Annotated in this window: 187 protein-coding genes (2 of these 187 cut by a window edge); 53 read left to right on the forward strand and 134 right to left on the reverse strand. The window is 42.9% G+C overall.

Going from position 1 to position 230,686, the window contains the following annotated elements; translation table 11 throughout:
• The 7 genes in view from LAQ65_RS19365 to LAQ65_RS19395 are tightly spaced (at most 43 nt apart) and all read right to left on the reverse strand, a layout consistent with a single transcriptional unit that may run on beyond the window.
• Positions 1-1,326, reverse strand: the 5' portion of a protein-coding gene (locus tag LAQ65_RS19365; protein WP_224118664.1) for an aldehyde dehydrogenase family protein. The gene continues 48 nt to the left of window position 1, outside the view; 1,326 of the gene's 1,374 nt are visible here — the first part of the coding sequence; it begins with the start codon at positions 1,324-1,326; the stop codon falls past the left edge of the window.
• Positions 1,323-2,036 (reverse strand): gamma-glutamyl-gamma-aminobutyrate hydrolase family protein, encoded by a 714-nt coding sequence (locus LAQ65_RS19370; RefSeq protein WP_224118665.1) that lies wholly within the window; start codon positions 2,034-2,036, stop codon positions 1,323-1,325. The genes LAQ65_RS19365 and LAQ65_RS19370 overlap by 4 nt, the downstream gene beginning before the upstream one ends.
• Positions 2,037-2,044: 8 nt before the next feature.
• Positions 2,045-3,196: an iron-containing alcohol dehydrogenase gene (locus LAQ65_RS19375; protein ID WP_224118666.1), complete on the reverse strand. Its 1,152-nt coding sequence runs from the start codon at positions 3,194-3,196 to the stop codon at positions 2,045-2,047.
• A 9-nt stretch (positions 3,197-3,205) separates the two neighbouring features.
• A complete protein-coding gene (locus LAQ65_RS19380) occupies positions 3,206-4,576 on the reverse strand; it encodes a glutamine synthetase family protein (RefSeq protein WP_224118667.1) in 1,371 nt (456 codons plus the stop codon).
• Positions 4,551-5,909: an ethanolamine permease gene (gene eat, locus LAQ65_RS19385; RefSeq protein WP_224118668.1), complete on the reverse strand. Its 1,359-nt coding sequence runs from the start codon at positions 5,907-5,909 to the stop codon at positions 4,551-4,553. Before eat ends, LAQ65_RS19380 begins: the two co-directional genes overlap by 26 nt.
• 37 nt (positions 5,910-5,946) lie before the next feature.
• Complete coding sequence (locus tag LAQ65_RS19390) at positions 5,947-7,776, reverse strand: CHASE3 domain-containing protein (RefSeq protein ID WP_224118669.1); 1,830 nt, start codon at positions 7,774-7,776, stop codon at positions 5,947-5,949.
• 43 nt (positions 7,777-7,819) lie between these two features.
• Positions 7,820-8,668 (reverse strand): 3-keto-disaccharide hydrolase, encoded by an 849-nt coding sequence (locus tag LAQ65_RS19395; RefSeq protein WP_224118670.1) that lies wholly within the window; start codon positions 8,666-8,668, stop codon positions 7,820-7,822.
• Positions 8,669-9,072: 404 nt separating this feature from the next.
• On the opposite strand from LAQ65_RS19395, the gene LAQ65_RS19400 reads away from it, so the two are divergent.
• On the forward strand, positions 9,073-9,900 hold the full coding sequence (locus LAQ65_RS19400) for a helix-turn-helix domain-containing protein (protein WP_224118671.1): 828 nt from the start codon (positions 9,073-9,075) through the stop codon (positions 9,898-9,900).
• A 46-nt stretch (positions 9,901-9,946) separates the two neighbouring features.
• Here LAQ65_RS19400 and LAQ65_RS19405 read toward each other — a convergent pair whose 3' ends face one another.
• The 10 genes from LAQ65_RS19405 to LAQ65_RS19450 form a co-directional block, all read right to left on the reverse strand.
• On the reverse strand, positions 9,947-10,117 hold the full coding sequence (locus tag LAQ65_RS19405) for a hypothetical protein (protein WP_224118672.1): 171 nt from the start codon (positions 10,115-10,117) through the stop codon (positions 9,947-9,949).
• Between the two features lie 200 nt (positions 10,118-10,317).
• Positions 10,318-11,646, reverse strand: coding sequence for an alpha-L-fucosidase (locus LAQ65_RS19410; protein WP_224118673.1), 1,329 nt, complete (start codon positions 11,644-11,646; stop codon positions 10,318-10,320).
• Between the two features lie 32 nt (positions 11,647-11,678).
• On the reverse strand, positions 11,679-14,081 hold the full coding sequence (locus LAQ65_RS19415; protein WP_224118674.1) for a glycoside hydrolase family 95 protein: 2,403 nt from the start codon (positions 14,079-14,081) through the stop codon (positions 11,679-11,681).
• 30 nt (positions 14,082-14,111) lie between these two features.
• On the reverse strand, positions 14,112-16,421 hold the full coding sequence (locus LAQ65_RS19420) for a GH92 family glycosyl hydrolase (RefSeq protein ID WP_224118675.1): 2,310 nt from the start codon (positions 16,419-16,421) through the stop codon (positions 14,112-14,114).
• 19 nt (positions 16,422-16,440) lie between these two features.
• Entirely contained in the window at positions 16,441-18,576 is a 2,136-nt protein-coding gene (locus LAQ65_RS19425) for a TIM-barrel domain-containing protein (protein WP_224118676.1), read from the reverse strand.
• A gap of 121 nt (positions 18,577-18,697) precedes the next feature.
• A complete protein-coding gene (locus LAQ65_RS19430; protein WP_224118677.1) occupies positions 18,698-19,957 on the reverse strand; it encodes a sterol desaturase family protein in 1,260 nt (419 codons plus the stop codon).
• A 17-nt stretch (positions 19,958-19,974) separates the two neighbouring features.
• Entirely contained in the window at positions 19,975-20,802 is an 828-nt protein-coding gene (locus LAQ65_RS19435) for a phytanoyl-CoA dioxygenase family protein (protein ID WP_224118678.1), read from the reverse strand.
• A 102-nt stretch (positions 20,803-20,904) separates the two neighbouring features.
• Entirely contained in the window at positions 20,905-22,782 is a 1,878-nt protein-coding gene (locus LAQ65_RS19440) for a family 2A encapsulin nanocompartment cargo protein cysteine desulfurase (RefSeq protein WP_224118679.1), read from the reverse strand.
• Positions 22,766-23,692, reverse strand: a complete 927-nt coding sequence (locus tag LAQ65_RS19445; RefSeq protein ID WP_224118680.1) for a family 2A encapsulin nanocompartment shell protein — start codon at positions 23,690-23,692, stop codon at positions 22,766-22,768. Before LAQ65_RS19445 ends, LAQ65_RS19440 begins: the two co-directional genes overlap by 17 nt.
• 242 nt (positions 23,693-23,934) lie before the next feature.
• Positions 23,935-25,929 carry a beta-galactosidase gene (locus tag LAQ65_RS19450; protein ID WP_224118681.1) on the reverse strand — a complete coding sequence of 665 codons (1,995 nt, stop codon included), beginning with the start codon at positions 25,927-25,929 and terminating at the stop codon, positions 23,935-23,937.
• A 117-nt stretch (positions 25,930-26,046) separates the two neighbouring features.
• Here LAQ65_RS19450 and LAQ65_RS19455 point away from each other — a divergent pair, with 117 nt between their 5' ends.
• Complete coding sequence (locus tag LAQ65_RS19455; protein WP_224118682.1) at positions 26,047-26,796, forward strand: sulfite exporter TauE/SafE family protein; 750 nt, start codon at positions 26,047-26,049, stop codon at positions 26,794-26,796.
• Positions 26,797-26,805: 9 nt separating this feature from the next.
• Here LAQ65_RS19455 and LAQ65_RS19460 read toward each other — a convergent pair whose 3' ends face one another.
• From LAQ65_RS19460 to LAQ65_RS19480, 5 genes are all read right to left on the reverse strand, one after another.
• Positions 26,806-28,986 (reverse strand): alpha-galactosidase, encoded by a 2,181-nt coding sequence (locus LAQ65_RS19460; protein ID WP_224118683.1) that lies wholly within the window; start codon positions 28,984-28,986, stop codon positions 26,806-26,808.
• Between the two features lie 68 nt (positions 28,987-29,054).
• On the reverse strand, positions 29,055-30,353 hold the full coding sequence (locus LAQ65_RS19465) for a serine hydrolase domain-containing protein (RefSeq protein WP_224118684.1): 1,299 nt from the start codon (positions 30,351-30,353) through the stop codon (positions 29,055-29,057).
• Positions 30,354-30,410: 57 nt separating this feature from the next.
• Positions 30,411-31,241, reverse strand: a complete 831-nt coding sequence (locus tag LAQ65_RS19470) for a ThuA domain-containing protein (RefSeq protein ID WP_224118685.1) — start codon at positions 31,239-31,241, stop codon at positions 30,411-30,413.
• A 13-nt stretch (positions 31,242-31,254) separates the two neighbouring features.
• Entirely contained in the window at positions 31,255-32,217 is a 963-nt protein-coding gene (locus LAQ65_RS19475) for a sugar phosphate isomerase/epimerase family protein (protein WP_224118686.1), read from the reverse strand.
• Between the two features lie 111 nt (positions 32,218-32,328).
• Positions 32,329-33,231, reverse strand: a complete 903-nt coding sequence (locus LAQ65_RS19480) for a sugar phosphate isomerase/epimerase family protein (RefSeq protein WP_224118687.1) — start codon at positions 33,229-33,231, stop codon at positions 32,329-32,331.
• Between the two features lie 203 nt (positions 33,232-33,434).
• On the opposite strand from LAQ65_RS19480, the gene LAQ65_RS19485 reads away from it, so the two are divergent.
• The 15 genes from LAQ65_RS19485 to ppdK all read left to right on the forward strand — a co-directional run bounded on the left by LAQ65_RS19485 (position 33,435) and on the right by ppdK (position 52,363).
• A complete protein-coding gene (locus LAQ65_RS19485) occupies positions 33,435-33,860 on the forward strand; it encodes a RidA family protein (RefSeq protein WP_224118688.1) in 426 nt (141 codons plus the stop codon).
• Positions 33,861-33,898: 38 nt separating this feature from the next.
• Entirely contained in the window at positions 33,899-35,122 is a 1,224-nt protein-coding gene (locus tag LAQ65_RS19490) for an aminotransferase class V-fold PLP-dependent enzyme (protein WP_224118689.1), read from the forward strand.
• Between the two features lie 21 nt (positions 35,123-35,143).
• A complete protein-coding gene (locus LAQ65_RS19495; RefSeq protein WP_224118690.1) occupies positions 35,144-36,883 on the forward strand; it encodes a c-type cytochrome in 1,740 nt (579 codons plus the stop codon).
• A 10-nt stretch (positions 36,884-36,893) separates the two neighbouring features.
• Positions 36,894-38,495, forward strand: coding sequence for an aminotransferase class V-fold PLP-dependent enzyme (locus tag LAQ65_RS19500; RefSeq protein WP_224118691.1), 1,602 nt, complete (start codon positions 36,894-36,896; stop codon positions 38,493-38,495).
• A 9-nt stretch (positions 38,496-38,504) separates the two neighbouring features.
• On the forward strand, positions 38,505-39,782 hold the full coding sequence (locus tag LAQ65_RS19505; protein WP_224118692.1) for an amidohydrolase/deacetylase family metallohydrolase: 1,278 nt from the start codon (positions 38,505-38,507) through the stop codon (positions 39,780-39,782).
• Complete coding sequence (locus tag LAQ65_RS19510; RefSeq protein WP_224118693.1) at positions 39,779-41,059, forward strand: amidohydrolase/deacetylase family metallohydrolase; 1,281 nt, start codon at positions 39,779-39,781, stop codon at positions 41,057-41,059. Before LAQ65_RS19505 ends, LAQ65_RS19510 begins: the two co-directional genes overlap by 4 nt.
• On the forward strand, positions 41,049-42,815 hold the full coding sequence (locus LAQ65_RS19515) for a PQQ-dependent sugar dehydrogenase (protein WP_224118694.1): 1,767 nt from the start codon (positions 41,049-41,051) through the stop codon (positions 42,813-42,815). Before LAQ65_RS19510 ends, LAQ65_RS19515 begins: the two co-directional genes overlap by 11 nt.
• An 11-nt stretch (positions 42,816-42,826) precedes the next feature.
• Positions 42,827-44,038 (forward strand): aminotransferase class V-fold PLP-dependent enzyme, encoded by a 1,212-nt coding sequence (locus LAQ65_RS19520; protein ID WP_224118695.1) that lies wholly within the window; start codon positions 42,827-42,829, stop codon positions 44,036-44,038.
• Positions 44,035-45,294 carry an amidohydrolase/deacetylase family metallohydrolase gene (locus tag LAQ65_RS19525; RefSeq protein ID WP_224118696.1) on the forward strand — a complete coding sequence of 420 codons (1,260 nt, stop codon included), beginning with the start codon at positions 44,035-44,037 and terminating at the stop codon, positions 45,292-45,294. The genes LAQ65_RS19520 and LAQ65_RS19525 overlap by 4 nt, the downstream gene beginning before the upstream one ends.
• Before the next feature lies 1 nt (position 45,295).
• Positions 45,296-46,210: an SMP-30/gluconolactonase/LRE family protein gene (locus LAQ65_RS19530; RefSeq protein WP_224118697.1), complete on the forward strand. Its 915-nt coding sequence runs from the start codon at positions 45,296-45,298 to the stop codon at positions 46,208-46,210.
• Between the two features lie 27 nt (positions 46,211-46,237).
• The gene (locus tag LAQ65_RS19535; protein ID WP_224118698.1) at positions 46,238-47,161 is read left to right on the forward strand and encodes an RraA family protein; all 924 of its coding nucleotides are present in this window, start codon (positions 46,238-46,240) and stop codon (positions 47,159-47,161) included.
• A gap of 3 nt (positions 47,162-47,164) precedes the next feature.
• Positions 47,165-48,274, forward strand: a complete 1,110-nt coding sequence (locus LAQ65_RS19540; protein ID WP_224118699.1) for a bile acid:sodium symporter family protein — start codon at positions 47,165-47,167, stop codon at positions 48,272-48,274.
• A 23-nt stretch (positions 48,275-48,297) separates the two neighbouring features.
• Complete coding sequence (locus LAQ65_RS19545; RefSeq protein ID WP_224118700.1) at positions 48,298-48,726, forward strand: nuclear transport factor 2 family protein; 429 nt, start codon at positions 48,298-48,300, stop codon at positions 48,724-48,726.
• Positions 48,727-48,728: 2 nt separating this feature from the next.
• Entirely contained in the window at positions 48,729-49,493 is a 765-nt protein-coding gene (locus tag LAQ65_RS19550) for a carbohydrate-binding family 9-like protein (RefSeq protein WP_224118701.1), read from the forward strand.
• Positions 49,494-49,609: 116 nt separating this feature from the next.
• On the forward strand, positions 49,610-52,363 hold the full coding sequence (ppdK, locus tag LAQ65_RS19555) for a pyruvate, phosphate dikinase (protein WP_224118702.1): 2,754 nt from the start codon (positions 49,610-49,612) through the stop codon (positions 52,361-52,363).
• Positions 52,364-52,410: 47 nt separating this feature from the next.
• Here the strand turns inward: ppdK and LAQ65_RS19560 are convergent, their stop codons facing one another.
• From LAQ65_RS19560 to LAQ65_RS19595, 8 genes are all read right to left on the reverse strand, one after another.
• The gene (locus LAQ65_RS19560) at positions 52,411-54,075 is read right to left on the reverse strand and encodes a formate--tetrahydrofolate ligase (protein WP_224118703.1); all 1,665 of its coding nucleotides are present in this window, start codon (positions 54,073-54,075) and stop codon (positions 52,411-52,413) included.
• Between the two features lie 41 nt (positions 54,076-54,116).
• Positions 54,117-55,106 carry a dihydroorotate dehydrogenase-like protein gene (locus LAQ65_RS19565; RefSeq protein WP_224118704.1) on the reverse strand — a complete coding sequence of 330 codons (990 nt, stop codon included), beginning with the start codon at positions 55,104-55,106 and terminating at the stop codon, positions 54,117-54,119.
• Positions 55,107-55,123: 17 nt separating this feature from the next.
• Positions 55,124-58,699 (reverse strand): pyruvate:ferredoxin (flavodoxin) oxidoreductase, encoded by a 3,576-nt coding sequence (gene nifJ / locus LAQ65_RS19570; protein WP_224118705.1) that lies wholly within the window; start codon positions 58,697-58,699, stop codon positions 55,124-55,126.
• A complete protein-coding gene (locus LAQ65_RS19575; RefSeq protein WP_224118706.1) occupies positions 58,686-60,335 on the reverse strand; it encodes an NAD(P)-binding protein in 1,650 nt (549 codons plus the stop codon). Before LAQ65_RS19575 ends, nifJ begins: the two co-directional genes overlap by 14 nt.
• Positions 60,336-60,492: 157 nt before the next feature.
• Positions 60,493-60,972: a hydrogenase maturation protease gene (locus tag LAQ65_RS19580; protein ID WP_224118707.1), complete on the reverse strand. Its 480-nt coding sequence runs from the start codon at positions 60,970-60,972 to the stop codon at positions 60,493-60,495.
• Positions 60,973-60,989: 17 nt separating this feature from the next.
• A complete protein-coding gene (gene cybH, locus LAQ65_RS19585; RefSeq protein WP_224118708.1) occupies positions 60,990-61,727 on the reverse strand; it encodes a Ni/Fe-hydrogenase, b-type cytochrome subunit in 738 nt (245 codons plus the stop codon).
• A gap of 16 nt (positions 61,728-61,743) precedes the next feature.
• A complete protein-coding gene (locus LAQ65_RS19590; protein WP_224118709.1) occupies positions 61,744-63,468 on the reverse strand; it encodes a nickel-dependent hydrogenase large subunit in 1,725 nt (574 codons plus the stop codon).
• Between the two features lie 25 nt (positions 63,469-63,493).
• The gene (locus LAQ65_RS19595) at positions 63,494-64,621 is read right to left on the reverse strand and encodes a hydrogenase small subunit (RefSeq protein ID WP_224118710.1); all 1,128 of its coding nucleotides are present in this window, start codon (positions 64,619-64,621) and stop codon (positions 63,494-63,496) included.
• A gap of 137 nt (positions 64,622-64,758) precedes the next feature.
• Here LAQ65_RS19595 and LAQ65_RS19600 point away from each other — a divergent pair, with 137 nt between their 5' ends.
• From LAQ65_RS19600 to hypE, 7 genes are read left to right on the forward strand one after another with little or no spacing between them, the layout of a single operon-like run.
• A complete protein-coding gene (locus LAQ65_RS19600; protein ID WP_224118711.1) occupies positions 64,759-64,965 on the forward strand; it encodes a hypothetical protein in 207 nt (68 codons plus the stop codon).
• Between the two features lie 8 nt (positions 64,966-64,973).
• The gene (locus tag LAQ65_RS19605; RefSeq protein ID WP_224118712.1) at positions 64,974-65,315 is read left to right on the forward strand and encodes a hydrogenase maturation nickel metallochaperone HypA/HybF; all 342 of its coding nucleotides are present in this window, start codon (positions 64,974-64,976) and stop codon (positions 65,313-65,315) included.
• A 34-nt stretch (positions 65,316-65,349) separates the two neighbouring features.
• Positions 65,350-66,072: a hydrogenase nickel incorporation protein HypB gene (hypB, locus tag LAQ65_RS19610; protein ID WP_224118713.1), complete on the forward strand. Its 723-nt coding sequence runs from the start codon at positions 65,350-65,352 to the stop codon at positions 66,070-66,072.
• Positions 66,044-68,368, forward strand: coding sequence for a carbamoyltransferase HypF (gene hypF, locus LAQ65_RS19615; RefSeq protein ID WP_224118714.1), 2,325 nt, complete (start codon positions 66,044-66,046; stop codon positions 68,366-68,368). The genes hypB and hypF overlap by 29 nt, the downstream gene beginning before the upstream one ends.
• Positions 68,346-68,585, forward strand: coding sequence for a HypC/HybG/HupF family hydrogenase formation chaperone (locus LAQ65_RS19620; RefSeq protein ID WP_224118715.1), 240 nt, complete (start codon positions 68,346-68,348; stop codon positions 68,583-68,585). Before hypF ends, LAQ65_RS19620 begins: the two co-directional genes overlap by 23 nt.
• Complete coding sequence (gene hypD, locus LAQ65_RS19625; RefSeq protein ID WP_224118716.1) at positions 68,582-69,682, forward strand: hydrogenase formation protein HypD; 1,101 nt, start codon at positions 68,582-68,584, stop codon at positions 69,680-69,682. The genes LAQ65_RS19620 and hypD overlap by 4 nt, the downstream gene beginning before the upstream one ends.
• Before the next feature lie 41 nt (positions 69,683-69,723).
• The gene (gene hypE, locus LAQ65_RS19630; protein WP_224118717.1) at positions 69,724-70,743 is read left to right on the forward strand and encodes a hydrogenase expression/formation protein HypE; all 1,020 of its coding nucleotides are present in this window, start codon (positions 69,724-69,726) and stop codon (positions 70,741-70,743) included.
• A gap of 18 nt (positions 70,744-70,761) precedes the next feature.
• Here the strand turns inward: hypE and LAQ65_RS19635 are convergent, their stop codons facing one another.
• From LAQ65_RS19635 to LAQ65_RS19645, 3 genes are all read right to left on the reverse strand, one after another.
• Entirely contained in the window at positions 70,762-73,653 is a 2,892-nt protein-coding gene (locus tag LAQ65_RS19635) for a PVC-type heme-binding CxxCH protein (RefSeq protein ID WP_224118718.1), read from the reverse strand.
• Between the two features lie 13 nt (positions 73,654-73,666).
• Entirely contained in the window at positions 73,667-74,545 is an 879-nt protein-coding gene (locus tag LAQ65_RS19640) for a sugar phosphate isomerase/epimerase family protein (RefSeq protein ID WP_224118719.1), read from the reverse strand.
• A gap of 384 nt (positions 74,546-74,929) precedes the next feature.
• Positions 74,930-76,297, reverse strand: a complete 1,368-nt coding sequence (locus tag LAQ65_RS19645; RefSeq protein WP_224118720.1) for a neutral/alkaline non-lysosomal ceramidase N-terminal domain-containing protein — start codon at positions 76,295-76,297, stop codon at positions 74,930-74,932.
• Positions 76,298-76,455: 158 nt separating this feature from the next.
• On the opposite strand from LAQ65_RS19645, the gene LAQ65_RS19650 reads away from it, so the two are divergent.
• Positions 76,456-77,133: a DsrE family protein gene (locus tag LAQ65_RS19650; RefSeq protein WP_224118721.1), complete on the forward strand. Its 678-nt coding sequence runs from the start codon at positions 76,456-76,458 to the stop codon at positions 77,131-77,133.
• A gap of 335 nt (positions 77,134-77,468) precedes the next feature.
• Here the strand turns inward: LAQ65_RS19650 and LAQ65_RS19655 are convergent, their stop codons facing one another.
• From LAQ65_RS19655 to LAQ65_RS19685, 7 genes are all read right to left on the reverse strand, one after another.
• Positions 77,469-77,636, reverse strand: coding sequence for a hypothetical protein (locus LAQ65_RS19655; protein WP_224118722.1), 168 nt, complete (start codon positions 77,634-77,636; stop codon positions 77,469-77,471).
• A 716-nt stretch (positions 77,637-78,352) separates the two neighbouring features.
• Positions 78,353-80,752, reverse strand: a complete 2,400-nt coding sequence (locus tag LAQ65_RS19660) for a hypothetical protein (protein WP_224118723.1) — start codon at positions 80,750-80,752, stop codon at positions 78,353-78,355.
• Positions 80,753-80,767: 15 nt separating this feature from the next.
• Positions 80,768-81,967 carry a DUF4249 domain-containing protein gene (locus tag LAQ65_RS19665; protein ID WP_224118724.1) on the reverse strand — a complete coding sequence of 400 codons (1,200 nt, stop codon included), beginning with the start codon at positions 81,965-81,967 and terminating at the stop codon, positions 80,768-80,770.
• Between the two features lie 9 nt (positions 81,968-81,976).
• Complete coding sequence (locus LAQ65_RS19670) at positions 81,977-84,757, reverse strand: TonB-dependent receptor (RefSeq protein WP_224118725.1); 2,781 nt, start codon at positions 84,755-84,757, stop codon at positions 81,977-81,979.
• Positions 84,758-84,796: 39 nt separating this feature from the next.
• On the reverse strand, positions 84,797-85,546 hold the full coding sequence (locus tag LAQ65_RS19675; RefSeq protein ID WP_224118726.1) for a hypothetical protein: 750 nt from the start codon (positions 85,544-85,546) through the stop codon (positions 84,797-84,799).
• Between the two features lie 92 nt (positions 85,547-85,638).
• Positions 85,639-86,763 (reverse strand): N-acetyltransferase, encoded by a 1,125-nt coding sequence (locus LAQ65_RS19680; RefSeq protein WP_224118727.1) that lies wholly within the window; start codon positions 86,761-86,763, stop codon positions 85,639-85,641.
• A gap of 39 nt (positions 86,764-86,802) precedes the next feature.
• On the reverse strand, positions 86,803-88,683 hold the full coding sequence (locus LAQ65_RS19685; protein ID WP_224118728.1) for a T9SS type A sorting domain-containing protein: 1,881 nt from the start codon (positions 88,681-88,683) through the stop codon (positions 86,803-86,805).
• A gap of 285 nt (positions 88,684-88,968) precedes the next feature.
• On the opposite strand from LAQ65_RS19685, the gene LAQ65_RS19690 reads away from it, so the two are divergent.
• From LAQ65_RS19690 to LAQ65_RS19710, 5 genes are read left to right on the forward strand one after another with little or no spacing between them, the layout of a single operon-like run.
• On the forward strand, positions 88,969-89,892 hold the full coding sequence (locus LAQ65_RS19690) for a ThuA domain-containing protein (protein WP_224118729.1): 924 nt from the start codon (positions 88,969-88,971) through the stop codon (positions 89,890-89,892).
• The gene (locus tag LAQ65_RS19695; RefSeq protein ID WP_224118730.1) at positions 89,892-92,708 is read left to right on the forward strand and encodes a DUF6797 domain-containing protein; all 2,817 of its coding nucleotides are present in this window, start codon (positions 89,892-89,894) and stop codon (positions 92,706-92,708) included. Before LAQ65_RS19690 ends, LAQ65_RS19695 begins: the two co-directional genes overlap by 1 nt.
• A 3-nt stretch (positions 92,709-92,711) precedes the next feature.
• A complete protein-coding gene (locus tag LAQ65_RS19700; protein WP_224118731.1) occupies positions 92,712-93,731 on the forward strand; it encodes a ThuA domain-containing protein in 1,020 nt (339 codons plus the stop codon).
• Positions 93,728-96,526, forward strand: coding sequence for a glycoside hydrolase family 97 catalytic domain-containing protein (locus LAQ65_RS19705; protein WP_224118732.1), 2,799 nt, complete (start codon positions 93,728-93,730; stop codon positions 96,524-96,526). The genes LAQ65_RS19700 and LAQ65_RS19705 overlap by 4 nt, the downstream gene beginning before the upstream one ends.
• A gap of 28 nt (positions 96,527-96,554) precedes the next feature.
• Positions 96,555-98,849, forward strand: coding sequence for a GH92 family glycosyl hydrolase (locus LAQ65_RS19710; RefSeq protein ID WP_224118733.1), 2,295 nt, complete (start codon positions 96,555-96,557; stop codon positions 98,847-98,849).
• 10 nt (positions 98,850-98,859) lie between these two features.
• Here LAQ65_RS19710 and LAQ65_RS19715 read toward each other — a convergent pair whose 3' ends face one another.
• Entirely contained in the window at positions 98,860-99,483 is a 624-nt protein-coding gene (locus tag LAQ65_RS19715; protein WP_224118734.1) for an START domain-containing protein, read from the reverse strand.
• Positions 99,484-99,778: 295 nt separating this feature from the next.
• Here LAQ65_RS19715 and LAQ65_RS19720 point away from each other — a divergent pair, with 295 nt between their 5' ends.
• Together LAQ65_RS19720 and LAQ65_RS19725 are read left to right on the forward strand one after the other, a co-directional pair.
• Positions 99,779-100,594 carry a phytanoyl-CoA dioxygenase family protein gene (locus tag LAQ65_RS19720; protein ID WP_224118735.1) on the forward strand — a complete coding sequence of 272 codons (816 nt, stop codon included), beginning with the start codon at positions 99,779-99,781 and terminating at the stop codon, positions 100,592-100,594.
• Between the two features lie 27 nt (positions 100,595-100,621).
• The gene (locus tag LAQ65_RS19725; protein ID WP_224118736.1) at positions 100,622-101,398 is read left to right on the forward strand and encodes an SDR family NAD(P)-dependent oxidoreductase; all 777 of its coding nucleotides are present in this window, start codon (positions 100,622-100,624) and stop codon (positions 101,396-101,398) included.
• On the opposite strand, the gene LAQ65_RS19730 is transcribed toward LAQ65_RS19725, so the two are convergent.
• Complete coding sequence (locus LAQ65_RS19730) at positions 101,386-102,732, reverse strand: glucosidase family protein (RefSeq protein ID WP_224118737.1); 1,347 nt, start codon at positions 102,730-102,732, stop codon at positions 101,386-101,388. The two genes, LAQ65_RS19725 and LAQ65_RS19730, sit on opposite strands and share 13 nt — an antisense overlap.
• A gap of 197 nt (positions 102,733-102,929) precedes the next feature.
• Between LAQ65_RS19730 and LAQ65_RS19735 the strand changes: the two genes are divergently transcribed.
• The 4 genes from LAQ65_RS19735 (at position 102,930) to LAQ65_RS19750 (ending at position 108,359) form a co-directional block, all read left to right on the forward strand.
• Positions 102,930-104,003 (forward strand): type II asparaginase, encoded by a 1,074-nt coding sequence (locus LAQ65_RS19735; RefSeq protein WP_224118738.1) that lies wholly within the window; start codon positions 102,930-102,932, stop codon positions 104,001-104,003.
• 104 nt (positions 104,004-104,107) lie between these two features.
• A complete protein-coding gene (locus LAQ65_RS19740; RefSeq protein WP_224118739.1) occupies positions 104,108-105,568 on the forward strand; it encodes an aspartate ammonia-lyase in 1,461 nt (486 codons plus the stop codon).
• A 45-nt stretch (positions 105,569-105,613) separates the two neighbouring features.
• Entirely contained in the window at positions 105,614-106,927 is a 1,314-nt protein-coding gene (locus tag LAQ65_RS19745) for an OprO/OprP family phosphate-selective porin (RefSeq protein WP_224118740.1), read from the forward strand.
• A gap of 43 nt (positions 106,928-106,970) precedes the next feature.
• Complete coding sequence (locus tag LAQ65_RS19750) at positions 106,971-108,359, forward strand: SLC13 family permease (protein WP_224118741.1); 1,389 nt, start codon at positions 106,971-106,973, stop codon at positions 108,357-108,359.
• Here LAQ65_RS19750 and glgX read toward each other — a convergent pair.
• Both glgX and LAQ65_RS19760 read right to left on the reverse strand, forming a co-directional pair.
• On the reverse strand, positions 108,346-110,433 hold the full coding sequence (glgX, locus tag LAQ65_RS19755; protein ID WP_224118742.1) for a glycogen debranching protein GlgX: 2,088 nt from the start codon (positions 110,431-110,433) through the stop codon (positions 108,346-108,348). The genes LAQ65_RS19750 and glgX overlap by 14 nt on opposite strands.
• A gap of 10 nt (positions 110,434-110,443) precedes the next feature.
• Positions 110,444-112,897 (reverse strand): glycogen/starch/alpha-glucan phosphorylase, encoded by a 2,454-nt coding sequence (locus LAQ65_RS19760; protein ID WP_224118743.1) that lies wholly within the window; start codon positions 112,895-112,897, stop codon positions 110,444-110,446.
• Between the two features lie 223 nt (positions 112,898-113,120).
• Between LAQ65_RS19760 and LAQ65_RS19765 the strand changes: the two genes are divergently transcribed.
• Positions 113,121-115,733, forward strand: coding sequence for a hypothetical protein (locus tag LAQ65_RS19765; RefSeq protein WP_224118744.1), 2,613 nt, complete (start codon positions 113,121-113,123; stop codon positions 115,731-115,733).
• Between the two features lie 7 nt (positions 115,734-115,740).
• On the opposite strand, the gene LAQ65_RS19770 is transcribed toward LAQ65_RS19765, so the two are convergent.
• Complete coding sequence (locus LAQ65_RS19770) at positions 115,741-116,526, reverse strand: autotransporter outer membrane beta-barrel domain-containing protein (RefSeq protein WP_224118745.1); 786 nt, start codon at positions 116,524-116,526, stop codon at positions 115,741-115,743.
• A 311-nt stretch (positions 116,527-116,837) separates the two neighbouring features.
• On the opposite strand from LAQ65_RS19770, the gene LAQ65_RS19775 reads away from it, so the two are divergent.
• A complete protein-coding gene (locus LAQ65_RS19775; protein ID WP_224118746.1) occupies positions 116,838-117,389 on the forward strand; it encodes a hypothetical protein in 552 nt (183 codons plus the stop codon).
• 63 nt (positions 117,390-117,452) lie between these two features.
• Positions 117,453-117,986: an adenylyl-sulfate kinase gene (cysC, locus tag LAQ65_RS19780; RefSeq protein WP_224118747.1), complete on the forward strand. Its 534-nt coding sequence runs from the start codon at positions 117,453-117,455 to the stop codon at positions 117,984-117,986.
• On the opposite strand, the gene LAQ65_RS19785 is transcribed toward cysC, so the two are convergent.
• From LAQ65_RS19785 to LAQ65_RS19885, 21 genes are all read right to left on the reverse strand, one after another.
• Complete coding sequence (locus LAQ65_RS19785; RefSeq protein ID WP_224118748.1) at positions 117,981-118,730, reverse strand: 4'-phosphopantetheinyl transferase family protein; 750 nt, start codon at positions 118,728-118,730, stop codon at positions 117,981-117,983. The genes cysC and LAQ65_RS19785 overlap by 6 nt on opposite strands.
• Before the next feature lie 21 nt (positions 118,731-118,751).
• Positions 118,752-120,092: a cytochrome P450 gene (locus LAQ65_RS19790; protein WP_224118749.1), complete on the reverse strand. Its 1,341-nt coding sequence runs from the start codon at positions 120,090-120,092 to the stop codon at positions 118,752-118,754.
• Positions 120,093-120,113: 21 nt separating this feature from the next.
• Complete coding sequence (locus LAQ65_RS19795) at positions 120,114-122,132, reverse strand: 3-oxoacyl-[acyl-carrier-protein] synthase III C-terminal domain-containing protein (protein WP_224118750.1); 2,019 nt, start codon at positions 122,130-122,132, stop codon at positions 120,114-120,116.
• A gap of 46 nt (positions 122,133-122,178) precedes the next feature.
• Positions 122,179-125,391, reverse strand: a complete 3,213-nt coding sequence (locus LAQ65_RS19800) for a non-ribosomal peptide synthetase (protein ID WP_224118751.1) — start codon at positions 125,389-125,391, stop codon at positions 122,179-122,181.
• A 10-nt stretch (positions 125,392-125,401) separates the two neighbouring features.
• Positions 125,402-131,092 carry a type I polyketide synthase gene (locus tag LAQ65_RS19805; RefSeq protein ID WP_224118752.1) on the reverse strand — a complete coding sequence of 1,897 codons (5,691 nt, stop codon included), beginning with the start codon at positions 131,090-131,092 and terminating at the stop codon, positions 125,402-125,404.
• Positions 131,093-131,186: 94 nt separating this feature from the next.
• The gene (locus LAQ65_RS19810; RefSeq protein WP_224118753.1) at positions 131,187-132,494 is read right to left on the reverse strand and encodes an LLM class flavin-dependent oxidoreductase; all 1,308 of its coding nucleotides are present in this window, start codon (positions 132,492-132,494) and stop codon (positions 131,187-131,189) included.
• Positions 132,491-134,215, reverse strand: coding sequence for a fatty acyl-AMP ligase (locus LAQ65_RS19815; protein ID WP_224118754.1), 1,725 nt, complete (start codon positions 134,213-134,215; stop codon positions 132,491-132,493). The genes LAQ65_RS19810 and LAQ65_RS19815 overlap by 4 nt, the downstream gene beginning before the upstream one ends.
• A 194-nt stretch (positions 134,216-134,409) precedes the next feature.
• Positions 134,410-135,141: a DUF6629 family protein gene (locus tag LAQ65_RS19820; protein ID WP_224118755.1), complete on the reverse strand. Its 732-nt coding sequence runs from the start codon at positions 135,139-135,141 to the stop codon at positions 134,410-134,412.
• A gap of 66 nt (positions 135,142-135,207) precedes the next feature.
• Positions 135,208-136,209: an NAD-dependent epimerase/dehydratase family protein gene (locus LAQ65_RS19825; protein WP_224118756.1), complete on the reverse strand. Its 1,002-nt coding sequence runs from the start codon at positions 136,207-136,209 to the stop codon at positions 135,208-135,210.
• Positions 136,206-137,852 carry a fatty acid CoA ligase family protein gene (locus LAQ65_RS19830; RefSeq protein WP_224118757.1) on the reverse strand — a complete coding sequence of 549 codons (1,647 nt, stop codon included), beginning with the start codon at positions 137,850-137,852 and terminating at the stop codon, positions 136,206-136,208. Before LAQ65_RS19830 ends, LAQ65_RS19825 begins: the two co-directional genes overlap by 4 nt.
• Positions 137,849-138,733, reverse strand: a complete 885-nt coding sequence (locus LAQ65_RS19835; protein WP_224118758.1) for an alpha/beta fold hydrolase — start codon at positions 138,731-138,733, stop codon at positions 137,849-137,851. The genes LAQ65_RS19830 and LAQ65_RS19835 overlap by 4 nt, the downstream gene beginning before the upstream one ends.
• Positions 138,734-138,749: 16 nt before the next feature.
• A complete protein-coding gene (locus LAQ65_RS19840; protein ID WP_224118759.1) occupies positions 138,750-140,210 on the reverse strand; it encodes a hypothetical protein in 1,461 nt (486 codons plus the stop codon).
• 277 nt (positions 140,211-140,487) lie between these two features.
• Positions 140,488-141,210 (reverse strand): hypothetical protein, encoded by a 723-nt coding sequence (locus LAQ65_RS19845; RefSeq protein ID WP_224118760.1) that lies wholly within the window; start codon positions 141,208-141,210, stop codon positions 140,488-140,490.
• Between the two features lie 539 nt (positions 141,211-141,749).
• Positions 141,750-142,844: a sulfotransferase family protein gene (locus LAQ65_RS19850; protein WP_224118761.1), complete on the reverse strand. Its 1,095-nt coding sequence runs from the start codon at positions 142,842-142,844 to the stop codon at positions 141,750-141,752.
• A 96-nt stretch (positions 142,845-142,940) separates the two neighbouring features.
• The gene (locus LAQ65_RS19855; protein ID WP_224118762.1) at positions 142,941-144,335 is read right to left on the reverse strand and encodes a hypothetical protein; all 1,395 of its coding nucleotides are present in this window, start codon (positions 144,333-144,335) and stop codon (positions 142,941-142,943) included.
• A gap of 21 nt (positions 144,336-144,356) precedes the next feature.
• On the reverse strand, positions 144,357-144,719 hold the full coding sequence (locus tag LAQ65_RS19860; protein ID WP_224118763.1) for a high-potential iron-sulfur protein: 363 nt from the start codon (positions 144,717-144,719) through the stop codon (positions 144,357-144,359).
• Between the two features lie 24 nt (positions 144,720-144,743).
• The gene (locus LAQ65_RS19865; RefSeq protein ID WP_224118764.1) at positions 144,744-146,765 is read right to left on the reverse strand and encodes a PVC-type heme-binding CxxCH protein; all 2,022 of its coding nucleotides are present in this window, start codon (positions 146,763-146,765) and stop codon (positions 144,744-144,746) included.
• A gap of 31 nt (positions 146,766-146,796) precedes the next feature.
• Positions 146,797-148,854: a family 20 glycosylhydrolase gene (locus LAQ65_RS19870; protein WP_224118765.1), complete on the reverse strand. Its 2,058-nt coding sequence runs from the start codon at positions 148,852-148,854 to the stop codon at positions 146,797-146,799.
• A gap of 36 nt (positions 148,855-148,890) precedes the next feature.
• On the reverse strand, positions 148,891-150,018 hold the full coding sequence (locus tag LAQ65_RS19875) for an alkaline phosphatase family protein (protein WP_224118766.1): 1,128 nt from the start codon (positions 150,016-150,018) through the stop codon (positions 148,891-148,893).
• A 194-nt stretch (positions 150,019-150,212) separates the two neighbouring features.
• On the reverse strand, positions 150,213-150,503 hold the full coding sequence (locus LAQ65_RS19880; RefSeq protein WP_224118767.1) for a hypothetical protein: 291 nt from the start codon (positions 150,501-150,503) through the stop codon (positions 150,213-150,215).
• A 191-nt stretch (positions 150,504-150,694) separates the two neighbouring features.
• Positions 150,695-151,084, reverse strand: a complete 390-nt coding sequence (locus tag LAQ65_RS19885) for a hypothetical protein (RefSeq protein WP_224118768.1) — start codon at positions 151,082-151,084, stop codon at positions 150,695-150,697.
• Between the two features lie 164 nt (positions 151,085-151,248).
• On the opposite strand from LAQ65_RS19885, the gene LAQ65_RS19890 reads away from it, so the two are divergent.
• Positions 151,249-151,740 carry a hypothetical protein gene (locus LAQ65_RS19890; RefSeq protein WP_224118769.1) on the forward strand — a complete coding sequence of 164 codons (492 nt, stop codon included), beginning with the start codon at positions 151,249-151,251 and terminating at the stop codon, positions 151,738-151,740.
• 15 nt (positions 151,741-151,755) lie between these two features.
• On the opposite strand, the gene LAQ65_RS19895 is transcribed toward LAQ65_RS19890, so the two are convergent.
• The 7 genes from LAQ65_RS19895 to LAQ65_RS19925 all read right to left on the reverse strand — a co-directional run bounded on the left by LAQ65_RS19895 (position 151,756) and on the right by LAQ65_RS19925 (position 157,801).
• On the reverse strand, positions 151,756-153,075 hold the full coding sequence (locus LAQ65_RS19895) for an MFS transporter (protein ID WP_224118770.1): 1,320 nt from the start codon (positions 153,073-153,075) through the stop codon (positions 151,756-151,758).
• A 14-nt stretch (positions 153,076-153,089) separates the two neighbouring features.
• Positions 153,090-153,443: a DsrE/DsrF/TusD sulfur relay family protein gene (locus tag LAQ65_RS19900; protein WP_224118771.1), complete on the reverse strand. Its 354-nt coding sequence runs from the start codon at positions 153,441-153,443 to the stop codon at positions 153,090-153,092.
• 59 nt (positions 153,444-153,502) lie between these two features.
• Positions 153,503-153,946, reverse strand: a complete 444-nt coding sequence (locus LAQ65_RS19905) for a DUF302 domain-containing protein (protein WP_224118772.1) — start codon at positions 153,944-153,946, stop codon at positions 153,503-153,505.
• A gap of 90 nt (positions 153,947-154,036) precedes the next feature.
• Entirely contained in the window at positions 154,037-154,492 is a 456-nt protein-coding gene (locus tag LAQ65_RS19910) for a rhodanese-like domain-containing protein (RefSeq protein WP_224118773.1), read from the reverse strand.
• 44 nt (positions 154,493-154,536) lie between these two features.
• On the reverse strand, positions 154,537-155,205 hold the full coding sequence (locus LAQ65_RS19915; RefSeq protein WP_224118774.1) for a metalloregulator ArsR/SmtB family transcription factor: 669 nt from the start codon (positions 155,203-155,205) through the stop codon (positions 154,537-154,539).
• 99 nt (positions 155,206-155,304) lie between these two features.
• On the reverse strand, positions 155,305-156,192 hold the full coding sequence (locus LAQ65_RS19920; protein WP_224118775.1) for a dienelactone hydrolase family protein: 888 nt from the start codon (positions 156,190-156,192) through the stop codon (positions 155,305-155,307).
• A gap of 52 nt (positions 156,193-156,244) precedes the next feature.
• Positions 156,245-157,801: a sulfatase-like hydrolase/transferase gene (locus tag LAQ65_RS19925; protein ID WP_224118776.1), complete on the reverse strand. Its 1,557-nt coding sequence runs from the start codon at positions 157,799-157,801 to the stop codon at positions 156,245-156,247.
• 211 nt (positions 157,802-158,012) lie between these two features.
• On the opposite strand from LAQ65_RS19925, the gene LAQ65_RS19930 reads away from it, so the two are divergent.
• Positions 158,013-158,384 carry a LytR/AlgR family response regulator transcription factor gene (locus tag LAQ65_RS19930; RefSeq protein ID WP_224118777.1) on the forward strand — a complete coding sequence of 124 codons (372 nt, stop codon included), beginning with the start codon at positions 158,013-158,015 and terminating at the stop codon, positions 158,382-158,384.
• A 34-nt stretch (positions 158,385-158,418) separates the two neighbouring features.
• On the opposite strand, the gene LAQ65_RS19935 is transcribed toward LAQ65_RS19930, so the two are convergent.
• The 3 genes from LAQ65_RS19935 to LAQ65_RS19945 form a co-directional block, all read right to left on the reverse strand.
• Entirely contained in the window at positions 158,419-159,780 is a 1,362-nt protein-coding gene (locus LAQ65_RS19935; protein WP_224118778.1) for a SusD/RagB family nutrient-binding outer membrane lipoprotein, read from the reverse strand.
• Positions 159,781-159,793: 13 nt separating this feature from the next.
• Positions 159,794-163,108 carry a SusC/RagA family TonB-linked outer membrane protein gene (locus LAQ65_RS19940; protein WP_224118779.1) on the reverse strand — a complete coding sequence of 1,105 codons (3,315 nt, stop codon included), beginning with the start codon at positions 163,106-163,108 and terminating at the stop codon, positions 159,794-159,796.
• Between the two features lie 461 nt (positions 163,109-163,569).
• Complete coding sequence (locus LAQ65_RS19945; RefSeq protein ID WP_224118780.1) at positions 163,570-163,908, reverse strand: cyclophilin-like fold protein; 339 nt, start codon at positions 163,906-163,908, stop codon at positions 163,570-163,572.
• A gap of 122 nt (positions 163,909-164,030) precedes the next feature.
• On the opposite strand from LAQ65_RS19945, the gene LAQ65_RS19950 reads away from it, so the two are divergent.
• The 4 genes from LAQ65_RS19950 to LAQ65_RS19965 all read left to right on the forward strand — a co-directional run bounded on the left by LAQ65_RS19950 (position 164,031) and on the right by LAQ65_RS19965 (position 171,263).
• Positions 164,031-165,980 (forward strand): multicopper oxidase domain-containing protein, encoded by a 1,950-nt coding sequence (locus LAQ65_RS19950; RefSeq protein ID WP_224118781.1) that lies wholly within the window; start codon positions 164,031-164,033, stop codon positions 165,978-165,980.
• Between the two features lie 244 nt (positions 165,981-166,224).
• Entirely contained in the window at positions 166,225-167,169 is a 945-nt protein-coding gene (locus LAQ65_RS19955; RefSeq protein WP_224118782.1) for a heme-binding domain-containing protein, read from the forward strand.
• 4 nt (positions 167,170-167,173) lie between these two features.
• The gene (locus tag LAQ65_RS19960; protein WP_224118783.1) at positions 167,174-167,656 is read left to right on the forward strand and encodes a cytochrome P460 family protein; all 483 of its coding nucleotides are present in this window, start codon (positions 167,174-167,176) and stop codon (positions 167,654-167,656) included.
• 262 nt (positions 167,657-167,918) lie between these two features.
• Positions 167,919-171,263 (forward strand): VCBS repeat-containing protein, encoded by a 3,345-nt coding sequence (locus LAQ65_RS19965; RefSeq protein ID WP_224118784.1) that lies wholly within the window; start codon positions 167,919-167,921, stop codon positions 171,261-171,263.
• Positions 171,264-171,315: 52 nt separating this feature from the next.
• Here LAQ65_RS19965 and LAQ65_RS19970 read toward each other — a convergent pair whose 3' ends face one another.
• The 9 genes from LAQ65_RS19970 to LAQ65_RS20010 form a co-directional block, all read right to left on the reverse strand.
• Positions 171,316-172,797 carry a RagB/SusD family nutrient uptake outer membrane protein gene (locus LAQ65_RS19970; RefSeq protein ID WP_224118785.1) on the reverse strand — a complete coding sequence of 494 codons (1,482 nt, stop codon included), beginning with the start codon at positions 172,795-172,797 and terminating at the stop codon, positions 171,316-171,318.
• 11 nt (positions 172,798-172,808) lie between these two features.
• Positions 172,809-175,913, reverse strand: a complete 3,105-nt coding sequence (locus LAQ65_RS19975) for a SusC/RagA family TonB-linked outer membrane protein (RefSeq protein WP_224118786.1) — start codon at positions 175,911-175,913, stop codon at positions 172,809-172,811.
• A gap of 1,283 nt (positions 175,914-177,196) precedes the next feature.
• Positions 177,197-177,544 carry a 2Fe-2S iron-sulfur cluster-binding protein gene (locus LAQ65_RS21125; protein ID WP_224118787.1) on the reverse strand — a complete coding sequence of 116 codons (348 nt, stop codon included), beginning with the start codon at positions 177,542-177,544 and terminating at the stop codon, positions 177,197-177,199.
• A gap of 2 nt (positions 177,545-177,546) precedes the next feature.
• Positions 177,547-177,936, reverse strand: a complete 390-nt coding sequence (locus tag LAQ65_RS19985; protein ID WP_224118788.1) for a group III truncated hemoglobin — start codon at positions 177,934-177,936, stop codon at positions 177,547-177,549.
• A gap of 5 nt (positions 177,937-177,941) precedes the next feature.
• Positions 177,942-178,349, reverse strand: a complete 408-nt coding sequence (locus tag LAQ65_RS19990) for a cytochrome C (RefSeq protein ID WP_224118789.1) — start codon at positions 178,347-178,349, stop codon at positions 177,942-177,944.
• 1 nt (position 178,350) lies between these two features.
• Entirely contained in the window at positions 178,351-178,611 is a 261-nt protein-coding gene (locus LAQ65_RS19995; protein WP_224118790.1) for a hypothetical protein, read from the reverse strand.
• 37 nt (positions 178,612-178,648) lie between these two features.
• Positions 178,649-179,653 (reverse strand): cytochrome c, encoded by a 1,005-nt coding sequence (locus LAQ65_RS21285; protein ID WP_224118791.1) that lies wholly within the window; start codon positions 179,651-179,653, stop codon positions 178,649-178,651.
• A gap of 21 nt (positions 179,654-179,674) precedes the next feature.
• Entirely contained in the window at positions 179,675-181,858 is a 2,184-nt protein-coding gene (locus LAQ65_RS20005; protein ID WP_224118792.1) for a cbb3-type cytochrome c oxidase subunit I, read from the reverse strand.
• Positions 181,859-181,904: 46 nt separating this feature from the next.
• Positions 181,905-182,336, reverse strand: a complete 432-nt coding sequence (locus LAQ65_RS20010; protein ID WP_224118793.1) for an RrF2 family transcriptional regulator — start codon at positions 182,334-182,336, stop codon at positions 181,905-181,907.
• A 176-nt stretch (positions 182,337-182,512) separates the two neighbouring features.
• On the opposite strand from LAQ65_RS20010, the gene LAQ65_RS20015 reads away from it, so the two are divergent.
• Entirely contained in the window at positions 182,513-182,851 is a 339-nt protein-coding gene (locus LAQ65_RS20015) for a DUF488 domain-containing protein (protein ID WP_224118794.1), read from the forward strand.
• Between the two features lie 197 nt (positions 182,852-183,048).
• Here the strand turns inward: LAQ65_RS20015 and LAQ65_RS20020 are convergent, their stop codons facing one another.
• Entirely contained in the window at positions 183,049-183,345 is a 297-nt protein-coding gene (locus LAQ65_RS20020) for a hypothetical protein (protein ID WP_224118795.1), read from the reverse strand.
• A 111-nt stretch (positions 183,346-183,456) separates the two neighbouring features.
• Here LAQ65_RS20020 and LAQ65_RS20025 point away from each other — a divergent pair, with 111 nt between their 5' ends.
• The 5 genes from LAQ65_RS20025 to LAQ65_RS20045 are packed head-to-tail and all read left to right on the forward strand — an operon-like array spanning position 183,457 to position 186,017.
• Positions 183,457-183,963, forward strand: a complete 507-nt coding sequence (locus LAQ65_RS20025) for a Crp/Fnr family transcriptional regulator (RefSeq protein WP_224118796.1) — start codon at positions 183,457-183,459, stop codon at positions 183,961-183,963.
• Between the two features lie 5 nt (positions 183,964-183,968).
• A complete protein-coding gene (locus tag LAQ65_RS20030) occupies positions 183,969-184,061 on the forward strand; it encodes a hypothetical protein (RefSeq protein WP_224118990.1) in 93 nt (30 codons plus the stop codon).
• Positions 184,062-184,066: 5 nt separating this feature from the next.
• Positions 184,067-184,501, forward strand: a complete 435-nt coding sequence (locus LAQ65_RS20035) for a hypothetical protein (protein ID WP_224118797.1) — start codon at positions 184,067-184,069, stop codon at positions 184,499-184,501.
• Between the two features lie 37 nt (positions 184,502-184,538).
• The gene (locus LAQ65_RS20040; RefSeq protein WP_224118798.1) at positions 184,539-184,955 is read left to right on the forward strand and encodes a hypothetical protein; all 417 of its coding nucleotides are present in this window, start codon (positions 184,539-184,541) and stop codon (positions 184,953-184,955) included.
• Between the two features lie 36 nt (positions 184,956-184,991).
• On the forward strand, positions 184,992-186,017 hold the full coding sequence (locus tag LAQ65_RS20045) for a multicopper oxidase domain-containing protein (protein ID WP_224118799.1): 1,026 nt from the start codon (positions 184,992-184,994) through the stop codon (positions 186,015-186,017).
• A gap of 332 nt (positions 186,018-186,349) precedes the next feature.
• On the opposite strand, the gene LAQ65_RS20050 is transcribed toward LAQ65_RS20045, so the two are convergent.
• From LAQ65_RS20050 to LAQ65_RS20095, 11 genes are all read right to left on the reverse strand, one after another.
• Positions 186,350-186,688 carry a hypothetical protein gene (locus tag LAQ65_RS20050; protein ID WP_224118800.1) on the reverse strand — a complete coding sequence of 113 codons (339 nt, stop codon included), beginning with the start codon at positions 186,686-186,688 and terminating at the stop codon, positions 186,350-186,352.
• A gap of 197 nt (positions 186,689-186,885) precedes the next feature.
• On the reverse strand, positions 186,886-187,026 hold the full coding sequence (locus LAQ65_RS21250) for an ATP-binding protein (RefSeq protein ID WP_224118801.1): 141 nt from the start codon (positions 187,024-187,026) through the stop codon (positions 186,886-186,888).
• A gap of 159 nt (positions 187,027-187,185) precedes the next feature.
• Positions 187,186-188,562, reverse strand: a complete 1,377-nt coding sequence (locus LAQ65_RS20060) for an Ig-like domain-containing protein (protein ID WP_224118802.1) — start codon at positions 188,560-188,562, stop codon at positions 187,186-187,188.
• Between the two features lie 566 nt (positions 188,563-189,128).
• Complete coding sequence (locus LAQ65_RS20065) at positions 189,129-190,898, reverse strand: hypothetical protein (protein ID WP_224118803.1); 1,770 nt, start codon at positions 190,896-190,898, stop codon at positions 189,129-189,131.
• A 21-nt stretch (positions 190,899-190,919) separates the two neighbouring features.
• On the reverse strand, positions 190,920-193,739 hold the full coding sequence (locus tag LAQ65_RS20070; RefSeq protein WP_224118804.1) for a class I SAM-dependent DNA methyltransferase: 2,820 nt from the start codon (positions 193,737-193,739) through the stop codon (positions 190,920-190,922).
• Between the two features lie 184 nt (positions 193,740-193,923).
• On the reverse strand, positions 193,924-194,346 hold the full coding sequence (locus tag LAQ65_RS20075) for a hypothetical protein (protein ID WP_224118805.1): 423 nt from the start codon (positions 194,344-194,346) through the stop codon (positions 193,924-193,926).
• A gap of 68 nt (positions 194,347-194,414) precedes the next feature.
• Positions 194,415-194,714, reverse strand: coding sequence for a hypothetical protein (locus tag LAQ65_RS20080; RefSeq protein WP_224118806.1), 300 nt, complete (start codon positions 194,712-194,714; stop codon positions 194,415-194,417).
• 37 nt (positions 194,715-194,751) lie between these two features.
• The gene (locus LAQ65_RS21255) at positions 194,752-194,877 is read right to left on the reverse strand and encodes a helix-turn-helix domain-containing protein (protein ID WP_394369745.1); all 126 of its coding nucleotides are present in this window, start codon (positions 194,875-194,877) and stop codon (positions 194,752-194,754) included.
• An 82-nt stretch (positions 194,878-194,959) separates the two neighbouring features.
• Entirely contained in the window at positions 194,960-195,133 is a 174-nt protein-coding gene (locus LAQ65_RS20085; RefSeq protein WP_224118807.1) for a hypothetical protein, read from the reverse strand.
• A 142-nt stretch (positions 195,134-195,275) separates the two neighbouring features.
• Positions 195,276-195,494, reverse strand: coding sequence for a helix-turn-helix domain-containing protein (locus LAQ65_RS20090; RefSeq protein ID WP_224118808.1), 219 nt, complete (start codon positions 195,492-195,494; stop codon positions 195,276-195,278).
• Between the two features lie 66 nt (positions 195,495-195,560).
• Positions 195,561-195,755: a hypothetical protein gene (locus LAQ65_RS20095; RefSeq protein WP_224118809.1), complete on the reverse strand. Its 195-nt coding sequence runs from the start codon at positions 195,753-195,755 to the stop codon at positions 195,561-195,563.
• A gap of 75 nt (positions 195,756-195,830) precedes the next feature.
• Here LAQ65_RS20095 and LAQ65_RS20100 point away from each other — a divergent pair, with 75 nt between their 5' ends.
• Entirely contained in the window at positions 195,831-196,304 is a 474-nt protein-coding gene (locus LAQ65_RS20100; RefSeq protein WP_224118810.1) for a hypothetical protein, read from the forward strand.
• 229 nt (positions 196,305-196,533) lie between these two features.
• On the opposite strand, the gene LAQ65_RS20105 is transcribed toward LAQ65_RS20100, so the two are convergent.
• The 20 genes from LAQ65_RS20105 to LAQ65_RS20200 all read right to left on the reverse strand — a co-directional run bounded on the left by LAQ65_RS20105 (position 196,534) and on the right by LAQ65_RS20200 (position 211,322).
• Positions 196,534-197,175 (reverse strand): hypothetical protein, encoded by a 642-nt coding sequence (locus LAQ65_RS20105; protein ID WP_224118811.1) that lies wholly within the window; start codon positions 197,173-197,175, stop codon positions 196,534-196,536.
• 123 nt (positions 197,176-197,298) lie between these two features.
• The gene (locus tag LAQ65_RS20110) at positions 197,299-197,517 is read right to left on the reverse strand and encodes a hypothetical protein (RefSeq protein WP_224118812.1); all 219 of its coding nucleotides are present in this window, start codon (positions 197,515-197,517) and stop codon (positions 197,299-197,301) included.
• A 145-nt stretch (positions 197,518-197,662) separates the two neighbouring features.
• Complete coding sequence (locus LAQ65_RS20115) at positions 197,663-197,968, reverse strand: hypothetical protein (protein WP_224118813.1); 306 nt, start codon at positions 197,966-197,968, stop codon at positions 197,663-197,665.
• 58 nt (positions 197,969-198,026) lie between these two features.
• The gene (locus LAQ65_RS20120) at positions 198,027-198,377 is read right to left on the reverse strand and encodes a hypothetical protein (RefSeq protein ID WP_224118814.1); all 351 of its coding nucleotides are present in this window, start codon (positions 198,375-198,377) and stop codon (positions 198,027-198,029) included.
• Between the two features lie 354 nt (positions 198,378-198,731).
• Positions 198,732-199,373, reverse strand: coding sequence for a hypothetical protein (locus tag LAQ65_RS20125; protein ID WP_224118815.1), 642 nt, complete (start codon positions 199,371-199,373; stop codon positions 198,732-198,734).
• Positions 199,373-199,831 carry a hypothetical protein gene (locus tag LAQ65_RS20130; protein ID WP_224118816.1) on the reverse strand — a complete coding sequence of 153 codons (459 nt, stop codon included), beginning with the start codon at positions 199,829-199,831 and terminating at the stop codon, positions 199,373-199,375. Before LAQ65_RS20130 ends, LAQ65_RS20125 begins: the two co-directional genes overlap by 1 nt.
• Positions 199,832-199,833: 2 nt before the next feature.
• Positions 199,834-200,031 (reverse strand): excisionase family DNA-binding protein, encoded by a 198-nt coding sequence (locus LAQ65_RS21260; RefSeq protein ID WP_224118817.1) that lies wholly within the window; start codon positions 200,029-200,031, stop codon positions 199,834-199,836.
• A 163-nt stretch (positions 200,032-200,194) separates the two neighbouring features.
• Positions 200,195-200,878 (reverse strand): recombinase family protein, encoded by a 684-nt coding sequence (locus tag LAQ65_RS20140; RefSeq protein WP_224118818.1) that lies wholly within the window; start codon positions 200,876-200,878, stop codon positions 200,195-200,197.
• Between the two features lie 95 nt (positions 200,879-200,973).
• Positions 200,974-201,555, reverse strand: coding sequence for a hypothetical protein (locus LAQ65_RS20145; protein WP_224118819.1), 582 nt, complete (start codon positions 201,553-201,555; stop codon positions 200,974-200,976).
• A gap of 93 nt (positions 201,556-201,648) precedes the next feature.
• Positions 201,649-202,272: a hypothetical protein gene (locus LAQ65_RS20150; RefSeq protein WP_224118820.1), complete on the reverse strand. Its 624-nt coding sequence runs from the start codon at positions 202,270-202,272 to the stop codon at positions 201,649-201,651.
• A gap of 255 nt (positions 202,273-202,527) precedes the next feature.
• Positions 202,528-203,565 (reverse strand): hypothetical protein, encoded by a 1,038-nt coding sequence (locus LAQ65_RS20155; RefSeq protein ID WP_224118821.1) that lies wholly within the window; start codon positions 203,563-203,565, stop codon positions 202,528-202,530.
• A gap of 111 nt (positions 203,566-203,676) precedes the next feature.
• Positions 203,677-204,009 (reverse strand): helix-turn-helix domain-containing protein, encoded by a 333-nt coding sequence (locus LAQ65_RS20160; RefSeq protein ID WP_224118822.1) that lies wholly within the window; start codon positions 204,007-204,009, stop codon positions 203,677-203,679.
• Between the two features lie 194 nt (positions 204,010-204,203).
• A complete protein-coding gene (locus tag LAQ65_RS20165; protein WP_224118823.1) occupies positions 204,204-205,418 on the reverse strand; it encodes a tyrosine-type recombinase/integrase in 1,215 nt (404 codons plus the stop codon).
• Complete coding sequence (locus LAQ65_RS20170; RefSeq protein ID WP_224118824.1) at positions 205,415-205,765, reverse strand: helix-turn-helix domain-containing protein; 351 nt, start codon at positions 205,763-205,765, stop codon at positions 205,415-205,417. Before LAQ65_RS20170 ends, LAQ65_RS20165 begins: the two co-directional genes overlap by 4 nt.
• A gap of 244 nt (positions 205,766-206,009) precedes the next feature.
• A complete protein-coding gene (gene mnmE / locus LAQ65_RS20175; protein WP_224118825.1) occupies positions 206,010-207,395 on the reverse strand; it encodes a tRNA uridine-5-carboxymethylaminomethyl(34) synthesis GTPase MnmE in 1,386 nt (461 codons plus the stop codon).
• 22 nt (positions 207,396-207,417) lie between these two features.
• Positions 207,418-208,101, reverse strand: coding sequence for a type 1 glutamine amidotransferase domain-containing protein (locus tag LAQ65_RS20180; RefSeq protein WP_224118826.1), 684 nt, complete (start codon positions 208,099-208,101; stop codon positions 207,418-207,420).
• A gap of 160 nt (positions 208,102-208,261) precedes the next feature.
• Entirely contained in the window at positions 208,262-209,092 is an 831-nt protein-coding gene (locus LAQ65_RS20185; protein WP_224118827.1) for an energy transducer TonB, read from the reverse strand.
• A 53-nt stretch (positions 209,093-209,145) separates the two neighbouring features.
• Entirely contained in the window at positions 209,146-209,679 is a 534-nt protein-coding gene (locus tag LAQ65_RS20190) for an ExbD/TolR family protein (RefSeq protein ID WP_224118828.1), read from the reverse strand.
• Positions 209,680-209,706: 27 nt separating this feature from the next.
• A complete protein-coding gene (locus tag LAQ65_RS20195) occupies positions 209,707-210,360 on the reverse strand; it encodes an ExbD/TolR family protein (protein ID WP_224118829.1) in 654 nt (217 codons plus the stop codon).
• 104 nt (positions 210,361-210,464) lie between these two features.
• A complete protein-coding gene (locus LAQ65_RS20200) occupies positions 210,465-211,322 on the reverse strand; it encodes a MotA/TolQ/ExbB proton channel family protein (RefSeq protein WP_224118830.1) in 858 nt (285 codons plus the stop codon).
• Between the two features lie 276 nt (positions 211,323-211,598).
• On the opposite strand from LAQ65_RS20200, the gene LAQ65_RS20205 reads away from it, so the two are divergent.
• Positions 211,599-214,151, forward strand: a complete 2,553-nt coding sequence (locus LAQ65_RS20205) for a zinc-dependent metalloprotease (protein ID WP_224118831.1) — start codon at positions 211,599-211,601, stop codon at positions 214,149-214,151.
• Positions 214,152-214,335: 184 nt separating this feature from the next.
• Here LAQ65_RS20205 and LAQ65_RS20210 read toward each other — a convergent pair whose 3' ends face one another.
• From LAQ65_RS20210 to LAQ65_RS20290, 17 genes are all read right to left on the reverse strand, one after another.
• The gene (locus LAQ65_RS20210; RefSeq protein ID WP_224118832.1) at positions 214,336-215,610 is read right to left on the reverse strand and encodes an ABC transporter permease; all 1,275 of its coding nucleotides are present in this window, start codon (positions 215,608-215,610) and stop codon (positions 214,336-214,338) included.
• A 65-nt stretch (positions 215,611-215,675) separates the two neighbouring features.
• A complete protein-coding gene (locus LAQ65_RS20215) occupies positions 215,676-217,052 on the reverse strand; it encodes an NADH-quinone oxidoreductase subunit N (protein ID WP_224118833.1) in 1,377 nt (458 codons plus the stop codon).
• Positions 217,053-217,074: 22 nt separating this feature from the next.
• Positions 217,075-218,532, reverse strand: a complete 1,458-nt coding sequence (locus LAQ65_RS20220; RefSeq protein ID WP_224118834.1) for a complex I subunit 4 family protein — start codon at positions 218,530-218,532, stop codon at positions 217,075-217,077.
• Positions 218,533-218,562: 30 nt separating this feature from the next.
• Entirely contained in the window at positions 218,563-220,464 is a 1,902-nt protein-coding gene (nuoL, locus tag LAQ65_RS20225; protein ID WP_224118835.1) for an NADH-quinone oxidoreductase subunit L, read from the reverse strand.
• Between the two features lies 1 nt (position 220,465).
• Positions 220,466-220,804 (reverse strand): NADH-quinone oxidoreductase subunit NuoK, encoded by a 339-nt coding sequence (gene nuoK / locus LAQ65_RS20230; RefSeq protein ID WP_224118836.1) that lies wholly within the window; start codon positions 220,802-220,804, stop codon positions 220,466-220,468.
• 23 nt (positions 220,805-220,827) lie between these two features.
• Positions 220,828-221,328 carry an NADH-quinone oxidoreductase subunit J family protein gene (locus tag LAQ65_RS20235; RefSeq protein ID WP_224118837.1) on the reverse strand — a complete coding sequence of 167 codons (501 nt, stop codon included), beginning with the start codon at positions 221,326-221,328 and terminating at the stop codon, positions 220,828-220,830.
• Between the two features lie 41 nt (positions 221,329-221,369).
• Positions 221,370-221,915 (reverse strand): NADH-quinone oxidoreductase subunit NuoI, encoded by a 546-nt coding sequence (gene nuoI / locus LAQ65_RS20240; protein WP_224118838.1) that lies wholly within the window; start codon positions 221,913-221,915, stop codon positions 221,370-221,372.
• A gap of 89 nt (positions 221,916-222,004) precedes the next feature.
• On the reverse strand, positions 222,005-223,072 hold the full coding sequence (gene nuoH, locus LAQ65_RS20245; RefSeq protein WP_224118839.1) for an NADH-quinone oxidoreductase subunit NuoH: 1,068 nt from the start codon (positions 223,070-223,072) through the stop codon (positions 222,005-222,007).
• A gap of 49 nt (positions 223,073-223,121) precedes the next feature.
• The gene (locus LAQ65_RS20250; protein WP_224118840.1) at positions 223,122-224,234 is read right to left on the reverse strand and encodes a 2Fe-2S iron-sulfur cluster-binding protein; all 1,113 of its coding nucleotides are present in this window, start codon (positions 224,232-224,234) and stop codon (positions 223,122-223,124) included.
• Between the two features lie 46 nt (positions 224,235-224,280).
• The gene (locus tag LAQ65_RS20255; RefSeq protein ID WP_224118841.1) at positions 224,281-224,388 is read right to left on the reverse strand and encodes a GxxExxY protein; all 108 of its coding nucleotides are present in this window, start codon (positions 224,386-224,388) and stop codon (positions 224,281-224,283) included.
• 60 nt (positions 224,389-224,448) lie between these two features.
• Positions 224,449-225,801 (reverse strand): NADH-quinone oxidoreductase subunit NuoF, encoded by a 1,353-nt coding sequence (gene nuoF, locus LAQ65_RS20260; RefSeq protein WP_224118842.1) that lies wholly within the window; start codon positions 225,799-225,801, stop codon positions 224,449-224,451.
• Between the two features lie 86 nt (positions 225,802-225,887).
• Positions 225,888-226,385: an NADH-quinone oxidoreductase subunit NuoE gene (gene nuoE / locus LAQ65_RS20265; protein WP_224118843.1), complete on the reverse strand. Its 498-nt coding sequence runs from the start codon at positions 226,383-226,385 to the stop codon at positions 225,888-225,890.
• A 32-nt stretch (positions 226,386-226,417) separates the two neighbouring features.
• Positions 226,418-227,659 carry an NADH-quinone oxidoreductase subunit D gene (locus LAQ65_RS20270; protein WP_224118844.1) on the reverse strand — a complete coding sequence of 414 codons (1,242 nt, stop codon included), beginning with the start codon at positions 227,657-227,659 and terminating at the stop codon, positions 226,418-226,420.
• Positions 227,660-227,702: 43 nt separating this feature from the next.
• Entirely contained in the window at positions 227,703-228,221 is a 519-nt protein-coding gene (locus tag LAQ65_RS20275) for an NADH-quinone oxidoreductase subunit C (RefSeq protein ID WP_224118845.1), read from the reverse strand.
• 21 nt (positions 228,222-228,242) lie between these two features.
• Complete coding sequence (locus LAQ65_RS20280; RefSeq protein WP_317197005.1) at positions 228,243-228,824, reverse strand: NADH-quinone oxidoreductase subunit B; 582 nt, start codon at positions 228,822-228,824, stop codon at positions 228,243-228,245.
• Positions 228,825-228,913: 89 nt separating this feature from the next.
• A complete protein-coding gene (locus LAQ65_RS20285; protein WP_224118846.1) occupies positions 228,914-229,312 on the reverse strand; it encodes an NADH-quinone oxidoreductase subunit A in 399 nt (132 codons plus the stop codon).
• A gap of 149 nt (positions 229,313-229,461) precedes the next feature.
• A protein-coding gene (locus LAQ65_RS20290; protein ID WP_224118847.1) for a tetratricopeptide repeat protein crosses the window boundary here: on the reverse strand, positions 229,462-230,686 show its 3' portion. The gene runs 407 nt beyond the window's last position; only the last 1,225 of its 1,632 coding nucleotides appear in the window; its start codon lies beyond the right edge, outside the window; the stop codon is at positions 229,462-229,464.

Raw genomic sequence — 230,686 nt, forward strand, 5'->3', positions numbered from 1 at the left:
CGCATAGGAAAGAGTTGCGCCCAATCCGGAATGTTTTCTTCCGGACCAGGGCAAACCGGCACTAACACGGTCGCAGCAATTCCAGTATACAGTACCGGTATCCATAAGTTTCATCAGTTTTTCAGCCCGGTCAAAGTCAGTTGAATATACAGCAGCTGTAAGTCCGTATTCAGTGTCCAGCATCAGTTTAGCGGCTTCTTCATCGCTGCCCACCTTTTCGATACCAATTACCGGTCCAAAAGATTCTTCCCGCATAATATTCATTGTGTGATTGACATTTGTCAGAACTGTAGGTTCCAAAAAATATCCTTTTCCAGGAACGGCGTTTCCGCCGGTTAATATCGTCGCTCCCCTGCTTACGGCGTCTTCAATTTGCATTAATAAGAAATCCTGCTGTCCTTTGCGGCTGAGTGGCCCAATTTCAGTCGCCGGTTCCAATGGGTTACCAACAACCATTTTTTTTGTTTGCGCTACAAAAGACTTTACGAATTGATCATACAATTTTTCCTGCACGTAGATGCGTTCTACAGCACAACAACTTTGCCCATTGTTATATACTACACCTTCTAAAGCTGCAGCTGCAACCTGGTCAATATCAGTAACATCATCCATTACATACAGCGGGTCTTTCCCTCCAAGTTCTAATTGGCAGGGAACCAGTTTTGGTGCCACCCTGGTAGCAATATATTTACCGGTTTTATAGCTACCGGTAAAGAAGTAACCATCCAGAGGCAAATCCAGCAGGAGTTCACCAACAGCACTATGACCCAGTGCCAGTTGGAAGGCATCTTCGGGTACCCCTGCCAGGTATAACAACCGTTGTATATGCAATCCGGTAAGTAACGTATATTCTGATGGTTTATAAAAAACTGCGTTCCCTCCAATTAAAGCGGGAATGAATACATTAACACCAACCAGGTATGGGTAATTCCAGGCAGAAATGTTTGCTATAATACCAAGTGGTTCATACGTGATTTTTTCTTTTGTGCCACCTTCGGGTGAAATCCATTCTGGTGCCAGCCATTTTTCAGAATTATCCAGGAAAAACCTGATCCTGTTCCTTGCTCCGTTGATTTCATTACGTGCTTGCTGAAGCGGTTTTCCCATTTCTTCGGTCAAAGATTTGGCAAGCAGTTCTTTATCACTTTCCAGAAGATCGTAGAAACGGGCAATAATACCCAGCCTTTCAGATAACGGACGAGCTCCCCAGGCAGGTTGTCCACGCTGCAAGAGGTGAAATTTTGAATTTATAGTTTGAGGTGAATCGGCAGCAATCTCCTGGATTAATTCTTCTGTTGCTGGATTGATAACGGGTATTTTTGTCATTTTTGTTGTCTGATTGCGTTCAAAAAACTTTGTTTAATATTTTTGGATAGGGGACTTTCCTCTTTATCTTTCATTCGTTCAGGATGCCATTGTACACAGAGCATAAATGGCTTTCCGGTCTGATCCTTGAATTCAATGCCCTCAATTGTCCTGTCGTTAGTACCTGACAGCGCATTGATTTTTAGTGTTGGTGCAATTTCACGCTGGTCAATGGCCTGGTGGTGTGCACTGTTTACCATTCCTTCAGAAACTCCGGAGATTTCAAACAGTAAACTGTCTCTTTGAATATGCACAAGGTGTTGTTTGTCTTCTTCCCCCGCTTTTTTATGCACTTCATTTTCCGGACCAAGATCCTGAACCAGTTTCCCCCCTTCTAATACATTCACCAACTGCAGCCCCCTGCAGATGCCCAATACCGGCAAATGATGTTGCTGGGCAAAGTCGTAAATTTTTTTCTCAAAATGGTCGCGGTCAGTATGAAACAGTTCTGGCTTGTGTTCATAATCTGGTTCGCCATCGTATAAATCTGCATCAATATCAATGCCGCCTGTAAGAATAAAACCAGAGCAAAGTGAAATGTCTTGTTCATTATTTTCCTCAAAGGACAATTGTAACAATTCAATATCATCGCCCAGGTCCTCTGGTGTAAACCAGTTCAGGTAATTTTGGTTGTTCGTGGTCGTAAAACTTACACCAATTTTCTTTTTCATGCGCATGCTTATAATGCCGTCAGGTATAGTTTTCTGAAATCTTCCCGGCTAACCGGTTTGGGATTATTGGGATGGCAAAAATCTGCAAAAGCAAGGTCTGACAACGTTTCAATATGATCTTCCGTAACACCGATCTCACGAAGCCTGGTTGGCATACCAAGCGATTTATTCAAGGCAAACAAATGATCAATCATTACCTCGCCTGTTTCCCCGGACAATTCCATACTACGGCACATCCGCCTGAACTGGGGCTCCAGTCCGGCATAATTGAATTGCATGCCATAAGGCAAATTGACCGCATTGGCAAGACCATGATGAGTATCAATCAACTGAGACAATGGATGGGCCAGCGAATGCACAACACCCAGGCCTTTCTGGAATGCAACCGCGCCCATTAGTGATGCAATCATCATTTTGCTTCTAGATTCAAGGTCGGGGTGGTGAACCGCATTTTCAATAGATGCATTTATGAGCGCCATACCTTCCAGGGCGATGCCTTCTGCAAGGGGGTGAAATCCTTTTGCAATAAAAGCCTCCATATTATGTGTCAATGCGTCCATGCCAGTTGCTGCAGTTATAAAAGGCGGAAGGTCCATTGTAAGCAGAGGGTCTGCAATTACGACTTTTGCCAGGAGTTTTGGTGAGAAGAGTATCCTTTTGCGGTGTGTTTCATCTTCGGAGATTATTGCGCTTCGGCCAACTTCGCTTCCTGTTCCGCTGGTAGTAGGAATGGTAATAAAGAAGGGAACATCCTCTGTTACATACTGGTCCCCACCAATGAGGTCGTCATAATCAAAAAGATCGCGATGGTGATTGATGCGAAGGGCAATGGCACGTGCAACATCCATACCTGCACCACCACCAATACCTATAATACTGTCTCGGTTGGTTGCTTTAAACATATCACCACCCGCGAGCACATCGGATTTAACAGGATTCTTATGGATATCCGAAAACACTTCAACACTTATCCCTTTTAATTCAAGGCTCTTGATGATTTCTTTGAAAAACCCGAGTTGACGCACAGTGGGGTCAGTTACAATTAGCGGGTGCCGGAATCCGGCTTTCAGTAAATGATCGGGCAATTCCTTTATTGCACCTGCACCAAAACGGATAACTGTTGGAAAATTATACTGCCTTATTGTATTAAAATCGGTCATAATTATAGTTTAAATAATTTCAAGATAACGTTGCAATTCCCAGTCTGTTACTTTTTTTGAAAACTGCCTCCATTCCCATTCGCGGGTAGCAGTAAAGTGCTCAACAAATGCAGCACCGAACAATTCTTTAGCAACAGCAGACTGTTTCATGGCCTGTGATGCCTCCCAGAGATTTGCAGGTAACACACCATTCTTTTTATTCGCATAACCGCTTCCGGTAGTAGCAGGTATGGTCAGTTTCATTTTTTGCTGAATACCGTAGAGTCCGGCTGCAAGACAGCCTGCCATGGCCAGGTAAGGATTTGAGTCAGACCCTACTACCCGGGTTTCAAGTCGTGTTGATGAAGCACTGCCAGGCAAAGCGCGCAATGCGGTAGTTCGGTTATCCACTGCCCAGGTAATAGTAGTAGGGGCCCAGGCTCCTTCCACAAGCCGCTTATAGCTGTTAACAGTAGGTGCAAACATTGGTAAAATATGTGGCAGGCAATAGAGTTGTCCGGCAATATAGCTTTCCATAACAGCACTCATGCCACTAGTTTTCTTTTTGTCGTAAAATAGGTTTTGCTTGCCATCCGTTGACCACAGGCTTTGGTGCACATGCCCGCTGCAACCTGGCAGTTGCTCATTTACTTTAGCCATAAAACTCGCTATATATCCATGCCGGTGGGCAATTTCCTTTACACCGGCCTTGAACAAAACAGCACGGTCGGCAGCTTCCAGGATATCAGCATATAGGATTGCAGCTTCGTATACTCCCGGTCCTGTTTCAGTATGCAGGCCTTCAATAGGTACATTAAACTTGGTCATGCCGTCAAAAATGGCATGAAAAAAATCACTGTTTTGTGAAGCCCTTAAAACAGAATAACCAAACATGCCTCTTGTCATGGGCTGCAGAGCACTGAACTTTGAATTATAAAGCTCTTCTGAATTATTGATGAAGTTGAACCATTCAAATTCCTGTGAAAAAGAACTGTTGAAGCCGGCTTTGATCGCCTGTTCATTTATTTTTTTCAGCAATGACCTAGGGCAAACCGGAAGGGCGGCCTTTTTCCCATCTTTAAAATCGGCCAGGAAAACAGGGATATCGTTTTCCCATGGGATTTGCCTGAAAGTTTGCAGGTCTACTGTAGCTTTTGCATCAGGATAGCCAGTATGCCATCCGGTAAAGCTTGCATTGTCATATGCCTGGTCTGCAGCATCCCAACCAAAAACCACATCACAAAATCCAAATCCGCTTTCTGCGACGGACCTGAATTTATCGAAACTCATAATTTTACCGCGCAATATGCCATCAATATCAGTTATGGCCAATTTTACTTTTTCGGTGTTCTGGTCAACCAACTGCTGCAGTATCTCAGGGATTGATTTTTTCTGGATCATTAATATTACTTTTTACAAAAACATGAAACCATATATAGGAAAGTGCCAATATACCAAAATAAATCATGGCCAGTTGCAAATTAAGCGAGGTCATAGCTAACATACAAATGGACGAAATGACCAGGGCAATAACTGGAAAGGTCGGGTAAAATGGAACCTTGAAAGGACGCGGCAAGCCTGGCTCCCTTTTCCGCAGGTTAAGTACGGATATCATAGAAATTACATATAACGTAACAGCCCCAAAACAGGCAAGTGTAATGATTTCAGCTGTTTTACCGGTAAGCAGTGCTGCTATCCCTATTGCCATATTAACCAGCAGAGCATTAGCAGGTGTTTTGAACCGGGGATGCACCCTGCCAAGTGCGGGCGATATATATTTAACCCGGCCGAACTCGAAAGTGGCACGACCGGCTGCAAGGATTATACCATGGAACGAGGCAATCAATCCCATTAAGCCAATTGTAATTAACAAGTGATACAACCAGCCGGCATTGCCGGTGATGGCCGACATTGCCAGGGGCAACGGTGAATCAGAGGGTGCAGCACCCGGTGAGGAAAATACAATAGCTTCCCATCCGCCAACGCCAATAGCTGCGGTGAAGACCAATATACATAGTATAATGAGGGTTGCCAATGCAGATCCAAATCCTTTCAGGATGGTTTTTTGCGGATTTATAGTTTCCTCAGCGACATTGGCTACCCCTTCAAGCCCAAGGAAAAACCATATGGCAAAAGGGATGGTCGCCCAGGCGCCTTTCCAGCCATGGGGAAATGCATTTAACTGAAGGTTGGCAGCTTTGAAATGCGGGAGGGTGATTCCGGCAAAAAGTAATAGTTCAAAAACAGCAAATACCGTAACGACCAATTCAAATGTGGCAGCAAGTCTTACCCCGGCAATATTCAGCGAAGTGAACAATAGGTAGGCCAAGACCGCTATAGCGTTGATGGGTATCTGCGGAAAGAAAATATGAAAATAAGCACCAATTGCCGCCGCTATGGCTGGAGGTGCAAAAACGAATTCGATTATCTGTGCCATACCACCAATAAATCCCAGGTCGGGGCCCAACGCCTTTGTGGCATAATCAAAAACCCCGCCTGCCTTTGGAATTGCACAGGCAAGTTCAGTATAGGAAAACGTAAACGTTATATAAAGGATAATTATGAAAAAAGTGGAAATGGCCAGACCAAGTGTCCCGCCTTCCGCCAAGCCTAGATTCCAGCCAAAATACATGCCTGAAATCACGTAACCAACACCCAAACCCCATAACATTAAAGGGCCAAGCGACCTTGCCAAATGAGGAGATGCCCCAACTTGCTTTGGAGTTTGCTGCATGAATAAATTTCGCGGCAAATTAATGAATTATCGCTCATTATGCAGCAGGCAAAATTCCCGCATTGGAAAACGGAATGATTATTTCGAGAGTACAACCCTGGCCGGGCGAAGCAGTAATTTTCATGGTACCTGTAAACAGGTCAACTCTGCTGGCAATATTTTTAAACCCAATTCCGGAAGATTTAGTTGCGGCATCGAAGCCCACACCATCATCTGAAATTTTTAGTAATATATGGTTGTTGCTGGCATCTAATTGAACAAGTACATTTGCTGCCCTGGAATATTTAATGATATTATTTATCTGTTCCTGGGTGATCCGGTAAATGGTGAGTTTCAATTTTTCATCAAGGTTATTTAATTGCTTTCTGCCTGAAAACTTCAGTTGCAACTTCATTTTTCCTGACAGGGTAAGGGCATGTGTGAGTTTCTGGATCGCATCGGTAATTTGTTGCTCCGGTATTACAGGTGATACCAGCGAATGCGAAAGCTTCCGGGTTTCATTGATAGCTGAAAACACATCATTCCGCGCCTTCTCCAGTCGGGCGTCCTTCTGTTCTACATTATATAAAGCCGTATCTAACATCATTTTGGCAGAAGCCAGCAATTGGCTGATATTATCGTGCAATTCAATACCGATTTCCTTACGCTCATTTTCCTGGGCTTCAATTTTGTTTTCAATAATTTCTTTCTGCCGCTGCAGGTTTTGTTTTTGGATGATATCGGTTATGTCAGTTGAAATAGTAGCAATGGCGTACAATTCGCCATTCCTGTTAATCAGTGGGAACTTAATTGAATAATAATGGAATATTTTTCCGTCGATACTTATATTTTCCTCCAATTCAATCAATTTCCTTTCTTCAATTACCTGGTCATCATTACGGGTATTTTCATCGGCGAAAGCATCTTTATTGATATCGTACATCGTTTTACCGATAACTTCCTCAGCAGTTATTCCGTATGTTTTTGAGAACTGTTTATTGACCAGTGAAAACCTTCCATACATATCTTTCACGTATATAATGGATGAGGTATTATCAATGATGGACTGAAGGATCTGTTTATTTTTCTCTAGTAATAATTTGGCTTTAAGACTAATTTGGGTATTGTGCCGCAGGGCCAGGAATGTTGCAGTCACCAGTAAAATAAGAACTGCCACCAATATCATATTCAACCGGCTGAATATCTCATTACTGTCAGCATTGGCTTCTTTTCTTACCGTAAGGTTTTTATTTTCTTCAGCTTTTATTTCCCCAATTATATTATCAAGAAATACAATCCGGTTAATATCCGGGTTTTTTATGATAAAGGATTCCGCAGCAAGTGCACCTTTATTTTTCCTTATACTGATACTCCTTTCGAGGAATTCGAGTTTTTGCTGCAAATGATTTTTCAATGAATCGAGTCGGGCCTGCTGTGCGGTATTCTCACCGGAAAGGTTTTTTAAGTTGTTGATCCGGGTGAAAATAGTTTGGCGGGTTGAATAGAAAGGTCCCAGGAAAGTGTAATCACCGGTAATCACATAACCCCGTACACCCAATTCAAGGTCTTTCATTGCAGCGGAAATCTGTTCGGCATCGTAAAGCACCTGTCGGGTATGATCAACACGCTGGTAGGTATCCTGGTTACTGAGATTATTCTGGTATGTTTTAACCCCAAGCAAAACAATCCCGGATATAATAACCAGGGAAACAACCAGCAGGTTTTTTTCGTAGTTGGGGTTAGAGATATTGAGCTTGCGGATAATTTCACGCTCATTTATTGCAGAAAAAAGAGATGCCGGAAAACGCCGGAATTTGGATGCGATAGCGTGCATTCCTTTTTGCACCCATGCCCCAAACCTTTGCAATAAGGCGTTCTGGTTGTTCATTTCCGGATGGATTGAACGATTAATATATAAAAAAATCGGGAAATCAAAAAGGCCGTATCATAATATTCCGGAACCAGATAGGTGCATCGGCATGTTTTCCCTGCAATCCAATAACTCCGGAAGTGCCTAAAGTATTCATTGGTTTGTTTAACCAGGTGGGAATATCTGAACCATCCGGGTTTTTGGTCGCGGAAGTCCATTGATCCATATCGATGGTATTCACCAATTCCCCGTTCAGGATTACTGTAATGAATTTTCCTGTACAGGTGATGGTATAATGGTTCCACTCGCCGGGTTGATGCACTACCTTCTGCCTTATCGCAGCTTTACGGCCAAATATTGCACCGCATTGCCAGGACTTGGGAGATTGGGACCACTTCTCGGAATAATCGTCAGCGATTTGAATTTCAACCGAATTAGGTATCCATTTTCCGGTATCTGTGCAATAAACAATAACCCCGCTATTGGTGCCAGGCGCAGTTTTAAAATCGAGGTCCAGGACAAAATTTCTATACGGAGTAGTTGACCATATCACCCGGTCCTCAGAGGCTGTCAATTCACCATTCCGGATAGTCCATACTCCTTTCGGGAAAGAAGCATTTGAAAGATCGGTTGTGAACAAAGGTTCCTGTGCCGAAACGATAACAGGCAAAAGCATGGAGAAGAGTAGCACCAGGTTAGATTTTCGCATAACAATCGGCTTTGAAGGTTTAACTAAGTTTTGCTTTACCAACAATATAGGCAGAATATCTTTCATATGGTTCAACTGCCTGAAATTGGCATAGTCAATGGTATGTGTCCGCTTCGTACAATCACGGCCTTTTTTATCGGACATGATTTCAATATGATAAAAATAGTGGTCAATACCGGAGTTCTTCTGTTCCGTTCCCATAATCAATGATTTTCCCGATCACTTCAATGACGATGGTATTATTGGACACTTTCATAGTTGTTTCGATCATGCTCAGCAGGAATCCTTTAATGCCATATCCTTACAAGGAAAGATTCTGGATATCAATCTGTAAAAAATCGCGAGCAGTTGTATACTGTGGTAAATAGTCTTTCAGAAGGCGGTAAAACTGGTGTTCTGTTTCCTGGGAATAGGGCTCATTTAGCAAAGGGTAGCATCCGCATAGAAGGCGAATACTTTAATATTCATAGAAAAATTTTAGTGCTTAAATGCCAGGTATCCAAAAAAATAAATAGCCGTTTCCGCTTGCTGAAATCAGTAAAATTAGCTAAATTTTGTAGTGCTTGTGATTGTAGAGACAGACAAATTAATATTTCATCTTACCTATGATTTTCAAGGACTTTTTGCCAGTGCTTCCTTTACGTGAAATCGTGGAAGTGTATCATTTGCGACATTTCATATTTTCTCCTGATTTGAAATTAACATACAAGCCATATCCACCCAGGCCAGAGCAATGTATTATGTTTTATCCAAGGGGCGTTGAGACTATGGAAAAAGTAACCGATGGTATTAAACTTGCCAGGCCCAGGTCCACTTTAGCAGGCCAGTATACAAACCGTATTAACAGGCATACCAGTGCGGATTTTATCATTATACTGGTTGTTCTAAGACCCGGTGTACTCCATAAGTTAACGGGAATCCCTATGAACGAATTAATCAATAATGATGTTGATGCAGAACTTGTTTTTCCGGGATCCGTCCAACTTGTAAACCAACGCTTAAGCAGTACTGCATCTTACCAGGAAATGATTGCCATATTAGACCATTTTTTCCTGGAACTGGCAAAGAGGAAAAACCTGGATTCGCACCCCATTGAAGCAGTGCTTAATCTTATGGTGGAAAAACCGGGACATTATTCATTGGACTGGTTAGCCAGGCAGGCTTGTTTTTCAACCAGGCAGTTCGAAAGAAAATTTAACGACTATATTGGCATCAGCCCAAAAGTTTTTAACCGCATTATCAGGTTTAACCAATCATACCAACTGCGGATTTCATATCCGCAAAAAGACTGGCTAAGTATAGCCATTGACGCAGGTTATAATGATTACCAGCACCTTGTTAAAGATTACAAGGATTTCGCACAATCTACCCCTAACCTATTATTTTCAGAAGAATCAAAAGCCCCGGAAAGAGTGCTTGGTTTACAAAATTAGACCAGGAAGCAGAAAATGAATATAAGCACTGCTAATTATTTTTCAATTACTTCTTCAATCCACTGGTCCAGTTTGCTGTTAGTCCGACTGTGACTTTTACATTATCTGCATTTGCCTGAGAATCTTCATTCGGACGCAGCAGCAACGGCTGTGATAATAACTTCGAAACTACTGTCAGCGAGTGACTTTCCAAATGATTCAAAAACCTGCTGGTCATAGTTTTAAATCTGATGCGGATCAAATATAACCTATACCTTAATATTAGTATTCCCTTCATACAATTCCCAAAAACACGGTTAACAACTATTTCATGAAAGGAAAAATCCCTTAAAGTCAGTTCTCTGACAGTTAGTTTTTAATGCCAAAATCAGCTTTTGATGTGATTTTTTTACAATGAATCAATAGCCATAAAACAACTTATAATCCACCCTGCCCCCTGTATAATTTTACTGGTTTATCGAGCTTCAGTTTTAAAACGGTAACATACTTATCTAATGCACTTTCAGGTAAGTTTATGTATACCAGTCCGGGTACAGGGCTCCAGGATATTTTACCTACAACTTTATGTGTGATTTTTTCATTGCTGCCAAGCACTGAAATCTCATTAATTTTATTATCAAGTCCCTTGAGCATAAGTTGCCCGGATGTTTTGCCATGCACAAAAAGATAAAGTGTAGTGGAGTCTTTTGACAGTGTTGTTGGGCCGTAAAAATGCCCCTGAGCAATTCCTCCTACCGTATTGAAAATAGCCTCACCATTTTTTGCATTCCAGGCCCCCAGTTCTTTTAATACATTCACTTGTTCTTCAGGGATTGTGCCGTCTTCCTTTGGTCCGATATCGAGCAACAGGTTGCCACCGTTGGCTACTGCATCAACAAAAATGGTGATCACTTCATAGGGTGTTTTCCAATTATGGTCTTTGTGCTGGTAACCCCAGTTATCGTTTATGGTCATACACAGTTCCCACCAATTCGCTGGTGGCCTTGAAACGGGAAAATTTTGTTCAGGCGTGGCATAATCGCCATAACCCTGTAAGCGGCCATTGATAATGGAATTGGGGTTTTTGGAAAGGATCAGGTAGCGAACTTTTTCCGCTTCCCATTCTTCTGCACTATGTTCCCAGTCGCCATCAAACCACCAGAGGTCCGGATTGAATTGCGCACTTATCTCTTTAATCTGCGACTGGAAAAAACCGCGGAACTGGTTCCACCGGTCAAAATCATCATGCACATCGTACCTGCTACTGTCCTTCCTAAAGCCCGGGTATCTTGAATCCGACCAATCGATCAGCGAAAAATAAGCGCCACATTTTATATCGCGCTTACGCAATTCTTCAAACAATGGCTTGACCATATCCCGTTTTGCGGGGGTTGCCTTAACGATACTAAGGTTACCTTGCTTTGTATCGTACATGGCCACTCCATCATGGTGTTTGGTAGTGATGACTGCATATCTCGCACCAGATTCCTTAATCAAATCGGCCCACGCAGCCGCGTCATATTTCTGCAATGTAAATCCCTTCAATTGCTTCATATAGTCGGGATAGCTGATTTTTTTGTTGTAAAAACTCCAGGATTCATCAACACCGTTCACGGAATAAATACCTGCATGGATAAAGATGCCCAGTTTTGCATCTCCAAACCATTGCATTTTAGGCGCGATTGATTTGGGATCAATTTTCGGTTGTGCCAAAGCAAGTAAGGAAACCGAGGAAATGAAAGCAAGTACACAAATTCTTTGTAGCATTTTATCTGATTTTGTTTCGGAATGTATTTTATTTATTTCTGAACTAACAGTAACTCCCCTGAAAAATTATAGGTTGCTCCAGGTTTTGATTTTACATTAACCTCACGGCCTGCAAACCTGACTTTACAATTACCCCCCCACTTTGAAAAAACTTTTGCACTAAGCAATTTTCCTTCCCGCCACTTCATATCAACAACAAATCCGCCACGACCGCAAAGTCCCTTTACCTCACCATTTTTCCATGCAGATGGAATTGCTGGCAACAATTCAAGGCATCCCTCATGGCTTTGCAAAAGCATTTCTGCTAAACCGGCAGCTGCCCCGAAATTCCCGTCGATCTGGAAGGGCGGATGCAGGTCGAAGAGATTAGGCGCAGTTCTTTTTTCAAGGATGGCATTGAAGGCATTCAATGCTTCATCACCTTCTTTTAACCTGGCCCAAAGGTTTGTTACCCAGGCCGCGCTCCAGCCTGTATGTCCTCCGCCATGTTGCAGTCGGTATTGCAATGATTTTTTAGCAGCGATAACAAATTCAGGTGTTTCAGCCCGGTTGAAAGCATAACCTGGATAAAGCGCATATAAATGTGAGAGGTGGCGATGCCCCGGTTCCTGCTCGGGATAAGACTTTGCCCATTCCAAAATACGGCCGTCCGGCCCGATTTGGGTAGGCAGCAACCTGTCTTTGGCCACACGCAACTGGCTGACCAGTGTATCGTGGTCCTTCAGGATATTTGCAGCCAGGAGTACATTTCCAAAGAGTTCGGCAATGATCTGCTGATCGTGTGATGGCCCCATGCTGATCGTACCATTGCTGCTGTCAGGCGCAACAAAACTGTTTTCAGGAGAGGCAGCCGGACCGGAAATCAATTTTCCCGTTTCCGGGTCGGTAACCAGCCAGCCGAGATAAAAACGAGCTGCATTCTTTAAGGTGGGATAAATATCTTTCAGGTAAGCAGTATCAAGGGTGAACCGGTAATGTTCCCACAAATGCTGCGCCACCCATCCGCTGGCTCCGGAAGTCAGTCCCCAGGAGGGCTGCTCACCGGGCGAGGTAAAACCCCAGACATTTACAATCGGATTGATGCACCAGCCCTGCAAGCCAAATTGCACAGCAGCTGAACGGGTGGCGGGTTTTTCGATGGATTGTATGAATCGGGTTAGTGAAAGATGAAGTTCACTCAGGTTGGTATTTTCTGCAAGCCAGTAGTTCATCTGTACATTGATATCGGTATGGTAATCGCCGTTCCAGGGCGTCTGGATTTTATTTGCCCAGATTCCCTGCAGATTGGCAGGTAAGGTATTTGGCCGGGCTGATGAAATCAGTAAATAGCGGCTGTACTGAAAATACAATTGCGTGAGATAATTATCATTCCTGGTATTGGCAAATCGCTGCAGCCTTTCATCAGTTGGCAGGTCCTCACTGTTTGCCGGTCCGGCTAATTCCAGGCTGACCCGGTTGAAATACCGGCGGTAGTCATTTATGTGCGACTTACGCAGTTGCGCATAATCGGTGTCGGTAGCTTTATCAAGATTTTCACGGGTGATCTTCGCATAATCACGTCCCTTATAGACAGGATATTGCGGCAAATAATCGGTCGAAGCAGTGAGGAAGATCAGTAGTTCATCGGCGCCCGTAATGATGAGCTGGCCATCCAGGTTAATCTTTTTACCGCCTTTCTGTTTCGCGGCGAGGCGTGCCATATAAGCCATGCCCTGTCCGCCTTTTCCGTTGTCGAGTGTTCCGGACATTACCAGCCGGGTACCCTTGGCCTTTGTCTGGAACCTTTCCGGACGATTGAGCCGGACAGTACAATTCACGGCTGCTTTCCGGTTGGCGGTAATCCTGATCACCAGGGCATTTGCCGGAGCACTTACAAAATACTCCCGCTTGTATCGGATATTATTCCGCGTATAAGTTACCGTGGCGACGGCTGTTGAAAGGTCGAGTTCACGCCGGTAATTCGTAAATTCTTTACCGTTACCAAAATCCAGCCACAGGTCGCCGAGCGTCTGGAAGCAGCCAAAGGGAACATTGGCACCACTGCCATTGCCCGATCCCACACCTTTGCATATTTGTGTCTGGTTGGTTAATTCCGTGGCTTCCCTGAACTTTCCCTCAAACAATAATTTCCTGATGCGGGCAATATATTTTGGGGCATCGGGATTATCATTATCATTATTGGAACCACTCCATAAAGTCTTTTCATTCAACTGAACCCTTTCAACGGGTACGTCACCAAATACCATTGCGCCAATATTGCCATTACCCAGGGGCAGGGCTTTCAGCCATTCAGCATCATCTATAAACCCTTCTTTGGAATCGGTCACCAAGGCGTTTGCCGGCTGCCTATACCATAATTTCAAATCCCTTTCCTGGGAAAAGGCGATTAACCTGTTAGAAAAAATAAAAATCAGGATAAAATATTTGATGCGCATAAACTTTTCGGATTTTTTTGAAGGATACAATTAGTTTTCCACGCCCCATTGGTAATTGGGTGCTGGTCCCATTGTTAATTCAAGAGTACCACCGTTTGAAATATCCTGGTGCGTAATCGAACATTTGAAGTAAGGCTTTCCATTTAATTTCGCAGATTGTATATACCTGTTCTGTTTTGAATTATTAAGGGTGGAAATCGTAAAAGTCGTTCCCTTTGTATAATCGGGATCCAGTTGAAAACTGACCCTGGTGAACAATGGGCTACAGAGTTCATAACGGGTATCACCCGGACAAACAGGATGAAATCCGGATGCGGCCAATACATACCAGGCCGACATTTGTCCAACGTCTTCATTACCCACCAAACCTTCTTCTGCAGAATTGTGGTAGGCCCTTTCGCAGATTTCCCTGGCCCATTTTTGGGTTAGCCAGGGAGCCCCAAGGCGATTAAACATAAATGGGACATGGTGTACGGGCTCATTGGGATGGTTATAATAGTTGCCCCACATCATATTTGCCGGTGCTTTCTCAAAAAAACTGGTGAGATCAGCAATTGTTTTTTCCCTTCCTCCCAATAATTCAGCCAAACCATTTATATCATGAGGCACAAACCAACCCTGCTGGTATGGATTACTTTCCACGCAACCATAATCCTGAGCCAGCCTTCCATCTGCAGGCCATTCCACCCACGTGCCATCAGCCATACGCGGACGAAACCAACCCTTGCCCCGATCAAAGATATTCCTGTAATTTTTGGATCTGAGCAGGTATTTTGCCGCGTCATCTTTTCGGTTTAATTGTTGCGCCAATTCAGACATGCACCAGTCGAAATAAGCATATTCCATCGTATTGGATATCCCGTCTGAGTAGCCCAATATACCATTACCAAATTTCTCCACTGAATTAAGGGCGTATTCATATGCCTTTTCAACATTAAAATTCCTGATGCCTTTTTTATATGCATCAGTAATAACACTAACTGCGGGATTTCCGATCATGCATCCGCTATAAGCATTCAGGAATTCCCATCGTTCCAGGTATTTAGTCCCATTTTGGTCCGCCAGTTCCACCAATGAGTTGATCATATCGTTCACCACTTCAGGGTTGACAATAGTTTGCAAGGGCATCTGGCTTCTGAAAACGTCCCAACCACTGAAAATTGTTCTTTTAGTAAAATTTTTTGCCTGGTGAATCTGGCCATCACCGCCGGTATAGTTACCATTGACATCAGCAAATGACCTTGGATCGATCATAGTATGGTAAAGCGCTGTATAGAAGATGGTTTTCTGGTCTGCCGAAGCTCCTTCAATTTTTATTTTTCCCAATGCCTTATTCCAAAGAGCCGTCGTATTGGAAAGCACTTCATTAAAATCCCAGCCTTTGATTTCAGCTTCCAGGTTAGCCCTTGCACCTTCTATATTTACAAAAGAAATACCTGCTTTTATCGACACTTTTTCACCGGCAGTAGTTGCGAATTGCGTAAAGAAACCCAGGTGCTTCCCTTCTTTCTCCCTGCAGCCATTCAATATTTCAGCATGTGCAGTCATCGTTTGAAACGCCATACTTTCAACCGACTGCCGGTGTCTGTCCATGCCTTCCGGGATATTAACACTCCATACCCCAAAATCCGTCAGGGGCCTGCTGAACTGAGCATAAAAATATACAGTATAATTCGGTTTACCGTCGCCGTTACCCCATCCACCCCCTTCAGGTGTGCATTTCATCCAACCTTGTATGGTATGGTCATCTAATACTTTAATATACTGTGCAACTGAGGTCCCACCAACCCTTCTTGCCAAATCTATCTGAATACGCGATAGCTTATTTTCAGGAAATGTGAAGCGCATAATCCCGCTATGCTGCGCAGCGGTCATTTCAGCTTTTACATTGATATCTGTTAACTGAACTGCATAATAACCCGCCTTAGCGGTTTCAGATGTTTTGCTATATGCTGAACGATATCCTTTTATGCGTGTATCTTCTTTGCCGGAATTCGTATATAGCGTGCCGGTTGAGGGCATCACAAGGAAGTTCCCCATGTCGCCATACCAGCCGATGCCACTCATTTGTGTGAAAGCAAAACCTTCTATAGTTTTATGTTCATAGCTATAACCCGGACCATTATCCCCGCCGGTAATTGTATTCGGGCTCAATTGTACTAATCCAAATGGGGAAGTCGCACCGGGAAAGGTTTTACCCAAACCATGCGCAACACCGGCCTTTCCGATATTTGTACTTGCCCCAATAAAGGGATTCACAAAATCTGCCGGGCCTTTGGGTTGGGCAAACAGAAGTAAGCAGGCCGAAACTGCCAATGGGAGCAATAAAATTCTTTTCATACTTTTCCTGCAACAATTATTATTTCGTCATAAACTTCCAGGTAAAACCACTGTAAGACCAAAGGGTTGCACCTTTTGGAATAGAAACATCCCCTTTTAGTTTGCCTTTTTTGTCTTTCGACACAGACAATCTGATCCGCGAATACAGTCCCCTTTCATAATCAAAACTTAACCCGTCGTCATCATATAAACTAAAGCTGCTTTCTTTTTGTCCATAATACCTGATTTCAACGGGTGATTTTTCGGTACCGAATTTTAATACCGGAGGCATCATTGGGATAATTGCGCCATCGCGGGCATAGACCGGGATAATATCCATGCCGGGAGTAACCGAAATAACCTCACCTTCGCCTGCAAATTTCCCGGTGTAAAAATCATACCACTTCCCTTGCGGCAAAACAACGCTCCTGGTTTTCTCACCAGCAAACAAAGGTGCCACCAACAAATCATCACCTACCATAAACTGGTCTTTAATTTCCTGCTTAACTGCTTTCGCATATGGATTATCAGTGGAATTTAAAATGCCCTCCTTTGATGATACCGGTGAATTAAAGCCGGGTAACAGGTTCATGGCTTTAATGGGTGGTGTACCATAGAATGCATAATCTGCATAGTTGGTATAGAGATAGGGAATCAGTTGCATCCGAAGGCTGGCAATGTCCTGTACCTGTTTTTCAACTTCAGGATAAGACCAGGGTTTGGTGCCGTCTGCCCAGGCATTGATCATGGCCACCGGCGAAAAACAAACCGTTTGCATACGCCTTAACCATTCTTCAGCAGATGCCGAACCACGTACTTCAGGCGTCCATAATACGCCAATAAAGGAACTATTGATCAGTGCTGTAATGAAATCGGGATGGCTGTAATAATCATTGTATATCACATAAGGAAAAGAAGAAGCCGCGGCATTTGAACCCCTTACCAAACCATAGGTGCGCGTGTTTTTGCTGTGGTATAAATCAAGCGTCATTTTCTGCATCATCATGGCATAGGTCTGGCGTATTTGTTCAGCCGGGTTGCCAGAAGGAAAGATGGCTACATCTGGCCACAGCCATTCATCAAATCCATCATTCTCATCCATTTTAAAACCACTAACGCCTTTATCCAGCAGGAACCTGGAGAAGTGACCCGATATCAGCTGTTTCACTTCCGGCATGGAATAATCGGGTACAATTCCGGTCCAAACCGTATGTGAAGCGGAGTAAGGCAATACTTTTTTATACAATTCCCCATCCGGTGATATATAAGGATTCATCCAAAGATTGGCATATACGCCTTTCTTTTTTAAACTATCCAGCAATCGTTCGGGGTTGGGAAAACGGTTACTGTCCCATTCGTAAGTGCAGGGATAAGACCGGGTTTGCCATCCTGGTTCCAGGCCGATTACAGTTAATGGGAATTTGTGTTCAGCATATTGCTTGACTTCATTTAACACTTCCTGTTCACCGTACAATGTGGGTGTGCGGTGCCAGAAACCTAATCCCCATTTGGGAGGAAGGCAACCGCCACCATTATATAAGTTATATCGGCGAACGGCGTCGAGAATAGTAGGGCCGCCGAAAACGATGATCTCTGCACCATCCGCCGGTACTACCATTTCAATATTATCAGAATAAGGATTGGCTTCCCAGTTTTTATCGGTATTGCGGTCGCGGATCTGTGGCGGGTGTTTGCTGTCTTTCCTGACAGCAGTACCCACCCAAACATCAATATAGCGGGCTGCATTGATCAATACACCATAACCATTGGAAGAAAGATAAAAAGGAACCGGGGCATGCGTCCTGCCATTATCTTGTCCACCATAATGATCCATATGCAGGCGCATGATACGACCCCTTTGTTCAACTGTTTTAAAATTGAGTCCGAGCCCGAAAATCCGCTCGGCTTTATCCAATGGAAAATGCAAGTAGGTTTTATGATCAACCACCTGGGCAGTGATCTCATTTTGTTCCAAAGGAAAAGCAACATCCGGCATCGACTTTAGGGCATCCAATTTGGGGGACACGCCTGCAACGGTATAAAAATTGAGTTTATCGGGCTGACCTACCTTAACACTCCAAACACCAGGTGCTATGGGATTCCAGGAAAGGTTTGTTTGGGCCATTGCTGAAACTCCGAAAACCATAACCACGATATACAGCAGATATTTCATCATCTATTTTGCTTTAACTCATTAAAAATCGACCCTACAAGAAACAACAATCCCGCAGACGTGGATATCTTTATTATATCCATTCTGCAGAAAAAATTACCCGTTTAGAAAAATATAAGGAACGCTAGCTATTCTGGATTTCGGCTGCGGGCTCATTGATGGCGGAGCGGCCAAAAATCTGATCCCTGCTTGTTCTTGCAAGGTATTCCTTCCCTTTCAGGAAGTTTTGCCTGACTACTTTGGCTGTATGCACATTGCTATCAGGTCGCCAGCCGGGAGGGAAGAACAGTAATTTTATCTTATTTACAAATCCCGGGGTTGCTTTAAGGTCTTTAAACAAACAGATACACTCCCCAAAATACATGTCAATAAAATTCGTCACTTCTGTTTCCCTGGTAATACCATATTCAATTTTGACTTCCTGTTTTTCATTTTGCAATGTTCCAAATAGCCAGTCCCAAAAAGGGAGCAATACGCAAAAATTAGTGTCGATATACAAAGGATTCTTTGCATGGTGCACACGGTGATGGGAAGGTGTGATCAGTATTTTTTCGAGAAATCCCAACCGGCCATTTTTAAAGGCATCTTCACCAGCATGAATAAAAGTGCCCCATGTGCCGTCAATAACCAGGATGATCGCCACCATTTCAGGTGTAACGCCAAATAGCATTAGCAGGGGAACCTGGATAATGGCAGTATAATAACCTTCTGCAAAAAAATGAACCCATGCTACAGTCAGGTTCATTTCTGCTGGCGCATGGTGCGGCGAATGCAGGCACCAGAATAACCTGACCCTGTGGCCAAGATAATGCCATATCCAATAAGTCAGCTCCCACATCAGGTAAGCATACAACCAGCCGTACCAGGTATTTGGAATAGTAAATAAAGCAAACTTGTGGAAATAGGGCATCATTTCGATGTATACGAAAATGATAAAGAGTTTTGAAATATATTCATTGAATACTTTAGCCAGAAAATTGGTTTTATACCTTCTGAAAAGTTCCTTCATGAACATGGAATTGCCAGCTCTTTTTGTGAGATATCTAATTTTCGGGAATAGCCCAAGCAAATGCAACTCCTTCCTTAAATCCTGTCTTTTTGCTGAAAACTGTTTAAACGGATTAAAATGCAGAAAGAGTTTTACCATTTCGAAAAGCAGGAAAAAAGTAGTAAGAATAGAAATGATGGCTAAAGCTGCTTTGTAGTAGATTTTCTTGTTAACGGGATCTGTAATGTCTTGAAGGAACCCCATTCCACTGATACTTTTCCAGGTGCCGTCAAAAAAACCATTTACAGTAATCCAGAGAATCGAGATAGCAAAACCTAAAAAAAAGATATTTTCCACTCTATTCCATATCCTGGCAATTTTTGCATTATTAAACATCCGAAATTCTTTTTTTGTTAATTGTACTCGTACAAAACCGGATTTAACGGCGAATTGATTACTTCCCCTATTATTGCACCCGGGCACCAGGTATTCCAGTCGTTCACCTGGTTCTTATTTTCAGGCGCCTTCAGTTTCATGTCTTTATCCATGTAAATAATGGTCATTACCTTCCGCATCTTATCGGTGGTATTAGCCCCGGCCCTATGAAACACCCAGCCAGAATGAAAACTGATCTCACCCGCATCAAACGGTTCTATGATGTGCTTGAAATCGGTTACCCGTAAGCGTTGTTGTATCAGCGTCTCGGATTCATCGCCGATTTCCAGTTCCCGGCCTTCCAAAATTTCGTGACTTCCGGCACTGAACTCCAGCGGGCCTAATTTAAGTGGAGTAGCCTGCAAAGGCATCCAGGCCGTAATTGTTTTATCAGTTTCAAGGGGCCAGTAATATTGATCGGCGTGCCAGGGTGTAATTCCACCTCCCCCTTCCTTGAACAAAGCCTGATCGTGGTACATCCGAACCCCCTTAGTTTGCAGGAGGTCTGTGGCAATTTTCGCCAGGCGCTTACTGAATATCAATTCCCGAACAACTTCATCTTCACGCCAAAGGTTGAAAAGTTGCAAAAAAGCCTTGCCATAAGTGTTTCTTTCGTCGAGGCTGGCAGTTACCGTATTCATAGTATCGACCCGTTCAGAAATGGCGGTATTGAAAAACTGAAGAGTCTCTTCGTTCAACACCTGTTTTAATTTTATATACCTGTTTTCCTGGTAGTAGTCAATTTGCCCTGGTGTTAAACTATATGGCTGCTGCAAGAATTGCAGGATGGAAGCGGGTATTGGCATTACTTAATTTTAAATAAATTTAAGCAATACTCTTCAACAAGGGGAATTTCCCTGTAGACTCAACCCTTATAAGGATACCTGCTATTTATGGCAACTTTTAGACTAGCGGTATTTCCCTTTCAAATGCTTTAATGTTGACACTAACCTGTCTACATCTGTGCAGGTATTATAGAAAGCCAATGATGGTCTTACGGTGCTTTCCAGCCCGAATCTCCTCAAAATAGGTTGGGCGCAATGATGCCCTGTCCTAACGGCAATACCTTCATTATTGAGTGCCTGCCCTACCTGGTCGTTTGAATATCCATTCAGTACAAAGGAGAGAACGCTTGTTTTCTCTTTCGCCGTACCAATTAGTTTTAGTCCGGGTACTTCATTCAGCAATCCTGTTGCATATTGCAGCAGGTAGTGTTCATATAGTTGAATATTTTCAATGCCCAGCCTGGTAACATAATCAATGGCCGCACCTAACCCTACTGCATCTGCTATATTTCCAGTACCGGCTTCAAAGCGGCCAGGTGCTTTTTGAAATTCCGTATGTTCAAAAGTTACATCCCTGATCATATTACCACCGCCTTGCCAGGGTTCAGTCTGGTTCAGCAAATCTTCTTTTCCATAGAGTACTCCAATGCCTGTTGGCCCGAAAACCTTGTGACCTGAAAATACAAACCAATCTGCATCCAGGGCCTGTACATCCGCACGCATATGGGATACAGATTGTGCACCATCCAGCAATACTTTGGCCCCTGCCTGGTGAGCCATCTCAATCATTTTTCGGGCAGGTGTAACTGTACCAAGTGCATTTGAAACCTGGGTAAAGGATACCAATCTGGTTTTCGGGTTCAGTAAGCGGGCATATTCATCCAGCAATACCTGCCCATCGTCATCAACCGGTATCACACGAAGCTTTACTCCTTTTTTACCTGCCAATTGCTGCCAGGGAACAATATTCGCATGATGCTCGAGGTGAGTAACAATTATTTCATCGCCAGGTTGAAGGTACTGCTCGCCCCAGCTTTTAGCTACCAGGTTAATAGCTTCAGTTGTACCCCGGACAAAAACAATTTCATTTGGGGATGCAGCATTCAAAAAAAGCTGAACTTTTTTCCTCGCCTCTTCATAAGCATCTGTTGCCCTTGCAGCCAGCTCGTGGGCAGCACGATGTATATTGGAATTTTCATGTTCATAGAAAAAACTCAGTCGCTCAATAACCTGCCTTGGTTTCTGCGTCGTCGCTGCATTATCCAGCCAAACTATTGGCTTTCCATTTACCACTTCCTGAAGGATCGGGAAATCCTTTTTTATCAGGTTGGCATCAAAACCCCAGGGCAAAACTGAAGCTGTGGAAAAACCAGGTTTCACTGCGGATATAGAATCCGTAGGCAATTGCGCAATGTTACCGCTAATTGCAAATGGATTATCCTGCAAGAAATAATAAGCAGGAAAATCTTGCGTGTCCAGTCCCTTTGAAGTTAATTCAGGAAACTGCGGAGCCGATGATGAAGTCATCAGGGATGATAATACAGTCTGCAAGTCAGTAAGAAAGGATTTATCTCCTTCAAAGGGAAAATATTCTTTTGAACCATTAGCTGGTGAATCTGTAAAAGCTCCAGCAGCGTTATGGTCACCATTTTTCAAATTCTGGTCCGGGAAACCAGTTTGTGGGTTTTTGATATTGATATTATTACCGTGTTGTACTACAGATGGAGAGGCACCACTTCCGGCTACAGACACCGGGATCCTGCCACCGCCATCACTGTAATGCTTCGGGAGGTCATTTTCAGTATCCTTAATATCAACGGTATTGCCGTATTGGACAACAGACGGTGAAACACCCAAACCTGAAACAGAGGAGGGTACAGTAGCTGGTATTGGACCTTGTCCTGGTAACTCATCTGCAGGATTTGCTTTGAAATACTGATTTGCCAATTTCTCCAAAAAGGCAGCATCCGGTATTCCGCCGGTATCAATATTTGTATTCATGGTATTTGCCTATTTCAACATCCTCAAGTACAGCAATAGCGTCATCCACCAATACTGCTAATGAACAGTACAATGAAACCAGGTAAGAGGCAATTGCCTTATCATTTATTCCCATAAAACGTACAGACAAACCAGGTGTTTGTTCTCCCTGCAAGCCAGGCTGGAAAAGGCCTACGACTCCCTGCCTGCTTTCGCCTGTGCGCAACAAAATAATCTTAGACTTGCCATTTTCAATCGGCAATTTATCAGAAGGAATTAATGGGATACCCCTCCAGGTAAGGAACTGTGAACCAAATAAAGAGGCCGTTGGCGGTGGGACACCCCTGCGGGTGCATTCACGGCCAAAGGCAGCAATAGTTAGCGGGTGTAATAAAAAGAAGCCTGGTTCCTTCCAAACTTTTGTGATCAGTTCGTCGAGGTCATCGGGTGTTGGCGCACCTATCCTTGTCTTGATTTTTTGTGCTGGCGCTATGCTGTTCAATAAGCCATAATCCTTGTTATTGATCAGTTCACTTTCCTGGCGCTCCTTTATGGTTTCAATAGCCAGACGAAGCTGTTCACTGATCTGGTTATAAGGCTTACTGTACAAATCGGAGACCCGCGTATGCACATCAACGATAGTTTGAACAGCAGCAAGGTTGTATTCACGTGGTTTTTCAATATAATCAACGAAAGTTTGCGGAAGCGTCCGCTCATCACGGGCGGAACAATCCACCTCAATAGCTGTCGCATCCTTCACTTTATTCAGCCGGTATACACCCGATTCAACCGGCACCCAACTCATGAGTTTGGTAAGCCAGCGCGGACTGATAGTGACCATTTGAGGTACAGTCCTGGTAGCGATGGCCAGTTGCCTGGCGGCCACATCACCCAGTGCTGTCTGTTCGTAGTTTTTTTTCGTTTCTGCCATGGAATTGGTTATTATAAATAGATAAATAAAAATTCAGCCTGTCTTGGAAAGGTACATATAAGAACATTAATAAATATCACTATCCCTGCGGTAATGCAGTTTGGGGGGTAAATTCATAATCCCTGTGGATAATTCAATTAAGACCAAATCCTTGTCCAAAATGGACTGCTCAAACAAATATATAGGGAAGATATTATTCTACCAAAATAGTAGACTGTAATTTAATTTCTGTCTCTGACTTTTTAAAAATTAACCTGCACTATGGAACTTATGGAAACAGACGGTACTATAACTTTAATTGCCCCTTGTTGTGCGCTAAAGTGCAATGCCTTTCCTTCTGGCTGCAGGATTATGGATTTTACTGGCTTTGTAACTTTAATTTCCAATGCCAATTCCCCGGTTCCGGGAATATTATCGTATTCATACACTTTCCGGTTAAAATGTGCGCCGGCGGTATTAATCAGGTGAATGAACCAATGACCATTTTTCTGCATAAGTGCAGTTTGCACATAATCTGACCCGCTCAACTTTACAATAGGCCGGGGAAATAAATCATCAATAACAGTATTCAGAATTTTCACATATCCTCTCGCCTGGTAGGTATAATATACATCGCTTAAATCGGCATAAATACCAGCAATTTTCCCTTTTCCATATGCAGTAATAGTTGCTATTGGTTTTCCTGTTGGAAACCTTAAATCATCGGTTTCGTAAAATTCGCCGATCGACCGGGTGCCTTTTTTCACACTTACCTGCTGAACCATAGTTTTTGCAGCAGCAATCTGTTTGTCGATTCCGAAGTAAGCGATTTTTGTTATTGGTTCTCCCTCAAATCCAACTCCTAATAAAGGTTCAAACTCCTTTACTGCACTTGCACCTATCACTACAATGTTTCCCCCGCGCTGCACATAGTCCAATGCCTGTTTTTTTAATGCCGGATCAAGGCCTGTCCATTCGGGAATAATGATCAGTGGGTATTGATCTATTTTGAGTTTTAACTGGTGATCCATTAGAATGTCTACATTGTTCTGGCCATCTAATAACATTGATAATGTCCCTTCCACATTCGGCACATTCCATCCATACACCTGGTTTGTTTGTCTACGTTTACTGTATGTTGAGTACCAAAGACCGATTTGCGGAATAGGTGTTGCGCCTTTACAAAATGGCTGGCGGTCGCGGCAAAATTTGCCCAGTCCGGCCATTGTCGGGAAATACCATGGTTTGATAGATCCATCTCCATTCTGCGTAAAATAACATTGGTAACCGCCACCCATGGCAATTACCTGGGCAGCTTCCTGCTCCAGTTGCACAACAGACTTTGGCCCTTTGATACCTCCTTCAGGTCCGAAATCATAGGCGAATCCCCATGACATCAAATCCCATGGTTTACCCTGCAAGGCCATACAGCGCGCCTGGAAAGCTGCGTTATACACACCATTCTGCCCCGCAACATCACCGGATAAATAATCCACATTAACATCAACAGGTTCAGGCATCATAGAGGAATAAGCCCAGTTACTGGTAATTTGAAAAGCGGGATTATAAGCATGTATGGCATCTATATATTTGCGGAGGTAACTGCGGAATACTTTTCGGTTGAATTCAACAAACAGACCATAATCCGGATCAGATGCAGAATTCGGAATGGCTGTAATTCCGGTTTCTTTTGAAAATTTTTCCACCAAAGCGGGTGAGTAATCCGGTTGGGTAGCCCAGCATTCCCCATCTACCCAGGCACCATTTACACCGTAATCAGCAATTTCCTTTAACTGCGGAATCAGCAGCTGATCTGAATATCCACCCAGGTAGGCATTCCTTTCTTTATCGGCGCTGCCATCAGGCAGGCGCCTTGCCCAATCCGGATGGTCAGCTACAGCCTTATAATCCAGGATCCCGGAATAATGAACATATAAAGCCACATTATGCCTGGCGGTCACGTCTCGCCAAATTTGCAGGATATCTTTTGTAAATCCGCCTGCCTTGTTGCCCACTTTTGTCGGATAACTGGAATAACCCGGATGGCCTTTACAATCAACCTGTACAAAATCAGGTTTAACAATAGTCAAAAAGGAGTCGATCATTCCGGGCGTAAATGTCTTACCGATTTCGGTGTTGTTTTGCGTTGCATGGAAATCAAAATGAATTCCGAAAAAACTATCAGATCTTGTTTTTGGCTGGGCTGTCGAATTAGTTGCAATGCCGAATACAGCAATGAATACAAGATAAATTTTCATGACTTTATAGTACTCCTTATTTCAGGGAATAGCCGAATTTAACCAAAACAGGTTACATCTTTGTAAGAAAGGAAATCTGGCAAAGGCAGTATTTTGTATGTTTACCTTTTTTACAATATGGATGCTTTATTTGACCAGTCTGTCGCTAATTGGTTGCTGATTATTTTATCCGCTTTTATTATCGGCCTTTCTAAAGCCGGATTAAAAGGCTTCGAAATGATGAATGTTACCATCATGGCCATCGTCTTTGGCGGCAAAGCTTCAACCGGCGTTGTTTTGCCCCTGCTATGCTTTGCAGATATACTTGCAGTTAAATATTACCATCGCCATGCACAGTGGAACTTTGTCTGGAAATTGATACCATGGATGGTAGCAGGAATTTTAGTAGGAGTTTATGTGGGTAAAGACCTTGATGAAGCTTTGTTCCGGAAAGTTATGGCAGTTATCATCGGACTTACTGTAATCATCATGGTATTGATGGAAACAAGGCGAAACATAGTGATACCGGATAACAAATTATTTACAGCTACCATGGGCCTGGCTTCCGGCTTTACTACCATGCTGGGTAATCTTGCCGGTGCTTTTTCCAATCTTTATTTCCTGGCAATGCGTATGGTTAAAAATGATTTTATTGGGACGGCAGCATGGGTTTTCCTGGTAATTAATTTATTCAAACTTCCTTTCCAGGTTATTTACTGGAAAAATATTTCAGGGGCTTCATTAAAGACAGATTTCTTGCTGCTACCGGCACTGGTTGCCGGCTTCTGGTTAGGCCTGAAACTGGTGGCAAAAATCAGGGATGATAGTTATCGGAAAGTAGTTTTGATACTTACGCTTATCGGGGCCGGTTTCATTTTTTTCAGGTAAGTAGTCCTCCTATTTTACTTCATCAATTTGTAACACTACACTTGTCCTTAATAAAGTTACATCCGGATTAATTCCCACCTTCATCAAAAAGTCTCCTGTATATTCCTTGTTGCCATCAATTGTTGATGCTATTCCAGGGTAAGTATTGATTTCCTTAACCCTGTACTTTTTCTGCGGATCTAAACCGTTCAGCACAACCGGCCTGTCAGTAGCCGTAATTTTATAACGGGTATTCACCAGGTAATTAAACATAACGGCCCTGGTTTTATCGCGACTAACATAGAGCAGTGCGGAGATGTCGGCTTCATGTGGATTAACCAGCCTGTATTGATCTCCATGCCAGACAATATCCTTAAAAGAATGATAGTTTTTAATCGCCTGCTGTGCGAAACTGCGGTCCATTGCATTCAGGTGACTAGTCACAATATCAAAACCCAGTTTGCCCATGCTGGCAACATCAATCCTGAACTTGAGGGGTTGCCTTCCCCAATCGGTTACATGGTTGTCGGTTACAATTGCCGGGAAGAAATAGGAATAGTCCCATTGCTGGAATATCCGCTCAACAGGCTCTGTATCATCACTGGGCCAGAATTCAGTATAGTATTTCAGTAATTCATAATCGCCCCGCCCGCCTCCGCCAGAACATAACATCATTGGCACTTTCGGATATTTTGCCCGGATTCTTTCCAATACAGCGTATAATCCTTTTACATATTCCACATATAAATGTGACTGAGGTAATCCCCTTTTTTGCAGGTAAGGTGAATAGGCATTATATATGACCGCATTACAATCCCATTTGATAAATGCCAGCTCCGGGTTTTTAGTAAAGAGATTATCCACTACACCAAAAACGAAATCCTGCACATCAGGGTTTGCAAGGTCTAGCACTAACTGATTACGGAAATATTTTTCAGGCCTTTGTGGCTGCCGTATAACCCAATCCAAATGTTTTTCATATAATTCACTTTTCGGGTTTACCATTTCAGGCTCCAACCAGATACCAAATTTTAATCCCTCCTGCCTGGCTTCTTGTACAAGGTACCCCAATCCGCTTGGCAGTTTTTTTACATTCTCCTGCCAGTCGCCAAGTCCGGCTGTATCACCATCCCTTGGATGCTTATTACCAAACCAGCCATCGTCCAGTAAGAACATATCAACCCCTAATTCTTTTGCACCTTTAAACAAACCTTTCAATTTGTTCTCATCAAAATTGAAATAAGTGGCTTCCCAATTATTCAGGAGGGTTAAACGTTCACCCTCACCATCCAGTACCCGGTATTTCCGTGCCCAGTTGTGGAGGCCACGGCTGGCTTCCCCTGTACCGGAATTCGATAAGGCATAGACCAGTGATGGTGTTTTGAAAGATTGGTTGGGTTGCAGTGTGTATTCTGATTCATACGGATTAATACCTGCGATAAAACGGAGATTCCTGTATGAATCCACTTCAAAATCAAGCTTGAAATTGCCGCACCAGGCCAGCTGTCCAAGCATTACTGTACCTTCATTTTCAGAAGCAGGCTTACCAAATGAGAGTATAAAATTTGGCGATTGCAGGAGCATGGCCCTGGTCCCCAATTTAGAATCCACGGATCTTAAACCAGGCAATAATTTTGTTTCCCCGGGCTGCATTTCCCTTGCCCAGCCGCTATTGTAAGTGGTCAGGTAAAAATCCTTATTCGAGAAATACATATTTGCGGAAGCATATTTCCTAAGGATTACCGGGCCTTTTTCACTATGCCGGATTTCAGTCCACTGTTCAATCACATTTTCCTTTTTCCAGACTTTATAATATAAACTGACCTGGAAAGCATACAATGGATCCTTTAATACAATGGTAGTAAGGTAACTATTAGCATCGATCGGTTTCACTTCATGCCGCAGGTATTTGAGGTCAAGGGATTTATTACCATCAGCATGCGTTACCTGGATGGCAGGTTCTGATAAATTCCACGTTCCTGCTGGCGTATAGGCCGCATCATAAATGCCTGCATTATCGTCATTGTAATTGTATCCGCCTGAAACAGCAGCATACTCATTAGGGTATGCCAGCGGTTTACCAAAATACACGGTATGCAAACCGTTACTTATATCGGTTTGCAAAACAATAACATGATTTTCTGTTTCAATTGGAATAGTTACGGGTTGGGCAACCAGGGAGGCAGAACCAACAATTAAACCAAATGCCACAATGGCTTTTTTAGGCCAACTAAGAAAAATAAGCCTGCTCATCTTTTGTTACCTTATTGTATTGTTAATTAGTCATCCAGAGACTGATATATCATTTGCCTGAAAAGGTTATTGAGGTTATCACCTTTTGTATCCTGGGTTTGCTTCATAATAACTCCAATGATTTTCTCCTTGGGATCGGCGAAATAATTTGTGTTGAAATAACCACCCCAGGTGAATGTACCTGCACTGCCCGCTCCTCCCCTGCCTTCACCATTTGCAGTGAGGACGCTATAAGCCAGTCCGAAAAAACTGTCGCCTTTTTCGCCGCCAAAAAGGGTATCTACCTGGTTTGATAAAATGGTCTTCACAGTAGAGCGGCTTAATATCCTTTTTCCGCCAAGCTCACCTCCGTTCAGATACATTTGCAGGAATGTTGCGTAATCTTTTGCTGTGCTCGACAACCCGGCACCACCGCTAAAAAAGGATTTAGCCCCTTTTACCGGGTATTCAGGATCGTAGAAAGTAACGGGAAATCTTTCCCATTGCCCGTCTTTACCAGGCCGCTGCACCGCAACCATACGCTGGTATTTATTTTCAGGCAGGTAAAAATAAGAATCTGACATACCTAATGGTTCGAAGATTTTTTTACGCAAAAATTCATCGAAGCCCATTCCGGAAACCACTTCAATAAAATAGCCCAGTACATCCAGGCCTTCGGAATAAGTAAATTTCTCACCGGGATTATGGTGAAGTGGCAGCCTGGCCAGTTTTTTTACGCTTTCACCAATTTTAACCGGCTCTGTAGTGAACAGGTCTGTGATACCAGCTTTCTTATAGATCGCCTTAAATCTTTCGTCACCATCAATTTCACCATAACCCAAACCAGATGTGTGGCTCAACAATTGCCTGATGGTGATTTCGCTTTTAGCTGGTTCAGTGGTATAACTGGTATCCTTAAAGGAAAAAGACTTAATCAGTGTGGGGTTTTTGAACTCGGGAATATATTTTGAAATGGGATCATCCAGCTGGAATTTTCCTTCTTCCCAAAGCATCATTACTGCTGTTGATGTGATGGCCTTGCTCATAGACGCAATCCTGAAAATATCGTCTTTTTTCAGGGTTTTATTACCAGGGTTATCGGCCATCCCGAATGCTTTATAATAGACGATTTTTCCATTCCGTACAACAATAGCCGCCACTCCGGGCACTTCCTTGTTGTTGATGGACTGCTGGAAAATATTGTCCATCCGCGCGAGTCGTTCGCCCGACATACCAACACTTTCGGGCGATGCTTCACCAAGTGCGGGGGAATTTTTTGCTGATTTTGTCTGCGTAAATCCAGCCGTGCAAACGCAGAGCAGGAGCAGGGCAAGTATATTTTTCATGATGTTAGCTTTGATAGCTACAAATTGCTGGTAATTATTAAATTATCCAAATACATTTTACCTGCCACGCTTTCCCGCCAACCATAACAAACCATCTATGACCAGCTTATCCTGGATGACATTACCAAACTGGAAAGAAAGTACGGCATTTGTACCATGTTCATAATCTATATCATTATGACCCATATTCAGGTAAAGCATCCTGTATTTTTTGTTGGTCCAAACAACCGGGTAATAGCCACTATGCCATATTTCATATGGTTTTGGGCCTGTTCCCAATGGGAAACTTGAACCATCAATCGACAGCAATATATCTATATCATGATTTTTGGTAAGGTCCTTTTCCCAACTGTACCATTCATTTGGAGATGACTTAAAGGTTTTGGGCAGGTTACGGGTTGCAGGATGTTTCCTGTTCTCCACCCGAAGGATTGCCGCAGTGGGCCGCCAGGTATTTCCTTTGTATTGACCCGCTCCAATAAACACATTATGGTACCAATCCCAGTCCTGGTTAAATGCTGATGGGGTTAGTGCGAACCCTGCAAAGTGAAATCCCATCCAGGCACCACCCTGCTCCATATATTGCCGGAATGCTGCCCTTTGCGCAGGAATTTCTGGTCGGGTATCTAAAAAAAGAACGACCTGGTATCCCTTTAAAAATTGTTCATTCAGGTTATTCCAGTCGCTGGTTGAATCATATTGAAAATGATACCTGTTCGCCATTTCAGGAAACCAGCAATTGGCTTCATGTACAAAACTAATATGAGCCGCGTCTTCTTTGGCAGTGTAAAATGCAATGACCTTAAATAATGGCTTGTTGCTTTGTGCCCTGGCCTGCAAAACAATAGCAAAACAAAACAACAATACAACAAAGCTCCTGGTGATCATCTTGAGTAGACAGCTATTTTTTTAATGCAGCGAGGTAATCAAAACTTTTCTTTAGGGCAATTTCAGGTTCTGCCACCATATCCTGTTCAACGAAAAAGTGTTTCACCCCTGTCGCCTTTGCCTTTGCCAATATGGTTTTCAGGTCGATCACGCCATTTCCTGCAGTAGTCATGTAAGGGAATAATTCAATCCACTGTTTGGCATTTCCTCCATCGCCCGAAAAATGCACTTCCTTGGCCATATCTTTTACATGCATCAAATGATAGCGGTTTCGGTATTTATCGAGGTAATCCAGGGGGTTAGCACCACCTGCTATGGTCCAGTACAGGTCCATTTCCAGGTAAACCAGCGACGGGTCTGTGCCGTCTAAAATAATTTTCAGCGGAACCTGGCCATCTACTTCCTTAATGCCATAACCATGGTTATGGTAAGTAAATTTAATGCCCTCCTGCTTTGCAGCAGCGCCAATTTTATTAAACGCATCAGCGATTTTTTTATAGTCGTCCAGTGTTTGCCTTTTTTCATCAGGAATGGCCGGCAGAACAACATATTCTGTCCCAAGGTCTCGGGCGGCCTCACCCAGTTTTTGCATGCCATTCTGCAAAGTATCCAGGTCGGTATGCATTGAAGGCGCCTTAAGTCCATTGTCTTTCAGCATCTTTTTTATTTCGCCTGCGGAATGTCCGAAGAAACCACTTCCCTTAAATCCGAGGGCAGGTGTAACCGCTTCCCATCTTTGCCTTGCGGCTTCAGTGCTGAAAGGGTAAGGGCCATAGAGTTCCACTTCTTTATAGCCCATATTGGATAGCATTGATAATGATCCGGGAAGGTCTTTTTCCAGCAATTTAGGCAGGGAGAAAAACTGGATACCAATATTTTTCAGCAAGGGGGAAGCCGCAAATATTGCTTCGGGAAATAAAAGCGAGGTTGCAGATATTGCCGCAGTATTGCGGATGAAATTTCGCCTGTTTAACATGGCAAGTCGTTTTTAAAATGACAATGTAATTTAGGCATAAAAAAACATTGGGCAGATATAGGATTACCTAACTGCCCAATGATTCAACTTTATGGAAAAATTTCCTGTTTATTATTTTAGTTTACCCACCTCGTCGTGATAAAATTTTACAATCTCAATAACATCCGGCAAATTATGCTCCCAGTTTGATTCATGTTCAATAGACAGCATTCCGCTGAATTTCTGGCGTTTTAACTCCTGCAAAACATCACCAATCTTAATGACACCCTTGCCCACAATGGTATCTGCAGCATCTACCTGGCCAAATTTAACCACATCTTTAAAATGCAATCCATACACATGGCCTTCCAGTTTTTTAAGGCATTCAACAGGATCGAGGCCATTTCTTGTCCAATGGCCGATATCCGCCAAAGCGCCGATATTCGGGTGCCCGTTGGTAGCTTCCAAAACGGAATCAGGACTCCAGTAATGACTGGGTTTAGGGTGATCATGTATTGCAACTTTAATATTATAAACCCCGGCAAGGCTATCTACATAATTCCATTGGTCTTTGCGTGGCTCTGCAGTTATATAGCTCAGGCCGAAATCCTTGCCCAGTTCGAATGCCTTCAGCCATTCTGCATTGGTCGCTGGTGAAATTACCCCCATAGCAGTAATGCTGATACCTTTTGATTGCAGCAATTGCTTCAACTGAGCACGGGTTTCAGGCTTCATGGAAACACCGAATTCACCCTTCATGTTGCCACCCAGTTTCTGGCCCCAGAAGGCCTCTATATTTTTAACCCCGGCACTATCAACCTTATCCAGCGCCTCTGTAAATGTAAATAACCTGAATGTCCACATCTGTACGCCAATTTTCCAGTTATCAGTAATAGCAGTGGAACTGGCGGCAGTGGCGGTGGCAGTTGTATCTACTGGTGCCTCAGCCTCCGGCTTTTTCTCCGGTCCGTTATTACATTGTGTGAGGCCGGCTGCCAAAACGCAGCATACTCCCAAAAAAGCCAATCGTTTCATAATGCAGTATTTATTATTTGAGGAAGAAAGATAAATAATTTCTGTACACGGGCTGCAAAGCCCATTTGTAAATGCCTGGCTAAACGCACAATCGTTTGCGTTCAATGGTTTCCCATATTTCACGGTAAATAACGTAAATTCCAGTACTACTAAATTAATATAGAACCATGCAAACACAACGCAGATCACTCTTAAAAAATCTAATGGCATTAGTAGCAGGGGTAGCCGGTGTTGGTTTAAGCGCCAAAGCCATGGGTAATCCCACTGCTGAAAAAGAATCGGGTAATATAGCCTACGACCAGGAAATACCCTTGTTTTCGGGGCACACCAAACTCGGGAATATGGTATTTATCGCAGGCAAAGGCGCCCATTTTGCTGGTGATATTGTGGCGCATACCGATCACGTTTTAAAGGAACTGGAGAAAGAACTTTTACTGGCAGGGTCTTCCATGGAAAAAGTATTAAAAGTAACCGTCTACCTGAATGACATTGCTGATTATAAAGCTATGAATGATACCTACAAAGGTCGTTTTGGAAAAAATCCACCAGTTCGTTCTACCATTGCCGTTGCAAAAGGTGGTGTTCCCGGCGATTCACTGGTAGAAATGGATTGCATTGCTTACATCTAAGCAAGGTGGTTGGGTCTTTTCACCAATAAAATTTTTACATGAAACGCAGAGAAATACTAAAAGGGATATCATTGCTACCATTCGGAACTGGAATCGTGGCTGCAGTAGCTCCCTTAACCACGGCAAAAGCTGCCGGCAAAGCCAACGGCCGTAACCTCTTCAGCGAATTGGGTGTGCGCACATTTATCAATGCAGCAGGCACTTATACAGCCATGACCGGTTCCCTGATGCGGGATGAAGTTATAGAAGCCATTCAAAGCGCATCCAGGGACTTTTGCATGCTTGATGAACTGCAGGATAAAGTGGGCGAAAAAATTGCCAGCCTTGTCCATTCAGAATCTGCAGTGGTTACCGCAGGCTGTTTTTCTGCAATGACACTCGGACTGGCCGGGGTTCTTACAGGAATGGACCAAAAGAAAGTTGAAATGTTGCCTAACCTTGATGGCAGTGGCATGAAATCAGAAGTGATCATCCAGAATGGACATAATATTGGTTATTCCCATGCGCTTACCAACACCGGCTGCAAAATTATTTTTGTTGAAACCATTGCCGATGTGGAAAAGGCTATCAATGAAAAAACTGCCCTGCTATGGTTCCTGAATGTACAATCAGATAAAGGCAGTATAACACATGAACAATGGGTTGCACTTGGAAAAAAATTCCATATCCCAACCATGATTGACATTGCGGCCGATGTGCCACCGGTGAGTAACCTGTGGAAATTTCACGACATGGGATTTGACCTGGTTTGTATTTCTGGCGGTAAAGCCATGCGTGGTCCGCAAAGTGCAGGATTACTTATGGGCAGGAAAGACCTGATAGCTGCTGCCCGATTGAGTATGCCGCCCAGGGGATCTACTATTGGCCGCGGCATGAAAGTAAATAAGGAAGAAATACTGGGCATGTATGTGGCGCTCGAACATTTTATTCACAATGATCATGAGAAAGAATGGAAGGAATGGGAGAGCCGCATTAGTACTATTGAGCGCGCAGTTAAACCTTTTAAAGGCCTGACCACAGAAGTAAAAGTACCAACCCTTGGAAATGTAACACCTACCCTGCATATTACCTGGGATAGTACAGCCATTAAACACACCACCAAAACCCTGCAGGAAAATCTGCGGAATGGCAACCCCTCAATTGAAGTGATCGGAAATGGCGATAACCACATCACTATTACTGCCTGGGTAATGAAAGCTGGCGATGAAAAAATTGTTGCATCCCGGTTAAAAGAAGAGTTCACTAAAGCAATATCTGTTTAGTCTAAAAATCCTGTATTTATTATGCAATACATTCTTCGGTTAAGGCTATTGTTGGCTGTTGTTATTTTGTTTTCCCAATGTACCGGGCGCAAGGGTTTACCACCTGGTGATCCCAATAATGGCGGCCTCTTTTTGCCTGGCAACTTTGAAGCAGTAATAGTGGCTGACAGTATTGGATCTGCCAGGCACCTGGCAGTTACGGATAACGGGGATATTTATGTAAAACTCAGAAGTACTTATCCTGAAGGGGGTAATGTTGCCCTTCGGGATGAAGACAATGATGGCAAGGCCGATATCATCAAAAAATTTGGCAAATACGTTGATGAAGAGAGTTATGGAACCGCCATGCGCATTTATAATGGTTACATATATTTTAGTTCTGCAAGTACTGTTTACAGGACTAAACTTACGCCCGGCCAACTGGTTCCTGATGACAATATTGAAGTTGTCCTTACCGATGATTTCCGCCATGACCCGCATGGATACCAGCATATTGCCAAGCCGGTAACCTTCGACGAAAATGGCAATATGTATGTACCCTTCGGAGCACCCTCAGATGTTTGCCAGGTGATGGACAGGATCCCTGAGTCACCCGGACAAATGCCTTGTCCTGAGCTGGAAGAACACGGCGGAATCTGGAAATTTGATGCCAATAAACTGAACCAGACCATTAAAGATGGCAAACGATATGCAACTGGTATAAGGAGTGCTGTTGCCATTCACTGGAACCACAAAGAAAACTGTTTATATATAGTGCAGCATGGCAGGGATGATTTGCACAGGACATGGCCTGCGAAATATACCCGCTGGCAAAGTGCATTATTGCCTTCGGAAGAATTCCTGCAAATCAGGGAAGGCGCAGATGCCGGATGGCCATATTATTATTATGACCAGATTCAGCAGAAGAAACTACTAAACCCCGAATATGGCGGCGATGGTAAAACAGAAGCCGACAGCAGCAAATACCTGCTGCCTATGATTGGGTTCCCTGCCCACTGGGCACCAAATGACTTGTTTTTTTATACAGGCGATCAGTTTCCCGAGCGATATAAAAATGGGGCTTTCATTGCATTCCATGGCTCCACAATTCGCGGTCCTTATTCCCAGTCCGGTTATTTTGTCGGGTTTGTACCCTTTAAAGACGGGAAGCCTTCGGGACCTTGGGAAGTATTTGCAGATGGGTTTTCAGGTATGGATACCATTGTAAATACCAGCGATGCCGCTGGCCGCCCAATGGGGATAGCCATGGGCCCGGATGGATCATTGTATATCAGTGATTCAAAAAGAGGCCGGATATGGCGCATCATGTATAAAGGCGATAAACAAACATTCGGCGCGGCAGAACTAGCGGCCATGGAAAAACGAAAAATGGTGGCGCATATCAGGACTCCCGATGAAGTTGCAGACAATCTCGAAAAAGGGGAAATGGCCGGTGGTGAAAAAATATATTCCATGTATTGTATTGCATGCCACCAAAAGGACGGGAAAGGCGACAATAGCCGATTCCCGGCATTGGATAGTTCTGATTGGGTAAATGGAGATCCGAAAAGGCTGATCAATGTTTTGCTGAATGGCCTAAATGAACCCATTAAAGTCAGTGGCCGGACCTTCACCGGGCTTATGCCGAAGCACAGCTTTTTATCAGATACAGACATTGCCCTGGTATTGACTTACATCAGGCAAAACATGAATAACAAATCAGGCCCGATTACCGCCGAGGAAGTTGCCAGGGAAAGAAATAAAACATCAGCAAAAAAATAAAACCGTTCATATGAAACGTAGAAACTTAATGAAGGGATTGGGCTTGCTGCCATTAGCAGGTGTAATGGCTCCATTTAAATCAGTTTTTGCAGCACCGGAAACAGGACTCGCTGCAGAACAGAATATTTTTCAATCCATTGGCGTAGAACCAATAATTAATTGCCGGGGTACATTCACTATTATAGGCGGTTCAATTGAGCGGGTCGAAGTACGTGCAGCAATGGAAGCCGCCTCAAAGAATTTTGTACAATACGATGAAATGGCAGATGCCATCCATAAAAGGCTCGCGGAAATAACAGGCGCTGAATGGGCCCTGGTTTCTGCGGGATGTGCTGCCGGATTAAAACATGTAACCGCAGCCTGCGTAACAGGGGGGAACCCGGAAAAACTTATCCGGATCCCTGACCTAACCGGTTTTGATAAAACAGAAGTAATCATCCCTTCTTCTTCCCGTAACGTATATGATCACGCGATAAGGAATATCGGAGTTCGGGTCATCACAGTAGATAACCTTGATGAAATGGAAAAAGCGATTAATTCTCATACAGCAATGATCTACCTGATGGCTTTCGACGAAGCCCAAACCGGTAATGAATTTACACTTGCCAATGTATCTAAGATTGCAAAACTCAAAAATATCCCCGTATTGATTGATGCTGCTGCAGAAGTGCTGACCATTCCAAATGTACACCTGCAGCGTGGCGCTGATATTGTGGCCTATAGCGGCGGTAAAGCAATCTGCGGTCCACAGTGTGCGGGATTAATAATAGGCAAAAAAGATATATTAATGTCGGCCTGGCAGGCAAGTTCTCCGCACCATGGCCCAGGTCGCGATAATAAGGTTGGCCGGGAAGAAATGATGGGGATGCTGGCTGCAGTAGAAGCCTGGACCAAACGTGATCATGCTGCTGAATGGAAAACCTGGCTCTCCTACCTGGCCAACATTTCAAAAAAATTAACCAGTATTCCGGGGGTTACAACTTCAGTATTTGAACCAACGGAATTGTCTAACCGCTCACCTGTATTGAATGTATTCTGGGATCCGGCAAAATTTAATATTACCGGTGCTGAAATGGCCGAAGTATTGGGAAGAACAAAACCCCGTATTGCAGTTGGCAGTAACGACAAAGACGGACAGTCTGCAATTGATATAACAACAGGCCAAATGCAACCAGGTAATGATACCATTGTGGCTAACCGGGTTTATGAAGTACTGCTGCAAAAACGAACACCAAAGCCAGCTATGCAGGGTGCATCTTTTAACCTTACGGGCCGCTGGGATGCTACTATCCAATTCTTCAGCAGTACCAGCAGGCACAGTTTATTCCTGGAACAGGATGGCAATTGGCTGCAGGGTATTCACCAGGGAGATTTTTCAACACGCGAAATAAAAGGCAGCCTTGAAGGTGATGCCATCAAATTGAAAAGTGTGGTGCGTCAACCAGCTGATTTTGTAACCTTCATTTTTACCGGCAAAGCATCTGCTGATAAGATTACCGGTGATATTTATATGGGAGAATACCGGACTGCGACTTTCACAGCAGTAAGGATAAATAAAAAACCACCTCACGAACAGATCATGGTTCCGGGTGGACCACCATTGGCTACATAAATAAATATTATGAAACTGCTGAATACGATTGGGCATTTGCTGCTCATCTGTTTTGTTTGGGTGTTGGGTACTGAACCTGTTCATGCGCAGCAATTTGATCTGCTGCTAAAGGGCGGCCATGTCATCAGCGCCAAGAATAAGCTTGATACAAAAATGGATGTTGCGGTTACCGGCGGCAAAATCGCATTGGTTGAAAAAGACATTGACGTTAAAAAAGCAAAGCAGGTAATTGATGTTTCAGGCATGTATGTTACGCCGGGTATTATTGACATGCACGTGCATGTGTTCAACGGAACCGATGTAGACTCGTATATAGCAAATGGATTGACCAGTTTACCGCCGGATGGTTTTACTTTTCGTGCCGGCGTAACAACTGTTGTGGATGCTGGATCATCTGGCTGGAGAAATTTCAGGCAGTTTAAAAAACAGACCATCGATAAAGCCGAAACCCGTGTGCTGGCCTTTCTGAATATTGTCGGAACAGGCATGTATGGCAGGTTTGAAGAACAGGATACCAGTGATATGAACCCGCAGCAAGCGGCTTATATGATCAAAAAACTTTACCCTAAAATCATCGTTGGAATTAAAGCTGCTCACTATTGGGGCGGTTTTACGCAGGTTGATAAGGCTGTAGAGGCCGGCAACCTGGCAAATGTTCCGGTGATGGTTGATTTTGGTGAACATGATCCTCCTAATTCAATTGAATCACTCTTCATGCAACACCTGAGACCAGGTGATATATTCACACATACATTTTCTTATGGCCCTAAAGGGCGGGAAACCGTTGTTGATGAAAACGGGAAAGTAAAGCCCTTTATTTTTAAAGCACAGGAAAGAGGGATCATTTTTGATGTTGGCCATGGCGGCGGTGCATTTTCCTGGAGACAGGCTGTACCGGCTGCCCGGCAAGGATTCTGGCCTAACGTGATCAGTACCGACCTTCATGCAGAAAGTATGAATGGAGGCATGAAAGACCTCAGTAACGTGATGTCAAAATTTTTAGCCTTGGGTATGCCGCTGAAGGATGTTATACTCAGGACCACCTGGAACCCGGCACAGGTAATAAAGCGGGAGGATTTGGGTAATCTCGATACTGGTTCAGATGCAGACATTGCCGTATTCAGCCTAAGGCAAGGAAATTTCGGATTTCTCGATATCCGCAAAACTACATTCAAAGGAACCCAAAAACTGGAAGCAGAATTAACCATCCGTGCAGGTAAAATAGTCTGGGACCTAAATGGCATCAGCGCACCTGGCTGGGAAGAGGAACTGAAGAATAATAAATGATAAAAAGGCAAGCATATTATCCCCCTGGTACCGTCCTGAAATGGATACCCCGCGAACTTTTTTTGTTGCTTGTGGGGGCATTGATGAACATGTTGTGTTTCGCACAACCTTATGACCTGCTGATTAAAAATGCCCATATGATTGATCCGAAAAATCATATCAATGGCAAAATGGACCTGGCTGTCACAAATGGAATGATTTCAAAAGTAGCGAAGGAAATACCGGCTATGCAATCAAAAAAGACTATCGATGCAGGTGGCCTCTATATTGTACCAGGATTGATTGACATGCACACCCATGTATTCGTTGGCCCGGAACCTGAAAAATTTGCCGATGGCCAGTACAGTGTTTCGCCTGATGATTTCAGTTTCCGAAGTGGCGTAACTACTGTGGTTGATGCCGGTACCTCTGGCTGGCATAATTTCCCCCAGTTCAAAGGCCAGGTGATCGATCATATGAAAACAAGGGTACTGGCTTTCCTGAACATCAACGCGAACGGACTCAGCGGAAAGCCTGATGAAGAAGATGTAACCAAAATGATTGTTGATTCTGCAGTACAGATGCAGAAAAAATTTCCAGGCATCATTGTAGGAATAAAAATCGGTCACTATGAAGGCAGCGATTGGACACCGTTTGACCGTGCCCTGGAAGCAGCTGCTATTACACATACACCGCTTTTTGTTGAGTGTCATTTACCAAAATATAGTTTACAGGACCAGTTGCATAAAATGCGGCCAGGTGATATTATCACGCATAGCTATGAACAAATCCCGGAAAGGATGGCCGTGGTTGATGAAGCCGGAAAGCTGCGACCCTTTGTACTTGAGGCTAAACAAAAAGGTATTCTTTTCGACCTCGGGCATGGCGGCGCGGGTTTCTGGTTCAGCCAGGCAATACCTGCTTTTAAACAGGGACTGGCACCCAATTCCTTTGGAAGTGACCTGCACCGTTTTAGTATGAATGCCGGCATGAAAAGCATGACCAACATCATGTCAAAATATATGGCCATTGGTATGCCACTGGAAGATGCTATTGTAAGGGCAACCTGGAATCCGGCATTATCTATCCATAGGCCAGACCTTGGAAACCTTAGCGAAGGTACTGTGGCAGACATCACCCTATTACGTGTTTTGAATGGCAGATTCGGTTACATGGACGCTGGTGGTTATAAACTGGAAGGCAATCAAAAACTGGAAGCTGAATTAACCATTCGCGCAGGAAAAATAGAATGGGACCTGAATGGGTTAGCTGCCCGGGAAATATACCATGAAAAATAAAAGGCAAATAACAACTTTCAATCTGTGCAGTTTTGCATTGTTCCTGCTTTCAATGGCATTTACACAATGCAAGCAGGAAAGCGGTTTACCAAAAGGGGACCCGGATAATGGAGGACTGTCTTTACCCGGACACTTTGAAGCTGTTGTTGTTGTTGACAGCATTGGCCCGGCACGCCATATTGCGGTAAATAGTAACGGCGATATTTATGTTAAACTTCGTTCCGTAAAGCTGGGCAACGGCGGCAACGTTGCACTCAGGGATATTGACCATGATGGAAAAGCTGATTCCATAGTGAATTTTGGCATTTATGATACTGATGGCAGCCTGGCTAATTGCATGCGCATTCATAATGGCTATTTATATTTTGGTTCTGAACTGGTGATCTACAGGCAAAAATTAAAGTCCGGGCAACTTGTTCCGGATAGTAAGATGGAAGTGGTTTTCACCGACGACCATAAACATGGCGTTCATTGGCATATTACCAAACCCATTGCCTTTGACGATAAAGGCCACCTGTATATCCCTTTCGGTGCGCCATCAAACGCATGCCAGGACCTGATCAGGACGCCGGGTGGTACGCCGGGCATTGCCGGCCTGGACCCTTGCCCGGAGTTGGAACAACATGGTGGCATCTGGCAGTTTGATGCGAACAAAACAGGACTAACACAGAAGGACGGCCGAAAATTTGCCACCGGCTTAAGAAGCATCGTTGCGATGGATTGGAACAGGGATGATAAAAACTTATATACCGTAATGCATGGAAGAGACGACCTGCATCTGCTATGGCCAGATAAATACACGCCATGGCAAAGTGCTGTACTTCCTTCAGAGGAATTCTTACGCGTAAAAGATGGTGATAATTTTGGATGGCCTTATAGCTATTACGACCAGATGCAGGAAAAAAACATACTGGCGCCTGAATATGGCGGAGACGGAAAAATCCCTGCAAGAGATAGCAGCGTACAAAAACCCCTTATTGGATTTCCAGCGCATTGGGCACCTAACGACCTTTTATTTTATGAAGGGGACCAGTTCCCTGAACGGTACAAACATGGTGCTTTCATCGCGTTCCATGGCTCTACAAACAGAACACCTTACCCACAGGCCGGCTATTTTATTTGTTTTGTGCCTTTTAATAATGGGGCGCCTTCAGGCCCATGGGAAGTATTTGCAGATGGATTTGCCGGTATCGATACCATCGTAAATGTAAGTGATGCGAAATTCAGGCCAATGGGACTAGCCATGGGGCCTGATGGCTCCTTGTATGTAACGGATTCAAGAGTTGGTAAAATCTGGCGTATTATGTACAAGGGCGATAAAAAAGATTTCGGCCCCGGGCAACTGGTGGCGATGGAAAAACGAAAAGAAAATCCGAATATCCGCACACCTGATGAAATAAAAGATAACCTTTTTAAAGAAAAGGGATTGCCCGGATCCCAGGTATATAATTTTTATTGCCAATCCTGTCACCAGCATAACGGGAAAGGTGATGGAAGCCGTTTTCCACCGCTCGAAAATTCAGATTGGGTAACCGGTAATAAAGGCAGGCTCATCAGCGTGCTACTAAATGGATTGAACCAACCAATCGTTGTAAATGGCAAAACCTATAATAGCCTGATGCCACAGCATAGTTTTCTGAAAGACAATGAAATTGCTCAGGTGCTGACTTATATAAAAAAACATTTTAACCAGTCAAAAGATTCGGTTTCTGCAGAGGAAGTAAAAACGGTTAGAATAAAAACAAGTAAACAATAAATTACAACAATATGAAGCGTAGAGATATCCTTAAAACAATTTCGATGCTGCCACTGGCAGGAAGCCTTGCTCCCATTTCCAGCGTCTTTGCTGCACCAAAACCGAAAAGAAATGTATTTACTGAACTTGGCTTACGCACATTCATCAACGCAGCCGGCAACTATACGGCCATGTCGGCTTCATTAATGCCGCCTGAAGTGATGGAAGCCATTAACCAAAGTGCAACAGAATATGTAATGCTGGAAGAGGTGCAGGATAAAGTAGGTGCAAAAATTGCGGCCATGTGCCACGCGGAGGCTGCTATGGTTACAGCTGGTTGCTGGTCGGCCATTGTATTGGGAACTGCCGGTGTGATTACTGGTAAAGACCCTGATAAAATAAAAAAACTGCCAAATCTTTCAGGCTCCGGAATGAAGTCAGAAGTGATCATCCAGAAAGCACATATGGTAGGTTATGAACATTCTGTTACGAATACAGGCGCAACAATAATTGCCGTGGAAACAGCAGCAGAAGCGGAAAATGCCATTACCGAAAATACGGCTATGATGTGGTTCCTGAACAGGGAAGCGCCATCTGGTAAAATAACCCACGAAGCATGGTTGCAAATTGCCAGGAAACATAATATTCCCACTATGATTGACCTGGCTGCAGATGTGCCTCCTGTCGAAAATTTATGGAAGTATAATGATATGGGCTTCGACCTCGTGGCCATTTCCGGCGGTAAAGCCATGTGCGGCCCTCAGAGTACGGGTATCCTGATGGGCAAAAAAGAACTGATCGCTGCCGCCAGGCTAAATGGTCCGCCAAACGGCGGAAATATTGGCCGCGGTATGAAAGTTAATAAAGAGGAAATTATTGGGATGTATGTGGCCATGGATGCTTACATCAAAAGGGATCACCAGAAAGAATGGAAAATGTGGGAAGACAAAATTGCCTATATAGACAATTCCATCAAAAAAATACCTGGCGTTACCACAGAAATTGTTATTCCGCCTGTTGCCAACCATAACCCTTCGCTGATGATCGCCTGGGATAGCCAAAAAATCAGGCTGACAAAGGAAAGCCTTGGTGAAAAACTGCGTAAGGGCACACCTTCCATCGAAACTATATCCTGGGAAAAAGACAATAGCATCAGGATCACTGTATTTATGCTGAAACCCGGACAGGAGAAAATTGTTGCCAGCAGGATTAAAGAAGAATTATTAAAAAATTCAGCCTCATGAAAAAAATAAATGTTTTACTACTTCTACTGATTAGCTTTTTCGGAACATCAACCCTTGCCCAGCAATATGATATTGTCATCAAAAGTGGACATGTAATTGACCCCAAAAACAATGTCGATGCAGTGATGGATATCGCCATTAAGGATGGGAAAATCGAAAAGATCGCTGATAATATTGATGGGAAACAGGCCGCTCAAACGGTTGATGCAAAAGGATTGTATGTAACCCCTGGCATCATTGATATCCACGCCCATGTGTTTTTCGGGACTGAGCCTGACCATTACCTTAGTAACGGACTTGTAGCTGTGGTTCCCGATGGTTTTACATTTCGGGTTGGCGTTACAACTGTTGTTGATTGTGGCGGTGCCGGATGGAAATCTTTCCCGGTTTTTAAAAAAAATATTATTGACAATTCACAAACCAGGGTCCTGTCATTCCTGAACATTGTTGGGGAAGGCATGCGTGGCGGCGCCTACGAGCAGGATATCAATGACATGGATCCAAAGCTCACAGCAATGGTTGCCAAACAATACAAGGATATTATCGTTGGTTTTAAAGTGGCCCATTTCTCAGGCCCTGAATGGATCCCCGTTGACCGTGCCGTTGAAGCTGGCAAACTGGCCAATATGCCTGTAATTGTTGACTTTGGTGGCAACACCCCGCCCCTTTCCATTGAGGAATTGTTTATGAAGCATCTTCGTCCGGGTGATATTTATACACATACCTACACCTTACTGGAAGGAAATGTCCGGGAAACTGTGGTAGATACAGCTACCAATAAAGTGAAGCCATTTATCTGGGATGCAAAGAAGCGTGGAATTATTTTCGATGTTGGTTATGGTGGTGCCAGTTTTAATTTTACACAGGCCATACCTTCACTCAAAGCGGGTTTCTATCCGAACACCATCAGCACCGACCTTCATACCGGCAGTATGAATGCATCAATGAAAGACCAGTTGGCCGTAATGTCTAAATTCTTATTAATGGGCATGCCTTTAAATGAGGTGATCAAAGCCAGTACCTGGACACCAGCACAAGTCATCCACCATGAAGAATTAGGGAACCTGTCAATTGGTGGCATTGCAGATATAGCCATCCTGAATTTAAGGCAGGGAGATTTTGGCTTTTATGACAAGACCGGCTACAAAGTGCAGGGCAAACAAAAATTCGAATGTGAGGTAACCATAAAGGGTGGTAAAATTGTATACGACCTGAATGGTAAAGCAGATCCCATTTACCCAAAAGCAAAAAAATAAGATGAGACAAAGATATATTACCGGTGCATTGATGATAGCCATCACCATGATAGCATGCAAAAACGCCAGGCAAAAAGGAACTGAACAAGAGGTATACAGGACATCTGACTTAACAGCAGACAGTAGTTTTACTAAGGGAGCAGAAGGACCGGCAGTAGATAAGGATGGAAATATTTATGCGGTCAACTTTGCCAGGGAAGGTACGGTTGGCATCATAACACCTGAAGGTGCTGGTCGCATCTTTAAGGAATTACCAAATGGAAGTGTTGGTAATGGCATTCGTTTCAACAGTAAAGGCGAGATGCTGATTGCAGATTATACCAACCACAATATCTTAAAAGTAGCGATGACCGATACTAACCAGGTATCAGTTTACGCACACGACTCTACCATGAGCCAGCCAAATGATATTGCCATTGACAGTAAAGACCGGCTCTATGCAAGTGACCCAAATTGGAAAGCCGGAACGGGCCGCATTTGGCGCATTGATACCAACGGCACCGTTAATTTGCTGGAAGATAGTATGGGAACCACGAATGGCATTGAAGTGAGTCCGGATGAAAAAATATTATACGTTAATGAATCGGTACAACGAAAAGTGTGGGCCTATGACCTTTCAGCAAATGGTGAGATCTCCAACAAGCGATTACTGATTAGTTTTCCGGACTTTGGTATGGACGGCATGCGTTGTGACATACAGGGCAATTTGTACATTACAAGACACGGAAAAGGAGTTGTGGCAAAAGTTTCGCCCGAAGGGAAGTTATTAATGGAAATTAGTTTAAAAGGAAAACTGCCCAGCAATATAGCCTTTGGCGGTCCCGATGGCAAAACAGCCTATGTTACTTTACAGGACCGCGGTAATATAGAACAATTTTCTGTTGAAGCACCAGGCCGGGAATGGAAGAAGAAATAGGTGATATACATTTCAAATCAAAATTTCATGAGATATACTGTATTGCTTGCACTCATTTTTCTTTTAGGGTCAGGTGTGAAATTAAGGGCCCAGACCATGTCGAAAGATGAGCTTATATTTTTGACCGGCGAATGGAAAGGGGAACGATTTGCCGATGGAAGGCCAAAAATACCAGCGGACCTTATAGAACGCGCAAAGAAAATCGGCATTGAAGAAGCATGGACTGTTTTAAAAAATGAAGGATACAAGAACCAGTTTGAAGGCAACTGGAAAATGGTGAATGATTCCGTAAAAGTAGTAGGCCGGGTGGTCACTGCACAATTTATGCCCAGCAGGCCCGATGTGGAAATGAAGATCAGGGAACGCGGAAAAAAAGAAGGGCGGAAAGGCAATACCAACGCCTGGCCAATTGAAGTGTTGACAAAAGGCGATGTATATGTAGCCGATTGCTTTGGAAAGATTGCACAGGGAACACTGATCGGTGATAACCTGGGAAATTCCATATTCGCCAAAACCGGTAATGGGGTAATATTTGATGGCGCGGCACGGGATTTATCCGGCCTTGCTGAAATTAAAGGTTTCAACGCTTTTGTGCGTGATTTTGATCCTTCCTACCTTGAAGACGTAGTGTTGATGGGATTAAACACTCCCATCCGGATCGGAGGCGCTATTGTGTTGCCTGGCGACCTGGTGATCTCAGAAAGGGAAGGCGTACTTTTTATCCCGGCACACCTTGCAGAAAAAGTAATCGGCATTTCAGAATTCATTACCGTAAAGGACAAGTTTGGGCATGCAATGCTTAAATCAGGCAAATATTCACCCGGACAAATAGACAACCAATGGACTGATGAAATAAAAACAGCGTTCCTGCAATGGTTGCAACAGAACCCCGGGGAAACCCAATTAACAAGAGCCCAGCTCGATGAATTCCTGAACAAAAGAACCTGGTAAATTATGCAATTGCACAAAATATTATTAATCATTGCGGCCATTTGCGGCGCCACCGGATTGGCTATGATATTAGGTGGACAAATCGTTAATGCAGGCCCCTTATTTATTTTATTCTTCATCCTGCTGGCCTTTGCCTTTCGGGGTTACCCACACCTGAAAGGATTTTCCTTTACTGTTTCCATTTTTGCTGCCGTAACAACTGCCTTATTTTATCCCGGGCCCTTCGTTGAAATGAATGGATTTGTGTTTGCTACTCTCCTCACGCCACTTATACAACTCATCATGTTCGGCATGGGAACCTCCATGAGTTTCGATGATTTTGCCGGGGTGTTAAAAATGCCGAAAGGTGTCCTTATCGGAGTTGTCAGTCATTTTATAATCATGCCTTTACTCGGATTCACAATAGCCAATTTAAGTGGCCTTCCACCTGAAATTGCGGCTGGAATTATTTTAATAGGCTGTTCCCCAAATGGTACTGCTTCCAATGTAATCTCCTATCTCGCCAAAGCCAACCTGGCCTTATCAATCACTATTACGGCAATCTCAACTATGCTCGCCCCTTTTATTACACCATTCCTCATGAAATTCCTGGCTGGTGCATTTATAAAAATAAATGTATGGGCTATGATGTTTGATATTTTCAAGATTGTAATTGTTCCAATAGTAGCAGGATTATTGTTTAATAAATTCCTGAGTGGTAAAGTGAAATGGCTCGATAAAGCCATGCCATTGGTTTCTATGTTTTCCATCACTTTTATCATTGTGATTATAACTGCCGCCGGCAGGGATAATTTACTGAGTATTGGTCCGGTTCTGCTACTCGCCGTCCTTATCCATAATTTAACAGGCTATACGCTAGGTTATTGGAGCGGCCGTTTGTTCAGGATGAGTGAACGCGATTGCCGGACTATTGCCATTGAGGTGGGCATGCAGAATGCCGGACTTGCATCCGGATTAGCCAAGGGTATGGGTAAGATGGCTACCGTAGGCCTGGCGCCAGCGATCTTTGGACCATTGATGAATGTTACCGGATCAATTCTTGCTTCTTACTGGCACCGTAAGCCACCCATCGATCGGGAAGCAACAATACAGGAACCAATCTTATCTCAATAACATATCAAGAAAATACTACAATAATGAAATCATTTGTACTTTCCTTATGCTGCTTACTCTTAATAACAGTTGATGCATCATCCCAATCCAAAGAAGAGACGGATTTAGCTGATGTATGTAAGGCCTTCAATAAAGCCATGATTGATGCAGATAAAAGCAAACTGGAAAAACTCACGCTAAAAACATTAAGCTATGGGCATTCCAGTGGGCTGGTTGAAAACCAAACCCAGTTTATTACTGCACTTGTTAACGGCACCATTGATTTTACAAATATTGATATTACTGACCAGACCATCCAGGTTTCCGGAAAGGATGCGATCGTGAGAAATACATTCAAGGGCACATTACTAAAAGATGGTAGCCCCTTCGAATTAAAGATCGGGCTGTTAATGGTTTGGAAAAATGTCAAAGGAAACTGGCAGTTATTTGCCAGGCAAGGATATAAATTATGAATATGAAATGCTACAGGTTGCTTATTTGCTGCACAGTTATTGTGTTGCAGCAAACCTTATTGTATGCCCAAACAGCTAACCCTTCATTATCAGTAAAAAAAACAGGCGACTTCGCTATAACAGGAAAAGGAACTGCACATAATTGGGCCAATACAGAATGGGTCAGTTTACAACAACGCGACAGTAAGACACTGAGAAATAACCAGTGGAACATTCCATTGGAACGTGATAATATTACAGATATCCAATACAAAACAAGTTTCAAAATCCTTTACTCAGACAAAGGAGTTTATTGTTTGTTCAGCTGTGAAGACAGTTTGATAACAGCCACTTTAAAGGAGGACTATTCCAATATCTATGATGAAGATGTTGTGGAAGCATTTTTCTGGCCCGACCAGGCAATGCCGCTCTATTTTGAATATGAACTATCGCCTTTAAATGTTGAGTTGCCGATACTGATTGTCAACAATTCAGGCAAAATAATGGGCTGGAAACCCTGGATGTACACCGGTGAAAGAAAGACAATTCATGCCATCCATATTGACGAAAATAAGACAGCTGGTAACCGGATCAGCTGGACCGCAGAAATCTTTATTCCTTTCTCTTTATTAACACCATTGGGAAATGTGCCCCCGGTAAAAGGAACTAAATGGCGCGCAAATTTTTACCGGATAGATTACGATCGCAAACCAGCATATACAAGCTGGCAATTAACACGCCAGAGTTACCATGATTATGTAAAATTTGGCACCATTGTGTTTGAGTAGGTAATTCAACAGGTATCGTATGCTCCGGAAAATGACTAAAATCATCCTTCCCCCTAACCTATGTAATACATTAATTATATATTAAGCCATAACTCTGTATTCTATAAAAATAGTTTATGGCAAAAATTAATAAAGCCGAAAAGTATGTATACTTCTTCGGTGGCGGGAAAGCGGACGGGAACGAATCAATGAAAAACCTTTTAGGTGGTAAAGGCGCGAACCTTGCTGAAATGGCAGGGCACCCTAAACTAAGGTTACCCGTACCCCCGGGTTTTACCATTACTACTGAAGTGTGCACCTACTATTACGATAACAAAAAAATATATCCCGGGGTATTGAAGGCACAGGTAGGCGAAGCCTTCGCCAAAATGGAAAAACTTACCGGTAAAAAATTCGGGGATGAAAAAAACCCATTATTGGTTTCTGTCAGGTCAGGCGCCCGCCGGTCTATGCCCGGTATGATGGAAACCATTTTAAATGTAGGCCTTAATGAAAAAACGATTCAAGGTATAATAGCAAAAAGCGGGGATGAGCGTTTTGCCTATGATGCTTACAGGAGACTGATTATGATGTATGCAGATGTAGTTATGGAAAAGGCAAATGGCGTGGAAATTAAGAATGGTAAAGGAATCCGGAAAATATTAGATGAAAAACTCGAGCATATAAAACACAAACAGGGATATGCAAGCGATACTGATCTTACAGTTGCCGAACTCAAGGACCTGGTAAAAGATTATAAGAAAACAGTCAGGCAGGTACTGGGCATGGAATTTCCCGACGACCCCCTGGAACAACTTTGGGGCGGTATTGGCGCTGTTTTCAGCAGCTGGAATGGTAAAAGAGCCGTTGAATATCGCCGGATTGAAAAAATTCCCGACGAATGGGGAACCGCAGTGAACGTCCAGGCTATGGTTTTCGGAAATATGGGAAATGATAGTTGCACTGGTGTTGCCTTTACCAGGAATCCCGGTAATGGTGAGAATGAATTTTATGGCGAATACCTGGTAAATGCCCAGGGGGAAGATGTAGTATCCGGTACCAGGACACCGGCACCGGTTAATGAATACTCAAAGAATGAACAGAGTAAGCATTTTACCACACTTGAAAAAATGATGCCCAAATTATACAAAGAATTATTCAAATACCAGGAACAGTTAGAAAAGCACTACAAAGACATGCAGGACATAGAGTTTACTATTGAAAAGGGAACGCTCTTTATGTTGCAGTGCCGTGTTGGTAAACGCAATGGTATAGCAGCAGTCCGGATGGCCACGGAAATGCACAAACAAAAACTGATCGATGCCAAAACCGCCATTCAACGGGTGGGGCCGAATCAATTGGTAGAATTATTGTTACCCATGCTTGATCCTAAAGCAGAACAGGTTAATTCGGTAATTGCAAAAGGATTGCCAGCAGGGCCGGGTGGTGCCAGGGGCCGTGTTGTATTCACCTCCAATGATGCGGTGGAATGGGCACATAAAGGTGAAAAAGTGATTTTGGTCCGTGAAGAAACATCGCCGGAAGATGTAGATGGTATGCATAAATCTCAGGCTATCCTAACCACAAAAGGGGGCATGACATCCCATGCCGCATTAGTAGCAAGAGGCTGGGGTAAATGTTGCATTGTTGGTTGCGGTGAAATTGAAATACATAGTGAAACAAAATCTTTCAGGGCGAAAAATGGTGCAACTATAAAAGAAGGAGATTGGATTACGTTGAATGGTACAAGAGGATTGGTATATCAGGGTAGTTTACCCCTGGTGGCTATTGAGTTGGATAAAAACCAGTCCTACAATGACCTGATGAAACTGGTCAATAAAACCAAGGTGATGGGCGTACGCGCCAATGCTGAAACACCGGGTGATGCCAGGCAAGGCTTGAAATTCGGTGCTGAAGGAATTGGTTTATTCCGCACTGAGCATATGTTTTATGGCGAAGGGAGTGAAGAACCTTTGTTCATGCTGCGCAAAATGATTTTAAGCAAAACCCAGAAAGAAAGAACACTCGCACTGAACCAATTGTATAAATATGTAAAAAAAGATGTAAAAGACACTTTGATCGTTATGAATGGCCTTCCTGTAACCATTCGCTTACTGGATCCTCCATTGCATGAGTTTGTTCCGCATGATGCTGAAAAATTACACCAGCTTGGCAAAGAACTCGGCATCAGCATGAGCATATTAAGGAGAAGGGTACTGGCATTGCATGAAAATAATCCAATGCTTGGTCACCGCGGCGTTAGGTTAGGTGTTAGTTATCCGGAAATAACTGAGATGCAGGTCCGTGCCATAATGGAAGCAACAGCTGAACTTTTGAAAGCAGGAAAGAAAGCATTTCCAGAAATCATGGTACCGGTCACCTGTTCCGTTAATGAATTAATTCACCAGAAAGCAATTGTTGAAAAGGTATACAAAGAGGTTTGCGAAAAAACAAAAATGAAAAAAATCCCCTACCTCTATGGAACTATGATCGAAACACCAAGGGCTGCACTTAAAGCTGACCGTATGGCGGAAGTCGCCGACTTTTTTAGTTTTGGTACAAATGACCTCACCCAAATGAGTTTTGGTTTTAGCAGGGATGATATAGGTGGTTTCCTTCCCAATTATCTTGACCTGAAAATACTGAAGGACGACCCATTCCAAACAATCGACCAGGATGGTGTGGGTGAACTGATAAAACTGGGAACAGAAAGAGGCCGTAAAACAAAGCCAAATCTGAAAATAGGTATCTGCGGTGAACATGGCGGTGATGCGGAAAGTGTAAAATTCTGTCACCGCCTGGGGATGAATTATGTGAGTTGTTCACCGTTCCGTGTTCCAATTGCCCGGCTGGCAGCTGCCCAGGCTGCAATAGAATCTCCGCGGAAATAATCTTCACTAAAAATAATAATGCCCGGGATTAACAATGTTCCGGGCATTTAACTTATTCCAACAATTTTACCATCCACCACATCAATAAAATTAGCTTGTGGAATCTTTGGCAATCCAGGCATTCGCATCATCTCTCCGCAAACAACTACAATAAAACCGGCACCACGGTTAATCACGATATCCTCAATATCAATATTGAAATCACCATCCAAACCACTTACCGATGCATCGTCTGTAAAAGAATATTGCGTTTTGGCCATACATACCGGAAGATGTTCCAGGCCCAGGCTTTTGATTTTCCCTATCATTTCCTGTGCCTTTTTATACAACACCACATCTTTACCCCCATAAATAACTGTAACGATCTTCCTGATTTTTGTCTCAATATCATCAGAGAGTTCATATGTAAATTGCAAGGGTGGAGATGGGTCCTTACAAATATTAATAACAGCACGGGCCACTTCAATTGCTCCTTCGCCGCCCATTTTAAAAGCATCATTAACCGCAAACGCTGATTCCTTTTCATGACACCAGTTTCGCATAAAATCAATTTCTTCGGCTGTATCAAAATTATACCTGTTCAATACCACCAGCACTTTCTGGTTAAATGTTTTCAGTATGGCAATATGTTTTTCCAGGTTTCGCAATCCTTTTTTCAGTGAATTGATATCCGGTAACATCATTTTATCTTCAGATATTCCCGCGCTTAATTTTAATGCCTGTGAAGTAGCTACAAGCACACTCATGGCTGGATGTAAACCTGCTTTACGGCATTTGATATTAAAGAATTTCTCAGCCCCCAGGTCACTGGCAAAACCTGCCTCAGTAACTACATAGTCGCCAAACTGCAAAGCGGTTTTAGTAGCCATAATGGAATTACAACCGTGGGCAATATTGCCAAATGGCCCGCCATGAATTATAGCCGGGCAACCTTCCAGCGTTTGAACAAGGTTGGGCAATATCGCATCTTTTAGTAAGGCGGTAATGGCTCCGGATACACCCAGGTCTTTGGTGGTAAAAGGCTTTCCGGCAAAAGTGAATCCCAGTAGCATAGCCTCTATCTTTTCACGAAGCTCCCCTAATCCTTCAGCAAGGCAAAGGACTGCCATCAGTTCACTTGCCGGCGTAATTACAAATCCTGTTTCAGAAGGTATGCCGTTATTTGGTCCGTCAAGGGCGGTGACAATTTTTCGCAGCACCCGGTCATTGACATCCAGGCAACGTTTCATCAGAACGGTTTTTAATCCTTCCGGCTTGCCCCTGTTATAAAAACGGAAATTATCTATTAAGGCAGACAGTGTATTATTAGCTGCAGTTATTGCATGAAAATCACCGGTAAAATGCAGGTTTATATCTTCCATGGGTATTACCTGTGAGTACCCGCCTCCGGCCGCGCCGCCCTTCATACCAAAGCATGGGCCCAGTGAAGGTTCCCGCAGTGCCAATACAACTTTTTTATTCAGTTTTTTTAACCCGTCTGCCAAACCGATAGAAGTGGTTGTTTTTCCTATTCCCGCTTTGGTTGGTGTTATTGCCGTAACTAAAATCAATTTGGATGCGGCAATTTTTTCATCATCAAAACTGTTGATATTTATTTTAGCCTTATAATGCCCATAAGGAATCAATAATTCTCCGGGAAGTCCCATTTCGGCAGCGATTGCAGCTATCGGCCTGGGTAGGTTCTCCTGGGCAATTTCAAAATCTGATTTCAATAAATAATTTTAATAGTTAATAGCAGAAGGATTTATCGTTATTATTTCACTCTTTCCAGTATCCTTATATAATTCGCCCTTTCGTAAGCAGTGGGGTCTGAAATGTGCCGCTGGCTCATGCTGCCTTTAAAGGATTCTATGGTATCAAATCCCATCATAAACATCCAATCCTGAAGTTCCTTATTCATTGTTTTTAAATAAGGAATGCCATTTTTATATAATGAAGAGGCAGTCATTACCACATCTGCACCGGCAAGAATATATTTAATTACTTCGACAGCACTTTGAACCCCCGTGGTAGCTGCAAGTGACAGGTCTACTTTTCCATATAATAAGGCAATCCATAATAAGGGCAACCTGATTTCACTGGATTCACTGTAATTCAGGTCTGTTTTTATTACCAGTTCATTAATGTCAAAATCGGGTTGGTAAAAACGATTGAATAAAACCAACGCATCGGCACCTGCACTTTTCATCCTGAGCGACATATTTCCCATAGCACTGAAATATGGATTCAATTTTACAGCAACCGGAATTTTTACAGTCCGCTTGATCGATTCTATAATATTAAGGTAGCGGTGCTCCACTTCCGAAGAAGACATGGAAATATCACCAGGAATAAAAAATATATTTACCTCTATTCCATCTGCCCCCGCCTGCTCCATCATTCTTGAATAGTCAATCCAGCCTTCATTGGTAATGCCATTCAGACTACCGATAATGGGAATATCCACTCTTTCTTTTGCCTTACGGATATTCTCCAGGTAATCATCAGTGCCAACATTGAAATCATCGAGATCGGGAAAATAATCCAGCGCTTCAGCAAAAGCATAGGAAGTTTCGGACATAACACCCTTAAACATTGCTTCTTCCTTTCGTATTTGCTCTTCAAATAATGAAAACATTACCACAGCCCCTGCTCCATTATCTTCCATCTTTACAATATTCTCTGTCTGCTCCGATAAAGTGCAGGCAGAAACCACAATAGGAGAATTCAATTTTAACCCCATGTAAGAAGTATGAACTTTCATTATTATGAATTTATCTATTAAGCAATTGGCACAAAATCACTGGCTTTCTTTGTTGCCAGTTCTTCATAGGTTTTCCATTTCAGGTTCACCAGGTCCTGCGCATATTTCATCAACTCTTCTGCTGTTTTAGGATTCGTAAGGGTCAACACTTTATATCGCAACTCGTTATAAGCATAATCCTTTAGCGTAATAGTTGGCCTTGGGGAATCCAGCACAAATGGGTTTTGATTTTTCTTCCTAAGTACGGGATTGTAGCGCAATAATGGCCAGTGCCCGCTGGAAACGGCCTTATTTTGCTGATCCAACCCTTTTTTCAAATCGTACCCATGGGCAATGCAATGGCTATACGCTAAAATAAGGGATGGCCCATCATAAGCTTCAGCTTCCCGCATAGCTAATAAGGTCTGCTGTGGATTTGAGCCAAAAGCTACCCTGGCAACGTATACATTGCCATAAGAAATAGCTTGCATGGCCAAATCCTTTTTACCAACAGCTTTACCTCCTGCAGCAAATTTAGCCGTAGCAGCAGCAGGGGTTGATTTTGACATTTGCCCGCCTGTATTTGAATACACTTCCGTATCTAAAACCAGGATATTAATATTTCTGCCACTGGCCAGCGCATGATCTAAACCACCATAACCAATATCATAAGCCCATCCATCACCGCCTACCAGCCAAACACTCCGGCGTACCAACTGGTCAACTACAGATAATAAGCGTAATGCCGTTGGTGAATTCAATGCAATTAAAACTTCTTTTAATTGTTCAATCCTTACCCGCTGCCCGGCTATTTCAGATTCGAGAACCTGTTTTGCGCCCAATATATCATCTACAAATTGCTCACCCAATTCATCTTTTAATTCCACTAACAATTGTTTGGCAATTTCCAATTGCTTATCCGAAGTAATACGCATGCCCAATCCAAATTCAGCATTATCCTCGAACAAAGAATTTGACCATGCCGGGCCTCTTCCATCTTTATTTACAGCCCATGGCGTAGTTGGAAGGTTACCACCATAAATTGAAGAACATCCTGTTGCATTGGCTACTAATAACCTGTCTCCAAACAACTGGGATAACAATTTCAAATACGGTGTTTCACCACAGCCTGCACATGCACCCGAAAATTCAAACAAGGGCTCCAGGAATTGGGCACCATGTACAGTTGAGAAATCAATTTTTGAACGGTCGTTCCATGGAATATTCTCAAAAAAATCAATGCTTTTCCGTTCTGCCTCCAAAATGGGTTCTTTCTCTCCTATGTTGATGGCTTTACGCGAACGATTGGCCGGGTCTGTTGCCGGGCAAACTTCAACACACAAATTACAGCCTGTACAGTCTTCCAGGTATACCTGCAAAGAGTATTGGGTCTCGGGAAATCCCCTTGCATTAATGGGTGCTGACTTAAAATCTTCAGGTGCATTCTTCAAATAGCCTTTATGGTAGAATTTTGCCCGAATCACACTATGCGGACATACATAAGCGCAGTTACCACATTGTATGCAGGCATCAGGTTCCCATATGGCTACCAGGTCCGATACATTTCTTTTTTCCCATTTTGTAGTGCCACTGGGATAAGTGCCATCAACAGGCATTTTGCTGACCGGCAGTTCATTCCCATGATCAGCCATCATCACCGCTGTAACTCCCTTTACGAAATCAGGGGCCTTTTCAGAAACAACTAATAACTCATATTCTCCTTTTGAAATTTCCCCGGAATAATCAACCTCGTATAAATGTGCCAGTGTAGCATCAACAGCTTCAAAATTCTGTTTGATTACTTTCTGTCCCTTCTTAAAATATGTTTTCTCAATTGATTTCTTGATCTGCTCAATGGCTTCATCTTTTGGCAATACACCAGACAGGGCAAAATAACAGGTCTGCATAATGGTATTGATCCGTCCGGGCATGCCATTATCCCTGGCCACAGTTGTCGCATCAATTACGTAAACTTTTATTTTCTTATTGATGATGATTTTTTGCACATGCCCAGGCAATTTATCCCAAACTTCTTCTTTGCCATATGGGCTGTTTAATAAGAAGGTGGCTCTTTCTTTGGCAAATTCCAGCATCTCCACTTTTTCTGTAAAGTTGAACTGGTGGCATGCAATAAAGTCGGCCTTTGAAATCAGGTAAGGCGCCCTGATGGGTTCAGGTCCAAAACGGAGATGCGAAACTGTCCTGGCACCAGATTTTTTTGAGTCATATACAAAATAGCCCTGGGCATACAAATTTGTATTCTCCCCGATAATTTTAATGGTATTTTTATTTGCTCCAACTGTTCCGTCGGCACCCAACCCAAAGAACAGGCCCTGTCGCCATGCTGATTCATCCAATGTAAATGAAGGATCATATTCCAGGCTGGTGAAAGTAACATCATCATTAATGCCAACGGTAAAGTTATTCTTCGGATGTTTCTCTTTTAATGCATCAAATACCGCTTTAACCATTGCAGGAGTAAATTCCTTGGAAGAAAGACCATAACGGCCACCAACCAGTTTTGGCAAGTGCTTAAGCTTACCTGCCTGCAATGCTTCCACCAATGTAGCCAGCACATCCTGGTACATCGGTTCACCAGCTGCACCCGATTCCTTAGTCCTGTCTAAAATCGCAATTGATTTTACAGATGCAGGTAATGCTTTTAAAAAATGTTCCAAAGAAAATGGCCTGTATAAACGAACCTGGATTACCCCGGTTTTTGCTCCTGCTGCATTCAATGCTTTAACGGTTTCTGCAACGGTTTCACCACCAGAGCCCATAATAACGATCACCTGTTCCGCATCCGAATCCCCTGAGTATTGAAAGAGTTCATATTTCCTGCCGGTCATCTTTTCAAATTCATTCATTACTTCTTCTACAATACCCGGCATATTGTTATAAAAAACATTCACCGTTTCCCTTCCCTGGAAATAAACATCCGGGTTTTGCGCAGTTCCCCTGATGAATGGATGCTCAGGGTTTAACGCACGTTTACGGTGTGCAATAACCAACTCGTCGGGTACCATTGATTTTATCTGCTCATCTGATAACAACTCCAGCTTATTCACTTCGTGTGAGGTACGGAATCCATCAAAGAAATGCAACATCGGTATCCTGGATTTCAATGAAGCTACCTGGGCTATCAATGCAAAATCATGTGCCTCCTGCACGCTGGCTGAACTTAGCATGGCAAAACCTGTGGTTCTTGCTGCCATTACATCCTGGTGGTCGCCAAAAATAGAAAGCCCCTGCGCAGCTAATGAACGTGCTGCCACATGAAATACAGCGGGCGTCAACTCACCGGCAATCTTATACATATTGGGTAACATCAGCATAAGGCCTTGCGATGCGGTAAATGTTGTGGTGAGAGACCCCGTCTGTAAGGCACCGTGTACCGTACCTGCTGCGCCGCCTTCGCTTTGCATTTCTATTACATCCGGTACATTTCCCCAGATATTTTTAATTTCTTTGGAAGCCCATTCATCGGCCAGTTCAGCCATTGTTGACGATGGGGTAATAGGATAGATGGCACATACTTCATTAACACGATAGGCCACGTATGCGGCCGCTTCATTTCCATCTATTGTGGCAATTGATTTCTTATTTTTTGACATCATCGGTTGAATTAACAGGTTCGGGTACCATTTCTATTGCATGACAAGGACATTGCTCATAACAAACTGCACAGCCGGTGCAGGCATTATAATTGAACTTATAACGATTGCCCTTCCCTAATTTTATAATGGCATCTTCAGGGCAGGCGCCGAAGCAACCATCACATTCAAAACAGTTTCCACAACTCAGGCAACGCTGCGCTTCAAATCTCACTTCGGGTTCGGCTAAACCTGCCACTATTTCATCAAAATTCTGCACAGCCACTGCAGGTAATATTTTATCCTGCTCTTTTTGCGGGGCATCTGTCTGGTACCACATATGGAGTTTACGGTAGCCAGCAGTAGGATGCTTTTCCGGCTTAATATACGCTTGTCCCATTAAGTAACTATTGATATACCGGGCTGCTTTTTTGCCATGGCCAATTGCGATGGTTGAACTCCTGTTTTCACCAGGCAGCATATCACCGCCGGCAAAAATACCTTCGTGTCCTGCCATCCTTTGTACATCAATATTGATTGTTCCATCTTCATTAATAACAAGCCCCGGTATTGAACGCAAAAAACCGGAATCGGCTTCCTGCCTGTTGGCTATAATCAACACATCTGCATCAATTGTTTCAAATTCATTGGTACCAACAGCTTTCCCTTTTTCCACCTTCATCTTCTCCAGTGTAATTTTCTTATTACTGATACTGCTGATACTTCTTAAAAGCTGAACATCTACACCTTCTGCCAGTGCATCCTCGGTTTCATAATCATATGCAGGCATCAGCTTTTTATCACCGGCGAAATAAACGGTAGTTTCGGAACCGAACCTCATGACCATCCTGGCAAGGTATAAAGCCAGTTTACCGCCTCCATACACAACCACTTTCTTTCTTATAAAAGGAGAAGTATTTGATTTCACACTACTAAAAAAAGAGAACGCATCTGTAATAAGTACAGAATCATCCTGCTCAAATTCCTCCGTGCGAATAATTTGTGCGCCAATAGCCAGGTACACTGCATCAAATTTGCCTGCTTCTTTTTCAGTGATTACATCCTGCACTTTATAATTCAGGCGAATCGTCACCCCCATCCTTACTATGCGATCAACCTCTGCATCAAGTATATCTTTTGGCAACCGGTAATCAGGCACCCCTGTCCACAGCAAGCCACCGGCATGGCCACCGGCTTCGAAAATTTCAACTTTATGCCCCATACGGACAAGATGGTAAGCTGCTGACAATCCACTGGGGCCGGCACCAACAACCAGTACTTTCTTCCCACTTGGTGATGCGTTGAATTGAACAGGCCAACTTTGCCTGATTGCTTCATCACCGATATATCTTTCTACCGCATGAATATTTACTGTAGTATCAATATGGTTCCGGTTGCAGCCCGTTTCACATGGCTTAACACATACCCGCCCCATTAAAGCCGGGAATGGATTATCGGCCATTAGTACCTGGAAAGCTTCAAAATACTTACCCTCCTGTGCATGGGCCATCCATGCCTGGATATTTTCTCCGGCAGGACAGGCGCTGTTGCAGGGCGGCATAAAATCAACGTATTCAGGTCGCCGGGATCGCTTGGGACCGGTTCCTTCTGCATGCAGCAATAAGTCAACGGCTTTAGTAATGTCGTTAGCAGACATGGTGATGGTTTTGTTTTATAAACTCAAGAAAGGTAGAATCTGAACCCCATCACCAAAATGACTTACTTCAACCAGGAAAATGATTCTTGTCATATGTATACTGCCGGACTGGAAGAACCTGGGGGGGTGGGCAAAAATAAATCACTGGAATCTCCAGCTATGCCAATACTGAAGATTGATCCGGTAATACAAGATCCCTGATTTTATGAATAAGTTCTGGCACCACAACTTCAATTTCGCCAGTCAGTTCAATACCCTGTTGCTGTATAGTGGCAATACTAACAACAAACAAATCGATTTCAGGCATTTTTCCCAATAACTGCAAGGCGCAAACGAGGTCTTTTAATCCAATGTCATGGGTACTCATTGCAGGAGGAAAATCCTTTGCAAAGCGTGGCTTTATTAACCGGATGGTTCCGGGCGGATTCCCGTCTAATGTGGCATCAACTAATACAATATGACCAAAGTTTTCAAAATATTCCAGCAAGTGAAAACCACCTGTTCCTCCATCAAGGATGGTAATATGTCCAGGCAATCCCTCTTCCATCATCCTGTTGGCAATATGCACACCAATTCCTTCATCTCCCATAAGATAATTTCCTATCCCCAGTATCAGTGTCTTTCCATTAACATCCATGGTTACATAATTAGCGATTAGTGCTCCGGGTTAGGCGTATGGTGCCTCTTTTGTTCAAATACCTCTTCTTCAATGAATTTCCAGCCACCGCCCATGCTGCTGATTTCCCCGCGTCCTTCAACATAATCGTGATAAAAAACCAGGTAAACATGGATCACTGTAAATAATATAAAAAACCACATTGCCCAGTGATGGATCTGACGGGTAACAATATCACCACCAAAAAAAGCAGGCACCCAGGCAAATAACTGGGGAAGCCACCATCCTGACATCGCAGCGTATAAACCAAAACCCGTAAAACATTGTACCAAAAATGCAATAAAGGTTAGAAAGTATATAAAACCAGCCATGGCATTGTGTCCAACACTAAGGTGTTCCTGTTGCTGTCCGTTCTTCCTTAGCATAAGGATATCGATCTTAAAGACCGTCCACATTTCTTTAATGAATCGTTTTGAAGTTGGGATAAACTGCTTCCAGTTGGCAAATTTGTTTCCAACAAATCCCCAATAAAGCCGAAATATAAAATTGAAGAAGAATAAATAGGCCGCAACAAAATGAACGTACCGGAACCAACCCATGGTATATTTAAAACTGGCTTCCTGTTTACTCAGCAATGCCAATGGATTGGAGATATAGAAACCGGTTACAATTAAAGTAAGAATAATCAACGCATTTAACCAATGGTAAAACCTAACCGGCAACTCCCACACATACACGCGGCGAAGGCGATGAATATGCAAATATTTCTTGGCCATAAAATCTTTTTTACGGTTAATCTCCCATTACACTGATCCTGTTGATGGTATTGCCATGTTCGTCATACAAGTGGACACTACAGGCCATACATGGATCAAAACTATGTATCGTCCTTAAAATTTCCAGTGGCTGGTCTTCATGTGCAACCGGCGTATCTATAAGGGCTGCTTCATAGGCCGACATCTGCCCTTTGTGGTCCCTTGGCGAAGCATTCCAGGTGGTTGGAACCACTAGTTGGTAGTTGGCGATTTTTTCATCTTCAATATTGATCCAGTGGGCCAATGCACCACGAGGGGCTTCGGAGTGTCCTACGCCAATTGCGGTTTTAGGCCAGGTAGCCGGATCAAACCTTGCCATTTCAGCCATCCGCGTATCGCCGTTTTTTATATTAGCTAACAACTGATCAAAAAAATCCAGTCCCCATTGGGCAGTCAACACGCTTTCCAATCCGCGTGCTGCAGTTCTTCCGAGGGTTGAGAACAGGGCAGTTACCGGAACATTTAAATCAGTGAGTGCCTTATCGACCACTGCCTTAAAATCTTCCCGGCCACGTGCATATCCCACCAGCATCCTGCCCAGGGGGCCAACTTCCATGGCATTACCCTTCCACCTTGGGGTTTTCAGGTAACTATATTTTTGGGTGGTGTCTAAATGTTCGAAAGGCGGTTTCGGTCCCGAGTACTTCACTTTGCTTTCTCCTTTCCAGGGATGTAATCCTATATTATCCCCTTCTTTATATTCATACCAGGAATGGGTAATGAATTCCTGCACTTCATCTTCCTTCTTAAGGTCAACATCATACACTTTGCTTATATCCTTATTCAGGATGGCACCTGGTGGAAATTTATAACTTGATACATCCCGATACCCGTTAGTAGGCAAATCGCCATAAACCAGGAAATTCCCTAATCCACCACCAATTGCCCCCCAGTCTTTATAGAAGGACGCAATAGCCATTAAATCGGGAATATAAACTTGTTCAATAAATTCTTTACCGTCTTTTAACAGCTGGCCAACATATGCCAGTCGCTCTGCATTGATACCGCTTACATCATCGATGCCGATGGCACAGGCCATACCACCCACGAGGTAATTGGGGTGCGGGTTCTTACCACCAAATATTGCATGGACCTTCACGATTTCTTTCTGCCACTCGAGCGCTTCGAGGTAATGTGCCAATCCGATAAGGTTTACCTCTGCGGGCAACTTATAAGCAGGGTGCCCCCAATAGCCATTTGCAAAAATGCCGAGTTGGCCAGATGCCACGAATTTCTTGATCCTGTTTTGCAGGTCACTGAAATAACCAGGTGAACTCTTCGGCCATCTGGAAATGCTCTGGGCCAATTCGGAAGTTTTTTTAGGATCTGCCTTTAATGCGTCTACAACATCCACCCAATCCATGGCATGCAAATGATAAAAGTGCACCACATGGTCATGCATGTATTGCGTACAGAACATAATATTACGCACCAGCTCGGCATTAGGTGGAATTACAATATCGAGCGCATCTTCCACACAACGCACAGAGGTCAGGGAATGGATGGATGTGCATACACCGCAAACACGACCAACAAATGCCCAGGCATCACGCGGATCACGTCCGCGTAATATCTCTTCCAGCAATCGTACCATTGTACCACTGCTAAAGGCATCTTTGATTTTTCCATTTTCAATATCTGCTTCTATTCGTAAATGACCCTCAATGCGGGTAACAGGGTCAACGACAATTCTCTTACTCATATGGCTGATTAATAAGTGGTATTAATTAAGCTTCTAATTCATGTTCGCTTTCCCTTCCTTCTTCCTCGTGTTCACGGATCAGTTTTGATTTGCCAATATTTGTTGCAATTGCATGGACTGCCAAAGCTGCGGCAGTAACACCCAACGCTACCTTTCCTACCGTATCTGCATTTGCCTCAATACCAAATCCGGCAAAGGAGGAAGCCCTCTCATATAACCTGCCATTGTCCCAATAATTTTCTTCACTGCAACCGATACAAGGGTGACCGGCCTGGATAGGGAAACTGGTTCCATTATTCCATTTCATAACACCACAGGCATTATAGGTAGATGGCCCTTTACAGCCCATTTTATATAAACAGTATCCTTTTTTGGCATTTTCATCATCGAAGGTTTCCACAAATAAGCCCGCATCATAAAATGGCCTGCGATAACAACTATCATGTACACGTTTACTGTAAAAAGCCTTTGGCCTTCCCAGCCTGTCGAGTTCCGGAATCCTGCCAAAAGTGAGGTAGTGAACAATCACCCCAGCCATTACTTCACCAATCGGCGGACAGCCAGGCACTTTGATTATTGGTTTTCCTTTGATTAATTTGTGAATGGGCGTGGCTCCTGTGGGATTTGGTTTGGCCGATTGCACACAACCATTGCTTGCGCAACTTCCCCACGCTATAACTGCTGCTGCACCTTCGGCCGCTTCTTCCAGGATCTGCAGGGAAGTTTTTCCGCCAATCATACAATACACGCCGTCGGCCCCCATTGGCACACTGCCTTCCACACAGAGCAGGTATTGCCCTTTGTATTTGGCCATTGTATTTTTAAGTGCAGCTTCTGCCTGGGTGCCAGATGCAGCCATCAGGGTTTCGGTATAATCGAGCGATATCTTGTCAAGCAATATATCTGCAACTATGGGATGGGAGGAGCGAATAAAACTTTCGCTGCAACAGGTACATTCCTGGAAATGCAACCAGATAACCGGCATACGGGGCTTTGTTTCTAACGCTTGGATTACCTGGGCAATGGCTGTTTGTTCGAGGCCAATAAAGGCAGCCATCATACTGGCAAACTTTAAAAAATCACGGCGGGGATAGCCTTTTCTTAATACCTCTTCATAGTAAGTAGGCTGCTTGGGGAAAGCATCGTTATTCATGCTTGAAGTTTTAAGGATTACCCAAACTTAATCCCTGGAAGCGAAAAGAATCCTGCATTCTGTCAACAGTTGATATGATATTTGTCATATATATATCATTCGGTTTTTACAAAATTGTGTTCACTAAATTTTTCACCATGAAAATGATTTCTATTGCTGCAGGCCTCATTTCAACAATGCTGCTACCTATAGCCACATTTGCCCACCCCGGTCATGGCGAAACAGACGGCTACACCATCATCCATTATTTTACGGAGCCGGTGCACGTTATTGCTACGCTTTTGTCGGTCGGGGTAATTGGATTATCATTCCGGGTATTCAGGAAAAAAAGGGAACAAGCTTAACCTGCATTATGCACGAATTATCCATTGTAATGAGCATTGTGGAGATCGCCAGCCAGCAGGCATTACAGGCCAATGCATCTGTAGTGGAAGAAATTGAATTGGAAATCGGCACACTTAGTGGCATTGAGATCAATGCGCTGGAATTTGCCTGGGCAGAAGCCGTGCGTAATACGATACTGGAAAATACCCTGAGAGTAATAAATCGTCCTGAAGGAAGGGCCAGGTGCCTTGATTGTAATACTGATTTTGCCATTCAGCAATATTTCGATCCATGCCCGGCCTGCGGATCCCATTTTATCAACATTACCAGGGGTAAAGAATTAAAAGTGAAATCACTGGTGATTGCTTAAATAATAATTTACAAGTACTGATAAATTCGTTTTTATGTGTGCAACATGCGGCTGCGATGACCACCAACACTCCCACCATTCACACAAAACAGTAGTGGATGTTGAGCAGGATATTTTACACCAGAATAATTTACTGGCAGAACGAAACAGGGGTTATTTTGAAGCCAAACAAATATTTGCAGTAAACCTGGTTAGTTCACCAGGTTCCGGCAAAACAAGCCTGCTGGTAAAAACCTTAACGGACTTAAAGGATTTCCTTGAATTTTCTGTGATTGAGGGTGACCAGCAAACTACCTGCGACGCCGACAGGATCCATGCTACCGGCACGAAGGTTACGCAGATCAACACAGGCAAAGGATGCCATTTGGATGCACATATGGTTTTGCACGCTTTACAAGGCATGAAACCAAAAGATAATTCCACCCTTTTTATTGAAAATGTAGGCAACCTGGTTTGCCCTGCCATGTTTGACCTTGGTGAAAAAGAACGTGTGGTAATCATCAGTGTAACAGAAGGTGATGATAAACCTTTGAAATATCCTGATATGTTTCATAGCTCAACCCTTTGTATCATCAACAAAATCGACCTGCTTCCCTATGTTGATTTTAATGTTGAGAAAGTTAAAGCAAATGCCTTAAAAGTAAATCACCAACTGGAAATTATAGAACTCAGTTGCACCAGTGGTGAAGGCATGGACAAATGGTACAACTGGTTAAAAACTAAAGTGCATGTATCAGACCTTTCATATTCATATTAATGGACTGGTACAGGGTGTAGGTTTCAGGCCTGCTGTATACCAACTGGCCCAAAAAATGCATATTAAAGGCTGGGTCTGTAATGCCAACGACGGACTGAATATTGTTATCAGTGCAGGTAAAGAGCAGGCGCATGATTTTTACCGGCAACTTATCCTGCATCCACCTCCCAATGCCTGCATCACCAGCCATAAAATATCCTTGACGAAAACTGAATACTTCACTGATTTTTCAATCCGAAAAAGCAATGAAGACAATTTACCTGGCACTTTATTAACCCCCGATATAGCAATTTGTCCCGACTGCCTGCGGGATATCCATGACCAGAAAAACCGAAGGTACGGGTATGCTTTTACAACTTGTTTGCAGTGCGGCCCCAGGTATTCTATTACTCAAGCCCTGCCCTATGACAGGGAGAATACCACCATGCATTCATTGCCGATGTGTCCGGTCTGTACTGCAGAATACAATGATCCGATACAACGCAGGCACTATAGCCAAACCAATTCCTGTCCCGAATGCGCAATTCACATGTGCTTATATTCTTCCCGGGAAATCGCCATACCCGTTCCTGAAAATGAATTAATAAGACTAACTGCTTCCCATATACGTGATGGAAAAATTATTGCTGTCAAGGGTACCGGAGGCTACCTGTTCATCTGCGACGCCACAAATAATGCAACCATACTAAACCTGCGGAAACGCAAACACAGGCCGGCAAAACCATTTGCCCTGATGTACCCCACCATTGAAATGGCCAGGGAAGATGTTGTCATCAGCATCCATGAACAGGACGCCCTGCAAAGCAAAGCAGCACCTATAATTTTGTGCAGATTGGTGGAAGGTATAGAATGTCGCCTGCCTGCTGCAAGTATCGCTCCGGGCCTGGATAAACTTGGTGTTTTATTGCCGCATACCCCATTGTTACAACTGCTGGCTGACCATACCCGTTTCCCATTAATAGCTACCAGTGCCAATATCAGCGGATCGCCAATCGTATACAAAGATGAAGAAGCGCTGGATCATCTCTTTGATGTGGCAGATTATGTGCTGACCTATAACAGGGAAATTGTTGTTCCCCAGGATGATAGTGTTGTACAATTTAATGATAGTGGCCAAAAAATATTGCTAAGAAGAAGCCGGGGCCTGGCTCCCGATTATTTACCAAATCCATTTAATAATATTGGTGAGAATATTCTTGCCACCGGAAGTGAATTAAAAAGCGCTTTTGCTTTTTTACATAAAAACAACCTGTATATAAGCCAATTCCTGGGTAACCTGGGAACCCTTGAATCGCAGGATGCTTATGACAAAACCCTTCATCACCTGCTCCGGTTACTACAGGCAACACCACAGAAAATATTGACAGATACGCACCCCGGATACATGGCTGCTCAAATGGGCAGGGAACTGGCAGACAGGCTGGCAATTGGACCAGCAATTGAAATCCAGCACCATAAGGCACATTTTGGTGCAGTGCTGGCGGAAAATAATTTACTGGATACGAAACAACCGGTCCTGGGCTTTACCTGGGATGGAACCGGATACGGTGACGACCACCAGGTTTGGGGAAGTGAAATATTCCTGTACCAGCATTATCATATGGAAAGATTGGCACACCTGGCTTATTTCCCCCAGTTACTGGGCGATAAAATGAGCAGGGAGCCACGGCTATCTTCACTGAGTTTACTGCATGGCTTTCCTGGAAAACAGCATCTGATCCAACATCATTTCACCCCGGGCGAATGGGCTTATTACCAGAAAAAACTGGTTACAGATACTTCGCTATTCACTTCTTCGATGGGAAGGTTCCTGGATGGATTGGCCTGCCTGCTGGGTATCTGTAGTTTTAACTCATATGAAGGGGAAGCCGCCATGAAACTGGAAGCAATGGCAAGGAAATTTACCGGGACATCCAAAAAAATATATGGCTTGCCATTAGCAAATCGTAAACTTGACTGGCATGAATTTATAAAGCCTTTTATAAAGGACATCGAGAATAAAAAACCAATAACCGAAATCGCCTACACCGTATTTCTTTCCCTTGCTGCATCTATAAAAAAAATCAGCGATGATCTACGTATTGATCAACTGGCTTTCAGTGGAGGCATTTTCCAGAATACCTTACTGACTGATATGATTATCCGTGAAATGGGCAACCAGAAAACATTATTCTTTCACCGGCAATTGAGCCCGAACGACGAAAGCATCGGGTTCGGCCAATTAGCCTGTTATTATATCAGTAAACAAAAAACATCACCTGAAATAAAATCCTATGTGCTTAGCCATACCGGGTAAAATAATAGAGGTTAATGACCAACTGGATGCCACTTTCAGGACGGCCAAAGTGTCTTTTGGCGGTATTATGAAAGTGATCAACCTATGCATGGTGCCTGATGCCGTTATTGGCGATTTTGTAATGGTTCATGTTGGCTGTGCGATCAGTAAGGTTGATGAAGAGGAAGCCAACAAAGTATTTAGTTATTTGCAAAACATGGGGGAAGTTGAACTATGAAATACTTAACAGAATACCGGAATCCTGAACTGGTGCAGGAATTGGCCAGGGAGATCAGGCGCATCACCACCAAACCATGGACTCTAATGGAAATTTGCGGAGGCCAAACCCATAGCCTGGTTAAAAATGGCCTGCTGGATATTTTACCTGGTAATATATCCATGGTCCACGGTCCCGGTTGCCCGGTTTGCGTAACCAGCGTAAGCATTATTGATGAAGCGGTTTTCCTGGCAGGATTACCGGGTGTTATACTTTGTTCATATGGAGACATGCTGCGGGTACCCGGCAGTAGTAAATCGCTACTGGATGCTAAATCTACCGGTGCCGATGTAAGGATTTTATACTCCCCCCTGGAGGCCGTTCAACTGGCAAAGGAAAATCCCGGTAAGCAAGTGGTTTTTTTTGCTGTAGGATTTGAAACAACCGCTCCTGCTAATGCCTTGAGTGTGGTACAGGCTGATCAATTGCAACTGGACAACTATAGTATATTATCCTCACACGTGCTTGTACCTCCGGCAATGGAAGCCATATTAAGCGATGAAAACAACACAATTGATGCATTTTTAGCAGCCGGCCATGTATGCACCATCATGGGCATCGAAGAATATTATCCCATAGCCGAAAAATATAAATGCCCGGTTGTTATTACCGGGTTTGAACCTGTCGATTTATTACAAGGCATTTTGATGGCAGTAACACAATTGGAAAACGGGCAATACAGGGTCGATAATCAATATGCGCGTTCTGTTCAACCTGAAGGCAATATAAGGGCGCAGCATACCATCAAAACCGTCTTTGATAAAAGCGACAGGATATGGAGGGGAATCGGCAATATTCCGCAAAGCGGATATGAAGTGAAGGATCGTTTTAAAAAATTCAATGCAAGGCAGAAGTTTACTATTAATATCCCGGTTGCACAGGAAAATGCCGCCTGCATCAGCGGTGATATCATGAAAGGATTGAAAAAACCAAAACAGTGTCCGAATTTCGGAACACTTTGCAAACCCGAACATCCCCTGGGTGCGCCAATGGTTAGCAGTGAGGGTGCTTGCGCTGCCTATTACCACTACCAAAACGCAGATAACAGTCTTGCTTAACCTACTATCCTACACTAATGAATATGCAATTGCAATGCCCCATGCCTAAATTTGATTTTGACCTGATCACCATGGGACATGGAAGCGGTGGATTACTTACCCATAAATTATTACAGTCCGGCGTCTTTGAGATTTTTAATAACGACTTGCTCAACCAGCAACATGATGGTGCAAGTTTTGAACTTCCGGGGAAACTGGCCTTTAGTACAGACAGCTATGTAATTTCACCCATATTTTTTCCCGGGGGAAATATTGGTGAACTGGCCATAAACGGAACAGTGAATGATTTAGCTATGTGTGGTGCGCAAGCCAAACACATGTCTTTAGCCCTGATTATTGAAGAAGGGCTTCCAATGGCGGACTTCTGGAAAATACTGCAAAGCATCAAGGCTGCTGCTGATTCGGCTAAAGTGAAAATTGTTACCGGAGATACCAAAGTAGTAGAGAAGGGCAAAGGCGACCAGATTTTCATCAACACTTCCGGCATAGGCATCATTCATCCTAAGGCAAATATTCACCACAACAATATCAAAACCGGCGACCTGATTGTTATCAGTGGAAAAATAGCAACACATGGCATTGCAATTATGAGTGTTCGGAAAGGATTGGAATTTGAAACAACCATCGAAAGTGACACCATCAACCTCAACCATACCGTTGCTACCTTGATTCATAAATTTGAGGACGGGATCAGGTTTTTACGTGACCCGACACGGGGCGGCGTGGCTTCAGTACTGAATGAAGTGACTGAAATGACAAGGTTGGGCGCTTACCTCAACCAATCTTCACTACCCATTGATGAGCAGGTGGAAGGTGCTTGTGAAATGCTGGGACTTGATCCACTTTATGTTGCCAATGAAGGTATATTCATTGCAATTGTAGACCCGGCCATTGCAACTGATTTCCTGCAGGTTTTGCAAACGGACCAAAATGGTAAATATGCTGCAATTATAGGGGAAATCACCAACGAATATGCCGGTAAGGTTGTGCTTAAAACCCGTATTGGCAGTAAACATATTGTTCACTACCTAACCGGTGAGCAATTGCCCAGGATTTGCTGATGGCCCACTGATATCCTGCTATTCCCTGTTTTGCTTTTTTACCGCAGACAAAAAAGCGACAATATCTGCAAGGTTTTTTTCTGTTAACGCTAATGTTGCAGGATCAGGCATCAGGCTTTTTTCCTGCTTCTCTTTTGAACTTATTTTATCCTTTGTAAATACATGTTTATTGCCGGCAATATCCTTAATCACCAGGTTCTGCTTATTCTCTGAAATCAGGAAACCAAAAACTGATTCCCCGTCTTTTGTATTCACCAGCCAGGGTTCATAACCGAAAACAATGGCTGCGCTTGGGTTGATGATGGCGTCCAGCAAGGCCACTTTATCAAATTTCTTTGCGATGCCGGTAAGTTCCGGACCAATACTATTTCCAGTTACACCAACACGGTGACAAGTACTGCACTTGTTTACAAATACCATCCGTCCACCTGCTGTATCCCCGGGCATCTTCGTTATGCTATCAATAGAAAAAATTTTGTCTGCACCAGATCGCTTTAAATACTTACCGGCCTGGACCCTAATGGATAAATCGGGGTTTTTAAATATCCGTTCCTGTACTGCAGGCAATAAAAGTGCGGGGAATTTGTTTTCTGCCATCAGGCCAATCAATAATTGCGCACCAATGGAATCACCTGCCATTTCCCCGGCACGCCAGCTTCGTTCATCTTTTGACTGGTTTTCATCCAGGATGATCCGCCGGTTTACTTTCATAGCAGCGAGTTTTCTTTCATAAGCAGTGTTGAGATGCACTGCTGACCAGTTAATCAAAGGGAACCAGTCATTGCTTTGCCTGAAGGCAACCCAATACAAAGCCTGCTCTTTGTCTTCTGTCCTGGTTGATTTAGCCAGGTTAATCATTTCCCCGACAGCCTTTTTATCATTGATAAATGCCAGCGCCGTAATCATCTTTTTCCTTTCGGCAGAAGGTAAAGCAGTATCCCTTGCCCTTTCCACGATATCGGGTATACTATTTACAGGATGAAGCCGCCAGGCAAAATCGGCCATGGCTTTATTCCATTGCAGCGGAGAAGTATTTTCGCCGGTGATTCTTTTCAATTCAGTATACCAGGTGGCCGCATCTGCATCCATTGCGCTCCCCAGGGCTTCCAGGTACCACCTGTCATTGCCGTCATACTGTTCAGCCAGTGATAGTAGTATCTCTTTTTTTTCAGCCAGCGGCAAATCCCTTAAGGCAATAGCCACTTCCCTCCTAACAAAAGCTGACGTATCTTTTGACAGTTGTTTTGCATATAACATCATGCTATCACTAACCTGCCGTAAGGCCCTGAACGCGGTCGCACGAAGTAATTCATCCGGACTATTTAAGACCTGTACAACTTCATTTCTTCCGGGTGCGCCCATTTGCGACAACAACCAAACTGCCCTTGCCTGAACAAAGGGATTTTTATCCTGCAGTAATTTTTTCACTGGTGCAATGGCAGCCGGCCCTTGTTTTTTCACTTGCTCAAAAGCTATATTGCGTACATTAACCGCTGGATTTTTGAGTGCTGAAACCTGTCCTTCAATAGTCTTAAAATCAATTATGGGATTAGAAAGTTTTTTATTTTTAGGGGTGATCCGGTATATCCTGCCATAACCAATACTATCTTTCATCTGGTGCCCACCAACCACAGGGTCGTACCAGTCTGCTATATACATTGCACCATCCGTTCCAATGGTGACATCAGACGGGCGGAACCATTTTTCCTTACGTGCATTTTCGGTTGTATCATTCCACACATAACCAACATTATCATCGGTAAGTGAGGTAACAAAATTCTCCCGCTTTCCTAAATCATAGCCAGACCATTTCAAAGTCGGGTGATAGCCAAAAACAACGTTCCTGCCTGCATCAGCGCTAAACAAAATTCCCAGGTATTTATCACCCAGGGCATCGCTTTCATACCGCACAATTCCTGTAGGTGCGCCAGCGCCGGACCGGTCGCCGGCTGGCATAATCCCTGGGTCATCCTGGTGCCAGTGCGCGGTAAAAATATCCTGGTCGGGCCGCTGGTCTGCCTGCCAGTACCTGGTACCATCAGAGCTGAAATAACCTGCATTACCTCCTTCCATTAACCAGGTTGTGCGGCAGGTTACAACCTGGTCATCATTATCGTTTTGCCAAAGGTTTCCATAAGAATCTGTAACCACTTCATACGAATTCCTGAAATTGTGGCCCAATACTTTCAATGCGCTTCCATCGGGATTAATGCGCAGGGCCAGTCCACCGACCCAAACCCGCCCGTCATCACTTTTACGGTTACCTTCATTCACTGTATTGTAAGGAGACCCGCCTGTATACAAACTGCCCGACCTTAAGGTCCAGCCGCTTTTATCGGTAACCGTATGCGGACCTGCATTACCTACATTAAAATACCATTTACCGTCCGGGCCCGCAGTTACTGAATGCAGGGAATGATCATGGTCTTTGCCACCAAAACCTGTTAATATAATTTCTTTTTTGTCAGGTTTATCATCACCATCTTCATCAGTATAAATGATAAGGTTGGGTGAACAGGAAACAATGACTTTATTACCGATAACCGCAATGCCAACCGGGGAAACCAAATCCCTGTCCTGTACAAAAACCTTTGCGGTATCTGCTTTCCCGTCGTTGTTGGTGTCTTCCAGGATCATTACCCTGTCGCCAGGGATATGATGCAGGAACTTTGTTGAGTCATTGTTGAAGTTGCGGTAATTAACCGCTTCAGTAACCCAAATCCTGCCCTTACTGTCTGCATCCATATTTGTCGGATTATACAACATGGGGGATTCGGCCCATAGGGTCGCCTCAAGATCATCGGGAAGGTATAGCTGGGGTTTTTCAATGGCAACTGATGGAGAACTGCACTGTGACAATACAGCACAGAAAATTACCAATACTGCTATGGATACCCATTTAATCTTCATGTAGTTGAAATTATCAAACCGTTTTTGCGAAAATATTTTGTAAAAACCGGAGGTTGTGTTGGTAGCTTTCAATTGTGCCAGCCCCGTCCGGCATAGCCCATTCAATCTGCATCCATCCATCCCCGTAATATCCTTTTTCATAAACAGCATTGCCAATTGCCTGCCAGTCGAGAGTTCCCTGTCCGAGCAGGAAGCCATTCTCTTTCATATGCAGTTCGCAAACGATATCCTTACTGAGCTTCTTAAATTCGGCTACCGTGTCGAAACCAGCATCTGCCGTATTACGGAAATCATAATACACTTTTATATTTTTTGACCCGACACGGTCTATAATTTCCATATGCTCATCAGCATTAAGGTAAGACTCGATACCGAGTATTATACCATTTTTTTCGGCATGGGGTGCCACTTTTTTCAAGCGGCTGATGACTTCCTTTTTACCAGCGGTGTCGTTGCGCAGGTCGTTATTGCCAAAAAAAGCCAGTAGTACCACAGGTGCTTTAAGGTTCCTGGCTACATCCACACTATCCCATACCCATTGTTCTGTTCTGGGATCTGATTTGTAAGGTATATTATTCAGCTCACCAATAGCAATACTCGAAATTTTTATACCGGTTTCTCCGGAAGCAGCAATGTATTGCTCCTGGATGTTGGTTTGCCGAAGGTGCAGGTTATCACTTTCGGAACCCATGTTCACCATTATCCCATCAAGCCCGATTTTCCTGGCCACTTCAAAAGCGGCGGGGTCACTGCTTTTACCCAGGCTCCAGTCGCAGGCGCCGATATGGAATTTCCCTTTCCCGTTTGAAGTAGCCCAGCTCGTTGGAAAACCACTCGCGGCATAAGCTGCCAGCAAGGCCGATTGTTTAATTAATGAACGCCGTGAAAGCATAGATTTTTATTGAGCTTTTAATTTACAGATAATACGGTTGCTGGTATACTATATGATGAAGAAAATTCTTCCCGATAACCTAATGTTTTTTTAACTTATTAAAGGTTATGCAGATTATGCTCCATAAAACGGAATAGGGAAAATCACCTGCACTTAAAATCAATAAACTATGGGGCAAGAAAATCATCCTGGGGTTATATCCCAAAGCCGTTCATCTGTGTGCTATTTTTCCTGATGGCTAAGTTGCTGCAAAAAAATCAGCCTTAATGATCAGTTATTACATCAAACCGCTGAGAGGATTGCCGGTGGATGTTTTTTAACCGTTGCATGTTTTTTAATCTTCCTGAGCCTGAGACAGTTTTTGCAAAGCAGGAATACCTGGGATTACTTATTTTTTTCCTGGCCAGGAACTGCACCAACCTGTTTCATCACCTGCTCAATAGCTATTGTTATCCTGGCTTCCACATCATCGGCAAAAGGACCCGGAAACCCATAATAAATCATGCTATCCTCGGGCTCATAACCACCCTCTTTCAGGATTCTCTTATTAGGAATATAACAATCCACCTTATTGCAATAGCCGGCGACAAAAAGGTTTTCCCTTGAAAATTTTGCTTTTGTTTGTAAAGCATAATCCACAACTACCTCATCACTCAGGGCCAGGATAGTAAAATCTTTATTAAATCTCACCGCCTGTATAGGATAGACATAAGTATCCACTTTCCAGCCCTTGTTATAGGATTGTAACATCAGTTTTGCCCTTCTTTGCAAGTATTTGTTATCTCCGACCATATCCTGCTGGTATTTTGCCAGGTCAAATGGCTTAAACGCCAGGGGAATTGTTGTGTTTGCTGTTTGGATTGGCGCCCGCACTTGTTTCATGTTTCCATTCAGCACTTCCTGAACAACCCCGGCTAGGGAGTTCCCATGATCCCTGGCATTTTGCAGTGTACTGCGGGGTTCCGGATTCTGGTCACCTGCACAACCCAGCATAAACAAGGCAATGGCACCCGGATTATTTTGCTCAATGGCTAATTGGGCAAATCCCGCATAATCGCCACTTATCAATTGGTATTCGTCTACAATTGTTGTGTTATGGCAGGCATAGCCAAATAATACAGCCCTGGTCCTGCCTTCCGGGGAAACCACTTTCATTACTGGTACATCATGGTCAACAGGGCCGTTCGGATGAATCTGGTTTCGCCTGTTGATGGCAAATCCGGCATCCCCATGACCGCTGTACAATAAGGCCGGCGATAAATTAGCCATGGCAGAATCGATGACCTTAACTAAATTCAAAATGAGCTGATGGCCATAAGCTGACACCCTTTTTTGGTCGGCTGGTTCCAGTTCGTAAACAACATCAAGGCAAGGCCAGATAACCGGACCAGTATGTGTATGCGAAGAATTAAAGAGCAGCTGGGATTGGTTAACGGAGTATTTAGCCTGAACCTGCCGGGTAACTTCTTCAATTATTTCATGCGATAAACCAAGAACATCGACAGTCACAATAACAATTTTCTTTGCCGGGCTTTCTTCTATTACAAGAGCTTTAGCCCATAGTGCATGCACAATTCCTTCGGCTGGTTTTTCCCTGCTGGCATATCCTGATAACCAAATAGGCAATTCAGGAGTTATATCCACCTTCGCCATTCCAGCCCTGACAGCTTGTGCAGAAGCATCAAAAACAACCACCATTCCGAGGATATAGTAGCTTAAAAAAAGAATCATTTTACTTTTTGCAGATTGCATACACCTAAAATTTAATAGCCGGGTAACAAGAAAAAAGTCTACTTAAATATCAGAGAATTTACAGAAAAACTTTTATGCAATGCCGTTTTATTAAATCTGGCTACATTCCTAAACCTAAACTGCCAGAATTGCTTATATTACCTGTTAATAATCTTTGTATGAAAAAAATTATTCTTCTGCTTTTTGTTTGCCTGCACTATATGTTTAGCTTCTCACAATCTGCAGATATTGATAGCGCCCTTAATGCCATAAACTTTCAAAAAGATAGTGCTTTCCGTGCCAGTATGCATGCTGATTCAGTAAGGATTAATAAAGAGTATAAGAAAAAAGCCAACGAAGCAAAAATCAGGAGCCAGTTGCAATACCCTGCAATAAACGGTGGGGAAAATTCAGGGATTGTACCGGTAAAAGACCCGACAGAAATTCCTGACCCAAACCTTGATTATAAATTACTGTTTGAATTAACCGCTAATAACCCTGATTCGGCCGTCAATGAAATTAATTATGGACTGGCAGAGGTTGCCAGGGTAATTAACCTTCATGTTGCATCTGGTATACCTTTGAAGAAAATTTTCCCCGTAATTGTTGTGCATGCAGGCGCCCTGAATGCAATTACCAATAACGCCTTTTACCAGGAACGATATAAAATGGATAATCCTAACCTGAAACTAATAGATGACCTAAGGAATATTGGCACTAAGTTTATTGCATGCGGACAGGCTTTGGCATTTTTTGATATTAAACGGGAAGCCCTGCTGCCCACAGTGAAAGTATCACTGACTGCACAAACCGTTTTATCATCCTACCGGCTAAAGGGCTATTTAAAGTATTGGTAGTAGCCTGCTATTTTTTACAAATTTATTTTCAGGGTTACAGCAGGCTGTGATTTTACCAGAACGCCATCCTGCCTGGGAAAAAATAACTCCTGGTTTTTAAAACTTATTGCTGCAGCCTTCTTTGCATTATGGGAAGAACTGATAAAAAACGGGATACTGCCTAATGCAGTGCAGGCACCTGCTAAAAACATTATACCGCCTGTGTTAGTTTGACTGTCTCCTTCGTAAAGCCAAAGAGATTGGTTGAAGACAATTACACCCGCAATACCCACGGCTAACCCACCACCCAGCATCACCCAGGCAACCGTTTTCTGGTTTTTGCTTTTCTTCAGGTACTAGTCTTTCAGTGTTGCCGAATCAATAAAATTCCCTGTATTCATTCCGGCATAAAAGGAAGTCCTTAACGAAGCTTTTGAAATAGTGTTATAATCAATTTGCTGCTGGGCATTAACGAAGTTACTTGCCAATAACAGGCCCATGACAAACATTAAAATATCTTTCATAGTCATTCATTATAATTAGACACTCCAAAAATAAATTGCAATAGCGATGGGGGCTGTGATGGCCGTCAAGCAATTCCCTGATACTTGTCACTTCAGGTTAATGCCTGCGAGCTATGCAACCTCTTCTCCATATCACTCCGGCCAACAGGCTGTATGTTAGCTAAATAATTTATTGTACGGGATTCCAGTTATAGGGAAGAAGTTCCTTGATTTTCCTGGAACAGTCCCCTTTGCTTCCTCAATACTACCTCTTTGGGTCCTCTTTGGATCCTCGGCCCCCGAGGTCTTTCCGAGGACCCAAAGAGGACCCAAAGAGGAGGCAAAGAGGTGTTTTCGAGGTAAAATAGACATTCATCACAGGAATGAGTACAGCCCGTCACAGGAATGAGTATAGACCGTCACATAATTAAAGGAAAATAGTGCTTGTGGCTTGATTTTTGGTCGCGTGGCTACAGCCTGAAGCATGTTGGGTAGTATCCCACCAGCCAACCTGCTGTTGGGTAAAAATGAAATCTTGTGTTGGCAAATCACATGAATGGTGAGGGTTTTCGCAAAAGGGATTTAAAAACCATACGGTATGGAAGGGGGCGGGATATTTTGCTATCAGGGAAATGTCGGGGAATTAAGAAAGTGATTTAATTAAAAACGGAACTGAATGTCCGTTCTATTGAATACAGATTTCACCGGTAATGTTGTTTTTGTAGTTTGGGAAGCATTTAAGGTTTCTTAACATCAAAATAAACCACTTTACTTCCAGTCTTCCCATCTGCTGTCAGTCCCTGAATAACTACTGCATATTTTCCATGTATATCAGAACTATAAAAAACAATTTCCTGTTTACCATTTTTATTGGTTTTAACCTCAGGATTCCAATACAATAAATTCCTGAAATCTGGCAACCTGCCATCGACCTGTTGTTGCGTTTCATAAACCGGCGAATAAAATTCCCTCTGCATTTGCAATCCTTCATAATCAATTACAACAGCGTGTGGATCAATTTCATATCCCTCCAGGTTACCTGAGTAAGTCACAAAATTAACTATTCCCTCAAAAGCGGTATTGCCAAGGTAATACCTATTCGAAACGACTTCCAGTTTTCGTATCTTTAAAGGGTCATAATTCAGGAATTTATTCATATCAAATACAGGTACCCCATCAATCAATACTAAAGGATCTGCTTCAAAATAAACTACTCCTGCCCCGTTTAAAACATGCAGGTGAAATTCACCATTTTTCTTCCTTACATTAACCTGCACTACATATTCCCGCAATACCTCTTCCATGGTTGTGAACCGAACATAATTATCCAATAGATAGGTTGCATCAGGTTTATAATAAAAAGCTGTTGTATCGACATTGGGATACGCAAATAATTTCTGTTTACTCCCATTGTACGCACCCTGCACCTGCAGGCCAATATTATGGTTAGCCAATGCGCCGGCAGGTAATTTTAACAATGAGAATCCAGGAAGACCAGAGCCTGAATATTTTTCAGAAAATGGCTTCACTATCTCAATATTATAAATACTGTCAAGCCGGCTATTTGTCTGAACAATAACCTCTCCTCTATTATAAAAATCTGCCAGTTCAAACTTTATATGGCCCTCATTATCGCTTACAGATGAGCGGAATTGTGTTCTTGTACCGGGTACAGATAAATAGCAATTAACCAGTTTTGCCGGCAAACCAGTAACCGTATTTGTTATATTTCCCGTAACAATATGACCTGTATATTCGGGAATAAATTCAAACATGGATTTCTTTTGCTGAAGAATATCTTCCCAGCGGAACCTGCGCCAGCCAAGGGTCAGCATGAGGTTATCTATTGCTTCTCCTGTGCCAACGCCATTACTATTAAAATAAAATCCGGGAGATTCTATTTTTCCTTCCAGGTCAGAACTTAACCACAGATAATTGTTTATATCAATATCACTTATTCCCTGCAGGGAATCAATTAGATAAACTGCCATGGACATATTGGCCAGAACCGGTTTCCCATCATTGCCAACAGATGAAATATCTACTTTTATTTTTTTTCGTAAATCATAGCCCGGCGCATCTAAAGTCGCACCTGCCTGAAAAATTTGCTGAGGGTATTTAAAATATAACCGCTCGCATACGGGCCTTCTTTTCTCATCGAAAACCGTTAAATGATTAATACCATCCCCCAATTTGTTTTTATTGATCAAAAATATCGCAGCGCCATCCTGAATTCTGCCGCTTAACGACAACTTTACAATACTCCGGGTGTGCGCAAACAGGTATACTCCGGATGATAAGGAATTTCCGGATGGTTGCTGAACTGTAATTTTAATTTGGTTACTATCCGCTTCTTCGAGGTGCATGACATAGCCATTATTAAAGGCTGCCGGCAATTCCTGCACAATTTTCTTTCCATTTGAAAATGTCAAAACAGCTTTATAAGTCTGGCCCATTTCAGGTGTCAGCATAAAATTGCCGATACCGAATTTTAGCGGTTCACATTTTACAATAGTATCGGCTTTATTATTAAGGATAACGCCCTCACATTGTGCACCCTTGCCAGCCTGGTCTACTACCCTAAAAGCAATTTTGCTCTGGATACCATTAACAAGATTGCCCCCTTCAGGAAAGAATTTTACATCAAAGCTATCTTTTTGCACAGGCGGTTCATCAACATATATTTTTTGGGAATTAACAATTGTAACTGGTTTTTCAAAGAAATAATCAGCTCCAAAGTTTTTCATCCAATTAGTGTAGGCACGTAGCTTATAATTGCCCGAAATCAAAGAGAAAGGCAAATACAAAGAACCGTTACCAAAACCTTCTGATATTGATATTTTAGCCTGCAATACAGGCTTGTTTTTAGTATCAAGTACTTCTACATAGGCCACTTTACTTATTCCAAGCGGAGCATGAAAAAAGGCATCTACAGCATATATTTTAAACCAGCAAATTTCCCCGGCCAGGTAAAATTCCTTGTCAGTATGCAAATAAATCTTTTCCTGTAACTGATTTTGCCGGTATGCGTCAAACTGACTTTGCAATGAATCCTGCATAGTTGTTTGTGCAAGCATATGCATTACAAATAAATTTGTAAAAATAAATACAGAAAACATTTTGGCAGCGTAGGTCATAAATAATTTTTATACTTACCTGGGCCAGAAAGATGGCCTGGTAGTGGTACCACCATTCATTGTACAATCCACACACTTCGGATCAGCCGCCATAAAGGTTACAATCCCGGTTGGACAGGGGCCATTTACACAGGGAGGTACACTAGTAGGAATTAACCCTATTCCACTTGCTTTGATTGCTGCACTTGTATTATCAAGAGTATCCTGTTTGCAAAATGGCTCTTCATAATTCCAATCGGGTACTTCTTTATTACTTATAAAGATCCTCTTTTCCTGGAAAGGGCAAATAGTGACATATCCAATAACCAGCTCGCTGGAATTGCTGACACAATGGATATTACCAATAAGCTCAGAAGGCTGTGCATCAAAAACAGATCCTGTTTTCTCTGTATTTTTTTTCATTCTTTCCAGGAATTCGTAACCCTCCTTGCTCCAGCTGTATTGTTTTACATTAATGCTATACAAAACACTCAATTTATCAGAACCAGGTGGAATAAATACAATTGGGTGGTGAACTACATCTTTACTAAGTTTAGCTGTAGAAGCGATTAAGATGCCGGAAGATGGATTGTTTTGCCAGCAATAATATAAACTGGAATCATATAAACCCGTGTTGTAAGGAAACCGGAAAACAACATTATATTCATTTTCCCCCGATGGCAGGGTTGTTATTTCATATTTTAACGTTGACCCCAAAACTGAATGATACTCCCAGGTTTCTGAATATTCCCACTGGTAGTAACGGGTACTATCCTGTGGGTCATGTGTGTCAACATATAACTGCGCCCCATTCATCTGGGCGCCGCTGTTTTCCCTTTTCCAGTTGATGCTGTCAATAGGGGGATTATTTTTTACGGCGGTGTAATCCGAAAGGTATTCTTTATCTTCTCTTGTTTTTATTCTTAGCCGGTATTTTATGTTGCCGTCTAAATTCAGGCCGGAAATTGTGTACCGGCCTTCAGGTAATCCCGTAAGTATATGTAAACTATTATCTTCACCCTCTATCATTACCTGCGCACCAGATTCAAATTGAATATTCCTGTTATCCAACTTAGTGGTTCGGCTTAATGTTATGTTAGTAGCACCCGGACCGCTGTTAATGGCTCCTTCAACTACCAGGTAGCCAGTTTCCGGGGAAATTACCGGCGATTCATATTTTTCCTTACAGCCTTCCACTGCCAGTAAAACAAATGCGCAAAAAAATAAATTTCTCATGCTATTGTATTAAAACCTGATATTAAAATTGACGTATGGTATGGCATTCCCAAATATGGAAAGTTTATACCCATTAATGTTCCCGTTTTCAGAAACATAGTAAACAGAATAAGCATTCTTCCTTCCTGTCAAATTATATACGCCTATCGTCCATGAATTATGTGTTTTTTGATACAATTTATGATTGCCTTCAATGTTCATCGAAAAATCGGTACGGAAATAATCCGGTATCCGATACGCATTCCTGTCTGCATATAAAGTGCGATAAGAACCTCCAAAATAAAATACCCCCATCGGGAGTGTAATCGGCCGGCCAGTGCTGTATGTGGCATTAAGGGAAATACTAAACCGATGGCTGAAACGGTAATTGCCGATTAGTGTTATATCGTGTGGTTTATCATAATTTGATGGATACCACATCCCGTTATTGATGGTTTCCCCGGCTAAGGGATCATCCATTTTTAAAAACACTCTCGACCAGGTATAACTGATCCATCCATTTAATTTGCCTGATAATTTCTTAACAAGAACCTCCACGCCATATGCTTTCCCCCTGGTACCAAAAACATCTGTTTCAATATGATGGTTCATCACCAATTCAGCACCGCTTTTATAATCCAGGTAGTTATACATATTTTTATAGTATACTTCAACCGATGTTTCGATAGTATTGGATTTGAAATTCTTATAAATACCTAATGAGATTTGATTACCATGTTGCGGTTTTATATTGGCATCGCTTAATTTCCATATATCAGTAGGTGCCATGGCTGCCGTATTGGACAGTGAATGAATATACTGCTGCTGTGTATTATATCCTGCCTTGATTGAAAAACTATCATTAAAAGCATACCTCAATGAAACCCTGTATTCCGGCGCACCATAGGTTTTAATTATTTCACCTTTTGGATAGGAAACCGTACTTATCATATTACTTTCTGTCCTGGGCAACCCCGGTGCATAGGTATTTACAGTTTGTGGTCCCAGGTAATTGAATAAACTATACCTTAATCCTCCATCAAGAGCAAAGGACCTGGTTATACTATAATGGTCACTGACGTATACTCCGCTTTCTAATGCCTGCTCAGCGGGAATTTCGTCTGGCACTAATAATGAACTTTTCCCTATTGGCAGATAAGAACCGGGATGCAGTTTATAATAAATTGAATTTATTCCGAAGTCGATGGTATGTTTATTGCTGAAGTAATAATTAAAATGTGCCTTAAGGTAAGCCTGGTTAATATCAAAGCCCAGTTCATTAGCGGTTTCCGGCACTTTTTTACTTGATATATTATAGGCATAATTGTCATATCCAACTGAAATGACGCTATTCAGTTTATTATTAAAAATATGCTTCAGCTTCACAGAAACGTTCTTATTTCCGTATCCATAAAGTGTATCACTGTTCAGATTAAACCGGTCATTACTTATATAACCACTTAAGTAGAGGGTATTTTTCTTGTTAAACTCATGTGTAATACTAAGGTTTACATCATAAAAGGAGGCCTTACTGTTTTTATATTGATCCGGCAACAGGTTTAACAGCCAGTTCGCATAAGTTGTACGTCCTCCTATTATAAATGAAGATTTGTCTTTTACCAAAGGGCCTTCTATATTCAGCCTGCTCGTCAGTAACCCAAGACCTGCAGAACCAGTAAATTTTTTATTATTCCCTTCCCTGCTGTTGACCGCCAGTACCGAAGATAACCGACCGCCATAACGTGCAGGAATGCTGCTTTTAAATAATTCAACATCCTTAACCACTTCAGGATTAAATGCTGAAAACATCCCAAAGAAATGTGAGGGATTATAAATAGTTCCTTCATTAAATAAAATCAGGTTCTGGTCTGCGGAACCGCCCCTTACATTTAATCCCGTACTCGCCTCGCCAACTGTTTTTACTCCAGGCAGTGTCGTTACAGCCCTTAAAATATCAGCTTCACCAAATACTACAGGCACTTGCTTAATGGCTTTAATATCCATTTTAAGGAGACCCATCTGCGTGCTTTTTACATTGCTTCTCTTTTCCGCAGAAATAACAACACCCTTTAGCGACATTACTGTTCCCTGCAAATCAATATTCATCTTCCCATCACTATATATTGCAATTTGACGCCTTGTATCTTTCATGCCTATACTCTGTATATTCAATATATGACGGCCCTTTGGCAACGAAAGGGAATAGTATCCATATTGGTCTGTTGTAATACCTATTTTCGGTTTTTCAATATATACTGATGCCCCTGCGATTGCTTCGCCTGTTTTTGCATCCCTTACATAACCGGCAATGGTTACAACTGTTTGCGTATTATTTACAGATTTATCGCCAACAACATAAAGCTTGTTTTCTAGTCCGGCTATTTGTCCGGGACCCATTTCTTCTTTTCCTGTAGTGTCAATTATACCTGGTTGCTGAGGTTTATTTTTATCCTTCCGGCCTGTAATAAAAAAATCGCGGGGAAGCACCAGATTAAGCGCCTGTCCCTTAGTAATAAAAATATGCCCCTGATCATCTATCGCATATTTTAAATCTGTCCCGGCAAATGCCTGGTCCAATACTTTTCTTAATGGCTGGTGGTTTGCGGTAATATTTATGATAACACTGTCAAGTTGTGCAGTATCGAAATAAAAATGAAATCCGGTTTGCTTTTCCAACTGGCTGATAAATTCCCTGGCAGGTATATTTTTAAATTCAGCAGTAACAGGAAACGAAGTATCCGATTGGCCAAAAGACTTCAGGCAAAATAAAATACCCAAAAAAATAAATACAAATATTTTGCGCTGATTCATGTATTAATATTCATGCATTGGGGATATAGTTAATCTGTTCTATTTTGATGGCTGGTCATAATAGGCAGACACTTTTACAATCAGGCTTTCCTTATCATCACTAAAACTTAAACCATTGCTTTTAATATAGTCCCGGATTTCCTTTTTCTTTTCTTTATAAATATCCAGCAAATCATTTTTCCTGTTAACCAGGTAATATTTGCCATCTTTTTTTATATAGAAATACTGCTTCACTTTTATATATCGAAGTATCCCTTCGTCTGAAGTGATTTCCGTAAATATGGATTTCACTTCCTGCTTAAATACGCTCACATTGCCCTTATACAAAACATTGTAAAATCCTTCTGAACTTAAAATCGGACTGTCCAGGCTGTCTTTAACTATGCGAATGAAGTCCCTGTCAGACAACCTAAACCGGGATATTCTTTCACTGGACAATTGTATCCTTTGAATACCATTCTGGATTATAAGTACATCAGCCACCTCATCATAAAGCATTTGTACATCAGGGTAATAAACATTATCATACACAATTGAACCGCCACTTAATACATCAGTATAAAAAAAAGGATGGCCTTCTTTAAATGTAAAAGGGTATCCCAAAAACTGACGTCCGTTAAACAGCCTGGATTGTTCGCCGATGGATTGTTGAAAAAATACTATTGTATTATTAATAGCTTTCTGGTAAAAAACACTGTCACCTGCTGATAACTGCGCATTTACAAGCTGGGCAAAAATGAAAAATGAAGTAATGAGTAATAATAATCTACTCATAACAAGTCTTTTCATGCAGTAGTTTTTAATTGCCTTATTTCCCCTCTGGTGTAAATATCCTGGCTGAGTTCCTTATGGAAATATAATTCATTAAAACCAGCTTTTTACTATAACAATAACTTAATGAAGCACCTTCTCCTTTTATGGCTTTCCGTTTCATAATACTTCCACAAAGCCTGGATCTGGTGGTTGGTTTCAAGTTCAGGGCTAGCTTCGGCGAAGTGTACACCATTTTTTATGTATGAAAGATTGATTTCATTCATTATAATTGCATTCACTCCTTTATTTTGTAAATCAGGTCTCACGGCAACCAGGTACAAATCTGCTAAAGTGTTCTTTTTAAGGGCCAGCAACAAATACAAAAATCCTAATGGGAAAAGTTTTCCATTTGCTTTTTGCAAAGCCCTGGACAGCGAGGGCATTGTGATCCCAAAGGCAGCCAGCTTTCCTTCCCTGTCTTTTACAATGGTTACATAATCTGGCCTTATAAAAGAAAAGTATTGGTTTGTGTAGTACTTAATTTGCTTTTCAGTCAATTCAACAACTCCATGGAGATTAGCATAAGCCTGGTTGATCAGTTGGAAAACCTCTGTAGCATAAGGCCGTATCTCCTTTGCCTTATTCACTTTAACTACACTGAGGCCTAATCTCTCTGTTACTATTTTAGCCATCTGCCTGATTTTATCAGGGACTTCTCCAGGCACTTTGATCCTGAATTCTAGCCAATCCACTTCTTTTTTATACCCTAAATCCTGGAGATACGCTGGATAATAAGGGTAATTGTATATTGTAGCAAGCATGCCTAACTGGTCGAAACCTTCAATAAGCATTCCTGCGCGATCCATATCTGTAAAACCCATCGGGCCCTGGATTGCGTCCAGATTCCTGGCTTTACCCCAGTTCTCTACCTCTGTTAACAAGGCGGAAGCTATTTTTTTGTCTTCTTCAAAATCCAGCCACCCAAAACGGATATAGTTTTTTTCCCATTTCCTGATGGAGGCATGATTTATAATACCGGCAATCCTCCCAACTACTTTTTTATTCTTTAAGGCAAGCCAATACCTTGCCTCACAGTATTCGAAAGCAGGATTTTTTTCTTTGCTTAAAGTGGCATATTCATCAAACTGTAACGGAGGCACAAAACAACTGTTGCCTTTATACAGCTGGTAAGGGAATTTTATAAAAGCCTTCAATTCCTTTTTAGTCGTTACCTCTTTTATTTGAATGTCCATGATATTTACTGCATGCGATGTGGGGTTTGGTGCTGCAATTTACCTGGGTCCAACTAAGAATTTCCTGGTTACAACAATGTTCTCTTTACGTATTTGTAGAATATACAAACCTTGGTGCAGGTCAGATACATTCAACCTGAACTGGTTCTGGCCGCTAATGGCACTCACTTTTTTCATGGTTAATTCCCGCCCGGTAAGGTCAATCACCCGAAGTTCAACATCACCGGATTTATCAGCCGGATAATTAATAACCATGGTTTGGTTTACAGGATTTGGATAAATGGAAAAGCCTGTTAAGGTTGTATTATTCATCCAGGCCAATTCTTCCGTTGGACTGGGTGAATTCGGGTTGCTGGCATGTGCTGGAACAGCACCCGCTCCTGCATTAATCGGAATATATTCGAAATTGATCAATGCCAGTCCATTGGAATTTGTAAGAACAGGCACTGCAGTATTGTCGTGCCCCCTGTAACTTATACTAACCGGGTTAGTTGTTGTTCCCGCAACACGGGTGAAATTCACTAAAACATTATTTCCACTAAGAGATACTGAACTTATAGAATAATTTCCGCCATCTAACCTGAACAAACTACTGAGATCACCGTTGATCGTAAAAACCGAGGACTGGTTTTTCAGGGTCAAACTTACCTGGCTGGCAATACCAGGGGAACTGACTGCAGAAAAGGCAGCTGATTGCGGTTCAGGTGATTCAATACTGGCTGGAAATGAATTATCCCGGTATAAATCCCGGAGAATTAAGGGACTCATCCAGTCACCAATATTTTTATATCCGTTTACAAACTTGTAATGGCAATAATTGATATCATCACCATCAAATAACTGGATTGTATTTGCCACACTCAGGGTTTGGATTTCATTTGATTCCTTATCCAGTTGCCTTTGCGCCTCCTGAATCTTCAGGCAGCTGTCAGCACTTGACATGCCGCATCCATACCTAATCTGGATAATATAAAACTTCGATAAACCTGGGTAATCGGCTTTCCAATCTCTGACCAACTCTTTGAAAGCAGCCTTATATTGCTCAGTGGTAAGCTGGATACTGCTAAGGGAGCCCAATACATCAGATTCCCCCTGGTACCAAATTACCCCGCGGATATTTCTTTGCAACCCGGCTTCCCGGATCCTGTTTAAAAGCCTGCCATAATTTGTATTAGGATCAACATGATCAGCATCATTCCTTGAGAAATAAGATATTGGTGCTCCAAGCGCAGCGCCATTAAAAATTGCTATCGGTATTTTTCTTGCTCCAGCAATATTTGAAGCCATCCGCATACCCCACTGGCCAAGGCTTCCGTCAACATCTGGCCAGGAGTTACCCATACCAATAAACCAGGCTTTTGTATATGAACTGGTCGGACTTGCACTTCCGTAAACCCGTACAAAATTACGGTAGGGAGAATTTGCCGGGTCGTCGGCATCATTTTCTGCGGTTAAAGTATACCGCGCATTAGCAGCTGCATTTGACTGTCCCTGGATAATATAGGCATCTCCTGCAACTATATTATCAGCGGACGCGATCAATATCTCTTTGTCCTTTCCTTTATCATTTTTAACACCAACTAGACTGAATGAATAACTGGCCAGTTCTGCTATAATTTCATTATTAAACTCATACACCCCATACCCATGCTCGTTATGCTTAAACTTAATTGTTGTTGTTCTTTGGAGAACATTGTTGCGGTACTGTTTTAGCCTGATTTCCGGATAACCCAAAGATCTCTTTAGCATTCCTGAAATGTGCACATGCGCCCTGTTGGTGACAATATTCCTCGGATACAACTGGTACTCTTTCGGAAAATCAATTACCTGGGCAAGAACCGGTATAGTTGATAGGGTTAAGCATAAGAAAAGTGAAAAGCACCTGATAAAAAGATGATTAGTACGTAGATAAGTCTTCATAGCCATATGTTTCAATAGTTAAGGAAAAATGACAGTAATTGATACTGGCTTAACAAGGAACGACCAGGGTGCTCAGAAGGATATGAATATGTTGCGTCTGTTTCAGGAGTAGATATGTTGGGCAAGTTACCTATTCGACTTCATATTTAAAAGGAACCTCCTTTTTCTTTTACATAAATTGTACTATAATACCGATTATTCCTGTTTTTTTACCCGAAAATCCAATATCACAAGAGAGAGTCAATGGTCGGTTTTTAATCCAATTACATTTTTTATATTCAGCCAATGGACCAGAACAGACGCCGGTTTCTTATAGACACTTCCCTTACTGCAGTTTCCTGCATGATAATGCCTGCTTTAATAGTACCTCGTCCCGAAAAGCCAAAAAAGATCCGCATCCTGGTATGGGATGAAAGGTCCGATGCCCAGAAAGAAGCGTACGATAATTTTATAGGGAATTATATCGCTGACCAACTTAAAAGTCAACCGGAATTTTCAGTAAGCTCCGCGGGGTTGGATGATCCAGAGCAGGGTCTTGCTGAAAGCACACTTGATCAAACCGACCTGTTGATCTGGTGGGGACATGTAAGACAGGATGAGATCACCCCGGAAAAAGGCCGAAGTATTATAGAACGAATAAAATCAGGCACATTATCCCTCATAGCCCTGCATTCAGCTCACTGGTCTACACCCTTCGTACAGGCCATGTATGAGATTACCAAACGGGATGTACTAAAGGATCAGCCTGTTAAGGAATCCGATCTCAGTTTTATAGCCCCGCCCAAACAATTCACAGTTCCGAAATACGATTCCCGGGTAACACCTTATACTATAGAACGCAAGTTCCCCGACGGGCATAAAAAAATTGAAGTGCACCTTCCATTTTGTTGTTTCCCGGCGTATCGGAATGACGGGAAGCCAAGTACCGTCAAAGTCCTGCGAACCGAACACCCTATCATGAAAGGCCTTCCTGAAAGTTTCGTGCTGCCGCAAACCGAAATGTATGATGAGCCCTTTCATATACCCGCGCCTGACCAGGTTTTGTTTGAGGAGTACTGGGCCACCGGGGAATGGTTCCGTTCCGGCATGCTATGGAAACTGGGCAAAGGGAATATCTTTTATTTCCGGCCCGGCCATGAAACCTTCCCCCTATATAAGGAAAAAAATGTGATGCAAATATTAATGAATGCAGCTAAATGGATGGCGTAATGAAATTAACCAGATTCCTGCTTTTGCCTGCCCTAATACTGGTTCTTTGTTTCCGGAGTGCCATTTCTAATGATCCTCCCGACATAGATCATGCAGCTGTCATTAAAAGTTTAAACAAGACTACGCTCGAAAAAGGCAAACAGATTTATGAGAGATCCTGCATTGCCTGCCACGGCGCGAAGGGATCATCTTCTTATCCCCAGGCAAGATCGTTCAGCAGGGATGTTTTGCGTTTTGGCAATAAGCCATACGACATGTGGCGAACGGTGAGCAATGGCGCCGGGCTGATGGCCCCGCAAACCTGGCTTTCACCAGCAGAAAGATATTATGTAATACAGTATATCCGGGAAGCTTTTATGAAGAAGTCTAACCCGGGTCAGTATTTCGAAATTTCGGATGAGTACCTGGCTGGCTTGCCAAAGTCCCAAAGATCTGCCGGCCAGGAATTGGCCACAACAAAAATGGAAGCTTTGAAAGGCTCCCAGAAATATGGACAGGAATGGTTCCGGAACCATAAAAGCAATTATGGCACTGCCATTCACTCCCAATTAAAAGACCATACTACCGCAGCGCTTACCGTACTGCTCGATAATAATGTAAACCTGAGTTATAACCTGCTCCGGATGTGCACTACAGCAGCCTGGCAGGGGGAATTGAACCTGGCCACTACAAAATATAAAAACTATCGCGGAGAAGGACAACCGATTATCCAGGGCAAGGAATTTGAAGGCCTTGGTCTTTGGCAATGGACTTACGGTGACCAAATAGATAGCCTCCAAAAATCAACGGGTAAAAGAGCACCCTTACCCGAAGAATTTCTCGACTACCACGGGCATTATGCCTACAACAAAAACGTAGTACTCTCCTATGCCATTACCGGCAGGGATATACTTGAATTACCACAGGCGCTAAAAATTGATGGTAAAATTATTTTATCGCAGACTTTATATGTATCACCAGGGCAATCGGAACAAAAAATCCAGATTGGCTTCCTGCCAAATGGAAAGCAGGGCAATACAAATGGCATCCAGGCTATAATTAATCCAAAAACCAACCATTTTATAGCCGCAGGATTTATTTCATCGAATAAAGAAATACGATGCGAAGTGGATAACCGGAAAAGGATCGTCCTCACAATTCCTGCAAGCAGTGAATCTATCAGTGTGCAGGTCTTAAGAACAGCAGGAACCGACCATAAAGACCTCCTTTCATTTACGGATTATGTAAAAAAACAAAGGGCAGGAAATGAACCGCCCGTTCTTCAAAAATTGACCAATGGCGGACCGGCACAGTGGACTAAAACCGTAAAAGCTGTTGGGGAACTAAATGCCAACAGGGCGCACTTTGATCCAATTTACAGGGAAGATTCTGATAGAACTGCTCCTAAAAAACTTGTGCCTTTGCCTATCGATTATCCTTATACGATAGACAATATCGGGCTACCGTTCGACAATGCTTACAACGCCTGGATCAGGCCTACCTGCTTAGGATTTAAAAGCAATGGCAGTTTAGTCATTGGTACCTACACCGGCGATGTATGGATAGCCAATGGCATTGACAACACACTTAAAAATATCAGCTGGCAAAGAATAGCAGCGGGACTTTTCGAATGCATGGGACTTAAAATAGTTAATGATAAAATTTATGTAACTACCCGGAACGGGATCGTATTGCTCCATGACCTTAACGGTGACGGGGAAACAGATTTTTATGAGAATTTCCATGGCGACCATGACGTTTCCTCATTTTTCCATGCCTTTAATTTTAGCCTGGAAACCGACAGCCAGGGGAATTTTTATTATGCAAAGCCCGGCGAATACACTGACAATAAAGACCCGGGCAATCTCATTAAAGTTTCCCCCGATGGGAAAAAATGGGAAAGCATCGCCACCGGTTTTCGGGTGAACAATGGTGTTACCATCACACCGGATGACAGGATATTTGTTAGTGATAACCAGGGCAACTGGGAACCGGCCAATAAAATAAACCTAATAGAAAAAGGCGCGTATTATGGATATGTTCCCAATCTTACTGGCGGCAACGAATGGAGCCCCGATGGCAGGAAATTTACAAAAGACGAAGTTACAGATGATGTGATCAGTCCGGATATCGTAAAAGTGCCGGATTCCTTTCACCAACCCGTCATCTGGTTGCCACAGGAATTTGATAACTCGCCCGGTGGTGGTGTGTGGAGCGATAAAAGCTGGGGACCACTGGGGAACCAATTCATTCATACGAGCTATGGAACAGGCTGGATATATTATTTCCTTACACAAAAGGTTGATGATATTACACAGGGTGCGATGGTAGCCCTTCCCTTTCAATTGGACGCAGGCATTCAACGCGCGGCAGTGAACCCTGTCGATAAACAGGTATACGTTACCGGGCTAACGGGTTGGGATGATGCCCAGGCGCTCAAATACGGCGTACTCAGCAGGGTCAGGTATAAAGGGGGTGAAGGCCATTTAATTAAAGATGCACAGGTTGTGCATGGTGGAATCAAATTGACCTTTAATTTCAGGCTGGATGGAACAGATGCCAAAAACCTTTCTAACTATGCAATTTCCCAGTGGAATTATAAATGGACCAGCAGGTATGGTTCAGCCCATTACTCCATCCGGCAACCTGGTACAGAAGGTGAGGATAAACTTCCCGTTAAGGAAGCAACAATTTGCGATGATGGGAAATCAGTGTTGCTGGCTATACCCGATATAGGACCAGCACAAACAGTGCGGCTGAGATTTGAAGTGAAGGGAGAAGACCAGGTAAAAGTGAAAGATTATGTTTACTTAACAATTCATAAAATACCACAATAATATATGATGCAAGGAATGATCCGCACAGTAAGCCTAATGATATTGCTGACCTACAGCTTGTTATCCTGCGCCCAGGAGAAAAAACAATGGGTGACTTATTCAGGATATGACGGTCCGGGTAAAGGAAAGAACATCGTCTTCGTGAGTGGCGATGAAGAATACCGTTCCGAAGAAGCCTTACCTATGCTTGCACAGATCCTCGCCGTTCGGTATGGATTCAGCTGTACGGTATTGTTTTCAACAGACCCGAAAACCGGTGAGATCGATGCACGTTACCAGACCAATATAACCGGTCTGGAACATTTGCAAAAAGCAGACCTGCTCGTAATGCTTACCAGGTTCCGCGAACTGCCCGATGCACAAATGAAATATATTGATGAATATGTAAAAGCAGGAAAGCCGGTGATAGGACTTCGTACGGCTACGCATCCGTTTAATTATACAAGGGATACAGCCAGCATGTTTGCGAAATATAGTTTTAATTCCGAGACCCCTGGCTGGGAAGGCGGCTTTGGCAAAATAGTGCTTGGCGAAACCTGGATCAACCATCATGGCATTCATGGAAAAGAAGGCGACCGTGGACTGATTAATGGCATAGAACAGGATGCCAAAAACCCGATCCTTAATGGCGTTAATGATATCTGGACACCAACCGATGTCTATAGCATCAAACAACTTACAGGGGCAACCATCCTTGTATACGGACAATCGACCAACGGCATGACACCAACCGCCCCGGTCAATTTGAAAAAATCGGTGATGCCGGTAGCCTGGACCAGGAACTACAAGGTGCCTGGTGGCCAGGAAGGAAAGGCCTTTGCAACAACTATGGGTGCTGCAGTTGATTTATTAAATGAAGACCTGAGAAGGTTACTGGTGAACGCCTGTTTCTGGGGCGTTGGTCTGGAAAAACAAATTCCGGAAAAGGCCAATGTCAATTTCATAAAGGAATACAAACCCACTATGTTTGGTTTTGACAACTTTAAGAAAGGCAGCTTCCCGTCCAAATATGAACTGAAATGAGGAAACGAAAAGCTTTATTTGCTGTATGTGCAATATTATTTTCAACCATTGAAGGATCAGCGCAATTTAAACCCGACAGGAATAGGGAAATTGCCATTTACAGTCCATCCAATATTATCAGGGCATCCCTTTATATTAATGATCGCGGCAGCCTGGCATACAAGGTAGAAAGAAATGGGGAAACTGTCGTTGAACCATCTTCGTTAGGCATTACTGTTGACCAAATTAAATTGGGTGACGGTGTTGAACTAGCTGGTCCCTCTTTTACCCTTGTTGATGAAAAATATCCTATGAAAGGGGTGCATGAACTTGCGGTCAATCACTACCGGTCGGCCATCATCCCAGTTAAGCATACTAAAACCGGCACTCTTTACCAGCTTGAAATAAGGGCCTTTGATAATGGACTGGCTTATCGTTATATCCTTCCCAAAAAAGGCACTTCAATTGTGGGTGGTGAAGCAAGTTCCTGGAAAATACCTGCCGGTTCTACCACATGGTTACAGGAAAACGTATTTTATTATGAAGGATTATATTATGCATCTCCCCTGTCAAAACTCGGCAGTAAAAGATTAGGGCCGCCTTTAACCTATCAGACTGCCGGCAGTGTATATGTATGCATTACAGAAGCAGCCTTGTACAACTACAGTGGTATGTCCCTGCAATCAGATAACACGGGCATGCTCCATGCTGCTTTCGTCAATGACCGGAAAGGCTGGAAAATACAGGATACTATTGTTTCCCCCTGGCGTGTAGCTATCATCAGTAAAGATCTTAACGGACTTGTGAATGCAGATATTATTCAAAACCTGAATCCTTCGCCGGATAGTATCTTTCAACAGGCAGACTGGATAAAACCAGGCCGGGCAGTATGGTCCTATTTCGAGCATGAAAATGTAACTACCATGGACCTCGAAAGAAAATATATTGATAAAGCGGCTATGCTTGGTTTCGAATATAATATGGTGGATGCCGGCTGGGAATCAAGCTGGCCACATTGCATGGACTCACTTAAAGCATTAGTGGATTACGCACAAAAAAAACAAGTCGGTATTTGGGTCTGGAAATCCTATTCATCTTTAAAAGAGCCGTCATTCCGGCGAAACTTTTTTACATCCCTTCACAAAATCGGTGTATCGGGAGTAAAAATTGATTTTATTGATAAGGAAGGAATAGACCAGGTGAAGTTTTATGAAAACACACTAAAAGATGCCGCTATCGCCCATTTGATGATTGACTTCCACGGGGCGGATAAACCCACAGGGCTTAACCGCACTTACCCGAATGAATTAACCCGGGAAGCCATCTACGGACAGGAATGGACAACATTTAATCCACAGGGCCCGGTCCATAACGTTATCACACCATTCACCCGTTTTTTAGCGGGACCTGCCGATGCTACCCCTGGTGTATTTGATAGTAAAAAAGCCTATGGTACTTCCAGGGCACACCAGGTGGCCTTACAGGTTATTTTTAATTCCGTATTAACCTGCTGGCCGTCTGACCCTGATAAATATTTATCAAGCCCTGCATTACCACTCATAAAATCCATACCCACTATCTGGGACGAAACCATTGTGCTTCCATCAAGCCGTATAGGGGAAATGGCAGCATTTGCAAGACGGAAAGGCAAGGATTGGTTTATAGGCATCGCCAATGCAGGCGATGAAAAACGGATAATGTTACCACTACATTTTTTAGGTACCGGTAAATTTAAATCTTACATAATACAGGATGACCTCACCAATCCAGACCAGCTTTTCAATAGTCGATCTGTCTATACATCTGAAGATTCATTACTCGTTGTAATGAGGCCATCCGGTGGATTTGCAGCCTCATTTAAATTTACAGAAACAGAAGAACCAGGTTTATCCATCCTTCCGCAAGGCGGTTATTTATACGCCCCAACATTGGTATCGATGAAAACCAATGCAAATTGTGAAATACGATACACTATAGATGGAAGTGAGCCCTCCGCAAACTCAACCTTATATTCCAGGCCATTTACAGTAGCAGCTCCCGCCATTATAAAGGCTTGCGCATTCTTCAACAGCAAACGGGTTGAAGCCACCGGTGTTGCGCAGTTTCTTTTTGCACCCGCTCCCCTGCTCTCTTCACCGGGAGGCATTTTCATCGGCGAAAAATTGCTACGTTTTTCCACTGGAATGCAAAATGGCGTTATCCATTATACACTCGATGGTAGCGAACCAACAATCGCCTCTCCGGTTTACAAGGATTCCTTATTGCTCCGAAATACCACAGTTTTAAAAGCCAAAACATTTTTCCCATCAGGTATTGGAAGCAATACAGCAATTGCAAACTTTATAAAAGAAGATCCATCTCCCTTTGTAACAGGCACCAAATTGGTACCCGGATTACACGCTTCCTATTATGAAGGGAAATGGACAATGATGCCCGATTTCAAGAAGCTGGCACCTCAGCAAAGCATAGTTGTAGCTATACCAGACCTTAAACTTTTAAAAACGCGGAAGGAATATTATGGGATTCAATTCTCCGGTTTCATAGATATACCAGTTACCGGTGTTTATACTTTCTATGTTGTCTCTGATGATGGTTCACAAATTTATATCGATGACCAGAAACTGGTTGATAATGACAGCTGCCACGGCGACCTTGAAAAGTCGGGGGAAAAAGCCCTTGCTGCTGGCCTTCACAGGTTTACCGTTAATTATTTCCAAAACGGATCCGGACAAACATTGCTGGTGTATATAAAGGGGCCCGGGATGGAGAAAAAAATCATTCCAGCTTCCCTGTTCAAAATAAAACAGGATGAATAAAATACTTTAACGCTTATAATAAATTGACATGAAGAATGATTTCGTTTTGCTATGCTTATTTACCTGTATGCTCGGCGCCTGCACACAAAAACCCAAAGAGCAAAAACAGGAAGTTGATTATGTAAATACTTTAATCGGGACACCATATGCGGGTTTCGCAGCCGAGATCCACGGCGGTGGCACTTTACCCGCTGTTGGCCTGCCATATGCCATGACGAATTTCATGCCGCAATCCTGCGAAAATAATATGGGCCATAATGCCTACAAGTATGAGGATAGTACAATCATGGGATTCCTGGCCTCGCACCAACCAACAGTATGGATGGGTGATTACGGCTATGTTTCGGTTATGCCCCAAATTGGTGAACTTAAACTTTTACCAAAGGACCGGGCCCTTTCATATAAACACGAAGATGAAATCGCCCGTCCTCATTATTATTCGGTAGTACTCAATGCCGGTGACCAGCAAAAAATAAAAGGCGAGATCGCTGCAGCTTCAAGGGCTGCCATATTCCAATTCACATTCCCGGCTGCAGAAAAAGCGCGCTTTGTGATCCAGGGCATCAACCTGAATCCCGAATTGACAGACCCTTCCAATGAATATGAAGACAGGATTAAAAAATTAAAAGGGTATGTAAAAATTGACACCCAGAAGAATGAGATAACCGGGTATAACCCCGATCGCCAGTCTGCCCAGATCGGTCCCGACCTGCCCAACTTCAAAGGCTACTTTGTTATCCAGTGTGATAAAAAAATAACCTCATTCGGCACATGGGATAATGCCACCAACTCCCCCGCTTCAACGGAACAATATGGTACCCGCATGGGCGCATATATCAATTTCAAAACAACCGCAGGTGAGAAAGTAAAGGTTCGCATCGGCACTTCATTTATCAGCCCTGAACAGGCCCGTGAGAACCTGCAAAAAGAAGTACCGGATTGGGACTTTGACAAACTAGTGACCAGCACCCGTACTGCCTGGCAAAATGAATTGACCCGCATCAAACCCGAGGGCGTTTCTGAAGACCAGAAAGCTATTTTTTATACAGCCTTGTTCCATACGATGCAGTTTCCCCGGGAGATGTCTGAATACGGGAAATATTACAGCGCATTTGATGACAAGGTGCATACAGGCGATTCTTATACTGACTTCTCCTTGTGGGATACATACCGCGCCCTGCATCCGCTATTAATATTTACACAGCCCGATCGTGTAAATGGTATGATCAATGCGATGCTGCAGATGTATAAGGAAGGAGGACGGTTACCCATGTGGCCAAATCCTGCTGAGACCAATATTATGATCAGCACACATGCGGACGCTGTCATCGCAGATGCTTACCTGAAAGGATTTACCGGTTTTGATACTACACTGGCTTATGAAGCTTTATTAAAAGATGCCATGGTGCCGCCAGACAATGACACAATTCTTCCATATGGTGACCGCGATAAGTGGACGGGCTACGAAGCGCGTGCCGGCCTCACCCGTTTCAATTCGATGGGATATATCCCTTTTGGGAAAACGGCTGAATCAGTTTCAAGGACGCTGGAATATTCTTCGGATAATTATTCCGTGGCCCAGATGGCGAAGAAAATGGGCAAGACGGAAGATTTCAACCGCTTAATGGCATGGAGCAGGAATTACAAAAACCTCTATGATAATAAATCGGGGTTCTTTATTCCAAAACTTATCGATGGCAGCTTCCTGGAATACAACCCGAAAAAAGAACTGGGCCGCCAGGATGGCTTTACAGAAGGTGACCAGTGGACTTATCTTTTTGGTGCTATACAAGACATACCGGGCATGATTGAACTAATGGGTGGAAATGAAAAATTTGCCGCCAAACTGGATGAGAATTTTTCGGGTGGCCATTACCGACATGACAATGAGCCGGGTCACCATTATGCGTATTTATATGATTACTGTGGGCAACCCTGGAAGACACAGGAATTAATCAGGAAACATACAACGATCAATTACCTGAACAAGCCTTTGGGTATTAATGGTAACGAAGATTGCGGGCAGATGGCGGCCTGGTATATTTTTGGTGTCATGGGTTTTTATCCGGTAACGCCTGCTTCCGGCATCTATGCCATTGGTGCACCGCAGTTCCCTAAACTGACCATCAACTATAAGGTCGGCACGGAACCTAAATCATTGGAGATTGTGGCGAATAACCTGTCTGAAAAAAACCTGTATGTGCAAAGCGTGAAACTGGATGGCAAGACAATTGAACATCCTTTTATTTCGCATAGCGATATTATAAAGGGTACTAAACTGGTTTTTGAAATGGGTCCCCAGCCTAATAAGGAATGGAAATAGTGTTTACCCGCTATTTTTGGGCAAGGATATTTTTCAATTCTTCGAAGGTTGCCATGGGAGCCTTTGTAGCAAAAAGATTTAAGACCCAGGCTGGTACTGAACCACCTGGGTCTGCTTCCAATAAGTACTCAATATGGATCATTTTATCTGACAGGGTGGTGACGTTCCAAACCCCTTTGGATCTTGCCACCCTGACCAGTTTTTCCACTGATGGCTGGTAATCATTAATGCTCTCGGAAGTGACCTTTAAATTATGCCTGAGGGAATCATGTACAACGGAAATATTAGCGTATAAATAACGGTTGGTAACCGGCCATGGGGCAGACACTTCCAGGTAATATATAAACTGGTTTCGGTTAATTTGCTTTACCATTTCCGAATTTTTGGTAGCATAGGCCCATCGGGGGTATTTCTCAAAATCTACCAAAAGGGCCCTGACCGCTCCAATGGTCCCCTGCAAATCCGCTTCCACCCTTATATCCTTAAAGCTGGAATTCAGGGAATTACGGGTATATACTTTTATACCTTCCTTCTCTTTTTTAAGTTCCCAGCTATCCTGGGCCTGGATGCAGTTATGGAAAGGAAACACGAATAATAGCAATAGTAAAGATTTCACCAGGCTTTTAAAATGCATTTTTCAAATTAGTGCTTACATGCCTGATTAAGGTTATCAGCATACAATTTTACCAATAGTTAACTTTAATTAATATATTAAGGAAATAATATATACAAATGCAAACATTGGCATTCAGATAATCTGGCATAAACCAGATAATTTCTTTATGTACAACGATTTAGTGACCGTATAACAATTGATTTACAATAAAAATTCTTACTTTCCGCTATTTAGGTATTATACTATTGTTATTTTACGTTTTAAAAAATTGAAGCATTTCCAAATATTGAACTTTCTTTAATTAACAGTTTGCATGAGTAAAATTGAAGACCCGAAATTTGTGCTTGGTGACCAGCTCACGGCTGAGCAGGTGAGTTTTTTTAACACCAATGGCTTCATCATTTTCCGGGATTTTATCTCGCCTGAAAAAGTACGGCTATTTATTAACGAAACCGAAAGGATTGAAAAGGAATGGCTTGCTGAAAACAGGGAAAAAGTGAATGGTGTTCCGCTCAAATTCGGAGTAGACGACAAGGGAAATAAAATGATTCAACGGCTTTGTTTTCTTTCGCTTTACAGTGAACCCCTCCGTGAATTATTGAATGACCCGAAACTGCAGTTAGTTACACAGTTTTTATCCCCGTATGAGGGACGTATTGCAGAAGATGAAAAAGATGGACTGGTCCTGAATCATTATATCAATTCACCTAAAAGCACATTTACCCAAATGGGCTGGCATACAGACAGCCCGCGGGATTTGTTCCTTGGACAGAAAATAATGCCGATGCTGAATGTTGGCATTCACCTGAACGACTGCCCTTTTGAGAATGGCGGCCTTAGGCTATTGCCGGGAACGCATACCCAGGGTATTTTCAGGTTGCTGTTTCGCAAAAAATATTTTGTAGACCATACCCCTGACCCAAAGGAAGTTGGATTTGATGTTTTTGCAGGGGATTTAACTGTGCATGATGGCAGGTTATGGCACAGGGCACAGAGCTCACCCCTTACCGGCGAAAAAAGCCGCCGAAGGGTAATGTATGTACCTGTAATAACCGGCAAGTATATACCCAAACATGAAAACAGCAAAACACCATTTTACCATCGCTTAGCATCCCGCATCCAGAATTAAAATCCTTCCTTAAACCGGATTAACTTTATGGCTTACGCAGTTATAACAGGTGCAAGTAAAGGAATCGGGAAATGCATCGCCGTTGAATTAGCTTCCCGGGGATATGACCTTTTATTGATTGCCCGTTCTGAAGCCGAACTCAAGGCTGTTAGCCAGGAACTGGAATCAAGGTTCAACGTAAAAGCACCCTTTTTAATGCTTGATCTGTCGCAGCCGGGCAGTGCAAAAAAAATCTTTGACAAGTGTTATTCGGAGGCATTGCCAGTTTCCATTTTAGTAAACAATGCAGGTTATGGCCTGGCAGGCTCTTTTATGAGTTATGAAGCCGGGGATCACCTGGCTATGATGAAAGTTAATATTGATGTGCCTGTTGAACTCACACACCTCTTCCTTGATACCTTAAAAAAATCACCACAATCCTATATTCTCAATATTGCCAGTTCAGCTGCTTACCAGGCTGTTCCAGGTCTTAGTGTTTACGCGGCAAGTAAAGCTTTTCTTTTGAGCTTTACCAGGGCCTTGAGGCAGGAATTGAAAAGCAGCAATGTATCTGTCACCTGCATTTGCCCTGGTACCACGGATACTAATTTTAACGACAGGGCAAATCTTAACGATAAGGCCAGGCAAATGGCCAAGAGGGTAACCATGACTTCAGAAAAGGTAGCAAAAATCGCGGTCTCCGGCATGTTTTCAGGGAAAGCTGAAGTGATACCAGGATTTATCAATAAGCTGGGCGCTGTGCTGGTTAAAATATTACCCAATGAGATGGTAGAAAAAACAGCGATGAAAATTTATGGGCCGTGAAATTTTATTGCTGATTTGAATACAGCATACGGGCAACTAACCGTTGTCAGGTAAACCGGGTTTTGGCTGTAATCATTTGGGTAAAAACATTCATAAGGGGCGCCATAGTTTTTTCCCTTCCTGTAATCATTTTTCTGAAGATCGTCAATATATTCCTTTGCCAGTTTTTGTGCTGATGGAAAGTCAGCTTTTGCTATCGCAAAACAAACCCAACCGGTGGGTGTACCCCAATAAGCCCCATTTTGGTAAGTATTCTTATCAACTGAAGTCAGTTCCCAGGCAGTGGAATTATTATAGTCATCACTGGTTAAGATATGCCTGATATTGCCATGGTAAGATAAAGTGCCATTTTTATAGGCATCAGCCAGGAACCGGCAGGTCTTTTTTTGTACATCCCCTTCCAAAACATTTAAGTACACAGCCAGCGCCGTTGCCCATACATCGGGTTGCCTGCTTTTCCCGGTCGATGCAAGCAGCATTCCCCGCTGATCTGAAAACAAGCCTGGTATAGCCTTTTTTATCTTTGCCGCAATTTCCCTGTACATCGCTGCCTTACCCTTATTTTGCATCATTTCAAAAAGTACAGCCAATTCTTTTGCAGCACGAAATTTAAGGATGGAAGAAAAACATAAATCACCTGTTATCGCAATTGCATCCCTGAATCCAAAATCGACTCCCCTGAATTCTTGAGTGGCATAAACGATGTGATTGTCCTGCCGGGAAGGCGGCACTTTAAACGCCGTTTCGAGCCTGTCTATTAAGCGCATGCCATTAATATCCTGTAACAGGATTTTAGAATCTGCGCTTGTCTTAACATAGAAATACGCCATATGAATAAAAAAAAACTGGTCATCATAAGGGGGAGTCATTCCATATTGCTTATTTCCCTGCTCCGCATAATCATATGTTCCAGGGAAATAAATTGGCTGGCTGTCATCAATCCTGATATGATCAGCAATTGCGCCCAATGGCACCATGCTCCCGTTCCGGGTAACCCAGGTCTGGTCACACTGGGTAACTGCTGCCAGGCGAAGCATATGCTTCTGCTCCATAACGGAAACCATTTCGCTTTCCAGTGACATTGCATAATCGCGGATCCAGAAAGATGGATAACAATCCCTCCCACCCGGCCTGATAAGAATTCCGCCCGTATTATTGGGTCCAAAATCCTTTGAGATGATTTGTCCGGGGTAAATCCTGGAACTTTCTAAGACCGCCTTCGTTAATGCCTTGAGATAGCTTAAATCAGCTTCTTTAACCAGCCCGGTTTCCTGGGCATGTAATCCGGAAGTAAAAAATAGCAGCGCGATTATAGTATGGTGGAACGATTTCATATTGTACATCTTACCTCATTACGGGAAGGCCAAGGCCAAATTAACCCAAAAAACAGGATCAAAAAAGGCCGGCAATGCCTGATAAATATCATAAATAATCATGATACGTGTCAGGTGTAAAAATCCCGGTAGTTCTACCTTTAAGCACCAAATGCAGTTTATAAGGTAAAAATCATAAACAGTAATAAAAATTCACCATGAAATCAATAGAAACAAAATTCAGGTATGCGCTTACGGGCTTCCTCCTTTTCCTCAGTGTGTTTGCAATTGCCCAATCCAAGGAACTACCAAGGGTAATCATTCTAGCAACAGGCGGAACAATAGCCGGAGCAGGCGTATCGGCCGAAAGGGCTGGTTATACCGCTGGTAAAATACCAATTGAAGACCTTATTGGTACCATCCCTGCAGTAAAAAAAATTGCAAACATTACCGGTGAGCAGGTTGCATCAGTTGGCAGCCAGGACATGACCATTGAAATCTGGAAAAAACTGGCCATCCGTATAAATGAAATTTTTGCGAAGAATGAAGCTGATGCAATTGTGATTACACATGGTACAGATACCCAGGAGGAAACAGCTTACTTTCTCGACCTGGTTGTTCCTTCCGAAAGACCGGTTGTACTTACCGGCTCTATGCGACCGTCAACAGCCATCAGTGCAGATGGTCCCAAAAACCTTTATGATGCAATTACCGTAGCTGTTAATCCTAATACTAAAGGCAGGGGCGTTTTAGTAAGCTTTAATGAAGGGATATACGATGCGAGGGAAGTAATGAAGATGAGTACAACAAAAACAAATGCTTTTGGATCTCCAAATACCGGCCCTGTTGGCCAGGCCTATGATGGCAGGGTTGAATATTATTTAAGGTCTGAACGGGAAATAAACCCTAAAAAACCAGTTGTAATAACAGCCGATACCAAATTCCCCAGGGTGGATATTGTTTACATGTATGCAGATGCACCAGCTGACCAGATTGATATGCTGATTGGTAAAAAAGTTGACGGCATCGTCATTGCAGGTGTTGGAAATGGCAACTTCAATAAAGCTTACATGGAAGCTGTAAAGCGTGCTGTTAAAGCTGGCATAATCGTTTGCCGCGCAAGCCGTGCGCCGTCCGGCAGGGTTGTGCTTCATGATGAAATCAATGATGATGAACTGGGCACTATTGTTTCAGATGACCTTACTCCCCAGAAAGCCAGGATACTATTAATGCTTGGCCTGACAAAGACAAAAGATAAAAAACAACTTCAGGAACTCTTCTTCAAATATTAATCTTACCTGGAATTATTTGTTGTATTCGGCAGTCATCAGGTCAAATGAACATTGACAGTTATTATCAAACTGCATTTCGATGCATTCGAAAAAAATAAAGCAAAATGAACAACTCAAAACTTATTTCAGGATTGGCATTAATCATGCTCATAAGCGTCAATATCGCAGATGCACAAACCCGTACTGAAAAAGACCTGTTGGGGGAAAAGCAAATACCGGCAGATGCCTATTACGGGGTGCAAACACTCAGGGCCCTGGAAAATTTCCAGGTCAGCGGTGTAAAAACAAATTTTTATCCCGACTATGTAAGGGCTTATGCAATGGTGAAACTGGCAGCTGCCCGTGCCAATACAGATGTTGGCCGGATGAAGAAGGAAAAACTTGTAGCCATTGAGAAAGCCTGCCAGGCTGTGATCGATGGAAAATACCACGACCAGTTCCTGACAGACCTTTACCAGGGTGGTGCCGGAACATCAGCTAATATGAATGCCAATGAAGTGCTGGCTAATATTGCCCTCGAAATGAGCGGCCATAAAAAAGGAGAATACCAATACATCGAACCCCATGATGATTTGAACATGGGCCAGTCCACCAATGATGTGTATCCTACCGCCATTCACGTTGCCCTGCTGTTACATAATGATAAGGTAGTCAAGGAAGCAAAGTTGCTCTCCCAGTCTTTTCATAAAAAAGGGGAAGAATTTAAAAACTTGCTGAAGATGGGCCGCACTGAAGGCCAGGATGCTGTTCCTATGACACTTGGACAGGAGTTTCATGCTTTTGGCAACCAGTTGGATGCTGCCATTGAAGGCCTCGTTAAATCTGAAGCTTATTTATATGAAATAAATATGGGTGCAACAGCTATTGGTACAGGATTAACAGCAAGTCCCGGTTATGCTGAGAAATGCGCAGCCCACCTGGCTAAAATAACAGGGAAACCTTTGGTGTTGCCGAAGGACCTGATTGCCGCTACAAGTGCCATGATGGGATTTGTGATGTATTCCTCCGCCATAAAAAACTTTGCTGTTACCATGTCTAAAATCAGCAGTGATTTAATCTTCCTTGCATCAGGACCACGTACCGGTATTTTTGAAATTAATTTACCGCCACTCCAACCCGGTTCTTCCATTATGCCTGGTAAAGTAAACCCGGTAATGGCTGAGTTGATGAATGAAGTATGTTATAAAGCTATGGGCAACGACCTGACGGTTAGTTTTGGATCAAGGGATGGCCTGCTCCAATTGAATGCCTATGAGCCCGTGGTTGCTGTAGCCATCTTTGAATCACAGGCATTATTTTTTAAGGCAATGCCCTTGTTCAGGAAAAATTGTATCGACGGCATTACTGCTAATGAAAAAGTCCTCAAAAACAATATAGAGCGCAGTGTGGGTATTGTAACCGCTTTAAACCCCGTATTGGGCTATGAAAAAACAACAGAACTGGCAAAAGAAGCACTGCAAACAGGAAAAGGAATCCTGGAGCTGATCCGTGAAAAGAAATTATTAACTGAAGACGAGATTAAAAAGTTGCTGGATCCGGCAACCATGACAGGACAGAAACAATAAACCACAAATTATATTGATACTAACCCAATATAATTTAATGTATAAATGATGAATGTCAAATTTCCAGCACGTGTAATAATATTGCACGTGCTGGTAGTTTTAGCACCTCTGATATTACCAGATCAGTCTTATGGCCAGGATACAACCAAAACTGTTCCGGATGGCACTGAAGGAGATGTTCACGAAATCCGTGGAGTGGATTCCATTACGGGAAAAGAGGAAAAACTGCCCATGAACGAATTTGAAAATTCATATTCAACCTTTAAGGTTGGCCTCATTTTCAAACAAGACTTTGTTAATTATATCCAGGATGACGTTTTCAAACAGCAGATGGATACAGCCGGATTTCAACTGGGGCCAACTTTCAAAGTGCGTGATTTCAGGGTACTTGCCAGTGGCCTGCTTAAAACCAAAAGAACTATCGCCTGGAAGTTAGCTTACATGTATGATGGCGATAACGAAAAATGGACAATACGAGAAACCGGGGTCATCATAGGTGTGCCTGAATTATTTGGGCATATTTTTATTGGCCGCACAAAGGAAGGATATTCAATGGTTAAGGTAATGAGTGCTTCCTCAGCATGGACAATGGAAAAACAGATGGCATTGGATCCTATACCAATCATCGCTGATGGTATAAAATGGTTTGGCTCCTTGCCAAAATCGAGGATATTCTGGAATCTGGGCTATTTCAACGATTTAATTTCCAGGGGCGAGCCATTTTCTACCTTCTCGTGGCAATATGTAGCACGGGTAGGTTGGATGCCCTTTTATAACAAAGAAAAAAATAAACTGATGCATATAGCCGCCAATCTCCGTTATGCTAAACCCTTGGACGGGCAAATGACGATAAAATCGCGGCCTGAATCAAACCCGACTCCCCAACTTATTAACACCGGTACATTTCAAACTGATAAATCAAGTCATGTGGGGGCTGAAATTTACATTAGTACTGGCCGCCTTATGCTGGGTTCAGAAGTAATGTGGCATAATTTCTATTCAAAATCAGCTGAAAACCATCAATATTTTGGCGGGGATGTAATGATAACCTATTCTTTCACGGGTGGGATTCGTCCTTATAATACCAGGATAAGTCTCTATGGATTTATGCCTGTGAAAAAATCCGTTTTTAAAGGAGGATGGGGTGAATGGGAAGGCGTGCTCCATTTTTCCACCTTTAATTTGAATGACAGGTCTATCAGGGGAGGCCAGTTTTGGAGGATAACACCAATGGTTAACTGGTCTCTTTCAAAAGTTGTGCGAATGGAGTTTGTTTATGGTTATGGTGTTCTGGACAGGTATAATCTGAAAGGAGGCGTCCAATTCTTCCAAAGCCGTATCCAGTTTACAATAATGTAGTTATTGTTTGAATAATGATAACTCTAACTTAATTTATATTACCATGGCTGCTAATCTAAAAACCATTGCAGGCAGGAATAAACCTATACTCTATTTCCTGCTTTCATTTATTGCTGCTTTAGTATTAACCTTATTACTAAAGGAACCTTCCTTTACGACTACACAGCTATATGTCCTCTTCCTTTTATTCTTTGCCATGGGTCTCTGGTTTACAGAAGCTGTCCCGCCATTTGCGGTGAGTATTTTCATTATTGCTTACCTTGTTTTTATGCTTGGGAATAAAAACCTCAATGCATCACCTGAAAATATTGAAAAGTATGTCACTACTTTTTCGAGCAGCGTTATCTGGTTAATGCTGGGCGGCTTTTTCCTGGCTTCGGCAATGACGAAAACCAAACTGGATGAAGCCTTATTTAAGTTTACACTGAAAATTTCCGGAACAAATCCAAGGAACCTGCTTATCGGGTTAATGTCAACAACGATGATAGCTTCCATGCTGATGTCGAATACTGCATCAACGGCAATGGTCATCACATCAATCATGCCCCTTTTGAATTCACTAGGGAATAAATCGGGCCTGGCGAAAGCCTTATTATTGGGTGTACCTGTTGCAGCAACTACCGGTGGCATGGGTACCATTATTGGAAGCCCGCCAAACCTTATCGCTACGGGCGCACTGGAAAATATCGGAATCAACGTTTCATTTCTTGACTGGATGATTTATGGGCTACCTGTTTCCCTTGTTCTCACAGCAATCAGTTGCTTCGTGCTGATCCGGATTTTTATAAAAGACAAAAAACCGATTTCACTCGATTTCCTGCAAAACCGGCAAACTGAAAGGTCAAAAGAAGAAAACAAACAGCGGCTGATTGTTTTAATTATCCTTAGCGTGACAATATTATTGTGGCTGACGACCTCATTACATGGAATAAAAGTCGGGGCTGTATCTGCTGTACCACTTGTATTCCTTACCCTTACCGGTGTTTTAAAAAGCAAGGATGTTCAAGGTCTTCCATGGGATACATTATTACTGGTAGCCGGGGGATTGTCGCTTGGGATGGCCCTGCAGAGTTCAGGTTTACTGGAGCACTACGCACAAAAAATGCGGAACCTGGAAGTTCACTATATCATCCTTTTTTTTATACTGGCTTACATGACTATGGTATTCTCCAATGTTATGAGCCATACAGCAACAAGTACTGTCCTGATTCCCCTCGGGATTGCAATCCTTACCGGATTTGAGACGCAGATTGCAATTATCATCGGGCTTGCTGCTTCTTCTGCCTTGTTCCTACCGGTCTCTTCGCCTCCTAATGCCATTGCGTACAGTACAGGGTTCCTGAAGATTTCGGATTTCAGGATCGGGGGTATTGTAGTTGGACTTCTTGGCCCTTTACTCGCGGTATTATGGATGCTGCTTATGGTACGTTAACCAGCACAACGATCGTATGTGCCGGCACATGGTATTCCCGTGATTCAACAGGGGATGCCTGGTTCCAGAGGCAGATGTCATTGGGTGATTCCAGTGAGGTATCGATCCATCGCCTCCAGTGCTTATCCGCATCCAACACCGGTAATTCAAAAACAAGAGACTCATTAAACGCATTGACAAGGTAATGCGTTTTTGTTTCCCCACTCATAGATCCCACAGTGAAGGAAATTGTATGGGAATTATCTGACCAGTCGGGTTGGTTTAAACGGACACCATGCCACCTGATTTCAGCAGACTTTAAAAGCTGGTTCAGGCTCATGCTGAATGGGAGAAGGGCCATATCCCTTTGCAAACGGGACTGAATCAAAAACTTCACAAAGCGAAAGATATCTCCATGCTTTTGCGCCAGGTTCCAGTCAAACCAGCTGGTCTCATTATCCTGGCAATACGCATTGTTATTCCCATGCTGGGTCCTGCGCACTTCATCCCCCATGCCGATCATAGGAGCACCAATAGAAAGCAGGGTAATGGCAAAAAAATTCCTGATCTGCCTCTTTCGCAATGCAGAAATGGCTGGATCATCCGTCTCTCCTTCCACCCCACAATTCCAGCTTAGGTTTTCATTATTCCCATCCCTGTTTCCTTCCTTATTTTGCTCATTGTGTTTCTGGTTATAGGTAACAAGGTCATTCAGTGTAAACCCATCATGGCAGGTTACGAAATTGATGCTTTGTTCAGGTTCCCTTTCCTCGTGACCGTACATATCCGGACTTCCTATCAGCCTCGTAACCATATGGGATAAAGTTCCTTCGTCTCCCCTCAGGAACCTGCGCACATCGTCCCTGAATTTTCCATTCCATTCTTTCCAGCTGTCACCAATAAAAATCCCAACCTGGTATAAACCTGCTGCATCCCAGGCTTCTGCAATGAGTTTGACACCTGCAAGGACCGGGTCCGATTCGATATCCCAGAGAATAGGTGCATTTTGTAAGGGTTCCCCGTTCTCATCCCGCGACAGGATAGAAGCCAGGTCGAAGCGGAATCCATCAACATGCATTTCTGTTACCCAAAAATGAAGGCTGTCAAGGATCATCCTTCTCACAATAGACTGGTTTGCATTTATCGTATTTCCGCATCCGGAAAAATTCAAATATGAGCAGTCGTCCTTTTCCAGGAGGTAATACACTGAATTGTCTATTCCGCGGTAACTAAATGTCGGCCCGCTATTTCCACCTTCTGCTGTATGATTGTACACAACATCAAGTATTACTTCAATGCCGGCGGCATGGAGTGCTTTCACCATATCCCGGAATTCATTGAGCACGTCCTGGGGGTTGCCGGAAGAACTGTATCCCTGGTGAGGTGCAAAAAAGGAAATGGGACTGTATCCCCAATAGTTGACCAGGCCTTCGGGTGCGTCCTGGGCATCAAATTGAAATACAGGCAGCAACTCCACTGCATTAATACCAAGATCAACCAGGTAGGGGATCTTTTCCACTAGTCCGGCGAATGTTCCTCTTTTGGATTCCCCGACATTTGCACTGGGGTGCCGGGTGAAGCCTCCCACATGCAATTCATAAATAACGGTTTGCGAAAATGGCTGCCGCAAATGTTTGTCTCCTTCCCAATCATAGCCGGAATAATCCACTACCACACTTTTCAGGGATGGGCAATTTACCTTACCAGGACCTGCCAAAGCCACACGATTATAGCCCCTGGGTACAGCTACGGCTTTTGCATAAGGATCTAAAAGGATCTTGCCCGGATCATACCATTGGCCTTTGGACGGCTCATGGGGGCCACGGATACGGTATCCATAGAGTTGACCTGGCTTCACGCCTTTGACAAAAATGTGCCAGTAATGATAAGTTCGGTTATTGGTACTGTTTAGTGAAATTTCCCTGCTGGGATTCAGGTCTTCCTGGTGATCAAAAAATAGCAGGTCCACTGCGGTGCCATTCCTGCAAAAAATGGAAAAATTAACGCCGCCAGGGTATACGGTTGAACCAAGAGGATAAGATTCTCCCCTTGCATCGGGCTGGTCGTAACGTCCATTGGATTCTTTCCTTAACACGGTTGTTTATTTAATAACTGGGTTTCACATTCCAGATCTTATTGCAATATTCACGGATAGAACGGTCGGAAGAGAATTTTCCCATCCGGGCAACATTGAGGATCGACATTCTCGTCCAATGGGAACGATCCAGGAAAGCATTGGAAATATTTTGCTGGCAATCGGCATAGGAATGGAAATCCTGCAAGACAAAGTAAGGATCATTACCGAGCAGGGAATCAACCAGGGGTTTGAACAGGTGTTTATCGCCCCTTGAAAATTCCCCTGATTGGAGGCGATCGATAATTTCCCTCAGGTCTTCATCGTTTTGATAAAGGTCAAATGGGCGGTAACCGGTTTTGCGCAAAGCCTGGATATCCTCGACGGTTAACCCGAATAAGAAAAAGTTTTCCTTTCCGGCAGCATCCATGATTTCAATATTTGCTCCGTCCATGGTCCCGATGGTCAAGGCTCCATTCATTGAGAATTTCATATTGCCCGTTCCTGAAGCTTCCTTTCCCGCTGTAGATATCTGTTCTGAAAGATCTGCCGACCTGTATACCCATTCGCTGCTTTTTACATTAAAATCAGGAAAGAAAATCACTTTCAACCTGCCGTCCACATCCCCATCATTGTTTACAACTTCCCCCACTGAATGGATCAGCTTAATGATCAGCTTGGCCATATGGTATCCGGGAGCTGCTTTACCTCCGAAAATGAAGGTCCTTGGCACGATGTCCAGACCGGGATTTTTCTTGATCCTGTTATAAAGATGGATGATATGAAAAACATTCAGGTGCTGCCGCTTGTATTCATGGATTCTTTTGACCATCACATCAAACATGGAAGCAGGATCGATCCGAACACCCGACATCCTGCTGACCTGGATGGAAAGTTCATTCTTATAGGTGCGTTTGGTTTCCTGCCATTTTTGTTGAAATGCAGGATCATCCGCCAGTGGCTCAAGTTTAATTATTTCATCTTCCATGTGGGTAAGCCAACCTTCACCTATCTTATCACTGATCAAGGATGATAGACCAGGGCTATACAGTTTCAGCCACCTGCGTGGCGTAACACCATTGGTAATGCCAATAAATTTTTCCGGGGTCATGTTGTAAAAATCGCGCATCACATCCTTTTTCAGCAAGTCGGCGTGCAAGTCAGATACCCCATTCACCATATGACTGCCCACACAGGCAAGATGTGCCATCCTTACATACTTTTCGCCTTCTTCATCGATGATCGAAAGGCTCCTGGCAATATGGTCATCACCCGGATACAGGCTTTTCACTTCAGCAAGGGACCGGCTATTGATCTCATATATAATTTCCAGGTGCCTTGGCAATAAAGAAGCAAACAGGCTGAGTGGCCATTTTTCCAGGGCTTCCGGAAGCAGGGTATGATTGGTATAGGCAAAGGTATTTTTGGTAATACGCCAGGCCCTGTCCCAGTCAACCTGCTTTTCATCTATTAAGATCCGCATGAGTTCCGCCACGGCAATGGAAGGATGGGTATCGTTTAATTGTAATGCCATGGAATCAGGTAACTGATCAATGGGAAGTCCCCGCAATTCGTGCAGGCGCAGGACATCCTGGATGGAGCAGGAAACAAAAAAATATTGCTGGGAAAGCCTCAGCCTTCTCCCTGCCAGCGGCTCATCGTTTGGATACAGGACTTTCCCGATGTTCTCAGAATACACTTTTTCATCTACCGCTTTCGAATAGTCGCCGCGGTTGAATGCTTCGAAATCGAAAGACTCAATGGCTTCCGATTTCCACAATCGAAGGAAGTTTACTTTATTGTTTTGGTAACCGGGCACTGGTGTATCATAAGCCACCCCTTTTACTTCAATTTCGGGTATCCACCTGGCAGAATACAATCCCATTTCATCAGTATAGTGTTCTGTGTGCCCGCCAATTTTTACAGTGAAACTGAGTTCAGTCCGGGCAATTTCCCAGGGATTACCAAACCTCAGCCATTTATCGGTGACTTCAAACTGCCAGCCATCCCTGATCTGTTGTTCAAACAGCCCGAATTCATACCTGATACCATATCCGATGGCCGGGACCTTCAGCGTTGTCAGCGAGTCAATAAAGCAGGCTGCAAGTCTTCCTAGCCCGCCATTTCCCAATCCCGGTTCTTCCTCAATATCCATCAATTGCCTCAGGTCAAGCCCCAGCCGCTGCGTAGCTTCCTTCACTTCATCATAAATCCCAAGGTTGATCAGGGCATTTCCCAAATGGGGTCCCACCAGGAATTCAGCAGAAAGATAACCAACCAGTTTAACCTCCTTATCCATCAGGCCATGAAGGGTATCGATCCAGTTTTTCATCAACCTGTTCCTGACCGTATAGGCCACAGCCATATACCAGTCATTGGTCGTTGCCAGGTCCCTGGATTTACCCTGGATGGAATACAGGTTCTCCAGGATATCCTTTTCCAACTGGGCCACCTGGTTGACAATAATTGCCGGTTCTGTTATCATGTGAAGAGGCTTTTAAAGATGCTGATTATATCAAATGCCGAAAGACATTATTGTCAAAAGGTACAGCCAGGATTGATCATTCGAACTGATGGAAATCACAAGCCGGTATAATTCAGTTCATGTAGGAGCAGGATTTTAGTCAGCCGGTTTAAAAGATTTTACTTCCGGGTTCCAAACAAGGGCTGGTCTTTGGTAGCTGGTCTAATATTTCCTTAACTAAAGTATGAAAAATGCCCGTTTAAGTTTTCTTAAAACCGGCAACTGCCTGTCAGTGCTTCAGCATTCCAGGAAATTACGGCAACAGAACCCAAAAATTAATGAGTACATTGTAATAAGTGATATGAAAAGTCTTCAAAATGTCCTGTCTGCAGTTCTGTTATTAATAAGCTCCTGGGCCATGGCCCAAAATACACGCAGTTCCCTGGTTGCCAAAGTAGCAGATGAATTTATGGGCAGTATAAGAAAGTCGGATAAAGAGCAAATATTTGTCCAGACTGATAAGTCTTTCTATACTACCGGGGAAGATATCTGGCTGAAAGCTTTTTGTATAGGCGCAATTTCCAATAAACCGTTTCAAGAAAGCCAATCATTATTCGCAGACCTGGTAAATGACCATGACAGTGTTATCAGCCAGATCATGCTGAATAATAGTTCGGGTAACCTGAATGGCCGCATAAGCATCCCTGTTACACTTCCTGAGGGTTATTATTGGCTAAGGGCATATACTGAGAGACAAGCGCAGGAGGACCAGCAGTCCATTTATGTCCAGTCACTGTATTTTTTTAACGCTTCCCAAAAAAAATCAAATCCTCCAGGTTCAATAAAAGGAAAAGTGATTGTCCAGCCTTCCGATACCGGTGTTGGCAGAATTAAGGTAAATATATATCCGGAAGGCGGTGTTGTTATTGCTGGTTCTACAACACTATTCACCATTACAGCCACTGACAACCAGGGAAAGCCTGTTGATGTCAGCGGGTACATCTCAAATTCAGCAAATGGCGTGGTAGCGAAATACAGAACCGGGGAATATGGTTTGGGCACTTTTAGTTTTTATGCCAGGTCGCCAATGCAATATAGCGCCCACACCAATTATGGTGCTGGCAAGGAATTGCTCACCCCATTACCCAAACCAGATTTATCAGGTTACCAGCTATCTGTCACCAGCCAAACCAGCGACTCCGTTTTTTGCCTGGTATCGCTTGGGGATTCAATCTATAAGAAGTACAAGCTTTCTTTTGTATTGGCTTTGCAACGCGACAGCCTGTGCTATGCAGCAGCGGGTGAAGACATGTACAAGTTTGCAATTCCTGTAAAAAAACTGCCCGCGGGAAAAATCAACCTCCTGCTCTTTAACGATGAACATAAAATAGTCAGTCAACGGGATATTTACATCGGTAAGCCCAACACTAAATTGACAATTACCCCTGACAGGCCAGCCTATTCACCCAGGCAGAAAGTAATCCTGGACATAGGCAATTACGACACATCAGGTAAAAAGGATCCGGCCATTTATTCCGTTGCCGCAACCAGGAAAAATATGGCAGTAAACAATAACAGCACAATCGCTTTCAACAGGATCAGGAACGGAGGCATTGAATTCCCAAACAACCGGATCGCAGATTCAGCAATTAATACAAATTCATTCAGGCTCTGGGATACAGTAATGCTCGCCCAAACTGGTCATTACCTTGGCTGGGAGAAGAAAAAAGACAGCAGTACAACCAGCGTGTCTTCTGCAGAAATGAATAACAAATGGAAAATAATAAGCGGAAGGATAGTCAGCAAGGGCCAGAAGGGTAAAAAAAGACAAATCACGTTATTTTACAACAGCGGAAGAAACAATATAGAAACCGAGGTAATTGAAGAGAATGGTCAATTCAAATTTAATTTACCTGACCTGTTTATTGACAGTACACTACTGAACTTACAGGTAAGTACAACAAATGGCATTTCATCAGAAGATTCAATAATAATCGATACCCTTCATTTCCCAAAATTCAGTACTCCCCTTGCCCTGAAAGAAAGGTTACCGGAATCGGCTATACTAAAAATGGATAGCATAATAACGGCCCGGTTTTCAGGGTCAGAATGGCTCAAGCCTGTTACAGTAACTGCAAGGGATAAGGAACAGGTCACTTATAATGCATCCAAAATCATTAGCCCTTTCTCACGAATTATACCTGGTGATAAACTTGGCCAAAGCCAGAATGCAATTGAGACTGCGCTATTAAAAACGCCCGGTGTAACAGTTGTGGACCAAAGGATTAAGATAATGGGCGGTGGTATACAAAGTAAAACCAGTAAAGCTGCCGGACCATTACTTTTCCTTGACGGTATTCCGGTGAATGTAAATAACAAAGCAAATGATGAATCGTCAAATTCAATAAATCTTGATTCGGGTAAGGATCCTTTGCTCATATACCTTGAATCAATTAACCCAAGATTCATTGATTTTATAGAAGTCATTGAAGGTAGTGATGCTGCAATATTTGGGCTAGGCACAGATGGCGGAGTAATTTATGTACATACATTAAGCACTTTCAGGGAGGAATTAAAACAAAATGAGAAAGGGCATAAATCATTTTATGCCCGTGGGTATTCCATTGCCCCGGTATTTCTCATTCCGGATTACGATAAAATTGAAATAAAGCAATCGTCTTACCCTGATAGAAGAACAACTGTTTATTGGAATGGAAATATTGAAACAGGTAACCACCAACAGGTGACTGTCCGGTTTTTTACCGCCGATGACCCTACTGATTACCTGGTTTCTGTTATAATGCTAACAAATACAGGCGATATCCAATTGGCTAACTGTACAATAACCTGCAAATAAATTCACTTTAAAACCTGTACCCGATATGAAGGGCATAACGTAATCCAACGGACCAGAGACTGGATACACCGCTGCCGCTGACTTCCTTATTACCTGTCAAATCCTTTAAAAGAGGGTATTTTTCCTTAAGGGCATCCAGTATGGCCTGTTGTTTTTCATTAAGGTCTCCCGTTGTGCCATTCAGTTGTATATTCCATTTATAGCTGGTTATTGAGGGTCCCAGCAGGACACAGTCAATAACAAACCTGTTTTTTATAACGAATTGATAACCCAGTTCACCGCCGATATTTAACATATCAAGCTTAGTATTTAGTGAAACGTCGGCATTGGTTGCCGTGTCCTTGCCGGATTTCTGGTTATTGAAGTGGTAATAACTCATAAAAGGGGCCAGGTAAACACCACGGGGGGCATTAAATTTATTTTCCTTGTTCAGATAAAAGCGATAATCTGCCCCAAATGTATACCCGCTTTTTTTCTTGTTCTCGTCAAAATTAAGGGAAGTATTGGCTATAATAGATGGCATTGGGAACTGGATGGGACCACCCCATGCAGTAATGCTTCTTTTATGGGATAATACCCTTTCATAGTTTAACTGGAAACCATTGCGATATAGGATGTAGCTGGTCAGGTTGATTTTCAGGGTATTTAAATGCTCTTTCTGTGGTTTAACCGAAACCGAATCTTTCACCTGGGCTTGTGCATTTGCAAAGAACACCAATGCAATAAATAAGGCTACATAAGTCTTTACGTATTTCTGCAGGCATCCATAAATTTGGCAGACAGAATATTTCATAACTAATCTTTTAAATATTAATTGGTCACTCAGATTACTTTTAGCAACCTTATTCGTTTATTAAATTTCTCAATTCTTAAGTAAATTTAACGCCTTGCTTAAATATTTACAGGTGAGTTTAATCATGTGCATGGGTGATTTTTTTTAGGTCACGGAAACATTAGTAAACCCTTATTCAGCATCATGGAAAGCACAATAGAGGCTTGTTTCGGGGGTTTATTAGGGTTTTAACGGTTTTTACCCCTCAATCCCGGCTTTTTTTCGCATTCATGTCCCCGGAACCTGTATTTTTATACTCTAATCCGAACTGGATGCGTATATTATTATTGATCTTTGTACTGGTCTCTTCCATTTCGTTGAGGGCGCAAACGCAATTAGCCCCCGGCGTTATGAACTATACGCAAAGGGATGCACTTTCCCATTTCAATTCATTCAGTGACAGCAATACTGTAAACAGGAAATGGTCACTGTATAAATATGGTGGTATTTCTACCGGCTATAGTTTTTTTAATGGGGGCAATGCCTCAATTGTATCTGCTCCTATAGGCATACAATTAAACCGCCGGTTAAATAATAACCTATACGCTTTCGCAGGTATTTCTGCAGCGCCTGCTTATTACAATTTCAACCGTTCCTTTATAAATTCGGATATCTATAAAAATAATCCAGCCGCCAGCCGGTTAAGTAACAATGGTTTTGGTATGTATTCAAGATTCGAGGCGGGCCTGATGTATATCAACGATGAAAAGACTTTTTCAATATCGGGCAGTATCGGCATAAACAGAAGCAGCTATTCCCCGTATCCATCTTACAACCAGGCTAATTTACAAAAGCAGCAGCCTTTGAGTGGATCAAGGCAATAGGCGTGCATACCATTAGAAACATCCAGAATATATTCCGAATATTTATTGGAGTTTTGGGTTATTATGATATTTATACAGCTTACCGGATTATCCGGATCAGGTAAATCGACAATTGCACATGCAGTTAAAGTATTATTACAGGAAAGGGGCCATGCTGTTGAGGTAATTGACGGTGATATCTACAGGAAAAAATTATGTCCTGACCTGGGATTTTCGAAAGAAGACAGAAATGAAAATATACGCAGGCTTGGTTTTGTTGCTAACCGGCTTGCTGCAAATGGGGTGATTTCAATCCTCGCTGCCATTAATCCTTATGAAGAAATACGTAAAGAACTCCTGAATTATGGCAACCATGTAAAAACAGTATGGATCAATTGTGATATTAAAACATTAATGGAACGGGATACCAAACAGCTTTACAAAAAAGCATTTTTGCCAGAAGGGCATCCTGATAAAATTTATAATCTTACCGGTATTAATGACCCGTTTGAAACGCCCATCGAACCAGACCTGGTTATTGATACGCATAAGAATAGCGAATCTGCCTCTATTGATATGCTTTTTAATTTTATTATTCAAACTGTTTATGCCTCATAAGGTATAATGCCAAAAGGAAAGGTCCCAATCAGTTCCCTCAACTGCAATTGCTGCGGCATAACCACAACCGGGGAACAGATCCTGCCCATACCAACGCAAACTTTCAATTTTATCACTGTGCAATATAATTGGCGACAAAACACTGCCGCTTATTAAAGAGACATCGCACTGTTCCATTGGAAATGAAATCCCCTCGCCTATGGCCTTGATAAATGCTTCTTTTCTTGTCCAGTATTGAAAGAATAGCTCGGTCCGCCTATCTATATGCATCCTAAAAAGCGAACTGATCTCACCCTGTGAGTAGAACCTCCGGGCAATCTGATCGACAGCAGCATCATCGCGTATACGCTCGATATCAATGCCAATGTTACGGTCGCGGGTAACAGCGTAAAGGGCGAATCCGTCGGAATGCGACAGGTTAAAATGGAGGGTACCGCAACCAGGGTAAGTTGCAAGTGCTGGTTTACCCTGAGAGGAATATTCAAAAACAAGTTCATTTGGTTTTTTCCCCAGATATCGGCCAAGGATCTGCCGCAGTATCCCTCGGGCCACGATGAACCGCTTTTGATCTCTTTCGAAGCGAAAACGCTTGGCTCTTGCCAATTCGTCTTTTGAAAGAAAGCCCAACAGGTTTTCATACTGAAGCGCGGTTAAATCAAGCCAGGCACGCCAGACATGAACCTCATTTGAAGAGATCAATTCCCCTGGAATTGCCGGACGCCATTGTAACTCCTCATTATCCATATTTTATGAAATCAATCTTCTTTATTTTCTACGATGAATGGTCATCTTCAGGCCATACCTTGGGCGCAGGTTAATGCGTTGCAATAGCTCAACCGGATGATCCGGGACCATTTTTATACGCCACGATTGTGCAATGGCAGCAAGCACAAGTATCCCTTGCATCCAGGCAAATGGTTCACCTATACATGAGCGTGGCCCCCTGCTAAACGGGAAATACTCATATTTTGCATGTAGGCCATTTGAATGTTTATCCCATGCATGGGGGTTAAATTTCTCCGGGTCCGGATGGAACCGGGCATCATGGTGTATCAAATAAGGACTCATGAGAATGATAGTGCCTCCTGGGATAATATAATTATCAATAGGAAAATCCTCCACAGCCTGGCGGGGAATAAGGTACGATGGAGGAAAGATGCGCATGGATTCCCCCAACACCATTCTTGTATACTTTAGTTGAGCAATATCATCCGCAGTTGGTAAGCGGTTATCTAATACACGATCAAGTTCTTCATGCAATTCGGATTCCGCTTCCGGATTTTGTGAAAGAAGATACCAGGTCCAGGTGAGCGCTGTTGACGTTGTATCGAATGCCGTAAGAAAAAGTGTCATGGCTTCATCCCGCACCTGTTGATCGCTCATCCCGCCTCCATTGTTTTCATCCTGCGTACGGAGTAATAATGAGACCAGGTCTCCATTGTCCATTTTGTTGCCCCGGCGTTCATCAACCATCCTATTGATTGTATTATCAAGTCGTGCTTTAGCCTTCAGGAATCTGCGTGTGTCCGGGATAGGCAGTTTGAGCAACCATTCCGAAAAAGGTAAAGCGATTCTTCCAGCCAGGCTCGATGCTGCTTCCAGCGCCTGGTCAATTTCCGGTGCTTCTTTTTCTATATCTGCATTGAATAAGGCCTTTCCTGCGATTGCTATGCTCATCTTCGTCATTTCTTCCTTTATCTCAACCTCCATACCATCTTCCCACCCATTCATCAGTCGCGTAGCATATTCCGTTACTGCAGGTGCATACGATTCGATCATATTGCGACGAAACGCAGGCTGAATGATACGGGAGTGGCGCTTATGGAATTCACCCTCACTGGTCAGAAGACCCTCACCTAATAGTTCCTTTGCCATTTCCATAGGCCGGCCCTTTACAAAATTTTGATGTTTTACCGAAAGTACTTCTTTGATAAAATCCGGGTGATTCAAAAGGACAATTCTAAGCGGGCCAATTTTGAAATGGACGATATCACCGTATTCTTTCGCAATGTTTCTCAGGAAACCAATACTGTCCTTTCGGAAACTAAATAAATGACCTAAAAGAAATTTAGGTTTTGGTCCTGGCGGGAGTTTATATCTATTCATACTATTAATACATCTATGGAATTAAAAATGATAAATAGCGCAGCCAACCTGTATACCAGAACCAACAGCAATCATTAAACCAGTATCCCCGGGTTTGACAAGCTCCTGTTCATATGCATTCTCCAACGCATAGGAAATAGAAGAAGTAAAAAGGTCGGGGCCTTCCCCAGTGACGTCAACAAACCTTTCCCTGGGAATATTTAACGATTCGCTCAATCGAGTAATGAACCCAGATGAGATTTGGGGTGGAAAAATCTTATCTATATTGCTGAAATCAAGTCCTTCCATCTGCAACAACTCCTGCACAGCGGGTAAAATGCAGGCGATATACAATGCTTCGAGATTGGCGTCTTTCTCAACATGAAGATAGGGTTTGCTATCCCCGGGCGTATAATATGTTGTATATGCATTTAGCGATTCAGGATCATTTCTAAATAGAAAATGGGAAAAGCCTTTGTCACCCGATGGTTCCGAAACCAAGATGAGTGCCGATGCCGTTTCACCAACCCCCACCCGTTCATCAGTAAACGTATCAGTATTGTTTTCAATTTCCGCTGCAACTATCATGGCTGTCTTGCAGTTCTCGGCTGCAATCATTTGTTGCGCTACATAACAGGCATTCAGGAAACCGATGGAACCATTAAATATATCAAAGGCAAGCGTTTTATTATCGTCCTGATCTGTGGTAGTTGCATTCATGTCCAACTCACCCGCCAGAAATGCGGCATATGCAGGTTCCAGAAGATATTCGCTGCGATAAACGCCTGTATAAATTAACAGACCGATTTCCTTGCAAGCGCAGGAGGATTTCCTGAGGCAATTTGTTGCAGCGCGGGTAAGCAATTCCAGTGAATGCTTTTTCCCGGTCTTCTCTGCCGGAACCGTCCCAACACTTTCAATTCGAATTTTAGGAACAATAGGATTTGTAGCAGGGCTCAAACGGTTTATAGGTGATGCTTTTTGCTTAGGGTATGGCTCTGATCCCATTTGGCGCAAGCGGTCAGGCAAATCATCAAAAACGTACAGCGCTGTGCCAATGGTTAGACCGGAGGCGGTAATACTAAACACTATTTTATCCCCTGAATGAATATTGTTTTGGCGTATATTATCTGTTAAGGCAATGATATGCGCCGTCGAAGCTGTATTGCCGCGTTGTTCCAGGTTGTTGATAGTGTTGCCATCGTGGCAAATTCTGTTTTTCAGTAAACGGTTGATCTCGCCGCATGCACTATTCAGGGTCATGGCCGAGGTCTGGTGCATGATCAAATGCTGAAAACTTTCGGGCGGCCATACGGCCTTTTGCAGCACACTCATTGCATGTTTCGCACCGGATTTGATGCCTACGTCCGTCAGCTTTACCGAATCTGTGTACATAATCATTCCATCTTGTTCCGATGTTTTGGCGATACAGTATTGACTGTAACGACCGAAAGTTTGAAGGTCAAATTCCTGAAAACCGGTATGGGGATCATGTGCAGCTTCCAGGATCAGCGCGGCTCCTGCATCTCCAAGGGTCAAACAGGCAAGCCGCGTATCCATAAAACTTTCGATCTCATTTTGTGCAGATTTAGTTAAGTGGGTAATGTATTCGCCGCTGACCACCATACCGCGGCGGATGGCCCCCGTTTTAATTAAAGCGTTAACGATATATATGCCGGTAAACATGCCGGCGCAGGCATTGGTTATATCAAAGGTGAGGGCATGGGTAAAACCGAAGTACTGCCTTAGCTTGATTGAAGTATTTGGTTCAAAAGAAATCAAACCCGGGCCATCATATCTAGAGATGTTACAGCAAATCATGATATCAATATCCGTTGGACTATATTTTGATTTTGCCAGACAGTCGGCAATTGCATTCTTTGCTAAATCAATGGAAAATTCATCCTGTCCCGCCATTCGCCTGGTTTTAATGCCGGTAATCTTTTCCAACGGAAAATGAAACTTATTTTTACAGCCCATCAGTACTTCGCCGGTTGAAAATGATTGTGGTGGAAGATATATCCCGATGCTCTCTATGATGGCGTTCTGTTTGTGATTCATATTTCCCTGAGTTTGACTTTAATTAATAAAGAGTCATTTACGAAAATCATTGCATCCAGGTTCCTTTGAATTGTCCGGCCAACCCGGCGATGGTCTGATACTCAAAAATGGTCTCAGCACTGAGCCGAAACCCGGCTATGTTTGCATTGGCCACGATCTGAAGACTCTGAATCGAAGCCCCGCCGAGTTCAAAAAAATTATCATGGATCCCAACTTGTTCCACACCAAGCACGTCTTGCCAAATGCCGGCCAAAATTCGCTCCACCTCATTTCGTGGCGCAACATATCCTGCGAGTGGTCGTACATCCTCAGGCACCGGCAAAGACTTGCGGTCAATTTTGCCATTGGGTGTCAGAGGTAAGCCATTAAGTCGTATGAAGGCAGCAGGTGTCATATAGCCAGGCAATTTTTTTTTGACGAAGTCCTGCAATTCGCCAACATCAGGCGATTTGTCATCCTTGGGGACAAAGTATGCCACCAATCGTGTGTCGCCGGAGATTTCTTTCCTGGTAATCACTATAGCTTCATGCACAGAAGGATGTTGCATCAACACGGATGCAATCTCACCCAATTCAATACGGTGGCCATGGATCTTCACCTGATCATCTATCCGTCCAAGAATTTCGATTAAATAATCCGGCAAATAACGGGCCCGATCACCGGTTTTATACAATTGCGCGCCAGGTTTGGAACTGAAACAATCAGGTATAAATTTCTCATTGGTCAATTGAATTTGATTAAGATAGCCTCGCGCCAAACCTTCACCGCCGATATACAACTCTCCAACTACTCCAATGGGTGCGGGTTGCAGATAACGATCCAATATATAAAGTTGTGTGTTCCCAATAGGTTGCCCAATAGTAATTGGTGCATCCCCTTTCTGTATTTGGGTTATCGAAGACCATACAGTCGTCTCGGTGGGGCCATACATATTCCACAAGCTACCAACACAATCCAAAAGCTGATCCGCTAATTTTCTTGTTAATACGTCGCCGCCGCAAAGCGCTTTCAAGTCCGGTTTGCCTGCCCAACCCGACTCGATCAGTATTTGCCAGGCAGCAGGTGTTGCCTGCATCATATTAACATTATAATCATCGATCGCCTGGCCCATCTTGTAAGGGTTAGTGATCATCTCTTTACTTGCCACTACTACAGTTGCTCCAACTATTAAAGGAAGGAAGAGTTCCAGTGCCGCAATATCAAATGAGATGGAGGTCACTGATAACAACAGGTCATCCTTATTGATTCCTGGCCGCATGCGCATCGACCAAAGGAAGTTTACCAGTGCGGCATGATGCACCATGACCCCTTTTGGCTGTCCAGTCGAACCCGAGGTATAAATGATATAGGCAAGATTTTCTGGGGTGACATTGGTTTGGGGATTTGGGGAAGCACTTTCTATTGAAAGTTTATCATCATTCAGATTGACAACATGTACTTTGTGTTTTCCCGGTAGCCCGGGATCAACATTTGCCAGCAACACCAGCACATTGGCATCGTTCAGAATGAATTGCACTCGCTCTGGTGGAAAGGAAGTATGAATCGGCACATAAGTTCCGCCTGCTTTGAGTACAGCCAGCAGCGCTTCAACTATTCCTAAGGATCTTTCCATGAATATGCCAACCCGAATGTCAGGGCCAACACCCAATCCCACCAGATGATTAGCCAAAACGTTTGCCCGTTGGTTAAGCTCGCGATAGGTTAACGAATTATGGTCGTGAATAACCGCAATGGCGTCTGGTGTCTGCTCTACCTGTTCTTCAAAAAGCTGATGTAAACATTTTTCGCGGGGAAAATCTAGTTGAGTCTGGTTCAGCCCGTAAACAAGGCGGTGTAGTTCATTCTTGTCCACTAGTTGCAATCTGGAGATAGGGCAATCAGGTTGGGCTATAACTTCCTCCAGGAGCATTTGAAAAGAGCGGAACATTCTGGCAACCGTAGCCGGTGTAAACAGATCGCGATTATATTCAACTGTACCACGGCATTTTCCTTCAGACTTAGACATCATCAATGTCAGATCAAATTGGGATACACCGCGATCGATTTCCAGGGGAGTTATGGCAAGGCCTGGAATTTCCAATTTTGGCATAGGAGAATTTTGCAGGTTAAAGACCACCTGGAAAATTGGTGTACGGCTAAGATCACGCTTCGGCTTCAACTCTTCGACGAGTTTCTCAAAAGGCAGGTCCTGGTGGTTGTAAGCCTCCAATGAAACGTCACGAACACGCCTGAGCAATTCACGAAAACCAGGATCACCGGAAAGGTTTGTGCGCAAAGCGAGTGTATTGATAAAAACACCGATCAATTGCTCAAGCTCCGGCATGTTACGATTAGCGATAGGTGTACCTACTATGATGTCATCCTGTCCACTATAACGGTGGAGCATAATATTAAACGCTGTCAGCAAGGTCATGAACAAAGTCGCATCTTCCTGCCGGCTAAGTTTTTCAAGGTCTTCTGTTAAATCCGCGGAGAGCTCGAAACGATATGTTCCGCCCGTGAAAGTTTGCCTTGCGCATCGTTGTTGATCTGTTGGTAATTCCAGAACAGGAAGCTCTCCTCCCAACTTTTTTTTCCAATAGAGCATCGATGGTTGCAGCGTTTCTATTCTTTTATCATCAGTTTGCCAATGCGCGAAGTCGGCATACTGGATAGGAAGTTCAGGTAGTTGAAGGGGCTTACCAATAGTGTTGTTTTGATAGAACTTCATCAGCTCACGCAGGAACACTCCCAAAGACCAACCATCCGCAATGGTATGATGGACAACAACGAGTAACAATTTTTTCTCATTGCTTAATAAGAAAAGTTTGAGGCGTATCATCGGAGATTTTGCCAGGTTGAATGGCTGTAACACTTCTTTTTCCGCAAGCCGCCGTGCTTCGGCCAATTGTTCGATATCGTTGAATGTCTGCAAATCGACAATTGGAACCGTGATCTTAATATCAGCCAAAACTTCGGGAGTTGGTAGTCCCAGCCCAAATGAAAAACCTGTCCTAAGGGCATCATGCCTTGCAATGATCTGATTGGCACTTTGTTCCAATCCTGCAAGATCAAGTTTGCCATTGAGTTCAAGAAAGATCGAAAGATTATTAACCGCGGTGCCTGGCTCGAGCAATTCAAGAAACAACTGGCGCTGTTGAGGAAAAGAAAGTGGGCTCGGAATACCTAAAGGACGCCGGGGAATGCATGGCGCATCATCGGCTGCCTGCCCCTGCAGCCATTTTTCCAATAATGCTCGTTTTGCCGGTGAGAGATCCATCTTCTTTAAATTAGGTGTTATTTGCAAGTAGTCGCTGGGCTTCCTCCTCACTCATTTCTTCTATCTTGCTCAATATTTCCGCCTCTAACATTTCCGCCAGTCGTTCAATTGTGAAAGCCTTGAAGGCGTCTTGCGGGTTGATACGTATTCCAAAATTTTTCTGGGCCAATGATAAGATTTGTGCGGCGAGCACTGAGTCTCCGCCCAATTCAAAAAAGGAGTCATGAACGCCGACCCGATCGATATGCAAAGTGTGCCGCCATAACTCTGCGAGTTTGCGCTCAATTTCACTCCGGGGTGCAACATACTTCTGGCGTAATTTAGGTCGCGCATACAGACGGGCAACATGGGTATCGTTGCCGCCAACTTCGGCAAAGAACGGCATAACTGCAGCTGTCGGATACAACTCCAGTAAATTACTCAACTCAAAAGGCAGCACAATAATCTGGGGAGTTGGTTCCGCAAGCAGTTGTTCCAGGATTTCCAAACCCTGATCAATTTTTATCACCTTGATAAGATGTTGCGTTGAAGCGTTTTGTTCTTTAAGTCTGTCGGTCGCTTCCGCAGCCAATCCAACTTCAGCCCAGGGGCCCCAGTTGATGCTGATTGCCGGAAGTCCCATATTGCGACGATAATAAGCCATTGCATCAAGGAAAGAACTTGCAGCCGCATAATTCCCCTGGCCCGGAGATCCGAGCACTGAGACAACTGACGAAAAGAGAACGAAGAAATCCAAAGGGACGTTTACAGTTGCCTGGTGAAGGTTCCACGTGCCATTCACCTTTGGAGCCATGACATTTTTCATCCGTACCGTATCAAGATTGAGGAGGGAACCATCATCCAACACACCTGCTGCATGGACTACTCCCCGCAGCATTGGCATATTTTGTTCGATGTCCTTAAACACCTGTTCCACCTGATCCGCATCGCTTACATCTGCTTGTGCAATTACAACTTCAATCCCTTCATCCCGCATCTGTTCCACTATACACATCGCCTCCGGAGATGGCTCACTCCTACCCAATAGAACCAGGTGCCGGGCTCCCCGTCCTGCCATCCATTTTGCAGTTGCGAGCCCCAGTCCTCCCAGGCCACCCGTAATCAGGTACGTACTATCTGCCCGCAATGAAACAGCCGGAGAGCTGGACGAAGTTGAGTGCGTGAATGGCAAAAGCCGAAGCACAAAGCGAATACCCGCACGAAAGGCGATTTGATCTTCATGATCATCTAATGAAATTTGTTTTAAAAGTAAAGGAACAGCCTCATCATTGGACTGGTGACGATCAAGATCAATTCGAATACAATTGAGTTCGGGAAACTCGAAGCTTATCACCTTCCCAAGACCCCATAACGCGGATTGTTCGACTGCGATCGGCTCACCGGATTTAACGGATTGCGTGCCTCTTGTCACTAACCATAAACGCGGTAATCCGGCAAGACGCCTGGCCAAAGCCTGCACGATCAGTAATACGCTGTTACAGCCGAGCATTTGCATCATATCCTTAGTCTCTAAAACATCCGAAGATGGCTTAGGTATTGAAAGACTCCATAAATGTATAACGCCGTACAATGGTGAGGGTGTTTCTTGTAGGTGTTTCTCTATTATTTCAAGGAATGCTCCTTCATCAGCATTATCAAGGTTTTTGATCACCTCATTGCAGAGCAACAGGTGACAGCTATCACCAATTATTTCCAGCTGTTTAGCCAATGCTTCGCCTAAACCTTCATCGTCTGCAAAAATCAACCACTGCCTTTTTTCCGGCAAAGTACCCGACGTAGTCCCTGGCTGCTCCTGGACCTGCCAGCGTAATTGATACAACCAGGTATCTTGCCTGGAAAGGAGATGGCATTTACGCCTACCGGTAAGCTGCAGCCGAAATCCGATGAGTTCGGCAACGATTTGATTGTTTTCATCGTACAACCTGATGTCTGCATGAATGACGTCAGTACCTGATGCAGGTTCAGATTGCAGGGATACATGACTCCATATAAGCTTATCAGGTCGCGAGAAGAACCGGATGCACTTGCATCCGGTTGGGATGTAAAGACTCTGGTCAGCAGAAGCACTTTGTGTCGCAGCCAGAACCTGCAGGCAGGCGTCTAATAGTGCAGGGTGTATTTGATAATCACCTATATCATATTGTAATGATTCGGGTAACCTGATACGAGCTATGGCCTCGTTATTTTTACACCATGCGTATTCGATGGCCCGAAAACTTGGTCCATATTGAATGCCGCGTTCTCTTAACTTTTGGTAAAACTCTTCTCCGGAAAAATTCGCTGTGCTTAGTTGACGGATCACATCGGGTGGTGTCCCAAAGGTTGCTACCAAACCAACGGCTGTCTGATGCTTTTTTAAAGTAACAGAAGCATGTAGCACCCAATTTTCTCCAGGGCCGGTTCGACTATAAACGCTAAACAAGAAGCTGCCTTCTTTACCAGGAGACAATAGCGCCTGAATCGATCTGGGTTTTCCGTTTTGTAAAATCATTCTCTCTTTGAAAACAAAATCAGAAAGCTCATGTGAATTATTTAGACCTGTTTCCTGGGCAGATTGTAACGCCATTTCAATATATGCTGTAGCAGGAAGCAGGATCTCATCATCGATCCGATGATCTTCCAGGAACCTCAGAACCCTATTATCGATCTCTGTTTGCCATATAAAAGTAGAAGGTGAATTTGCCAGGTTCATTCGGTCACCCATCAACGGATGGGAATTCCTGCCTTCCTCCTTGGCCCGATGCCAGGGGTTTTTCGAACTTGCTGGCTTTGCATCAATCCAATAACGTTGCCGCTGCCATGGAATCGAAGGAAGATGGACATATTTCCCGCCGGATGGATAAAACTTGTCCCAGGCAATCGAAAATCCTTCGGTATAAAGTGCGCCTAAAGATCCAAGCAGGGCTTCACGCTCAGGTTCTTCCCGGCGTAATGAAGGAAGCAACCTGACATTCGGGTAACGGAACTGCAATGATTGTTCTATGGCACCAATCAGAATGGGATGGGGACCTATCTCAATAAAAGTGGTATGCCCACTATTTAGCAATTGCCCGATCGTATCTGAAAATAGTACAGGTTTTCTGAGATTATCCATCCAATAGTCAGCATCGAAAGTGAGGTCGTTCCCGAGGGCACCCGTCACCGTCGAATAGATGGAAATCCTTGCAGATTGAGGATGCAATCCGTCCAATGCCTGGAGCAATTCGGAACGCAAATCATCCATTTGCGGACTGTGGGATGCAACATCAACATTTACCAATTTGCAAAAGAGATTTTGGTGCTGTAAGGAAACCATGATTTCTTTCACCGCTTCAGGATCACCGGATAACACGGTTGATGTAGGACTGTTGATCACAGCGATGGCAATATCATTGCCGTATCCCTTTAGCCATTCTTTGGCCTGGTCCGGCGATAACTCAGTCACTAACATACTGCCGCGACCGCGGGACTGCTTCAGGATCTGACTGCGAAGGCATATTACCCGTGTTGCGTCTTCCAGGCTTAATACGCCGGCAATATGTGCAGCGGCCACCTCACCCATACTGTGTCCTACTACCGCATCCGGTTTTATACCCCATGACTGCCATAGCGTGGCAAGAGCAACCTGAATGGCAAATAGCACTGGTTGAACTACATCGATTTCTTCGAGTCGTGATTCCGATCGTTCTGCGCGAAGTACGTCTATCAAAGACCACGTAACATGTGCCTGAAAAGCATGATCGATTCGTTCTATGGTTTTATAAAAAACCGGTTCCTGTTTTAGCAGTTCGCGGCCCATACCATACCACTGCCCACCCTGTCCCGGAAAAACGAATACAAGCTTGAGTTGACGACCTGGAACCACGCTACCCAGAAAAATACCGGGGTCTTGCTCTCCCCTTAAGAAAGCCGCAAGGCTGGTGCACAATTCCTTCCTGGAATTACCAATTGCCGCCAAACGGCAATCATACTGACTACGTCTTAAACCTGCTGCATAACATATGTCCTTTGTTGAGACAGAAGAATCAGCGGCAAGTAATTCCTGGAAAGTACGGGCGAGGGATTGCAGCGTTTCAAAGCTATTGGCTGACAGCGGGAGCAGGTGGCAACCGGAAGCAGTTGAATCAATCTGTTCACTATCTTTTTCATCTTTCTTATTTTGGCCTGCTTCACGCACTACGACATGTACGTTGGTTCCCCCAAAACCAAATGAGCTCACCCCTGCTATCGCTGGGCCGGAGCCCGAAGGCCATGAAGTCAACTCGTTTTGAACCCGAAGATGAAGTTCATCAAAAGGAATATGTTGATTGGGGGATTGATAATGAAGGCTGGGAAAAATCGTTCGATGTTTGAGGGACAAAATAACCTTTATTAAGCCAGCAATTCCGGCCGCAGCTTCCAGGTGTCCGATGTTGGTTTTTAAGGAGCCAATTTCACAAAGTCCATTTGTACGATTTACACCAAACACAGCACCGAGGGCTTTCGCCTCCATCGAATCACCTAACAGTGTTCCTGTGCCATGGGTTTCTACATATTGAACGCTTAACGGAGAAACTCCTGCAGACTGGTATGCCTCAAGCAACAATGCTTCCTGTGCTTCCCTACTTGGGGCCATCAATCCATTCGTACGGCCATCCTGATTCATGGCGCTACCTAAAATCAAACCATAGACAGGATCCCCGTCAGCCAAGGCAGATGAAAGCGGTTTAAGTACAATCACACCGCCACCTTCACCACGAACATAACCATTCGCACGGGCGTCGAATGCTTTGCATCGGCCGTCTGGAGCCAATACACCGGCTTTGGTAAAAGCGATCGAGTGCGCGGGCGACAAAATTATATTTACGCCACCCGCAAGTGCCATTCCGCACTCACCACTCCTTAGGCTTTGGCAAGCCAAATGAACCGCGGCCAGGGAGGAAGAACAAGCCGTATCAATGGCCATACTAGGTCCATGGAAATCGAAAAAATAAGAAATGCGGTTAGCCGCAATAGATAGAGCATTTCCAGTGCCTGAATGGCTGGTAATCAGGGAAGGATCACCAAATTGAAGCTGACTGTATTCGTTTATGGAAATGCCTATGAATACACCTGTTTTAGTGCCAGCGAGATTGGCTTGAATCTGACCTGCGTCATCAAGGGCTTCATAGGATAACTCCAACAGCAATCGTTGTTGCGGATCCATGTATTCAGCTTCCATTGGCGAAATGCCAAAAAAGAAAGGATCGAACTGATCAATGCTGTCAAGAAATCCTCCCCAATATGAAATTGCTTTGCCAGGAACTGCTGGATCGGGATGATAAAACGCATCCTTTTGCCATCGATCACCCGGAACCTCGGAGATCGCATCGGTACCGGTGCGGAGTAATTGCCAAAAAGATTCGGGATCATTTGCTCCTGGAAACCTGCATCCTATACCAATGACAGCAATCGGTTCTGCAGCAGTATCCGGAAATGAATTAGAGGGTAAGGCGGGCGACTTGTTTTCTGCAGGCACACCCAGATAACGGGAGAGCATCTCTATGCTGGGGTACTCATAAGCCAGGGTGGGCGAAAGACGGCGGCCAAGCAACTCTTCCAGGTCGCCTGAAAGCGTTACAGCATCGCGTGAGGATAGCCCATAGTTCGCAAAAGGATCATGAATATCAATTGTATCCGGAGCAATATGCAACAGCTCCGCGACGTGAGTAATCAACCAATCTTGAATTTCTCTTGTGTTCAATATATCGTCAGTTAACAGGAAGAAAAAAGTTACTTAACAAATTACCTTTTTCTTCCTGATCTCAATAGATCCTGGTTTCTTTTTATTTTGTATGCTACTTCTTTGAACGCTTTCCACCCACCTGCATCTGCCAGAATGCAGTCATACCCGGACGCCGATCGGGAGCGCCTTGTGGATTTTCGGTACTCATTTGATTCCACAATAGTGGATAAGCCTCAATTGGCGGCACGTCTTTCATGTTCTCAAGTTGCTGAATATGACGCTGCGCCTCATCAATGAATGGCGACAAGATATCGCGCTTCACTTGTTCCCGTTTTGCCTCCCTGTCTTTAAATTGCGGCAGGACTTCTTTCGCAAAAAGTTCCATGGACGCACAAATATGCTCATGACGATAGTTTCCGCTTTGTTGTAAAAGAATCAATTGGTCTACACCGGCTGCTTCTAAAGCGGAAAAATTCTCAATCAGTAGCTTCGGGCTTCCTATCCCTCCCATGCCGGCTTTCTTTCGTTCGCGTTCCATTCTTTCAATAACAGATACCGGTCTCTGTTTAAATTCATTCCACAAATTGGTATGGCCAGGAACGTGGGTGCCGTCGCGCCAATAATGACCTAATCCGAATGCAAAAAACTGGGCTCCTTCCTGGCCTCGACTGATCGCCGTTTCATTATCCTGATCACACATAAACCCTGTGAGCATAGCCACATTCGGATTCACTGCTTGTCCAATAGGTGTGCACTTGCTTTTGAAAGATTCATAATACTCATCAACCCAAAATTTCGCTTCTTCTGCGTTTACAAAAGCGAACGTTAGCGCTCCCATACCCAGATGGGCAGCCAGTTTTACACTGTCCCGGTTCGAACAAGCAGCCCAAATTGGAGGATGAGGTTTCTGCAAAGGTTTCGGGACCACGTTCCTGTGGGGCATAGAAAAGTATTTTCCCTCGAAACCGGGATAAGGATTCATGCACATCATTTTTACGGTCTCCTCTACAGCCTCAGCCCACATGGCACGTTTGTCAACAAAGTCAACGCCAAACCCTTCAAGTTCCATGCGTGACCCCGACTCGCCGGTGCCCCACTCCACGCGTCCACCACTTAGGATATCGAGTGTAGCAAGCCGTTCCGCAATTCGGGCCGGATGATTAAACTTAGGAGACATCGCAACAATTCCATGTCCGAGGCGGATGTTTTTGGTCCTTTGACTACAAGCTGCCAGGAAGACTTCGGGGGCAGAGGAATGACAATACTCTTCAAGAAAGTGATGTTCTTGTGCCCAGACAAAGTCAATGCCTAGACGATCCGCTAACTCTACCTGTTCCAGGGCTTCCTGAAAAATTCTTGATTCATCCCCTTGATGCCAGGGACGGGGCAATTGCAGATCGATAAATATGCCGAATTTCATGTTAATATGATTTCGTTCAAGGTTCCAGCTAAGTAGTTTGTTTTACAGAGATAGTGTTTTATTTTACCACTGGCAGTTTTTGGTATGCCACCAGGTCTGGTAAGTCTGATATCATCGACATGAAGATCATGATGCACCGCGACAGCTTTGCGGATGGCCATTATGATTTCTTCTGCTTTCACATCAGGATTCTGCTCAATCTCAGCAATGATGATGATTCGCTCACCTTCAGAATTATTAATCGAAAAAGCAGCAGATCCTGCCTGCCGGATAGCTGGATGGGAACTTTCTACCGTTCTTTCTATGTCATTGGGATAGTGGTTATTGCCATCAGAAATAATGAGGTCCTTGAGACGTCCGGTAATAAATAACTCCCCTTCATGCAAAAACCCAAGATCCCCGGTACGCAGGAAAGGCCCTTCCCCGCTGTTAGACAACCGCGCACCAAAAGTCAACTCAGTTTCGGAAGGCTTATTCCAATAACCATGCGCGACACTGGGTCCACTTACCCAGATTTCTCCGACCTGATCCGCAGGGCATAGTGTCAGCGTTCCTGTATCAACAATCCTTATCTTCTGATCGGACCCGTTTTGCCCACAACTTACCAGTGTCCGGGTATCCTCCCTCCTGGTCGGAGAAATTATTACCTGATTTTGTTCAAGCCCCGAACTCATCAGATTTTGGATCACTGGTGACCTGCCTTTTGGTCCTCCCATAACCATTAATGTTGCCTCAGCCAAGCCGTAACAAGGCAAAAAGGCCTCGCGGCGAAAACCACAAGGGGCAAAGTAATCTGCAAACTGATCCAATGATTTGTGATAAACCTGTTCAGCACCATTAAATGCAACTTCCCAACAGCTGAGATCAAGTAGTTCTCTTTGTTCGGGTTTGATCTTCTTCATACATAAATCGTATGCAAAATTAGGTCCCCCACTTGTTGTGGCACGGAAACGGGAGATTGCTTGTAGCCAGCGATATGGACGTTGCAAAAACATCATATGCGGGATCAATGTGGCCGGGTATCCCGTGTAGAGCGGTTGCAAAATTCCCCCCACGAGCCCCATATCATGATAGGGTGGCAACCAAATGACAGCGTGACTTTCACTTGATTGTCCAAAATACTTCTCAATAAGGCCCAGGTTATGGAGCAGATTGCTGTGACTTACCATTACACCTTTTGGTGTGGTCGTTGAACCGGATGTGTATTGGAGAAATGCAATATCGTTCCCTTCAATTTCAGGCTTTTGCCATTTCTCAGCCCAGTTATCTATTTCATTGTTGTCCGTTACCAGCAGCTTCATGTTACCAAACCCGGCCTTAACCGCTTTTTGAGAATTTATCACATCAAAGAGCGCTGAATTTAATAGAACTACAGCCGGTGCGGCATCGTCAACTATACCGAGAATTATTGGAAGCATTCTCTCCATACGGGCAGGATGAGGGGGATAAGCCGGAATAGCGATGATTTTAGCATAGAGACAACCAAAATAAGCAGCAACAAAATCCAGCCCTGGTGCAAATAGCAAAAGCGCCCGATCTCCAGCCCTGGTGGAAGACTGTAGCAAAGCTCCGATTGAACGAGCACGTCGATCCAGATCTTCATAAGTCAATACAACTTCATCATATTCTCCATCTGCCAGGTATCGATAGGCCAGCCTGTTTGGCTGATTATTTGCGCGCAAACGCAAGATATCAACCAGTGAAGTTGGCAGATGAGTCATATAAAGGCATTTTAATTGAATCACTTAATAATGAAAAAATAAAACACACCAGCTACACACATAATCGTAAGTGGTGATTCACTTGAGCAGTATACCACGGAAGCCCACTAATAAATGGATTGCAGTTCTTTATTTAATATAATAAATATATTTTGATTTTGCTTTCCGGGAAAGATATAGAAGGCAAAAAAAACTTAAGTCAGTGAAGATTTATTAACGGATTTCTTGTTGGAATTGATAACCAAAATAATCAGCAAGCTCAAAATAGCTGCAAAAAAACACCAAACAGAAATTAAATAGTCCGTGAAAAATATATAAGTAAGGATCAACGAAGCCATCATAGCTCCTGCCAGCAACTTCGTATGGCGTAAAGTGGAAAGAAACGGAGTAACAGCTATGGTTACAAAATTCAGGGGGCGCATTATATTAAGATATGGGAAATCGCGGTAATAGCGGATATGATGGTGCTCCGCAACGGCTGAAATATCATGCGTAATGAGGCAATAAAACATATATAAAGACGAAGCCCCTCCTAATAATAAAAAGTAGAACAAAATTTTTTTCCGGCGTTTATCTGTTTCCATCAACCACATAATAAGTGGAACCCAAATTGGCCAGATGGGTTGAGAAATGAATGAGTAGCCATAAAGTGCCGGCTTATAAAAGGAAGCGAAATCCGGATATTTTAAGGATAGCCACAAAAAGCCTTCAGCGATTTGATGAAAACTAAAAACAATGGGTGTACAAGCAAAAGCCAACATCCCTGGAGATTCCGTACGTTTGATAGCATATAAACCCGGACCTAAAAGGCCAGCTCCCACCGCAAAACTTGCACCTGCTGAGAAACACATAAGTAGCGTTTTAATTAACCCAGCTTGATAATTCTTCAGGTAATCATCGGCATCATTTCTTTGAATAAGAATCATCGAAGCAAAAAATAATTTTTACCTCTCTTTGAAGCTACGATTTTTATACATCCCGATCCAAAAGATTCATCGATTAGAAGCCCTTGAAACCCACGCCCGCAAGCGCTCCATTCCTTGTTCTAAAGAAACCACCACTTCGTACCCGAAATCCTGCCTTGCGGCAGAAATATCGTACCAATGTGAAGTGGAAAGTTGTTGGGCGAGAAAAAGTGTGATTGCCGGTTCAGCAGAAATCCCGAAAATCCGGTAGGCAGTTTCTAAAAACCGGCCTGCAAAGCGGGCGATTCTTGGGGACAAGTGCTTGGTAACCGGAGGGATTCCGCCGGAGGCCAGTAATTGATTGATCAGTTCTGCAATGGGTATAGGGGCGCCCTGGGAGATGAAATAGGTTTTCCCTTCTACCGGTGCCGGGTCCCGGAGCAGTTGGTCAAATGCCTGCAGATGGGCTTTGGCTGCATTGTCGATATAAATGCAGTCCACCAGGTTCTGGGAGCTGCCTAGAATTCGGAGTTTGCCTGCTTGAGACTTTTTAAATAAGCGGGGAAGAAAATGGCGGTCTTCCGGTCCCCAAATCAGGTGCGGGCGCAGGGAAACAGTTTTCAGGAAAGGGTCATTAGCGGCTATGACTAGTTTTTCCGCCATAGCCTTGGTTTTGGGATACCATGCGTCATATTTTGGGGGATAGGGAAGGCTTTCGTTATGACCTTCCGAATCTTTGCCGTCATAAACCACGCTGGGCGAACTGGTGAAGATGAGGTTGCGGATAGCCAATTCGCGGCAGGCCTTCAGTACGTTTTCCGTACCTGTGACATTGGCCAGGTAAAAATCTTTGTATTTGCCCCAGATACCCGTTTTGGCTGCAACATGAAAAACCGCTTCGCAGCCCATCATTGCCTGTTTCAACACAGCATATTCCGAGATATGACCCTGGAAATGCGTCACCCCCATTTGATCCAGCTCTGGGTAATTTCCCCGGGAAAAGGTTACCACTTCATGCCCCTTGGCGCACAATTGACGTACAATTGCGAGACCCAAAAATCCGCCGCCGCCGGTTACAAACAGTTTCATGCCAATTCATTTTTTGCCCAAACCGCCAGTTTTTCACGGATGATCTTGGCGTTATGCCGAAAGTCCACCGGAAAACCAGGATGAAAGAGCAGGGTTTTGATAGCTCCGGTCAGGGGATGCTCAGCAGCCCAGGCCAACAGTTCCGCCTTGAGTTTTGCCTGGTCGATCGGGTTACCACTTTTTTCGGGTTCCACACATAATACCGCTTTGCCATTTACCCCCACCAATGCCGTTCGGAAAACATCCGGATGCTTATTAAAAATATGCTCACACTGAGTGGAATATAGTTCCTGTTCTCCCGCTTTCACCCGATGGGCCTTTCGCCCGCAAAACCAGAGGTTTCCTTCATCATCAAAATAGCCAAGGTCGCCCATGCGGTGTCGAACCTGGTCGCCATCCCGTATCTTAGCCAGTTTTGTGGCAGTTTCCCGGTTAAAATAGCTAGTGGTGACATTACACCCCTTTACCACTATCTCCCCGATCTCACCAGGAGCCACTTTGAGGTCTTCGGACCAATTGGGAATCTCTTCGTCGCTGATGCGGATGATGGCGATTTCCATGCCCTTCACCGCTTTGCCAATACAAACCCCGAATCCGTTTCCGGTTTTCTCCTGCGTTTCCTGAAGAATCTGGTGACTCCCCACCTTGGCCACCGGCATGGATTCCGTAGCTCCGTAAGGCGTAAAAATCTGGATTCCAGGTGCCAGCATAGAAGAAAAACGCACCAAAGCTTTAGTGGAAGCAGGCGCCCCGGCAGAAATCACCCTTTTGAGACTTGGGAGTTTGACCCCATTCGCCTCCCCAAATCGCCCCACCTTATCAATAAGAGCCGGCGAACCAAACATATTGGTAATGCCAAACTGTTTTATCGGGCCGATGATGTTTTGGGGATTGACTGAAGCAGGTTTTGTGGGGTCCATGTCGGGAATAATGCTGCTCATGCCCAATGCCGGATTAAACAGGGCAAAAGGCGGGAAAGTGGGCATATCGATCTCTCCCGGCGAAAATTCAAAGGAATCACGGATCATCTCCAGTTGTGCCCTGAAATTGCCATGAGAATATACAACCCCCTTAGGCAGGCCGGTAGAGCCACTGGTGAAAATGATAGCCGCCAAATCGTGCGGCCCTGCATCAAAAAACGGTCCCGGACCTTCAGACCGGTCAAAATTCCGGATATTCTGCATTTTTTTTCCGCCCCAGAACAGCCGTGGGCCGAGGGTGACGGTTTTACGAATCGTTTTTTTGCCCCAACCAAGGAGTACCCGTGCCGCATGGGCTTTGCTGATTCCGATAAACCCCATCGGTTCGGTTTCCGTAATGCACTCCTTCATGTTTTTAATACCTATTCCCGGATCAATAAATACAGGAACGACGCCGGTTTGAAGCATAGAAAAACCAAGGATAAAAAAGTCGAAGCCCGGAGGCACCATCACCACCACCCGGTCACCTCGCTTAAATCCGGCAGCAAGCAGCCCCCGCCCTACGCAGGCGGTTTCAAAGGCGAGTTCTTTGAAAGTGATTTTTTGATAGCGGGTGATGCCGTTTTTGTCAAGGCTGTTCTTTTCCGGAAATGCAATGGCAAGTGCATCTGGCTGGGAAGCAGCCTTTTCAATGAGGGCAGAAGCAATGTTAAATGGTTTCATGGGTTTCTTAAAAAAAAGTCTAGCACCAGTTTGCCGACAGCTTCCTGCTGGTCTTCCAAAATATAATGGCCGGAGTCTTCGAATCTGTGAACCCTGGCCTCAGGCAGGTATTGCATCCAGGCCTCAAGGAAATGCCGGTCAAAAACATAGTCTTTCATGCCCCAGGCAATAAGGGTCGGGGTATTGCGGAATTGGCCCAGGCACTGCTGCATTTCAGTAACAATCCTGTATCCCGGATCACCTGGTTTAAGGGGAATGTCCTGCACAAAGCGAAGCGTGGCAATCCTGTTTTTCCATGAGTTGTAAGGAGCAGTCAGGCCATTTCTGACGGCTTTCGACAGCCTGATCCTTTTTACTCCTTCAATTGTAGCGATCCCGGCGAAGGCATTAAATGCCCGCACCAGGAATGCGCCTACCCATGTGCGAAACAACAACAGGCCAAACGGAAAACTTTTGCCCTGGGGCAGATGAAAAGCCGTAGTATTCAGGATCACGATCTTTTTGATCGAATACGGATGCCGGTGTGCATATGCCATTCCAATTATACCCCCCCAATCATGTACAACAAGGTGGATGTTTTTGGTAATGGCTTTCTTTTCGAGAAATGTCTCAAGGTCGTTCAACCGTTGTTCAAGAGTATAGTTATAGGCTGCATCATCCGGTTTATCCGAATAGCCACAGCCAATATGGTCCGGAGCCAGGCAATGAAAATGCGGGGAGAGTTTTCGGATAAGTTCCCGGTAATAAAAAGACCAGGTTGGATTGCCATGGAGCATGACAACAGGGTCACCTTTTCCTTCCTCCACATAGTGGTATTGGTGTCCACTGATGGTTTCAAAGTGGCTCTTAAAAGGATATAGTTCCGGGCTTACTCCTTTCATATTAGTTAGACTCTTTTCATTTACGACCTATGCCTATGATTTGAAGAAGTTCTTCCGGCTCAACATACACACTTATTCTGGCTAGCTGTTGACTCAGGCGAACGGTGATATGACGATACAGAATTTCGGATTCTACTCCAAACGCCCGGAACGCCTGAATCAGGTGGTGATCTTCAGTTTTATCCCCATAGACAGCCTTCATCATCACCTTTAAAGCCACATTGTTTCGAACCCGTTCCAATCTATGACCTTTCCTGAAAAGTTCATTGTAAATTTCTACACACAAATCCATATGTCTTTTTTCATCCTGCTCCGATATAGTTTTACAAATACTGCAGAACAAACTATCTGGCATGTATTCTTTTTTACCAAAGAACTCAAGGTAAGCAGCTCCTATTGCTTCAACAAGCACAGCCAGGAACATACCTGTGCCGGGCATAAACCGTGCAAGCCACATGTAGCGACCAGCACCTTTTATCAGGATAGCGGAAATAAATTCCCTGGCCTCTAACTTTTCTACCAAAAACCGCCGAAAGGTAGCCGAATGCTTTGCTTCATCCCTTATGAATGTTGTCATTGCTTCCTGGATCTCACGATGGCGTTTGTAATGGATGATGCCCATAGTTAAAGGAGCGATCGCACTTTGCTCCACTACCAGCGCGTGGTTGGCAATGTCTTTGAGTCCACGAAGTTGGCGTTTCAAAATCAGATCCTTCAACCGGGACAAATCCCTTTGATCGTCGGGTAAATTCTTAGACGCTAAAGTCCGGTGAACCAGTTCATGTGTTTCTTCCAGGTCAAACAATACCTCGGGCTCAATTGAATTAAGCTCCTTACTGATCTTCGTTCTCAGTTTCTCCGATTCGTTTTTGTTGTGTGCATCAAATTGTTTGAGATCACTTTGAACCTGATTTATGTTATTGGTCAGCCGGGATAACTGAAGGGACTGCGCCTCTCTCTCTGCATCAGTTTCCAAACGTTTAACCATTGCTCCTTCCTTAAAGAATCCCAGCCGTTGTTGTTCCTGTAAGTCCAAAAACTCACTATTAAGAATTTCAAACTGATCTTTCAACTTTGAAACAGATAATTGGAGATGCTTCAGTGGTGATTGAATCTCTAAAGCCTTATGAATTGTTGTTCTATCATAGGGAACACATTCCCCGATATCTTTCAGGGCATCTTCTTCCAGGGGAAGTTGCTCTTGCCGGATCTGAACTATTTTGCGTGCTAAAGTCTCTTCAACCATAGGTAAAACCATAAAGAGGATTCTTGAAAAATCCTTCGGGTCAAGGTTTTCCAAATGTTCTTTCAGGTTATCCCGAACGCTCTGTTGCCAATCAAATTTGGTATCCTTGCTCCAATATTTTTCCTCACTATCCTTTGTATATTGTGTGAAGTCGCGTGTAGGAGTGATGTAGTAATCCGGTCGTCCTTTGATAACTTTTTTTTGGGGAGATATATTTCGATAATCTTTCACTTTTTTGGTCGTGGATTATACAATAGCAGCACTAAAAGCCACCAAACTGTTAATGAATATACTCAATGTGCCATAAAAAAAAGCAGGAAAAAATAAAATAGCATTATCCCTTTCGAAGGGCAGGGAAGGATTGATACTTTATTTTATCAACTCGTTGATTATTTAGTGATGGGAAGAAACCATTCAAAGTTTTTTGCTTGCTTTAAAATCAGGATCTGTTGCAGAAGGTATAAACAATACAATATAGATTAACTATAAACCTCCCTCCAACCAAGGCTCAGGTAATCGTTGTGTAATGAAAGAGCCCGAGATAGAACATCACCCAATAGGCGGGCGAGACCAGCAACGCCATCTCATACGCACTGTCGTACGCAAACCCGGCGGCCTGAAAGAAATGACTCGGCATAGTGTACTCCCGTCGCTCATAGTCATAGATCTCCACCATCCTGACACCCAGGTTGTAGTTGATGACATAGAAGAGCATCACCAATAAGGAATAGGCGATTACGTAGGTGAAGGCATGCGCCCGGTATGGCGCGTGTATCAAGAACAGCGCCGTCAGGCAGCCGGTGTTGATCAGGGCAAGGAGCATGACGGCCCCGGGTCGTGTCATTGCTCGCCGACTAACAAGTGGCTCCTCCCCAGGGCCGAGACGGCGCAAGTCACGTCGATCTGCCAGCCCCATGTAGAGTGATCCAAAGCCTACCACAAGGGTCGAGCCGGCGATCCCAAACATGATCCTCCCCGCCAGGAATTGATCCGCGACGAAGAAGGCCGGAACGCAAATCGCTGGCCCATCGACCAAGGCTCGCAAGAGCAAGTCTGCCACCCGCGGCAACTTATAACCATACACATACACCACGCCCTTGCGGATGCCACTCAAGGCGAGGCCGGTCTCGATAATCAAGATGAGTATGCTGCTGGAGCAGAAGATGACAAGGTAATCGGTGCCAAACTGCCAGATGAAAACCGCGGTGACAACGAGGTTTAGAAATAGCATTTTGAGATTGGTGTTGCCGTGTCCTCTCGTGTACTTTCGGACTGAGTACATAACGGGGTTGCTTGGTTAATTGATAAATAGAAATACTATTACTTTAAATAACCAGTTAAAAATCCAGCATCGAACCCAAACTTACTGTTCATATTCAAATGCCTGCTTTTAATTTTTGGATATATATTGAATTAGGTTTAAAGGAGTTCGTAATCACAAGAAATCAAAGTCAATTTATAGCAATTCCATGTCCCCTATTTGTGCTCCGAGTTAACCAAACCCTTACCAGTTCAGCATCCCATCTGAAGTAACTTTAAAACATACTAGCACTGTTCGTCAAAACCGCTCATTAATGAATATTACGTTTTCGTATTCTAATTTAAACATAATTATGGCTTCAAAAAACAACGTTTTTTAATTGCGGACTTACACCTTTAACTGAACTTCAATATCCGTTGAAAAGTGGGCATCAATGTCATTTGAAGTCAAAACTTTTGGGGAGTGTCTATATAATGTAGTTCTGTCTATTTCATTTAAGGCTTGTAAGTTTATAAAAACGGGTAATTCCAATGGTTAATAATGGGTTCCAATTTTTCTGTAACTACTTTCCTTTCTTCTGCAGGTATTTCATGTTTTAAGCGAACAAACCTTTCCTGACGCCCGACAAAGGATCTCATCTCATTTTCACAATAACCGAAATCATCAAGACGGATCGTTTCATATATTTTTCGCATGCTTTCCAGCGGCTTTTGAATAAGTTCTTCATAGGGTATTTCAATCAATTGCCCCTCCGGTACCAGCTCCTTTTCCAGCAAGTATCGATGCATCATTTTAGCATAAGTGTCCAGGATAACCGAACTGTCGTCAACCTTCCTGGCTCCTCCCAATGCAAATATTTTCTGGGTCACTTTCCAGAATCGTTTATTGGAAACATAAACTTCATAAGGATTGCGATGAATAAAAATGAATTTTGCATCCGGGAAAAGCGAAAGCAAATGTTTTATTCTTGCAGTATTGGGAGGACTTTTAAGAACTAACTGTTTGCTTTGATTGGCCAGTGAGATTTTTTTGAGCAGAAAAATATATTCCTTTTTCCATGCTTCAAATTCAGACGCTGGAATGTTTTCGAACAACACGTATTTGTGGAAATATTCATTCATCATATTCGGGAAGAAATAGCCCCATTGTGCTCCCCTGGGGTTTATAGATGTTGTCATCGTTGCATCTTCTTCACCGGGAAACCGAAAGGATAAGGGTACCCTGTGAACAGAATCGCGGAGTTTAAAAACACGACAAATGAATTCAAATACCGGTCCAAGTATTTTTTCACTGCTCAGCATTATCTCTGGTAAAACCATTTGAAAATTCGAATGATATCCCAGGCGATCGTCTTTTGTCAATAACTGATGGAGGTAAGAAGTGCCACTGCGGTAAAAACCGAGAATAAAAACAGGATCCTTTGTTATTGTATGTTGACTGATCTTTTTATTCTGAGATACCAGTTCTATCCAGCGTAAGGGTTCAAATAGTATTGTTTTAATTAACCAGGGCAGTATATTTTTTAATCCCTTTGTTGAAACCCCTCCATTTTCAAATGTAATTTTCAGGAAAGTATAAATTGGCAAAGGGAAAAGCCGTTTCATGAAAACAGGTTTGAATTACCGCGATATAGTCCTATTGAAGGTATCGAAAAGTAGTTAAATGACCGATGCCACCTTTGTTTTCCTGTTTTTTTATTTTTACCGCAACACTTTTTTTATCGCCTTCAGCAAAATCGCTTCCGTACCAGGGGAAACCCCAGATACAAGGTTACTGGTTTCATAACCGCCCTGGGAATACGAAATTTTAGTACCGATATAACCAGGCCCGTATTCTTCATAAGCCGCAGTACAAACCTGTTCACCCGGTTTCATAGCCTGGGCCGCTAACTGGTATTCGACAAAGCTTTCACCCGGAAGATTCAGCAACCATATTTTACCCAGGCGCAGCGAAGAAACATTTACTTTTTGTCCTGCTGCAGAACGTTCATACCATGCCAGTTTTTCCGCAGCCGCCATCTTTTCCGGGACAGAAGCCTTTTCATCAGATAAAGTAGCGCGCATATTTTTTTCAATGAGGTTTTTGTTGAGCGGAAGTTTTACAGAAAGGCTTTTCCAGGCAAACGTATTACCGGTGACAGGTGTTTTTTTTGTCTGTTCCCATGCTTCCCGCATAGCGGTTTCAATGCGGTTTGCCAATACCGGGCGATTCGCTTCAGACCCGTCATTGTACTTGCCGGCAGTAATATTTCCAGAAGCCCCATTGAAATGAATATGTGGTAACCCATTTAATATTTTCTCCCTTGCATTGCGGGCTATGCCAATAAATTCACAGGTTACGTCACCCTTTCCATAATAGCTTTGCGGGTGCGTGGTGTAATAAGTCATTACCGCTATTGGCTGCAGGTTATTCCAGAAACTTACACATTTCAACCAGGGATCAATCAGTCCTTCAGGAGCTGCGATGGCAGCTGAATCTGTTGTGCTGCTCCAGCGAATGATTTCCACCTTGCCATCCTTGCCAAGTATTCGCCGGTTAGATGCCACTTTTTCAACTTTTGCCTGCCCGAAACCAATATGTGTAACGGGCTGTGCACTTTTAGCAGCTATCCTGACGGCATCGGCTACATGCTGTATTGCCGATTGGAGAAACGCTGTATCAAAATAAATCCCGCCCATTCCGTATTGTTCCAATATCCTGGCCATAGTGAAATCGCAATGCACACCATCATGCTGGTGCAGGGAATGTACAGAGACCCGGTCAACTGTTGTATTAGCTGCTTCTGCCAGCTTTTTCTGCCATATTTCCAGCCCTTCGTTCGCGATACCTATCCAGTCTACCGCACACAATACAACCGGCTTATCGCCTGAAAGAATTACAACGCCCCTTGCACTAAGCGGATCCGTTATGGATCGGGCAACTGCATAGGCAACAGGGCTGCCAATGGGTGGAGTAACATCTGTATTAAAAACCCCTACCCGTAACTGTTGTGCAAATGAAGCAGGCACTAAAAACAGGAGCAATCCCCAAATCAAAAAAATAACCGGCACAAATACACGGCTCATATTTTTGCAGGTCGTTGAAATTGTCTTCATACCGAATGTGTTTGATGCTTTTTATGATTTTCCCGATGGTGCCCAATAGGTGCAATAACCAGGTGCCGGGACAGTCCCTTTGAATAACTGGCACTTACCGCACTCTTTTCCGGGAGCAGGTGGTAACCAAAGTTTACAATTACCACAGTGCTTATCTGCGACTGGTGATTTTTTTACATACCCAAGTGATTCCCTTGCTTTAATATCGTCTTTACTCAGAACGGAATCATTGCAGGGATCATTTGTATCAACAACCCCATTTTCATTGGCAGGTTTTTTTTCCGGGGACTGGCATCCTGCTGAGAAAAATAATGCCCCCGCCAGGGTCATACCTGCGGCAATACATTTTTTAAAAAATAGCCTTCGTTCTTTTGACGCTGTCATTGCTGTAAATATTAAACCTGCTTTTTATTGCTCCTGTTTCAATCCATTTGCCAGTCCTTCCCCGAACGCAGCCTGTATTTTCTTTTCACTTTTAACGGCGGGGTCTGATAATAATTCCCTGAGGGCAACTATTTCTTCTTTTTTGTTCCGGGCGCCAGTAATGTAAGCAAACCAGTTTACAAATTCCACAGCACCGGGATTGCTGTCTTTCAGGAACAAACCCTGTTTTAATAATAATTGTAAAATCGCGGTGGAAGACCCTGTTTCAGAACTCAATACAGCTTTCCTGAATAAGGGCCTGCTACCGTATTGCCGGATTACATTTGCGAGTGCCTGAACAACAGCGGGCCCGCTATAATTACCAAGGCTGAGGCTTGCCTGCAAAACAACCTGAACGGATGAATCCTTTATCATTTCCAGTACCTGCGGCAGGCATGCAGGGTAGCGTTCAGACAATATAATCGCCTGTTCGCGTATGCCTGGCTGTGGATCTTTCAAAGCTGTCCTGACATCAGCTTCCGTTAAAGCATCCAGGCCTTCCAGGGCATACAGGGCATGGATCCGGGCTTTCGGATCTTTGTTACCTGTAAACATTTTTTGCAGCAAAGGAATAACAGCAGTATCCTGCCTTTCTAATATTAACTGCTGGGCCTGCAAGCGCCACCATTGATTGGGGTGTGCAAGCAGGGCCACCAGCTTATCCGGCTTTTCATTCCTGAGGTTTGGAATAACTGCTTTTTTTGCTGAGGCTCCTGCCGGGAAAATGCGGTAGATCCTTCCGTAATTTTCTCCGTTGTTAAAATCCATATCCTTTTTCAGGTCATCCGGAATTGAAACAGGGGTTTCAATATGCTGCCGGTACATATCCAGTAAATATAAATAACCGTCGGGGCCAACCGTAAAATTGACCGGCCTGAACCACGGATCTGTTGATGCCAGGAATTCCCTGTCCATTTCAGATCCTGCCCGCCTGGCTATAAATGCAGGATCATCACTGCCTGCCACAAGCACATCCCGGTGTACCAGGTTACCAGCTACATCTCCTGTAAACACTGAGCCATAATAACTTTCCGGAAATGCATCCCCGCCGTAAAACGTGCCACCTGATGCGCCTGTAAAATGGCCTTCTGCATATTCCTTTCTATCTAATTTCGATTCATCATAATCCTTTTGCCGGCGGTCACTTCGTTCCTTGCGCCAGTATGGTGGCGGTGTTTTTTGAAACACAACTGATGTATGACCCGAAATATCTTCATCAGCATTATCAGAAGGCAGGAAAGCGTGGCGATGCAGGTATTTCCAGCCAATAGGCGCCTGCTGAATATGCAATGTATTCTGTGTATAAAAACGATGTCCCCAGTCATCAATAGCCATTCCAAACTGACCGGATCCGGCCACTTTTTCAAAAAGCCCTTTGTCCAGCCTGAACCTGAAATCACTTCCACCAACATTCACCGGAGGCATCCCGGGCTTCCTGAGAAAATGTATTTCCCCCTCCTGCCCGTTATTATTGGCATAGATCCAGTTATCAATTCCAAACCGAAGGCTTGTAATCTGTGCTTCTGAATTATTGGCGAAGAAACCGGTAAATAGCACTTCCTTAGTATCGGAACGAAAATCGGCTGTTGTGTCTTTCAGGTAAACAATGTCCGGCGCCGCTGTAACGATCAGTCCCCCTTTCCATGGCAGCATACTTGTAGCACTTGGAAGTCCATCAGCAAAAACAATGGCAGTGTCAATCTTTCCGTCATTATCGGTATCCCTTAATACCCTGATCCGTCCCCTTCCTTTTCCCGGTTCCGGCTTATAGGGATAATCAGCCATTTCCAATACATAAACCGTTCCCTGTTCATCAAATACCATATCAACAGGAGATAACACATTGGGTTCCGTTGCAAAGGGTTCTATGCTGAAGCCCGGCATCAGTTCAAAATGTTTTATCGATTCCCGGGGTGAAAGAGCTTCTGCATAACGCTTCTGCCCACACGAAAGGAACAGTATATTAAACGCAGCCAGTATTAATAATCCAGATTTTTCCAGGTTCATTGCTTGTTAATTACGCCATTATTGTAAAATGCTATTCCAATTTAAAAATTTCCTGGAACCTGCGCGTCCTGCTGCTTTCCATTCCATGGTCCCAGTAATCGCGCACTTTCCCTGAGAGGTTTCTCCAGAACAGGTATTCTGCATCAAATCGTTGGGTGATCGTCCCCATTCTGTATGGCATGTTTTCTGAAAGCCATGACTGCCGGTATTCCTCTTTTATTTCGGTTGTATAATCCAGCATGTCCATTATAAGGCCGTGAGGCGTTTCATTGATATCACTGTACCAGGAATCATCTTTCTTCTGCATGCTTTCATCCCAGCGGTCAACCATTTTCTTTGCCCATAAAAAGCGCATAGCCGTATATGAAAGTAACCTGCTGTTCACTAATAATGTTTTAATAAATGCGCTATCGGATGTACCGTAACTAAGCGCATCTGAAAGAAATTCCTCCGCAGTCTCTGCAGCAAGGCGGCTCTTTTCATAATCCGCCAGGTGCTCTTTAGTATGTTTCAGGGTATAGGGCAAAAAAGGATTGATCCACATCCGTGTTTGGGTTTGCCCGAGACATTTTCTGAGATACACCTGTGATTCGGCAAGTTTCTTAAACGCTCCAGCCATCTGGCCCGCAATCCCGGGAAAATTAAGCTGCGCATATTCCATTATGAATTCATTTCTTTCAATTGGCGTATTTTGCCATGCGGTAACAGATCCATAGGCCATAAACATCCAGTTATTCCTTAACAGGGGTTGTACGGCATCTGTCCATACGGAGGTGATATATCCCTCTGCTTTATCCTCCCGGGCTGCCTTAATGCATAAATCAATATTGTTCCAGGTAGTTTCCGTTGGATAGAGATGCGCCCATCCATCAACAGCGGACTGGATAAAAAAAGGCATCTTTTCTTTCACAATTGGCTTAATCCAACCCCTGATGGACAAAGGGTCGTCTGAATAATCCCATACCACAGGGATAACCTCTTTGGGAAATTTAGAAATGATACCAGGATAATTTTTTGATATATCCGTCCATACCATTACCTGTTTACCATAGTCCTTAAGTTCCTTAGTAACAAATACCAGGTGATCGAGGTAAAGTTGTTCAGGCTTAATGCTTTTTGCAGTTTTTGATAATCTTTCCGTTTCCCAGGTTTCATCAAAACCCACATGTATGAAGGGGCTCGGGAATAGCATAGCATATTGCCTGATCCAGTCTTTCAGCAAGGATTGTACCGCCGGCTTACGGGGATCAAGATCATGGCCATACTTACCGATACCAAGGTCTGCATATTTTTGAAGCCTTAGCAATTCATGGAGGTGGCCATAAAAATTCACAAATGGTATTACATCTATATGTCTCTCTTTACCGTATGCAATGATCCGCCTGATCTGTTCCTGGGTATATTTTGCATTATAATTTATCAGCGGATATCCTTTCATCTCTATGCTTACTTCATTGTAGAAATAATATTGATTGATTTTCCATCTTGCTAAAAAATCAATCTGGCTTTTAATTTCTTCTTCTGTCAGTAAGCTTCCATGCGAAAAATCCATCATTATACCCCTGTATGCAAAAGCAGGATAATCTTCCAGGCGTGCTTCGGGCAGGTAGGCACTATTCCCGTCCTGAACAATAAGTTGCCTTAAGGTTTGGAGTGCATAATAAGTGCCGGCATCAGATTTCGCAGTAACAAGTATTTTATTTCTGGTGATATTTACCTGGTAGGCTTCCCTCGAACCTGCCCCCGCCGTTTCACCAGGCAAAGGAAGATCAGTACCTGTATGTTCACAGCTGAAGACGATCAGCGGAGTTACTGCATCTTTATCCCGGGTGGAAGTGAGAGGGATTCCTGTTCTGTTTTTTACATATTCAACAAATTGGCCGATAGCCTGCTGATCAGCTGCAGTTAAATCACCGGTAAACAATATACCGGCACCGGATAGTTGAAATTTATTTTTTCCATATTCGGCCTTCTGCGGCGCTGGCAGCAGCTTCGGGCCCTGGGCATACAGTAATGACTGGCTGCCAATCATTAACAGCAACAGAAAACAGCAGTACCTTAGTTCAGGGATTACTTTATTTTCATTCACCGGACATCATTATTTATTTATCAGCCCAAGGCTCGTTTAATGCAATACAGTTTCGACCGGGGGTAATATTTTTTGTGGTGCAGTAAAATGGAAGCCCAGCAATTCAGCCATGGTAGCAGCCAACTGGCCCTGGTAAATTTGCATAGGTTTTGTTACTTCCCCGGATGGTTTTGTATCAGGACCAATTACAGCAAACCAGATATTTTCTGCATGATCAATTTTAGGGCCATGGGAAGTCCATTCATCATTCACTCCCCTGCCGTGATCGCAGGTAATGATCATGGTGGTTTTGCCTTTATATTCGGGCATCGACTGCAGCAAGGACCACATATCCGCTATCATAGCATCTTCTGCATGAACGGCGCCCAAATACATATCGTATAAGCCCTGGTGCGCAAAGGCATCTGTTTCCCCCAACGGAATATACAATACTTTCGGGCGATAGCTTTTCAGGTATTCCCTGGCAGCAAAATAAGTAAGCAGGTCGGGCCGTTCCTCAATTGGTTTAGCAGTAAGCCGCTGCATATCATTCAGCATTTTCATCTGGGGCGTATTAAACGGCAAAGAATCAAAGTTGGCATTGACAATAAGTCCATTCCGCCACTTATTTAATACATAAGGAAACAATTCGGAGGTGGAAAAAGTGGCCACTTTGCCCTGGTAGCCCTTCTGTTGATTAATAAATTCAAAAACATTTATGTTCTTGTTTTTGATGAGCAAATTGGAATGGATTGCGGTATCGGGATTCCCGGTAACCGTTTCGCTGAATCCGGGATAGGTAAGTTTATAAGGATTAGCCACATCCACATAATTGCCAAGCTCCCGGTTTCCGTAGAGCTGTCCCTTTTCTGCAATAGTAGTCCAGAAAAAAGGCATTAATTTTTTCCTTCTTTCTGCTTTATTTATACCCCCATATGTATTTTCCAGGTCTTTGGGTTCCTTTGTAAACTTACTATTATGGAGAATGCCTGAATCAATGCCGCCAAAAATTTCCTGCCAGCGCATACCATCCAGGGCAATCATAACTATTCTTTCGGTTTTCCTTGCGGATGGCTTTGTTGCGCCCTGCGTTTTGTTTGTTTTCTGGGAATAAACAGTTAAAAAGCACCCAAAGAAACACAGCGAAATCATGAGGCGCTTAAGGAGAAAAAATCTTGTACTCATTTCAAATTATATTAAAAATCATTACATCCATACCGGGTTACTGTAATAGCAATACCCGGGCATAGTGAGTTTTGCCTCTTTAAGAGATAAATCCCTGTTTGCAATACTCACCCGGACGAACAATTTTAAATGAGCCAGGCCGGGACCACCATCAATATATCAGGTAAGCGTACCAGATGGTTTCCCGGATTTCCTTAATGGGCAGCATGCTCCCGCATATAGTTCCTGATGGCGGTATGGTAAACGGATGCCCCCTTTTTCACTTTATAGGCCGCTTTCTTTTTCGGGTCGCGGATAATTCCCTGGGCATAACGGACAGCCTCACCAAATATGAACTTGTATTTAAGCTGCTCCTCCGAGGGTTTTACATTGGACATATCGGGGTACTTGCTGGCAAATGTCTTCCCTCCCCGTGTACGATACACAATTTGTTTGGCAATGGTTCCCGTCATACCAAGTGTCAGTGCATTGTTTGCTCTTGCCATAATTTTTTCCGGAAAGGTAAGCTAAAGACAGCATATTCTGGGCATTTTCGCCCTATTATCTTACGTTTATCCTACGTTTATCTTACGTCTTTAACGGCTTTAGCGCAGCATTATCAGGGCATTATCTACCTACACCGCTATTATTTTCAATGATTTGGGGTATTCGAAACGGGGGTTGCCGGCTGCAACTCTTATACTGCAGGTTTTTTTATAAACATACCCTTATAATACCTGCGGTATGCATATCCCAGAAACAGGTTAGGCACGATAAGGAAAACGCCCATTAACCAGCCGGATGGGACTAAAATGGTATGAAACAGGAATACATTCAAACTGATCGGGAACAGCACCACAGCAAAAAAAGGTGCGAACCGGTTAACCAATAAGGATAGACCACCAACGACCTGGATGGTTTTCATCATGGGATAAATATATCCGGTACCTATCAGGCCCGCTTTTAAAGCCGCTGCATTACCGGTATGCATGGGTTGATAGGGAATAAAATGCAGGAAATAATCCAGGCCGAACACCAGGTAAATAAATCCAAGGAGGACGCGGAAAATCGTTGTTGCATTTTTCATATGAGGATAAATCTACTGCTTAAACTGTACTGGCAATTCGCAAATTAAAAAAGAAAGAAGCTCCGGGCTTCTTGTGACCAGCATCAGAGAATAGCCTGATGGCCATCACAGCCTCCTCAATAATTGCATTTTATTTTTGAATAATTAATCTTAAATGAGCGGTTATGAAAAGTATTCTATTATTTACCATCTTCATAATATTAGCAAGTATATGCGTAAATGCCCAGCAGAAAAATGATAAATATCCGCTAACAAAAGCTTCCTTAAGGTCCTCCTTCTATGCCAGCATGAATGCAGGAAATTTCAGTGATTCTTCAACCCTGAAGGCTGAGTACCTGAAGAAAAGCAAAAACCAGAAAACGGCTGCCTGGGCAATGCTGGCTGGCGGGATAGCTATGGCATCAGTCGGAGGAATCCTGGTATATGCAAACTTTGATCTATATACTCAAAACACTGCTGCTGATGTTGGGGGAGTTTTATTTGTAATAGGTGCTTGTAGTGCATTAGGCAGTATCCCATTTTTTATCAGTTCTTCCCATAATGCAAAGAAGGCAGCATCAATAAGTTTCAAGAACCAGGAATTGTTTTTACCGCATGAGAACCCTTTATACGTAAAATCACAGCCAGCAATAACCCTGAAAATAAAAATCAACTAAGCTGCTTGTAGAAAACTATCCGGTTAATAAGGGGTTGAGACGGCCAGCGCAAAGCATACTGGTATTTTCTGTTCCTGCAATACGTTTATGCTTACCGGTTATCCAATCCCATATTTTCAGGGAGCCACCAGTTTTGCATCTCATCCTGAACCGGATTACCAGGGAGGATACCAATGTCAGGAACCCAATGAAAATAATAGCGGCATTGATGCTTATCAAATCTGCTATGATACCGGTAAGTATTGCACCAATTGCATATCCGAGATCCCGCCACAAACGGAAAATACCAATGCTTTTTGCCCTGTCCTGCGGATTTGTATTTTCTGCTACTGTTGCCAGGAATGTCGGGTAAACCATTGCGGTTCCCCAACCCAAAATTGAAGAGAGAATAATAAAATGCAGCATCGTATTGGCCCATACTAAAACAATCAGGGCAATAGCCTGTAATAGCATGCCAACATAGAGCATATCCTTTTTACAAAACTTGTCCGCCATTTTACCGGTGAATAATTGCCCGATGCCCCAAACAGCAGGATAGATAGCAGTGACTATGCCGATTTCCCCGATAGTGAAGCCTTTAGTTGCCAGCAGGATGGGGAAAATACCCCAGGCCATGCCATCATTCAGGTTATTTATCAACCCGGCCTGTGTCACCGAACCCAGGTTTTTATCCTTCCAGGTAGTATCCCAGAATATATTCATTAACCTGGGAATTGTATTTGTTACTGTTTCTTTTGCTACATGGTGTTTGGTGTCTTTCACTAAAAATATACTCGAGAATAAACCCAAAACAACCAATACTATTCCTGTATAAAACGGGTAAGGCCTGATGCCATATTTACTGGCAATCCAACCAGTTAAAAATGCCACCAGTGCTACGGCTATATACCCTGCAAACTCATTCAGGCCCATGGCGAAGCCTCTTTGTTTTTCGCCAACCAGGTCAATCTTCATTACCACGGTACTGCTCCAGGTTAAACCCTGGTTCACGCCTAACAATACATTGGCTGCAATGATCCAACTCCATGAAGGTGCAAACATCAGCAAAAACGGAATGGGAATTCCAATGACCCAGCCTGCCACCAACAGGTTCTTCCTTCCGAATTTATTGGCTAAAGTACCTGTGTAATAATTAGTAATGGCTTTTACAATCCCGAAGACTATAATAAAAGATAATATGGCTGTTTTGGCTGCAATGGCAAATTCCTTTTCAGCAATACGGGGAAGGATGGAACGTTCCATACCCACCATGCCCCCTACAAAGCCATTTACAATAACCAGCAGGGTAAACTGTTTCCAGTTTTCTTTTAATCCTAATTGAACCTGATTATTCATGGCAAAAATTATTGTCAGAAAGTTAATACCTTATCGCTGTCCACTACCCAGTTAGTAAGTTCTGCCAGGCTGCTGATTTCCGCACCTTCCATTAATGGCAGGCTTTTAAGTCCCCTTGCTTCAGCACAGCTTCCGCAGATTTTCACCTTTGCACCATTATTCAATGAGAGTTTCAGCATTCTTTCAATATTGTAATAACCATTAGGTGTGTTTTGTCCTGCTATGGCACAATTGGCGCCATCTGCAATCAAAAAAATCCGGACCTCTGCATCTGCATGTTCTTTATTAAGCTGGTTGGCGATGCGTAAAGCATTATAGGCTTTTTCGCTTCCATACGGAGCATCGTTAATAATAAACAAGGCTTTCATTGTTAATCAATTTATACTGAAAGTATAACCCTATTTGTGCCGGTGCAGTTCCTGTCAGGTCAGCTGTTTTTCAAAGAAACCAGAAGGGCTTTCAATGTGTTAAACATGGCTGTTGCTTCATTATATAATTCAACATTATCCTCAACTGCCTTGAGCGCTATTTCCATATTCATGGTGGAAATGATGGTGTGGCCGTCATTTTCATAAATGGCGATTTTGCAAGGCATAAAAATGGAAAACTCAGGATTAGTGGTTAACATTTTAGCAGCAACCTTTGCCTGGCATATTTCGTATATGAAAACTTTCCGTTGGATCGGGAAACCTTTGCCTTCCAGGATTTCCTGGTAATTAAAGGTTTGCAATATGGAGAATTTGTTTTTTTCACATACTGCCGGAACATTTGCTGTAATTTTTTCTATTGGCTGGTTACTTGCTATTTTGAAAGTAAACATTTCAATCAATTGGGCCGCTGGCACCATGGCTTCCACAGATTCTTGTTTCATACTATACATTTATGGGTTATCGATACTATATTTAGAAAGAACCAATCCATTAAGTACCTGGCATTCAGCTTTGCCTTAGTTTCATATCCATTACTTTTTTGCAACAGGATATCCTTTATCAATCCAGTCTGTTTTTATATTCGTTGAAAGATTCAGCAATTTTTGATTGGTGAACTTCATATCCTTCAGCATTTGAAAAGCAGGACGAACATTCGGGCAATGCGCAAAAGGGCAGCATCCGCAATAGATCACAATGTTTGCATCCTTAGGAAGTTTAGAAAGTTGTTCCTTGAGTTTAGCAAGATTTTCCTTTTCCTGGGCGGGGCCAATATCGATTGAGCCCTTTATGACAGCGCCCGGCCCGATACACAGCACTACCGGCTGGCTGGCATTCTTATCATTGATCATTTTAGCCAATTCGGAAGGGGGCATCAATTGGTTTGCTGTCCAGGGTTCAGCACTGGTAGCTTGCCCACAACTGCTGAAAGATATAGCTGTCATCAATAATACTGTAAGCAAAAAAGGTAATTGTTTGGTGATTTTCATATTCATATGTTTTAGAAATATTTAAAGAATTAATATTAGCAGTTTTACCGTTTAGATTTACCAATTTCCGTTTGCTTTAATTTCCATTCCACATAACCATCTTCCATCCGGATGGCTTTGAATTTCTTTTGGTTCAGCAATTTTATAGCATCAATCGCCATTACGCACAAAGGGCCACGGCAATACGCGATAATGGTTTTGTTTTTGGGCAATTCGTCCAGCCTCTTTTTGAGTTGTGCAAGGGGAATGGAAACAGCACCAGGTATATGACCGGCGTTGTATTCTTCCCCGGGCCTGACATCTATCAGCATTACCTTTTCTTTTTTAGACCTTAGCAGCAAGTCTTCAAGGGAAATGGATTCCAGTAAGTTTTTATCAGTTTTAAAATCAGCGATGAGCCGGTCTATTTCGGCGATTTTACGGAACCCTAATTCTTTTACGGCGGATACCATTTTCAGAACGCTGTCGTCAGCAATACTATAAATAATGAAATTTCCCTGGCGTTGTGTGTCCACGAGTTTTGCCGATTTCAATACCTGCAGGTGCTGGGAAGTACTGGCGACAGACATGTCGATCTCCCGGGAAAGTTCTTCAACGGAATAACTCTTCTGGGAAAGGACATCAATCAATTCCATCCGTTTGGGATTGGAAATAGCATTTGTAACCCGTGAAAGTTCCTGGTAAACCTGTTCCTTTATTGAAGCCGCTGCCATGTTAAACAGTTTAATCAGGTACAAAGATACTATCTTTTCAACTATTCTACATATTTATTGAATAGATAGGCCTATACTATAGATTACGGCACCGGATTGTTACTTCAATTTATCATTGAAAAAATCGATGGTCCTTTTCCAGGCCAGTTCTGCAGCAGATTTATCGTATCGGGGTGTAGTATCGTTATGAAAGCCATGATTTACATCCGGATATATGTACACCGTATATTCCTTCTTTTGCTCTTTCAGGGCCTGCTCATACGCCGGCCAACCTTCATTCACCCGTGTATCAAGACCGGCGTAATGCAACAGGAGCGGCGCCTTGATTTTCGGAACATCTTCAGCTGCGGGTTGCCCGCCGTAAAAAGGGACAGAAGCTGATAAACCGGGAATGCGCACCGCCATCATATTTGCGACCCATCCACCAAAGCAAAAACCGACAACGCCAACTTTTCCATTACAATCCTTTAGTCCCTTTAAGTAATCGTATGCAGCAATAAAATCTTCCAGTATTTCATTTCTATCGCGAGTGGCCTGCAGTTCCCTACCCTTGTCATCATTTCCGGGATAACCACCCAATGGGGTAAGCGCATCAGGAGCCAGGGAAATGAATCCGGCCAGCGCAGCACGCCTTGCCACATCTTCAATATAGGGATTGAGTCCCCGGTTTTCATGCACTACGACGATGCCGCCCAGTTTGTTTTTTATATCGACAGGCATTGACAATAATGCTTTTATCTTACCACCGCCTTTAGGAGACTGGTAATAAACATACTCTGATTTTAAACGGGGATCATCCGGTTTAATTTGAAGGGAACCAGAATAGTCGGGCATCATGAAACTCGTAAGGGCATTTAGCGTAATGCCGCCCACAGCATAGGTTGATAGCTTCAGGATAAAATCGCGCCTTTCAATGCGGTTGTGGGCGTAATCGTCATACAGGTCAAACACTTCCTGTTTGATGTCTTCCCTTCTTATTTCCTTCATATCGTATAGTTTAAGTTAAGTTACTGGTAAGATTTTTGAAAAGCCGCTAAAATCAGCTTGGAAAATAATAGGTTTCGCCGTCCACTTCGATCAGAAAATCTGCCGCGCTTGGCCAAGATGGTTTAACCGTTTGTGTACTTTCCCAGTTTTCAAGTTCATGCGTTAATTCATTTACTTCATCCGGATAACTGGAAGACAAATCATTTTTTTCCCCAATGTCTTTGGAAAGGTCAAAGAGGAATTTCTTTTTATTTTTTTCGTTGATATATAATTTCCAGTTTGCCTTGCAAATGGCTTTTGAATAACCACTTCTCCAATAAAATACATCATGAGGATATCCATTATTATCCTTCAAAAAAGGAATCAGGTTGGTTCCGTCGTAAACCCGGTCAGTGGGAAGGGATACATTAGCAATGGCCGCAACCGTCGCAAAAATATCCAGTGAAGACACCGGTTTATCATATACTGGTGCATCCCTGATCAGGGAACGAAATTTAATAAAAAAAGGAACCATCAAACCGCCCTCAAAATGCGTACATTTTCCGCCGCGCAAAGGTGCGTTATCAGTTGCCCTGGTATAAGTTGCCCCGCCGTTATCACTGATAAATATGATCAGGGTCTGATCGTCGATATGCAGCTTTCTCAATTTTTCAACTATTTTCCCTACCGCATCGTCTAAAGCTTCGATCATGCCGTAATAAACGCGCTTTACAGTGTCATCCACATGCTGGATACGATCAAAATAATTCCTGGGGACCTGGAATGGATCATGCGGTGCATTGAAGGTGAGTGTAAGAAAAAAAGGATTGTCTTTATTCTTTTCAATAAACGCTACTCCTTTTTCCGCGATTGAAAATGTCAGGTATCCGGTATCCTTCACCATATCCTTTCCCTCGCGGATTGCTGTTGCTCCGGCCCTCGGTGTCCATGCAGGCAGTTCAGAAAAAGACCAGGGCAAATGTTTGCTGATGTAGCGGCTGGTATCTACCGGATCGTCCACATATCTTGTCAATGCACCATCGAAGTAATAACTATAATCAAATCCCCTTTCGTAAGGGTGATTTCCATCATCATCACCCATGTTCCATTTACCCACCAGTCCCGTTACATAATTTTGTTTTTTCAGCAATTCAGCCAGGGTGATCTCATGCAAATCCAGGCCCGTATTGTATTTGCTTTCCTTTAAACCCAGGTGGGGCTTCAATGTTTTTAATCCGGGCACCTGTTTGCGCAGAGAAAAATAATGCTTATGCAAATTCTTTAAAAATGCCGGATCAAATTTGTCGTAAGGCATATATTCGCTGCCGAAACGATTCTGGTAACGACCGGTCATCATACCCATCCTTGAAGGTGAACAAATAGGTGAAGTCACATAAGCGTGAGTGAATCGTACTCCGGCAATACCAAGGCTATCGATATTGGGCGTATGAATAGCCAGATTTCCATAAGCATGAAGATCACTGTATCCCAGGTCGTCGGCAACAATTAAAATAATATTCGGTTGGCCAACTGGTCTTTTGATTTGTTGATTTGCCGGACCGGCAGAAATTATGAGTAGAGCCCCCAATAAAAGCGCCATCATATTGAGTCGCAATCCGGGCATTTCCATATTTTACTTAAAGATAGTAACTATAATGGAATGACGCCCCGACCACCACTCCCGGAAAAGTACGGACTTCTTGTCTGATCAAACCGGCCATCAGTGCGGTATCCTGGCCATAGAATCGTCAAATTTTAACATTACAGTTTTCGTTTTATTTAATAACTTTTACAGCAATTCTGTTCTTATACTTAATAATTTTTTCGGACACTTACAGGTTATGATTGAATATGCCGACAATCTGAAAAAACATACAAGGCTCCTTGTACGGAAAGGAACAGAAACGCTCGCCATTAAGCGTGATGACATAGCTTTATTTTATACAGAAAACAAGGTGGTATTTGTCTTGGATAAGCAGGAGCAAAAATATATTTACAATAAAACCCTCACAGAATTAGAAGAAGAGTTGGATCCTCATGAATTCTTCAGAGCAAACCGCCAGTACATTATCCATATTGATGCCATCAAAAGCTTCAAACCTTACGAGCGGGTAAAACTGCAGATCCTGCTCAATCTGACAAACACTTTTCACACGCTCATTGTCAGCCAGCATACGGCTTCTTCTTTTAAAAAATGGATCGGCCAATCTTAGTATCCCTTGTCTCACATCTCACGTCTAAGACAATTTAAAAATCCCAGAAAATATTTGGTGTATACAAAGTTGCCTGCGGCACATTTTTGCCGTTCAGCGAGTATTCATTGGTAGGATACAGAAAACGGCGGGGAACACCAAGCGAGCCCGCAGTAGGCGTTAAAATGGGCGAACCGGTGCGGCGCCATGTAGTCCAGGCTTCCGGGTTCTGATACAAGGCAATCCATTCCTGTAAAGCTACTTGTGCAATAGCGTCAGTCGCGTTGGAAGGCAGGGTGCCATTGGCAGCCAGATACGTGGTAATGTCTGCCGGAGCCACGCCCAGTTTTTCCATATTAGCCTTGATAGCCTCCTGGTAAAACGTTTGGGACTGTGCAATATTTCCGGAAGACCACAAGGTTGCTTCGGCTTTTACAAACAGCATCTCGTCATAAGTGATAAACTCCACATGGCCATTGATATCACCGTAATACGATCCAATACCCGCACCGTTTACATCGTTATAGGAGGTATCCGTAAAAATGTTCAGCCGCGGATCTTTAAGGGCTATAAGTTTATTGACCAGTGTACCCGCTCCGTAGTCTATATCACCACGTTGCTCATTAAACTCGTAAATGGGATTAGCAAAGGTCTCGGCCATACCAAAAACAAATTGGGCATTATCATCTTTACTGGCAAATGCCTGGTTGGCCTCATCCAGGGCTTTGTTGGCCATATCCGGATTGCCTTTGCTTTGATGAATGAATAATCTTGCTTTAATCGCATGGCCGAATTTTACCCATAAGTCAGCGTTACCGCCATAAATGATATCATCTGTACCGGGCCTTAAACCACCCTTATCAGGATCGGTCAATTTTGAAATGGCCACATCAATCAAATTCTGAATTGTATCATACAAAGCCTTGGCATTGTCATACCTGGGATGGGTATTGGTAGCGCCTGTTAACGCCTCTGAATAGGGAACGTCTCCCCACATATCCGCTAATACCTGAAGCGTATACGCCATAAGGATCCTGGAAATCCCGCCATACACATTATATCCGCCAGCATCTGCCTTCAGCATCATGTCTTTATTATTGCCGAGTACAGAAGTATACAAGTTCCCCCAGGGAGTATCAAAGTCGGTGGAGGTTAAAATATAATGATAATAGGCTTCCGACTGCCGTGAAAAGCCAACGCTTTGTTGCACAAACAAGTTGGCAAACCGGGCAAAGTCCCCTCCTTCCGTATAGGCCAGCGAGGTTTCGACCACGGGCAATATATTGCCAGGTGTTACTGTTGCCGGAGAGTTCGGATTGATATTAGTCCGTGTAAATGTCTCTTTCGTACAGGATAGCTGAATTAACAGGGCCAAAATCAATACGGTTTTAATTAAGCTGTTATTAGAGTATTTCATAATCGCAAAGAGTTTATAGTCCAACATTTAAGCGAACACCATAGGTTTTTATTCCGGGGTTGTTGAAGTAATCCAGCCCCTGTCCGTTAGCCGGACCCGCCAGACTGGTTTCCGGGTCCACCCCCTTGTAATTGGTGTGGATCAAAATATTGTTGGCAAATACCGTTATATTAAGGGTCCTGAATTTTTTTCCAACCAGCGATTTGGGGAAATTATAACCGAGGCTGACTTGCCGTAGCTTGACAAATGAGCCGTCTTCCACGGATGGTTCAGAAGGTCCAATAAAGCTGCTTCCAATATTTTGCCAATAGTATTGATTTAAAACAGCCGATGTGGTATTTGCATCACCAGGCCCGCTGACTTCATTTCCGTTGGCATCAAAATGTACGATCGCTCCACTGGCATTCAAATGTCCCTTTAAGCCAGTAAACACTTTGGAACTGCCCCTGTTCTCTGTTTCTTTAGAAGTACCGAAATAAGAAAGAGCGCCTCTTGTTCCGTTCCAGATAGCCCCTCCCTGCCGAACATCGATCTGGAAACCAAAGCTCAGGCCCTTCCAGGTTAAATTGTTGATAACAGACCCTTGCCAGTCAGGATTGATATCGCCCATAATGGCATTCTGTGCTGCCACGATAGGCATGGCATATCCATTGTCAGTGGTATTGTCATTAATAAGAAGCTGCCCACTGGGCAGTTCTTTACTGGTTGTGCTGGAACTGGCATTGGCCCGAACGTAAACACTACCGAAGATTTGTCCAAAAGGCTTACCCTCAAAAGCATCAATTTCACCATTCTGAAATCCGGCCACCAGCACCTTATCTACACCGGTATATAATTTGGTTACCATATTTCTATTCAGGGCCCAGTTAAAATTTAAATCCCAGGTCAAATCATTGGTTTTAACCGGGGTAGTATTCAACGATAGTTCAAAGCCATGGTTAGTAATCTCGCCTGCATTCTGCAGTTTGGAAGCAAAACCGGTTGTATAGGTAAAGGGAACAGTAAAGATGGCATCTACCGTTTTGGAATAATAGTAAGTACCTGTAAAATTGATCCGGCTTTTCAGGAAGCCCAGTTCAGCTCCAACCTCGTAAGAAGAAGTTTTTTCGGGTTTCAGATCGCTATTTCCAATCACAGATATGGTTGATGTGATCTGGTAGCCCCCTATAGGACTGCCGTTGTTGATGGGGAACAGGATGCCAGATGTAAAGCCATCATTCATAGCTCCCGGCCTATAGTAGGTTTTATCCCCGAACACGGGAGCATCTTTGCCGACCTGTGCATAGGACAGCCTCAACTTACCATAGGTAAGAAATTTGTCTTTTAAAGCAGGCAGCTCGCTAAACAACCAGGTAAGACCGGCTGAAGGATAAAAGAAGTTCCGGTTATTTTCCGGTAAAGTAGATGAAGTCTCCCGCCGTCCGGTAAGGCTCAAATAAAGCATCTTGCGATAGGCCAGTTCAGCATCACCATAAAAGGCCATGGTACGTTTGGCAGCATCGCTTTCTAATCCTGTATAAGTCAGCGCATTGGAAAGATCAAAAAACTTGGGGGCAATCAACGCATCACCTATCGCCGTACGGCCGGATGATTGGGTATAAAAATAGTTGTGCCCCAAAAGCAGGGTTCCGGACAGATCACTGGAAAAAGTATGTTTCAGGTTAATGGTAAAATCGGAAACGTACTGATTATTAAAATATTCATTGATGATGCCCTTGCCGGCCCGGAAGGCATTGGAATTGATGTCGTAAAAGTTCTTAGCATCCTGTGAATATACATCACCTCCAAAGCGATAACTAAGCCCTATCCAGTCAGCGATCTGGTAATTGGTTTGCAAATTTCCAAACACCCTGTTTACGATTTCATTAAAGGGATTTCTGTTTACTGTCCAATAGGGATTATCATATCCGGCCCCGCCGCGATAATTTCTTTGATCCCCGGTGGAAGCAATTACGTAAGCCCTTTCATCATCCTGGGCATTGGAAAGCCCCCAGGAATTATCAAAATTGGGTGGAGTGCGCAACAATCCCAGCATCACTCCTGAAACATTGGAGCCCTGCTGCACCTTATCGTTATTAGAGTTGATATACGTCATACTTCCCGATATATTCAGTTTATCGGTAAGTTTCATCTGGCCATTAAGACTAAAACTGGTTTTTGAATATTTTGTTTTAGGGATAACGCCTTCCTGGTAGATGTTCCCAATAGAAGCACGGAAGGCAGACCGCTCCGTGCTGCCTGATATGGCAATATTATTATCCAGGGCTAAGCCGGTTTTAAAAAACTCATAGCGGTCGTAGGGGGTTACCGGGATTTTGGCCAGGGGGCTTGACTTTCCAACAATGTTTCCATGCGGATCCCATTCGTTGGACACGCCATCCCAGGACAGTGTGTCAAGGGCAGCTCCCCAGGTAATTCTCCTGTTGGAATTCCCTGAGTTGGGCGCCCTGTAAATACCGTTAGAACCTTGTGAATACTTATCCTGGAGCTCCGGTAATTGATTGGTACTACTACTGCTTGTTGTGGAGCTGAAATCGACACGCATTTTTTGTCCTGCCACTCCTCTTTTAGTAGTAATGATCAAGGCACCGCTGGCGGCCCTGATCCCATATAAAGCAGTGGCGGCAGGTCCTTTCAATACGGTAATGCTTTCGATATCATTGGGATTTAAATCGAGTCCACGGTTAGATGGAATGGTTCCTCCTGTTAAGTTAGCATTCGCACCACTTACATTTGCCGTGGCTGATGTAGGGTCGTAATTATTAATGGAGTTATCAACAGGCACACCATCAATAACCATTAAGGGCTGGTTATCACCTGTTATGGAGGTAACTCCTCTCAGGCGAATATAAGTTCCGGCCCCCGGGTCTCCGGCGCTGTTAATAACCGTAAGACCTGCCGCTTTCCCTTCCAATTCACTAAGCGGATTTCCCAGGCCCGATTTGCTGAGCTGGTCACTACCAATGGTCTGCGTGGCATAAGTGAGGGCCCGCTTTTCCCGCTTGATGCCCAAAGCGGTTACCACTACCTCCTGCATTTGAGCCTCTCCGGCAGTAAGAGTAAACTGCAGGGTGTCGGTATCTGCGGTTAATGTTTTAGGCTGATACCCAACGGCCGAAACCGTTATCCGTGCACCCGGCTTGACCACGATTATATAGTTCCCGTTTTCATCTGCCTGCACGGCATTGGAGGTTCCAACTTCGCTAATGGTAGCAAAGGGAACAACCTGCCCCTTATTGTCTTTTACCTGTCCGGAAACCTTCCTGGTCTGAGCCAGGGCGGTCATGCTGCAAATGAATAAGGCTGTAAGCAATAGAACTAATCTCATATCTTGGGATTTTAGAGTAATGGATGAATTCGCCATTCAAAGAGCCTGTGCATTTGTTCAGATGAACTAATCTCACCAGCCATAAGACAATCAACCAGGTACTACCCCATGGGAAAATTCCGATCCAGCTGCCTCAGACGTGATTATTAGCTACTGAAGCATGATTTTTTACTCCTGAAAAGACCAGCTATAAACAGCGGAAGAAAGCATTTTTAAAATTCTCATCTTATAACGGCCAATGCTCCAATCCTTGTTGGGTACTGTTGGTACGGTTAATGTTTGTTTTACCAACCGAACAGGGCCGTTCTATTTCAAAAAACCTGAAGAATTCCATGAAATGGAAAGCAGGGCTGCAACCAAGTGAGGTAATTGACCTGCTTTGCAATGGTGGCAAGGGTTTCAGCGATGGTAAAATAGAAAAGAGCAGCAAAAATGCTGCTCAGACCTGCGTGGGGGTCCATTCAGATTTCAAACCTAACTGTTACATTACCATGGCCAAGTGCAGCAGCAAGCCCCGAAATATTATTAATACGCCCAAGTGGGGTGTAGCTATATGATGTATTGAAGGATTTATAGAAAAGCACCAAACAATTATTGCCGTACAGCATCAAATCACCCGCTTGAATAGTTCCCGTATTTGATGCGTTTGCAGGCAGGGTGCCCGGGAAATAATAATACTTTTCATTACTGTTTAACTCCGTCATAATTAAAGTAAGCGGTAACAATGTTTTAAATGACGCAGCTGTTTCATTTTCATAAAGTGTAGCTGTAAAAACTGCAGAACCAATTGTAATTTTCATCTGTTTGCCTGTTGTGTCGTTGTAGTTTTTGTTTCCATTGTTGCGGGCAGGACTTTGCGGGGAATTAAATCATAAATTTAAATAAGGTATTATCGTTATATTTAGAAAATACCATAAAATATATGCTAAAAGCCCTACTGGCGCAATTCATATATATACTTCTACTGATTAGCCCAACAGGATCTGAAAAACTTATAACAAGAAATACAAATGCCGAAAGGCAGTATATTTCCTGTGGCAAAGGAAAAGCGCTTTCACTGGATCAACTTCCAAGAATCAGGATTCCGCGACTGATATATCCGGATGAAAAGTCCGACTATCCACTGGTTGTCGCAAACGACAATACCGTTCCTGCCGGTAAGCTTAAGGGCAAAGTACTTGAACTGCAGTTAGAAGTTGTATGGAGTGATTTTTATCCGGAAGCAGCCAACCACCCGGGTCTCAGGATGGCTACCATTTGCGAGAAAGGAAAAGCCCCTTCCATTCCGGCACCGCTGATCCGGGTGCCAACCGGTACCAAAATACATGCTGTATTACACAATACACTGAAAGATTCATCGGCAATTTTCTTTGGTTTGCAGAAACGTCCCGCGTCCGTCTGTGACAGCATACTGCTGAAGCCAGGGGAAACAAAAGAAATAAGTTTTGAGTCCGGGATGGCAGGCACTTACCTGTATGGGTTAAAACTGGGTACCCATCCCCCGGATCATGAAGAGCAACAATTAGGAGGTGGTTTTATTATTGACCCTTTAGGCGGATCACCGCCGGACCGCGTGCTGGTATTGAATATTTTCAGTTTCCCAATTGATACGGCACTTTTAAAGAATGGCGTCCTGGAATCTTTAACCATAAATGGCAAATCCTGGCCTTATACCGAACGAATTACGCCATCAGTTGGCGACACCATCCGCTGGAGGGTTATCAATAGTACAATTCGAGAGCATCCAATGCACCTTCATGGATTTAATTTTACTGAATTATCCCTTGGATCCCTGCTTACTGATAGTGTGTTCAAACCGGGCTATGAACCAAGGATTGTAACACAAAGCATGGGCGGGCAGTCAACAATGACCATGAAATGGGTGGCAACCCGTCCGGGGAATTGGTTGTTTCATTGTCATCTTTCCTTTCATGTCACCCCGGAAATACGATTGCCCGGGGCAGCAGAACTGGATCCGCCCAACGAAAATCCACATATGGCCGGACTTGTGGTTGGTATTAATATAAAACCCGGACCCAGTGATTTGATTACAAAAGGACCGCCAAACGAGTTTACCCTGTATGCTAACCAATACTTACCCCGAAATTCACCACGCAATGGTTTTTCATTATCACCGGATTTCAATCCCGACACAAATACAATATCAACACCGGGACCTTTACTTTTATTGAAGCAATATCAACCCACTTTTGTTACAGTGATGAACCGCATGCAGGTACCGACCAGCGTACATTGGCATGGACTTGATTTGGACAGTTGGGCGGATGGCGTACCGGATTGGAGCGCATCCGATGGTAAAATGTCGCCCTCTATTCAGCCGGGGGGAAAGTTTACCTATAAATTGACCCTGATGAGGCCAGGCACATATATTTACCACAGCCATTTTAATGATGTACACCAGGTAGCAAGCGGACTTTATGGCCCCATCATAGTAATGGGGGAAAATCAAACTTACGATCCGAAAACTGATCACTATTATATAGTGGGCTGGAAAAACACAAATCCACAAACCATGCAGGATTTGGAATTGAACGGAAGTTTTGAACAGCCAACACAAAAAGCCCGGATTGGTGAAACGCACCGCTTGCGGCTTATTCATATTGCCCCTGCCGGAGATATAAAAATGAGGATGCAATTAGACAGTGTGCCCGTTCCTATAAAGTTTATTGCAAAAGATGGAACTGATCTGCCACCCATACAGCAAACTACCCTGAAGGAAAGTGCCTTTTTTGGTGTTGGTGAAACTGCAGATTTTGAATTCAAGCCATTAAAAGCAGGCATTTATAATTTCCAGGTTATCATAGTCGATGGGGTATATTTCTGGAACCAAAAATGGATTGTAACAGATTGAGTAGAAGACTTAATAGTTTGCTTTTAGATTCCTGCCATATTTTATAAAGTTGCTTGCTGTATAGCCAGGCCAACCAACTGATAATACTCTTGTCGAATATTTAATGGCAATTTCCGGGACGAATGACTGAATACCCCATGGCTATTATCTTTGGATGCGTTAGCGCACTTATCCTACCCATTTACTCTTGTTTACGGCGTACCGGTTCGGTTACAATAAATGATCAAAATAAACCTATAGAAATATGAAATTCCTCATCAAAAAAAGGATGTTACGGGTAATCTCATTTCTGCTTTTAGGTTTTATAATTATTCAGTTTATACAGCCACACATCGAAAATCCTCCGGTAACCGGGGATATTGCAGCGCCACTGGAAGTAAAAATTGTTTTAAAAAAAGCCTGCTTCGACTGCCATTCCAATGAGACACAATTACGCTGGTTTGACAGGATATCACCAGTATCCTGGATTGTAGCAAAAGACATTGAGGCTGGTCGAAGTGCTGTCAACTTTTCAGAATGGAATAACCTCCCTGTGGCACAACAAAAAGATAAATTCTGGCAGATTGTAAATTTTGCCATTTCAGGGGTTATGCCCCTGAAGCAATATACACGTATGCATCCTGCTGCAAAGCTATCGGAAGGTGACCAGGCTATATTGAAAAATTATGTATCAGGTATGGCATCTCCGGGGACATACGACACTTCTAAAACCATGGAAGCCTTTGAACAATTTAATCAATGGCAAAAAGGTGTTGGCAATACTTCCATTCCAGTGGCATCTAATGGCGTGGCATATGACCCAGATTATAAAAACTGGCAGTCTATCAGTACTACCGATGCTTTTAGTAACGGCACCATGCGGGTAATTGTGGGTAATGCAGTTGCCATCAAAGCGATTAAAGAGAATAATATCCGCCATTGGCCGGATGGATCGGTGTTAGCAAAAATACAATGGGACCAGTTGGCTGATAAAGAGGGGAATATTTATCCAGGCAAATTTAACCAGGTGGAATTTATGGTAAAAGATAGCAGGAAATATGCTGCCACCGAAGGTTGGGGTTGGGCCAGGTTTAAAACGATTGACCTGGTCCCTGATGATAAGGATGCAAGGTTTGCGTCAAAGTGCATTAGCTGCCATCGGCCTGTAAAAGACCTGGATCATGTATTTACATTTCCTGTTAAACTATAATGAGATGAAAAAATTGACGCATATAGCAGGTGTATGCTTATGTTTATGGATATGTTCCTGTACAAATAACGGCAACCTCCCCAATAACATAAATACCAGGGCATCGATTCGGGATTCTTTTGAATTTAGTCCTGCCGGATTGAAAGTAATTACCAGTTTCATACATAAAAAGTCAGGCACCATGTCAACTTTATACGGTAATCCCCAGGCACTTAAAAGCGCCGGCAGGTTTAATAAAGCGTTAGCGGGTGGCGAAATATTCACCCTGGTTACCTGGAAGCAACAGCCAGATGAACACTGGTTTGGTGCCAATATTCCCGGTGATTTGCTATCAGTAGAAGTATTGAAAACAAATTTGACCAAAGCGCATGTTACGATGAACTACCAGCGATATGAGGGTAAAACATTAGGCCTGCATTCAGACACCTTGTATAAAAGTGAAAGGATAAAGTTGATCCTTGACCAAAGGCCGTCTGTAATGCCCTGATATTTGGCTGTAAATGAGCAGCAAATTACCAAAGCCATCAAGGGAAAATAAGACGAATATATCATTGCTTCAACGTTTGGCTTTGAAATTGATGATAGTGCATAACAGCCGGTTAAGAAAAATGATAGTATGCACGAATAGATAATTCTGATTCCACTAAACAAATAATGGGGGGAGCTTATAGGTTGGCACTCACGAACCGAACCGTGATTTTTTCGTTATTATTAAAAAAACTAGCTTTCCAACTATTAATCAAACGACAGTGAAATCACTTTATCTTCTTTTCACCTTATTAGTTCTTAACGCCTGTTCCGGGAAAAAAGATGCAGCGCTTTTGTTTACTGAAATACCAGCAAGTCATTCCCATATTGATTTCCGGAATGATATAAAAGAAACTGTAGACTACAACATCGACACCTATGAATATCTATATAACGGTGGTGGTGTGGCGACTGGCGACCTTAACGGTGATGGATTGCAAGACATTGTATTGGGAGCAAACATGAGCCCTGACAGGATATATCTTAATAAAGGCAATTTACAGTTTGAAGATATCACGGAAAACTGCGGGTTTCAAAGCAGGGAAAAGTGGAAAACCGGTATTGCAATAGCAGATATCAACGGTGATCACCTGCCTGATATATATTTATGTTATTCAGGACCGGGCACAGACGAGGACAGAACAAATGAATTATACCTCAATACCGGCATCACAAATGGGATCCCGCATTTCAGGGAAGCTGCAAAAGAATACGGGCTCGATGCCCCGGGTACTTTTACAACAATGGTGAATTTCTTTGACATGGACAATGATGGCGATCTCGATATGTTTATGGTCAATCATGCGGACATGTTTTACAATCCCTTTTTCAATTCCGAAAAATTGCGAAAGACGAGGCACCCGAAATTTGGAAACCGCTTATATAGAAATGATAATGGACATTTTACAGACATCAGTGAACAGGCCAATATAGACGGCAGTGGTTTGAACTTTGGTTTGAGTTGCGCTATCAGCGATTTGAATAATGATGGATGGCCGGATATCTATGTCACTAACGATTACGACGAAAGGGATTTCCTCTACCTCAATAACCAAAATGGAAGTTTCAGGGAAGTATTAAATACTGCAGCCCGTCATATTTCAGAATTCTCTATGGGCTCTGATATTGCAGACTATAACAATGACGGGAAACCTGATATAATGGTATTGGATATGCTTCCCGAAGATAATTACAGGCAAAAAACATTGAAGGGCCCAGATAATTATGATAAATATATGCTCCGCTTAAGCCTTGGGTTTCAGCGGCAGCAAATGCGAAATACCTTACAGCTGAATAATGGCAATGATAAAAATGGGGTTCCGATATTCAGTGAAATAGGCCAGCTTGCAGGTGTTTCCAATACCGACTGGAGCTGGTCGCCCCTGTTTGCTGATTTTGATAATGACGGCTGGAAAGACCTGTTTGTTTCAAATGGAGTGCTGAGGGATATGACAAACCTCGATTTTGTAAAGTATGGGCAAACCTACTCCTCTAAATCAAAAAGCCCTTTACAGGATAAAACGAAAATGTGGGAACAAATCAGCCAGATGCCTACACCTGCTTTACATAATTATATATACCGGAATAATCACGACCTCAGTTTTACAAATTCAACCGCGGCATGGGGAATACAAAAAGACATGGTGAGCAATGGTGCTATATATGCAGACCTGGACAATGACGGCGACCTCGACCTGGTGATTAATAACCTGAATAGTGAAGCATCCCTATATCAAAATAATGCTTCCGGAAAAAGAGATGCCCATTTTTTAAAAATCCGGTTAGAAGGTGACCGGCAAAATACGCAAGGTATCGGGGCAAAAGTTTTGATCAGCGCTGCCAGTGCCAAACAGTTGCAGGAGCAATATCTCAGCCGCGGCTTCCAATCCAGTGTAGACGCGGTCATGCACATTGGCCTTGGCAAAGACAGTGTCGTCAATGACATAACCGTTCGCTGGCCAGGCGGGAAAGTTTCGCATGTTCAAAACCTGAAAGCGGACACTACACTCGTGATCAAAGAAAATACGGCCATTGCGGCAGTTGCCGACACTATTCCTGAAGATCAGTCCATGTTTGCAGATATTACTGAACAATCAGGTATTGATTACACGCACCAGGAATCCGGATTTGTTGACTTCAGTGTTAATAGCCTGCTTCCCTTTCAATTGTCCAAAACAGGTCCCTGCCTGGCAAAGGCTGATGTGAATCATGATGGGTTGGAAGATCTGTTTATTGGGGCAACAGCGAAACAGGAAAGCAAACTCTACCTGCAGCATCCGGATGGTCGATTTTCTGTTTCCCCCAGTGAACCATGGAATAGTAAGACCGCAATAACCAATACGGATGCTTTATTTTTTGATGCAGACAGGGATGGCGATCCGGACCTTTACCTGGTAAGCGGTGGGGCTGAATATATGCCCGGCAGTAAAAATTACCAGGATAGGATTTTTGAAAATGATGGCAAAGGGAATTTTAGGGAAGTTGACAACGCTTTACCGGCAGAGACGGTAAGTGGCGCCTGTGCACGGGCAGCAGATATTGATAAGGATGGGCTGCCGGACCTGTTTATAGGTGGTATGAATTCACCAGGCCAATTTCCTGTTGCACCGGAGAGTTATATATTGAAAAATAAAAGCCGCCCCGGATCAATTCATTTTGAAAAAGAAGACGCCATGCACTATCCGTCGTTGAACAGGATAGGCATGGTTACGGATGCAGTATGGGTTGATATGAATAAAGATGGCTGGGAAGACCTGGTGGTGGTGGGTCAATTTATGCCCATTCATCTATTCATTAACCAGCAGGGAACATTACTTGATAAAAGTGCTGATTATGGGTTAGCCGAGACCAATGGCTGGTGGCGTCGCCTGTTTGCCGATGACCTTGATGGAGACGGCGATATTGATTTCATCGCAGGCAATATCGGCTTAAACTCTCCTTTTAAAGCCAGTAGCCAGGAACCCATCAGTATCACCTATGGATCATTTTACACCCCGGGGGTTATTAATCCTATTTTCTGTTATTATAATGGTGGTGTTAATTATCCATGGAATTCAAAAGATGAATTAGCCAGCCAGGTTCCCACAATACAACAAAAATTTTTACGCTACGAGGAATATGGCAAGGCAGGGCTATCAGATATTTTTACCAAGGAGCAGCTGGCAAAATCAAAAACGATCAAGGCAAAAATGCTGCAATCCATCTATCTGCAAAATAACGGCAACAATACTTTCACCATTATTCCATTACCATTAGAAGCACAGGTTAGCGCAATACACGGTATTATTCCATTCGATTATAATAACGACGGTAAAAAAGATCTCCTTATAGGTGGCAACTTATATCCTTTCCGGGTACAGACCGGGCCGCTGGATGCTTCTATAGGGCTTGTATTAAAAGGAAATGGCACTGGTCAATTTACGCCCCTTACCTATTCACAAACCGGGTTACTGATCGATGGCGATGTCAGGAATATAATTAGTTTGAAAACAAAGAACGGGAGCGCAATTATAGCAGCGAAGAATAATGGCAAGGTACAGGTGCTAACAAAACGGGGAAAAGGTTGAACCTTTTCCCCGTTTGAGGTATTTGTTAAAATGAATGTTTTGAAACAATCTATTATTGGTAGCCAGGATTTTGTTTTATTGTTCCATTACTGATATCAATCTGACTTTGCGGGTAAGGAAGGAGCCGATGCTTAGCTGGATCAAAAGTTCGCTTGGGCTTATAAGTTCCTTCGGCCGGTAAATTGTTATACACTTCAGCTGCGAGTCCCCAGCGTACAAGATCAAAATGCCTGTCACCACCTTCAAATGCAAGTTCGTGTTTACGTTCATACATTAAGTCATCAAAGGTTGGCGCAGCAATTGGATCAAGGCCGGCTCTTTCACGCACCAGGTTAAAAGGCACTGCCGCTGCCGCTACAGGAACAGTCCTGTTTTGTGGTCCGCCACCGCTAAGATTCATGATCGCTTCGGCATCCAACAGGAGGATATCCGAATAACGAAGCGCTGCAATACTCAATCCAGGTGCCAGGTTATTATATTCCTGCTCAAACGGTCTTTGGAATTTTACGCAAACAACCGGTGATTGGTTATTTGGCGCTTTCAGTACATCCGTTACACCGAAGTACGTAACAACATCAACATTACGTTTGGCAACAGTAGCAGCTTTTCGTTCATCGCCCTCTTCATAGGAGTCATAAAAGTTTTGTGTTGCACTGACCAGCCTCCAACCATTTCCTAATGGCTCGTCATGGGCCCCACCCCAAACATCATTGGGTAAATAAAGTGTTCCGGTGATCGGATATTCCCCTTCCCTTGCGCCGAGTACCCAAAGGTTCTCGCTTGCATTATCATGCTCGATCGTAAACAAATCCCTGAAAACAGGATACAGGGAATGCTTACCAGAATTAATCACCGTTTCAGCGGCATTTTTTGATTCTGTCCATTTTTGCTGGTAGGCATATGCTTTCGCCAGCAAACCCCAGGCAGCGCCTAAACCAGGCCTTCCTTTTTCATGATCCCATGAAAGTTGCGTTGTTGCTTCCAGTAAAACCCTTTCGATATTTGCCCATGTATCCGCCTCAGTTGCCCTTGTTAAAGGTGACTCCGGGTTAGCCGGATCATAAAGCGGTACGCCGCCATAACGGATTACTTCCGTAAAATAAGCCCAGCCCAACAGGAAATTGGCTTCTCCCAATATCCTTTTCTTTTGTGCTTCGTCCATTGTAATGTTTGGCACATTAGCAACAACATCGCTGGCTCTTTTAATAACCTGGAAATATTCAGTATAGCTGTTAAGACTAAGGTCATTTTCTGTATTCTGGTTAGCCCTGAATTCAGACATAGCTATAAAATCGGGATAATTGTCATTCTCATACCCGATATCGCTGAAGGACTCCATGCTTGCCCATTCCTCACCACCCAGGGCTTCTTCACCCTGGAGCGGTGTATACGCACCGGCCAATGCAGACTCAGCCTGGTCTGCTGTTTGCCAGAACACAGCGCTGGTAAACGTATGTGGTTCCTTATCAAGAAAACTCTTGCTACATGAGCTCAACATGCTCAATGCCAGTATGATGATTGAATATTTTTTCATGAGCTTCATTGTTAAAAGTTAAAGTTAATTCCGAATATAAAGGCCTTTGCCTGGGGATAAGCGCCCCGGTCTACGCCGTAAATATTGCTGTAAGAGTTCACGTCAGCACCTATTTCCGGATCAAAGCCTGAATATTTAGTAATTGTAATCATGTTCTGCAAAGTAATAAAAGCACGAAGTTTGGTTATTTTTTTACCGATCAGGTCTTCTCCGAATGTATATCCAACTGTAAGATATTTCATGCGTAAAAAGCTTCCGTCTTCAATATAAAGGGTATTGAATGTTTTATTACTATTCAAATCCTTAACAGTCACCCGCGGAATTGTTGTGCTCTTCGAAGTTGGTGTCCACCTGTCCAGGATATCAGTGCCATTGTTATAACTGGTTCCCTGCATGAATATTTCTCCCAGTTTCATACCATTGAAAATTTTATTTCCCTGGGTGCCTGTCCAGAACATATTGAAATCAAAACCAGAATAACCAGCTGATATATTAAATGAATAAGACAATTTCGGGAAACTGTTTCCTGCATTTACCCTGTCTTTAGCGCTAATTACGCCATCTTCATTTGCATCCAGGAATTTTACATCGCCAGGTACGGCGCTGGGCTGAATTACGTTACCATTCTTATCCTTATAGGCATCGATTTCTTCCTGTGTCTGGAAAATACCCAATGCCTTCAAAACGTAGAAATGTCCGATTGCCTCGCCTTCCGCTATTCTTCCTACTAATGTATTCTTATAATTAGAAACGAATATTTCATTGCTTCCTTCAACACCTAGCGTTTCCAGTTTATTTGTTACGGATGAAACGTTTGCTGTTACCTGGTAAGTAAATTTACTCTTCGGGGCACTCCTGTAGGTGGCACCCAGTTCGAATCCTTTGTTAGATACAATACCTGCATTCTGGAAGGGAGCAATTCCTACGCCGTAAGAAGCAACAAGCGGAACCTGTACCAGGACATCTGTTGTTCTGCGGTCAAAATAATCTGCCGTTACCAGCAAGCGGTTTTTCAACAATCCCAGATCAATTCCAATGTCGGTTTGGGTAGTTACTTCCCAGTGAATGTTTGTGTTCGCCATACTGTTTTGTGCAACCGCTGTATATGGAACGCCGTTCAAAGTTGGCGATCCCACACTGCTGATTGTACTAAAGTATTGGTAGTTGGGAATTTTATCATTTCCCAATTGGCCCCAGCTTGCGCGGATTTTTAATTCAGATACAGACTCTTTCAGTGGAAAGAAAGATTCATTTGATAAGCGCCATCCTCCTGATATAGAAGGGAATGTACCCCACCTGTGATCCGGTGCAAACTTGGAAGATCCATCCCTGCGGATGTTTCCTGCCAGCAGGTACCGGTTATCAAATTCATAGGTCACCCTTCCGAAATAACCCTGCAGGCTATAATCATCAGCGCTACCATTGGCGTGGTTAGGAAAGGTGCCCGCATTGTCATAATACCTCAATGCCGGATCCTGGTTGCTGAAGTTAAGTGCAGTACCTGCGCCGGTATATTCATAAATACCAGACTCAGCAGACATACCCGCTAAAGCGGTTACATGGTGCCTGTCGATTGTTTTGTCAAAACTTATCGTGTTGTTCCATACCCAGACATTATTCGTAGCATAATTTTCGGAAAGGCTGTTTTGTGTAAGGCCACGTCCGCCACCGTCTGCAATGGCTACAAAATTTTTACTCTTTGAAAATTGCCAGTCATATCCAAAATCTGTTTTAACTGTGAACATTTTCAGGAACTTATATTCCAGGTATATATTTCCGATAAGGCTCGCTCTTTTTGTTTTATAATCACGGCTGTCGAGGGAAGCTACCGGGTTTGGAAAATCACCGGAAGGTGCTCCATAAATTTTATTGGCCTGATCCACGTACACCGGTATATCACGGAAATTAAACATGGCAGAACTTAACACACCATCATAATCACCCCTGGTTTCTGCGGTCTTTGTATCAGAAAGCACTACGGAAAAATTCTCACCAAACGTAAGGTTTTTAATGAGTTCATGCTGGCTGTTAAACCGGATATTATATCGTTGAAAATTACTGCCTTTTAATATACCGTCATTATTCAGGAAACCAAGACTGAATGAATAGTTGGATTGACCTGAACCACCCCTGATTGCCAGGTCCTGGTTGGAAATATAGCCTGGTTGCAGGATTTCGTTAAACCAGTCAGTACGGGTAACCGCATGATCGGGATTATTATAGTAATCCCATATTGGATCAGTTGTCGGTGTACCATCATTTGTAAGGGCTTCCTTATGAATCATGTTCCTATCTGCTGCATTCAAAGCTTCAGGCATTCTCCATGCACTCTGGATACCCTGGCTGGTATTGAACGAAACATTTGTTTTCTGGTTTCTTTTTCCTTTTTTGGTTGTAACAATTACAACACCATTACCACCCCGTGAACCATAAATTGCAGCTGAAGCCGCATCTTTCAGAACAGAAATATTTTCAACATCTGCCGGGTTCAAACCATTAATATCCGGTGCTATAATACCATCAACAACATACAGTGGACTATTGTTATTAATAGTACCTGTTCCCCTGATCACAATATTTGTACTTCCACCAGGTTCACCTGAGTTTTGGATAACCGTTACACCCGGAGCCTGCCCTTGCAGCGAGTTAGCAACAGACTGGTTGATCCCCTGGTTGATTTTGTCGCCGGAAACCGAAGCAATTGCCCCGGTAACATCTACTTTTTTCTGGGTACCATAACCAATCACGACTACTTCCTCATTGGTATTGTCCTTTTTTACCAGGGTTATATCAACGGGGCCGGATTGTGTAACAGTAATTTCTGTTCCATTGAAACCGACAGATGAAATCACCAGCACTGCCTTTTCACCAGGAAGCGTGAGTTTAAAATTTCCGGAACTATCGGAACTTGTCCCGGTTTTCGTTCCGCGCACCACTACTGAGGCTCCCGGTACCGGATTTCCTTTGTCGTCCATTACTTTACCGGTAATATTCAGATTGGTTTGTGCATTGGCAAAAATGCAGACAATACAGGTCAACCAAACTGTGAAAAGACCCCTGATTGTAGGCGAAAGCCAGACCGGCGCGGGCCTGAATGGAAGGCGTAGCAAGTTCATAAAGTTAGTTTTAGCTTAAAAAAAAGGCATTGAAAACGGTCAGTAAGAATTGTTTTGGTGAAAAAAAATTAATCCTGGCCGGTGTAAGCGACAATGATATTAACTATCTGTAATATATCCATCCTGTACTATCCTGCAAATTAATTCCTTGTTATGAGGTAGTAATCTTGTCCTGCAATGCTTATCACGGTTTGTTCCTGGCGGTTAAAGGTACAAATTCAAGATAAAAAACGGGGCCTGCGCCATTTGAAAAACCCATTATTTACAGGATACTTATCTTGAATTCCCATAATTTTTCAACCTCTTGCTATAATTACCTGTAGGTGAGCCATTAAATATCATAATGAGCCAATGATTGGTATATATGAGCCAATTATTAAGGTAAATGAGCCAATTAAATCGGGCCGAATCATTTTTACCGGGCATATCCAGGTCTTCGGGAAAGGGGTGCGCCAGTCTATGGGTGGCCGTTGCTTTTGACAGTTTATCGAACGCCAGGTATGGGAATTTACCTGTGGCGCGGTAAGAAGGAAGTTATCGAGGAAATTGGGTATTATTCTATGCTGTTGTACGTTGGATGGCTTATCGCCGGGCTTTGGCCGGAAGGCCTAAAATGCAGTGTGACAAGGGCTTTTACCGCGTAGCCTGTTATTGTTCGCAGACCGACCTATGCCAGGCCAGATAATTCCTGGCATTTTATTTGTCCTGTACTAAACTGAACCTGGCGCATATCGGGAATTGCGCAACACAGCGCTTTCCATTGAAACTGTTTTATACGATCTGTTTACACATGGCGACCAGGGTACCGGTCATTAACAGCATTTGCCATCCTACGTAATCCTACGTAATCCTACGTCTTCCTACGTCTTTCCCAATGCCTCCTTATAACCATCTTATAACCTCCAGCTATTTATCCAGTAGGTGGAACTGTATTAATACCCATTACAAAATCGATAGTTGACTTTTTCTGGTAATTCTTTCTATTCGTATTACATCATCAGTTATAGTCCAATGATACTTTTACAAATTTTTTAAATTGATATCCATATTGTTCGCCGATCCTTTTGAAATAGACATCAAACAGGTATTGGTGTCAGCTTCAGCCAAAGTTACAGGCATCATCACATGCAATTCATCAAGTCCTTTAAAGCTGTTATTGCCGGTATGTATCAGCGATAAACCATACCGGGTATAGATTGTAGTGTCGTTGAGAATACAAGTTACTGATGTATCAAGGGTTGCAGCGGATCGGGCAACATCATTTCAAATGATAAATGCAATGATTATCCTTCCCCTTGAATCGTAATCACTGCTCCATCGAGGTCTGCATTAATGAATAGCTGGCAGGACAAACGGATACTTTTACCGGATAATCCCGCTTTACCAATAGTAGCCGCTTCGTTTCTTTCCATTATATTGGCATCACCACTTAAGCCAACTACTTTAACCATGCAGGTCGCACAACGGCCCTGCCCACCACACGCGCCAAAATTTTCCAGGTACATCTGGTTATTAAGCAGTGTCATCAGGTTCCGGAATTCACGCGAATAAGTCTTTACAGCATATTCTTCACTGGCATTTATAATGGTAATGGATATTTCATCTCTTTGCTCATTCATAAAGTATCTCACTCCTATACCAGGTTTTTAATACCCGACTTTTTGTAGTGCTCAATCTTCATTTCAAACAGTTCGGCCATTTTAGCGGCCCGCCAGCTGGCTTCTGCTGCTTTTTCGCCTGTAAATAATTCATCAACAGTTGGGGTGAATAATTCCATCCATTTTGCAAAATGTTCATGCCCCACGGGCAGTTGAGCATGCGGTGGAAAGGGGCTGCCAAAATAAGTATGCTCCCCCAATAATACTGTTTGCCAGAAGCAGTACATTTTTTCCAGGTGTTCAGGCCAGCGATCCTGAATCCGTTCATTAAAAATGGGGCCTAATAATTTATCTGTTCTTATTTTATCATAAAAGCGATTTACAAATAGTTTTACATCTTCTATAGTAAGTATATCCTGCTTCATAGCTCTTAGGCTTTCAGTGATAAATAGGTCAATAAATAGTATAGCGCCCAGCCTGCAAACCCAATGATCAGAATCCAGACCCAGGAAGGAATACTTTTAGGCGTTTCACTTCCTTCTATTAAAAATATTTTCTGGTCTCCTTTACCGTAAGCATTGATCATTATTGGCAACACCCCATCCACCACCGCATTTTCCCGGATACCTTCCACATCAATAGCCGGTCCGTTTCTTACTTCAAAGGGAATAAGCCTGATGCCTTCTTTACCAGTGGGATCTTTGCTTACAATTTTAAGTGTATGCTTTCCATCCACCAGTTTACGGGTATCCAGCTCAAAATTTACGGGAGAAATAAAAGCCGCAACGGGCTGCTCTTCATCATCAATAAAGACAACTATTTTGCTTTTATCTTCCATATTAGTCAAGATTTAATATCAAATGTTTAATGTGAGTAACTGATTTTTCACCAGGCTTTAACAACCATTTTATTGAATAGAAAAGGGTGGCGACAACAATAACGGACGCAAATGATATGATAAGAAAATCCCAGTTGCTTTGCGGGCCTGCACCATGTGTAATACCTCTTAAATACCGGGGCTGGGCTTTTTCACAAGTCGGGCAGGCAAAAGCCATTAACCCTGTTATCAACATAGCAACGATCAACATTATCTTTTCCATTGTAATTAATTTAATGTTATGTACGTATTACCTGTTTTTACTTTGGAGCCTGCAGTTTTACAAAATCCATGATCTTCTTTATTTCTTCTTCTGTTACTTTTTTTGCATTGTTGCCCCAGGCGCTTCGCTCGTGGTTCATAATGGCAGCAATTTCTGCAGCATTTAAATTGGCATTGGTACCCACTGGTGGCATAACCCCGTAGTCTGCACGGGCGTCATAACCGTTCATGATGATACCCACATACAATTCGAGGTTATCACCATTTACTACCGGGCTGCCTTTTAATGGCGGAAATGCACCAGGTAACCCTTCACCGTTTGGCTGGTGACAGCTCTGGCAATTAGCGGTGTACAAGGCAGTACCGTCAATATCTTTTGCTGCAGTGGCAGTACCTGCCTGCTTTTGTTCACGTTTATATAAAAAATCGGCAGCCAATATTCCACCGGTCAGTTTGGTTTGCTTAAGAGATTGCAGGTACGCAATTAAATAAAGTGCATCTTTTGATGCTACTACTTTTCCATCTTCGCCATTCAGGTATGCTTCAGGAACATTTACTGTTACATCGCCTTTTGCCGGCTGTTTTGTTATAGAAAACAACCAGGGATAAGCTGGCATGACAGATTCTTTTACTACGATTCTTGGATTAAATAAATGTACCAGGTTCCAGTCCCTGCTGGGTTGGCGGTTACCAATATCGGTAAGATCCGGACCGGTACGTTCAGTACCCATTAGTGTAGCTGTATTTCGCCAAATATCTGTACGATGTATGCCTGCATAATCTGCTGCCATGCCCGGCCTGGTACCCCATACCTTATCCATATCCACGTTTCGCACCTGCTGGGTATGACAGGCCACGCAACCATTGGCGATGTAAATATTTTTGCCTTTTACAGCATCTTCACTTAATGCTTCTGCCGCTGGTAATGGTTTATTATTCTTTTGATTACTGAGTGCCGGAAGAATGGCAACAAACACGGTTAACCCTGCAAAAAACAGAAACGCTGTCCTGAAAAGCTTTTTATGATTATTGAAAAATTCCATTTGTACTGTAATAATAAATGATTAAACAATTTTACCTGGCGCAGTCATTTGTAGTTGTAATTTTTCGAGTGCTGCTTCTTTCACGTCTACCGTTTCATACCTGCTTATCATTTTGTAAAAATTGTAAGCAAAGAAAATATGAGACAGCCACATAAGGCTGCCGCCAATAGCCCGCCACAACCAGTAGGGTGCCATGTGTACCACCGTGTCTATAAATGGTTTTCCGGCAATCCACATTTGTCCCCTTAATGTGCTGCCAATCATGAGTGGCACTGTGTAAAACATCAGGCCAATTAACGCTAACCAAAAATGAGCACCTACTGTTACCTGGGGAGCTTCTTTGCCTGTTAGTCTGGGTATCACCGCATACATACCCGCCCATAAGAAAAAGCAAATGATACCATACATGGTAAGATGAGAATGGGCAACCGTAAAGTCGGTGAAATGCCACATCAGGTTGGTAGAACGAAATGCTTCTGCCGTTCCCTGTAACGAACCGGTAAAATAAAATATGATCCCTACCAGGAAAAAAGGCAGGGTATAACTTCCTGCAATTTTATGCCAGGCTCCTTTAAACGTCATTATAAAATTAGTGGTACCTGCTACTACAGGTATTATCATACCAACGCTGCCTACAATAGCAACTGTTTGTAACCACCAGGGGATAGAACTAAAAACAAAATGGTGTGTGCCTATAAGCGTATAAAATAAAATCTGTGTCCAGAAGGCAAGTATACCAAGGCTATAAGAATAGATAGGCCGGTTTAATTGCTGTGGAAGCATATAGTAAACGATACCCAATGTAAAAAGCATGAACCACATGCCCACGCCCTGGTGCATGTAATAGCCCTGTATAATTGTTTCCCCCAGTCCATCCTGCCAGACAGGTATATAAGCTACAGCCGTGATGGTTAATGCAAACATAATTGCAGAAACAATATACCAGTTGGAAATGTAAATTTCCTTTGTTTGTCGTTTTGCAATGGTTTGAATAAAGTTGATGAGGGTAAGTATCAACCCGATACCGAATAATAACATGACCGGCCAGATATATTCCCGGTATTCGCCACCTCCATTATTGATACCCGCCATTAAAAATATAGTTCCCAGTATAACTGCTGCATTGATCAGGTAAAGTGCATACCATCCTTTTTTTATGCTTGCCAATGGGGTATTGCTTACCCTGGGAACAATGTAATAACCCAACCCCAGCATTCCCAGCGATGCCCAACCCCAAAATACAGCATTGGTATGAACAGGGCGAAGCCGGCCAAAACTTAACCAACTGATATGGTCTACATCCGGTGCCACAAATTTGATACCCACATATTCACCAATGGTTGTACCAAATAGCAGCCATAATGCTGCGCAGCCAAAATACCACAAAATGAGTTTCGATAATTGCGGGTCAATGTTCGGTCGTTTCTGCGCTTTCTTTTTACGGGCAATAAAATTAATATACCCTTCTGTTTCTATATTGCCCACCAACCCTTTTTTATCATCCGGTTCTTTTTCGCCGGATAATTCATGATGGGTAAGCTTATAATCCAGTGCAGCTTTTCTTTTTGCGAGTACTTCGGTACCTTCTTCCTCAGTTAAGGTAGACAGGTAGTCCGCAAATAGAGCCGCATCATCAAGGTCCTGCCTGTCGCGTTGTTTCCGGAGCATATTGGACAACTTTATAATCAGCAACAGGATAGCAGCCAGTATGGGAATTAAAATCAGGGTAATGGTGATCAGGATACCACCATCAGTGAAAATACCTGCATTTGTTGTTTTAGTTTGAGCAAATAGAGAATCAACCGGAAATAAGGCTGCCAGTGCGGTATTGCCAATTAATACAACTGATTTTATGCTCCCTGAACTTTGCGCGTTCTTATGTAAACCATGCTGCTGGTGTTTGAGCTTTAATACCATTTCAATCTGGCGGCTATTCATGTTTTTAAGATACTTTTCAAATTGATGGGTACTATTTCCCGTCTTTTTATCCCTCATTTTTGCAACAAGCCCTTTAACCTCAAAAGAAAGATAGAGTGCTGCAAAAAGAATAGCCAGTAACACCACCATCAACAAAACCATGAGGCCAATAATATCCGGAGAAGGCGAAAATCCGGCAGATTGTGATTGTGCCAACACTGTTATTGGCAAACAAATGAATGCAGGTAATAACCATTTGGGCCTGATTTCTTTAAAACAAACTTGCATATAAATTAGTTTAAGACCTTTTACTCTTCTTTTATATTAAAAAAAATTACCTTTTTAAGTATTTTTCTCCCAATTCCAAAGAGGTATTATAATCGCCCAGCTTGGCGTTTTGCAGCATCGATTTGATATGCTTTCTAACAACAACAAACTCATCATGAACAGGACAAGGCATTTTTGCTGAACAACTTTTTAACCCTAAACCACAGCCTGTAAATAACTTATCGCCATCAACAGCATATACAATATCTGCAAGACTTTTCTTTAACCCTGCATTGTCCAGGTAAAATCCACCGGTAGGCCCCTTTGCTGATAAAACCAGTCCTTTCTTTCCAAGATCCTGTAATATTTTGGCAATAAAAGGCTCAGGTGAATCTATCGCCCTGGCAATTTGTTTTACCCCAACTTTAGCGTCATTCACTGATTTCTGCGCTATAAAAAGCATTGCCCTGATGGCATATTCACAGGTTTTTGATACCATTTTGCTGTTTTATTCCGTGCGAAGATATTAAAGAAAGCCAAATAAAAGAGTTTATACTCTTCTACTATAAAAACAATATCAAAATATTTCCAAAATCGAAAGCAGAACACCATTATAGATTATTCCCTAACTTTTCCAATGATGTTTATATAACTTTATCGTTTACCGGATTATAAATGAAAGCAACCATTAAAAGAGTTTACGCAGCTGCTGATAAAACAGATGGCACGCGGATATTAATTGACCGGCTATGGCCAAGAGGCCTTTCTAAAGAAGCTGCACAGGTTGATGTTTGGCTGAAGGATATTGCTCCCAGTACTGCGCTGAGAAAATGGTTTGCACATGACCCCAAAAAAATGGATGCCTTTACCAAAAAATATATCCTGGAACTGGAACAAAACCCCGGTCCTGTTAATGAGTTAAAGCAGCACATGAAAAAAGGTAAAGTAACTTTACTATACGGGGCAAAGGATGCAACCTGCAATCATGCGTTGGTATTACAAAGTTTTTTATAACCATCTATCTATTTGTTATACCTGTTAATTACTATTTTCCCATTTTTTTTATCAGCTTTCTTCCATGCACCATAATTTTTTGTGTTCGTTTCGGCGAATCATAATTATGTTCTTTCTGCTTTTGGTTGCTGTAGTATTTCAGAATATCAGTTGTATAAACATAAGGCAGGCTTCCTTTTAGCAAATCCTGAATGTTATCATAACCAACACCCATTGTTCCTGGGGCAAAATTTCCTGTTAAACCAATAGCAATAGCTCCGATTGCAGGCCACCACATCCAGTGAAAATCTCCCATAAAAAGCAAGACTCATAATTAATGCAATAAGTGAGACCAGCAGTTTTGCGAGAAACCCGATAAGAATTGCATTTATAACAGCCTGGATTCCCAGGTAGAAAACCCTTTCGTTGACCATCGAATTCCTGAGTACTTCATTTTTCCTGAATAGCTGACTTAAGGATGTGGAAACGGGCGTGCTTTCATCAATTCTTGCCATAGCGTAATAGTCTGATCCGACTTTTATATTGCTTTTACAATATTTTATATAGCTTTATGACAATTTTTAATAGTTTTAATATTACTTTAGCAATGTTCTTAAACTTATGCGATGAAGGATGATACCTGTGATTTAAGCAGTTGTTTTTTGTGCAAACATTGTATTCCTGAATGGAAAGAGGTTATTGCTGTAAGGAAAAAAACGATCTCTTTTAAAAAAGGAGAGGTAATATTCAAGGAAGGAGATAAAGTAAATGGTATCTACTTTCTTTATTCAGGTGCTGCAAAAGTGCACAAACAATGGGTAGACGACCAAGAACTGATTATTCGTTTTACCAGGGCAGGTGATATACTTGGGCATCGTGGTATAGGTGCCGGCGACCTTTATCCTGTTTCGGCTACTGCTTTGGCAGAATCAACAGCCTGCTTCATAACAAACAGTTTCCTGGAAAAAACACTCAGGGCCGACCATGCTTTTACCTACCGTCTGATGCAATTCTATTTCGCCGAACTGCAAAAGGCCGAAATGCGTATGCGCAATCTTGCCCTAATGGAAGTTAAGGACAGGATATTGCAGCTTATTCAGGGACAACCTATGAAACCGATTTTAAATTCTTAAAGATCCTGACTACCGCCAAAATCATAAGCGCTTCAGGTAAAAGCATCCGGATTATTGATGAAAGCAAACTCCGGAAGATTGAGGAAAATGCAAAATAACAACCATGAAACATTATAATGACCTGGGTGAAAAGGAAAGAGCGCAATTATTAAAATTTCCCGCCTATATATCATTGCTGGCCTCCACTGCAGCAAATGGAATTGATAAAAAGGAAAAGAAAGCAGTAGTAAAACTGACACATATAAAAACATTTTCCTGTGATCCATTACTGGCAGACTTCTATAAAGAAGCAGAGCAGGGTTTCGAAAAAACAATCACTGACCTGGATAATGAATTACCCCGCAACAAGGAAGAAAGAACAATTTCCATCTGCCAGGAATTGAATAAGCTGGAGCCAATACTAAAAAAACTGGAGCCCCGGTATGTAACTGTCCTGCGGCATAGTATGGAATCGTATAAGCAACATATTTCAAAAGCACACCATAATATCCTGGAGTATTTTATTTTCCCGATACCCATTGACGGTATATCCTATTAGCCATTGAATATTCCCTTAATCATAAAACATTTTACTAATGGAAAATGAAGTTAAAAAATCAATATTTTACCGGGCCTATATGACCACGGTCTTTACGGGCATCTCTACTACCATACTTACCATGTTATATGACCTGGTAATCGTTGACCTATTCAACTTTCCTTCCTACGCGATGATCAATGTGGCTACCCTTATTTTCTTTGTTAACATTCTTTTTCTCGCTATTGGATTCATCTATTATGGGTTTATCAGCCTGTTTAAAAAAGGAGATATTTTTTTCACCATTGTCTCAATCCTGCTTACTGTTTTCCTGGTATGGGAAGCGGAAGCCCATACTGTGAATATGCAGTTCAGGGATTTATTAACCGGGATCATTATTATTATCGGAATAGCAGCATCACTGGCAATACCTTTCTTATTCCATAACAAGAAATTTGAAGAATATATTCTTTAGGTGCATGGAAGCCTTAAACATTTAATCACTTTCATAATGAAATATGTTTTTCTTTTCGGCGGGCTACTCATTGTATTTACTGCTTGCCGGCAAAACGACACATCAGCAGGTTCAAAGAAGGTATACGGATCTGCCAATGCTATCGTAACAAATCAACCTAACCACGAGACTGCCAGTAAAGGACCGTTAGCATACGGACCTGATGTTCCCAAAATTCAGGATGGCGATACAATTGATGTCAAATTTGATGTAAGGCATCAATTATTTCATATTTCAAGTACTGTTGCTTACACAGCATGGATGTTTGGAGATGCAGTTCCGGGTCCGGTTTTAAGAATACGTGTTGGGCAAACGATACGTTTTTCCATGACGGACCGATCTAATGATTCTATGTCTAATATGGCAATGCATATGAACATGATGCCCATGCCCCATTCAATAGATTTTCATGCTGCCATGGTCAACCCGGAAGATAAATACAGAAGTATCCAGCCTGGGGAAACCATAAATTTTACCTGGACAGCAAATTACCCCGGCGTATTCATGTATCACTGCGGAACACCCATGGTGCTCATGCATATGATCTACGGTATGATAGGAATGGTTATTGTTGAACCGAAGGAAGGCTATCCCGGGAAGGTTGATCAAGAATTCGCCATAGTTCAAAATGAATTCTACCTTAAAAAGCAGGGAGCCAACTATATCCCAGATACGGCGATTGCAAGGTTAAAGCAACCAACCCAGGTAACCTTTAATGGAAAGGTGGGGCAGTATGTAATTAACCCTTTAAAAGTTAAGGCAGGTGAGAGAATCCGCCTGTATATATTGAATGCAGGGCCAAATAATGCAACGGGTTTTCATATAATAGGAACCATCCTGGACAAAGTCTGGCTCGATGGTAATCCACGAAATGAATTGGCAGGCATGCAATCCGTTTATCTTGGTCCCGCCAGCAGCGCGGTTATCGAATTTGTCCTTCCGGAAAAGGGCAGGTATACCTTCGTTGACCATTCATTTGCAGATGCTGAAATGGGTGCAATAGGCGCATTTGAGGCACAGTAATTGATCTGAGAAAACGGAAGCAAACTGTATTTTCCCGGCTGTGGCATTTATTCAGAAATAAATACCAATTGCCGACGCATTATTTCATCAACAATTGATAAATTTTGTTGGTGTAATTTTATTAATAATTACATTATTATTTATGGGCAGAAGTTTGAGCCAATTTTTCCGGAGCAAAAACACTTTAATTACAATAAAACCAGCATTCCCAATTCAAAAAAATGGCATATACAGCATTAGCAGAGCTATATTCAATCAGGATTCAATAACAAAAAGATTGATTACTTAAATAAAGATTTAGATAATAAACACCGAAAAATGATTTAGTACTTTTAAAAAGAAGATTTTCCATGTATTAAAATGTCAACCAACATAATTATACCGATGCCGCCAACAATAAACGCCCAATATTGCATCTTAATAAAAAACAATGAATGATTTGGTCTGAAAACAACTTCTTGTCCAGTTTGTTTGTCAATCATTGTTCTGTCCTTTGTAGTGGCATTTAATTTGTTTCCAATAACCCAAATTACACCTGCAGAAATAATAGCACCAATCGCTGCACCCATGTCTTCTGTCGAACCGATTTTTCCAAAAAGCAAACTCAAAATTGCACCAATGGCAACTGCAATAACGAGAACCAAAAAGCCATAGCCTTTCCAAATAATCATAAACTATATTTTAAATGTTTGTCAATAAAATTTTATTGCCTGCATTTCATTTAGCACACAACACTGAAAAGTACGCATAAAATCAATTCTATTATATGTGTGGATATTACTACTAACGTGACCACATTTTTACGCGACAAATGGTGATTTATAATTATGTTTCTTATTCAGTTATTCGTTGGAAGTTACTTCTTTCTTTACGCTTGGATAATTCTATCTAGAATGGCATCGGCAATGGTTAACTCTCCAATTAACTCATACCATTTACTTACGGGAACCTGGGAAGTTAAGAACGCAGATATCTTTCCATGTTGTTCTTCAATGATATCCATGAGCATCGTTCTGTTTTATGCATCCATGGGTTGTATCTCAAAATCATCCACACTTACATCAGCTTGGTACAAATGCCTGGATGAATAAGAGAAGTTGAAGACAAATATTGAATAGCGAATTGTCCGGCGAGAACAAAAGATGATAAGAATTTTAACTTTTAAATTTTAAAATTGCTTTACGGCAATCGCATTAATCATAGTAGCATCGGCTGCTGTGATGTAAGGAATTATTTCTACGTACTTGTTACCAACTACTCTCCAGTATTTTGGAATTCGCTTGCCATCATTTTCTTCTTCAAACCCTGCCAGAAAAACATTATCGTCAATAACATACACAGAATAGGCAATAGCATTGGTTATTCCTTTGGTTACATCAAAAGATGTAACTGTGCTGCCGTTTACTTTCCAAAATTTGGCAACTCTTTTTTGTGCAGCATTTGTTTCATAGCCGGAAATGTAGATGTCTTGCCCTTTTATAAACATAGCCGTGGGTGCTGCTTCTGCACCAGCTCTTGAAAGAGTAATTACTGAGCTGCTGTTATTTTTCCAAAGCTTAGCTGCTGCTACGCAGTTTGTATAGGGACATCCATCCGTACCTGCTACATATACATCATTGCCTATTATTCCAATTGCGGAGGCAGTGCTGTATGAACTATAGCCGGAGAAAACAACAGAATCAGCAAACTGGTTTTTCCAGAACCTTGATGTTTTATAATAATTATCAAATGCATTGTTCCCGGCTATTAAAACATCTCCATTAGCAGTTGTTGTTATTGCATTGGCTTCTGAATAAGCAGTGTTATTATCAAACAGGGGTATTTCTGTAATGCCTGCCGGTGTTGATTTCCAGTAGAAGGCATTGGTTTTCTCGTACGTACAGTTATTAGGACAGCCCGGATCAAAAGATTTAAAACCGGCAATATAAACACTTGTATCTGTTACTGTGAGTGAAGTGGCCATGGTGGATACATTATCAATTTCGGCTGTTAGCTGTACCGGGTTTTCATTTTTCCAGTAGGTAGGCACCCGCCATAAATTGGCAGTTACGGTATAGCCTGCTATGTATACATCATTACCTGAAAGTGTAATCGCATTGCCCTCAAAAATATCATAATGGCCGCCAGGCAAATTTTTGTATTGCCCGTTTCTCCAATAAAAGTTTTTACCGGTAAGGAGAACATCATATTCTTTAAGCACCTGTACCACTGCGGTGGCTTTTACCTTGCTGTCTATTTCGCTGTTACCTGTTATCACCACCGTGCCTGCGGACACGGGTGAAACCGTTCCATAAGCATTTACAGTAGCTATATTATTATCGCTGCTGCTCCATATTATCCTAGTGTTGAGGGTATCAGCAGGCGTAAATATAGCGGTTAACTGGAGTGTGGCATTCATTACCAGCAATGATGTATCAGGGCTGATACTAAGCTTTTGTTTGGTAGTTGTATCAGGAGGAATGGCAGGAGGAGTATTAGGAGTATCCTTGCTACAGGATGATAGAATTAAAATGGCAGACAAGATAAAAAAGAGTTGCTTGCGCATTCAGTCAGGTTTTATTTTTCAAATGGCGATTTATTTTAAAATTATAAAATAATTATAGTAATATATAATCGTTTGATTCTATCAGGAATTCCCAATCCAGACTAAAGCGTCCGATAATCCGCTACCCCGGGTAATCTTTGCCTTTATCTGTTTTTTGTATTTCAAATTGGAATAGGTTTGACAATCTAATCCAGGACATTAGATTTTTACTTTCCGATACAGAACTTATAAATACACTACAGATAACGGTTTCATGTTAATGAGGTACAAATGGGGAACAATTTTATAAACTTATTAAAATATAATTGCTAAAGATACAACATACCCTTCCTAAGCCACTGATGCCCATTCCTTGGCTTTTCTTCCACATTCAACACTTCCTATACCCCGCTCTCATTTAAACGGCTCTTAGAATCTTCTCTTGTGGCAGTCCAGACACCAAAGCGGTGGATGTGTTCTTAAAATTATATTTAGGCATCCTTAATTAAAATTCATGTAAAATTTTAAAAACCACAAAAGGTCCTTTGAGGCTAAATACAATTAGTTATAATAATAAAAAATAATTTCTAACGAATTACCTTCTTCCAAATTTTGCTTTTTTTGCCAATCTTTGTACCTAATAATAACCCATATTCTCCATCCTTTGTTTTGGTAACTGGCATGTCAGACTGCCTTATTTCCAAAATTTCAGTAATACTATAATCACCTGATGATTCAATAATTAATTGTTCACCAACATACAATTCAACGTCCTTAATTTTCACTATACAAACAGTACCTCCTTTCAAAATCTCAGAAGGTTCATATACAAATACAAGGTCAGTTGGCTTAAATTCGATTAGCCCAAAATTCAAAAATGTTTTCATGGCCTCAGATTTTGAGATCAAACCAGATTCAATATCAAAATACAATTTAAATAATTGCCATGTGGTAAGTAACCCTCTTTCATCATGTAATGCATCATTAACTTGAGTATCAGTAAATGGAGGATTCTTCCTTGTTAATGGGGGAAGATGTCTTTGATGATTCACTATATATAAAGCATACACATCAAAACTTTTTCTTTCCTTACACCTTCTATGCTTGATTTTTGAAATTTGACTGCAATTAGCATCAGTTGATGTGCCACCCAACCCTTTGCATTCAATGATTAATAACCCCTCGTTAATGGCAATTTGTATGTCCTCTTCAAATATTGTTGAAGTATTAGAAATAGAATCATACTCAGTAACGCCAGAAAAGCCTAGCCACGACAAATATTTAATTATTGCCTTAACTAAATTGTCTCCAGATTCGATCAACATATCATGTAAGAATGAATATCGTCTTGTATTCTCAGCAATGGCTTTTTCAAATTCTAAAATCCTTTGTTCATATTCCAGCTCAACTACCCTCTTGCTGTCTACAAGTTCCTTGTGATTTGGCAACCAATAAATAGGTTCTTTTTTCCAATTATACTTTGTAGCATATGGGAATATTTCCGGATGAATTGATGGGGCAATTTGTTGAAGGAAAGATTTTAAAAAATCATCTTGACTACTTATTTGTGGGAATACATAAAGTGAAAAATAATTATCCTTTTTAACAAAGGAAATTATTTCATTTTTTGTATTCGTAATTAATGGCGAGAATGACTGATCAACTTTTGATTCAAAACCGTTAAATGTCATTGGTATTTTGAATGTTTGATGATACTTTATACCATTTTTATTCCTTTCCAAAAGTGAATAAAGGTCTGCATTAAATTCATTTAAAATCACAACCTCTTCACCATACATTTTTTTTCCCAATTGGATGGCATCACTAAATGAATAAATATTAATCGTATAATTTTCTCCATTCGATTCATTACTTCCAATAACACTTACAGTTTCGTAATCAATAGTATAATCATCCGATCCAAAACAAATTATAATATGTTTTTTTCCTTGCATCTTATCTAACTCCATTTTTAACACAGCCGCTCCAAATGGTCTAGGATCAAATAAAGTTTGGGGATATCTGCTAACAAAATAATTTGCGTGATTTTGCGCGTGACTTTCTTTTGTATTTTCGCTCCAGAAATAGTTCTTTGTATTAAAATTATTTAGATCAATAATAACAATATCGTATTCATGAAGGTTTTCTGGAAATTCATAGTTTGAAACCAATTTTTGTGAATCGTAGGGGTTTTTCTTTGGAACTCTAACTTTTGAACCTAATGTTCCTTTAATTAAATTAATTCCACAATCCCTTAATGCTAAAAAAACATCATCTGAAATATCAATTACACAGACTTTAGGTTTTGGTGTTGTTTCAATATCCAATGCTTGCACAATTTGATTTTTACCTAACATAGTTGTTCCTTTTAAATTCTTTTACAATTCATAATTTTTTTTCGATTTCTTCTCCTTTACAAACATCCCGGCAGTATACTTATCATAAAGCTCAAACAGGTACTCTATCCTCTTTGTTTCATTTGGGAATGGTTGGCTCCTGTAAGCCAAATCAACGGCCTTATCAAGCTGCTGGTGGGCTTTAATCAGCTCAGGTGGCATTGTGTTAGGGTCGTAGAGGTCAGCCAAGCTACTTTGTAGATAAATAGCTCTTGCATCCAATACCCCCTGTGCTGCTTTTTCAATAGCTTCTCTTTGCCTTTCTGTTGGATTATCTGGCCATGGGAAGTTGTTATATACAATATCATTGGAATAACGAAATCTACTTTCAAGCCGTCCACAAGTAGTTTTAATCCATGCCATATGCATAACGGAACTCAAAACTCCAAAATGAAACAATGTGGCATTAGGAATTGAGTTGCAACTATCAGCTATAATATTTTCAGGAAGAAAAAAACCCAAAGGAATATAATTACGGTTTTCAGAGGAATGTCTAGGTATTAATATAAATTTGGAAGTAGGTTGTCTATTTTCAGTAAATAATCCTGGCATCTGAGCCCATTTTACCGTTGCTGCTTTTGTGCTATTTAACCTGAATAATTTTACTTTATCAAGTCTTTCTAATAATTTGGGTAAGCCTTTTAACTCCGTTGGATTAGCATTTACTAGCCAAAGACACCATCTTTTCTGATTATGTAAGAATTCCTTAGCACTTATAAAAGGCTTTATAAATTTTGACGCAGCTGGCTCAATAGTTAAAAATTCTTGTTTTTCAATATCTGTAAATAAAAGGTTGCCATTATCGGTAGGCTGGCTTCCTTTATACATTTCTGGAACCTGATTAATAGGCTTTTTTCTAGTAAAAATTACAAAATCATTTCCTTCAACAAGATATGGGTTAATATTTTTTACACTAAACTCATGGGGCTCTCCTTTTACGTCTTCGTATTCATACAATTTTTTTGATGTAATATCAAAATTTCCAAAACCAATTATTACAACACTTACACCAGCTATATTTTTCCCCTCATTACTCCATTTAAATGGCCTATGAGCAAAGTGAATCTTAACCTTAAACCTATTAAATAATTCATTCCAAAGAATACCAACCTGTTCCCCTTGTGCAATTGATTTTGTACTTACAAAAGCTACTTTTGTTTTATCCGCAACGCTTGAAATTCTTTCATTGCATACTTCCATATATTTGGCTGCTATAACATACCAACAAGCAACATAGTCCAATACTCCTGAACCGTCAACTCCCTTGAAAACGAGCTCCATATCCTTTTTCTGTTCCTTATTTTGCAATGAGTATCCAATAAATGGAGGGTTACCTAAAATATAATTAAACCTTGCATTGCCCATTTCCCAAGGCATTGGATCTAACAAACTCTGCCAATCAATTCTAAGAGCATTTCCATGCTTTATGCTGGCAGATTTCTTAAGAGGCAACCTAACATAGTACTCACCAAATGTGCTAGTAATAAGCTGGTTCATTTGATGATCCATTAACCACATGGCAACCTGTGCTATTTGAACCGGGAACTCTTCATATTCAATCCCATAAAATTGATCCACATCACATTTAATTAGGTATCCCACATCCATCCTAGCACTTCGAAGTACTTCATCACGATATCCTTCTAGCTTAAGTAACTGCTTAATTACTTCAACCTCTAGTAATCTCAATTCCCTGTAAGCTATGATGAGAAAGTTTCCGCATCCACATGCAGGATCTAGAAATTTTAACTTACTGAACTTATCATGGAACTTTTGCAGCTTAACTTTACTCCCTTTTACCTGTTCATATTCTTGCCAAAGATTATCAAGAAATAAGGGTTTAATCAATTTAAGTATGTTCTTTTCGCTGGTATAATGCTGACCAAGGTTTCTTCTTTCTTTCTCATTCACGACACTTTGAAACAGACTACCAAATATTGCCGGTGAGATCTTACCCCAATCCAAAAGGCAGCATTCAATTAATGCTTTCCTCATTTCACTATCAAATCCAGCAAGTGGTAACCTTTCTTCAAATAATTTACCATTAACATAAGGAAAGGCACCTAAGCTTTCATCCAGATTTTTTAACCTATTTGCCTCTGGCGTATTTAGGACGTTAAAGAGAGCATCTATGTGCATAGCTAGGTCAGTGCCATCCTGATTAGTTTTGAGGTCAATGTAGTCGTGGAAAATGCCCCTCTCGAATATACTGGTATCATCAGCGAATAGGCAGAACAGCAGTCTTACCAAATATAGCTCCAATTGGTGGCCAGTGTATCCAATGGCTTTGAGCTTATCATGGAGTTTACCCATCAGCTCAGCAGCCTCTATATTTACAGGATCTTGATCTTTATAGGTTCTTTTTTGATACCCGGCAATAAAACCAAACAGGTGTACATGATCTACCAGAGTATCAAGTTTAAATTCCTGCTGTGTATTTTCTTCAAGGTCATACAGCCGGAATTTCTCAAAATCGCTAACAAGGATGTATCGGGGTAACTCTTTTTCAGTGAGTCCAGGAAAATAGTCCTTTGCTTGCTTGTAGGCTCTGTCCAAATCCTTACCTCTGCTCTTATGCTCAACCAGTATCATTCCCTTCCACAGCAGGTCAATAAAGCCCGTTTTAGCATCAATTTTCTTTACCTGCTGCTCAAAAGTTGCCACCCGTCTCCTGCTTATTCCAAATATATTGAAGAAGTCATCCCAAAAGCTTTTGGCTTCCGCATCCTCACTGACTTCATCCTTCCATTCATTACTAAAGGCAGAGGCTCTACTTTTGATTTCATTCCAACTAAGAGGCATTGGGGCAAAGGTTTATGGATAAAAATACTGGAAAATGCTTTGTCTTATTTACTATTAAATATTAAAATACCCTAACTAAGACCAGTCGGGGTATAGATATCCTTTCAGAGTGAAATAAAATTAAATCCGGATGGTGGTACAATTCAACCTTGAAGCACCACATTTTCTTTTGCCCAGATCAAATTCATTGTAATTTCCCTTTTTCTAATATTGAGCCGGATTGAATATCTGATGCCATTTTCTGAGAATCTTCAGAATAGACATGCCACCCATTTTGGGAGCCCGATGCAAAAATAAATGTATCAAAAGATCCTGTTGTGTCCAGAGATCCTGAGAGAATTCCTAGGCCTACAGTGGTATAAGATCCACTGTCATTTGGTATAAGTGCATATGAGTACTTTCGATGCTTAATACTATAGTAACCATAAAGTTCATATTCTTCTGAGTTTATAAGTTCTTGTAAACTTGAGGATGCATCCTGAGTTAATACAGTCCTAAAGCTTGCATAAGTTAGTCCACTATTGGGATCATGCTTAGGTGTTAGGAGTGATCCACTTTTTGCCCCTGCCTTCAATTCTTTAATTAGCTCTTCCTTATTTAATAACATTTTTAATGTATTATGATCAATTACCTTTTTTCTAAACCTGCTTAATTTTTAACTATTTAAAGAAGTAATTAAGCTTCGTCTGGATAGAATTCTGAGAGAACATCACCTCCAAAATTATTAATTGACCTTAAGTAGCGATACCCATCTGTATCTTTTACATCAGTGATCCAATCCTTAGCTGATGAATACTCCTTAAGAATATCAATTGTGATATCTTCATCAAAGTACGGTCTACTGCCAGCGTAATAGGATTTAATAAAGGCTACCAAGCTTTTAATATCTGAGTTTTCACCCCTGTACGGAGTTGTTCCTTGAATACCATCTCCATCTTCATAGATAACTTGGTAATCCAAAAGTAAATACTTCATATTGCTAGGTTTATATCATTAAAATTAACAATATAATTTAACTGAAGGAGCCTACCTTTTTAATTTTAGTAATTGTATTCACGTGTAGCCCGGTAATTTTTGATACCTCAGTGGCTTTGTACCCTTTCTTCAAAAGCTGTACCCTTAACCTGTGAAACCAAATTCAGGCAATTCTCATTGGAAAAAATAAACCACCCTTATTGGATGGTATACTTTATAAATTGCAATTTCATGTAATGCAGTTCTTAAATAGCCTTATTCTTTAAATAAGCATCCTCCAGTTTCTTCTGCTTGGCTATTATTCGATCACATTTTCTCATCAGGCTTGAAATAGCATTAAGAGTTCTATCCTTCCGTGTTGTTGCATTTGGAATTCTTGCTGGTGCTGGTGCTGGTGAGGTAACTTGTGTTTTTTTCATTCACTATTATTTTAGAAATCAAAGTTGATCTCAAATAATCAGGCGATCAAATATATTTATATTTTTAATATCTTTAATGATATCGTCAACCATAGAAAGTTGTGAAATTACCGCAGCTCAGCTATTGTACAACTTATAATATTCAAAATAGCTTTAAAAAACGTTCACTGTCAAACCCAAAATAATCTACAAGCTGCATAAGATCCAAAGTGGGAATTTCGTTACCACTCTCAGCATCTTCAATTTGCTTGCTTGTTAATCCTGTTGCTGATGCTAATTGCTCCTGAGTCATTTCTTTAAATTCTCGAAGAAATTTTATCAATTTTCCAAATTTGTTGGGGATGGTTTCAGAAGTATACATTGGCAATTAAATTTTTGAGCTAATTATTGATTTTGATGCAAAGCATAAATTAACCATTCTTGGCAGTTAACTAAGACTACCATCTATAGGGTATGTATAATACAGCATTGCAGATGCTGCTGTAATCAGCTCCTCTAATTCTCCCGTTGATCCTTTCATCTCAGATATGCCAAGAATAAGTATTAGAAGCTCATCACTGGCAAATTTTCCGCCAATCTTTAGTGTATCTATCATTTCGGGAGAAATGGGCTTAGTGGTCATATATTTAGTTTCACTTCCTACAAGGATAATACATATGAATATAGGCTACATTTGGAATAATTAAACCGATAAACCATGAAAATATTATTACTTGCCATTATTAGCTGCTCATGCTTACTAAATGCGAATGCTCAGTGCAAAGGACTTAAAATTAAAAAAGATGAATACACTGGAAATCTCTCAACTTCATGGCAAATGCCGGGTCGGGGCCATTTATTTCCTGCTATGATCTCAAAACTCCAAGACAAGGATACAACCGTGAATGTACTTACCTTATTAGCTCAGAATAGTGATTTTGATTTGCAGCAAGTTGGTGCATTTGTGTTGTTTACTGATGGCACTACATTCATAAATGATAGTATTAAAATTGAGGCTACTCCTACTACTGGAATGACAACATATAACGTTTTCCTGCCTTTATCAAAAGCAGATCAAGCTCTCTTCCAAACTCATCAAATTGCAAAGTTTAGGCTAGGTAGGTTTGAAAGAAAACTATTCGAAAAAGATGCCCGTGAATTGGTAGATAAAATTAAATGTGTTACCGAATAAGGATTATTAATGATAAATTTCCGATAAGATATCCGAGAATTCCAGCTGTAACAATATTATTTATTTTGATTACCAGTACCATCTATTGAGGTTGGTTTTTTTTGTGGTGTTCCTCTGGATACCATTGAAGTGAATGGTTCCTTGCCTGTTATTATGCTCAATGACGGCTCCTTTCATTGATTCCTTGACTGCGACATCAAAAGCCTCTGCCTTAGCAGTAATGGCTTCTTTATCCCTTAAACCAGTACCTTAATTCTTCATCTATCTCCCATTCACTTTTCTGGTAAGTTTCCATCCATCCAATACGCTTGTGAAATAGGGCCTTTTCAAGTAAAATTTCCCTATATCGGTTTAAGATAGTACCACTCAGCCAAATACAAAGCTCATAGCCTTCAGCATCTATTGAATGTTGAATTCTCTTAACCCAGAATGTATCTGTTCCAACTTTAGCTTTAACAAAGTTGAAACTGAACTTTTCATATTCTCTGGGAACTGCATATACGGAGGATCTGATTTCGGCCCGACTATCAAAATAAGCAAAGTACAGGGTTACAGGTATCCCTGTACTTTGAAATAGTTTAGGATTCTCAAAATTCAAATCCAGCAAATCATAGTAAGCAGATGAAATCCATTTGGTAAATTTGGGGGCATCAATTTTGAGATCAGCAGCCATACTCTTGATTGTTCTTCTATCAGCACTATCCGTGTAAAAATTATCTTTAAGCACCCTTGACAACATTTCATTGTAAGGCTTATCTGGCTCCTGCTGAATTAGATGGCTTACCCAATGTGGCATTGATGATAGGCAATAGAAAATCTCTTTGGTGGAAGGAACATGCAGTATCTTTTCCCTTATTTTAACCCTAGTCATTTTTACTTAAAAGTTAATAAAAAAGCTTTAATCTTTGATCATGGGATTGGAGCTTACTGGTCTCCTCTTAGATTCTTTAGGTATCATTATATAGAATCTTTTCACCCACCACTTCATACTAAGCTAGCAACCAGCCTTCTTTAGGTTCTGGTACTTCTCAAATTCCGCATGGAACCTGATTTCAGTAACCTGCCCTTGTACATAAGCTTTCCTGATAACACTAAAGGCACTATCGACATTGGTCCGGTTTGTTGAATAAAAAATTTCAGTTGCCATGGCTGTTAGACATCCAAGGCTAAACTTTCGTTTCAATGATGATGCATTATTTCTTAATCCTTTCATCTTAGTAATATTTATTAGCGATCTCAATCTTAAGCGATTTTAAGCCCATCCTATAGGCCCCACCATTTTCTCGGCTGATGATAAGGGTTTGAGTTTAGGAAGGCAACCAAGAGCTTCCTCAGGCGCTTGGAAGCCATCTGATGCTTTAGGGCAGATATTTATCAATCTCCTGCTTAACTTCATCCAACTGAAGGCTTGGAATCAATTGTAGATTTTCAGCATGCTCTTCCATGAATTCCCTGACGTGCCTGAGATAAATGCAATATGTGTCAAGGGTGATTAGCCCACCACCAAACTCTTCTTTTGCTTTATTAAACTTTTGCACTATTTGGTCAACAACAAACTGGGTATCCTCACGGAACTCATTTACCCTAATAGCAAGTGATTTGAGACAATTCCCAAATTCACCAGCCTCACGTGCTTTACTTTGCTTTAGAAACTCTGCATTCATCTTTCTTAATTTTAAGTTTTTTTAAGAGCGATCTGGTAATACTATCTTTCAAATCCAGTTAAACAAATTTTTGAATCTCCACTGCTATCGATGCGGTGTCAAGGTGTTTGTTATCAAATGTGTTTTCCCGGTTGGTAAGGAATTCCTTGAGCTTTTTCAGATGATCTACATAAAAAGCTTGGATTATTCTTCTGTTCTCGTAATCACTTTTAAGCTGCTCAAATTGCAGGTTAACCTCCCTGCAAAGAGTATTAACCGCCTTTTGATCCAGCGCCACTGATTCAATAAATTCTGTGGGAGTTTCATTGGTTACTCCCTTTTGCAGGATGTTGTTGTGGTGATTTTTAATTTCTGTAATCATTTCCAGATTTTCTCCCATTGTGTCATACGAATTAGACCTGATAGCCATTTTTTTGCTTTTTTAATTTCTAGCGATCTAGCGATTTAAGTTTTACGATTCATTTAGTTTGGATTCCATCAATTGAGGAAGCTCATCATAAGCCCTAAGTATAGCCTTAGAATCAATAAATGGGTTATCTAGTAGCATATTGATTACAATGCCATCTTTCAACCTTGTAATAGCCTTAGCGTATATACCTGTAGTTATATATCCATTGGTATGATCTTCTACCAGATGGTTGAAGATTGTATCTAATGAAATACATATGTATTTCACCTTGAATTGAGTATGCTCATGGTGGGAAAACAAAGACAGGTTATGATCTAGTAAATCATAGCTGATATGTCTGGTTTGCCTCATCATTTAATTTTTTGATTTTTCATTGGATAAATATTTTTCCTCCTCCTGATCCAGCTTACCCCCGATCTCTTTTAATTTCAGTGCTGCAATCTTTTTTAGGGATTCCCTGAGTTTAGCAGTGGGATCAAATGTTGTTATTGTCTGTAGGGGCATAGCTGGTAATTCTTTCTGCTTTATCTGCTCAATATTGGCAGTTTCTACTATCTCTGCTGCAACATCCTCAGTAACCACCTGATCCTCTCTATTGCCCTGTATTACGCTAAGGAGATTATATTCAGCCTGCTTAGTTTTCTTGATAAACTCAAGTACTTCAATTTGCTCATCCAAGGTGAGTTTAGTTAAATCATATTCTGGCTTTGAGCTTTTGACTTCAATTTTCTCATTAATTACTTCGAGCTGGAATCCAGGATTATGGTATTGCAGGATTTTTTCTTTCTGAATCATGGTGGAAATGCAGTCACTGTATGCTCTTATCCTTCTCTCTTTAGCTTTGTAATAGTCAGATTTATCAACTCTTCCCCTTATCAGATCATCTAAAGAATAATCCTTCATTTTCAGTAAACGATCAATAATGGAATTGTATCGATGTATATGGATTGGGATAACCTCAACAACCTGAATAAATTGATCCGCTCTTTTTCCCATTACCTTGCTTTTTCCATTAAGAATTGCAATCTTGCCCGTTCAACCTCAGTAAGTTTGGTTAAATCATATTTGTGGCTGACTCCAGTTTCAGTGATGGTAATTTCACTATTTCTTACTGTGACCTTATTCCCCTCCTTAAGTACATCCATCAGCCTCTCCTTCGCTTGGAGGGCCTTATTTGAACCAGGAGTGTAGCCTGCCTCCCGCAGGTAGGCATATATTAATTCATACTTACTAATATGGTCCTCCATCACGGATCTTCTGTATTCAGGAGTTGAGTATAGTAAGTTTAATTTATCAATAGCACTATCAATAAGCTCATTGATGGATTCCTCCTGACACTCCCAACCTTCATTTAGGAAAACCTGAATTATCTTATCTCTTCCCATTGCCTCATCGCAAATAAGATTGGTAATTCTGGTAATTATCTCTTGCTCTTCCAGTTCAGTTAGTGACATATTCATTTGCTACCTCCTGCTTGATTGATTAAGGTATCCAAATGCTGTTCGGATATTAGCCTTCTACGGCCAATAAGGAGGCTGGTAAGCTTCTGCGAAGAGATTAGCTTATCAAGTGTAGGGAGGCTAATCCTGAGCTTAACAGCAGCCTCTTTCCGTGTAAATAATGATTGATTGCTTGATTGCACAACTTTATCCATTTGAGAATGATTTTAAAAGCGGTTGTTATGCAATCCGGTAACTAAGAATTAATTACCTCACGTTATTTAGAAACGTTAGAACAAAAGTAAAACAAATAAAGAATATCTGCAAATAAAAAACATTTGTACTATACCGTTATATCAAATATGATATTAAGGGAAGTTAGTTTGTAAACCGCTTATCAATCCTTTGCACTTGAATAGCTGTCCAATCTTTTTTGCCTGTACTTGTTTCAAATCCACGTTCCATCAACTTACCAGCAATTTCCCTGTAGCTCTTATCTTCTTTACGCATAAATTTTATCAGGTCCATTACCTGTACCGTAGATCTTTGAGTTCTGGCCTTATCCCTTCTTGCATCATTACCAGCCTTGATTCTTTCTGGTGTTAGATTATTTACCACCCGCTTTCCTAATCCCCTAGCTTTACGGGCTGCAAGTGCTTCCTTAGTACGCTTACTGATACGTTCGGCCTCAAATTGTGCAAATGCAGCAAATATGCCCAAAGTAAGGGTATCCTTGATATCAGGTATATCTACAACTCTGCAATTAACACCAGACTCCTTAATAGTTTTAAAAAGAAATGCTACATCACGGCTTAGCCGATCCAATTTGCTAACAATAAGTGTGCTTTTATTTTTTTTGCAGTATTCCAAGGCCTCACTTAACACTAGCCTATCATTATTTCTTCCTGATTCAATTTCAATAAATTCCTTTTCAATGCAATTACCATCATTACATCCGGTATAATTAACAAGGAAGGTTTTTACAGAATGTCTTTGGGCTTCCACCCCGTATTCTTGTTTGCCTGTACTAACCCGATAATAAGCCACAAATGTTTCCTTCATTACTGGTAGTTTATTCTAAAAACCGAAAATAATACATTTGTACCATATTAACAACGACCGTTATTATATTGTTACAGCTCTCTAAATTCCCACTTTTACCACAACCCCTTAAGACTATCATTGGCATGCATACTCCTCATATATCGTTTTGTAAGGTTTCCGGCATAGTATACTTTAAAGTACTTCCTAGTAACCTGCTTAGCTGTATTCTGAAGCCTGATGAGCTGCTTCAGCTCTTTTGAGGTATTCCTTTCAGTGCTTGATTGGATCTGGGATAGATAGTGAGGATTATTAATTGCCAGCTTTGATACAAACCTACCTTCATACAGGTAAAGCTTCCTTCTCAGGCTTCCTGTAATGGGACATTTGAAATAATACACTACCCCCTTCCCAATGGGAGCTTTTTTTGCCACCAGCTTTATGCTCTGAGTGATTGGCCTTCCTTTAATTGAAAATTTCACTTCCGCATAATCATTATCTGTATTGGTATCAATGTTCACAGATATCTGCATAGAGGCTGCTAATTCCTTATTACCTGTAATTGGATTGGTAGTGTACAGAGTAATGCCCTTCTTCCTCCTTCCTATGGCTTTTAAGCCTATTTCCTTATTCAAGATGGTAATGTCCAGGGGAATTAAATAATCAAGCAGTATTGCCCTCCCATTTTTCTTTTTCATTAAATATTAATTATTAGCCTAACTCGATTGGGAAGATGCAATTTATAAGGGTAGGTACTTTTGCCACCAATACCTTCTTTATATATTCTATCCTTAAAGCATTTTAATTCTTATATCTTCCTTCCTTTTAGCTTCCTTTTCAATTTTATTCATTAAGCTCTCATTTACTATTGCCTCATTTATATTACCTACACACTGTACCAGATATTTAGCACCTTCCAAATCTTCATATTTTGCAAATAACATCCATGCACCAGTAGCCCAATGAACATCAGAGTAGCCCCCTGCTGGTATTGAATAGCTTAAATATGGTGGGGGGTCAAACTCTTCAGTGTCTTTTCTTTCTGATGGCACTTTCGCAATAACTACCTTGTGGGCAGCCCCTTTTCCAACATTTATAAGGTGGTATGTTTTCCCTTCGTGGGCAATAAAAACTAAGTAAGGCATATGTTCTTCGCGTAGCAATTTCTTCTCCCATTTATCCCTCTGATTTTGCCCATTATAAACCAGCCAACTCAACCAAGAAACCACTATTGCACTTGCAAAGTTTATTACCATGCTAAAATAATCTCCAGTCTGCCCCCATTGCTCTACACTATTTGATGCTTTTGTTCCGGAGAATTTATAAATAAAGATTACTATCAGGTAGAGGATACCTAACCCCAATATGATCAGGATAATAGGTCCAATTTCTAAATCTTTCTTCTTGTTCTTCATATAATGCTAGCGTTTGTAATTCAGTTATAAATTTTGATGTATACTTGGCATAAGTATTAATAAATTTAATTAATCTGCTCTTTAAATTTAATTTCTCTTTCTATCTCCATTCCACCAATATTTATATTTAAGTCATTCATCACTATCCCTCTATTCTTCTCTTCTTATTTATAATTTAATTTTAAGCTTTTTTATAATTCCATTCTCCTCTCTTCCTATTATACCAATATTATAAACTTAGTCTATTGTTACACCTTAACTACATGTAACAAATGCCGAAGTTTTTTTCCTCTCATCAGCCAGATCCTCAAACTCCCTCCTTTCATTTAATAGCATGGATTTTATTTTCCCATGTAAATCATCTCCGAATTCCTTAGAAAGGTTTCTGTATTTTTTCAGGTAGGTGTTGAATGTTGCATCATCCCTTGTTTCTTTTGTCTTTAGCCAAAAGCTGGGATCATGAGCCTGATCAAGTATCCTTTTTTCAATTATTCCTACCTTTCTTTCCTTTGGAATTACAATATGAGGATCATAAATAATTAGATCATCCAGATCAGATACTAGAATATCAATGCATTTAACCATCTTACCCGGATCTTTTACATCCTCCAGAGTTTTAATTCCTGATTTTCTGGAGAAAGTTTGAGTTCTGGTATATTGCCGCTCCATCCTAAAATGGTTATTACTGGTACCATACTTCTCATCTACGCAGTAAAATTTAAATGTAAAATGCCCCTTGATTGCTTTATACCCCATTAACTCACCAGTAGCATCATTATTTATCTTTTTTAATGGAGCATCCTTAAATATTAAAAACCTACCACCCTCAAAAAACTTTTCTTTTATTTTTGAATCTGCAATGAAGTTGAAAGAAAGCTCCGGGGCAATAAATTTTAAATCAGATGCATTAAGACAATAGTAAGTCTCTACCCGTTCAATTAGTTTAAGTAATTCCGAGTAAGATACTATTTCATCGTTCTGGTTTTTATTTTTTATTGCCTTAACAGGACAAAACCTTAGCCCCAACTGAAATTCATTAGTGTTTGTGGTTAATTGTTCTACATCCAGACATTCAAAATCAATAAAGCTTCTAGATAACGTGCCAATATTGTAAGTCACCTTAGTTTCACTCCGATTGATTTTATCTGGCTTTAATTCTCCTGTAACCCTGCCAGATCCCCTATTTTTAAACTCCAACTTTCTCTTGTTAAAAAATAAATCCTCCCAGCTATTAAACTCCCGCTCATGCATAACCGATTTTAATTTAATAAAATCGAAAATTGATAATGCCATTTAAGTAACAAGGCTTATCTTTGCCCTGTGTTATCAGTCTTTTGCGATTTTAATTTTCAATCTTTTCTAAATTTTTTTACCCCTGTTGTAAGCAGGGGTTTTTTTATTGGGCTACCTAATCTTACTGTTTTTTACCAGATAAGAACTAGCATCATCCCCAATTTCTTTGACAGTTTTCCTTCTGCCTTCCTTTAACCATTCATCTATCTCGGATTTGAGAAATGATAGCTTCTTACCCTTTTTATGGTATGGAATAAGTCTTTTACGTACCCATTCATACACTGTTGGCTTTGCAGGTTTATCAGGTAAATAGGTTTGTAGTTGAACCAGATCGAACCACTGATAGGAATCAATTGCCATTTTAGGTGACTGATTTTTCATTTCCGATAGTGTAGCTTCAATGGCTGTTAACCTTTCTAAAAGCAACTCAAAGGGATTATCCATAACGTTAAAAGCTCTCCTTTAGAGAATTTTTAGCGATCTTAAGTTCACACAATCATGTGTAGGTGGGAACTATATGCGATTTGGATTGAAACCATTAAGAAGATAGGCCAATCACGAGTCAAAGATATAAATTTTCAACTTACAATTCCAAATAATGAAAGTTAATTTATACTCTGTTAGGTTTATCTATGGATTTAAAATTTAATTTTTATTTTATTGGCTGCCTCCCTTTTCCTTTCATTCACAATCTTTGCATATATCTGTGTGGTTTTAATTTCTCGGTGGCCAAGCATCTCAGATATGACATATAGATCTACCCCAAAACTAAGCAGCAACGTTGCATTTGTGTGCCGGAATCCATGAAAAGTAATACCCTTATTAATTCCTGCTCTCTTGAGCCATTTTGGCAATTCTGTTTGTGTGTAGCTATATTTCAGATCATCAAAAACATGATCCTTTTCGTTCCCCCTTTCTCCCAATAAATCAAATGCTTCATCCGATATTGGCAGGGTTTCTGTTAATTTGGTTTTCTTCTGCCTGAACCGGATAAAGTACCCTTCAGTACTACTATGCTGCACTTCACTCCAGATTAATTTTTTGATATCACTAAACCTAAGCCCTGTCAGTGATGAGAAAATCACAGCATTCTTTAGTACAGGAACTGAGCATTGTGTAGATGCCAGAAGCTTCAATTCTTCTAAGGTTAAATACTGTCTTTCAGTTTCTTCCTCCTTTATTCTTTTGATGGTGCTATTAACATCCCTTTCCAAGTATCCATCCTTGTAAGCTTGCTTTAATACAGCTTTGAATTTATTAAAATATGAAAGAGCTGAGTTTTGTGATAGTGTAGTTTTTTTACTTTTCCTGCTGGGTGCAGTTAACAGGAATTCTTTGAACTCTTCACCAAACCTTTCATTTATATCTTTAAATGGAACATCACCCCCATTTGTAAATTCTTTCAGATAAAGTAGAGCCGATTGCCAGTTACCGGAATTACCCCCTATTCTTTTCTTTGCTAATTGTTCAAAGTAATCCACAATACCTACCTTCTGCTTTTCTTCTGACAGGAATCCATAGTTACCCTTGGATACCAGCAATTGTCTTTGTGCCCTGATGCTTTCTGCCAAGATCTCCATATCATGATTATGCTTCTTTTCAGCTTCATTGAGCCTAGCTCTTTTGGGCTTACCTTTTGAATCTAATACAGGTGCAAATCTTCTCTGTTCCTTCCCATTTGAATCAATGTAGGTTTCTGCACTGTATTCAGTTTCATCAAACAGGAACAGCTTCAAAAACTCCCTTCTGGTTGGCTTTCCTGTTACTGGATTTGGGATTGGTGGATAATAATCTAAGTATATTGCCTGCCTGCCACCTGTAATGGGTTTCATTCTTACTTTTACCTTACTCATGCAAATATTTTTTCAATCTCTGTTTTCTTAATTACTGTCCTATTCCGCACCTTACCGATCTTCAATCTATCATCCTGTATGAACCTGTACAGGGTTCTCCTGCTAACACCCAAAAGTTTACAGGCTTCCTCAATATTCAGGAATTCCTTAGCCTGTAAATCAGTCAATGGCTTATTCCTGATCATTTGTGTTTCCGCATTGCTATACTGGAGTTTTGCTTCCTTCAGCTTCAATTTATATAGCCTCTTTGCACATAGATCAGAACAGGTTTTAGTAACAGTGGTTCTGGCTTCAAATTCATTTTCACAGAACTGGCAGATTCTTGTTACTCTAATTTTTGAACTCATACTATAATCTTATTGTGTCAGGATGTGTCTATGGATGTCAGGGTGTGTCAGGATGTGCCATAATTTCCCCTATTTCCATTTACAATATAGCGAATACCTGAATGAGGTACAAATGAGGAACAAATTTTACATGAAATAAGACCTATCATCCATTGCTATCCATGAGATGGGATTAACATAACCCTTTGTAGTAAAGGATTTTATAGGCTTTTTATTATATATGGAAACTGGTTGGTAATGGCTTCTATTTTCCGATACAGAACTTGCTGAAGATATAATCGAGCAGGTCTTCATTACTTACTTCGCCTGTGATCTCACCCAGGTAATGCAGCGCACGGCGAATATCGAGTGCGAGTAAATCGCCGGGGATCTTTGCATCAAGCGCCTGGCGCACATCCTGCAGGGCATTCAGCATTTGTTGCAAGGCATGGAAATGGCGCGCATTGGTCACAATGGTATCTTCGGAATTTATTTCACCCTGCAGTACCATATCAACCAGCCGCTCTTTCAGGACTTCAATATGCAATCCCTGTTTCGCGGATATAAATAATACCGGTGTTGCGGAAGCATAACGATCGCGCATATCCGATTCATCACCTTTGTCGACCTGGTTACCCACCAGCAGGTACCGGAAACCGTTTTTATCAAACTCCTGCTTACTGGCCAGCAACTCCCCTACCGGCATCGTATTCACATCAAACAAATACAGGACCACATCCGCCTGGCGCATCTTTTCGAGGCTGCGTTCCACGCCGATATTTTCTATCACGTCAAGGCTATGTTCACGGATACCGGCCGTATCAATAAACCGGAACAATATACCGTCAACATTCAGCACTTCTTCGATGGTATCGCGGGTTGTACCAGCTATCTCACTAACGATAGCACGGTTTTCATTCAGTAAAGTATTCAGCAGGGTCGACTTGCCGGCATTGGGCTTGCCTATTATTGCCACGGTTACCCCGTTCTTGATCACATTGCCCAACTGGAAAGAATGCGCAAGCTTGCTTACCCTTTCTATGGCACCTGTTACCAAATGGTATAATTGCGAACGGTCGGCGAACTCCACATCTTCCTGAGAAAAATCGAGCTCCAGTTCTATCAACGCAGAAAAACTGATCAGTTGTTCCCGCAGGGCTTTCAGCTCAGCAGAAAAGCCGCCGCGGATATTGTGCAGTGCATTGCGGTGCGATGCCGAGGTATTAGACGCGATCAGGTCGGCCACTGCTTCAGCCTGGGTAAGGTCGAGCTTTCCATGCAGGAATGCCCTTTGTGTAAACTCCCCCGGCCTTGCCAGTCGCGCGCCACCCCTGATAAAGGCATCTATTAATTGCTGCAGTACATACGGAGATCCATGGCCCGATACTTCCACCACGTTTTCACCGGTGTAGGACCTGGGCCCTTTAAAGAGGGTCACCACCACCTCATCAATGGAATAATCACCCTCTTTAATCACGCCTACATGAACGGTATGGCTTGGTTGTACCGATAAATCTTTTGCCGGAAATAAGGCATCCACAATGCTGATAGCAGCCGGTCCGCTTAACCGGATCACGCCAATAGCACCAATACCCGGCGGTGTGGCCAGGGCAACAATAGTGTCATCCCACTGTGGATTGGAATACTTCATGCCGCAAAGATAGTCCCTTGCTTTAACCGGCCGCCAATGCTTTAAGCAGCAGGTCAGCTACAGGTGCAGATGAAGCCGGATTTTGTCCTGTAATCAGCAGGCCATCCTGGCGGGTAAAGGCAGCCCAATCGTCACCACGCTGGTAGTCGGCCCCCGATTTCTTCAGTTCATCTTCCAACAGGAAAGGCACAACATCCGTAAGCTGCACGGCAGCTTCTTCGGTATTGCTGAAACCGGTAACAGTTTTCCCTTTTACCAGTGGATCGCCATTGGGCAATTTTACATTAACCAGCGCGGCAGGCGCATGGCATACAAAGGAAACCGGCTTGCCCTGGGTATAGAAAGTTTTAATCAATTCTATGGAATCAGTATCTGTAGCAAGGTCCCAGAGAGGCCCGTGTCCACCCGGGTAAAAGACCGCATCGTAATCATCTGCATCAGCGAGGTTGAGGGGAAGGGTATGGGCTAGTTTTTCCTGCAATTCAGCATCTTTATAAAAACGCCGGGTGGCATCGGTCTGGGCACCGGGGTCTTCGCTTTTAGGGTCTATCGGAGGTTTGCCGCCCTTAGGAGAGGCCAGTGTAACCCGCACCCCTGCATCAGTTAAAGTATAATAAGGTGCTGCAAATTCTTCCACCCAGAATCCTGTTTTTTTTCCTGTATTGCCTAATTCACCATGCGAGGTGAGTACCATTAAAACATTCATGTTAGTCGTTTTTCCTTTTCTGATACCGGCTGAAAAATACCGGACCAATACTACAAAATGTGTGTATAAAAAGTTGCCAAAGATGGTGCATCGCGGCAAATAAAAAAAATCCCCCGGCAAATGCAGGGGGATTTTTTTTATTAATTATCCTAATTAACGTTTATTCAGATTCCAACTTGAAGGTAATCGGCTGTTTCTTGTAAGATTTCACCTGGCGTCCGTTCTGAACAGCCGGTGTCCACTGACCTGATTTTTTGATTACCCGAACCGCTTCTTCGCGCAATTCCTGGGGACCGCTGATGGCTTCAACATCACTCACCATACCAGCTTTGTCCACGATGAACTGAACCACTACCGTACCCTGAACCTCCTGGTCGATAGCTTCCTGGGGGTAGTGAAGGCTCTTGTTCAGGTAACGCTGCCAGGCGCTTGCACCACCAGGGTAATCAGACTCGATCTCAACCTTGGTAAAGGTTTTATCCCAGTCTTCTTCCTGTTTTTTCGGCGCTTCTACCACACCCTTTCCTTCGTCGGAAGCAGGCGGAGCAACAATACCCTCATCTTTAATACCTTCCTGGTTAACGTTACCAATTTTGGTGTCTTCCAGTTTTTCCTGTTCAGGTGGTTTTTCGTCTTCTTTCACTTCCTCATCCTTAACGATTTTAGGCGGGGTGAATTTAGCCATTTCCACTTTGGGTGGTTCGGGCTTCGGCGGAGGCGGAGGCGGAGGCGGCTCATTTTTTTGCTCCTGCTTCACTTCTTCCAGCGATACGTCCTGCACAATCATATCCTGTGCTTTCTTGTTCTTACCCAATTGGTCGGCCAATACGTTAAGAAGAACAATCAACAGCAGGAATGCGGCTGCACCGACAAGCGCATATGTAAGGCGCTTGTTATAGGTTTTGCGCAGGTCGTAAGCACCGTACTCTTTGTTCCGGCCATCGAAAAGGATGTCCAGCACATCAGCACTTAATATTTTGTTTACTTCCATTGTTCTGAATTTAAAATAAGATGCAATGCTTTAATTTTTCCACAAAACCTATGTTATTGCGGAGTGGCTCCCTGTGTTGCTGCGATCAACTGGTCTTCCACCGGGGAAATATCTACCAGTGCATAACGTTTAACGCCGTTGATCGTCATCTCATCGAGAATATCTACCGTATTCTTGTAGGTACTCTCTTTGTTAGGCTTGATCACCACCACAAAATCTTCGGCGTTCGTGCTCTTTTTCTTGGTCAGGATAACATCCCTGATTTCCTTGAAGCCTGTAGTTTTAAAGTTTGAGGCATCCGGTAACAGTTCACCTTCATAGTAGAAGATATTGTCATTCTTACCCAGTAAAAGGGTCAGTGCGCCCGAGGCTTTCACCTTGTTCTGGTCTTTCTCTTCCGTATCCTTGGGCAGGTTCAACCGCATGGCGGTTGGCTGGCTCATGGTTGTGGTAAAGATGAAAAAAGTGATCAGCAGAAAACCGAGGTCCACCATTGGGGTAAGGTCTACACGGGTAGACAACTTTTTCCCCTTCTTAACACCGGGTCCTTTTTTATGGCCACCGCCCGAGGTATCTAATTCTGCCATGGTTACAACATTTAATTTTTATCAATATTATTCCTTCGCGTCGCCCTTCATATTGGCGTTATAGAGTTCAGACCCTGGAGGAACACCTTCCGGATTGGTTACCATCTGGAATTTCATCAGGTCATTTTTCTTGAAGGCATCGATTACTCCTTTAAAAGAAGGGTATTTGGAAGCGTTATCGCCCTTTACCAGCAGGTTCATTTTAGTTCCTTTAAACCCGTCGGCGGTAGCGCGCATCCAGTCTATCATTTCATTATTCAGGGTATCCAGTACCGGAATACCGTCGAATTTAATCTTGGGCCAGGTATCTGCCGGCTTATCGAGCAGCGATTTCAACTGGGAAATCGGCACCCCGATAAACGGTCCTTTTTTGAAATTTTTCATTTCCTCATCAGTAAGGCCAAGGTTACGGGTAGTATTCAGCGATTCAATGATTTCCCTTTTGGGAGCATCATCAGAAAAGGTCATGTATACTTTACCATCTTTATCAATAACCACCATGGCTACATCTTTCTGAGGCGCTACTTTGGAAGCTACGGAACCCGGTGTTGTAACCGTAAGTGTTTCTGAAGGCTTAAACTTGGTTGTCAAAATGAAAAACGACAACAAGAGAAAGGCCACATCACACATCGCGGTCATATCAATAGTCGTACTCTTCCGAGGTAATTTTACTTTTGGCATGACTTATTAGTTAATCTGATTCACATTTAGATTCAGGTTTCGCAATTTTCCATATCCTTCCGGGAGGAAATTTTGCTCACCGCTCACTGCTTACGATTCACTGTTTACTTATACAGTGATGCAAAGCTTTGTGTCAGTGTGAAACCAGACTCGTCAATTCCGTAGGTAATACCGTCAATCTTAGTAGTAAATACGTTGTACATGATGATCGCGATAGCTGAAGTACCGATACCAAGGGCTGTATTGTACAGGGCCTCAGAGATACCTTTTGACAATTCGCGGGCAGCATCACCACCACCTTCATCACCAAGTTTAGAGAAGGAACGGATCATACCCAATACAGTTCCAAACAGACCGAGGAGGGTAGCCACAGATGCGATGGTAGAAAGGAACACCAGGTTCTTCTCCAGCATTGGCAATTCCAGTGCCGTAGCTTCTTCCACTTCTTTCTGGATAGACATTACTTTTTGCTCAGTGTCCAGTTCTGTGTCAGTGATCATTTCTTTGTACTTACGCAGACCTGCTTTCATTACATTTCCAACAGAGCCTTTTTGCTTGTCGCACTCAGACAACGCTGCATCAACATTCTTGTTAGCCAGGTGATACTGTACTTTACGGATAAACTCATCGTTATTACCAGTACCAGAAGCTTTGCTGATGGTAAGGAACCTCTCGATAACGAATACCAATACAACCAACAGGTTTCCAATCAGGATTGGTACCACGATACCACCCTCATACATTTTATTGAAACCTCCTTTGGGACCCTGATGTGAAGGCCAGAATCCACCAGCCGGATCAGGGTTAGTAAAACCGCTTGCATTACCAGCACCAAATCTCCAGATCAAAAAACCTGAGATGATACACAACACTGGGGCAATCCAGGAAATCGCGTTGCTTCTTTTTTTAGCTTGAACAGAAGTTGCTGCTTTAGCAGTTGCAGTTGGTTTAGTCTCTGCCATAATCGTTTGTTTTTAGTTTTTGTGAAAACAGGAATTAATTGTTCTTGAATTGACCCAAAGCGTATTGGGGACACAAGTCTAATGAAAAAAAAAATAAAAAAGTCAAATTGACACAATAAATATCCGAATAGGGGAGAAATTAAAAAAATATGCTTCCATGCTAATAATTAAATAATATTTCCCCCTCCTGAAACAGGCCGGTTTCGTTAAAATGGCTGAATGTTCGGGTTGGTTACCCTATTTTTATTGCTTCTTCCAATTTAAACACATTTTGATATGTTTACAAGCCCCGTTCAGGGAAAGTTTCTGGCGGCCGCAGCATTTTTGCTCTTGCTCCAGTTTAATGGCTTCAGTCAGCAGAAACCTGCAGGCAATGCCGGTTCCGCTGAAAAACAATCCGCTTCACCTGTCATCCCACCCACCCGGACCAACGGCCCGAAACCTTACAAAGAGGTAATAACCGCCAAGGCTGTTACCAGTATCGGCCTGTTCAAAGTGCATAAAGTGGAAGACAAATTTTATTTTGAAATTGATGATTCCCTGCTTGGCCGCGATATCCTGGTAGTGAACAGGCTCTCCAAAGCAGCCGCAGGCATGCGCAACTTCTTCTTTGGCTATGCCGGCGATTTTATCGGTGAAAACGTCATCCGTTTTGAAAAGGGGCCCAATAACAAACTCTTCATCCGCAATATCTCTTTCGACGAAATGTCGATGGATTCCACCCTGCCGATGTACCGGGCCGTTACTAATTCCAATATCCAGAGTATCGCCCAGGCATTTGACATCGCGTCCCTGGGCAAGGATTCTTCAGGTGTAGTGGTTGACATGACATCCTTCCTGAACAGCGACAACGATATCCTCAATTTCGATCCCAATTCCAAACGTTTGTTCAAGGTAGGTTCCCTGCAAACAGATAAATCCTATATTGGTTCCATCCGCACGTTTCCCCTGAATACAGAAATTAAGACAGTAAAGACCTATACCCGTTCAGGCGGGGGCGTTTCCACTGCCCCTGTTTCGCTTTCTGCTCCTTCTGGCGGATCTTTTACCGTAGAGATAAACAGTTCCCTGCTCCTGTTACCTGTTACGCCTATGAAAGCAAGGTATTACGATGAACGAGTTGGCTTTTTCACCCGTGAATATGTTGATTTTGATAAAAACCCCCAGGGCGTTGAAACCGTAAAAATGATTACCCGCTGGAGGCTTGAACCAAAGCCTGAAGACCAGGAAAAATATAAGCGGGGTGAACTGGTTGAACCAGCCAAACCCATCATATTTTACATTGATCCGGCTACCCCGAAGAAATGGGTGCCCTACCTCATCCAGGGGGTGAATGACTGGCAGGCTGCCTTCGAAAAAGCCGGCTTCAAAAACGCCATCATGGCCAGGGAAGCCCCGGTAAATGACAGCACCTGGAGTATTGATGATGCCCGTTATTCCGCCATTGTTTATAAGCCTTCTGACGTGCCCAATGCCAGCGGTCCGCATGTGCATGACCCCCGCAGCGGGGAAATCCTGGAAAGCCATATCAACTGGTACCATAACGTTATGCAGCTTTTGCGCAACTGGTATTTTGTACAGGCCTCTCCCAGCGATCCGCGTGCCCGTACTACCCGCTTCAGCGATTCCCTCATGGGAGAACTGATCAGGTTTGTGTCTTCCCATGAAGTGGGACATACCCTGGGATTGCGGCATAATTTCGGATCTTCCTCTACAGTTCCGGTGGACAAACTTCGGGATAAAGCCTGGGTGGAAGCCAATGGCCCCTCCCCTTCCATTATGGATTATGCCCGCTTTAATTACGTTGCACAACCAGAAGACCATATTGGTCCGGCAGGACTTTACCCCCGTATTGGTGATTACGATAAATGGGCCATCGAATGGGGCTACAAATGGCTCCCGGAAGCTACTACAGCGGAAGAAGAAGTACCCGTACTGAATAAACTGACCATCAATAAACTAAAAGACAAAAGGCTTTGGTTCGGAACAGAAACGAATCCGGATGACCCCCGTTCCCAAAGTGAAGACCTTGGCGATAACGCCATGAAAGCGAGTGCCTATGGCATTAAAAACCTGCAATGGATTTTACCGAACCTGGTAAGCTGGACGAATGAGCCGAATAAGGATTTTGATGCCCTGAATACCTTGTACAATGAAATAGTTACCCAGTTCGGCCGGTATATAGGCCATGTCAGTAAAAATGTCGGTGGTATTACTGAAACACCTAAAACAATGGAGCAAAGCGGCCCGGTGTACGAATACGTTTCCAGGGATACCCAGAAAGAAGCGATGGGCTTCCTGGGCAAAGAGGTTTTCACCACGCCCACATGGCTGCTCGACAATACTATTTTTTCCAAAACAGGGGGCACGGCTGCTGCCGTTGTGAACCGCTTACAGGATGCTGCCCTGGGCAGGGTATTAAGTGCTTCCACACTTACTAAACTGCTGAATGCTGAAGCCGCACTCGGTAAAAAAGCCTATACGGTAAATGACCTTACGAGCGACCTGCGCAAGGAAATTTTTACAGAACTGTCCAGTCATAAGCCAATTGATATTTACCGCCGTAACCTGCAAAAGAATTTAGTGGAAAGACTGGTCACCATCATCAAGCCTTCCAGTCCGGCGCCACTAAGCCTGGGAACCATCACCATTAGTTTCGGGCCGTCCATCAGCAGGAACAGCGATATCATTTCATTTGCAAAAGGCACCCTAAGGTCCATCCAGGCTGAGATCCGCGCAGCATTGCCTGCCTATTCCGATACCGCTACCAAATACCACCTGCAAGACCTGAATGAGCGGATTAGTGATGGGTTTAGTGCGAAGCAGTGAGGGAGGTGAGCGGTGAATGGTGAATGGTGAATGGTGAATGGGGAATGGGGAACTCTAATTTTTTGAATATTCCAATTTTGGGTAAGAACAAAAATGCTACAGAATAATCTGTAGCATTTTTTATTTCGATATATAAATTTCAAGGATTTCTCCCATTCACCATTCACCATTCACCATTCACGCCTTACTCATACCGCAACGCCTCAATAGGATTAAGCCTCGAAGCTTTATAAGCTGGGTAAGATCCGGCGAGGAGGCCGACTATGGTACAGATCAATACACCAAAGAAAACCCAAAGCCATGGAATGATAAACCCGGTACTCATAAGGGCGCTGACGATATTTCCGAGCAAAACGCCCAGGATGATACCGATGAATGCACCCATCAGGCTGATCAGGATGGCTTCAAACAAAAACTGCCAGCGCACATTCCGTTGCTTGCCACCAATGGCTTTGATCAAGCCAACTTCCTTGGTTCTTTCGGTTACAGCTACCAGCATGATATTCATCAAACCAATTGCCGCACCCGCCAGGGTAATAAAGCCAATCACCATAGCTGATGCAGTTAACCAGCCAATCTGCTTCATGGCCAGCTCAACAAATGCATCACTTTTATCGATGAGGAAATTATTCTCTTCCTTAATTTCATTTTTCCGGATCACCCTGAATACCCCTTCGGCTTCCCCGATAGCAGTTTCAATATTAATGATACTGGCCGATTTAACACCAATGGTAAATGAGTTCGAGGCACTGCCGGCAAAAAACCGGCGAACGCTGTTGTAAGAAGTGATGATCACATTATCGAGACTCCTTCCAAATGTAGAACCACGGCTATCCAGGACAGCGATCACCCGGAAAGGAATATTGTTTACATTAATCATTTTTTCCAAAGGCCGCTCTGAATTGCCGGAACCAAATAACTTATCGGCCACATCTTTCCCGATCATGCAAACATTTCGCCCAGAGCTTACATCCAGTTCGTTCAGGTTCCTTCCGCTGGCAATATTGTAATTATTCAGTTCCAGGTAATTTTCGTCACCGCCATTAATCCAGACTGTAGGATTGGTCTTTTTGTTGCCGTAAGATGCCGCATTATTATTACCACCATTAAGTGATAAGCTTACTTTAGCTGGATAGGTAAATCGTTGCTTAAATGCTTCAGCCTGGTCGCGCGTGATAGGTTTATTTGTGCTTGACTGTTTAATCTTCCGGCCTTTTTTACTTTCCTTTTTCAGGTCGCCGCGGTCGAACCGGAAAGCAGCCCGGTACCGTATAGTAAAACCATTCGCGCCCATACTGGAGAAGCTTTCCATAAACTTCTGCGAAATAGCCTGGATAGCAGTATTGATGCCAATTAATGCTGCAATCCCCAAGGCAATAATAGATACGGTAATGCCCGTCCTTAATTTATTGGACCGAATCGTCCTGAACGATAAGGAGAGTGTATCAGCAATGTTCATGTCGTGAAAATACGGAGAAAACAGCAAGGCTGTCTGCCATCCATCAAGTATGCGGACAAAGATTCCTAGAAATACATGTATTGCAGAATTAGGTTGGGGAAAATGCCCAGAACCACTATTGCACCTGCCAGCAATACCAGCAACCAGCGGAATACCGGCTGTACTTCTTCAGTTTCTGCAAAGCCTTCCTTAAAATACATGGATTGGATAACCCTGAAATAATAATACACGCTAACCACTGCACATAGCACAGCAAAAAATACCAGCCACAGATGCGCGCCGGATTTTACTGCAGATGCCAGCATAAAATATTTCGCGAAAAATCCAATGGTCAGCGGAATACCGGCCAGGGAAAGCAGGAAAACCGTAGCAGTGGCGGCCAGAACAGGTTGCGTGCGGGCAAGTCCGTTGAAGCCATCAAAAGTATAATCCTTCAATTTTATCAGCACAGCGAAAATCCCGATAGTGGCCAGGCTGTATCCAAGGGTATATAAAATAATACCCTCCCTCGACATATCGTTGCGGCTGAACAAGGCAAATAACATAAAGCCGGCCTGTGCAATAGAAGAATAAGCCAGCATGCGTTTCACACTTTGCTGAAATACAGCGCTCACATTCCCGATAAATAAGGTTGCCGCTATGATAACCGCCAATATCAGTTTCCAGTCGTAAGTTGATGTCGGGAAGATTGTTTCAAAAAGCCTCAGGAATCCTATGAATGCAGCTGCCTTCACGATAGTAGCCATGAAAGAAGTAAATACTGTAGGCGCGCCATCGTATACATCGGGTGTCCAGAAATGGAATGGCGCAGCAGATACTTTAAAGGCCATGCTGATCAGTAACAACAATAAACCGGTAGCGAACCAGACTTCGCGGCCCGCGTTGATCACATAGCCAATTTCGTCGAGCCTGAAACTTCCCTTAGCACCATAAATAAGGGTAATTCCCATCAGCATAATGCCGGTAGAAAATGTACCCATCAGGAAATATTTCAGGGAGGCTTCATTACTTTTCAGGTTTCGTTTATCACTCCCTGTGAGAATGTATAAAGGGATTGAAATGATTTCAATACCAATGAACAGCATCAGCAGGGAATTATAGCAGGATACAATGGCTACGCCACAAAGCACGAAGAAAATCAGTGCAAAATATTCTGCTACGTTAATGCCAACTTTTTCAATATCGCGCCCGGAAAGCAGCATGTAAAACAATGTTGACCCGATTGCGATACTATTGAACAGCAGCCCGAACTTTGAAAAGCTCAGCAGATCGTTGGTATTAATATGGAAAAAAACATGCCCGTTCTGTTCGGCCAGGTTGGCGACCAGCAATAATAGCATACCAATATTGGCGATGTTCCGAACAGTAGCTTTATTAGGAAAGAAGATGCCACTGAACATCAGCACTACACCTAATATGGCGGAAAGAATAATTGCGTTCATACTATTTCAGATCGTTCTCTGGTTATTTTAAATTTATCCGGCTTATTACCTGGTTGGTTACATCGCTGGTCAAAGACAACAATGGTTTAGGATATATGCCAACCAATACAATAGCCACTACAATAATGGCCAGTACTACCTGTACATTCGTTGAAATTTCCTTTGCATGCTCAGTCCTGGAATTTGTATTTCCATAAAATACACGCTGGATCATGCGCAAGGTATACACCGCACTGAGGATAATCGTCAGTCCGCCTGCAGCTGCATAAGCCACCCCGAATTTTGTTGCTGTTGATCCCAGTACGCCATTAAACATCATGAATTCACCGATGAATGCGTTTGTCAATGGCATAGCAATATTGGCGAGTGCAACAATTACCAGCAAGACAGTAAGTACAGGAGCCTTCTGGGCCAGTCCGCCCAGTTCACTGATCTTACGGGTACCCAGTTTCTGTTCAATTGCATTCACGACCAGCCACATACCCAGTATATTGACGCCATGGTTGAACATCTGTATCATTACCCCCTGCACACCTGCAGTGCTTGGTGCAAACACGGCCAAAATCATCAGCCCGATATGCGCAATGGAAGAATAGGCCACCAGCCTTTTCAGGTCGTCCTGCTGCAAGGCAACAAACGAAGCATAGAGCATGCTGATCACTGCAAGTGTTGCGAAATTATCACCCCATTGGAAACTCACTATTGGCACCACGGGCACCAGCCAGCGCAGCAATCCGAATATCCCCATCTTGGCCATAATAGCACTTAATACCATCGTCACTGCATTGGGTGATTGCTCGTAGGTATCGGGTTGCCAGGTATGAAAGGGGAACAAAGGCATTTTTATCGCAAATGCAATAAAGAGCAGGAAAAATATGGGCACCTGTTCCCTGAAACTCAGTTTAAGATTGATAAAATCAGCCCATTCAAAGGAATTACCAGCTTTGTAATACAGCATGATCAGGCCAATCAGCATCAGTAAAGAACCAAGGAAAGTATAGATGAAAAATTTGAAGGTTACTGCGATGCGCTTTTCGCCGCCCCAGCGGGAACATAGAAAATACAAAGGGATTAACGCCAGTTCCCAGAAGAAATAAAACAGGAGGGCATCCATGGCCATGAATACGCCAAGCAAACCAGCCTGCGACAGCAATAACAATCCGAAAAAGCGGTTGGTATCCTCATAGCTGTTATTCCAGGTACCGTATATGATGAGCGGGAAACTAAAAGTTGTGAGCAGGCAAAGCAACTGGCTCATGCCGTCCAGTTCAAAATGAAAACGGCTGTGCAATGCGTTAAGCCAGGGTTCATTAAAAGTCAGGTGGGCCGCATCTTTCCAGATACTCATGCCAGCCAGCATCACTGCAAGTGATAACAGGGAGGCGAATAAAGCAAGGGCCTTGGCCGTTGTTTCCTGCCTGATTAAAAAGAGCGCTGCTCCGGTAATCAGGGGGATCAATATCAGTAAAACTGGTACCATTATGTTGATCTCGTTTCTTTCTTTTGTTAATTATTTCTTCAGGAATATCTGGATAGCGAACAGGATAATTATTCCAACCACCATCAGCAGCACATAATTGCCCACCTGTCCGCTTTGCAATAACCTTACCTGCCTGCTGGCATACTGTACCGACCTGCCCACGCCATTCACCACCCAATCAATACCATATTTATCCACTTTTGCCAATAGTTTACCAAAAGCATTCACCGGCTTTGTAATTACTGCCTCATAAATTTCATCGACATACCATTTGTTCTCCAGCACTTTACCGAATCCGGCGGATTCTTCAGCTGATTTTTCATATTTACTGAATTTGCCCCAGGCATATGCTATTATTCCGAGCACCAGTGCAGTAACCCCGCCCATCATCAGCAATTCTGTGCTATGTGGAATTTCATGTGGTTTGGCAAGGGCTGTTGATTTTGCAAAAACCGGTGCAAGGAACTCCTCCAAAGCATGCGCATTATGCGCCAGCACTTCGGGAATGCCCACCAGTCCGCCTACTACACTTAGTGCAGCAAGCACAATTAACGGAATAGTCATTGCTGCCGGTGATTCATGCAGGTGGTGTTCCTGCTCGTGTGTGCCCCTGAATTTCCCGAGGAAAGTCATTGCATACAGGCGGAACATATAAAATGCTGTCATCAATGCGCCTGCAACACCCAGTACATAAAGTATGGGGTTCTTCGCATAGGCGGCAGCGAGAATTTCATCTTTGGAAAAGAAACCTGAAAATGGTGGGATACCGGCAATAGCCAAACAGCCCAGCAGGAAAGTAATATGGGTAATGGGCAGGTATTTTTTCAAACCGCCCATATTGCGGATATCCTGTTCATGATGCATGGCATGGATCACTGAACCGGCCCCCAGGAATAATAAGGCTTTGAAAAAAGCATGGGTCATTACATGGAAAACAGCACCAGTAAATGCCCCAACCCCAAGGCCCAGGAACATATAACCCAGTTGGCTAACCGTAGAATAAGCCAGTACCTTTTTGATATCATTTTGCTTAAGGGCAATCGTTGCAGCAAATAATGCAGTAGCAAGCCCGATGATGGTTACAACAGCCTGCGTGGTGGGCGCCATTGTATACAAGATATTGCTGCGGGCAATCATGTATATACCAGCCGTTACCATGGTGGCTGCATGGATCAGAGCTGATACCGGGGTGGGACCGGCCATTGCATCGGGCAACCAGGTATATAATGGAATCTGTGCACTTTTACCGGTTGCACCAACAAAAAGTAATAAGGTGATGATGGTGATATCGTTCGCAGAAAGCAGGTTAACTTTTTCAAACACTTCACTATATGTAACTGTTCCCAGCTTCGACAAAATCCAGAATACTGCAAGCAAAAACCCGAGGTCGCCTATCCGGTTCATCACGAAGGCTTTTTTGGCGGCACTGGTGTATTCTATATTCTTAAACCAATAGCCAATTAAAAGGTAAGAACACAAACCAACACCTTCCCACCCGATAAACATGATCACATAGTTGGCACCAAGCACCAGCAGCAGCATTGAAAAAACAAACAGGTTAAGGTAAGCGAAGTAACGGGCGAAATGCATATCAGTTTCATCATGCATATAAGCCGTTGAATAAAGATGTATCAGGAAACCAATACCGGTTATAATCAACAGGAAAAGACTGGATAGCTGGTCAACCTGGAATGCAAAAGGGATATTTGTTTTGTCGTAACTGATAAAATCAAACAGGGTAACAATACCTGTTGCACCTGTCTTTACCTGCATGAAAATCAGCACGCTTACCACAAAGGATGCAAGGATGGAACCCGATCCGATAATACCTGTGAGAGGTTTCGACAAACTGTTTCTAAGCAACCCATTCAGCAGAAAGCCTACGAGGGGAAATAAAGGAACCAGCCAAACGTAGTCAATGATATTGTTCATATTAGTTTTTCAATCTGTTCAGAAAATTCACATCAACGGAATGCGTATTCCTATACATCATAACAATAATAGCCAGTCCCACAGTCACTTCAGCAGCAGCCACTACCATTATAAAGAATACAAAAAGCTGTGCGTCTGTACCATTATTGGCAATTTTTAAGATGCCCCTGTTCATGTCTTCAAGCTGCATTTTCGAAAAAGCAACCAGCAACAGGTTTACAGCATTCAACATCAGTTCAATGCACATGAAAATGATGATAGCATTACGGCGCGTCAATACCCCGATAATCCCGATGGAGAAAAGCGCGAGGGCAGTGAATATGTAATAATTTATGGGCATGTTGTTGATATTCGTTTTATCATTTACTCCTTCTTCCCGAGCACCACAGCTCCTACCATGGCACTCAGAAACAATACACTACTTATTTCAAAAGGCACCACATAGTCTTTAAACAGGACGTTGCCGAGATTATGGATCAGTCCGGTTTCGCCCTGTTTCATGAGTACGATGGTTGATTTGGCATCGGCATCCTTAATAGCAGCCACCATGATCAACAGCAGGCATCCCCCGGCGATGGTCCCGGCGAATTTCAGCCATTTGTTTTTTTGCGGTTCCGTTTCGGCATTCAGGTTCATCAGCATAATAACAAACAGGAACAATACCATGATTGCCCCGGCATACACGATCAGGTTCACAATGGCCAGGAACTGGGCATTCAGTAAGATATAATGGCCGGATATGGCGAAGAAGGTGGCGATCAGAAACAGTACACTGTAAACCGGGTTTTTACTGGTTATTACCATCAAAGCACTTCCCAGCGCCATCAGTGTCAGAATCCAGAATAATATATGCGTGATATTCATGTTAGTTGTTAGCAGTTACTCAATCATTAACATTTGGCTGTTCAGCTTTTTTTCGCACGTGAGCCCAATGCTTTCTGGTACAGTTCCGGTTCTTTTACAGGATCGGGGATCAGGAGGTCATTCTTTCCATAAATAAAGCCTTCCCGCTTGAAATTGGCAGGGGCAAATGTTTCACTGAGGTAAATGGCATCCTTTGGACATGCTTCTTCACACAAACCGCAGAAGATGCAACGCAGCATATTGATCTCATATTTCGCTGCATACTTTTCTTCCCGGTAAAGGTTCTCTTCACCCGGCTCCCTTTCTGCAGCTTCCATGGTAATGGCTTCGGCAGGGCAGGCAACAGCGCAGAGCCCGCATGCAGTGCAACGTTCACGTCCATCCTCATCACGGTTAAGGACATGCAAACCACGGAAAACGGGGCTGAAAGGCCTTTTCTCTTCCGGATACTGAATGGTCACTTTTTTCTTAAAAAAGTGTTTCAGCGTTATACCCATCCCCTTTGCTATGGCAGGGAGATACAATTTCTCCATCCTCGTCATCGGATGGCGATCAACTGGTTTTGCTCTGTTTGTTAGTGTCTGCATATTCGAACAGCGTTTAAGCGTTAGCCGTTAGCTGCTTTTTAGGTTAGCAAAAATATTTTAATCCGGACATCCTTCCAAGTAATACCTGCTTAGAAAGGCCATCCATTCTCTTTTATCAATACGATTAATCCCGTGATCACCATATTGATTAAGGCAAGTGGTATCAATGATTTCCATCCCAGTTTCATCAGCTGATCATAACGGAACCGCGGGATTGTCCACCTCACCCACATAAAGAAGAAGAGGAAGAACCCGACTTTGGCAAACAAGGAAACCGCCTGCAGAACAGCCAGCCAGTTATGGCCGATGCTTTGGCCAAGGTTTGCATCATTCACAAAAGGAATATCATATCCACCGAAATACAGGGTAGACATCAGGGCACTACTGATAAACATATTCACATATTCCGCGAAAAGGTAGAAACCGAGTTTCATTGAGGAGTATTCCTGGTGGTAACCCTGGTTCAGTTCGCTTTCAGCTTCGGGAAGGTCAAAGGGCGTACGGTTACATTCTGCAAAAGCACAAATGAGGAAGATCAGGAAGCCGAGGGGCTGGTATAATATGTTCCACCAACCGGCAGATTGTTGTTCTACGATAGTTTTCAGGCTGAGGGACCCGGTGATCATCAGCAGCGCGATAATGGATAATCCCATGGCCAGTTCATAGGAGATCATCTGGGAAGCGCCGCGCAGTGCTGCCAGCAGGGAGAATTTATTATTGGAGGCCCATCCACCGATCATAATACCATACACGCCCATACTCACAACACCAAAGACATAAAGGATACCGATATTGATATCCGCGATCTGCAGGGAAATTGTACGGCCACCTATGGTGATTTCATTTCCCCAGGGAATCACTGCACTGGTAAGCATAGCCATGGTCATGGCAATAGCCGGGCCGAGGATAAAGAGGAACTTGTTGGAAGAATTGGGGATCACATCTTCCTTCATAAATAACTTGATACCATCAGCAAAAGGCTGGAAAATACCACCGGGACCCGCCCTGTTGGGACCCAGGCGGTCCTGGATATAACCAGCCACTTTTCGCTCGCCGTAAGTGGAATATAAAGCAACCAGCAGTGAAATGACGATGATCACGGCGATCAATACCAGTTTCTCCAGTATAAAAGCCAGGTCAATTGCCAGATATATCATATTAATGTATTCAAACTTTTGAAAATTATTCTCCTTTTTACTTTTAACCCTACTGCTTAGCCCCTGCAAAGTCGTCTCCATGAGCCGGTCCGTCTATTTTCGACAGTTCGATCTCCGGGCGGTTTACCTCGCTGACCTTATGGATATCCATGAGCAGTTTAGGCCCCCTTCCGCCCATTACTTCGGGCAGGAAATCCTTAGGCATCTGCACTCCCACATAATGTCCCTGGGAAATAACAGAGTGCCGGTTAACTTTAGTTGGTCCGTCAATGGTCCAGTCTTTCAGGTCTTTCTTTTCGAAACGGCATTCATTGCAGATCCAGCCCGGACGGCCATCGGTAGCATCTTTAACTTCACCCCACTCGTCCTTGCGGGCGGTTACCCGGAAAACTTCATCGCCACGCATCCATAGCTGCACTTCGCCGCAACATTTGGAACAATTGCGATGGGCGTCCACCGGCTTGGTGAACCAGACCCTGTTTTTGAAACGGAAAGTTTTATCAGTGAGTGCGCCAACCGGACAAACATCGATGACATTTCCAATGAAATCGTTGTCCAGGGACTTCTCGATATAGGTAGCAATCTCTGAGTGGTCTCCGCGGTCAAGTATGCCATGCGCACGTTTTTGGGTCAGCTGATCGGCTACGAAAACGCAACGGTAGCAAAGGATACAGCGTGTCATGTGCAGCTGGATGTATTCGCCGAGGTCATGCTTTTTGAAAGTCCTTTTCTGGAATTCGAAGCGGGTACCTTCCTTACCATGCTCATAACTGAGGTCCTGGAGATGACACTCACCGGCCTGGTCACAAATCGGGCAATCCAGCGGGTGGTTCAGCAGGAGGAATTCAGTAACGCCGGCACGGGCATCGATTACGCGCTCACTGGTGATATTTTTCACGATCATGCCATCCATCACGGTAGTGCGGCAGCTGGCGACCAGTTTGGGCATAGGGCGCGGGTCTGCGGTAGAACCGGCAGCCACTTCCACAAGGCAGGTGCGGCACTTACCGCCACTGTTCTTCAGCTTGCTGTAATAACACATCGCAGGGGGAGCCACTTCACCACCAATTGAACGCGCTGCATTCAGGATGGTTGTTCCAGGCTCCACCTCAATAGTGATATTGTCGATGGTTACTTTAAATAATTTTTTCTCGTCAGCCATATGTTAATTTTTCACGCAAAGCCGCTAAGGAGCGGAGGCGCAAAGATTAAAGATTATTTAGAACTCTATGGATACCATCTCTAATAAGGGGCAAATTGAAATTGATCAATAAGCCAAATTTCAAATTGGTAATTTTCAAATAAGTAATCAGCACACTCTTTTCATTTTCTACTCCTCCACTGCGCCCCTGCTACCCTGCGTATTTGTGTGAAACCTACGCAGGTGTATAAATCGGATCAGCATAGTGGGCTAAACCATAATTGCGTGTCAAACATTCCTGAGGATTGTTTACATGCCATTCAAACTCGTCGCGGAAATGCCGGATGGCAGCAGCCACGGGCCATGCGGCAGCGTCACCGAGCGGGCAAATCGTATTGCCCTCGATCTTGCGCTGGATATCCCATAACAGGTCTATATCACTCATCTTTCCCTTTCCGCTTTCGATCGCTTTCAATATTTTTTCCATCCAGCCTGTCCCTTCACGGCAGGGAGAGCATTGTCCGCAGCTTTCGTGCCGGTAAAAACGGGCCAGTGTATAGGTGTTTTTCACCACGCACTGGTCTTCATCCAATACGATGAAACCACCCGAACCCATCATGGATCCTGTTGCGAAACCGCCATCACTAAGGCTCTCATAGTTCATATACCGGGTTTCCCCTTTTGCTGTTTTAAGCAACAGGTTAGCCGGTAAAATGGGAACAGATGATCCGCCGGGAATACAGGCTTTCAGCCTTTTCCCATTGGCAATTCCGCCGCAATATTCATCACTGTAAATAAATTCTTCCACCGGGATGGTCATGTCAATTTCGTATACTCCCGGTTTGTTGATATTGCCGCAGGCAGAGATCAGTTTTGTTCCGGTTGATTTACCCACCCCGATTTTTGCATACTCTTCACCACCCATATTAATGATAGGCACAACAGCTGCCAGGGTTTCCACATTATTCACCACTGTAGGCCGGTCCCATACCCCTTTAACCGCCGGGAATGGAGGCTTGATACGGGGATTACCGCGCTTACCTTCGAGGGATTCTATCAATGCAGTTTCTTCACCGCAGATGTATGCCCCTGCACCGCGCTGCACATAAATTTCACAATTGAACCCGGTGCCCAGGATATTGTTTCCCAGCCATCCATTGGCTTTGGCTTCGCCAATGGCATGTTCGAGTATATCAGTGATCCAGGCATATTCCCCACGGATATATATATACGTAGCATTTGAGCCCAGTGCATAGGAAGCAACAATAAGTCCTTCAATCAGCAGGTGGGGAAGGAATTCCATCAGGAAGCGGTCCTTGAATGTACCCGGTTCTGATTCGTCGGCATTGCAAACCAAGTGGCGCGGAACTCCTTCGGGCTTAGCCAGGAAACTCCATTTCATACCAGTTGGGAAACCCGCACCGCCACGCCCGCGTAATCCACTCTTCTTCACTTCCTCAGTAACCGCATCCGGACTCATGGTCTTTAATGCTTTTTCGACACTGCGGTAACCGCCCTCGCGACGGTACACGTCGTACTGTCGGATGCCTTCTACTTTGGCTTTGTCTAATAATAATTTTACACCCATAGGTTTTTGGTGAACGGTGAGCGGTAAACAGTGAACAGAAATGCCCGTTGTTTAACGATCTCCTATTTTTTCAATCATTTTTTTCCTCAATTCAGCAGGCCTGCATTCTTCCTGCACTCCTCAATAATCTGGTCCACTTTATCTTTAGTCAGGTGTTCGCGGTAGTGCTTGCCCAATTGCATCATGGGCGCATAACCACAGGCACCAAGGCATTCCACAGTTTTCAGGGTAAACAACCCGTCCGGGGTAGTTTCACCAACCCCGATCCCTAAACGCTGTTTGATATAATCAATAATATTGTCGCTACCGCTGACCATACAAGGCCCTGTCTGGCAAACCTCAAACATGAACTTTCCCACAGGTTTAAGGTTGAACATAGAGTAGAAGGTAGCAACTTCGTACACCTCAATCGGTTCAATCTGCAACAGGCCAGCCACGTAATCCATGGTTTCTGCGCTCAGCCATCCGTACTCTTCCTGCGCCAGGTGCAAAAGGGGTATCAACGCACTTTTTTGCTTTCCCTGCGGATAGCGGTTGATGATCTCCTGTACCTTGTTCAGTTTCTCTTCTGAAAATTTTATCATAGTCAATTCGTAAATCGTGAATCGTTCACCCTTTATGCGTCCATCTCCCCTGCAATCAGGTTCAGGCTACTCATGGTGATCACCGCATCACTCAGCAATGCGCCTTTGGTCAGTTCTGAATAAGCCTGGTAGTAGATAAAGCAAGGCCTCCTGAAATGCAGCCTGAATGGGGCACGGCCGCCATCGCTGATCAGGTAGAAACCAAGCTCACCATTTCCTCCTTCCACTGAATGGTACACTTCCCCTTTAGGCATATCAATTTCACCCATGATGATTTTGAAGTGCCAGATAAGTGCTTCCATTTTCGTATATACATCCTGTTTTTCCGGGAGGTAGTATTCCGGAACATCTGCATGGTACACATCGGCATCAGTACCCCTGAACTCCTGAACTTTCCTGAAGGCCTGTTCAATGATGCCCAGGCTCTGCCACATTTCCTGGTTACGGACCATGAAACGATCATAGTTGTCGCCGGTGCTGCCGACAGGAATATCAAATTTAAAGTCCTCGTAGGAAGAATAAGGTGCTGCAACCCTTACATCATAATCCACCCCGGTAGCGCGAAGGTTCGGGCCGGTAAAACCATAATTCAGTGCCCTTTCCGCAGAAATACCACCTGTTCCCATGGTACGCTCCATAAAAATCCTGTTACGGTTGAACAGGTTCTCAAATTCTTTAAGCGTAACGGGATATTCTTTCAGGAATTTTTCAATCTTTTCAAAAGCGGCATTGGTGAAATTCCTTTCAAATCCGCCTATGCGGCCTATATTGGTAGTAAGCCGGCTTCCGCATACTTCCTCGAAGATTTCATAGATCAGTTCGCGGTATTGCATTACGTACAGGAATCCGCTGAATGCCCCGCTATCAACACCCACAATAGAGTTACAGATCAGGTGATCGGCGATCCTTGACAATTCCATGATGATTACCCGCAGGTAATCCACCCGCTTCGGTGTGTTAACCCCGAGCAATTTCTCGCAGGTGAGATGCCATCCCATATTGTTGATGGGAGATGAGCAATAATTCAAACGGTCTGTCAGGGGGGTGATCTGGTATAAAGGCCTTCTTTCAGCGATCTTCTCAAACGCCCTGTGGATATAACCAACAGTCTGTTCGGAAGAAATGATCCGTTCCCCATCTACTTCCAGGATATTCTGGAACACTCCATGTGTGGCAGGGTGTGTGGGACCGAGGTTCAGTGTGGTGGTTTGTTTCTCAATAGAACCTTCCGGAAGCTTTACGTGGTGAGGTTGTTGGTGTATGAGTTCAGACATTACTGTCTTGTTTGTTGTTTGTAGTTAGGTATATGGTTTGTTGTCAGGATATGGAACCTCCACGGCCGAACATTTCATCATCTTTATCAATACGCGACTGGTCTTCGAGCGGGTATTCCTTTCTCATCGGGAAATAATCCATTTCATCCACATTCAGGATACGCTTCAGGTTTGGATGGCCAACAAAATTAATCCCGTAAAAATCATATGTTTCGCGTTCCTGCCAGTTGGCTGATTCGAACAGGCTGGTAGCTGTGAAAACATCAGGATCATTGATACCGGTAAATACCTTCATCCTAAGCCTGACATTATCCACCAGGTTGTGCATGTGGTAAACCACGGCCAGTTCGCGTCCTTCCTGGTTCGGATAATGCACCCCGCAAAGATCAGTAAGGAACCGAAACTTCAATTCATTATCGTCATGTAGGAATTGCATCACTTTCAGGTTCATTTCTTTAGGAACCTCAAAAGTCAGGAATCCGGCAGGTTCTTCCACATTTGTAATGGCATCGCCAAACTTTTCTGTGATCCTCTGCCTGATATATTCGTTCGTCAAAGACATATGAATGATTCTTACAATTAGTTACTCAATACCATAGCTGTTCAGCAAGGCCTTATACTTGTCGCTATTCCTTCTCCGCAGACTTTCCTGTCCAACCAGGTCCTGGCATTTCAACAATCCATCCAATATAGCTTCAGGACGGGGAGGGCAACCGGGAACGTAAACATCAACCGGGATGATCTGGTCAATCCCCTGAAGAACACTATAAGTATCGAAGATACCTCCGGAAGAGGCACAGGCTCCGACAGCAATCACCCAGCGGGGTTCTGACATCTGCAGGTAAACCTGTTTCAGGATGGGGCCCATTTTCTTGGCGATGGTTCCCATTACGAGCAACAGATCACATTGGCGGGGGGTGTGCGCAAACCTTTCGGAACCGAAACGGCCGATATCATAATGTGAAGCACTTGTGGCCATGAATTCAATCCCGCAGCAGGAAGTAGCAAAGGGCATCGGCCAGAGGGAGTTCTTCCGGCCCCAACCAACAACCTGGTCAAGGGTAGTAGCAAAAAATCCTTCACCGCCATAACCTGGCGGCATATCATCGGTGATGACAATCTTACCACCTTCATTCTTTACGTTATATTGAACAGGACGTGCCATAATATAATCAGCTTTTAAAATGAACGATTAATTCACCTACTGTAAAACCGTTCAAGTATTATTAAGTTCAAACTGTGCGCAATTCCCTGCTAGTCCTCCCATTGAAGGGCGCCTTTTTTTAATATATAATAAAATCCACAGAAGAAGAATCCAACGAACATCAGAACTGCCCCAAAACCATTCCAGCCCAGCTCCCTGAAATTCACTGCATAGGGGTAGAAAAAGATAACTTCCACATCAAACAATACAAATAGGATCGCCACGAGGAAATATTTGATAGCCATGGGTTGACGGGCATTTCCCACTGCTTCTATACCACTTTCGTAAGTTTGAAGTTTTTCAGCAGTTTTTCGGTTCGGGCCCAGGAATGGGGAAATTCCCAAGGTAAGGCCAACAAATCCGGCAGCACAGATTATTTGTAATGCAATAGGCAGGTAATCAACTGCAGTATTTGTAGCTACCGCGGTTTGTAACAAGAAAAGATTCATGCTTTCCATATTGTGGGGCAAAAATAAGGTAGCCCGCCAAATAAATAGCGGAACGTTGAAAATAAGTTATTTGTGAAAGGATTGGGGTGTACGCTAAAAGCAGGAGGCCCCGGAATACCGGGGCCTCCTGGACCGAAAATCTTTATCTGCTAGCCTTTGGCACCGGCAGCTTTTTTGGGTGGTTTACTCAATATATCCTTAATGCGTGCTGCGTCAGGATTACCCGGGTCAACCTCCAATACCTTATCGAGGTATTTTATTGCGGTTGCCTTGTCCTTTTTGATATCATTATAATAGGATACGAGGTAGAAATAAGCAGATACAGCCTGGCCCTTATACTTTACCGGATCAAGGGAACGTGAAACTTCGGCCAGCTTCTCATAGGCGGGTACCGCTAAACCCTGGGTCATTGCGGTATCCTGTGCCTGCAAACTTCGTGCATGCCAGAGGTAGCCGAAAATTTCATTAGGATATTTTTCAGTATATGCAACGAATATGGAATCTGCAGTTTTATACTGCCCTGCCTGGTAATTGGATGATCCCCAGTTGTACAAATCAACGTTGCTGGGTGATTTTTTACTGTTATAGGCCTGGCCGAGATATTTAGCCTCCAGGGAACGGTTACCTGATTTTTTCGCCAGGGCTGCTGCACTAGCAATCAGATCAAGGCGGCTATCCAGGGAAGTATCCAGTGCAATTGCCTGGTCATAACTGGCCAGGGCCTGGGTTTCATTGCCCGGGAATTTAGCATAGAGTTTTGCCCTGAACTCATAGTCTTTTGGAATAAAAGCATCTGGCTTTTGCTTGGTGAAATATTGGTCGAGGTAATTCTTAGCCTGGATGGAATCTTTTTTCTCATCATAGCAGTAAGCGATGAGTTTATAATACTTAGGATCGGCCTCGGCACCTAATTTGGCTATATTCCCGTTGGCGGTACTAATAGCTTCATCATAGCGGCGGGATGCAAAGAGGATGGCTGTTTTTTCGTAATCATTGGCGGGCGTAGCATCGGTAACTGCCATATACCTGTCGTAATAATCCTTTGCTTTATTGATATCGCGGTTGAAATAATAATAATATAACTCAAAATAAGAGGGGCCATAATTAGGATCCGCTTTTACTGCATCCTGCAAAGTAGGGATGAAAATATCAGCATTGCCCTGGGTCATGTAAATTTTCCCGATCCTATGCTTTGCAGCGGCATTATTAGGGTCAATTGCAAGTGCCTTTTGGTAGGCCTGAACAGCATTTCCACCATCGACCAGTTTCCTGTAGGCGTCGCCAATCACCAGCCAGGTAGTTGGATTGTTAAACCCTTTTTGCTGGGTAATGGGGGTAAGTTTATCAATCACATACTGGGCATCCCCGTTTTTT

Source organism: Flavihumibacter profundi, assembly GCF_020076305.1.
Classification (GTDB): domain Bacteria; phylum Bacteroidota; class Bacteroidia; order Chitinophagales; family Chitinophagaceae; genus Flavihumibacter; species Flavihumibacter profundi.

What these genes read in the sequence shown, in the direction of transcription:
- LAQ65_RS19795 (WP_224118750.1), bottom strand. Translation starts at nt 122,132, where the DNA reads ATGAATCACAAACAGAACGCCATCATAGAGAGCATCGGGATATATCTT.
- LAQ65_RS20220 (WP_224118834.1), bottom strand. Translation starts at nt 218,532, where the DNA reads ATGGTACCAGTTTTACTGATATTGATCCCCCTGATTACCGGAGCAGCG.
- LAQ65_RS19415 (WP_224118674.1), bottom strand. Translation starts at nt 14,081, where the DNA reads ATGCGCATCAAATATTTTATCCTGATTTTTATTTTTTCTAACAGGTTA.
- mnmE (WP_224118825.1), bottom strand. Translation starts at nt 207,395, where the DNA reads ATGAAGTATTCCAATCCACAGTGGGATGACACTATTGTTGCCCTGGCC.
- LAQ65_RS21285 (WP_224118791.1), bottom strand. Translation starts at nt 179,653, where the DNA reads ATGGAATTTTTCAATAATCATAAAAAGCTTTTCAGGACAGCGTTTCTG.
- LAQ65_RS20145 (WP_224118819.1), bottom strand. Translation starts at nt 201,555, where the DNA reads ATGAAAAAGAAAAATGGGAGGGCAATACTGCTTGATTATTTAATTCCC.
- LAQ65_RS19440 (WP_224118679.1), bottom strand. Translation starts at nt 22,782, where the DNA reads ATGAATACAAATATTGATACCGGCGGAATACCGGATGCTGCCTTTTTG.
- LAQ65_RS19480 (WP_224118687.1), bottom strand. Translation starts at nt 33,231, where the DNA reads ATGAAACGATTGGCTTTTTTGGGAGTATGCTGCGTTTTGGCAGCCGGC.
- LAQ65_RS19375 (WP_224118666.1), bottom strand. Translation starts at nt 3,196, where the DNA reads ATGACCGATTTTAATACAATAAGGCAGTATAATTTTCCAACAGTTATC.
- LAQ65_RS19510 (WP_224118693.1), top strand. Translation starts at nt 39,779, where the DNA reads ATGATAAAAAGGCAAGCATATTATCCCCCTGGTACCGTCCTGAAATGG.
- LAQ65_RS20170 (WP_224118824.1), bottom strand. Translation starts at nt 205,765, where the DNA reads ATGAGTTCAAAAATTAGAGTAACAAGAATCTGCCAGTTCTGTGAAAAT.
- LAQ65_RS19420 (WP_224118675.1), bottom strand. Translation starts at nt 16,421, where the DNA reads ATGAAAAGAATTTTATTGCTCCCATTGGCAGTTTCGGCCTGCTTACTT.
- LAQ65_RS20090 (WP_224118808.1), bottom strand. Translation starts at nt 195,494, where the DNA reads ATGTATACTTCTGAAACCATCCCCAACAAATTTGGAAAATTGATAAAA.
- LAQ65_RS19640 (WP_224118719.1), bottom strand. Translation starts at nt 74,545, where the DNA reads ATGCTTTCACGGCGTTCATTAATTAAACAATCGGCCTTGCTGGCAGCT.
- LAQ65_RS19845 (WP_224118760.1), bottom strand. Translation starts at nt 141,210, where the DNA reads ATGCTATTTCTAAACCTCGTTGTCACCGCGGTTTTCATCTGGCAGTTT.
- LAQ65_RS19370 (WP_224118665.1), bottom strand. Translation starts at nt 2,036, where the DNA reads ATGAAAAAGAAAATTGGTGTAAGTTTTACGACCACGAACAACCAAAAT.
- LAQ65_RS20050 (WP_224118800.1), bottom strand. Translation starts at nt 186,688, where the DNA reads ATGATTATTTGGAAAGGCTATGGCTTTTTGGTTCTCGTTATTGCAGTT.
- LAQ65_RS19900 (WP_224118771.1), bottom strand. Translation starts at nt 153,443, where the DNA reads ATGAAAGCCTTGTTTATTATTAACGATGCTCCGTATGGAAGCGAAAAA.
- LAQ65_RS19485 (WP_224118688.1), top strand. Translation starts at nt 33,435, where the DNA reads ATGGCATTAGTAGCAGGGGTAGCCGGTGTTGGTTTAAGCGCCAAAGCC.
- LAQ65_RS20010 (WP_224118793.1), bottom strand. Translation starts at nt 182,336, where the DNA reads ATGGTATCAAAAACCTGTGAATATGCCATCAGGGCAATGCTTTTTATA.
- LAQ65_RS19960 (WP_224118783.1), top strand. Translation starts at nt 167,174, where the DNA reads ATGAAAAAATTGACGCATATAGCAGGTGTATGCTTATGTTTATGGATA.
- LAQ65_RS20280 (WP_317197005.1), bottom strand. Translation starts at nt 228,824, where the DNA reads ATGGCACGTCCTGTTCAATATAACGTAAAGAATGAAGGTGGTAAGATT.
- LAQ65_RS19565 (WP_224118704.1), bottom strand. Translation starts at nt 55,106, where the DNA reads ATGAAAGTTCATACTTCTTACATGGGGTTAAAATTGAATTCTCCTATT.
- LAQ65_RS20285 (WP_224118846.1), bottom strand. Translation starts at nt 229,312, where the DNA reads ATGAATCTTTTCTTGTTACAAACCGCGGTAGCTACAAATACTGCAGTT.
- LAQ65_RS20120 (WP_224118814.1), bottom strand. Translation starts at nt 198,377, where the DNA reads ATGGCTATCAGGTCTAATTCGTATGACACAATGGGAGAAAATCTGGAA.
- LAQ65_RS19955 (WP_224118782.1), top strand. Translation starts at nt 166,225, where the DNA reads ATGAAATTCCTCATCAAAAAAAGGATGTTACGGGTAATCTCATTTCTG.
- LAQ65_RS20075 (WP_224118805.1), bottom strand. Translation starts at nt 194,346, where the DNA reads ATGTTATTAAATAAGGAAGAGCTAATTAAAGAATTGAAGGCAGGGGCA.
- hypD (WP_224118716.1), top strand. Translation starts at nt 68,582, where the DNA reads ATGAAATACTTAACAGAATACCGGAATCCTGAACTGGTGCAGGAATTG.
- LAQ65_RS19975 (WP_224118786.1), bottom strand. Translation starts at nt 175,913, where the DNA reads ATGAACTTGCTACGCCTTCCATTCAGGCCCGCGCCGGTCTGGCTTTCG.
- LAQ65_RS20140 (WP_224118818.1), bottom strand. Translation starts at nt 200,878, where the DNA reads ATGAAGGAAACATTTGTGGCTTATTATCGGGTTAGTACAGGCAAACAA.
- eat (WP_224118668.1), bottom strand. Translation starts at nt 5,909, where the DNA reads ATGCAGCAAACTCCAAAGCAAGTTGGGGCATCTCCTCATTTGGCAAGG.
- LAQ65_RS19655 (WP_224118722.1), bottom strand. Translation starts at nt 77,636, where the DNA reads ATGAAAGATATTTTAATGTTTGTCATGGGCCTGTTATTGGCAAGTAAC.
- LAQ65_RS19920 (WP_224118775.1), bottom strand. Translation starts at nt 156,192, where the DNA reads ATGAAGGAAATAAGAAGGGAAGACATCAAACAGGAAGTGTTTGACCTG.
- hypB (WP_224118713.1), top strand. Translation starts at nt 65,350, where the DNA reads ATGTGTGCAACATGCGGCTGCGATGACCACCAACACTCCCACCATTCA.
- LAQ65_RS19400 (WP_224118671.1), top strand. Translation starts at nt 9,073, where the DNA reads ATGATTTTCAAGGACTTTTTGCCAGTGCTTCCTTTACGTGAAATCGTG.
- LAQ65_RS19750 (WP_224118741.1), top strand. Translation starts at nt 106,971, where the DNA reads ATGGCTGCTAATCTAAAAACCATTGCAGGCAGGAATAAACCTATACTC.
- nuoH (WP_224118839.1), bottom strand. Translation starts at nt 223,072, where the DNA reads ATGATATATCTGGCAATTGACCTGGCTTTTATACTGGAGAAACTGGTA.
- LAQ65_RS20020 (WP_224118795.1), bottom strand. Translation starts at nt 183,345, where the DNA reads ATGGCAAGAATTGATGAAAGCACGCCCGTTTCCACATCCTTAAGTCAG.
- LAQ65_RS19725 (WP_224118736.1), top strand. Translation starts at nt 100,622, where the DNA reads ATGGCTTACGCAGTTATAACAGGTGCAAGTAAAGGAATCGGGAAATGC.
- LAQ65_RS19875 (WP_224118766.1), bottom strand. Translation starts at nt 150,018, where the DNA reads ATGAGTACAAGATTTTTTCTCCTTAAGCGCCTCATGATTTCGCTGTGT.
- LAQ65_RS19445 (WP_224118680.1), bottom strand. Translation starts at nt 23,692, where the DNA reads ATGGCAGAAACGAAAAAAAACTACGAACAGACAGCACTGGGTGATGTG.
- LAQ65_RS19435 (WP_224118678.1), bottom strand. Translation starts at nt 20,802, where the DNA reads ATGCCAATACCCGCTTCCATCCTGCAATTCTTGCAGCAGCCATATAGT.
- LAQ65_RS20025 (WP_224118796.1), top strand. Translation starts at nt 183,457, where the DNA reads ATGAAGGATGATACCTGTGATTTAAGCAGTTGTTTTTTGTGCAAACAT.
- nuoF (WP_224118842.1), bottom strand. Translation starts at nt 225,801, where the DNA reads ATGGGTGTAAAATTATTATTAGACAAAGCCAAAGTAGAAGGCATCCGA.
- LAQ65_RS19935 (WP_224118778.1), bottom strand. Translation starts at nt 159,780, where the DNA reads ATGAAATACTCTAATAACAGCTTAATTAAAACCGTATTGATTTTGGCC.
- LAQ65_RS19855 (WP_224118762.1), bottom strand. Translation starts at nt 144,335, where the DNA reads ATGAAGACAATTTCAACGACCTGCAAAAATATGAGCCGTGTATTTGTG.
- LAQ65_RS20185 (WP_224118827.1), bottom strand. Translation starts at nt 209,092, where the DNA reads ATGGAAGTAAACAAAATATTAAGTGCTGATGTGCTGGACATCCTTTTC.
- LAQ65_RS19820 (WP_224118755.1), bottom strand. Translation starts at nt 135,141, where the DNA reads ATGATTCTTATTCAAAGAAATGATGCCGATGATTACCTGAAGAATTAT.
- LAQ65_RS19970 (WP_224118785.1), bottom strand. Translation starts at nt 172,797, where the DNA reads ATGAAAAAATATTCAATCATCATACTGGCATTGAGCATGTTGAGCTCA.
- LAQ65_RS19500 (WP_224118691.1), top strand. Translation starts at nt 36,894, where the DNA reads ATGAAACGTAGAAACTTAATGAAGGGATTGGGCTTGCTGCCATTAGCA.
- LAQ65_RS19950 (WP_224118781.1), top strand. Translation starts at nt 164,031, where the DNA reads ATGCTAAAAGCCCTACTGGCGCAATTCATATATATACTTCTACTGATT.
- LAQ65_RS20125 (WP_224118815.1), bottom strand. Translation starts at nt 199,373, where the DNA reads ATGGGAAAAAGAGCGGATCAATTTATTCAGGTTGTTGAGGTTATCCCA.
- LAQ65_RS19700 (WP_224118731.1), top strand. Translation starts at nt 92,712, where the DNA reads ATGATGCAAGGAATGATCCGCACAGTAAGCCTAATGATATTGCTGACC.
- LAQ65_RS19910 (WP_224118773.1), bottom strand. Translation starts at nt 154,492, where the DNA reads ATGAAAATCACCAAACAATTACCTTTTTTGCTTACAGTATTATTGATG.
- LAQ65_RS19735 (WP_224118738.1), top strand. Translation starts at nt 102,930, where the DNA reads ATGAAATCAATAGAAACAAAATTCAGGTATGCGCTTACGGGCTTCCTC.
- cybH (WP_224118708.1), bottom strand. Translation starts at nt 61,727, where the DNA reads ATGGCCAAGAAATATTTGCATATTCATCGCCTTCGCCGCGTGTATGTG.
- LAQ65_RS20005 (WP_224118792.1), bottom strand. Translation starts at nt 181,858, where the DNA reads ATGCAAGTTTGTTTTAAAGAAATCAGGCCCAAATGGTTATTACCTGCA.
- LAQ65_RS19790 (WP_224118749.1), bottom strand. Translation starts at nt 120,092, where the DNA reads ATGAATAGATATAAACTCCCGCCAGGACCAAAACCTAAATTTCTTTTA.
- LAQ65_RS20065 (WP_224118803.1), bottom strand. Translation starts at nt 190,898, where the DNA reads ATGTTAGGTAAAAATCAAATTGTGCAAGCATTGGATATTGAAACAACA.
- LAQ65_RS19915 (WP_224118774.1), bottom strand. Translation starts at nt 155,205, where the DNA reads ATGGCAGCGGCTTCAATAAAGGAACAGGTTTACCAGGAACTTTCACGG.
- LAQ65_RS19860 (WP_224118763.1), bottom strand. Translation starts at nt 144,719, where the DNA reads ATGACAGCGTCAAAAGAACGAAGGCTATTTTTTAAAAAATGTATTGCC.
- LAQ65_RS19645 (WP_224118720.1), bottom strand. Translation starts at nt 76,297, where the DNA reads ATGCAATCTGCAAAAAGTAAAATGATTCTTTTTTTAAGCTACTATATC.
- cysC (WP_224118747.1), top strand. Translation starts at nt 117,453, where the DNA reads ATGATATTTATACAGCTTACCGGATTATCCGGATCAGGTAAATCGACA.
- LAQ65_RS19680 (WP_224118727.1), bottom strand. Translation starts at nt 86,763, where the DNA reads ATGGACATTCAAATAAAAGAGGTAACGACTAAAAAGGAATTGAAGGCT.
- nuoK (WP_224118836.1), bottom strand. Translation starts at nt 220,804, where the DNA reads ATGCCCATAAATTATTACATATTCACTGCCCTCGCGCTTTTCTCCATC.
- LAQ65_RS19635 (WP_224118718.1), bottom strand. Translation starts at nt 73,653, where the DNA reads ATGAAGATTAAATGGGTATCCATAGCAGTATTGGTAATTTTCTGTGCT.
- LAQ65_RS19835 (WP_224118758.1), bottom strand. Translation starts at nt 138,733, where the DNA reads ATGAAAGGAGTAAGCCCGGAACTATATCCTTTTAAGAGCCACTTTGAA.
- LAQ65_RS19575 (WP_224118706.1), bottom strand. Translation starts at nt 60,335, where the DNA reads ATGTCTGCTAACGACATTACTAAAGCCGTTGACTTATTGCTGCATGCA.
- LAQ65_RS20200 (WP_224118830.1), bottom strand. Translation starts at nt 211,322, where the DNA reads ATGGCAGAGACTAAACCAACTGCAACTGCTAAAGCAGCAACTTCTGTT.
- LAQ65_RS19430 (WP_224118677.1), bottom strand. Translation starts at nt 19,957, where the DNA reads ATGTTTAATAATGCAAAAATTGCCAGGATATGGAATAGAGTGGAAAAT.
- LAQ65_RS20040 (WP_224118798.1), top strand. Translation starts at nt 184,539, where the DNA reads ATGGAAAATGAAGTTAAAAAATCAATATTTTACCGGGCCTATATGACC.
- LAQ65_RS20080 (WP_224118806.1), bottom strand. Translation starts at nt 194,714, where the DNA reads ATGAAGTATTTACTTTTGGATTACCAAGTTATCTATGAAGATGGAGAT.
- LAQ65_RS19905 (WP_224118772.1), bottom strand. Translation starts at nt 153,946, where the DNA reads ATGAAACAAGAATCTGTGGAAGCCATGGTGCCAGCGGCCCAATTGATT.
- LAQ65_RS19800 (WP_224118751.1), bottom strand. Translation starts at nt 125,391, where the DNA reads ATGGATCTCTCACCGGCAAAACGAGCATTATTGGAAAAATGGCTGCAG.
- LAQ65_RS19470 (WP_224118685.1), bottom strand. Translation starts at nt 31,241, where the DNA reads ATGATCACCAGGAGCTTTGTTGTATTGTTGTTTTGTTTTGCTATTGTT.
- LAQ65_RS19600 (WP_224118711.1), top strand. Translation starts at nt 64,759, where the DNA reads ATGAAAATGATTTCTATTGCTGCAGGCCTCATTTCAACAATGCTGCTA.
- LAQ65_RS19675 (WP_224118726.1), bottom strand. Translation starts at nt 85,546, where the DNA reads ATGAAAAGACTTGTTATGAGTAGATTATTATTACTCATTACTTCATTT.
- LAQ65_RS19930 (WP_224118777.1), top strand. Translation starts at nt 158,013, where the DNA reads ATGATTGAATATGCCGACAATCTGAAAAAACATACAAGGCTCCTTGTA.
- LAQ65_RS19650 (WP_224118721.1), top strand. Translation starts at nt 76,456, where the DNA reads ATGAAAAAAATTATTCTTCTGCTTTTTGTTTGCCTGCACTATATGTTT.
- LAQ65_RS19660 (WP_224118723.1), bottom strand. Translation starts at nt 80,752, where the DNA reads ATGACCTACGCTGCCAAAATGTTTTCTGTATTTATTTTTACAAATTTA.
- LAQ65_RS20115 (WP_224118813.1), bottom strand. Translation starts at nt 197,968, where the DNA reads ATGAATGCAGAGTTTCTAAAGCAAAGTAAAGCACGTGAGGCTGGTGAA.
- LAQ65_RS19895 (WP_224118770.1), bottom strand. Translation starts at nt 153,075, where the DNA reads ATGAATAATCAGGTTCAATTAGGATTAAAAGAAAACTGGAAACAGTTT.
- LAQ65_RS19550 (WP_224118701.1), top strand. Translation starts at nt 48,729, where the DNA reads ATGAAATGCTACAGGTTGCTTATTTGCTGCACAGTTATTGTGTTGCAG.
- LAQ65_RS19405 (WP_224118672.1), bottom strand. Translation starts at nt 10,117, where the DNA reads ATGACCAGCAGGTTTTTGAATCATTTGGAAAGTCACTCGCTGACAGTA.
- LAQ65_RS20105 (WP_224118811.1), bottom strand. Translation starts at nt 197,175, where the DNA reads ATGACTAGGGTTAAAATAAGGGAAAAGATACTGCATGTTCCTTCCACC.
- LAQ65_RS20100 (WP_224118810.1), top strand. Translation starts at nt 195,831, where the DNA reads ATGAAAATATTATTACTTGCCATTATTAGCTGCTCATGCTTACTAAAT.
- LAQ65_RS19995 (WP_224118790.1), bottom strand. Translation starts at nt 178,611, where the DNA reads ATGGAAAAGATAATGTTGATCGTTGCTATGTTGATAACAGGGTTAATG.
- LAQ65_RS19495 (WP_224118690.1), top strand. Translation starts at nt 35,144, where the DNA reads ATGCAATACATTCTTCGGTTAAGGCTATTGTTGGCTGTTGTTATTTTG.
- LAQ65_RS19770 (WP_224118745.1), bottom strand. Translation starts at nt 116,526, where the DNA reads ATGAAATATTCTGTCTGCCAAATTTATGGATGCCTGCAGAAATACGTA.
- hypF (WP_224118714.1), top strand. Translation starts at nt 66,044, where the DNA reads ATGTATCAGACCTTTCATATTCATATTAATGGACTGGTACAGGGTGTA.
- LAQ65_RS19730 (WP_224118737.1), bottom strand. Translation starts at nt 102,732, where the DNA reads ATGAAATCGTTCCACCATACTATAATCGCGCTGCTATTTTTTACTTCC.
- LAQ65_RS19830 (WP_224118757.1), bottom strand. Translation starts at nt 137,852, where the DNA reads ATGAAACCATTTAACATTGCTTCTGCCCTCATTGAAAAGGCTGCTTCC.
- LAQ65_RS20215 (WP_224118833.1), bottom strand. Translation starts at nt 217,052, where the DNA reads ATGAACGCAATTATTCTTTCCGCCATATTAGGTGTAGTGCTGATGTTC.
- LAQ65_RS19925 (WP_224118776.1), bottom strand. Translation starts at nt 157,801, where the DNA reads ATGGAAATGCCCGGATTGCGACTCAATATGATGGCGCTTTTATTGGGG.
- LAQ65_RS19715 (WP_224118734.1), bottom strand. Translation starts at nt 99,483, where the DNA reads ATGCATTTTAAAAGCCTGGTGAAATCTTTACTATTGCTATTATTCGTG.
- LAQ65_RS19760 (WP_224118743.1), bottom strand. Translation starts at nt 112,897, where the DNA reads ATGATAACAGAACCGGCAATTATTGTCAACCAGGTGGCCCAGTTGGAA.
- LAQ65_RS19590 (WP_224118709.1), bottom strand. Translation starts at nt 63,468, where the DNA reads ATGAGTAAGAGAATTGTCGTTGACCCTGTTACCCGCATTGAGGGTCAT.
- nuoL (WP_224118835.1), bottom strand. Translation starts at nt 220,464, where the DNA reads ATGAACAATATCATTGACTACGTTTGGCTGGTTCCTTTATTTCCCCTC.
- LAQ65_RS19685 (WP_224118728.1), bottom strand. Translation starts at nt 88,683, where the DNA reads ATGAAGACTTATCTACGTACTAATCATCTTTTTATCAGGTGCTTTTCA.
- LAQ65_RS19710 (WP_224118733.1), top strand. Translation starts at nt 96,555, where the DNA reads ATGAAGAATGATTTCGTTTTGCTATGCTTATTTACCTGTATGCTCGGC.
- LAQ65_RS19535 (WP_224118698.1), top strand. Translation starts at nt 46,238, where the DNA reads ATGAGATATACTGTATTGCTTGCACTCATTTTTCTTTTAGGGTCAGGT.
- LAQ65_RS19390 (WP_224118669.1), bottom strand. Translation starts at nt 7,776, where the DNA reads ATGAACAACCAGAACGCCTTATTGCAAAGGTTTGGGGCATGGGTGCAA.
- LAQ65_RS19765 (WP_224118744.1), top strand. Translation starts at nt 113,121, where the DNA reads ATGAAAAATGCCCGTTTAAGTTTTCTTAAAACCGGCAACTGCCTGTCA.
- LAQ65_RS19395 (WP_224118670.1), bottom strand. Translation starts at nt 8,668, where the DNA reads ATGGGAACGGAACAGAAGAACTCCGGTATTGACCACTATTTTTATCAT.
- LAQ65_RS20205 (WP_224118831.1), top strand. Translation starts at nt 211,599, where the DNA reads ATGTTTACAAGCCCCGTTCAGGGAAAGTTTCTGGCGGCCGCAGCATTT.
- LAQ65_RS19665 (WP_224118724.1), bottom strand. Translation starts at nt 81,967, where the DNA reads ATGAGAAATTTATTTTTTTGCGCATTTGTTTTACTGGCAGTGGAAGGC.
- LAQ65_RS20155 (WP_224118821.1), bottom strand. Translation starts at nt 203,565, where the DNA reads ATGGCATTATCAATTTTCGATTTTATTAAATTAAAATCGGTTATGCAT.
- LAQ65_RS20165 (WP_224118823.1), bottom strand. Translation starts at nt 205,418, where the DNA reads ATGAGTAAGGTAAAAGTAAGAATGAAACCCATTACAGGTGGCAGGCAG.
- LAQ65_RS19945 (WP_224118780.1), bottom strand. Translation starts at nt 163,908, where the DNA reads ATGAAAATTACAATTGGTTCTGCAGTTTTTACAGCTACACTTTATGAA.
- LAQ65_RS20190 (WP_224118828.1), bottom strand. Translation starts at nt 209,679, where the DNA reads ATGGCAGAATTAGATACCTCGGGCGGTGGCCATAAAAAAGGACCCGGT.
- LAQ65_RS20060 (WP_224118802.1), bottom strand. Translation starts at nt 188,562, where the DNA reads ATGCGCAAGCAACTCTTTTTTATCTTGTCTGCCATTTTAATTCTATCA.
- LAQ65_RS20130 (WP_224118816.1), bottom strand. Translation starts at nt 199,831, where the DNA reads ATGTCACTAACTGAACTGGAAGAGCAAGAGATAATTACCAGAATTACC.
- LAQ65_RS20210 (WP_224118832.1), bottom strand. Translation starts at nt 215,610, where the DNA reads ATGAACATTGCTGATACACTCTCCTTATCGTTCAGGACGATTCGGTCC.
- LAQ65_RS20095 (WP_224118809.1), bottom strand. Translation starts at nt 195,755, where the DNA reads ATGACCACTAAGCCCATTTCTCCCGAAATGATAGATACACTAAAGATT.
- LAQ65_RS19815 (WP_224118754.1), bottom strand. Translation starts at nt 134,215, where the DNA reads ATGACTCATCTGCCAACTTCACTGGTTGATATCTTGCGTTTGCGCGCA.
- LAQ65_RS20035 (WP_224118797.1), top strand. Translation starts at nt 184,067, where the DNA reads ATGAAACATTATAATGACCTGGGTGAAAAGGAAAGAGCGCAATTATTA.
- LAQ65_RS19595 (WP_224118710.1), bottom strand. Translation starts at nt 64,621, where the DNA reads ATGAATAACGATGCTTTCCCCAAGCAGCCTACTTACTATGAAGAGGTA.
- LAQ65_RS20150 (WP_224118820.1), bottom strand. Translation starts at nt 202,272, where the DNA reads ATGAAGAACAAGAAGAAAGATTTAGAAATTGGACCTATTATCCTGATC.
- LAQ65_RS19520 (WP_224118695.1), top strand. Translation starts at nt 42,827, where the DNA reads ATGAAGCGTAGAGATATCCTTAAAACAATTTCGATGCTGCCACTGGCA.
- LAQ65_RS20195 (WP_224118829.1), bottom strand. Translation starts at nt 210,360, where the DNA reads ATGCCAAAAGTAAAATTACCTCGGAAGAGTACGACTATTGATATGACC.
- LAQ65_RS20275 (WP_224118845.1), bottom strand. Translation starts at nt 228,221, where the DNA reads ATGTCTTTGACGAACGAATATATCAGGCAGAGGATCACAGAAAAGTTT.
- LAQ65_RS19690 (WP_224118729.1), top strand. Translation starts at nt 88,969, where the DNA reads ATGGACCAGAACAGACGCCGGTTTCTTATAGACACTTCCCTTACTGCA.
- LAQ65_RS19530 (WP_224118697.1), top strand. Translation starts at nt 45,296, where the DNA reads ATGAGACAAAGATATATTACCGGTGCATTGATGATAGCCATCACCATG.
- LAQ65_RS19525 (WP_224118696.1), top strand. Translation starts at nt 44,035, where the DNA reads ATGAAAAAAATAAATGTTTTACTACTTCTACTGATTAGCTTTTTCGGA.
- LAQ65_RS20250 (WP_224118840.1), bottom strand. Translation starts at nt 224,234, where the DNA reads ATGGCTGACGAGAAAAAATTATTTAAAGTAACCATCGACAATATCACT.
- LAQ65_RS21250 (WP_224118801.1), bottom strand. Translation starts at nt 187,026, where the DNA reads ATGCTCATGGATATCATTGAAGAACAACATGGAAAGATATCTGCGTTC.
- LAQ65_RS19410 (WP_224118673.1), bottom strand. Translation starts at nt 11,646, where the DNA reads ATGCTACAAAGAATTTGTGTACTTGCTTTCATTTCCTCGGTTTCCTTA.
- LAQ65_RS19940 (WP_224118779.1), bottom strand. Translation starts at nt 163,108, where the DNA reads ATGAGATTAGTTCTATTGCTTACAGCCTTATTCATTTGCAGCATGACC.
- LAQ65_RS20180 (WP_224118826.1), bottom strand. Translation starts at nt 208,101, where the DNA reads ATGAATGTTTTAATGGTACTCACCTCGCATGGTGAATTAGGCAATACA.
- ppdK (WP_224118702.1), top strand. Translation starts at nt 49,610, where the DNA reads ATGGCAAAAATTAATAAAGCCGAAAAGTATGTATACTTCTTCGGTGGC.
- LAQ65_RS19515 (WP_224118694.1), top strand. Translation starts at nt 41,049, where the DNA reads ATGAAAAATAAAAGGCAAATAACAACTTTCAATCTGTGCAGTTTTGCA.
- LAQ65_RS19990 (WP_224118789.1), bottom strand. Translation starts at nt 178,349, where the DNA reads ATGGAAGATAAAAGCAAAATAGTTGTCTTTATTGATGATGAAGAGCAG.
- LAQ65_RS20015 (WP_224118794.1), top strand. Translation starts at nt 182,513, where the DNA reads ATGAAAGCAACCATTAAAAGAGTTTACGCAGCTGCTGATAAAACAGAT.
- LAQ65_RS19490 (WP_224118689.1), top strand. Translation starts at nt 33,899, where the DNA reads ATGAAACGCAGAGAAATACTAAAAGGGATATCATTGCTACCATTCGGA.
- LAQ65_RS19890 (WP_224118769.1), top strand. Translation starts at nt 151,249, where the DNA reads ATGAAAAGTATTCTATTATTTACCATCTTCATAATATTAGCAAGTATA.
- LAQ65_RS19380 (WP_224118667.1), bottom strand. Translation starts at nt 4,576, where the DNA reads ATGATCCAGAAAAAATCAATCCCTGAGATACTGCAGCAGTTGGTTGAC.
- LAQ65_RS19450 (WP_224118681.1), bottom strand. Translation starts at nt 25,929, where the DNA reads ATGAAAATTTATCTTGTATTCATTGCTGTATTCGGCATTGCAACTAAT.
- LAQ65_RS19885 (WP_224118768.1), bottom strand. Translation starts at nt 151,084, where the DNA reads ATGAAAAATGCAACAACGATTTTCCGCGTCCTCCTTGGATTTATTTAC.
- LAQ65_RS20110 (WP_224118812.1), bottom strand. Translation starts at nt 197,517, where the DNA reads ATGAAAGGATTAAGAAATAATGCATCATCATTGAAACGAAAGTTTAGC.
- LAQ65_RS19785 (WP_224118748.1), bottom strand. Translation starts at nt 118,730, where the DNA reads ATGGATAATGAGGAGTTACAATGGCGTCCGGCAATTCCAGGGGAATTG.
- LAQ65_RS19620 (WP_224118715.1), top strand. Translation starts at nt 68,346, where the DNA reads ATGTGCTTAGCCATACCGGGTAAAATAATAGAGGTTAATGACCAACTG.
- LAQ65_RS19745 (WP_224118740.1), top strand. Translation starts at nt 105,614, where the DNA reads ATGATGAATGTCAAATTTCCAGCACGTGTAATAATATTGCACGTGCTG.
- LAQ65_RS19580 (WP_224118707.1), bottom strand. Translation starts at nt 60,972, where the DNA reads ATGGATGTTAATGGAAAGACACTGATACTGGGGATAGGAAATTATCTT.
- LAQ65_RS20235 (WP_224118837.1), bottom strand. Translation starts at nt 221,328, where the DNA reads ATGAATATCACGCATATATTATTCTGGATTCTGACACTGATGGCGCTG.
- nuoI (WP_224118838.1), bottom strand. Translation starts at nt 221,915, where the DNA reads ATGCAGACACTAACAAACAGAGCAAAACCAGTTGATCGCCATCCGATG.
- LAQ65_RS19695 (WP_224118730.1), top strand. Translation starts at nt 89,892, where the DNA reads ATGAAATTAACCAGATTCCTGCTTTTGCCTGCCCTAATACTGGTTCTT.
- LAQ65_RS19605 (WP_224118712.1), top strand. Translation starts at nt 64,974, where the DNA reads ATGCACGAATTATCCATTGTAATGAGCATTGTGGAGATCGCCAGCCAG.
- LAQ65_RS19740 (WP_224118739.1), top strand. Translation starts at nt 104,108, where the DNA reads ATGAACAACTCAAAACTTATTTCAGGATTGGCATTAATCATGCTCATA.
- LAQ65_RS20045 (WP_224118799.1), top strand. Translation starts at nt 184,992, where the DNA reads ATGAAATATGTTTTTCTTTTCGGCGGGCTACTCATTGTATTTACTGCT.
- LAQ65_RS19865 (WP_224118764.1), bottom strand. Translation starts at nt 146,765, where the DNA reads ATGAACCTGGAAAAATCTGGATTATTAATACTGGCTGCGTTTAATATA.
- LAQ65_RS20270 (WP_224118844.1), bottom strand. Translation starts at nt 227,659, where the DNA reads ATGTCTGAACTCATACACCAACAACCTCACCACGTAAAGCTTCCGGAA.
- nifJ (WP_224118705.1), bottom strand. Translation starts at nt 58,699, where the DNA reads ATGTCAAAAAATAAGAAATCAATTGCCACAATAGATGGAAATGAAGCG.
- LAQ65_RS19810 (WP_224118753.1), bottom strand. Translation starts at nt 132,494, where the DNA reads ATGAAATTCGGCATATTTATCGATCTGCAATTGCCCCGTCCCTGGCAT.
- LAQ65_RS19455 (WP_224118682.1), top strand. Translation starts at nt 26,047, where the DNA reads ATGGATGCTTTATTTGACCAGTCTGTCGCTAATTGGTTGCTGATTATT.
- LAQ65_RS19505 (WP_224118692.1), top strand. Translation starts at nt 38,505, where the DNA reads ATGAAACTGCTGAATACGATTGGGCATTTGCTGCTCATCTGTTTTGTT.
- LAQ65_RS19720 (WP_224118735.1), top strand. Translation starts at nt 99,779, where the DNA reads ATGAGTAAAATTGAAGACCCGAAATTTGTGCTTGGTGACCAGCTCACG.
- LAQ65_RS19475 (WP_224118686.1), bottom strand. Translation starts at nt 32,217, where the DNA reads ATGTTAAACAGGCGAAATTTCATCCGCAATACTGCGGCAATATCTGCA.
- LAQ65_RS20160 (WP_224118822.1), bottom strand. Translation starts at nt 204,009, where the DNA reads ATGGATAATCCCTTTGAGTTGCTTTTAGAAAGGTTAACAGCCATTGAA.
- LAQ65_RS19540 (WP_224118699.1), top strand. Translation starts at nt 47,165, where the DNA reads ATGCAATTGCACAAAATATTATTAATCATTGCGGCCATTTGCGGCGCC.
- LAQ65_RS19545 (WP_224118700.1), top strand. Translation starts at nt 48,298, where the DNA reads ATGAAATCATTTGTACTTTCCTTATGCTGCTTACTCTTAATAACAGTT.
- LAQ65_RS19705 (WP_224118732.1), top strand. Translation starts at nt 93,728, where the DNA reads ATGAGGAAACGAAAAGCTTTATTTGCTGTATGTGCAATATTATTTTCA.
- LAQ65_RS19465 (WP_224118684.1), bottom strand. Translation starts at nt 30,353, where the DNA reads ATGAAAAATATACTTGCCCTGCTCCTGCTCTGCGTTTGCACGGCTGGA.
- LAQ65_RS19425 (WP_224118676.1), bottom strand. Translation starts at nt 18,576, where the DNA reads ATGATGAAATATCTGCTGTATATCGTGGTTATGGTTTTCGGAGTTTCA.
- LAQ65_RS19825 (WP_224118756.1), bottom strand. Translation starts at nt 136,209, where the DNA reads ATGAAACTGTTTGTAACCGGCGGCGGCGGATTTTTGGGTCTCGCAATT.
- LAQ65_RS19775 (WP_224118746.1), top strand. Translation starts at nt 116,838, where the DNA reads ATGCGTATATTATTATTGATCTTTGTACTGGTCTCTTCCATTTCGTTG.
- LAQ65_RS19670 (WP_224118725.1), bottom strand. Translation starts at nt 84,757, where the DNA reads ATGAATCAGCGCAAAATATTTGTATTTATTTTTTTGGGTATTTTATTT.
- LAQ65_RS19985 (WP_224118788.1), bottom strand. Translation starts at nt 177,936, where the DNA reads ATGAAGCAGGATATACTTACTATAGAAGATGTAAAACTATTTGTAAAT.
- LAQ65_RS21260 (WP_224118817.1), bottom strand. Translation starts at nt 200,031, where the DNA reads ATGGATAAAGTTGTGCAATCAAGCAATCAATCATTATTTACACGGAAA.
- LAQ65_RS19880 (WP_224118767.1), bottom strand. Translation starts at nt 150,503, where the DNA reads ATGGCAAGAGCAAACAATGCACTGACACTTGGTATGACGGGAACCATT.
- nuoE (WP_224118843.1), bottom strand. Translation starts at nt 226,385, where the DNA reads ATGATAAAATTTTCAGAAGAGAAACTGAACAAGGTACAGGAGATCATC.
- LAQ65_RS20085 (WP_224118807.1), bottom strand. Translation starts at nt 195,133, where the DNA reads ATGAAAAAAACACAAGTTACCTCACCAGCACCAGCACCAGCAAGAATT.
- hypE (WP_224118717.1), top strand. Translation starts at nt 69,724, where the DNA reads ATGCCTAAATTTGATTTTGACCTGATCACCATGGGACATGGAAGCGGT.
- LAQ65_RS19850 (WP_224118761.1), bottom strand. Translation starts at nt 142,844, where the DNA reads ATGAAACGGCTTTTCCCTTTGCCAATTTATACTTTCCTGAAAATTACA.
- LAQ65_RS20070 (WP_224118804.1), bottom strand. Translation starts at nt 193,739, where the DNA reads ATGCCTCTTAGTTGGAATGAAATCAAAAGTAGAGCCTCTGCCTTTAGT.